Origin of the sequence: Erwinia typographi (assembly GCF_000773975.1) — a bacterium.
In the GTDB taxonomy this organism is placed as follows: Bacteria; Pseudomonadota; Gammaproteobacteria; order Enterobacterales; family Enterobacteriaceae; genus Erwinia; species Erwinia typographi.
This window is the reverse complement of the sequence record NZ_JRUQ01000028.1, coordinates 1-171,925: the sequence shown is the minus strand read 5'-3', so window position 1 is coordinate 171,925 and position 171,925 is coordinate 1. Positions and strand designations below refer to the sequence as shown.

Sequence of the window (171,925 nt, the reverse complement as noted above, 5' to 3'; positions counted from 1 at the left end):
GATTCAGGGGGCCAGTCTAAACACACCGGCGTATCTGGTCGCTTTAAAAGATAGCGGGCTCAAACCCATAGCCGAATCTTTGCAGGGTAAGCGTGTGGGGGTACAGCAGGGCTCTGTATTCGAAGCCTATGCGAAGAAACACTGGCAATCACAAGGCGTGGAACTTGTTTCCTATCCAAGTGCAGAGGCAGTTTACGCGGATTTGGTCGTTGGCCGTCTGGACGCGACTCTGGACGATGCGACGGTGGTGACCACAGCGTTACTTAACAAACCCCAGGGGAAGAATTTCAGCCTGATCGAACCGCAGGTAAAAGATGATGCCATTTTTGGCCCTGGCACCGGTATCGGCATTGCGAAGCAAGATGTTGAGCTGCTGGAACAGCTCAACGGTGCGATTAAGGCAATACGTAGTGAGGGTACCTACGATCGGCTGGCTAAAAAATATTTCAATTTCAATGTGTACGGTGAGTAATTTATGAATACTTCAGCAATTATTTCCTCTCTTATCGAACAGCGCTTCCTCCCGCAGGGTGGACTGAGTCAGGTGTTCCTTGTGGCCTGCGGCGGGTCTCTGGTGGATATGTATCCGGCAAATTATTTTCTCAATAGTGAGTCGGCTACTTTGCACAGCTATATGATGACCGCAAACGAGTTTGTTCACGCCGCGCCAAAGACACTGGGGCCCCAATCGCTGACGATTGTTTGCTCGCACGGAGGAAATACCCCTGAGTCTGTCGCAGCAGCCCAACTGGCCCAACGTCGGGGCAGCGTCACTGTGACGTTGACGCACAATGAAAATGCAGATCTTATCGGCTTTTCTGACAGTAATTTGCTTTATGCCTGGGGAGATGACAGCAAGGTTATAAATAATCCGATGGCGATTATTTTGAGTCTGTGTGTTGAAGCCTTGCATCAGACTGAGGGGTATGAAGGGTATGCCGATTTCCGGGCAGGAATGGAGCAGATTGATGGGATTGTCTCCCGGGCCCGACGTCAGGTGCAGGCGCGCAGCGCAGCGTTTGCTGAGCGCTACGCGGAAGAATCACTTTTTTATATTCTCTCCAGTGGCGCTTCCTACGGACATGCTTATGGTTTTGCCATATGTTCATTAATGGAGATGCAGTGGCTCAATGCGGCATCAATTCATAGTGGCGAATTTTTCCATGGTCCGTTTGAAGTGACTGATTCAAATACCCCCTGGATTCTGCTGATGAACGAAGGCCGTACCAGGGGACTTGATGAAAGAGTTCGCGATTTCCTTCGACAGTACGGAAATAAGGTGGAAATTGTTGATGCGAAGGAGCTGGGGCTTGGTGTCGTATCGACCAGCGTGGTGGAGTATTTTAATCCCGTTCTCTTCTACAGTGTTATGTGCGAATACCGCGCTGCATTAGCCAGAATACGTCAACATCCGTTGGAAACCCGGCGATATATGGGACAGGTAGCTTATTAGGAGATGGCAGAATGAGAGTACTTGGCCTGGGTGATAACGTTATTGACCGGTATACCCATACAGGTATCGGTTATCCCGGCGGGAACGCGCTTAACTTCAGCGTGTACGCCCGGTTATTATCTGCGAATGCAGCGTATCTTGGCGTTTTTGGCGACGATAGCGCGGCAGGACATATTCGCCACGTACTGGAAGCAAGGGAGATCGATACCTCTCATTGTCTGGTAGTACCTGGTGAAAATGGTTATGCCAATCTGACCATTGAGCATGGGGAACGGCGGTTTATTAACTCTAATGCCGGGGGGATTCGCCAGACGACGTCTATGGATTTTATCTTAGATGATATGCCCTGGCTAAGTCAGTTTTCGCTGATACATACCAGTGCTTATAGCTACGTCGATGAGCTGTTACCCGGGCTTGGAAGGCTACCAGGCCGTTTGTCATATGATTTTTCAGATGATTTTGAAGTCGAAAAGATAGGTCATTTATGTCGTTGGTTAGACTATGGCTTTTTCTCCTGTGCCGAACGGAGTATGAAAGAAACGCGCGAGGTGCTGGAAATTGCCTGGAATGCGGGATGTCGTCATGCTGTTGCCACACGTGGGGCTGAGGGGGCGTTGCTTTTCAATGGCAGTGCATGGATGAGTCAGTCGCCGGAAATTATCACCCCGATAGACACGCTTGGGGCAGGCGATGCTTTTATAACGGCATTTTTGTTGGCACATATTGAAGGTAACACGCTGCCCCTGAGCTTGCGTCAGGCCTCTCTTTTTGCAGCAGAAGTTTGTTTAATTGAAGGCGCTTTTGGCGAGGGTAGACCTTACTAATACTAATGTTGCATGGCATCGTAGATTAGCCGCTACATTGCCATACACATTTATCACTTATCCCATTACTGGCTCGCTGCTGCAGATATTCCCATTGCGATGGCGTAGCGGAAAAGCTGATTGCAGTTCTGTCTGATTGATTCAGGTAGCATTGAGGTCAGCAGAAATCGTAACGTTCGAAAGCGGCGTATGACAGTAATTATATTTGAGTTTTGTGTGGGTTGGGAGACGTACATTGAAGTGAAAGTGGTGCCCGGACTCGGAATCGAACCAAGGACACGGGGATTTTCAATCCCCTGCTCTACCGACTGAGCTATCCGGGCAACGGGGCGCATTAAACCGTAAAGGCCGTCTTCCGTCAACGGCTTTGTCACAAAAATCCGCTAAACTACGGCTGACTGGCTGCTTTTCAGCCATTCAGCGTGGATTTTGCTCAGCTCAACGCGCCATTTTTACGGCAAAGCGCAATGCTTAACACGTCTTCCGCCAGCGTGCGGGCAGTCACTACCTCCTGCACATTGCGTTTCACCAGCAGGCGGCTCAGGCAGCCTTCAAGGATTAGCTCCATCTGATGAGCAACCAGCGTCGGATTATCGGTTTCCAGCGAGATCAACAGATCGTGGGTATATTGCCAGGATGCCCGTTTTTGCAGCTCCGCAACCTGATGAACAGGGTGGTCCGGCTGGGGATAAAAACTGCATGCGGCAATAAACAGGCAGCCCGGATAGCGATTATTTTTCACCGCATCTTCCAGCACCTGATAGCGCGCCAGCAGCTTCTGCTCGGCGTTTAGCGTGTCATCCAGCAGCAGTTTTCGCCGCCAGATATCAATCTGCTGGCTGTGGTAGCGCAGGGCGTCATACAACAGCGCCTCGCGGTCTGGCCAGAAGCGTTGCAGATCCTCTTCCCGACAGTCCGCCGCCTGCGCCATTACGGCGAAGGAGGTGGAGGCCGCCAGGCCTTTTTGCTCGAGTACGTTCAGCGCATGTTCGAGTACCTGTTCACGTTGCAAGTGACTCTCCTCCTGGGGCCCGCTCCCCGGCTCTGCACCGGGAAATCTCCCCCCTAGTGTCGTTTACTGCGCCAGTTTCTGCAAATGCTGCTGAAACGCGGTGGCATCCATAAAGCCGGTAACGCGTGAGCCTGGGATCTCTTTACCGTGCGCATCAAAGAACAGGATGGTCGGCAGTCCCAGAACCTGGAGCTGCTTCAGCAGCACGCTGTCCTGGGCACTGTTGGCCGTTACGTCGGCCTGTAGCAGCTGCGTGTTGTTCAGCGCGCTTTGCACCTGCGGCTGGCTGAAGGTGTATTTCTCAAATTCTTTACAGGCCACGCACCAGTCGGCGTACAGGTCGAGCATGGTGATACGCCCCTGGCCGTTCTGCAGCGCGTTATTGAGTTGGCCGACATCGCTGATGCGGGAGAAATTCAGATGAGCAGCTTCGCTAGTCTGGGCGGCAGAGCCAAATGCCCAGTCCTGTAGGGGACGAGCGGCAACCAGCGCAGCGGCCAGCATCAGGATCTGCGCCAGCCGCTGCCAGCCATTAGCGGCTTTGAGGCTAATAAAGGCCCAGCCAAAGAAGGCCACACCCAGCAGGCTCCACAGGCGCAGCCCCCAAAGATCGCCCACCACGCGCTCCAGCAGGAATACCGGCAGGGCGAGGATCACGAAGCCAAACCCCTCTTTAACCGTTTGCATCCAGGCGCCGCTTTTCGGCAGCAGGCGGTTGCCAAACAGCGTGACGGCAATCAGCGGTAGTCCCATACCCAACGCGTACAGATAGAGCGTACCGGCTCCGGCCAGCATATTTCCGCTTTGGGCGATATAAAGCAGGATCGCGCTGAGCGGTGCGGTAGTGCAGGGAGAGCAGATAAGACCAGCCAGCGCGCCCATTAAAAATACGCCCGTCAGCGAGCCGCCCTGCTGGCGGTTGCTCCACAGCGTCAGCCGCGTTTGCAGCGAAGAGGGGAGTTGCAGGGTGAACAGGCCGAACATCGACAGCGACAGCAGAATAAACAGGACCGACAGACCAATCAGGATCGCTGGCGCCTGCAAGGCGGCCTGGAAACGCAGGCCAGCGGCGGCAACAATCACGCCCATTACCGTGTAGGTCAGCGCCATCCCCTGCACGTAGACCATCGCCAGCGCGAAAAGACGGCCAGCTGAATAGTGACGGTTGCCGCCGAGGATAATCCCGGAGATCAGCGGGTACATCGGCAGAACGCACGGCGTAAAGGCCACGCCAATGCCGATCAGTAGCGCCCAGAATGGAGAAAAAGGTCGGCTTTCACTCGGTGAGGTCTGTGCAACGATCGGGGCGGCTGTTCCGACTGGGGCGGCCGCCAGGCTCCCCGCAGCCACTTCATTGAGTGGAACGCTGCGAGTCTCGGGCGGATAGCAGAATCCGGCGGCGGCGCAGCCCTGGTAAGTGACGGTGAGCGTTGCCCCTTTATTCGCCTGTTGCAGGGGTAAGGGCAGCGTCAGGCTGTCGGGATAAATTTCAGTTTTGCCATAAAACTCATCTTCATGAGGATGGCCCGCTGGCAAGGTCCAGTCGGCCAGCGTTGCGCCCTGGGCGGAAATCTTGATCTGCTGGCGGTAGAGGTAATAACCCGGCTTAACCTGCCAGCTCAGCGTCAGCCTGTTGGCCTGCTGGGTAAAGTCAAAAGCAAACGCCTGGTCAACGGTGACGAAATGGCTGTCGTTCTTTGGCCCAAAAAGCGACGCGGAGGCGCTGAGGCTGAACAGAGCAGTAAAAAGGATAAAAAACAATGTGGTCAAACGATTAGCCATAACGGGTTCCATGTTGGGCTGAGTCCGGCAGCGGGGAGAGCCCCGGCACGGCTCTGACTGAGCCTGGAGGGTAATCCTCAGGTGCTGAGACGACTATATCATGACCTGGCGAAACGGAGTTTTTCAGGATGTAAACGGCGAAGCGAGGGCGGAAGATTTTCCGCCCTTCAAACTGGTCTGCCAGTGCCCGGCCGTCGACTAAAGAATCAGATTGCCAATGAGAAAGCCGAACAGCACCGACAGAATAATCGCCAGCGTGCCGGGAAGGATAAATGAGTGGTTAAAAACATATTTGCCAATCCGGGTTGAGCCCGTATCGTCCATCTCTACAGCGGCAAGCAGCGTCGGGTAAGTGGGCAGCACAAACAGCGCGGAGACAGCGGCGAAAGAGGCAACGGCGGCGATCGGCGACACGCCAAGCATCAGGGCCGCTGGCATGAGCGCCTTGGTGGTGGCTGCCTGGGAATAGAGTAGCGTGGAGGCGAAAAACAGGATCACCGCCAGCATCCATGGGAAATCCGTCAGTAACTGTCCCGCAACCTGCTGGATCTCGCCGATATAGGCTTTTACAAAGGTATCGCCAAGCCATGCCACGCCCATCACGCAAATACAGGCGCTCATACCGGATTTAAACGTGCTGGCCGACAGAATTCTGGCAGTATCTACTTTACAGGTGAAGCAAATCAGCGTGGCTACGGTCAGCATAAACACCACGATAGCTTCATTACGCGGCAGCACCGGGTTGGCGATCAGGCCCACGGCATCGCTAATGGCGGTGGCATACAGCACCACTGCCACAATCCCCAGCAGGAACAGCAGCACCGACAGTTTTGCGCCGGGCTTCTCTTCAAATACGCTGGCTCCGCGCAGCACGGTTTCCCCGTTGGTGAGGCGCTGCTGATAGATCGCATCTTCCTTTAGTTCTTTGCCGAGGAAATTAGTCACCAGCGCCGCGAGGAAAATAGCGATCATCGTCGACGGGATCGTCACGGCCAGCAGCGCCAGGTAGCTGACGCCTTTAGGTTCCAGAATCCCGGCCAGAAAAACCACCGCCGCAGAAATCGGCGAGGCGGTAATGGCAATTTGTGAAGCCACCACCGCAATCGATAACGGGCGGGAAGGGCGTACGCCCTGTTCTTTAGCCACTTCGGCGATCACCGGCAGGGTCGAAAAGGCCGTGTGTCCGGTACCTGCCAGCAGGGTCATAAAATAGGTCACCAGCGGGGCGAGGAAGGTAATGTAGCGCGGGTGTTTCCTCAGCAGGCGCTCGGCCAGGCTGACCAGATAATCCATCCCGCCCGCGACCTGCATTGCGGCAATAGCGGCAATAACGCCCATGATAATTTCAATCACGTCAAACGGGATCGCACCCGGCTTGATTTGGAATCCCAGGGTGAGGATCAGCATCCCCAGGCCACCGGCAAAGCCGATGCCAATGCCGCCCATCCGCGCGCCCAGATAAATCGCCAGCAGGACGACTATTAGCTCTGGTACCATCATGATCGACTCCTTGTTTCTTTTAATAACTAAACGTTAATAATTTGTAGGGTGTGCCATAAAAAAAGGCACGTCGTTCTGCGAACGTACGTGCCCTTGAAGGTCATCTGTTTGAACGATTACTGTTCATTTTCGTCGGTATAGCGTTTGGCCTTATAGACCGGGAACATCAGGTTCTGCGTCGAGAAAATGTCATCCAGCTGCGCTTCGGTCAGCAGCCCGCGTTCCAGCACCACTTCACGCACGCTCTTGCCCGTTTCCGCACAAATCTTACCGACGATATCGCCGTTATGGTGGCCAATGTACGGGTTGAGATAGGTGACAATGCCGATGGAGTTGAAGACATAGGCTTCACAGACCGCCTTATTGGCGGTGATACCGTTAACGCATTTTTCCAGCAGATTTGAACAGGCATTGGTCAGAATGTGTACCGATTCGAACAGCGCCTGGCCGATCACCGGCTCCATCACGTTAAGCTGAAGTTGGCCCGCTTCGGAGGCCATCGTAACCGTGACATCGTTGCCAATCACCTTGAAGCAAACCTGATTCACCACCTCGGGCACCACCGGGTTTACCTTGGCAGGCATGATCGAGGAACCCGCCTGGAGTTCAGGGAGGTTGATCTCGTTCAGCCCCGCGCGCGGGCCGGAAGAGAGCAGGCGCAGGTCGTTACAGATTTTAGAAAGCTTCACCGCGAGGCGCTTCAGCGCGCTGTGCACCATAACGTAGGCGCCGCAGTCTGAGGTCGCTTCGATAAGATCTTCAGCAGGCACGCAGGGCAGGTTGCTGACCTCAGCCAGTCTGCGCACGGCCAGCGCCTGATAGCCGTCCGGGGTGTTCAGGCGAGTCCCGATGGCGGTGGCGCCCAAATTCACTTCCAGCAGCAGCTCGCCGGTGCGCAGCAGGTTTTTGATCTCTTCGTTCAGCAGCACGCTAAAAGCCTGGAATTCCTGCCCCAGCGTCATGGGCACCGCATCCTGTAGCTGGGTACGCCCCATTTTCAGAATAGTGTTAAATTCGGCGGCCTTGCGCCTGAACCCTTCGCTCAACTGCCCGATCGCATCCAGCAATTTTAAAATTGAGGTGTAAACGGCAATACGAAAACCGGTGGGATAGGCGTCGTTGGTCGACTGGCACTTGTTGACGTGATCGTTGGGATTGAGGAACTGATATTCGCCTTTTTGGTGCCCCATCAGCTCGAGACCGATGTTGGCCAGCACTTCGTTGGTATTCATGTTGACCGAGGTGCCGGCGCCGCCCTGATAAACATCAATCGGGAACTGGTCCATGCATTTGCCGTTGTTCAGGACTTCGTCACAGGCCTGAATAATCGCGTTAGCCACGTCGCGTGGAATGGTCTGTAGCTCCTTATTAGCCATGGCTGCCGCTTTCTTGACCATCACCATGCCGCGGACAAACTCCGGGATATCGCTAATCTTACTGTTGCTGATGTAAAAATTTTCAATCGCACGCAGAGTATGGACACCGTAATAAGCCTCTGCCGGGACTTCGCGCATACCTAGCAGGTCTTCTTCGATACGAATGTTATTAACCATTGAGAACCTTCTTGAAATCCATTGGGTCTGGGGTGTCACAATCAAAGCGATCGTTGGTCGTGAAGCATTTCTGCCGACATTTTATCCATTTGCCGTAGGCAGAGCACGATCATATTCTATTGGTGGCGAAATGCCTGAATAGGGATCACTGAAATTGCGTTCATTTTCATACATCTTTGACACAGTGTGATACCAGTCACACATTAAACACCAACAGGAATTTCGTATTAGGGTAGTTGAAAAACGTACGTCGGATGCCCATTTCAATAGCCTGCGATCGTGAAGATCCCTTTTATCGCCGTGACGCCTGAGGCGGGATGGCCCTGGCAGACAGGAGACTGCGATGCGTTGGTTGCCTTTTTTAGTGCTATTTATACTGGCCTGGATTGAGATTTCTATTTTCATCCAGGTTGCCCACGTAATGGGCGTTCTGCTTACGCTGCTGCTGGTGGTGTTCAGCTCCTGTATCGGTATCTCGCTGGTGAAAAACCAGGGGATGAAAAACTTTATGCTGATGCAGCAAAAACTGGCGGCGGGCGAGAGCCCCGCAGCGGAGATGATTAAAAGTGTTTCGCTGATTCTGGCCGGCTTCCTGCTACTGCTGCCGGGCTTCTTTACCGATTTCCTCGGCCTGCTGCTGCTGCTGCCGCCGGTGCAAAAGCATCTGACCCTGAAGCTGATGCCGCATCTGAAAGTCTGGCGCGGCGCGGGCGCAGGCCCAGACAGCGGCTTTACGGTTGACGGCGAGTATGAGCGCAAGGACAGCAAGCTGATTGAGCACGACGACTCTGACGATCGTCGTTAACTGAGAAAAGGCGGGAAATCCCGCCTTTTGCTTTTCTGAGCCACGGATTGCCTGTTATTTGTGCAGTTGTGACGCAGAAGAAAAATTTTTTATTTTTCCCCCTTGAAAGCCCCTCTGTCAGGCCCTATCTCTTCCGTCACGAGGCCGGTGCCAGTGAGGCCCGGCGGTCATCCCAAAACCTGATTGGACTTCTCAAAGGAGAGTTATCAATGAAAATTCGTCCATTGCACGACCGTGTGATCGTCAAGCGTAAAGAAGTGGAATCCAAATCAGCTGGTGGCATCGTGCTGACCGGCTCTGCTGCGGGTAAATCTACCCGTGGTGAAGTTCTGGCCGTTGGTAATGGCCGTATCCTGGAAAGCGGCGAAGTGAAACCGCTGGACGTGAAAGTGGGCGATGTGGTCATTTTCAGCGAAGGCTACGGTGCGAAAACGGAGAAAATCGACAATCAGGAAGTGCTGATCATCTCTGAAAGCGACATTCTGGCAATTGTTGAAGCGTAATTACGCGTAACTCACTGAACGAAACGAATTTAAGGGATATTAAAGATGGCAGCTAAAGACGTAAAATTCGGTAACGACGCACGCGTGAAAATGCTACGTGGCGTTAACGTACTGGCAGATGCAGTAAAAGTTACCCTGGGCCCGAAAGGCCGTAACGTGGTTCTGGATAAATCTTTTGGTGCACCGACCATCACTAAAGATGGTGTTTCTGTTGCCCGTGAAATCGAACTGGAAGACAAGTTCGAAAACATGGGTGCTCAGATGGTGAAAGAAGTAGCCTCAAAAGCGAACGACGCTGCGGGCGACGGCACCACCACCGCAACCGTTCTGGCCCAGTCTATCGTTAATGAAGGTCTGAAAGCCGTAGCTGCGGGCATGAACCCAATGGATCTGAAGCGCGGGATCGATAAAGCGGTTATCCAGGCGGTTGAAGAACTGAAAAAACTTTCCGTTCCTTGCTCCGACTCTAAAGCTATCGCTCAGGTTGGCACCATCTCCGCTAACTCTGATGAAACTGTGGGTACCCTGATTGCTCAGGCGATGGAGAAAGTGGGCAAAGAAGGCGTTATCACCGTTGAAGAAGGCACCGGTCTGCAGGACGAGCTGGACGTGGTTGAAGGTATGCAGTTTGACCGTGGCTACCTGTCCCCGTACTTCATCAACAAGCCAGAAACTGGCGCAGTAGAGCTGGAAACCCCGTTCATCCTGCTGGCTGACAAAAAAATCTCCAACATCCGCGAAATGCTGCCAGTGCTGGAAGCCGTTGCTAAAGCTGGCAAACCGCTGCTGATCGTGGCAGAAGATGTTGAAGGCGAAGCGCTGGCGACGCTGGTGGTGAACACCATGCGCGGCATCGTTAAAGTGGCTGCCGTTAAGGCACCAGGCTTCGGCGACCGTCGTAAAGCTATGCTGCAGGACATCGCCGTGCTGACTGGCGGTACCGTTATCTCTGAAGAGATCGGTATGGAGCTGGAAAAAGCGACGCTGGAAGACCTGGGCCAGGCAAAACGCGTGGTCATCAACAAAGACACCACCATCATCATTGATGGCGTGGGCGAAGAAGCCACTATCTCTGGCCGCGTGACTCAGATCCGTCAGCAGATTGAAGAAGCGACTTCTGATTACGATCGTGAAAAACTGCAGGAGCGCGTAGCGAAACTGGCAGGCGGCGTAGCCGTTCTGAAAGTGGGCGCGGCAACTGAAGTTGAAATGAAAGAGAAGAAAGCGCGCGTTGAAGATGCCCTGCACGCTACCCGTGCTGCGGTTGAAGAAGGCGTGGTTGCTGGTGGTGGCGTTGCGCTGGTGCGCGTTGCCGCTGTACTGGCAGGACTGACCGGTCAGAACGAAGACCAGAATGTCGGCATTAAAGTTGCGCTGCGCGCGATGGAATCACCACTGCGTCAGATCGTTTCTAACGCCGGCGAAGAGCCTTCTGTGGTGACTAACAACGTGAAAGCAGGCGAAGGTAACTACGGTTACAACGCGCAGACTGAAGAATACGGCAACATGATCGACTTCGGTATCCTGGACCCAACCAAAGTGACCCGTTCTGCTCTGCAGTACGCGGCTTCCGTTGCGGGCCTGATGATCACCACCGAGTGCATGGTGACCGACCTGCCTAAAGCCGACGCGCCTGATTTAGGTGCTGGCGGCGGCATGGGTGGTATGGGCGGTATGGGCGGCATGATGTAATCGCCCCGCTGCTGTACAAAAGCCCCGTCAGAAATGACGGGGCTTTTTACATTCTGTCAGAAGCCTGCGCGGATACCCAGGCTGGCATTGACCGGAGATTCACTGTGGCGACCCTGTTGGTAGCTGACGTCAGCAAAGACGGATGTTTCTTTGGTTAACGCGATGTCAATACCGGCGCCGTAGCGGCCTGTCGTACCAGAAACGTTGTTATTGAACGTCCACTTATCGTTGATGCTCACCGCGTTATCTTTTTCAAACTCCTGTATCACGCTGGCTTTCAGCCAGGGATTCAGAACCACCTTTCCTGCGGTGAGTTTTTTACCGGCATGGATGCCTGTCTCACCCTGAAGAGAGCGAATATTGCCGATATTTGCCTTCATTCCATTATTTAAGCTGATTTTTTTATCGCCCGCCTGGAAAGTGCTTATTCTGGCAAAAGGTTCCAGCCAGAAATTGTTGCTCAGGCTTTGGTGCCAACCAGCTTCCAGCGCGCCGCCTAAGCCAGTCTGGCTATAGCTGGCGTTGACTATCGTCCGGTCGCTCATCAGCGTATTTAAGGTATTACTGAAGTGGTTAGTTTTGATAGCCGCATCAACATATAGCCCGCCGGGGTTAAACCAGCTGCCGTAAAGGCCAATGCTATAGCTGGCAATATGGCTCTCTCCGCCACGGGCATTGTGTATTTTATTGTCCGTATAGGAAGTGAAGCCACCCAGCAGAAGCTGCCCATTCGTCAGGGAAACAGCCTTATCTCCCCCGACCTCAATACCGTTTTGCCCAAGATTGTAAGCGGCGCTCAGGCTGGAGTTAATGTGGGAGGTGTTATTCAGGTAGCGTGCCCAGACACCACCATTACGCTGAGGGATTTGGGCAATATCGCCTTTACGCTGCCGCAGATTTTGCAATTCATTATTGAAGATATAAGCAGGCGCTGAGGCCATATTCAGAATCGCATCGGTTGAGGGAGATGTCGTTGGGCCTGATGGCTGGCTTCCCGTCTCACCGTTATTGCCGTTCTCATTGTCATTCTCGTGCGGTGGTTGAGTACCGGTGCCCAGATACCAGTTATTGCCGTCCTTCATCAGCTCATACTGCCAGACGCCCGCGTCAACCTTACCGCCTTCCACCATAAAAAGAGCCGTACCTCCGCCGGTCTGCACAACGTTCAGCCGGTCGTTGGCATTGGTCGGCTCACTCCCGCTATTAGCAATCCTCAGGCCAAATACGCCCGTCGCTTCACCGTTTACTTTTAACAGATCGCCCTGCATATTCTGTAGATTGGTATTCATGGCAAATACCCCTGCGCCCAGCAAACTCTCTGTGCTTAAGGTGTGATAACTGCCTGCGGCTGGCGAAGCCATCGACACGACGCCACCGGTCAGCGTCAGATTGCCGACATGATTATCTCCTGTCTGAAACCAGATAGCGTCACGACTGATTTCCAACCCGGATACGCCGGATATTTGGCCTTTTAGCCTCGCCTGACTGGAGAGCAGCACTGTAACCGAGCTGGTATCGTCGGCAATAATATCCCCCTGAGCATGAATATTTTGCAGTGCCAGATCGACATTACTGTTATTCGTCGCCTCCAGTAAAATATTCTGCTGACTTAACAGCGAAGGCTGAGGAGAGGCAAGAATTAATCCAGTGTTGGCCAGGGTAATAACCACATCTTTTGCGCCGTCGACATTAAATACCGCTTCATCAGAATATATTTTGGAATTCACCACCATCAGTTCAGTGGCGGTGTCTCCTGAAATAGCCACACCCGTGTTTTGACTGTCAATGCGTGAGCCGTTGTGGAGTTGTACTTTACCGCCCTGAATATTTAATGCGCCGCAGCTGTGGCTAAAGCAGGTATAGCCTTGCCCATCATTTTTTGTCGTTAACCGGGTGTTCGAAATGTTAACGTTAAAATTCTTCGCTTCCAGCGCGGCAGAGTAATGACTGTTGAGTATTGAGTCGGTAATCGTTAACGTGTCGGGCGAGTGCGTCGTCGAAAGCTGGGTGTTTATGGCATGAACGGCGGTGCCGGCACTGTTAATGTTCGAGTTTTTTATTACAACATCTGGCGTGTTGCTGACGCTCAGCCCAATAGCTCCCACTACGTCGGCAGCTAATCCCCCCGTGATAATGTCCACATTCTGAAGCAGCAGACTTTCAGCGTTTTGCGCTATCAGCGTGGTAAATTTGTTGCTGACAAGCGTAGAGTCCATGACCATCATTTGGCCGCTGCTGTTGGTCAGCGTGGTCATGTTGCCAGAATCAAGCGTTGAATCTTTAATCAGGATCAGCCGCCCGTCATTACCCGTGCCTGAGTTGATGTGGCCTTGAATATGCGAGCCGTTGATAATGATATCGCCAACCCCAGCACCAGCTGCGGCGCGAATACTGCCGTTATAGGCGCTATTATAAATACCAATCTGACCATTATTGCTGGTCAGGGCGCCGTTGAAAGTGGCGCCGTTTTGCAACAGGAGCGAAGCGTTGGTAATAGTATGTGTGGTTGCCGGATAGGTATCAGCACCTGCGGTTACGCCCGACACGGTGAGGGAACTGCCATTGGTAATAGTAAACTGCTTGTCCGTGTTTTCCTCGGTATTGATATAGACGTTCTGCTCCTCTCCATCGATCACCACGGAGGTGACAGCATAAGCGGAGGGCAGGGAGAAGAACGAGAGGCTGATTGCTGAAGCAAGCAATTTATGGCGAGTAGTTAACTTATTTCTGGACATGAAAATACCTGTTGATAAATAAAGGTAACGCCTGACTTCCTGGTCAGGAATAAAGAGTGATAAGCTAAAGGTGATTATTGATATATTCTTAATTTCTTACCTTGAGCTATTTATATTATATGTTTTGCAAGGGTAATTAATCGTCACAATTATGTCTATTATTGTAAATCGGACTGTTTTATATATTGCCAGTAAAATGCTGCGTTATTTATTATAATTGTTATTAAGTTTTATTATGTTGAGGCAATACATCAGATATTTGTTAAATATTACAGAATAAATACGGTAACAATGATCGCGGGGCTATCATCAGTCTGCAAAGCATCGGGTATCGGTCAGCATCGCGCGATAACATTTTCCTGCTGAAAACGGCAACAGAAGTTCATGAATTGAGCCGTTTTTATGGTAATCTCAGTGGGGAGTCTGATGATAATAATGGGGAAGAAAATGCGGATTAATGTCTTGCTGGGGCTTTCAGTGGCGGTAGCGCTGTTGGCAGGCTGTAGCAGTACCTCCAACACGCTTAGCCCGGCGGGTGAACGCGTCAGCTTTACCGACCAGCAGCCAGCGAAAGGGTGTCAGCTTCTGGGGAACGTGACCGGTGAACAGAGTAACTGGTTTAGCGGTGCTGGCGGCGGCGAAAGCAGCTCGCTGCGCGGCGCGGCTAACGATCTGCGCAACCGTGCGGCAGAAATGGGCGGCAACGTAATTTACGGCGCAACCAGCCCAACGCAAAACATCTGGTCAAGCTTCGCTCCGCTGGACAGCAAGATGAGCGGTCAGGTGTACAAGTGTCCGTAATTGCTGGCTGACAGACCTTATTGCACTGGTCCCTGAGGCCATTGCACCGAGCGTGCGGTTAATCAGATAAGCAGGGGAGTTCCCAATCCTCCCCTGCTTTTTTATTGCGGCGCTATGCCTGGCGCAGCTGCAGATCTAAGGGCGTTTTGCTGGGTTCCCCGCCAATCTCCCGCGCCAGCCTGGGGACCATGTACCCTGAGACGCTGGCCAGCAGCTCGCGCATTATGCTTCTGGCTTCATCGTCAGAAACGTAGAAGTGCGCTGCGCCCTGGACTTTATCCAGTACGTGCAGGTAGTAAGGCAGCACGCCGGCATCGAACAGCGCATTACTCAATGCCGCCAGTACCTGAGCGCTATCGTTGATGTTGCGCAGCAGAACGCTCTGGTTCAGCAGCGTGACGCCCGCCATTTTCAGCTGGTGCAGCGCATCTTTCAGCTCGTCGTCAATCTCCCGCGCGTGATTGATATGGGTCACCATCAGGATCTGTAGCCGCGACTGCGCCAGGCGCTGACAGAGCGAGCGGGTGATACGGCTGGGGATGACCACTGGCAGACGGCTGTGGATCCTCAGGCGCTTCAGGTGTGGGATCTGCTCCAGTTCGGCGATCAGCCAGTCAAGCTCGGCGTCTTTTGCCATCAGCGGATCGCCGCCGGAGAAAATAATCTCATCCAGTTCTGGCTGCTCTCGGATATACTCCAGGGCTTGCTGCCAGTTGCGCTTGTTTCCCTGGTTATCCTGATAGGGGAAATGGCGGCGAAAACAGTAGCGGCAGTTGACCGCACAGCCGCCTTTAACCAGCAACAGCGCACGATTGCGATATTTATGTAACAGACCCGGCACCACGCTGGTCTGCTCATCGAGCGGATCGGTACTGTAACCCGGAGCATCAACAAACTCCTGGCTGGCGGTGATGACCTGTAGCAGGAGAGGATCTTGTGGATCGCCTTTTTGCATTCTGGACGCGAAGGCCCGCGGGACGCGCAGGGCAAACAGACGACGGGCATCACTGCCAGCCGTCAGCTCCGGGTGCGAATCGAGGCCTAAAAGTTGCAGTAATTCATTTGGATCGGTGATTACATCCGCAAGTTGATGCAACCATTCTTCTCGCGAAGGGGTATTTAGGGTTACAATGTGTGCCATTTTTTTGGCTAAGTACCAGTATTAAATTTTAGAGGGCCTTTATGGCGACTTATTCTAGCAACGATTTCCGTCCCGGTCTTAAAATCATGTTCGAAGGCGAACCTTACGCTATCGAATCCAGCGAGTTCGTTAAGCCAGGCAAAGGCCAGGCTTTTGCTCGCGTAAAAATGCGTCGCCTGCTGACCGGCAGCCGCGTTGAGAAAACGTTCAAATCCACCGACTCCGCTGAAGGCGCAGACGTGGTAGATACTAACCTCAACTACCTGTACAACGATGGTGAGTTCTACCACTTCATGCACCCGGAAACCTTCGAACAGCACCCTGTTGAAGAGAAGACCGTTGGCGATGCGGCTAAATGGCTGCTGGATAACGCTGAATGTATCGTCACGCTGTGGAACGGCAAGCCGATTCAGGTGCTGCCGCCGAACTTCGTTGAGCTGGAAATCACCGATACCGATCCAGGCCTGAAAGGCGACACCGCAGGAACTGGCGGCAAGCCAGCTACGCTGTCTACTGGCGCCGTGGTGAAAGTGCCGCTGTTCGTGCAGATTGGTGAAGTCATTCGTGTCGATACCCGTTCAGGCGAATACGTTTCTCGCGTAAAATAAGCCCGGGAAGTGGGCCTGGCTTACAGGCCCTTTTCTTTAACGATGTGAGAATCAGATGATGAAGTGGTTAAAACTCATTGCTGTCGCAGTGTTAATGACCAGTGCGCTTAGCGCCTGCAACACCTTTCACGGTTTTGGCGAGGACGTTCAGCACCTTGGCGGTGCCATTTCTCACGCGGCCAACTAACCTCCAGCTGTCCTAAAATGTCCTTTTCGCCGCCTGTCTCATAAGCATGTGGCTAAATTACGGCTATGCTTAAAACGCTGTACTTTACTTCACCTTAAAAGGACATTCCCATGTTAAAGAAAAGTATTGTTGCGATTTTTTCCGTTCTGGTGCTTTCTTCGGTACTCACAGCTTGTAATACCACGCGTGGCGTGGGTGAAGACGTGTCTGCCGGTGGGCAGGCCATTCAGAGAAGTGCACAGTAATTATTACGCCGGTGCTCTGGCACCGGCTTCGTCAGCCAGCCTGCTTTACCCAAATCAGCTTACTCACGTCAAATCCCGTCTCGCGTGCTTTATCGAGCAGCGCCGTTTTCACTTGCTCTGAAATCTGCGGCGTCCTCGACAATATCCACAGATAGTCACGATTTGGGCCGCACACCAGCGCGTGCTGGTAATCTTTATCCAGCGCAATGACGTTGTAGCCGCCGTAGAAAGGACCAAAAAACGACACTTTTAGCGCCGCCCGACTTTGTGAACCGGTAAAGTAAGCTTTACCCACGCTTTGCTGCCAGCGCTGTTTAGCGACGTTAAAGCCACGGTTCACCACCTTCAGCCCGCCGTCCTCGCGCTTGCTGTAGGTCGCCGTGACGTTATCCAATTCGCTTTCGAAAGCGTGATCGAGCCTGGCAATTTCATACCAGCTACCCAGATAAAGATCGGCATTGAAGCCTTCAACCGGCGTTACGCCTTTTGGCGGGGTGGTGCTACAGGCAATCGACAGCAGGGCACCGGCTGCGACGGTCAGCATTTTCCACAGAGACATCAGCTATTCCTTTATGTATGAATAGCTTGAGTATAGATGCTTTTCAGGCGGCAGCGTCGCCGCCGCCTTTATTTTCTTACAGGGTGACGACGCCAATTGCCGTTACCACGGTGAGAATGGCCGCCAGGCCATAGGACAGCCATTTTCCTGCCGGAACCCTGAGGCCGAGATCGTGCATCCCGTGGTGAAGACGGTGCAGAGCGCACCATACCGGCATCACGATCATCAGAAACAGGAACAGCCTTCCCGGCAGCGACTGCGCCGAATGCAGAATGTGCTGATAGCTAAGACCTCGGCTGGTTCCCACGCCCAGAGGGAGGAGTAACCCAACCAGCAAAATAACGCAGGGTGAAACGATCGCTGCCCACATTCCTCCAGCGCCAAACAGCCCCCAGAAAACCGGCTCGTCTGAACGCGTTGATGGCTTTTTCATAGCGACTCCTTGAGTACCATTGCCCAGACCAGCAGGATAAGGCTGACAAGAACCATCAGCGCCCAGAGGCCCTTAATTATCGGCGCGGGAGAGAGTTTTTTACCCCCCAGCACAATAACCTGGGCCTTCGGCGCCAGTTCGAACCAGGTTTTGCTGTGCAGCAACGCGGCGGCCAGCGCCACCAGGTTAATCAGCAGCATGAAAGGATTTTGCAGCACCGTGACAAATGCCTGCCAGCTCTGCTCTCCGTTCTTCAGTGCATACAGCGCAAAGATCATCTCAAGGCTGAACCACAGGGCAGGAATTGCCGTGGCCTCGCGTAGCATATAAAAACGATAGAAGCCGGACTTCTGCCACCAGTTAGCAGGCATCGGGCTATGATAAGGCTTCCGTTTGGTGATCATTGGGGCGGCTCCTTATTGCGGTTTAAGAGTGGCGATCAGGAAGTCTTTTGCGCTGGCGACTTTGCTCTGCTGGATCGCGGCGGCAGGGTCAACATGCTTAGGACAGACTTCCGAACAGAAGCCAACAAACGTACACGGCCAGACGCCGTTGTCGCCGTTCAGCTTCGGCATACGCTGGGCCTGCCCCCGATCGCGACTGTCGAGGTTATAACGATGCGCCAGGGTGATAGCCGCCGGGCCGATAAACTCTGGGTTCAGGCCAAATTGCGGGCAGGCGGCATAGCACAGGCCGCAGTTGATGCAGCCGGAAAACTGGTGGTACTTAGCCATCTGCGCAGGCGTTTGCCGGTTAGGCCCTTTATCCGCCTCGCGGGCGTTGCCAATAATCCACGGTCTGACCGCCTCAAGACTTTCGATAAAATGGCTCATATCTACAATCAGATCGCGCTCGACCGGAAAGTGCGCCAGCGGCTCGACCAGCAGTCCTTCGGGGTAGTGTCGCAGGAAGGTTTTGCAGGCCAGTTTAGGCACGCCGTTGACCATCACGCCACAGGAGCCGCATATCGCCATCCGGCACGACCAGCGCCAGGAGAGGTCATAAGCAAGGTTGTCCTTGATAAAGCTCAGCGCATCCAGCAGCGACGTTTGATCGTCCCAGGGGACCTCGTACACTTCGCGGCGCGGCAGCTTATCGGTTTCCGGGTTGTAGCGCTGAACGGTGATTTTACAGCTGGCTAGCTCATTCATGGATGGCCTCCTTACCCTTACCTTCAGCTTCTGCGCCGTACACGCGTTTGGCTGGCGGCAGCCGGGTAATTTTTACCTCATCCCAGCGGATATCCGGCGCGCCTGCCGGGTTATAAAAGCTCAGCGAGTGCTTCAGAAACTGCTCGTCGTTTCGCGTGGTGCAGCCTTCGTCCAGCCGCTGATGCGCCCCTCGCGACTCTTTACGCTGGATCGCCGAGTGCGCCATGCACTGCGCAACGTTCAGGCCGTGGGTAAGCTCAATGCTGTACAGCAACTGAGTGTTGAAGACGCTGGAGGTATCGCTGATATGCAGCTGTTTGCTGCGCTCCTGAAGCTCAGCCAGCTTATCGATGGTTTTCTGCATCAGTTCCGGCGTGCGGTAGATTCCGCAGCCTTCCTCCATTGCCAGACCCATTTCATCGCGCAGTGCGGACCAGGTTTCCTTGCCCTGCTGATTGACCAGCCCGTGCAGACGCTTTTCGCAGTCTCTTGCCTGAGCTTCCAGCGCGCCGATCGGTTTTTTATGCGTTGTAACGGCGTGGGCAGCGGCATTCTCTCCCGCGAGCCGTCCAAAAACCGCCAGCTCCGCCAGCGAGTTAGAGCCGAGTCGATTGGCGCCGTGCAGCCCCACGGACGAGCACTCGCCAACGGCAAACAGCCCTGAGATTCTCGTCTCACACTGCGCGTCTGTTTCAATGCCACCCATAGTGTAATGGGCGGTAGGCCGCACCGGGATTGGTGCCAGGGCCGGATCCACGCCGATATAAGCTTTGCTGAGTTCGCAGATGAACGGCAGCCGCTCCAGTAGCTTCTTCTGCCCCAAATGGCGCAGATCGAGATGCACGACGTCACCGCGAGGCGTGGCTATCGTCCGGCCATTTTGCCATTCGTGCCAGAACGCCTGCGACACTTTGTCGCGCGGGCCGAGTTCCATGTATTTATTTTTAGGCTGTCCGAGCGGCGTTTCCGGCCCCAGGCCGTAGTCCTGCAGGTAACGGTAGCCGTCCTTATTTACCATGATGCCGCCTTCTCCCCGGCACCCTTCCGTCATCAGAATTCCCGATCCCGGCAGACCGGTTGGGTGATACTGCACAAACTCCATATCCCGCAGCGGCACGCCGTGGCGCAGCGCCATGCCCATACCGTCGCCGGTCACGATGCCGCCGTTGGTGTTATAGCGATAGACCCTTGCTGCGCCGCCCGTTGCCAGCACCACGGCGCCGGCATGGATTTGTACCAGCGTACCCTCCATCATGTTCATCGCCACCAGACCGCGAGCCTCCCCCTCATCAACCAGCAGGTCGAGGACAAAGTGCTCGTCGAAGCGCTGGATTTGCGGGTATTTCAGCGAGGTCTGGAACAGCGTGTGCAGCATGTGGAATCCGGTTTTGTCGGCGGCAAACCAGGTGCGCTCTATCTTCATGCCGCCAAAGCGGCGTACGTTCACCGTCCCATCTTCGCGTCGGCTCCACGGACAGCCCCACAGCTCAAGCTGGGTCATCTCTCTCGGGCAGTGCTCAACAAAATAGTCGACGACATCCTGCTCGCACAGCCAGTCGCCGCCCGAAACGGTATCCTGGAAATGGAGGTCAAAGCTGTCATGGGATTGTGTGACGGCGGCGGAACCGCCTTCGGCCGCAACCGTGTGGCTGCGCATGGGATACACCTTAGAAACTAGCGCAATAGAAAGGGCGGGATTCGCTTCGGCGGCGGCAATAGCGGCGCGAAGGCCCGCTCCGCCAGCGCCGACAATGACCAGATCGGCAGTAAAGGTATGCACGGTATTCTCCCTGTCAGAGTGTCAGAAGAGTGGAAAGGGAGGGATATCCTCACCTTCACCAGGGAGATCAGTATAAAACTGGCTGATGGCGCTAAACTTGATATGTTCGGGCATTTGGATGAGAAATAAACAGTAAAAGCGGGATCTCCGCGACGTTTTCCACCGATTAATTATGCCAGGGCGTAGATGAATATGGCTGAATGAGGAATTTTCCCTGGCAAATTTGTGTGTTCCCGCCGGTACGGGTAGACTGCTTCACCCTGTCTGATGAGGAGTTGAAACAATGAGCGATACGGCCAGCTGGTTGCCAAGCGCATCGATAAGCAATTTGTTAAAGCGTGCGGCGATTATGGCAGAAATTCGGCGATTCTTTGCCGATCGTGGGGTGCTGGAAGTGGAAACCCCGGCGATGAGCCAGGCTACGGTGACCGATATCCATCTGTTTCCTTTTCAGACACGTTTCGTGGGGCCGGGCGCAGCCCAGGGACTGGATCTCTACCTGATGACCAGCCCGGAATACCATATGAAGCGCCTGCTTGCCGCGGGCAGCGGGCCGATATTCCAGCTTTGCCGGAGTTTCCGTAACGAGGAAGCAGGGCGCCACCATAATCCAGAGTTCACCATGCTGGAGTGGTATCGACCGCATTATGATATGTACCGTCTGATGAATGAGGTTGACGATCTGTTGCAGCAGGTGCTGGAATCTGCCCCGGCGGAAACGCTCTCCTATCAGCAGGCCTTTATCCGCCATCTGGAGCTCGATCCGCTGTCTGCCGATAAAACGCAGCTGCGTGAAGCGGCGGAAAAGCTGGGCGTTGGCGATTTGGCTAACCGGGAAGAAGATCGCGATACGCTGCTTCAGCTGCTGTTTATGATGGGCGTGGAGCCGCAGATCGGCAAAGAGAAACCGGCATTCGTTTATCATTTCCCGGCGAGCCAGGCCGCCCTCGCGGAGATCAGTACTGAAGATCACCGTGTCGCGGAGCGCTTCGAGGTTTACTTCCGCGGGATCGAGCTGGCGAACGGCTTCCGCGAGCTGACCGATAGCCGTGAGCAGCGTCAGCGTTTCGAGCAGGATAATCGTAAGCGCGCGGCGCGCGGCTTGCCGCAGCAGCCGATCGACACCAACCTGCTGGACGCGCTGGCACATGGTATGCCGGATTGTTCCGGGGTGGCGCTGGGTGTGGATCGCATCATTATGCTGGCCCTGAAAGCAGACTCCCTCAGCGAGGTGATTGCCTTTCCGGTCGATCGCTGCTGATGCCTTTCAGAGGCGGCTGCGCGCCGCCTCTGTCGTATTACAACCCGCCTGATTTATAAGTTCTTGCCGCTGGCGCGCCGTTTTGCGTTGGCGTCTTGCGCCCAATCGTTTCCATCCGCACCTGGAAAGGTGGGAACGGCATTTCCAGTCCGTGCTGTTGGTAGCCCTGTAAAATAAGCTGATGCAGCTCATGACGCAGCGGCATTCGGTGACCCATTTCTGCCGCATGAATGCGCAGCTCAAACAGCTGAATGCCCTGCTGCAAATCGACCAGGTAGGCTTCCGGCGGCGGCGTATCCAGCACGTACTGACAGCGCTGTGCGGCGGTTAGCAGGACGCTGGTCACCTCTTCACTGTTAGCTTCGGCAGAGGCCGGAATGGTCAGCACCACGCGCGTCACCGAGTCCGACAGCGACCAGTTGATAAATTGCTCGGTGATAAAAGCTTTGTTCGGCACGATGATTTCTTTGCGGTCCCAGTCGGTAATGGTGGTGGCGCGCGTATTGATTTTGGTGATGCTGCCGGTCAGATCGCGGATGGTCACCGTATCGCCGATGCGGATCGGCTTCTCAAACAAAATGATCAGGCCGGAGATAAAGTTAGCGAAGATCTCCTGTAAGCCGAACCCCAATCCCACACCCAGCGCGGCTACCAGCCATTGCAGTTTCGACCAGTCCACGCCAATCATTGAGAACCCGGCCAGCCCGCCAATGAAAATCAGTACGTATTTGGTCAGCGTGGTAATCGCGTAGCCGGTGCCGGGCGTCAGGCTCAGGTGTTGCAGCAGAGCCAACTCCAGCAGCGCAGGCATGTTCCGCACCAGCTGAGTCGTGATGATCAGCACCAGGATGGCAATCAGCACCGACCCCAGCGTAATTGGCTCCAGGCTTTCAACGCCCTGTACCGTGGTGCTGGCATCCCACAGGTGGATGTTTTCCAGGAAGCCAAACGCCGAGTGAATTTCAGACCACAGAACGATCACCGAAATCAGCGCGATCAGGGTAAGGATTGAGCGCACCAGCCGCAGGGACTGCGCGCTAATCGCGTCCAGATCGATCACCGGCTCGTCCACCTCCAGCGTGTCGGAGTTGGTCTGATGGGCCACGGCTTCTTCTTCGCCTTTAGCTCGCTGAGCGAGGATCTCCGCCCGGCGGGTTCGCGCGCGATCGAAGGCAATACGGCGGCGTTGAATCAGCATCCAGCGGCGGATAATGTGGTAGATCACCAGCAGCAGGAACCAGATTGCCACCGAGGTTTCCAGCCTGGCCAGCAGCGCCTGAGCGGTGGCGAGGTAGCCAATGCAGGAGGCCAGCCCGGCAAACAGCGGAATGCAGATCATCAGGTTCCACAGCAGGGTGTTAATCAGGTTCTCGCCGTTGCCTTCTTTGTCCAGATGCAGCGGGATCCCCGCTCGCTTCAGGCTGACCGTCACCAGGCTTAACGCCCCGCAAATCAGGATAAAGCACAGCCTTCCCAGCGTGGAGGAAAACTGCCGGTCATCCAGATTATCAAAGCTTATCAACAGCATAATCAGCGGCACGACCAGACCGGTGCACAAGCTGTAAAAGCGCATGGCGCGAGCTACGCGAACCTGAGGCCAGCGGAAGTGCACTACAAACAGCCCTTGAGACCGGGCAAAGGCCGCGCTGATCATAAAGACCCACAGCAGCGGCACCGTTGCGGTAATGCCATCCCCAATCGCCACGGCGATAGGGTAGGGCCAGGCGTGCTGTAGTCCATAGCCCAACGCCATCCACAGCACCGGTAGCGGAAGGGCGACCAGGATAGACCAAAAAACGGTGCGCATTGTCAGCCCAAAGCGGTCCTGGGTAACCTTGCCTACTTTGCTGGCGGAGCGGCTGAGGAAATCGCGGTAGTGGCGGCGGGAGCTGAGGCTGAAGCCAACCAGCAGCACTGCGCCAATAATCGGCATAACGGTCTCGCGGCTGGTGAACATCATCACCATCGCGCCGCCCAACTGCCCGAGCGTATCCAGTGATAACAAGCTTTTCAGATCGCGGACCAAATCGCCTGGGAAGGCCAGGCTTAGCGCATTCACGTCCGCCGTCCAGAACAGATAGCGGTGGGTTGCCTCTTTGACCTCATTCAGCGCATCTTTCAACTGGCCATTCGCAACTTTCAGCTTGGTGACTTCCAGAATCAGATTGTCACAGCCGGAGAGCAGCGACCCGATCAGCTGGCGCTGGGTTTTGATTTGCGCATCCAGAATGCGTCGCTGGTCAGCACTCAGAGGGCTACCGTCGTCCTGTTTCAGCTGGCGCAACTGCTGCTGCTGCTCAAGCAAGTCTTCGTAGCGCAGCCGCTGAACGCGCAGCTCGCCCATTTCGTTATCAAGCTGCTGCGGTTTAGGCATCTCCGGCAGACGGGACACCTGGGCGCGCAGCGCTTCGCCCAGTACGTTGGAGACGCCAAGCCATTGCGACTGCTCGCGGATGGTGCTCAGCGCCTGACGAACCTGGATAGTCTGATTAGTGGCCGTGCGCTGCTGCGAGGCCACAAGATCCATCCGCTGCGCCTGCTGATTCAGATCGTTCGACAGCTCCCGGTTTACGCGGAACTGTTTGCTGATAATCTTCGGCAGTTCGCCGCTGTTTTCCGCCAGCTGTTCGGTACGTTCCAGGGCGATTTCAGCCTCGCGTTGGCGGCGGCTGTTCAGCTGATTGCGCAGATCCTGAAGGTAGGTATCCAGCTGCGTAGCCGTACGTTGGTGCAGCTCACTGCGCATCCGCGCCAGCTCCTGGCGATTGTTTGCCGAAAGCTGGGCCAGTTCAAGTTCATCCACTCTGGCCTTTTGCGCGGCCGATTCAGCCTGTCGCGCCGCCAGCTGGGCCTGAGCCAGAGGTGTCGTGGCGGCGGGTTGCCCTTGCAACCTGCGCTCAATATCGTTCAACGCCCGCCGGGCTTCCGTTTGCTGCTGCGGCAGCTGGGCTAATGAGTCGCTGATTTCTCTTGCCCGATCCTGCTCCTGCTGGGCCTGGCGACCTTCTTCAATCAGCTGGCTGCTGACCTGAAGGATCTCCTGATCCAGTTCAGGAGCCGTCATGGTGTTATTGATGGTTTTCGGGCTATCGGCCAGCGCGAGAACCTGCTGGCGCAAATCGCGGGAGAGCTTTGGAAAATCATCAATAATTTTCTGATAGTCCCTGGCGTTCGCCAGAGACTTTTGCATTTCATCAAGCCAGTTGAGCGTCGACTGTAGCGCATCAACCGTTTCCGCCTGATTCGGCGTTTTTTTGTCTGACTTCGCCTCATCAAGCTGCTGCTTAATTTGGCTGGCGTCAGGAGTACTGGCTGCCCAGGTGGGTTGCAGCAGCACCCAGCCGAACAGAAGAGTAAGAATCAGGCGTGACATACGCATCTGCTATAAGTGATGTAAAACGTCTTCCGCACTGGTTTTCTGCAGTGCGATGGCGAGCGTCTGGCCCAGACGCGTTTTGGTTTCTGGCGTCAGGCTTTCTGCCAGCTTGACCTTCTCTTTAGCAAACAGGTTAATCACCGTTGAGCCTAGCTTGAATCGGCCCATTTCCTGACCTTTTAGCAGGACAACCGCGCCGTCTTCTTCAGCGCCTGGCCAGCTCCAGCGTTTGATTATCCCCTCACGCGGCGGGGTGACGGTCCCTGCCCAGGCGGTCTCAATGCTGCCAACAATGGTCGCGCCGACCAGAATTTGCGCCATCGGACCAAACTCGGTATCAAACAGGCAGATAACGCGCTCGTTACGGGCAAACAGGTTAGGGATGTTCTGCGCGGTCAGCGGGTTAACGGAATACAGATCGCCAGGCACATAAATCATCTCGCGCAGGATGCCATTGCACGGCATGTGCACGCGGTGATAATCCCTTGGCGCGAGGTAAGTGGTGACGAACTCCCCATCCCGGAACATTTCCGTCATCGCCGCATTGCCAGCCAACAGCGCTTCCAGCGAATAGGTGTGGCCCTTGGCCTGGAATATCTGGTCGCCTTCAATGTGACCGAGCTGGCTGATTGCGCCGTCGGCTGGCAGCACCAGCAGATTTGGATCGGTTTCAATCGGGCGAGCGTCGTCGCGCAAAGGGCGAACGAAGAAATCGTTAAAGGTGCGATAGCTGGCGGTATCCGGCTTCTGCGCCTCTTTCATATCGACTTTGTAGTACCAGACAAAAGCGTCGATAACGGCTTTGGTGAGCCAGCCTGCGCGCTTGCCTGCGCCCCAGCCAGCCAGTTCAGTCAGGCCTTTTTTAGGCAGAAGAGTATTCAGGCCGAGTTTAAGACGATCCAACACAGTAGCCTCCTGGCTTGATCAGACAAATAGAGAAACGGGGCGGATTGTAACAGTGCCCTGGTGATTAGGCTATGTTGCCTGCCAGCGGCGTGCGGGCAGGCCGAGGTTAGTCACTGTTTTCTGAAAAGCTGCGCCGCGTTTTCAGCTGCATATCCGACATGCTATCCAGAATGCGGTGGTAGCTTTCGAAACGCATCTCGTCGATTTCGCCGTTTTCAACGGCTTCACGGATGGCGCAGCCGGGATCGCTATCATGCTTACAATCGCGGAACTTACAGTGGCCTAAAAACTCACGAAATTCGACAAATCCCTGGGTGATTTGTTCCGGCTCAAGGTGCCATAAACCGAATTCCCTGACGCCTGGAGAGTCAATGACGTCGCCGCCGTGCGGGAAATGGTACAAACGGGAGGCGGTAGTTGTGTGTTGTCCCAGCCCGGAAACGTCAGACACGTCGTTGGTGAGGATCTCATTGGCGCCCAGCTCCAGCCCCAGTAGGGCATTCAGCAGGCTGGATTTACCTACGCCTGACTGCCCGGCAAAGATGCTGATGCGGCCGGTCAGCGCCGCTTCCAACTCTTGCAGGCCGTTCTTCTGATGGCTTGAAACCATCAGGACGCGATAGCCGATGCGACGGTAAATTTCCATTTGTTCATCAACAAATTCGCGGCCTTCTTCATCAAGCAGGTCCGTTTTGTTGAGCACCAGCAATGGCTCTACCTCAAGCGTTTCGCAGGCTATCAGATAACGGTCGATAATGTTCAACGACAGCTCAGGCAGGATCGCGGAAACGATGGCGATCTGATTGATGTTGGCCGCAATCGGCTTTACACCGTCGTAAAAATCGGGGCGCGTCAGAACGGAGGTACGTTCATGAACGGCCTCCACAATGCCTTTAACCGTCGCGCCGCCCTGCACGCCGGGACGCCACAGCACCCGATCGCCGGTTACCAGCGAACGAATAGTCCGGCGAATATTGCAGCGGTGCACTGAACCATCCGCATCTTCCACATCGGCGTGCATGCCAAAACGGCTAATGACCACCCCATCCCGCGCTTCACCAAACAGGCTGTCATCGGGTTCTGGTTTATCCGCACGCTGTTTAAGGCGACGGTCGTGGTTGGCACTGACGCGACGTTGCTGACCTTTGGACAGTTTGTTTTTACTCACTCTTCCTCACACGGCTTGGCAGGCTTCGCCCTGACGGGGCAAAACGTTTATGATACACCCTAACGTTTGACGATATAAGCCACGGTGAGAATCCCTATGACTGCAAATGCCAGTAACCTGATTTGGATTGACCTTGAAATGACCGGGTTGAACCCGGAGCAGGATCGTATTATTGAGATTGCCACTCTGGTCACCGATGCCGATCTGAATATTCTGGCGGAGGGGCCGGTGTTCGCGGTTCACCAGTCCGATTCCCAGCTGGCGCTGATGGATGACTGGAATGTGAAAACCCACACTAACAGCGGCCTGGTGACGCGGGTGAAGGAAAGTCAGTATGACGAGCGCGCGGCCGAGCTGGCGACGATTGAATTCCTGAAACAGTGGGTGCCGGCTAACAGTTCGCCGATCTGCGGCAACAGTATCGGTCAGGATCGCCGCTTTCTGTTTAAATACATGCCGGAGCTGGAAGCCTGGTTCCACTATCGTTACCTGGACGTGAGTACTCTGAAAGAGCTGGCGCGCCGCTGGAAACCGGGTATTTTGCCGGGCTTTAAGAAACAGGGAACGCACCAGGCGATGGATGATATTCGCGAATCGGTGGCGGAATTGGCCTACTATCGTGAGCACTTTATCCAGCTTTAGTGCTTACCAGCGAGAGGGGGAGAGGGGCTGGCCGCTGGCGAGGCTTTATCACCCCTGGCAATGCTGGATAAATTAGCACTTTGCCGATAAATCCAGCGGTTAAACGCTGAAAAGAAAAAAAAGCGGTTTCAGGCTTGCTCCAGAAATCATTTCTCGTATAATGCGCACCCCGTACCGTGACAGATTTTTTTGCGGTACGCCGGGCGGGAATAGCTCAGTTGGTAGAGCACGACCTTGCCAAGGTCGGGGTCGCGAGTTCGAGTCTCGTTTCCCGCTCCAGATTGTTTCAGACCATACCAGATTGCAGTGCGGGAATAGCTCAGTTGGTAGAGCACGACCTTGCCAAGGTCGGGGTCGCGAGTTCGAGTCTCGTTTCCCGCTCCAGATTGTTTCAGACCATGCCAGATTGCAGTGCGGGAATAGCTCAGTTGGTAGAGCACGACCTTGCCAAGGTCGGGGTCGCGAGTTCGAGTCTCGTTTCCCGCTCCAAATATCCCTTTCTCTCCAGACCGCCCCGGAAAATAGTCAGCATGATGATTCGTCACGCTGGATAGCCTTTACTGCGCACTTCTTCCAGGCAATAAAACACACCGAACCTTACTCTTTAGCCAGCTCCAGCGATAAACGCGGGCACTTAATCATCGAATTACCGCAGATGATTAATGCCCGCCAGAATGATGCTGGGTATGCTTTACCTCTCCAGCTGGCGCTTGCTGCTACAAAATCAGCACCAGCGAGACGGCAAAAGCTTTTAACTTGCCAATGCGTGGCAGAAGCGTAGTGAGCCGGCCTTTATTCACATTGAGCACTTCTTTATCAGCATAAAAATTATCTGCATTTTCCTCAGCAATATAATCCTCTACGCTCAGCGTGGCGGGGTCTATAAACCAGCCATGTCTCGGCAATGTCTTAATTATATTGTTACCCACCCCAGATTTTTTTAACTGCTTGCGAAGTTCTGAGATCGTTTGATACAGCGTGTTGGGCGTAACTTCTTTGCCCTGTGCCTCCCACCCACTCTCATAAAACTGCCGGTGATTAACAATTTCCCCTATATTTTCAATTAATAATACTAAACAGCGTGACGCCGTGCTGTAAAGAACATGCTGGCTGTTATCCGCGCATGAAATAAGAGTATTTTTATTTGGTACAAAAATTACCGCATTATTAAGACGGTAAATTTTATCACATTTCACATCCATAAATATCATCCTTAATATTTCTTAAACATTTCTTCTGTGTCGTTTTGGTAAAGATGTGTTTTCGCAGTGTTAATTTATTTTCCCCGGCTTGCTCAATGTTGAGGATGCTTTTCTCACTGCCAGCAAAGAATAAGAACATTTATCAATAAAAAAATCAACCGCATTAAGCTCTCTTGAATTATTTATTTATTCCGTATCGGCAGGTTGCGCCATTTAATGAATAAAAATTACGCTGGTTTACAATGCGTACTTTAGCTATCGGAAGGTTAATATAACCTTCTGATAAAATTATTTTTTCGCATTTCGCCAGCCCGTATGCAATGTTGATTTGTTTTTTCCTTTTTGTGTAGAAAATTTCACTTAATTGATCGGCTTAAGAACGGCCGATGCTGGCAGGCTATCCCGCTATCGGTGGTGTTCAGTAGGGGGAATTTAGGATGCGTGCTGACTTAAGATTTTTTTTAATAAATTCTTTAAGGTTAATTTCTGCTTTCAGCGTATTTTTAAGCATGCCAGCTTTGCGCTTCGCCGTGCCTTCTGGTGCTTGTGCAGGTTAAATATTGCATCAAGACGCTGCTGTTGACAGGGTAGATGAGATCTGGTCGGTGCATTTTATTGAAACTAAAAAGCGCGCCGGAAGAAGTTTATATTTGTTAACAAAATGTTGTAGCATTTGATAGGGAAATTCATAATGTTGAAGAAAACTGTTCTGGCAACCCTGATGGGTTGCGCACTGATGGCACAGATGATGCCTGCTGGCGCTGCAGAGAATGCTCGTACAGTCAGCTATCTGACCTCATGGGGTTTACCGGATATTGAAAAGCTGAATGATGGGCTTAATAAATCAGATATTGAGATCTTTATGCTCTCTTTTGGCGCATGGGATAGCAACGGTAAGGTTAGCATTTCTGATGGTATGGCCGAGGTTCCGAATTACGATCCTTACTGGATGAAGCAGCAATATCTTGGCTGGACACAGCTGAAGTATAATCACCCAGAGAAGAAAGTGATGGTGGCATTTGGCGGCCAAACCTATGAAAGTATCTGGTCTTATATTCGCACCCCAGAACAGCGTGAAACTGTTGCAAAAAATTTGGCAGAACTGCTGAAAACACCTTTCCCAGTCTATAAAAGAGGACTGACGCCGGAAGAAGTGGTTGGCGAATGTCAGGCATTTAATTACGCGAATGAATGTGAGTACGATAAGTATCAGTATGGCGGCGATGTCTATCTGGACGGGATTGATTTTGACTTTGAAAAAGCGGCCCGTCTGACTCAGCAGGAGAATGACAATCTGCTGGATTTGGTCAAGCGTCTGCGTGCGCTGGTAGGTAACGAGAAGCTGCTGAGCCTGACAACCTACCATGTGGGGGCCGATCCTGAAAACTGCGCTCAACCTTCTGTCATTGAAAATTGCTCTTACATCGAAAATGCCCGTTCTTCTCACAACGGTGAAGTGACTAAGCTTCTGCAGGACAGTAAAGATCTGTTCGACTTTTTCAACGTAATGACCTATGACGCGGGTAAAAACTTTAAATATAAAGTTGCCATGCAGAATTATGCCAAAGCGGTTGGCGATAAGAGCAAAATCCTGGTAGGCGCCACGATTAATAGCCAATGGGCTGACGGCGGCAACTTTGTTGAAAGCAAGGAAAATAATCTTGAGCGTATTAAATGGCAGTCCGAAAATGGTTTCGGTGGCTTCTTTGCGTGGACTTTAGGTTCCTCTACCAATCAGACGTCTTTTGCTGAGCAGGTTTCATATCTGAACGAGATGGTTAAGGTGGCTAAAAATACTTCGCCTTTGGTCCCGGAAGTACCAGATGTGCCAGAGGAGCCCAAAGCACCAGAGGAGCCAGAAGTACCTGAAACTCCGACCGTTGAGCTGACCATTCCTGACGTTTCTAAAGCCCCTCAGTTGCAGTACGTGGATTATCATAACGGCGGCGAGATCAAACTCTATGCTTCTGAAGATACCTACAAAAAGGGTATCTATAAAGTAAGAGTGAACGGTAAGTACGTCTTTGAATTTAGTAAAGGCAAGTCTTACTACTCATCAGTAGCCAATGCAGAAAAAGGCATTAAAGTCGTTAGCTATACGCCAGCAAACGCGCTGAAAGAGGGGGATATTGTCTCATTGCATGTGGATAATACATGGAAATCCATCCAGCAAGTTGTCGTTAAAAAAGGGGTGAAATACACCGCTGATACAGCGGTGAAATATATCACTACTTCAGGTAATCAAGTGAGTGTTTACCTCGATAAGACTTTGTTTAATCAGCCTGTCGACTATCGCGTGACTTTGAACGGCAAATACATCATGGAAACCTTTAACGGTAAGGCGTATTACGCAAATATTGATAAAGGAACCAACGACTCAGAAGTTCGGGTGTTCATGAATGCGAAGGAACTGAAAAAAGGCGATAAAATTGGTGTGATTCGTACCAGTGGTAACCCTGGTTCCACTAAGTATGCTTCAAGCTATATTTACACTTATATCGTTAATCAATAACGCTAATCCCTGTCCGCTATTTCAGGGATAGATAGCTTGATAATGTAGCAGGGAGGGAATTAATTTTCCCTCCTTTTACTTATTCAGACGAGGAATTCTACTTGCAGCGGATAAAAAATATTCATTTTTCTCTGCCGGTAATGGGCGCCAATATCATCATAATATGCCTGGCCGGTCATCTTGGTAGCATGATCTTTACTGATTTTCAGCTTATGAAAAAGCAGGAACAGGCCGTTAAATTACTTGTAGAGGAGAACTGGAAAATGTCTCTTCCCGTGCAGGAAAAAAGCGGCTATAGCCTGAATGCTCTGACCAACGTTATCAGAAGTGGCGATCCAGACAGCAGTGAACACCATTCCGACCCACGTTTTGCCGTAGCGGCAGCGTTGCCGGACGATGCGTTGCTTCTCCAGGCCCCAGCCGGTGAACTGCCGGTGGTTATCAAAGGCCTGCTTAGCAGTGACAACAGGCAGCAGGGTGTGGCGATCGTTGAATTCGCCGGACAACAAAAGAGTTACCGGCCAGGTGAGCAATTGGACAATGGCGCGGTCATCGTCCGAATTTTTACTGACAGAGTCATTTTCAGCGTTGATGGTTTTTATGTTTCACAACGGATGTAACAAATAGAGTTCTGATAAGACAGGGACCGAGGCGATTTTCCTGGCCCGTTTATTACAGCGACAAGGAGTAGTGGCTATGCAGGGACGTACTACCGTTTTTTCTCCGCACTTAAGAGCGGCGATCTATTTTGTTTTCACCCTGATGCTCTCCCCCCTTGCCTGGGCAGAGAAGTATAACGCCAGCTTTCAAAACACCGATATTCAGGAATTTATCAACACCATCAGCCAGGCGCTGAATAAAACCGTCATCATCCAGCCTGGCGTAACCGGTAATATTACCGTTAAGAGTTACGATACGCTTGATGAGGAACAGTATTACCAATTTTTCCTTAATGTCCTTGATGTACATGGCTATAACGTCGTGGAGATGGACAATGACGTCCTGAAAATAGTGCCCTTAAGTCTTGCCGGTGGGAATGCCAGGATTAATGATGGTAAGACGCCGGGAGGAGATGCGCTGTCGACACGGGTTGTGACCATCAACAATATGGCTGCCCACGAACTGGTGCCGCCACTGGAAAGGGTGGATGGCGGCAGCGGCAGCATTATTACCAGCTTTGAAGGTTCCAACAGTCTGTTACTCACCGGTAAGAGCAGCGTAATTAACCGGCTGCTGGAGGTCATTAAGCGCCTCGATAAAATAGGCGATCGTCATATCGACGTTTACCCTCTTGCTCATGCTTCTGCCGCAGAAATCATTCGCCTGGCGGGCGAAATGCTAAATAACGATAAAAAAAACGCCCGCCCTGCGACTCAGTCGTTACAGATGATCGCTGATGAGCGCACCAACAGTATTTTGGTCATGGGTGAGGCTGGCCTGCGTCGTGCGGCGTTGGACCTGATCCAGAAACTGGACCGCAAGCATACTTCACAGGGGAAAACCAAAGTCATCTACCTGAAGTATGCTCAGGCCACCACACTGGTGGAAGTTCTGACCGGTATGAGCGCCAACATGGAAAACGGCGGCAATACCGCCTCTTCCCCATCAAGCCCAGCCCTGTTAAAGGGCACCAGCATTAAGGCTGATGAACAAACCAATTCCCTGATTATTACTACTCAGCCGGACATGATGGTTGAGCTGGAAAACGTTATTGAACAATTAGATATTCGTCGTGCGCAGGTTCTGGTCGAAGCCGTGATCGTCGAGCTTCAGGATGCCGAGGGATTTAACCTTGGCGTGCAGTGGTTCAATAAGCACGGCGGCGGCAGTAACTTCCCGTCCAATAACGGCACTGCGATGGGCATTATGGAGAGCGCCTCACTGGCTGGGACGGTTCAGAACATAACGGGTTTAGGCGTTGGCTTCCGTCATAACAACTGGGCGGGTCTGGTCAGCGCGCTAAAGAGCAATACCAATAACGATATCCTGGCCACGCCTAGCATCGTTACGCTGGACAATATTGAGGCCGTGTTCAGCGTGGGTCAGGAAGTTCCTGTCCTCACCGGCTCGCAAACCACTAACAGCGATAACATTTTCAATACCGTCGAGCGTAAAAACGTTGGTATCAAATTAAAGGTTAAGCCGCAGATTAATCAGGGCGACTCGGTCTTTCTCAAGATTGAACAGGAAGTCTCCAGCGTGGCGGAGAGTTCTACCGCCAGCAGTGAGAATCTTGGCGCGACCTTCAACACCCGCACGCTGAATAACTCGGTGCTGGTAGGCAGCGGGGAAACCGTAGTGGTTGGTGGACTGCTTGATACGACCCTGTCAGATGTCGAACAAAAAGTGCCGGTATTAGGCGATATCCCCTACCTTGGCAAGTTGTTCAGCACCACATCGAAGAAAAAGATCAAACGCAACCTGATCCTCTTTATTCGCCCGACGATTATTCGTGATGGCAGCCAGTTCCGCGATCTGAGCTCGAAGAAATTCAACGATCATCAGGATCATCAGCCCTCACGCAATGAACAGCAGGCATTACCTGTCGAACTGATTGAGCTTAAAAATGCCGATGGCAAGCGCGAGCAATTTAAACAGGTTTCTACGCTGATTGCTGCCTTTCAGCAGAGCGGAGGGTAAACGTCATGGATGATATGGACGCGGATACTCTCACCGCCATGCTCCCTTTCTCCTGGGTAAAACAATATGGCGTGTTGGTGACCGAACAGCAGGGCGCCCCCTGCGTCATGTGCCGCGAAAATGTGGCGGTGCCCGCGCTGATGGAAGCGCAGCGTTTATACCCGTCAATCAGGGCGCTCAGCATCGTTTCGGAATCGGTCTTTGAACATGCGGTGACGGAGGTGTACCAGAACAATGCCGGGGTGATGGCCAATATTGGCAGCGAAATTGATTTCTATGCGCTGGCAGAGGAGATCCCGGCCCATACGGATTTGCTGGACGGCAATGATGATGCGCCGATTATCCGGCTGATCAACGCCATGCTGGGAGAGGCGATAAAGGAAGCCGCCTCGGATGTGCATATTGAACCGTTTGAGAAACGTCTGCTGATCCGCTTCCGCGTTGACGGCATTCTGCATAACGTATTGGAGCCTCAACGGCAGCTGGCTTCGCTGCTGGTCTCGCGTATTAAGGTGATGGCAAAGCTGGATATTGCCGAAAAGCGCATCCCGCAGGATGGGCGTATTGCGTTACGCATTGCCGGCCGGGCGGTGGACGTGCGTGTTTCCACCTTACCTACCCAGTATGGCGAACGGGTGGTGATGCGCCTGCTGGACAAAAATAATGCCCGGCTCACGCTGTCCCATGCCGGCATGTCGGAAGCCTGTCGCGAAGGATTAACGCAGCTGGTTCATCAACCTCACGGTCTGGTGCTGGTTACCGGCCCTACTGGCTCAGGCAAAAGCACCACTTTGTATTCCGCGTTAAATGAAATAGACAGCAGCGTACGTAACGTTATGACGGTGGAAGATCCCATTGAATATGAACTTGATGGTATCGGCCAGACCCAGGTGAACAGCAAGGTCGATATGACCTTCGCCCGTGGCCTGCGCGCGTTACTCCGTCAGGACCCTGATGTGGTGCTGGTGGGTGAAATCCGCGATCCAGAAACGGCTCAGGTTGCGGTTCAGGCCTCAATGACCGGGCATCTGGTGCTTTCCACCTTACATACCAACACCGCGGTGGGAGCCATTACCCGCCTGCAGGATATGGGGATTGAACCTTTTCTGCTTGCCACCACGCTCGCCGGGGTGTTGTCCCAGCGGCTGGTTCGCACTCTGTGTACTCACTGTTGCGTGCAGAGCCCTGCCAGTGAGGAAGAGCGGCTGATGATCGGCAGCAGGGAGCCAGCACTGTTACTCGCGCGCGCGGTAGGGTGCGAACACTGTAAGCAGACCGGCTATCGGGGAAGAACCGGCATTCATGAGCTGATCGTGCTGGATCCGCAGATCAGGTCGGCGTTAAGCCACGGAAGCAGCGAGCAGGAAATTGACGCGCTGGTTCATCAAAAGACGGCGACGCTGCGACAGGACGGGATGAACAAAGTGGTGGCAGGATTAACCACCCTGGAAGAGGTTACCCGTGTGACCAGGGAGGCATAGCGTGGAGAAATTCAGCTATGAAGCGCTCTCGCAGGAAGGCAAAACCTGTCGCGGCCGTCTGCTTGCGGCCACCCTCAGCGATGCCCGTCAGCAGCTGAGGGAGAAAGGGTTAGCCGTTATCACCCTCAAAAAAACGGCGAAAGTTGAGCTTTTCAGCGGCTCCTCTCTTTCGGCACGAGATCTGGCGCTGGTAACCCGGCAGCTGGCGACGCTGATTGCCGCCAGCCTGCCGGTGGATGAAGCAGTACGGATTGTCGCCCAGCAGAGCGACAAAAAAAGCGTGAAAAAAATCTTTACTCAGCTCAGAGGAAAGGTGCAGGAGGGGCATTCTCTGGCTACCGCACTGGCCACTTTTCCGAAAGTTTTCGGCCGGATGTATTGCGCCATGGTGGCGGCCGGAGAAACCTCCGGGCATTTGCCGTTGGTCCTTCAGCGGCTGGCAACCAATGAGGAACAGAGCCAGAAGCTGAAAGGCAAAATTATGCAGGCGATGATCTATCCCATCGTATTGACCGTGGTTGCCTGCGGCGTGATTGCTATCCTGCTGACGGCGGTGGTGCCTAAGGTTATCGAACAGTTCATCACCATGAAGCAAGCCCTACCTCTGTCGACTAGAGCGCTACTCGGATGTAGCGATTTTCTACGTGACTATGGCCTTGCGCTGTCAGGTGGCGTCGCGTTGGTCGTCGTGGGCAATGCCCTTTGGCTTCGCAACCCGGCGCGAATGTTAAGGCGCCACCGTCAGCACCTGAGCTGGCCGCTGATTGGCCGGGTAATCCGCAGTATCAGCACCGCAAGCTATGCCCGCACATTAAGCATTTTAAACGCCAGCGCGGTGCCTTTGCTGGAGGCAATGCGCATCAGTGCCTCCGTGGTGGGGAATGACTATGCCCGTCAGCAGCTAAACGAGGCTGAAGAGAAGGTCAGGGAAGGCGGGAAGTTTCATCAGGCATTAAGCGCCACCGGGCTGTTCCCGCCGATGATGTTACACATGGTGGCTGCCGGAGAGCAGAGCGGCAGTCTGGATGAGATGCTGGAACGCTCGGCGCATATCCAGGAAGAACAACTATCACACAATATTACGCTGGCAGTGGCACTGTTTGAACCGCTGCTGGTGGTGACAATGGCGAGCATTGTGCTCTTCATTATTCTGGCTATTTTACAGCCCATATTGCAGTTGAACGAGATGATTGGATAAGGACACGCAACATGACTTATGGACGAAGCAATAATCCTGTCGTTAAAACCCAGGGGGGCTTCACCCTGCTGGAAATTATGGTGGTGATAGTGATCCTGGGGCTGCTTGCCAGCCTGACTATCCCCAGCCTGATGGGGAACAAAGAGAAGGCGGATATCCAGAAAGCCCGGAGCGACATTGCCACGCTGGAAAACGCGCTGGATATGTATCGGCTCGATAACCATCGTTATCCCACCACCGAACAGGGCATTGAGGCGCTGGCAGAAAAGCCGGAGCTGGCGCCAGTCCCTAAAAACTATCCAGAACAGGGCTATATCCGCCGGCTTCCGACAGATCCCTGGGGCAATGATTACCAGTTAGCCAACCCCGGTGAACATAATGCTATCGACGTATTCTCCTTCGGGCCGAAGGGAGAAGGGGAGACCGATCAATACATTGGTAACTGGAACAAAACACAGAAGAAATAGCCGTCATGAAAGAGAGCAAGGGCTTCACGCTGCTGGAGATGATCTGTGTGGTGTTTTTGCTGGGACTGATGGGAAGCATGGTCATCGGTTCGCTACCTGATCCCAACAAGGAAATAGCGAGGGAACATGAAAAAATCATCTTTGCGCTACGAAAGACGGCTGAGAGGGCGCAGCTGGAAGGAAAAATATTCGGTCTGCGCATCCTGACCGGCGGGTGGGAAATACAGGTACTGAGTCGGCGGGTAGAGAAAAGTGATGATCGAAAATCCGGCGATCTGATCCCTGGTTACCGCTGGCAAACGGCTAAGCGCGGTTTGCTAAAAATGCATTACCGCCTGCCGGAGCAGGTGGAGTTAACCATTGACGTTGACGGCGTTAGCCATTCGTCGGCAGAGCCGGGCGATATTCCTCATCCGCCCCAGATTCTGTTCCTGCCGGGCGGAGAAGTGACCGATTTCACCCTGTCTTTATCGTCAAGGGAAACTGCGGGAGAAGAGCGGGAAGCGAATTCTGTCTTCACATTCTCGCGTGCGGATCTGTTGTTATCAGAAGGGAGAACGCAGTGAAACAACATGGAATGGCATTAATGGAAGTGTTGGTGGCAATGCTTATTTTGGCAGTCTCAGCCACCGCGGTGCTCAAAACCAGCGGGCAGCAGGCGAATTACCTCAGCAGCTTGCAGCAGAAGCAAATGGGGACCTGGCTGGCAGATAGCAAACTGGCTGAAATTCTGCTTAACCCCGCCAGCAGTAATGCGTTATGGCAACAGGAAAACCAGGTGATGGGGCCGGGTATCTGGCATTTGCGCTGGCGCACCGTTCCCACCACGCAACTGGCGATCGTCGCCGTTGAGGTAGAGGTTCGACAGGGGACAATACAGCAACCCGTGGCCTCGTTAAGAACCTGGATGAGCCTGACAAATGGCCAGGCATAATCAGCAGGCTGGTTTTACTCTGCTGGAAATGATGCTGGCACTGGCTCTGCTTGCCGCAACCAGCGTCATTGCGCTACAGCTTTTCCAGGGCGTATTGCGTAGTTCTGCGCTGCTAAGAGAGGCGTCCAGCAAACTGATGCAGCAACAGTTTGCTTTTGCGGTGATGGAGATGGATTTTTCACAAGCGTTGCTCCCTCCTGATTTTGGCGAAAAAAACCAGCTTTCGACTGCCGCTATAGCCACTGGCGACCTCTCTCCGGCCAGTAAACAAGAGGCAGAGGTGCGGTTTTTGCGCAGTAACTGGCTTAACCCGGCAGGCATGTTTCCCCGCTCGCAAATTGAGCACGTCACGTACCAGCTTGCGCAGGGGAAACTGCAAAAAGTAAGTGCCTTATGGCCCGCTGGAGTCTCAGCGGAGCCGCCCAGGGTGACGACTTTATTAACAGGCGTTAGCGCGTTTACCCTCCGCTATTACTACCAAAATAAGTGGGTAGAGAAACTTAATATGCTGAATGTTCTGCCAAAGGCCGTGGCGGTTGAGCTTGAATTCGCTGATGGCGGGGAGTTTCGTCGGACATTTCTTCTTGCAGAAGACTGAGGAACCAGCATGTCCAATCAGAAAGGAAGCGCGTTATTGATGGTGTTGCTGATGATGGCTCTGATCCTCTCTGTTGCGGTGCTTAGCAATGAATACTGGCAGCAAACGATGATCAGAAGTCACTCTATTAGCTGGCAAACGCAGATGAAATGGACACTGCTTGGCAATGAAAAAATTTTAAAAAACACGCTTGAGAAGCAGCAGAAAATCGCGGCAGACTCCGGCCTTCTGCTGCTTGACGGGGTGCAGATTCGTTATGAGACCCGTGATTTGGGGGGATGTTTCAACCTTAACTCGCTGATAAAAAATGTGCAGTCGGGAAAAAACTCTTCCTCCGGGCAGACCGAGTCACAAAAAGAGCGGGTGGAAAAGCCGGACCAGAAGGGGTCTGACGTAGTGGATGAGGGTGAAATTGCTGAGCCAGAATCCGCCTTTCAAAACGAAAAGGGGGATGCAGTTTCCCTTGCTGCTGGTAAAGAACAACCGCTTGCCGACGAGGGACAGGTTGATCGCGAGGCTGGGCGCTACCCTTCAGCCGTGTTCGCCCAACTGCTGGTTAATGTTACCGGTATGAGTGACGAGTCGGCGAAAAATATCACTCAGGCCATTGAGCGCCGGCTGAATCCTGTAAATGGCATCTCCGAGGGAAAGGAAAAGGGGGACTCAGCCAGCCAGCAGCGCGGAACCGGCGCTGAGGCTGCCGCGCATGTCCCCATGCTTGACAGTAGTGAACTACGAACGGTAGAGGGAATTGACCAGAAAAGCTGGCAGCAGCTGAGAGACTGGGTGTGTGCGCTGCCGGAGTCGGCGTTGTTGGTAAACATCAACGCGCTAAGGCCCGATCAGGGAGCGATGCTGGCGGCGCTATTTGTTAACTCTCTCTCCGTCAGTGAGGCCAACCGATTGATAAGTACCAGGCCAGCTCAGGGCTGGCAAGATAGCGCTGCGCTGATGGCCGCGGCGGAAAGTAAAAGTAACGTCTGGACCAGTGCAATAAAAAAGACTCTGGTGCAGGAAAGCCATTATTTTTCGCTGTCGCAATGGGTACTTGAAGAGGAGGGTGAATATTCTTTGCGTAGCTTATTCAGGGAAGAAAATAACCAGCTTCATATTATACAACGTCGCTATGGCGTGAGTGAATCTTACTGAGTGAGGATGCCAATGGATAAGATCAGGAAAAGGATTGCCGGGAGTTCAATACTCTTCATCAGGCCCTCGCTCTCTGCTGATGAGCAGGTGGAATGGCTTTTTCGTCTTAATAAAGACACAGTGGCCAGCGGCACGCTGGCGAATATGGCAGAAACAGGCAGGTTGAAAGAGTATGCCGCCGGGGGAGAAGTGGTACTGATTATCCCCGGAGAGCTGGCCGTGTTTCACACTGTTGAGATCCCGGGGGCAGGGAAGGTAAAAATGAGCAGCAAATTGCTGAAAGCTCTGCCTTACTGGCTGGAGGGCAAGGTGGCTGGTGAAGTCGAGTCTCTGGAGTGGGTACTGGTGGCTGCCGGGACGCCTTGCACTCTGCTTGGTGTGGCAAAAAACCTTCTTCAGCAATGGGTTAACTTTTTCATCTCCGCCGAAATGCCTTTACACCGTATCGTTCCCGAGACCCTGTGCCTGCCCGTGCCTGCGGAAGGAGAGTGGAGTTGCCTTTACGATCGTCAGCGCTGGCTGCTCCGTCAGGGGGAAGGCTGCGGCATGGTTATCGATGGGCAGTGGCTGCACGCACTGCCTGAACTGGCCGAAAACGGAGCGGTAGGCAGGGTATATGGTGACTGCGATGGCGCCGTTATTCCCCACGGATGGCAGCAAATGGCGCCAGGAAAAGCGCTGGAGATTCTGGTTGCTCATAGCCGCAGTCATTCCGCCAATTTGCTGACAAAACCGGTGGGTATTAAAGGTCGCCATAAGCCTGGCGATTATAAAAGTGTATTGCTACTGGGAGTGACCGCATCGCTTGGGTTGTGCATGGCCTCATTTCTCAATGGTTACCATCAGCACCAGGTAGCAGAAGAAATGGAGAGGCGATCGCAACAGCTGTATCAGCAATTAACTAACAGCAAGAAAAAGGTCAGCAACCCTAAGTTCAGGCTGACGCAGTTAATTAAGAAAACCGCAGCGCAGGATAATCAGTCAAACCCGATCGCGTTATTAAACGCACTGGCGGAAGCCAGTGAGGCCACAGAAGGAATCGTTATTCATACCATTCAATATGATGGCGAAACGGGCACCCTGTATTTAGCCACTCGTCGTCAGGATGCCGAAACACTCACCACGAGCCTGGCGGCGCTTTCTGTTAAGGTCAGCGAAGGCGCGCCCGACGCTGTTGAACATAATCAACTTGAGACAGCCTGGCTGCAGATGAAAACACCGTGATGAAACAGAAAATAATCCAGCACTGGCAGGTGCGAACGGCGGTTGAGAAAGGGATTGGGGTAGGGCTGGCCGGGTTTGTTGTCGCTCTGCTGGTCACTTTTTGGCTGGTGCAGCCGCTGATGAACTATACCTCCAGCGGCGAAAAAAGGCGGATCAAGGCAGCGCAGGATGTCGTGTGGATTTCCCAACAAAAAATCCATTTCCCGCAGTCCACTGGAAGCCATACCGCAAAACCTGTTACCAGCACTTTCGCCGAAACGGTCGAACATGTTCTTATGCAAAAGGGTATTTCAGCCGTAACTAAAGGTAACGACGCGCTGACCATTACTCTGGAAATCGACGTAATCCGCTTCAGTTCGTTGATGGCGTTAATTAATGAACTGCAAAATGAGCAGAGGATAACTGTTTTTCAGCTTAAGCTGGCGGCGATCAGCGATAAAAATGATTCAGTAAAGGTTTCGGAGCTGGTATTAAAAAAGGCTGAAAGTTGATTGTGATGGGAAAGGAACTCGTCGTCTGACCAAAGGGAGCGGTTGATGGAACTCATACAGGAAATGGCTACCCATCTTCCGCTGTTCTGGTGGGGAGGATTGGCGATAATCGGTCTTTGCGTCGGCAGCTTTTTAAACGTGCTGATCTATCGCTTACCCATTATGATCGACCGGGCTCAGCAGGCGAACCGCGCAGAGCCTTCGGCTTTTACTTCAGTGGAGGCCGGGGATAACGCGCCCTCCTTTGACCTGCTCCTTCCCGCATCACGCTGCCCTGAGTGTGGCGAACCGATCAAATGGCAGCATAATATCCCGCTTTTTAGCTGGCTGTACCTGCGCGGTACCAGCCACTGCTGCAAAAAACAGATTAGCACTGGCTACCCACTGACCGAACTGGCCGCGATGATCATCGCGCTGCTTAGCGGTTTTCTTATTCCTCCTGGCCTGAGCTTACTGGGCGTGCTGATCTTCAGTTGGCTGCTTTTAGCGCTGGCGATAATCGACGGCAAAACATGGCTTCTGCCGGATGCGTTAACCTATCCGCTGCTGTGGCTGGGGTTATTATTTAACCTGAAGGAAACGTTTATTTCCCTGCCGGATGCCGTCGTGGGGGCCGTGGCGGGCTATTGTCTGCTTTGGGGGTTTAATTTTCTCACCTCCCGCTGGGTCAATAAAAACTGCATGGGCAATGGTGACTTTAAACTGACCGCGGCGATTGCTGCATGGTGCGGTTGGCAATGCCTGCCGCAGTTGCTGTTACTGGCTGCGCTATCAGGAATTATCAGCATTTTACTGCTTAGGCTCTTATCCGGACGGAGTTTCAAAACGGCAATTCCATTTGGGCCAGGCCTGGCTATAGCTGGCTTGTTACAGATTTCTGGGCTTATTGTCATTTAATGAGTCATTCACCAACGCCGACCGGCTTAAATTATTCACTTCAGGGACGGATATAAAATGATAAGTAAAATATTGCTTAATCGCTGCACGACAATATTGGGCGCGTTGGTATTGCTGACGGGATGCCAGCAAAACATCCACCGGACTAAAGATGTACAATCTGGTGCCATTCCTGCCGTTGAACAGCAGGTCCAACAGCTTTCGGCGATTGCTGGAGGAAGCTATTACCTGAAAGAAAAATGCCATCGTAGCGATCTGCCCTCTAATGAACAGCTGCTTGCCCAGGTTGTAGCGCTGGGTGCCCAACGAGGATGGCCAACAAATGCAGAAGAGTACCAGCAGCTGTCGGTAAAAAGCGAAAAGGTCTTTAAGGCGCTGGTGGCCGACGGCACGCCAGTAGAGCAGCAATGCCGCTATTTCAATCAGAATATCAGTCACTTTTTCCAGCAGTGAGCGATCTGCTTATTTACTAATCCAATGCTTCATCGCGCTTCCCGCTGAGGGTAAAAATATCTTGTCATCCCCGGGTATAACCTTCATAATCTCCTCCATTCCGCAAAACGGAATGAAGAGATTGTTTAAAATCAGTAAGTTAGAAGAAAGCGTCGTTTTTATCATCAACGGCAGTTTTTCTTACTGTTCAGATTGTATGCGGGAATAGCTCAGTTGGTAGAGCACGACCTTGCCAAGGTCGGGGTCGCGAGTTCGAGTCTCGTTTCCCGCTCCAGATTATCATTTATCTCCTTTCCCAGACGATTTATCCACAGCGATAAACCGACTGTGCTTCGCTTATTATCGGCATTCCCGAAAATTCTTTAACAGAGTTATCCACAGGTTGATCTTTTGCATTGCGTTATTAACCTCAGAAAAGATGTGTTAATAAGCAGTGTAACCTTCTGTTTTTATTTCAAATGTGAATATTTCAAAATGTTATCTGGATCGCTTGTGCTTTCTGTGACAATTGAATGACAACAACTTTTTATTTTTATCCACACCATGTGGAAAACCTCAGCCGCTGGAAATAATCGTTGGTTGTTCATTTATGCATCACGAGGTAACCCTTTTTCTACAGCTCTCACCAGCCGTTTCTGCTGTCCCTGCATTTCAATAGCATGTTCGCTGCGTCTTGCCAGCTGACGCGCCAGTGCCCAGACGATATGCTCGTCCAGCATCTCATTCTCCCCTCTGCGGGCTTCGAGTACCGCGACGTTTTCGGCAGACCACGGAGCATTGCCTATCGCCACCGCCACGTTGCGCAGCCAGCGGAGATGGCCAATTCGCCGGATGGCTGAGCCTTCAGTCACGCGTAAAAATTTGGCCTCATCCCAGGCAAACAGCTCGGTGAGCGGCGGCGCGTGCAGCACCGCTCGCGGGCTAAAATCGTCCTCATCGGTCAACTGGCTATAACGATTCCATGGGCAAATCAGCTGGCAGTCATCGCAGCCATAGATCCTGTTACCAATCAGCGGCCTGAACTCTTCCGGAATTACGCCCTCCAACTCGATGGTCAGGTAGGAAATGCAGCGCCTGGCGTCGACCTTATAGGGTTCAACAATGGCGTTGGTGGGGCAGATCGTCAGGCAGGCAACGCAGCGGCCGCATTGCTCATCCTGCGGCGTATCGACCGGAAGCGGCAGGTCGATAAGCAGTTCGCCGAGGAAAAACCACGAGCCCGCTTGCTGGTTGAGAACCAGCGAATGCTTGCCGGTCCAGCCCAGCCCGGCTTTTACCGCCAGCGGCCTTTCCAGCACCGGCGCAGAGTCGACAAAGGGGCGAAACTGCGCTTCAGAACAGCGCTCGCGGATAGTCTCTCCGAGCTTTTTCAAGCGATTGCGTAATACTTTGTGATAATCACGGCCCAGAGCATAGCGGCTGACGTAGCCCAACTGGGGATTTTTTAAAGTACTGGCAAAGGCGGCTTTGGCAGGCAGGTAATTCATCCGGACGCTGATCACCCGCAGCGTGCCGGGCAGCAGTTCATGGGGGCGGGCGCGCATCATGCCGTGGCGAGCCATCCACGCCATCTCGCCGTGGTATTGGTTGTCCAGCCAGGCCTGTAGGCGCGGCTCTTCCAGGCTCAAATCGGTATCACTGATACCCACCTGCTGAAAGCCGAGATCCTGCCCCCACTTTTTAATATCGAGGGCGAGCTGATGGAGATCGAGAGGAAGCGACATGACTAACCTGAATAAACTGAGTAACTCTACCAGTTTACCCTATTCTGTCTGGCCTGTAGAAGCGATGGCTCAGCTTGAGCGCGAAGGGGCTGATGCGCTGGGGCTGACGCTGTTTGAGCTGATGCAGCGCGCGGGCGAAGCGGCCTTTGCCAGCCTTCGTGCGCTATGGCCTGATAGCCAGCACTGGCTGATCCTGTGCGGGCACGGCAATAACGGCGGTGATGGATTTATCGTGGCGCGGCTGGCGCAGTCTGCGGGTCTGACGGTGACGGTAATCGCTTGTGAGGGCAGCAAGTTGTTACCTGAGGAAGCGGAGCAGGCGCGTGAAGCGTGGCTCGCCGCCGGCGGAGTGATCCACGATCCAGCCATGGCCTGGCCTGAAAAGGTCGAGGTGATAGTGGATGCGTTGCTGGGGACAGGGCTGAACAAATCGCCAAAAGCCCCTTACGACCAACTGATTGCGCAGGCGAATGCGCATCCGGCAGAGATATTTGCCGTGGATATTCCTTCTGGGTTAGTGGCTGCTAACGGCACCACGCCTGGCGCCGTTATCTCAGCGGCTCATACCCTGACATTTATCGCATTGAAACCGGGGCTGCTGACCGGCAAGGCGCGCGACGTTACCGGGCAACTGCATTTCCACGCGCTCAGCCTGGACCCCTGGCTTGCCGGGCAGGTTGCTCCGATGGCGCGTTATGATGCTTCGACGCTGAGCCACTGGCTGAAGCCACGCAGGCCCACGTCGCACAAAGGGGATCATGGTAAGCTGGTTATTATCGGCGGCGATCACGGCACGGCCGGGGCGATACGCATGACGGGAGAAGCGGCGCTGCGGGCTGGTGCTGGATTAGTGCGAGTGCTCACTCACAAGCACAATATTACTCCGCTGCTAACCGCCAGGCCGGAGCTGATGGTCGAGGAGCTGAGCGGTGCTGCGCTCGATAAGGCGCTAGAGTGGGCTGATGTCATCGTTGTCGGCCCTGGACTGGGACAGGGCGAATGGGGGAAAAAAGCGTTACAAAAGGTAGAAAATTCTCAGAAACCGATGCTTTGGGACGCCGATGCGCTTAACCTGCTGGCAATCAGACCCGATAAACGTCAAAATCGGATTATTACGCCTCACCCCGGCGAAGCGGCGCGCCTGCTAAACAGTAAGACCAGCGATATTGAGAGCGATCGCTTACATGCAGCGAAAGAGTTGGCGAAACGCTATGGTGGCGTGGTGGTGCTGAAAGGGGCCGGAACCCTTATCGCCAGCGAAGCCGGAGAGATGGCGTTTGCCGATGTGGGCAACGCGGGCATGGCTTCGGGCGGGATGGGCGATGTGCTGTCAGGAATTATCGGCAGTTTGCTGGGGCAAAAGCTCTCGCCGTTCGATGCGGCCTGCGCAGGCTGCGTTGCGCACGGCGCGGCGGCTGAGGCCGTTTCAGCGCGCTGCGGCACGCGAGGGATGCTGGCGACCGATCTATTTTCCAAGCTCTATCTTTTTGTTAATCCAGAGATCCTGAATAAAAAAGAATGAAGACCTGTGTAATCGCATTGTCTGACGAGGCAGCAACCCTCGCATTAGGAGCCAGTCTGGCCCGCGCCTGTTGCGGTGCGGCCACGATCTACCTGTATGGTGACCTCGGCGCGGGGAAAACCACCTTTAGCCGGGGCTTTCTCCAGGCGCTGGGGCATCAGGGCAATGTTAAAAGCCCCACCTACACGCTGGTCGAGCCTTATCTTCTGCCGGACCGTCAGGTCTATCACTTCGACCTCTACCGGCTGGCCGATCCTGAAGAGCTTGAATTTATGGGCATCCGTGACTATTTCGGTGGGGACAGCCTGTGCCTGGTCGAATGGCCGCAGCAGGGAGCGGGCTTCCTGCCGGTGCCGGATATTGAACTGCATTTGAGCTATCAGGGGACGGGACGCCAGGCGGAGATAAAAGCCTGCTCAGCGGCGGGAGACGTCATGATTCAGCATGTTGCTATGGAAAAGGGTTGTTCATGAGATTGCGCATGAAGTTTGGTTTGATACTGGCACTTTTACTGACCACGTTTAGCACGCTCGCTGCCAATTTATCCGACATTAAAGTCTCAAACGGTGATGACAAGGCTACGGTAACCCTGAGTTTTAGCGGGCAGCCGGTTTATGGTTTTTTCCCGCTGCGTAATCCCGACCGCGTGGTGCTGGATATTCGCCAAAGTGGCGTGGTCCAGGGGCTGCCGCTCACGTTTAGCGGGGAGAATATCGTCAAGCGTATCCGCTCCAGCACGCCGAAAGACAAGCAAAGCATTCGCCTGGTGTTTGAACTCACCCAGCCGGGCAAAACCCGAGCGGTTACGCAGCGCAACGGCAACAGCTATAACGTGGTGTTTACCATTAATGGCAGCAGGCCGGCGAATGCGTCCTCCAGTCGGCCAGCGGCAGTGAGCAGCGTCGCGCGTCGCGCACCTTCTTCTCCGAGCGAAAATCCTTTCAAAGGCAACCCGGTAACGAGCGTTAGCAGCGGTAATCAGGTTGCCTCGCCAGGCAAAGCGCCGCGGTCAGTCAATGATGCGGTGATTGTGGCGATCGATGCCGGACACGGCGGCCAGGACCCCGGCGCGATTGGCGCTGGCGGCCTGAAAGAGAAGAATGTCACCATCTCCATCGCCCGCAAGCTCAAGCTGTTGTTGAATGACGATCCGATGTTCAAAGGCGTGATGACCCGCGACGGCGACTACTTTATCTCCGTGATGGGGCGTTCTGACGTGGCGCGTAAGCAGAATGCCAACGTGCTGGTCTCTATTCACGCCGATGCCGCGCCAAACCGCAGTGCTTCTGGCGCGTCTGTCTGGGTGCTGTCTAACCGTCGGGCCAACAGCGAAATGGCCGGCTGGCTGGAGCAGCACGAGAAGCAGTCAGAGCTGCTGGGCGGTGCTGGCGATCTGCTGGCCAACAGTCAGGCCGATCCTTACCTCAGCCAGGCGGTGCTGGACCTGCAGTTCGGCCACTCGCAGCGCGTAGGCTATGATGTCGCGGTGAAGGTTATCGCTCAGCTTCAGCGCGTAGGCGCCCTGCACAAGCGCCGACCGGAACATGCCAGCCTGGGCGTACTGCGCTCGCCGGATATTCCTTCCCTGCTGGTGGAAACCGGCTTTATCAGTAATCCTTCGGAGGAGCGACTGCTTGGCAGTAGCGCTTACCAGCAGAAGATTGCCGAGTCGATTTATAAAGGGCTCCGCAACTACTTCCTGGCGCACCCGCTGCAATCCATCCCAAAGGAGGAAAACCGCCCATTGCAGTCCGCAGCGGCGGTTAACGTAGAACCTAATCCAGCCCCTGAGGCCACCCAATATACTGGGGCTACCCAGCGTCATGTGGTAAAACGGGGAGAGACGCTCTCCGGGATTGCCGCCCAGTATGGCGTGAGCATGGCGACGCTACGCTCGCTGAATACGCTGAACAAAGACGTGGTGTGGGTCGGGCAGCGGCTGAAGGTGCCCGCTGGCCGCCAGGCCGCCAGCGCCAGCCCGGCGAAAGTGGCTAAGCCCGTTCGCCATAAGGTTGTGCGCGGCGATTCGCTGACGGCGATTGCCGCTCAGTATGGCGTCAGCGCCAAAGCCATTCAGCAGGCCAATAAAATGAAATCGCAAAATGTCATGCTGGGTCAGACGTTAACGATCCCCGCATCGTAACCAAACAAGGAATTTCTATGCCGATTCAGGTGTTGCCTCCTCAGCTTGCTAACCAGATAGCCGCTGGTGAAGTGGTGGAGCGGCCAGCGTCGGTAGTGAAGGAGCTGGTTGAAAATAGTCTGGACGCCGGGGCTACCCGCATTGATATTGAAATTGATAAGGGCGGCGCGAAGCTGATCCGCATCCGTGATAACGGTAGCGGCATTGGCAAAGACGAACTGTCGATGGCGCTGGCGCGCCACGCTACCAGCAAAATTGCCTCGCTGGACGATCTTGAAGCCATTGTCAGCCTCGGCTTTCGCGGCGAAGCGCTGGCCAGTATCAGCTCGGTTTCCCGACTGACGCTGACTTCACGTACCGCAGAGCAGGCGGAAGCGTGGCAGGCTTATGCGGAAGGGCGAGAGATGGCGGTGACGCTCAAGCCAGCCGCTCATCCTGTCGGCACCACGCTGGAGGTGCTGGACCTGTTTTACAACACGCCAGCCAGGCGCAAGTTTATGCGCACTGAAAAAACCGAATTCACCCATATAGACGAAATCGTCCGACGCATTGCGCTGGCGAGATTTGACGTGGCGTTTTCGCTGACCCATAACGGCAAGCTGGTCCGTCAGTATCGCGGCGTCAGCGAAAGCAGCCAGCGCGAACGCCGTATGGGTGCTATCTGCGGCACGGCTTTCCTCAGTCATGCGCTGGCTATTGAGTGGCAGCATGGCGATCTCAGCCTGCGGGGCTGGGTGGCCGATCCTGTCGGATCGAAGGCGATAACTGACCTGCAATATTGCTATGTGAACGGCCGCATGATGCGCGATCGGCTAATTAATCACGCTATCCGTCAGGCTTATCAGGACAAACTTGGCAACGATCATCAGCCCGCCTACGTGCTTTACCTGGAGATCGACCCGCATCAGGTTGACGTTAACGTTCATCCTGCCAAGCATGAAGTGCGTTTTCACCAGTCAAGGCTGGTGCACGACTTTATCTATCAGGGAGTGGTCAGCGTGCTGCAAGAGGCGGGAGCGGAAACGCTGCCGGACGTCGAGCCTGCTGAACGCTGGCAGCCTGAGAACCGCCAGGCCGCTGGCGGCAACCATTTTTCCGTTCCGGCACCGGCCAAAAGCAGCGATGTCGCCTCCGAACCAGACTCCGCGAGCGGCGCTGGCGAAGGGACGGTCCGCGAGTCCTGGTCAGGGAGCACGGCGCGCTCAACGCCAGCTTCCCGCTCCGGGGCGGGAGCTTCAGGCGGTGCTGCCCCGGCCAACTGGCAGCGACAGGAGCCTGTTTATCAGCCAAAAGAGGGGCGGGCCTATCAGCAACTCCTGAGCACGGCGGAACCTTTGCGCGCCAGGGAGCCGTCTCCCGTTAGCGAACGCGCCGCAGAAATACCGCTCAGCGGCCACAGCCAGAGTTTTGGCCGGGTGCTGACCGTGATGCATGGCAATTTTGCGCTGGTCGAAGCGAAAGAGCGGCTGGCGCTGATTCATCTGCCGGTCGCCGAGCGCTGGTTGAAGCAGGCTCAGCTTGCGCCGGGCGACGAAGGGCTGAAACCGCAGCCGCTGCTGATCCCCGTTCGGCTTAAGTTGGACAAGGCAGAGCGCGAAGCCCTTGGCCGCCACGGTAGCCTGCTGATTCAGATGGGGATTGAACTCCATGCGGATGCGCATCATGTGACGCTCCGCGCTGTACCTTTACCATTACGCCAACAAAATTTACAAAACTTGATTCCAGAACTGTTAGGCTATCTCGCCCGGCAGCAGGATGTGTCCGCAACGCAGGTAGCGCAATGGTTAGCGCGCCATTCGCTAGCTGACCATCCGCACTGGAATCACTCGCAGGCGATTGCATTGCTGGCTGAAGTCGAAAGACTTTGCCCGCAGCTACTGAAATCGCCGCCTTCTGGATTTTTACAGCACATCGATATTGAACAGGCGATGAACGCCCTGAAGCATGAGTGAGACATCCAAGGCTGGCCGGCCAAAGGCAATTTTTTTGATGGGGCCAACGGCCTCCGGTAAGACTGCGCTGGCGATGGCTTTACGTCAGCAGCTACCGGTTGAGTTGATAAGCGTCGATTCCGCCCTCATCTATCGCGGTATGGATATTGGCACGGCCAAACCTTCCGCTGAGGAGCTGGCATTGGCGCCCCATCGCTTGCTGAACATCCGCGATCCTGCAGAAACCTATTCCGCTGCGGAGTTTCGTCGGGATGCGCTGGCAGAAATGGCGGAGATTACCGAAAGCGGTCGTATTCCGTTGCTTGTTGGTGGCACCATGCTCTATTACAAGGCTTTGCTGGAAGGATTGTCGCCGTTGCCCCCGGCGGATCCTGAAGTGCGTCAGCGTATTGAGCAGCAGGCGAGTGAACGGGGGTGGGATGCCCTTCACCGTCAATTATGTGAGTTAGATCCCGTTGCTGGAAATCGTATTCATCCGAATGATCCCCAGAGACTCTCGCGAGCACTGGAAGTTTTTTTCATTTCGGGTAAAACTTTAACAGAACTGACTAAAACTTCAGGCGAAGCGCTGCCATACGATGTGCTGCAGTTCGCGATTGCGCCTCAGCATCGCGAAGTCATACATCAGCGTATTGAACTGCGTTTTCACCAGATGTTAGCGTCAGGGTTTGAAGCGGAGGCTCGGGCGTTATACGCACGAGGTGATTTGCATACGGACTTGCCTTCCATTCGTTGTGTAGGTTATCGCCAGATGTGGTCATTTTTGGCTGGCGAAATCGATTACGATGACATGGTTTATCGGGGAATTTGCGCGACCCGGCAGTTAGCTAAGCGGCAGATTACTTGGTTACGCGGCTGGAAGGATGTTCACTGGCTGGATAGCGAACAACCCGATGCAGCTTGCGATACCCTGTTACAGGTTCTTAGTGCTAAGCCTGGGTGATTGTGTACAATCAGTGCATGATCAGGCGCGAATTTTTACGCAGTATTTCAGGGCTTTCATGCTCTTAAGTAGTAAACAACAAGCATATAAGGAAAAGATAGAATGGCTAAGGGGCAATCATTGCAAGATCCGTTCTTAAACGCGCTGCGTCGTGAACGTGTTCCGGTTTCGATTTATTTGGTGAATGGTATCAAGCTGCAGGGGCAGATCGAGTCGTTTGATCAATTTGTGATTTTATTAAAGAACACGGTTAGTCAGATGGTTTATAAGCACGCTATCTCTACTGTTGTTCCGTCCCGTCCAGTCTCCCACCATAGCAACAATGCGGGTGGCGGAAGCAGTAACTATCATCACGGCAGTAACCCGGGGGCGTCTACTCAGCCTCAGCAAGAGAGTGACGAGGCAGAGTAATCACGGCTCTTCCATGGCGGGGGTACCTGTTATGTCGGGTTCCCCGTCCTGGCAATCCGCCCGATTCGTTCTTCGCCGGATGGCGAGGTCGGATTGCGCAATAATCGCCGCTTGACGATATACGGGTCCAGCGCGCATTTAGAATCTGATATTCACGCAGTATGGCCATCCGTGTAGCAGGTTTAACAAGGTTCTGAGAGGTTTTAAGTTTGTTTGACCGTTATGATGCCGGTGAGCAGGCCGTACTGGTACACATCTATTTTACCCAAGACCGGGATATGGAAGATTTGCAGGAATTCGAAACCCTGGTCTCTTCTGCGGGTGTAGAAGCGCTGCGGGTCGTTACCGGCAGTCGGAAATCCCCCCACCCTAAATATTTCGTCGGTGAAGGAAAGGCGGTTGAAATCGCAGAGGCGGTAAAAGCCAGCGGGGCATCGGTGGTGCTGTTCGATCACGCCCTGAGCCCGGCCCAGGAACGTAACCTGGAAGCCCTGTGTGAATGCCGCGTCATCGACCGTACCGGGCTGATTCTGGACATTTTTGCCCAGCGCGCCCGTACCCATGAAGGTAAACTACAGGTGGAGCTGGCGCAGCTTCGCCATCTTGCCACGCGTCTTGTCCGTGGCTGGACGCACCTTGAGCGTCAGAAAGGCGGGATTGGTCTGCGCGGACCGGGTGAAACGCAGTTGGAAACCGACCGCCGCTTGCTGCGCAACCGTATTACGCTGATCCTTTCTCGTCTTGAGCGGGTGTCGAAACAGCGCGAGCAGGGCCGTCAGGCGAGAAGTAAAGCCGACGTGCCGACGGTTTCGCTGGTGGGATATACCAACGCCGGTAAATCTACGCTTTTTAACCGCCTGACCTCAGCTGATGTGTATGTCGCCAACCAGCTGTTCGCCACGCTGGATCCTACGCTGCGTCGGGTAGACGTCAGCGACGTGGGGGAAGTGGTGCTGGCGGATACCGTTGGGTTTATTCGCCATCTGCCGCACGATCTGGTCGCCGCTTTTAAAGCAACGCTACAGGAAACGCGCGAAGCCACGCTGCTGCTGCATGTGATTGATGCCGCCGATTTACGCGTGGATGAAAATATTGCAGCCGTGGTCGACGTGCTGGAAGAAATAGATTCCCACGAAGTGCCAATGCTTCAGATCATGAATAAGATCGATATGCTGGAAGGCTTTGTGCCGCGCATCGATCGTGACGAAGAGAATATGCCGGTCCGCGTATGGGTTTCCGCCCAGACCGGGGAAGGGATTTCGCTGCTGTTCCAGGCGCTGACCGAGCGGCTGGCGGGCGAAATCGCGCAGTACGATTTACGTTTGCCGCCTGAAGCCGGGCGGCTACGTAGCCGATTTTATCAGCTTCAGGCGATAGAAAAAGAGTGGAATGAAGACGATGGTAGCGTAGGTTTGCATATACGTTTGCCGATCGTGGACTGGCGCCGCCTGTGCAAACAGGAACCGGCGCTGGTGGATTACATTGTTTGACTGATTTTGCCTGACACGCGTATCCCGGCCATGGGATACCACCGCACACACAATTATATGGAGTATAAACATGGCGTGGAATCAGCCCGGGAATAACGGACAGGACCGCGACCCGTGGGGAAGCAGCAATAATCAAGGCGGCAACTCTGGGGGAAATAAGGGAGGGCGCGATAAAGGGCCTCCTGATTTAGATGATATTTTTCGTAAGCTGAGCAAAAAGCTTGGCGGTTTTGGCGGTGGGAATAAGAACGATAACAGCAGCGGGCAGAATACGCCGGGTCGCAGTGGTCGTCTGATCGGCATCGTCGTTGTGGCGGCGGTGGTGATTTGGGCCGGTAGCGGCTTCTATACCATTAAAGAGGCGGAACGCGGCGTGGTGACACGCTTCGGTAAATTCAGCCATTTGGTTGAGCCAGGCTTGAACTGGAAGCCTACCTTTATCGATCAGGTTCGCGCGGTGAACGTTGAGGCCGTGCGCGAGCTGGCAGCGTCAGGCACCATGCTGACCTCGGACGAAAACGTCGTGCGGGTGGAAATGAACGTGCAGTATCGCGTCACTAACCCGGAACGCTATCTGTTTGCGGTAACCAGCGCGGACGACAGCCTGCGTCAGGCAACGGACAGCGCGCTGCGCGGCGTGATTGGCCGCTCAACCATGGACCGTATCCTGACCGAAGGCCGTACCGTGGTGCGTAGCGACACCCAGCGCGAGCTGGAAGAAACGATTCGTCCTTACGACATGGGGATCACCCTGCTGGACGTCAACTTCCAGGCCGCTCGTCCGCCTGAAGAAGTGAAGGCTTCCTTCGATGATGCAATTGCCGCCCGTGAAAACCGTGAGCAGTACGTGCGTGAAGCGGAAGCTTATGCCAACGAAGTGCAGCCACGCGCTAACGGCCAGGCGCAGCGTATTCTGGAAGAAGCGCGTGCTTACAAAACGCGTACCGTGCTTGAAGCGCAGGGTGAGGTCGATCGCTTCGCGAGACTGCTTCCTGAATACAAGGCAGCTCCGCAGATCACCCGTGAACGTCTGTATATCGAAACAATGGAAAACGTGCTGAGCCATACCCGCAAGGTGCTGGTTAACGATAAGGGCAACAGCCTGATGGTGCTGCCGCTGGAGCAGCTGATGCGTGGACAGAGCGGGGCGTCCTCGTCGAACAACAGCCAGAACAGCAGCAATAACAACCTGCTGCGCCTGCCGCCGGCTTCGGACAGCAATGACCGCGCCAGCAGCAGTTCGGCGTTCAGCCCGGATAACATCATGGACCAGCGCCGGGTAAATGCTCAGCGCAACGATACCCAGCGCCAGGGGAGGGAGTAAGCGATGCGTAAGCCATTAATCGTTGTATTGATTGTTGTGCTGGTGGTGCTATACGCGTCACTGTTTGTCGTCCAGGAAGGCCAGCGCGGCATCGTGATGCGCTTCGGCAAGGTTCTGCGCGACGGAGAAAACAAGCCGCTGGTGTACGAGCCAGGCCTGCACTTTAAGATTCCTTTCCTGGAATCCGTGAAGTCGCTGGACGCCCGTCTTCAGACCATGGACAACCAGGCCGACCGTTTTGTCACCAAAGAGAAAAAAGACCTGATCGTTGATTCTTACATCAAATGGCGCATCAGCGATTTCAGCCGCTACTATCTGGCAACCGGTGGCGGCGACGTCTCCCAGGCCGAAGTGCTGCTGAAGCGTAAATTCAGCGACCGTCTGCGTTCTGAAATTGGCCGTCTCGACGTGAAAGACATTGTGACCGATTCGCGTGGCCGTTTGACTACCGACGTCCGCGACGCGCTGAATACCGGTAGCGCAGGTCAGGATGACGAAATCGCTACCCCTGCGGCGGACGATGCTATTGCTTCGGCGGCGGCGCGCGTTGAGCGTGAAACCACCGGCAATAAGGTGGCTATTAACCCGAACAGTATGGCGGCGTTGGGTATTCAGGTCGTCGATGTGCGTATTAAGCAGATCAACCTGCCTACTGAGGTTTCCGACGCCATTTATGCCCGTATGCGTGCGGAGCGTGAGTCAGTAGCCCGTAGCCAGCGTTCTCAGGGTCAGGAAGAGGCGGAAAAACTGCGTGCCACTGCGGATTATGAAGTGACCCGCACGCTGGCGGAAGCGCAGCGTACCGGCCTGATGACCCGGGGTGAAGGAGATGCGCAAGCAGCGAAGCTGTTTGCCGATGCCTTCAGTCAGGACCCTGATTTCTATGCCTTTATTCGTAGCCTTCGCGCTTACGAGAGCAGCTTCAAAAGCAATCAGGACGTGATGGTGCTCAGCCCGGACAGCGATTTCTTCCGCTTTATGAAATCGCCCTCTACCGCCACACGCTAAGAATCTGTTATAAAACGAAGGGCCGGAAAATCCGGCCCTTTTTTTATGGTCCTGAGCGGAAAAAACAATGAACCCAACCATTTGGATGGCGCTGGCCCTGGTGCTGGTTTTAGAAGGCCTCGGTCCGGTGTTGCTGCCGCGCATCTGGCGGCGAATGATTTTATCAATGGCTCAATTGCCGGATACCCTGCTGCGCCGTTTCGGCGGCGGTCTCGTGGTCGCGGGCGCAGTGATTTACTATATGATCAGCACCCACAGCGGCGGCTAAAGGCCGGGAAAAAAGTAATAATCGTATGCTAAAAGAGCTGAAAGACGGGTTTTACGGTGGTAGAATCCATTTTTAAGCAATCGGTGATTTTGAGAAATGGGTAAGAACGTCGTCGTACTGGGCACCCAATGGGGTGACGAAGGTAAAGGTAAGATTGTTGACCTGCTGACTGAACGTGCAAAATACGTTGTGCGCTATCAGGGCGGTCATAACGCTGGCCATACGCTAGTCATCAACGGTGAGAAAACCGTCCTCCACTTAATTCCATCAGGTATTCTGCGTGAAAACGTGACCAGCATCATCGGCAACGGTGTGGTGCTGTCTCCTGCTGCGCTGATGAAAGAGATGAAAGGTCTGGAAGATCGTGGCTTCCCGGTACGTGAACGTCTGTTTATTTCTGAAGCCTGCCCGCTGATTCTGGAGTACCATGTGGCGCTGGACGTGGCGCGTGAAAAAGCGCGCGGCGCGAAAGCTATCGGCACCACCGGTCGCGGCATTGGCCCGGCGTACGAAGATAAAGTCGCCCGTCGCGGCCTGCGCGTTGGCGACCTGTTCAACAAAGAAACCTTTGCCGCGAAGCTGAAAGAAGTGTTGGATTACCATAACTTCCAGCTGGTGAACTACTACAAAGAAGAAGCGGTTGACTACGATAAGGTGCTGGGCGATGTCATGGCGATTGCCGACATCCTCACCGGTATGGTGGTGGACGTATCTGAACTGCTGGACGGCGCGCGCAAGCGTGGCGACCTGATCATGTTTGAAGGCGCGCAGGGCACGCTGCTTGACATCGACCACGGTACTTATCCGTACGTGACCTCTTCCAACACTACCGCTGGCGGCGTGGCGACAGGTTCAGGCATCGGTCCGCGCTATGTGGATTACGTGCTGGGCATTGTGAAGGCCTACTCTACCCGCGTGGGCGCTGGCCCATTCCCGACCGAGTTGTTCGATGAAACCGGCGAGTTCCTGTGCAAGCAGGGAAATGAATTTGGCGCCACCACCGGCCGCCGCCGTCGCACCGGCTGGCTGGATGCGGTTGCCGTACGCCGCGCGGTGCAGATCAACTCCCTCTCTGGCTTCTGCATGACCAAACTGGACGTGCTGGATGGCCTGAAAGAGGTGAAAATCTGCGTTGCTTACCGGATGCCTGACGGTCGCGAAGTGACGACTACGCCGCTGGCCGCTGAAGGTTGGGAAGGCATTGAGCCAATCTACGAAACTATGCCTGGCTGGAGCGAAACCACCTTCGGCGTGAAGTCGCTGGATGGCCTGCCGCAGGCCGCGCTGAATTACATTAAGCGTATTGAAGAAGTCACCGGCGTGCCGATTGATATCATTTCTACCGGTCCGGACCGCAGCGAAACCATGATCCTGCGTGACCCGTTTGACGCGTAACGTTATCAGAGGCCGGGACTGCCCGGCCTTACTCTTACCACCTGTGCTTCCCACCTTATTTTCTCATTATCAACGCTTACTTAAATAAAATAGCCCCGAATGCGAAGGCTGGTTTATCATCATTGATAACACACTCATTTATGAGCGGATTACGGCAGCGCTTCCGAACGTCGGTCATGCTTATGAGGTTACCGTGCAGCTAACGAGTTTCACCGATTATGGTTTACGTGCGCTGATTTTTATGGCCGCTTTGCCTGCTGGACAGATGACCAGCATTAGCGAAGTAACAGAGGCTTACGGTGTTTCACGTAATCATATGGTCAAAATAATCAATCAACTTAGCCGGGCTGGCTACGTTGCTGCCGCGCGCGGAAAAAACGGCGGCATTCGCTTAGGCAGGCCAGCCTCCGAGATTGTGATTGGCCAGGTGGTACGGGATATGGAACCGCTACAGCTGGTGAACTGCCAACCCTGCCATATCAGGCCGGCCTGTCGCCTGAAGCAGGCGCTCTTTGATGCGGTACAGAGTTTTCTGACCGTGCTGGATGGCTATACCCTGGCAGATTTGCTGGAAGACAACCATCCGCTCTACAAATTATTGTTGGTTGAGCAACCCTCACTCAGCAGTTGATGACAACGGAGGAACCGCTATGTCAAAAGATCCTTTTAAGGAACGGGAAGCTGAAAAATACGACAATCCCATTCCAAGTCGCGAATTTATCCTTGCCCATCTGGATAAGCGCGAAAAGCCAGCCAGCCGTGAAGAGCTGGCTTCTGAACTCTCTATTTCTGGCGAGGAGCAGACTGAAGCGCTGCGCCGTCGCCTGCGCGCGATGGAGCGCGACGGTCAGTTAGTCTTTACCCGCCGTCAGTGCTATGCCCTGCCGGAACGTCTGGATTTGCTGCGCGGAAAGGCAATCGGCCACCGCGATGGTTTCGGCTTCCTGCGGGTTGAAGGCAGTAAAGACGACCTTTATCTTTCTGCTGAGCAGATGAAAATGTGTATGCACGGTGATGTGATCCTCGCGCAGGCGATGGGCGCAGATCGTAAAGGCCGCCGTGAAGCGCGCGTGGTCAGGGTGCTTGAGCCGCGCAACAACCAGATCGTTGGACGCTACTTCACCGAGGCTGGCGTTGGCTTTGTGGTGCCGGACGACAGCCGTCTGAGCTTCGACATCCTGATCCCACCGGAAGACTTGATGGGCGCCCGCATGGGCTTTGTGGTGGTGGTGGAGCTGGTTCAGCGACCTACGCGCCGCAGTAAAGCCGTGGGCAAAGTGGTGGAAGTGCTGGGCGACAATATGGGCACCGGCATGGCCGTGGAAATGGCGCTGCGCACCCACGATATTCCTCACGCCTGGTCGCCAGAGCTTGAGCGTCAGATTGCCAAACTGAAAGAAGAAGTGCCGGAAGAGGCCAAAGTAGGGCGCGTGGATCTCCGCGATCTGCCGCTGGTCACCATTGACGGTGAAGATGCCCGCGACTTTGATGACGCCGTTTTCTGTGAAAGGAAGCGCGGCGGCGGCTGGCGTTTGTGGGTGGCGATTGCCGACGTGAGCTACTACGTTCGTCCTGGCACCCCGCTGGATGATGAAGCGGTAAACCGCGGCACCTCGGTATATTTCCCTTCTCAGGTGGTGCCGATGCTGCCGGAAGTGCTTTCTAACGGCTTATGCTCGCTGAACCCGCAGGTAGATCGCCTGTGTATGGTCTGTGAGATGACGATTTCGGCGACCGGCAAGCTGACGGGCTACAAGCATTACGAAGCGGTGATGAACTCCTGGGCGCGCCTGACCTACAACAAAGTGTGGAGCATCCTGCAGGGCAACCAGGAGCTGCGTGAGCAATACCAGCCGCTGGTGAAAGACCTGGAAGAGCTGCACCGGATGTATCTGGTGCTGGAGAAATCACGCGAGCAGCGCGGCGGTATCTCCTTCGAAACCGATGAGGCTAAATTCGTGTTCAATGCCGAGCGTCGCATTGAGCGCATTGAGCGCGTTGAGCAGGTTTCTCGTAACGATGCGCACAAGCTGATTGAAGAGTGCATGATCCTGGCGAACATCGCATCAGCCCGTTACGTTGAGAAAAATAACGAACCGGCGCTATTCCGCGATCACGACCGTCCGAGCGAAGAGAATATTAAGAGCTTCCGCTCGGTGCTGAACGAACTGGGACTGACGCTGGGCGGCGGCAACAAGCCTCATCCGCTGGACTACGCGGAGCTGCTGAAGCAGATCTCCAGCCGTACCGATGCGGAAATGCTGCAAACCATGCTGCTGCGCTCCATGAAGCAGGCGGTTTACGATCCTGAAAACCGCGGCCACTTCGGCCTGGCGCTGGCTTCGTACGCGCACTTTACTTCCCCAATTCGTCGTTACCCCGATCTGCTGCTGCACCGTGCGATTAAGTATCTGCTGGCGAAAGAGAACGGTATGTCTGAGGGGATCACTACCCCTACGGGCGGTTACCATTATGAGCTGGAGCAAATGCTACAGCTTGGTCAGCACTGCTCGATGGCCGAGCGCCGTGCCGATGAGGCCACCCGCGACGTCGCGGACTGGCTGAAGTGTGACTTTATGCATGACCATGTCGGGGAAACTTTCACCGGCGTGATCTCAAGCGTGACCGGCTTTGGCTTCTTTGTGCGCCTGACCGATCTGTTTATTGACGGCCTGGTGCACGTCTCCACGCTGGACAATGACTATTACCGCTTTGATGCCGTAGGCCAGCGCCTTATTGGCGAGTCTGGCGGCAAAACGTACCGCCTTGGCGATACGGTGGAAGTGCGCGTAGACGCGGTACACATGGACGAGCGGAAAATTGATTTTGCGATGATCTCCAGCAGCCGTAAGCCGCGTGGCGAAGGCAAAACGGAGCGCGATCGCGCCAAAAAAGCCGCGCCTCAGCACAGCGGTAAGCGCCGTCGCGATCAGAGCAAAAAAGGAACTTTTGAGCCAGACAGCGCGTTCCGCGCGCCGCAGAGGAAAGAAGCGGCGGCGGACGGTGGGGCAAAGAAGGACAAAAAGCCGAGAAAACCCTCGGATAAAACCCGCAAAATCGCCGCTGGCAGCCGGGCGCGGCGTGCGGCGAAGAAAAAGACTGACGCGTCAGCATAACCCTGGCGGGGCAGGCGAGCAGCCTGCCCCGGCTTAAAATGACTTTTCGAGTAACTGATTAATGAGTGAAATAGTATTTGGACTGCACGCCGTGAAGGCGCTGCTAGACAGCAATCCTCAGCGCTTTCAGGAAGTGTTTATCCTCAAAGGGCGCGACGACAAGCGCCTGCAACCGCTGGTGAAAGCGCTGGAAGCTCAGGGCATTGTGGTGCAGGTAGCGAATCGCCAGTGGCTGGATAGCCAGGTTGAAGGCGGCGTTCATCAGGGGATTGTGGCGCGGGTGAAGCCTGGCCGTCAGTATCAGGAAAACGACCTGCCGGACCTGCTGGCCAGCCTGGATTCGCCGTTCCTGCTAATCCTGGATGGCATCACCGATCCGCACAACCTCGGTGCCTGCCTGCGCAGTGCGGATGCGGCGGGAGTTCACGCGGTTATCGTTCCGCGAGATCGTTCGGCGCAGCTTAATGCGACGGCCAAAAAAGTCGCCAGCGGGGCGGCGGAACATGTGCCGCTGATCGCCGTGACTAACCTTGCCAGAACGATGCGTTTGTTGCAGGAAGCGAACGTGTGGATCGTCGGGACGGCCGGTGAAGCCAGTCACGATGTCTTCCAGAGCAAAATGACCGGGCCGATGGCGCTGGTCATGGGGGCAGAAGGCGAGGGTATGCGGCGCCTGACTCGTGAACATTGTGATGAGCTGATCAGCATTCCTATGGCGGGCAGCGTCTCTTCGCTGAACGTTTCCGTCGCTACCGGCATCTGCCTGTTCGAGGCCGTGCGCCAGCGTAAAGCGTGATCCTGCGACCGGCGGCCCGCCCGCCGGTGTGGCTCAGCGCAATGCCTGCCGACGCGCTTTCGCGGTGGAAGGGGCGTAACCAAACTTTTGCTTGAACGCCTTGCTGAAGTGGAAAGAGTCAAAAAAATGCAGCCGTTCGGCCACCAGGCTGACGCTGTACTCTTCCTGCTGCAACAGCGACTGGGCAAGCTCCAGCCTTGCGTCGAGATAATACTCTTTTGGCGATTTACCGGTATATTTTAAAAACAGCCGCCGTAGATATTGTTCACTGCACTGCATCCATGCCGCCATTTCCGCCACGCGCCAGTGTGTTTGTAAGTCAGCATGTAATAGTGAGAGCAACCTCTCAATTTTAATTAATTTTTCGGGTTTAATCCCGTTTTCTGAAATAAGACATATCCACTGGTAAATCATTTTTGTCAGAAAGGCGACGGCAAGGTTCTTTTTATTTGAATTTTCATTATCCAATAGCTTACTGACTTCCAGTAATTCATGATTAAACCCCTCGCCATTATGAATGACAGCTTTCTGCCGTAATGGAATCTCCATAACGCAGTTCGGTATAAACTCCATCCAGTACTGCTCCCATACCAGCCCCTCACAGTGATAGGAGAGAATATCTACGGGCTTGAGGAAAATGGCGCAATTACCGCTTAACGTAATCTCATCGCCGCCGCGCAGCAGAATCTTGCCGCTTCCCTGTAGGGTGTAAATCGCTACCCACGAGCTGGCGATCAGCGGCTTCTTTTTATCCTGCGGCCAGAATACGCGATAGGTTTTATCGGCAAGGGTATGCCACAGGGAGATGAGAATAATGCCGCTGGAGATCACATTTTCCTCAAGAACCAGCGGAATATTATAAGTAGTTTCGGTTTTTACATCGGAAAGGGCATTTTTTCCATTCATTTTATTCTCCCTCCAGTGAATGATGACGTTAACCCCAGCGCGGAATGTAGCAAAGAAAATTTCCGTCGGGTAATCAGGATGCGTTATCTGTGATTTCAAACCGCCTCGACCCGAATGCTGCAATATTCCTTAATGCCGTTATTGCATCGGGACATAATGATAAATAAGGGCATGAAATGAATATTCAGCAAATTGTGAGCTTCCTGGCTTTCACCTTTCTGGTGGCTTTTATCACCTGGTGGAAGCTGCGCAAGTCTGACACGCAGTCGCAACAGGGCTATTTTCTTGCCGGACGTTCTCTGAAGGCGCCAATTATTGCCGCCTCTCTGATGCTGACCAACCTGTCGACCGAACAGCTGGTCGGGTTAACCGGGCAGGCCTACCGCAGCGGAATGTCGGTCATGGCGTGGGAGGTGATCTCCGCCATTCCACTGATCTTTCTGGCGCTGATTTTCCTGCCGCGCTACCTGCAACGCGGCATCGCCACCATTCCGCAGTTTATTGAGGAGCGCTACGATAAAACCACCCGCATTATCGTCGACTGCTGCTTTCTGATCGCCACCGGGATCTGCTTTTTGCCGGTAGTGCTTTACTCCGGGGCGCTGGCTTTCAACAGTATCTTCCATATCAGTGAAACATTCGGCATCTCGCCGTCGGCGGCGATCTGGGCGATGGTGGTGGTGCTTGGGCTGTCGGGCATTCTCTACGCGGTGATTGGCGGCATGAGGGCCATTGCTATCGCCGATATGGTCAACGGCATCGGTCTGGTTATCGGCGGCCTGATGGTGCCGGTATTTGGCCTGATGGTGATGGGCGGCGGCAATTTTCTCAGGGGGCTGGACCGCCTGACCACCGACCACAGCGAAATGCTGAATTCAATCGGCGGCGCCCACGATCCGGTGCCGATTGGCGCCGCGCTGACCGGGCTGGTGCTGGTAAATACCTTTTACTGGTGTACCAACCAGGGGATCGTGCAGCGTACACTCGGCTCGCGCAACCTCGCCGAAGGGCAGAAGGGCGCGCTGCTGACGGCGGTGCTGAAAATGCTCGACCCGCTGATCCTCGTGCTGCCGGGTATTATCGCCTTCCATCTGTTCCGGGAATTACCCTCGGCGGATATGGCCTATCCGGCGCTGGTTAACCGGGTGATGCCGCTGCCGCTGATCGGATTCTTCAGCGCCGTGCTGTTCGGCGCGATTATCAGCGCCTTCTGCGGCTTCCTCAACAGCGCCTCCACGCTGTTCAGCCTCGGCATCTATCACCGCATCATTAATCAGGACGCCTCGTCAGAAAAGCTGGTGAAGGTGGTCCGCCAGTTTGGCCTGGTGGTGACGCTGGTTTCAGTGCTGGTCGCGCCGTGGATCGCCCATGCGCCGGAAGGCCTTTATTCCTGGATGAAGCAGCTGAACGGCATTTATAACGTGCCGCTGGTCACCATTATTATCATGGGCTTCTTCTTTCCGCGTATTCCGGCCGTGGCCGCGAAGTCCGCGCTGCTGTTCGGCATCTGTAGCTATATCGTGGTCAACTATCTGGTCGATCTGCACTTCCATTTCCTTTACGTGCTGGCCTGCACGTTCTGCATCAACGTGGTGCTGATGCTGACGATCGGCTGGCTGTGGCCGCAGGCGGAACCCTTCCGCTTCCGCGATGCTTTCGCGGTGGATATGACGCCGTGGAAAAACGCCAAAATCGCCTCCGTCGGCGTGCTGTTCGCGATGATTGGGGTTTACTCCGGCTTTGCGCAGTTTGGCGGTTATAACAGCCACCTGCTGACCCTGCTCTGTTATCTGGTGGTGGCGGCAGTGGTGATTTATCTCATCGTGGACAGCAGGCGTCAGCGTCGGAGTACCTCTGCCGTCACTTTTACTGATGCTAAGGATGACTCATGAAACGTCCGAATATTGTCTTCATTATGACCGATACCCAGGCCACCAATATGGTGGGCTGCTACAGCGGTAAACCGCTGAACACCAACCATATCGATGCGCTGGCGGAGGAGGGGATCCGCTTCAATTCCGCCTATACCTGTACCCCGGTCTGCACCCCGGCGCGCGCCGGATTGTTTACCGGCATTTACGCCAACCAGTCCGGGCCGTGGACGAACAACGTCGCGCCCGGAAAAAATATCAGCACGATGGGTCGCTACTTTAAGGATGCGGGTTATCACACCTGCTTTATCGGCAAGTGGCACCTCGACGGACACGACTACTTCGGCACCGGCGTCTGTCCGCCGGAGTGGGACGCCGAATACTGGTTCGATGGCGCCAACTATCTTGCAGAGCTGAGCGAGCAGCAAACGGGGCTGTGGCGCAACGGGTTGAACAGCGCCGAAGATATCCGCGCCAACAATATCGATGAAACCTTTACCTGGGCCTGGCGTATCAGCAAACGAGCGATCGACTTCGTTCAGCGTCCCGAACGGCAGGATCGGCCGTTCCTGATGGTGGTCTCCTATGATGAACCGCACCATCCCTTCACCTGTCCGGCGGAATATATCGATAAGTACCAGGACTTTTATTACGATCTCGGCCCGCGCGCGCAGGATAACCTTGAGCACAAGCCGCTTCACCATCAGCTGTGGGCTGACGCCATGCCTTCGCCGGTCGGTGAGGATGGTCGCTACCATCATCCGCTCTACTTCGCCTGCAACGACTTTGTTGACGACCAGATTGGCCGGGTGGTGGCGGCCCTGACGCCGGAGCAGCGTGAGAATACCTGGCTGGTTTATACCTCCGATCACGGTGAGATGATGGGGGCGCATCAGCTGATCAGCAAAGGGGCGGCGATGTATGACGATATCACCCGCGTACCACTGATCGTCTGCCCGCCAGCGGGCGAGCAGGGGCCGCGCCAGGTCGATACGCCGGTCAGCCATATTGACCTGTTGCCGACGCTGATGGCGCTGGCCGGCATTGAGCAGCCCGCGATTCTGCCGGGCGGAAACATCATGCAGGCCGAGGGCGATCGTGGGGTGATGGTGGAATTCAACCGTTACGAAATCGAGCACGACAGTTTTGGCGGCTTTATTCCAGTGCGCTGCTGGGTGACCTCGCGCTTTAAGCTGACGATCAACCTGTTCACCAGCGACGAGCTGTACGATCGCCACGCCGATCCTGAGGAGATCCATAACCTGATCGACCATCCCGACTTTGCCGCAGAGCGTAATCAGCTGCACGACGCGTTACTCGACTATATGGAGCGCATCCGCGACCCGTTCCGCTCTTATCAATGGGCGTGTCGCTCATGGCGACCGGATGCCGAACCGCGCTGGATGGGGCCATTCCGGCCACGTCCGCAGGACGGCTATTCGCCGGTAGTGCGTGACTATGATACCGGTATGCCGACCCGGGGGGTGAAAATGGAAGAGAAAAAGCAGAAGTTCTGACGATCGCCGGGGCTGCCGCAACGGCCCCGCAGTAAGGAGAAAGTATGAGCCTGTCACGGATTGGTGAAGCGCCGGATTACCGTTTTTCACTGGCGAATGAGCGTACGTTTCTGGCCTGGATCCGCACCGCGCTGGGGTTTCTGGCGGCTGGCGTGGGGCTGGAACAGTTTGCGCCGGACATCGCCACGCCGGCGGTGCGTCAGGCGCTGGCGCTGCTGCTGTGCCTGTTCGCCGCGCTGCTGGCGGCGCTGGGCTATCTGCGCTGGCTGCGTAATGAGCAGGCCATGCGGCTGAAGGAAGATTTGCCCTACACGCGGATGCTGCAACTGGTGGCGCTGGCAATCACTGCGGCGTCAGTGGCGCTGATGGGAGGGGTAGTGTATGCCAGCTAGACGTCGTGCCCGAAGGCTTGCCAACCCCGGACTTCAGCCGGAAAGAACGTCTCTGGCCTGGTTTCGCACGCTGCTCGGCTGCGGCGTGCTGATGGCGCTGGCGCTGCGGCATCAGCGCCAGCTCTCCAGCGTGCCGTTCGGGTGCGTAATGATCCTTCTGTTCAGCCTGTGGCTGCTGCTGTGCGGCTATGCCCGACAGCGGGGAAAAATAGACGAAGGCCGCAGCGACTTCGCGGGCGGGGCGGCCCAGGCGGCGAAGCTGGGAATCACCTGTGCGGTGATGGTGCTGGCCTTGCTGTTTAGCAGCCATCATTTAGCGGCCTTATTCACCGGCGGCCAGTTATGAAGGGATGTCACGTAATGGCGAAGCCAGCAGGCTCGCGTTGCAATCTCAGCTGCCGCTACTGTTTTTACCTTGATAAGCCGATGCTGCCAGTGATGGATGAGGAGACGCTGCGTCTCTACATCCGCCAGCACATCGCCGCACAGCCCGGCGATGAGGTGGAATTCGCCTGGCAAGGGGGCGAACCGACGCTGTGCGGGCTGCCCTTTTTTGAAAAGGTGGTGGCTCTGCAACAGCGCTATGCCTGCGGCAAACGTATTCATAATTCCCTGCAAACCAACGGCCTGTTGCTGAATGACGCGTGGTGCGCGTTTCTGCGGCAGCATCAGTGGCTGGTGGGGTTATCGCTGGATGGCCCGGCAGAACTGCACGATCGCTACCGGGTGACGCGCCGCGGGTTGCCGTCGCACCATCGGGTTATGGCGACTCTGAACCGTCTGCGCAGGCATCAGATCGCCTTTAACCTGATGGTGGTCGTGAATAATCTTAACGGTCGGCAACCAGAACAGATGTACGCCTTTCTGCGTCAGCTTGGCACGCCGTGGCTGCAATTTATTCCGCTGGTAGAGTGGGATGCGGCGGGAAATCTGACGCCTGAATCGGTGACGGCGGAGATATGGGGGCAATTCCTCACCACCGTCTTTATGCGCTGGGGTCGACAGGATATTGGCCGCATCCATATTCAGCTGTTTGAATCCACGCTGGGAATTTGGAATGGCTTCCCGTCACAACTGTGCGTGTTGAGTGAAACCTGCGGTCATGCTTTTGCGCTGGAGGCGAATGGCGACCTTTACCAGTGCGACCATTTTGTTGGACCGCCGTGGTGGGTGGGCAACCTGCGCCAGACGCCGTTAAGCGAGCTTAATGCCAGCCGGGCCGCTATTGCCTTTGGCGCCGCCAAAAAAACGGCGCTGCCGCCGGAGTGCCTGACGTGCCGGGAGCGCCCCTTTTGTCACGGCGACTGTCCTAAACACCGTCCGCCGGGCGGTAAGAGCGCACTCTGTGAGGGATACCGGCGCTTTTTCCGCGAAAGTGCGCCGTGGATGGCAAGGATGCGCGATTTGATTCGCCGCCGCCGTTCGCCTGCCGCGCTGATGGCGGCTTTTCCCGCGCCAACCGATCCGCGCGGGCAGGTTGTGATCCCCTGCACAAATCCACATCAGGGCCAGGCATAACCCCGGCAGGCTCTCATACTTACCCTGAATCTGAGAGGGAGCCGAGATGGACTGGAAAACCCACAGCGTATTTAATCAGCCCCGCCCGCTGGCGAACAGCAACCTGTTTTTGTCGGACACGCCGCTGCGTGAAGCCGTGCAGCGTGAAGGGGCAGGCTGGGACAGCGATTTACTCGCTTCCGTTGGACAACAGTTGGGTAGCGCCGAATCGCTGGAGCTGGGCAGGTTGGCCAATGGCTACCCGCCGGAGCTGTTGCGCTACGATCCCTGCGGCGAGCGGCTGGATGAGGTGCGCTTTCATCCCGCCTGGCACCTGCTGATGCAGGGACTTTGCGCCAACCGGGTGCACAATCTGCCCTGGCTGGAGCGGGCGCCGGAAGCGGCGTTTGTCGCCCGCGCCGCGCGCTTTATGCTTCATGCTCAGGTAGAGGCGGGGAGCCTGTGCCCTGTCACTATGACCTTTGGCGCCATCCCTCTGTTACAAAAATATCTGCCGACTTCGTTGCAGGACTGGCTAAAGCCGCTGCTTTCGGACCGTTATGACCCGCATGTGCAGGTGGCTCCGCTGAAAAAAGGGCTGCTGATTGGCATGGGGATGACCGAAAAGCAGGGAGGTACCGACGTGCTGAGTAATACCACGCGCGCAGAGCCGACCGCCTCTCGCGGCAGCGGGGAGTGCTACCAGTTAACCGGCCACAAATGGTTTTTTTCCGTGCCGCAGAGCGACGCTCATCTGGTGCTGGCGCAGGCGAAAGGCGGGCTGTCCTGCTTCTTCCTGCCTCGCCTGCTGCCGGGCGGAGAAAAAAATGCGCTGCATATTGAAAGGCTGAAAGAGAAGCTGGGGAACCGCTCGAATGCCAGCGCTGAGGTTGAGTTTTTTGGCGCCAGCGGCTGGCTGATCGGGGAAGAGGGCGAGGGCGTCCGGCAAATTCTGAAGATGGGCGGCTATACCCGTTTTGACTGCGCGCTTGGCAGCCACGCCATGATGCGTCGGGCTTTCTCCATTGCCCTGTATCATGCCCACCAGCGTCAGGTGCTGGGGAAAAACCTGGTGGATCAGCCGCTGATGAGGCAGCTTCTCTGCTCGCAGGCTCTGGTGCTGGAGGGGCAAACTGCGCTGCTGATGCGTCTGGCGCGCGCCTGGTCGCGGGGAGAAAATGAGCAGGAGAAAATCTTTAGCCGGCTTTTTACCCCGGCGGCCAAATACACGGTGTGCAAACGAGGGATTGGCTTTGTGGCTGAGTCGATGGAGGTGCTGGGCGGCATTGGCTATTGCGAAGAGAGCGAGCTGCCGCGCCTTTATCGGGAAATGCCGGTGAACAGCATCTGGGAAGGATCGGGAAACGTGATGTGCCTGGACGTGCTGCGGGTGCTGACTAAGCAGCCGGGTATAGTAGACGTGCTCTCGGCGGAATTTGACGGGGTGAAAGGCCAGAACCGGCACTTCGACAGCCTGTGGCGGCAGATAAAGCTACGCCTGGCTAAGCCTCAGGAAGCCCAGGCGCATAGCCTGTGCGAAGGGCTGTTCGCGCTGGCCTGCGGTGTTCAGGTGATGACCAGCCTGGAGCCGGGGATGGCGGATGCCTGGTGCCGCCAGATGCTGGACCGGCGCGGTCACTCACGCCTGGCTGAACCTGTCGCTGAGCGTTTACTGTTGCGGGCTGGCGGTGGTTAAAGGGCCGTAAAGAATGGCGCTGGAGTACCACAGGCCCGGCATCACCGTCTCGCTGACCAACTGAATATAGTAGTAGGCTGCGCCAGCGGCGTTGGCTTTGGCCGCAATGGCTCGCTCCGCGTCGTCCGGCGAGCCGTGTTCAGAGACGCTGACAGTACCCAACCGGCTCTGGCTAAGACTCTGGCTTTGCGCGCGGGTGACCTCCTGCGCCCTGGACGTTGGCGGCGGGGGAGGTTCAGGCCTGGTTTCAAGCTGGCTACAGCCAGCGGTCAGCAAGATAAACAGCAACGTCAGTAACCGACACATAGCGAGTTCTCAGCAGTGGGATAACTGATAGTGTAAGCTATCCCACCGTGATTATTCGTCTTTTAGCGTAAATACGCTGACCAGCTGCGTCAGGTGGTGGCCTTTGCGGCTGAGATCCTGGGCCGTCTCCTCGGAGGTGGAAACCAGCCCGGTGTTCTGGTGCGTAGCCTGGCCGATCTGCGTCATTGCAATGTTCACCTGACCAATCCCGGCGGACTGCTCTCTCGAGGCGATGTTGATGTCGCTCATCAGTGCCTTCACCTGCCCAATACGGCCGACAATCTCTTCCATCACCTGACGCGTTTGTTCAGACAAAGCGTGCCCCTGCACCACTTTGCTCAGCGAGTTTTCAATCAACCCGCCAATTTCTTTCGCGGCCTGGGCGCTGCGCTGGGCCAGCGCGCGGACTTCAGCCGCCACCACGGCAAACCCTTTGCCGTGCTCCCCGGCGCGGGCGGCCTCTACCGCCGCGTTCAGCGCCAGGATATTGGTCTGGAAGGCAATAGACTCAATGACGTGGGTAATATCGGCAATGCTCTGCGAAGCGTTCTTGATGTCGCTCATCGTCACCACCGAGCGCGACACCGTCGCGCCGCCGCTCTGCACGGCGGCTGAGGTTTCATCAACCAGCGTCAGCGCCTGAGCGACATTTTCGGCGTTCTGCGCCACCGTCGCGCTTAGCTGCTCCATGCTGGCCGAGGTCTCTTCCACGCTGCTGGCCTGACGCGAGATCTGCTCGCTAATATTCTCACTGCTTACCGCAATCGCATCGGTGCCGCTGCTGATCTCCCGAGCCGCCTCGCGGACCTGCGAAACGATGTGCTGTAATCCGTCGCCAATGCCGTTAATCGCGTTAATCAGCTGGCCCACTTCATCATGGCGCTGAGTATTCAGCGTGGCCTGTAGGTTACCGGCAGAGTAGTGACGAGCCAGCTCGATCACCTGCTGCAAGGGTTTGCTCAGCCAGCGGCGGGTCACCATCACAAAACCCAGCGCAAAGGCCAGCACCAGTGCCGTACCGATCAGCAGAAACAGATCGCGGATCTGTTTAATCGGTGCCAGCAGGCTGGCCTTGTTGACCTCGCCCAGGATCACCCAGTTCCACTCCGGCAGATGTCGCCAGGTCAGCATCTGCGTATCCCCCTCTTCACCGACAGCCTCAACCGTACCGCTGGCCGTGTTTAACAGCCGCTGTTGCAGCGTATCCGACCAGCGCGGCAGCTTGCCTTCTTCTGTCGGATGGAAGACAAAGCTGCCGTGATTTTTCCCCCCGGCGTTATCCAGCACCACAAAGTGACCGGATGCTCCCAGTTTCTTATTCAGCACTTTCCGGCGGATTTCGGCATACTGCTTACTGATGTCCACGCCAACAAAAAGAATGCCGATCACGCTGCCGCTGCTGTCCTTAACGGGTTGATACTGGGTGATATAGCGTTTACCAAACAGCATACTCACGCCCTGCCAGGTTTCACCTTTCTGCATCTGTTGCCAGGCCGGGCTGGCGTGGTCAAGGCGGGTGCCGATAGCGCGCTCGCCATCCTGCTTGCGCAGTGAGGTGGAGATGCGCATAAAATCATCGCCCATGCGCACAAAAATGGTGGAGATCGCGCCGGTGCGCTGCTGAAATTCGTCGACCAGCACCTGGTCCAGGTTCAGGGTCTTCAGCCCGGCCCGCATAGTTGGCGTCTGCTCTGAACCAATGGCGATAGGCTGAGAAGCATCCAGCGAGAATCGCTTGGGTAAAAAGCTCTGGAACAAGGCGGTATAATTGGCGACCTCATCGCTGAGCGTGCTCCCGAACATGGAGGCCATATCGCTAATCCCACTGACCTGGTTATCCATATTTTCCTGAGTCAGCGCCTGTAGCTGTCTGGCGGCGTTATGGGTTAGCGCCAGGGTCAGGATCAGAAACAAGACGGCGACGCTTGCTGAGGTGATAACCGATAGCTTGACGCCAAGGCTCAGACGTCGGAATAAGGAAGTTTTCATGGTTGGCCTGTTAAGGGTGTGGGGGCTTGGATCGGTTAACGGCAATGCTAATGAAACATTTAGTTTTTAATTTTGTGCGCAGGCTAACGCTTTAGCGAATAAACTCAATTTTCAGCCTGGCGGACTGGCGGGGTACCCCGTGGCCTGAAATTTAATGGAGGCGTAATGATTGAAATTGCTACAGAAAATTTTGCCGGCATAGAGTGCCTGCACGCCACGCCAGCGGGTAAGCGTCATACTGCGCTGCCGACGATCCTTTTCTGGCACGGCTTTACCTCTTCCAAAGAGGTCTATGCCTGGTTTGCCGTTGCGCTGGCTCAGGCTGGGTTCCGCGTGGTGATGCCGGATGCGGATATGCATGGTTCTCGCTATAACGGTGATAGCGAACTGCGCCTCACCAGCTTCTGGGAAATTCTGCGCAGCAATATTGACGAGGTGCCGCTGCTTGAGGCCGCGCTGAACGAACAGCGATTGATAACCGAAGGGAGGTTCGCGGTGGCGGGCGCCTCAATGGGCGGTATGACGGCGTTGGGCGCCATGGCCCGCTACAGCCATCTCTCCTGCGTCGCCTGTCTGATGGGTTCAGGCTATTTTATGTCGCTCGCCCGGACGCTGTTTCCTCCGCTGGCAGCCGCAACGCCGGAGCAGAAAAAAACGCTGGACGGCAGGCTGGCGCCGCTGGCTGAGTATGATGTCAGTCAGCAACTGGAAAAGCTGGGCGACAGACCGTTACTGGTCTGGCATGGGGATGCGGATGAGGTCGTGCCTGCCGCAGAAAGCGCCAGGTTGGAAAAAGCGCTGCGTGAAGCGAAGCTCGATGCGAATCTCACCTATATAACTGAGCGCGGCATCGGGCATCGCATCACGCCGCCAGCGCTAACGGCGACGGCGGCTTTTTTTACGCATCATCTTTAATTCGAATCGGACCCTGCGCCGCTACAGCTGTCTGGCGAGCTGCTCTGCTGCGGTAGTAGGGGTCTTATGCGAGGTTTTGTCTAACGGAGACGCAATCCGGTTGATATAGACATAACTGTTCGCCGCTTTGCTGGTGTAGCTTTTCACCTGCTGCGCGTCGCCAACGGCGTTGGCAAGGGCGGATGTGGAAAGGAAAAGACCGAGTAAGGTGGCGATTGCGATGGTTTTCATAGGTGAACTCCACAATCTGGTCATACAGTCTGACGCGGACGTCAGGGTCGTGTCATAAGGAACCTGTATAGTTTAGTCCAGTCTGGATTAAAAGGTATTAGTAATTCTTGCTATTTTAGCGCGACCCTTTGCCGCCGTTTCTTTGCTAACGCCATGATATCTTTCGGATAGCACGCAATGCCCCTTCTGCCGGGCGCCAGACTGCCAAATAATTTCCCCCCCGCCGCGACATTACCTTGAGTTTTCCCAGTACCGCCAGTATGATTACGCGTCAATTTTTTCAGCCGCACAAACATACACGTTCCTTGCTTCCATGGGCCGCGGCTGACCCTGACAGGAGGCTGAATAATCCGTAAGGAGCAAATTCGATGCGTCATTACGAAATCGTATTTATGGTTCACCCTGACCAAAGCGAACAGGTTCCTGGTATGATCGAGCGTTACTCTGCCACCATCACTGGTGCAGAAGGAACGATCCATCGCCTGGAAGACTGGGGCCGTCGTCAGCTGGCTTACCCGATCAACAAACTGCACAAAGCTCACTACGTTCTGCTGAACGTGGAAGCGCCGCAGGAAGCGATCGATGAGCTGGAAACAAACTTCCGCTTCAACGACGCCGTTATCCGCAGCATGGTTATGCGCGTTAAGCACGCGGTAACTGAAGCATCTCCGATGGTTAAAGCGAAAGACGAGCGCCGCGATCGCCGCGAAGATTTTGCTAACGAAACCTCTGATGATGCAGATGCTGGGGATTCTGAAGAGTAATTTACCGTGACGGCCAACCGGCTGACGCTGTCTGGCACCGTGTGCAAGACGCCGAGGCGTAAAGTGAGCCCGTCAGGTATTCCACACTGCCAGTTCGTGCTTGAGCACCGTTCCGAGCAGGTGGAAGCCGGTTTTACCCGGCAAGCCTGGTGTCGAATGCCGGTGATTATCAGCGGCAAAGCCCATCAGGCGATTACTCAAAGTATAACGGTCGGCACGCCTCTCACCGTTTCCGGTTTCATTAGCAGCCATCAAGGGCGCAATGGGCTGAATATGACGGTGCTGCATGCCGAGCAGATTGAATTGATAGATTCTGGAGACTAGCCAAATGGCACGTTATTTCCGTCGTCGCAAGTTCTGCCGTTTCACCGCGGAAGGCGTTGTAGAGATTGATTACAAAGACATCGCTACGCTGAAAAACTACATTACCGAAAGCGGTAAAATTGTTCCGAGCCGTATTACCGGTACTCGTGCAAAATACCAGCGTCAGCTGGCACGCTGCATCAAGCGCGCTCGCTACCTGTCCCTGCTGCCATATACCGATCGTCATCAGTAATCGGCCGCCGTCTATTAACGACTTAAAGAGGATAAGGTAATGCAAGTTATTCTGCTTGATAAAGTAGCAAACCTGGGAAGCCTGGGCGATCAGGTTAACGTGAAAGCGGGCTACGCCCGTAACTTCCTGGTACCACAGGGCAAAGCTGTTCCTGCTACCAGAAAAAACGTTGAGTTCTTCGAAACACGCCGTGCAGAGCTGGAAGCCAAACTGGCTGAGGTTCTGTCTGCATCTAATGCTCGTGCTGAGAAAATCAGTGCGCTGGGCAGCGTTACCATCGCGTCTAAAGCCGGCGACGAAGGTAAACTGTTCGGTTCCATCGGGACTCGCGACATCGCTGACGCTGTAACTGCAGCTGGCGTTGAAGTGGCTAAGAGTGAAGTTCGCCTGCCGAACGGCGTTCTGCGCACTACCGGTGAGCACGAAGTGGACTTCCAGGTTCACAGCGAAGTCTTCGCTAAACTGATTGTAAACGTGGTTTCTGAAGCTTAATCGCTGACTGATTCTACCGTACAAAAACGCCGGCCTTGCGCCGGCGTTTTTGTTTTTGTCCTGACGCCTTTTACTGCGCCCGGATAAACGAGCCGTCTGGCTGGCGGGTAAACAAGATCTGCCCGCTGCCGGTATCGACCGTTAAGCCATTCACCACGCCCTGTGCATTCTGGCGAATGCGAACTGCCTGACCCGTATGCAAATTACTCAGCGGCTTATCGTCGCCTTCTACCTGCGCCATAGCAAACACATCGTTCACCGGTAAATTGTTATCACGAAACAGCTGCGCCAGCGTCTGACCAGCGGCGATCTGATAACTGTGCCAGGTGCCCTGCGTATCGTTATCAGTCCTGGGCGGCGCAGTGGGTGCCGGCTGCCGATCGTTCAGCTCGGCCTGCATCGGCGCTTCTGTCCCGGAAGTCTGGCCGGAGGAGATGGGCCGGGCGGGCTGCTGTGGCGAGGGCGCTGGCCACAGGAAAGCCAGCAGGACCAGCGCGACGGCGAAAATAATGCCGCGACGATGGAAGGACGGCAGCGGGTCCATCCAGCGTATGGAATCCGGCAGGTGCCAGAGTTGACGAAAGACTTGTGGTACTCGTGATGCTGAAGACGCTTTGGGCATGGCGTCGTCCTCCTGGCGCGAACCTCGCGCAAAAAATGAGCTTTTTGCTATCCGGTGCAGCCAACCGTTTAGTGAAAGCGACGGGCTTTTCCTTCGCCTGCGGGCAATATGGCCCATTTTGACCTCGACTAAAATATAGCTGATAACGCATTGTGCGTGCGGAGTTTATTCCGCCGGTGGGACCGGGGTATTGTTTCCTTTTAGCCGACAAAAGTCACCTGGAGAAGATGGCATTTTACGCCCGTTGCCAGCGCTGTTATGCTTCGTCTTCGGTTTTATCAATGATGAAAGGAAAATCCATGACTACCCCTTCTTTTGACAGCGTAGAAGCGCAAGCAAGTTACGGTATCGGTTTACAGGTTGGCCAGCAGCTGCTGGAATCTGGACTGCAAGGTCTGCAGCCAGAAGCATTGCTGGCAGGCCTGCGCGATGCGCTGGAAGGGAATGCCCCGGCTGTACCTGTAGACGTCGTTCACCGCGCGCTGCGTGAAGTGCACGAGCGTGCTGATGCCGTTCGTCGTGAACGCCAGCAGGAAATGGCCGTTGAAGGTCAGAAATTCCTCGAAGAGAACGTTAAGCGTGAAGGCGTGAGCAGCACCGAGTCGGGCCTGCAATTCAGCGTGATGACTCAGGGCGAAGGCGCAATCCCCTCCCGTCAGGATCGCGTACGCGTGCATTATACCGGTAAACTGATCGACGGCAGCGTGTTCGACAGCTCGGTGCAGCGCGGTGAACCGGCAGAATTCCCGGTTAGCGGCGTGATTCCAGGCTGGATTGAAGCGCTGACCCTGATGCCGGTAGGCTCGAAGTGGGAGCTGGTTATCCCTCATGAGCTGGCCTACGGTGAGCGTGGCGCAGGGGCTTCCATCCCTCCGTTCAGCACCCTGGTGTTTGAAGTTGAGCTGCTGGAAATTCTGTAAAATCTGTTAACTGGCAGGGTACAGCACTTTGCCAGTCTGCTCGTCTGGTAATGTGATTCATCATTGTATTACGTATGCTGTATCACATTACTAACTGAATAATCTTTTACTCAATAAGTCATTCATCTCTTATTAATATGAATCACGTTTAAAACCTCCTCCTGATTATTGCTATTTTCTGTCTGGCTTATTCAGGTTGTTGTCGTGACTTTTTCTTTATTTTCTTTCTTTATAAATTATTGCGTTGGTGCCACGCATACGCCTGGTCTTCAGATTCTCCTGTCGATGGATGTTATTGCGATGAGGATGTTATTTATAATTATTCCATCTGAAGTGATCTTTGTGAATTTTTTATTTATGCTGCTGTGGAAGGGTGATAATAAATAAAGTATTTTTTTGGATTTTTTGTTATTATAAAATTATTGACTTGAATTGTTTCATAAACGTAATATGTTTTTACCTCAATGAATGAGGGAGATTAATTACACACAAGGAAATATTATGCGTATATTAAACAGCAATGAAATTCAGCACGTATCTGGTGGCCTGGTCTTTGATAAAATTGGCGAAAAAATTGGCCAGATTATCGGTGGCGCAGTGAGTGCAAATGTGGCCGGTGCGGCTGGTCAACTCGGCAAAGGTATTGGGTCGATTTTTGAGTTAAATATTTCAGGGGCCATTTCTAACATCTCTGCTGGCATTCACGGCATTGTTGACTGGTTCAGAGAGGGGAAAACCGCAGAATAAGTGGAAAAAACAGAATTACCTATGCTGTTCGCCAGCCACATCAATTAATGTGGCTGGCTTTTCTGCCTTATTTTTGCAGGTTCAACTGATAAACGGCGAAGCCTATATCATCAGTCCCCACCTTATGCAGCGGATAGCGCGCATACTGGGTGATAAATGCGGCGGCTTTCTCCGTGGGGGATGTTTCAAAGCGAATATCCAGCGGCGTGGCGCTTTCAACAGGCGCCAGCCTCCAGTTATTATCCGCCTGCGGCTTCACTTCTCCCTGAGCTTTAGTCTGCGCACTGATATAGGCGGCGAGCACAGAGCGGTTTTCGTCCGGTGAAGCAAAAGCAACATGGCTCTCTCCGGTTCCGGCGAACTTGCCGCCATAGGCACGGTAGTTGTTGGTGGCGATGAGGAACGTTGCCTGCGGATCGATGGCTTTGCCGTTAAACGTCAGATTTTTAATGCGCGAAGCGCCCTCATTGACTGACTGGCATTCTGCATCGTAGCGGGCAGGCTGAGTCACGTCGATCTGATATTTTACGCCGTCAATCACGTCAAAATTGTAGGTGCGAAAATCCCAGTTGATCAGCGACTGCGGCTTGCTGCTGTGCGGATCGATCTGATTAAACTGCCCGGCGGAGCATTCAAGCCACTCCTTCACCTCTTTGCCGCTCACCTTCATCACTACCAGCGTGTTGGGATAAAGATAAAGATCGGCCGCATTGCGGAACGTCAGTTGACCTTTCTCAACCTCCACATAGCTCGCCGGGTCGTTTTTCCGTCCGCCAGCCTTGAACGGCGCAGCGGCCGTCAGTACCGGCAGATTCGCGAGATCCGGGTCGCCCTGAATGTAGCGCTGCACGTAGTCGCGCTGGGCGTTATTAACAATCTGCACGGTTGGGTCGTCCTGCACCAGCGACAGGTAGCTGTACATCACGTCCGCCGATTTGCCGATCGGTTTGCTGACAAACTCGCGGGTGGCATCGTGATCGTGTTTCATGACTTTCACCAGATCGGGGTCTTCAGCCGCCAGCGACTTCTTCGCCGCTTTGTCGTAAATCGGTCGCGCTTGCGCTTTGGCGCTGGTGACCTGCCAGTGCCCCTGCTGATTATCCAGCACCAGGTCAACGACGCCGAGGTGATCGCCCCACATGCCTGGCATGACTGCCGGAATGCCGTTCAGCGTTCCCTGATTGATGTCAGCGCCTTTGATGCCGGCAAAATCCTTGCTGGGGAAGACGGCATGGGCGTGACCAAACAGGATCGCATCAATGCCCGGCACCTGGCTCAGGTAGTAGACTGAATTTTCCGCCATCGTTTTGTAGGGATCGCCAGAGAGGCCGGAATGGGGGATTGCCACCACTAAATCAGCCCCGGCCTTGCGCATCTCCGGCACCCATTTACGGGCGGTCTCAGTAATATCGTTAACCGTTACCTTGCCGGTCAGATTGGTTTTATCCCACACCATGATTTGCGGAGGGACAAAGCCGATATAGCCGACTTTAAGCGGGTGTTTATTGCCTTCGCGGTCAGTGACTTCAACGGTCTTCATCAGCCAGGGCGTGAAGAGCGGCTGCCCGGTTTTTACGTCGATGATATTGGCATTGATATAGGGAAAACGCGCGCCGCTGATGGCCTTATGCAGGTAATCAAGGCCGTAGTTAAACTCATGGTTTCCAAGGTTACCGACCGAATAATCCAGCGTATTCATGGCCTTATAAACCGGATGCAGCTCACCCTGCTGCAACCCTTTCGCCGCCATATAATCGCCGAGCGGGCTTCCCTGGATAATATCGCCATTATCGACCAGCACGCTGTTGGTGGCTTCTTTACGGGCCGCTTCAATCAGCGTTGCCGTACGCACCAGGCCAAATTTTTCGCTGGGGGTATCTTTGTAATAATCAAAGTCCATTATATTGCTATGCAAATCAGTGGTTTCCAGCAGGCGAAAATCCACCGTAGCCGCATTCAGGGACACCGAAATCAGCAGGGCGGCGAGGGTAAAAACGGGCCTAATCATCATTTCTCCTTAAATTTTGATGCTGTCGCCCCCTAACATCTCAAACTTTTATGAAAGAGTTACCTTCTGTCTCATATAAATGTGATCAGACACAAATATTTACCTCTTGGGGCGGCGAAGAAAAAACCGCGGGTTACGCAGCGTAAAATGGATTATGCTGTTGATAATTAAGGTCAACCATCCCGGTTCGTCGGCGCAGTCCGGCCCGACCGCGCTGTCCGCCGACAGGCGGATAAAATCAACTGCTATGATCAGTAGAGGTTTTCAGCTGTGGAAAGCGTGGCGTGTGCCCGTCGGCAGGAGCCGGCATCAAGATGCTACTCAAGAGGTGGAAAATGTTAGACGAAATTTGCCAGCTGGCGCGGAAAGCGGGCGATGTAATTATGGAGGTGTATGACGGACAGGCACCGATGGATGTGGCTCATAAGTCCGATGATTCACCAGTAACCGCAGCGGATATTGCCGCGCACAAAGTGATCCTTCAGGGGCTGTCCGGACTCTCTCCCGACATCCCGGTGCTGTCGGAAGAAGATCCGCCGGATTGGGAGGCGCGCCAGCACTGGCAGCGCTACTGGCTGGTCGATCCCCTCGACGGTACGAAAGAGTTTATTAAGCGAAACGGCGAGTTCACCGTCAATATCGCGCTGATCGATAACGGTAAGCCGGTGCTGGGCGTGGTCTATGCGCCGGTGCTGAACGTGATGTACTCGGCAGCCGAAGGGAAGGCGTGGAAAGAAGAGGGCGGCCACCGCGTGCAGATTCATGTGCGGGAAGCCCGTCCGCCGCTGGTGGTCGTCAGTCGTTCCCATGCGGATACCGAGCTGGAAGATTACCTGAGCCAGCTGGGCGAGCATCAGACGACGGCGATAGGCTCCTCGCTGAAGTTCTGCCTGGTCGCCGAGGGGAAAGCGCAGCTCTATCCTCGCTTCGGGCCTACCAATATCTGGGATACCGGCGCCGGGCACGCCGTCGCTATCGCCGCAGGTGCCCATGTCCATGACTGGCAGGGCAGAACGTTGGATTACGCGCCGCGAGAATCTTTCCTCAATCCGGGCTTCCGCGTGTCGATCTTCTGATTGCGGGGAAGGTTGTCGACAGCTTTTGCCCGTTTGCTCAGATAGCAAAGTCAGGAAGAGTGGGTATTTGGTATTTTGCCGATCGGCCTGCTCTTCCTTGCCCTTCAGATAGTCAGAAAGCCACCTTACTCCAGCAGCTTGTGAACCAGCGCGATCACCTGCTTCACCTCATCCTGCGTTAGCGCGCCATCTTTGGCGAAGCGCACCTTACCCTGTTTATCCAGTACCACTATCGCTGAGCCCCCGTCCTCCAACTGCCAGGCTTTTTTTGCTACGCCATTGCTGTCCACAATGAACTGCGACCACGGAAACGCGGTCTTATTATTTCTGATGCTGCTTTGGACGAACATGCCGGTGCCGGGGATGGCGTCATCCGTATTAACCACGGTGGTAGTCTGGTAGCGGTCATGTGGGAATTTTTCCGCCTTGATCGCTTCAATCAGCGCGGCGTTTTTCTCCTTCGAGGAAGAGCGCCCGGCGATATGCTGAATGACTCGTACTTTGCCCGGCAGCCTGGCGGTATTCCAGCTTTGATAGCTGAACTTATCCTGCTGCAAAATCAGTTCCCCCTTATCGGAGATGCCGACCGGGGGGACGCGCTGTCCTTCCGTAAAGCCGTGCGCGCCAGCAAAAAGGGGGAGGGAAAGCGCCAGCAGCGCGAAAATAAAGCGAACGGTATTCATGGACGCGTCCTTTTGATGTGATCCGACCAGTTAGTCATGTTCCTGCAATAATAAGCGCAGATGATGCTGTTGTCGCCTTGAACTAACATCTTTGCAACACACTGCACAATTCCTTTTCAATTGAAGGTTTATACTGTACCGATACGGTCAGGGGACAGAGACTACTGTCATGATGTGTAAAAACAGTAAAATAATTCAATTTTAGGACTTCAGGAAGGCGATGTTGATCTATAGTGAATCCACTTTGCGCTGCAAGGATTCGTACCGAGATTGGACACGACGCAGCGCACATCATTTTCAGGAGTATTTCCAGCATGAAGATCTTTCAGCGATACAACCCGCTGCAGGTGGCCAAATACGTTAAGACCCTGTTCCGGGGCAGGCTGTACATTAAAGACGTCGGCGCTTTCGAATTCGATAAAGGTAAGATTTTGATCCCACGCGTTAAAGATAAGCAGCACTATAGCGTGATGTCAGAAGTGAACCGACAGGTACTGCGTTTGCAGACTGAACTTAACTAAAAAAATAAGGCGCGAATTCTCGCGCCTTTTCGTTTTCCTGCCCGTCGCCACTACTCTTCAGAAACATTCGCCAAAACGGACGCCGCCGTCCCAGGGCGGGCGTCAATGCGCGTCACCAGCAGCTGGTCGATGCGGTAGCTGTCAATATCGACCACCTCAAACTTATAGCCGTGGAACTTAACGAAATCAGTCCGTTTCGGGATTTTACGCAGCATAAACATCATAAAGCCGCCGATGGTTTCGTAGTTGCCGGACTGCGGGAACTCGTCGATATGCAGCACGCGCATCACGTCATCGATCGGCGTACCACCCTCAACCAGCCATGAGTTCTCATCGCGGGCGACAATCTGCTCCTCCATACCCTGGCCTACCAGGTCTCCCATCAGCGTGGTCATCACGTCGTTAAGGGTGATGATCCCCACCACCAGCGCGTATTCGTTCATGATTACCGCAAAGTCTTCACCGGCGGTTTTAAAGCTCTCCAGCGCCTCTGACAGCGTCAGGGTATCGGGCACGATCAGCGCTGAGCGAATCTGCACGCCGCTGTTCAGCGCCATGCTTTGGTGCCCCAGCACCCGCAGCAGCAGCTCTTTAGAATCGACGTAGCCGACGATATGGTCGATATCTTCATTACACACCAGGAACTTGGAGTGCGGATGGTTGGCGATTTTTTCCTTCAGGCTCTCTTCGTCTTCATGCAGGTCAAACCAGACCACGTTCTCGCGCGAGGTCATCGACGAGGGAACGGTACGCGATTCCAGCTCAAAAACGTTTTCAATCAGCTCGTGCTCCTGCTTACGCAGCACGCCAGCCAGCGCGCCAGCTTCGACCACCGCGTAAATATCATCGGAAGTGATGTCGTCTTTGCGTACCAGCGGGATTTTGAACAGGCGAAAAATGATGTTGGCTCCGCCGTTAAAGAACCACACCAGCGGGCGAAAAACAAACAGACACAGGCGCATCGGATTGATGATCTTCAGCGCGATAACCTCTGGCGCGATCATGCCGAGGCGCTTAGGGAACAGGTCGGCAAAAAGAATAAACAGGCTGGTGACTACGGTGAAGGAGCAGATAAAGCTCAGCTGTTCGGCCAGGCTCGGGTTGATAAAGCGCTCGAACAGAGAGCGAAAGGCCGGTGAAAAGGCCGAGTCGCCGACAATACCGCCTAAAATAGCCACGGCGTTGAGGCCGATTTGCACCACGGTAAAGAACATCCCCGGGGTTTCCTGCATCTTCAGCACGCGCTGCGCGTTGATGTTGCCGGTGTCAGCCAGCAGCTTCAGCTTAATTTTGCGGGCGGCAGCCAGCGAAATTTCTGAAAGAGAGAAAAATGAACTGATCGCAATCAGCAGTACGATGACCAGCAAGCTGTCTAACATAAAACATCCATAAAATGACTCGATTCAGTGGCTGTCAGGTGAAAGCGCCCGAAACCGGCCTTAAGTTAATAACCTGTCATTTTTGGCCTGGGCAGCGCATGAGGATCTGCGGACGTCCCGTCCCGGTATGGAAGCTCGGCTATCCGTGCCAAAAATGTCTGCACCTGGTCGGCAGGGTCGCCGGGGCAGAAGTCAGTCAGCAGGTCGCAACGGCACCTGCGCTGAGGATTATAGCCGTGGTGACCAATGCTTACAATTGCGGCGATAATCCCGATGAGATTAATCCGAGTCTGCCCGCTCATTGTACCCAGAAGTAACATTCGGTCATGATCCTGTGTTGTATCGTGTCGATACTTTGCACACAATATGTCAAAAAATTCGGTTCTACGTGGGAAAAGAGGTTCAGAAGCGGCAAAAACCTTGCCATGCTTATAAAATCCCGAGCCAGTGGATGAAATTCAGAAGTCGTTGTGCCCAGCTGGAATCAGGGCCGGCAACATAATCAGGAGTCAGCGTGCCACGAATTCATGTTTACTGCATGTTAGGTCTTTTAGCTGCTGCACCGATCGCTGAAGCGGCAACGGTGCGTTTACAGGTGACGGGGTTATCTGGGGAATTACAAAAAAATGTCCGCGCGCGTCTTTCAACCATCGGCAGCGATGAAGTTTCGGCCGATGGGCGTTTCCGCGCCCGCGTTAGCGAAGCGGTTAAAGAGGGACTGAAGGCGCTGGGTTATTACGAACCCACGATTGAGTTTGATCTCCAGCCGCCGCCAGCCGGCGGAAAAAGGCCGGTGCTGGTGGCGAAGGTGACCGCCGGAGAACCGGTAAAGCTGGCGGGGGAAACGGTGATTATTCGCGGCGAAGCCCGCAAGGATGAAGATTACCAGGCGCTGGTCAAAAGCGGCAAAGCGAAGGTCGGCGGCGTGCTGAACCACAGCGACTATGACGGCTTTAAAAGCTCTCTCAGCAATCTGGCGCTGCGTAAAGGCTATTTTGACGGTGATTACGCTAAAAGCCAGCTGGGCGTGTCGGTAGAGCGGCACGAGGCCTTCTGGGATATCGATTACGACAGCGGCCAGCGCTACCGCTTTGGCGACGTCACCTTTGAAGGCTCACAGATCCGCGAAGAGTATCTGCAAAACATGGTTCCGTTTAAAAAAGGCGATTATTACAGTTCGCGCGATCTGGCCGAGCTGAACCGTCGTTTGTCCGCCACCGGCTGGTATAATTCGGTGGTGGTGGCGCCAGAGTTTGATAAATCCCGAAAAAATAAAATCCTGCCGTTGCACGGCGTGGTTAGCCCACGAACTGAAAACACCATCGAAACCGGGGTTGGCTACTCTACCGACGTGGGGCCGCGCGTTAAAGCGACCTGGAAGAAACCCTGGGTCAACAGCTATGGTCATAGCCTGACGACCAGCGCCAACGTTTCCGCACCCGAACAGCAGCTGGATTTCAGCTACAAAATCCCCCTGCTGAAGAACCCTATCGAACAGTACTATCTGTTGCAGGGCGGCCTGAAACGAACCGACCTGAATGACACCAAGGCCGACTCCACCACGCTGGCTGCTTCCCGTTACTGGGAATCGTCTTCCGGCTGGCAGCGGGCGCTTAACCTCCGCTGGAGCCTTGACCACTTTACTCAGGGTAACGTCACCAACACGACGATGCTTATCTACCCGGGCGTCAGCGTTAACCGCACCCGCTCGCGCGGCGGGCTGATGCCAACCTGGGGGGACTCGCAGCGCTATTCGGTGGACGTCTCGGATACTATCTGGGGTTCGGATATCGACTTTACCGTGCTGCAAGCGCAGAACGTCTGGATTCGCACGCTGGCCGATAAGCACCGCTTTGTGGTGCGCGGCAACCTTGGCTGGATTGAAACCAACGACTTTGACAAAGTGCCGCCGGATCTGCGCTTCTTCGCCGGGGGCGATCGCAGTATTCGTGGCTACAAATACAAGGGCATCTCGCCGCGCGATGATGACGGCAAGTTAACCGGGGCTTCCAAGCTGGCAACCGGCTCGCTGGAGTATCAGTACAACGTTACAGGGAAATGGTGGGGAGCGGTCTTTATCGATTCCGGCGAGGCAGTGAACGACATTTCGCAAAGTGATTTTAAAACGGGCGCCGGTTTTGGCGTGCGCTGGCAGTCGCCGGTTGGGCCGATCAAGCTGGATATCGCCCGGCCGGTGGGTGATGACGAAAAACGTGACGTACAGTTTTATATCGGATTGGGGCCTGAACTATGAGTCGCTGGAAAAAGGTCCTTCTTGGCATCCTGATTTTCCTGCTGCTGCTGCTTGGCGGCATCGCATTTTTGATCGGCACCACAACGGGCCTGCATCTGCTGCTTAACGGCGCTTCGCGCTGGGTTCCCGGGCTGGAGATTAAGCAGGTGGACGGCGGCTGGCGCAATCTGACGCTGAAAGGCGTGCAGTATGAAATGCCCGGCGTCGCGGTTAACGCCGGTGAACTCCATCTTGCCGTGCAGCTTAGCTGCCTGAAAGACAGCGCCTTTTGCGTCAATGACCTGTCGCTGAAGGACGTTAACGTGGTGGTGGACAGTAAGAAAATGACCCCCGCCGCGCCAGCGCCGGTAGAGGAAGAACCCTCCTCCGGCGACCTCAGCACGCCTTATCCGATCTCGCTTCGCCAGCTGGCGTTGCACAACATCAATGTGAAGGTTGACGACACGGCGATCTCGCTGGCTGACTTTACCACGGGGATCAGCTGGCAGGGGCGCGCGATGACCCTCAGCCCGACGCATATTCAGGGGCTACTGGTCGCGCTGCCAAAAGCGGCAAAAGTGGCCAGCGAGCAGGCGGCCCAGCCAAAAGAGCCGCAGCCGAAAGTGGATGAACAGCCACTCGGCGAGCAGCTACAGGCGATGTTTGCCAAACCGCTGCTGCCAGAAATGCCTGAGGTTAAAATGCCGCTGGATGTGGATGTTCAGCAGATCCTCGGAGAGCAGCTGCGCATTACCGGTGACACCGAGATTGTCGTTGACCGTCTGCTGGTGAAAGCCAAAACCCAGGACAAGCTGCTGCATCTCGAAACGCTGGAAGTGGACTCGCCGCAGGGGCAGCTTAATGCCCAGGGCCAGGCCACGCTGTCGGACAACTGGCCGGTCAACTTCACGCTGAACAGCGCGCTCAACGTCGATCCGATCAAAGGTGAGAAGATCAAAATGACGGTGGCAGGCGGACTGCGCGAGCAGTTGAAGCTGGCGCTGAATCTCTCCGGCCCGGTTCGGGTGCAGATGGATGCCAGCGCCAGGCTGGCGGAAGCAGGTCTGCCGCTGTCGATGAACGTGCAGAGCGCTCAGCTGCGCTGGCCGCTTACCGGAGAGGTGCAGTATCAGGCGGATAACTTCAACTTCAGCTTTAACGGTAAGGCGACGGATTACGTGATGTCGCTGAAGACCGCGCTGAAGGGGCAGGGCATTCCACCCGCCACGCTGACGCTGGAAGGGAAAGGCAACGTCGAACAGTTCTCGCTCGACAGACTTCGCCTCGCCGCGCTGGAGGGCAATACTGACCTGACCGCGCTGGTGGACTGGAGCAACGCGATCAGCTGGCGCAGCGAGCTGACGCTTTCAGGCATCAACACCGCGAAGCAGTATCCCGACTGGCCTGCAAAGCTGGAGGGCAAAATCACCACGCGTGGAAGCCTGTACGGCGGCAGCTGGCAGATGCGCGTACCGGAGCTGAAGCTGCGCGGCAACGTGAAGCAGAATGCGGTAACCGCCGACGGCTCGCTCTACGGCAACAGCTATAACCAGTGGGATATTCCGGGGCTGAAGCTGGTGCTGGGGCGCAACGTGATCGATCTGAAAGGCTCGCTGGGCGACAAGCTGAACCTGGACGCCAATATTGACGCACAGCATCTGGATAATGCCCTGCCGGGGCTTGGTGGCGTGGCGAAAGGCGAGATCAAGGCGCGTGGCGATCTGAAAACCCCTCAGCTGCTGGCCGACCTGACCGCAACCGGTCTGCGCTGGCAGGCGCTGACCATTGGCCGCGTGGCGTTGAAAGGTGACGTCAGCTCCGGCGAGCAGATCCAGGGCAAGGTGGCTTTGCAGGTTGATCGGGTTAAGCAGGATGCGCTGAACATTTCGCAGCTGACGCTGGATGCCAGCGGCAGCGAAAAACAGCATCAGCTGAAGCTAAAGCTTTCCGGCGAGCCGGTTGCCGGTCAGCTGGCGCTGAGCGGCAGCTTCGACCGCGCGGAACAGCGCTGGAAAGGTTCGCTGAACAATACCCGTTTTGATACCCCGGTCGGCGAATGGCGTCTTACTCAGGCCATCGCGCTGGACTATCTCAACAGCAAACAGACGGTGAGTATTGGGCCGCACTGCTGGCAGAACCCGAACGCCGAGCTGTGCGTGCCGCAAACCATTGAGGCTGGCCCGGCGGGTCATGCGAAGGTGGCGCTCAAACGTTTCGATCTGGCGATGGTTAAACCGTTCCTCGGCGATGCCACCGCGCTCAGCGGCGTATTTAGCGGCGATGCCGACGTCAGCTGGACCGCAGACGGTGGACTGCCTCAGGGCCGCGTAGCGCTGAAGGGTAACGGCGTGAAGGTTGCGCAGGACGTTCAGGGCAACACGCTGCCCATCGCCTTTGATACGCTGAACCTTAACGCGGCAATGCGTAACGGCCGTGCCCAACTGGACTGGCTGATCCGCATCACCCATAACGGACAGCTTGATGGCAACGTGCAGATTGCCGATCCGCAGGGCAGGCGCACGCTGTCGGGCAACGTGAATATCACCAATCTGTCGCTGACGATGCTCAATCCTGCGTTGATGAAGGGTGAGAAGATTGCGGGGATGCTGAATACTAACCTGCGCCTGGGCGGCAGTTTGCAAAAACCGCAGGTATTTGGTCAGTTGGGCCTGAAGGATGTGGACGTTGAGGGCAGCTTTATGCCGGTTGACCTCACGTCCGCCAACCTCAGCATGGCGTTTAACGGCATGAGCTCAACGCTGGAAGGGTTGGTGAAAACCTCTAAAGGCCAGCTCACGCTGAACGGCGGCGCGGACTGGAGCGTGCTGGATGCCTGGCGCGCGCGGATTGCGGCGAAGGGCGATAAAATTCGCGTGACGGTGCCGCCAATGGTGCGGATGGACGTCTCGCCAGACCTGGTGTTTGAAGCCACGCCTGAGATGTTTAATCTTGACGGGCGCGTTGATATTCCGTGGGCGCGCATTAACGTGCAGGAAGTGCCGGAAAGCGCGGTGGGCGTCTCGTCTGATGAAGTCCTGCTGGATAAAGACCTGAAGCCGATTGCGCCGAAAAGCACCGCTATCCCGATCAACAGCAACCTGGTGATCCACGTCGGTGATGACGTACGGCTTAATGCCTTCGGCCTGAAAGCGAAGCTGAACGGCGACCTGAAGATGGTACAGGACCGGCGCGGGCTGGGCCTGAACGGACAGATTAACATTCCGTCCGGCCGCTTCCACGCCTATGGTCAGGACCTGATCGTCCGTAAAGGGGAGCTACAGTTCTCCGGTCCGGCTGACCAGCCTTATCTCAATATTGAGGCCATTCGTAACCCGGAAGCCACGGAAGATGACGTCACGGCCGGGGTCAGGGTGACCGGCCTCGCCGATGAGCCGAAAGTAGAGGTGTTCGCCGACCCGACAATGTCGCAGCAGGAAGCCTTGTCCTACCTCCTTCGCGGACAGGGGCTGGACGCGAGCGGCAGCGACAGCAGTGCAGTAACCTCAGCGTTAGTAGGATTGGGGCTTGCACAAAGTGGTCAGGTTGTGGGTAAAATCGGGGAGACCTTCGGCGTAAGTAACCTGGCCCTGGACACGGCAGGCGTCGGTGACAGCCAGCAGGTGCAGGTCAGCGGCTACGTACTGCCCGGTCTACAGGTAAAATACGGTGTTGGCATATTTGATTCACTGGCGACCTTAACCTTGCGTTATCGCCTGATGCCCAAACTCTATTTAGAAGCGGTGTCTGGTCTCGATCAGGCACTGGATTTGCTTTATCAGTTTGAGTTCTAGCAATGCGAATAATTGTTTACGGCAGCTTACGGCGCAAGCAAGGCAACAGTCACTGGATGACCAACGGGCAGTGGCTGGGCGATCACCAGATCGTCGGCTATGAGCTTTACAGTTTGGGTCTTTACCCCGGCGTCGTGTCGGGGAACGGGCGGGTGTATTGTGAGGTTTACCGCATCGATGCTTCCACCCTCGGTGAACTGGATGCGCTGAGAACCAAAGGCGGGGAGTACCGGCGTGAGCTGGTGCAAACCCCTTACGGCAGTGCCTGGCTCTACGTCTACCAGCGCTCCGTCGTTGGGAGAAAGCACATCGTCAGCGGCGACTGGCTGCTGCGCGATGCGCCTGAGCCCGGCTGAGGCGACGACAAATAAAAACACCGCTCATTGAGCGGTGTTTTTTTATCCACGGGGGAAAATTACTTCTTCGCGGCGCGTTCGAAAGAGGTCACGATTTCAGCTTTAGCCGCTTCTGCGTTGTCCCAGCCTTCCACTTTCACCCATTTGCCTTTTTCCAGCGCTTTATACTGCTCGAAGAAGTGAGTGATCTGCGCGCGCAGCAGTTCCGGCAGGTCGTTCACATCTTTAATGTGATCGTACTCTTTGCTCAGCTTGGTGTGCGGGACGGCAACCAGTTTGGCATCTTCGCCAGACTCATCGGTCATTTTCAGCACGCCAACCGGACGGCAACGAATCACCGAGCCTGGCTGTAATGGATACGGGGTTGGGACCAGCACGTCTACCGGGTCGCCGTCCAGAGACAGGGTGTGGTTGATGTAGCCGTAGTTGCACGGATAGAACATCGCGGTAGACATAAAGCGATCGACAAACAGGGTGCCAGAATCTTTATCCACTTCATATTTGATCGGATCGGCATTGGCCGGGATCTCGATAACAACGTAGATATCTTCTGGCAGATCTTTGCCCGCTGGAACCTGGTTCAAACTCATGGTCAATTCCTTTCTTCAGTCTTAATCAAGTGACGCTCATTATAGCCAACTGAATATGAAAGTATCCCCCCTTTTTGCCCTTTCGGAATGCTCCAGTACTGGACTGACGGTTATCCCTCAGGGCAATAAAAAGGGCGATCCTGAGATCGCCCTTTTTTCTGACAGACAGAGCGCCTTAAGCGTCCGGGAACTCGCGCAGGAAGCGTTCCTGATCGTTCACCATCTCGGTGTTGCCGACGAAGAACGGCGAGCGCTGGTGCAGCGTTTCCGGCGTCAGATCCAGGATACGATTCTGACCGTCGCTGGCTTTACCCCCCGCCTGCTCGGCAAGGAAGGCCATCGGGTTGCACTCGTACAGCAGGCGCAGCTTGCCCTGCGGGTGGCTGGCGGTGCTGGGGTACAGGTAGATGCCGCCCTTCAGCAGGTTGCGGTGGAAGTCCGCCACCAGCGAGCCGATATAGCGCGAGGTATATGGGCGATGGGTTGGCTGATCCTCTTCCTGACAGAACTTCAGGTACTTTTTCACGCCCTGAGGGAAACGGATGTAGTTTCCTTCGTTGATGGAGTAGGTATAGCCCTGCTCAGGGAAGGTCATTTTCTCCGCGCTGAGGCAGAACACGCCCAGTGACGGATCGTAGGTAAAGGCGTGAACGCCGCAGCCGGTGGTGTAAACCAGCATGGTGGAGGAGCCATAGACCACGTAACCGGCAGCCACCTGCTGATTACCCGGTTGGAGGAAATCTTCCTCAGTCACTGGCGTACCTGGCGGAGTGATGCGGCGGTAAATGGAGAAGATGGTGCCGACAGAGACGTTAACATCGATATTTGATGAGCCGTCCAGCGGGTCCATCAGCACCACGTATTTACCGTTTTCTACGCCTTCGAAGATCACGATTTCATCTTCTTCTTCAGACGCGATTCCGGCCACAATCCCGCGCGCTTTCAGGGCGGCTTTGAGCTTTTCATTGGCAAACAGATCGAGTTTCATCTGCTGTTCGCCCTGAATGTTCTCAACGCCGCTGGCGCCGAGAATATCCACCAGACCGGCTTTATTGATATCACGGTGAATGATTTTCGCGCCCAGTTTGATGGCTGAAATCAGCGCCGTCAGTTCACCTGTGGCGTGAGGAAAGTCATGTTGCTTTTCGACGATGAATTCGCCTAACGTTTTCATAACACTATCCCTGAATCTGCGGTTGAACAGCAGCCTGATTTTACAAACTGCCAACGTATGCGTACGCAGTTTAGCCGATTGAATACGAAAGAACATAGGGCAAATCCGTTTCTTCCTCGCGATGAGGGCGCTACACTGTGCGCCGGACTTTCCTGTTAACGGATCAATTATGCGTATTCACATCCTCGGTATCTGTGGCACTTTCATGGGTGGCCTGGCCATGCTGGCTCGCGCGTTAGGCCATGAGGTGACCGGCTCAGATGCTAACGTTTACCCGCCGATGAGCACGCTTCTGGAAAAGCAAGGCATTGATTTAATTCAGGGTTATGACGCTTCCCAGCTTGACCCTGCCCCCGATTTGGTGATCATCGGCAACGCGATGACGCGCGGCAATGCCTGCGTGGAAGCGGTGCTTGAACGCAACATTCCTTACCTCTCCGGCCCGCAGTGGCTACATGATTTTGTCCTGCGCGACCGCTGGGTGATCGCGGTGGCCGGAACCCATGGAAAAACCACCACGGCAGGGATGGCGGCATGGATTTTACAGTCATGCGGCCTTGAACCGGGGTTTGTTATCGGTGGCGTGCCCGGAAATTTCGACGTTTCGGCAACTTTAGGAAAAAGCCCATTCTTCGTCATTGAAGCGGATGAGTATGACTGCGCCTTTTTCGACAAACGCTCCAAGTTTGTGCACTACTGCCCGCGCACGTTGATCCTCAACAATCTGGAATTCGATCACGCCGATATCTTCGACGATCTGAAGGCGATCCAGCGTCAGTTCCACCATCTGGTCCGCATCGTGCCGGGCCAGGGCAAGATCCTGCTGCCTGAACAGGACACCAACATCAAGCAGGTGCTGTCGATGGGCTGCTGGAGTGAGCAGGAGAGCGTCGGTGAGTCCGGCCGCTGGCAGGCGAAAAAGCTGACGCCGGATGCCTCGCGCTGGGAGGTCTTGCTGGACGGCGAGCGCGTGACGGAAGTGAACTGGGCGCTGGTGGGCGAGCACAACATGCATAACGGCCTGATGGCGATCGCGGCCGCTCGCCACGTTGGCGTTAAACCGGAAGACGCAGGCCTGGCGCTGAATGACTTTATCAACGCCCGCCGCCGCCTGGAGCTGCGTGGTGAAGCCAACGGCATTAAGGTTTACGATGATTTCGCCCATCATCCTACCGCTATCCTGGCTACGATGACCGCGCTGCGCAGCAAGGTTGGCGGCACCGCCCGCATTCTTGCCGTGCTGGAGCCGCGTTCCAACACCATGAAAATGGGGATCAGTAAGAACGATCTGGCTCCCGCGCTGGCCCGTGCCGATGAAGTGTTCCTGTTCCAGCCGCACCATATTCCGTGGCAGGTTTCAGAAGTGGCGGAGGCCTGCGTGCAGCCCGCTCACTGGAGCGCCGATGTGGATGCGCTGGTGGAGATGATTGCCAAAACCGCGCAGCCGGGCGATACCATCCTGGTGATGAGCAACGGTGGGTTTGGTGGCATTCATCAGAAGCTGCTGGAGAGACTGGCGAAGTCATCCGGCTGAAGCCCTGGCGCGGAGATGTCGCGCCAGGATTCAGAAATCAAGAAGCAGGGCGGAAAACATCCCGCCCTGTTTTTATTGGGCTTCTGCAAGCTCGCGCAGATACTGGAAGATCTGGCGATAGGCTTTCGGCGGCTTGTTGGCGGCTTTCTCTTTTTGCGCATTGCGGATCATCGTGCGCAGCTGCTGGCGATCGGCGTCTGGATAGAGCGCGAGCACATCCGGTACGACATCATCGCCTTCGGCAACCAGGCGATCGCGTAGCACCTCCAGCTTATGGAACAGCGCAACCTGCTGGTTGTGACGGTTCTTCAGCTTGTCCAGCGCCTGCCGGATCGGTTCTTCATCACGCGAGCGCAGCAGCTTGCCGATCAGCTGCAACTGACGGCGTCGGCCCTCTTTCTTTATCTTTTGCGCCAGCTCAATTGCGGTACGCAGGTCTTCGTCCAGCGGGATTTTATCCAGCGAGTTTTTGCTCAGTTCCACCAGTTCGCCGCCGAGGCGCTTAAGCTCCTCGGCGTCACGTTTGATTTCACTTTTACTGACCCAGATAATCTCTTCATCTTCTTCTTCTTCGTTATCTGGTACATCATCGAGCCAGTCGTCGGGCTGTCTGGTCATGGGAGGCTCCGTAAAAAAGAGGCTAATGCTATCAGGAAACCCAGGCTACTGCGAAATTGTTCGCTGAGTCTGTTAGACTCAAATGAACCTTAATCCCTAAAGAGTCGGGAAATCTGGCGATGTTGACCCAGGCCAGAGCAGCCCTCTGTTAATTATATGGTAGGTCGATGAAATTACTTTCCCAAGTTGCAGAACAGCGTAAAACCCTCGAACAGGCGGTAGCAACAGCACTCGAACTGGCAAAAGCCGGCAGCGATGGGGCGGAAGTTGCGGTGACCAAAACCACCGGCATCAGCGTCAGTACCCGCTATGGCGAAGTGGAAAACGTAGAATTCAACAGCGATGGTGCGCTGGGCATCACCGTTTACCGTCAGAATCGCAAGGGCAGCGCCTCCTCTACCGATCTCAGTCCCGAAGCGATCGGGCGCACCGTGCAGGCGGCAATTGATATTGCTAAATATACCTCGGCCGATCCTTACGCTGGCGTTGCCGATCGCGAACTGCTGGCGTTCGACGCGCCGGATCTCGATCTTTATCACCCGACCGATCTCGATCCCGACAGGGCGATCGAGCTGGCCGCCCGCGCCGAGCAGGCCGCGCTGAAAGCCGACAAGCGGATTACCAATACCGAAGGCGGCAGCTTTAACAGCCATATCGGCATGAAAGTTTTTGGCAACAGCCACGGCATGATTCAGGGGTACTCCTCCAGCCGCCATTCGATCTCCAGCAGCGTGATTGCCGAAGCGAATGGCGATATGGAGCGCGATTATGCCTACACCCTTGGCCGGGCGATGGAAGACCTGAAATCCCCTGAGTGGGTGGGCGAAGAGTGCGCACGCCGCACGCTGTCCCGCCTTTCGCCGCGCAAGCTCTCTACCATGAAGGCACCGGTCATTTTTGCCGCGGAAGTGGCTACCGGGCTGTTTGGACATCTGGTTGGCGCTATTAGCGGCGGCAGCGTCTACCGCAAATCCACCTTCCTGCTGGATGCCATGGGCAAGCAGATCCTGCCGGAGTGGTTGACGATTCAGGAGCAGCCGCACCTGCTGAAGGGCCTGGCCTCCACGCCGTTTGACAGCGAAGGCATCCGCACCCAGCAGCGCGACATTATCAAAGACGGCGTGCTGCAAACCTGGCTGCTGACCAGCTATTCAGCCCGCAAGCTGGGTTTGCAAAGTACCGGCCACGCGGGCGGCATCCACAACTGGCGCATTGCTGGTCAGGGCGACAGCTTCGAACAGCTGCTGAAGAAAATGGGCACCGGACTGGTGGTCACCGAGCTGATGGGGCAGGGCGTGAGCGGCATTACCGGGGATTATTCACGCGGCGCGGCCGGGTTCTGGGTGGAGAACGGAGAAATTCAGTATCCGGTCAGCGAGATCACTATTGCCGGTAACCTCAAGGAGATGTGGCGCAATATGGTCACCGTCGGCAGCGACATTGAGCTGCGTAGCAACATCCAGTGCGGATCGGTCCTGCTGCCGGAAATGAAGATCGCCGGGCAGTAATTTCGTCATTTTTGCGTATTATTATGAGGTGGCCTTTTGGCCGCCTTTTTTTGTCGTGCTTTTCTAAATAAAAAGAAGGAATTGAGCGATGCGTAAAGCCTTACTTGCTGTATTAACAACGACCTTACTGTTTTCCAGCGTGTCAGCGATGGCCAGCCTGGACGATGATATGGACATCCTGAAAGGGGGGCTGCGAACCGTCACTAAGACCGACGATGTAGCCGAGTTTAAAAAAGCGCTGACCGATATGCGCGGTGCGGCAGAAGATGCCAAAACGCAGACTCCGGATAAGCTGAAAGGCCAGCCTTCAGACAGCCCGGAAATGAAAGACTATCACGCCGGGCTGGACAAGCTGATTGGGCAGATTGACAGCAGCATGAAGCTGGCTGACGCTGGCGATTTGGCCGGTGCGAAGGCGGAAGCGAAGAAATTCGCCGACACCCGCGACGAAAACCACAAAAAGTTTCGTTAATTTCCCGGGCTCCCTGGAGCCCATTTATTAATTATGTTAAGAGCCGATGTAACCTGGTTTGTAAAAACGTTTCTTCGCCGATGTTTAAAGGGCTGCGAAGCCGCCCGCTGCTGTTGCCATTGGCGATAATTCCTCCTTAAATAAGTTTTTCCTATATTACGCTGACGCCCTCAGGCACTTTTTTCTGCAAATTTCTCCTTATCATGCATAGAGTTAGCGATGCACGTCATCAATCTGTGATGTTTCTCTCATTTCTCCCTATTTAATGCACGAAATAACGATTTTGTGGTCCAGGCCACACCCTTCGGCGCTATTTCCACTTCGAAGTGGAAAAAGTCGGTCTACACAGCAAGGGCACGGAGGGCTAATTTATTTTCAACGCGAAAAAACCGAGTTTCAGGCCTGAGCCGAAACGGAACATGAGGAGCGCAGTGTGAATAATGGAGCGGTATCAGTGAATACGGCTGACGGTGAGCAGGCGATTCAAGCGCTGGCAGACAAAGTGATGGCGCAGATTGCCGGGCTCTTCTCTGCTAAGGCGATTGTCCCTAACGCGGTGCAGCAGCAGATGCTGACCTCGCATGTGAAAGCAATGGCACTGCGCTCACTGACCGGAGAGCCGCTGCCCGAGGTGGAAGAGGAGCTGTTTGAAGATATCTCCCCTGAGTCTATGGCGCTGGCGCAGCAGGTGGTGGATCTGTTCGGCAATCTGCCGAGAGAAGAAGCCTGGCTGCTCTCTGTCCACTTTGAAGTGGCGAAAGAAAACGCATAAATCGTCCGGGCTGACGCTGTCGGCCCGGCAGAAACCTAAAAATTAAGGAACACACCATGTCACAAGTCATCGTAGTAATCGGCGATCGTTTAGGGAAAGGCCAGAAAGTCGCGGCTGGCGTTGAGAAAGCGGGCGGTAAGGCCATTGTGGTACCGGGCGTTGCGGCTGACATGAAGCTGGGCGACGTGATGAAGGCTGAAAATGCGTCCTTCGGTATCTCCTTCTGCGGCAGCGGCGGCGCGGGTGCGATCACCGCTCAGAACAAACACGGCTACAAGGCCAAGTATGGTATGCGCTCTATTGATGAGGGCGTGACGGCCATCGGTGAGGGCGCCACCGCGCTGGGCTTCGGCTTTATGGATAAAGAAGAGCTGGGTGAGCGTCTGGTGCAGGCGTGGACCAAGAAGCACGGCGGCTGACCGATGAAGGAAAACTTCACCACCACGGTGAACGTCAGCGGCAAAGGCGACAGCAAAGAAAGAGCCTTTGCCGATGCGTTGAGCCGGGTACAGAACACGGTCCTGAAAGCGACCAACAAAGTTCTGCTGCGGATTGAACCCCAGGATGTCAGGGTGGTTCAGGCCCGGGAGAGCGTCAGGAAGGAGAAATTTCTGTTTTTCTTCCTGGCAAGAGAGCGGCGGAGTTACAGCGTAGAGCTGGATATTACCGTCAACGTAACGGTGATTGACACTGACAAGGTCAACTTCGTTACGCAATAAAGCACTGCCTGTAAGGGCAGCAATAACCATGACTTAAAAACGTTGGCGTAAGCCTGAAAGGAAAGACTGATGTTTTTAATTATTCTCTTTAAGTCGCTAATCATCGGCGGTCTTGTTGGTGTGGGCGTTGGCGCTGGCGCGGCACGTATGTTCCACGCGCCGACAACGCAGGGGATGGGGGCGTTTCGTACGCTGGGTGAACTGAACTCCTGTGAAGGCGATCCTGCCTCTCACTTCTCTTTCGGCCTCGGCTTCTTCTTCAACGCCTGGGCTTCCTCAGTGGCAGCCGGTTCCTTCACCCAGGACGTTGACCACCGCATCATTCCTCACTGGGGCGCGGCGGCACTGATGGTGAAAAACCGTAACCTGGCTGAAACCCTGCACAATCCGAAAAAAATGGCGATCGCCTGCGGCATCATCGGCATGATCGTCGTCGCCTTCCTTAACTCAACCGCTTCGGCCGTACCGGCTGCGCTCCAGGTGACCGCGATTAAAGTACTGGTGCCTGCGGCTAACCTGCTGGTGAACACCGTTATGCCGGTGATTTTCTGGCTGGCTGCTATCGACGCCGGGAAAAAATCGGGCTTCTGGGCGACCATTTTCGGCGGCCTCGCGCAGATGATCATGGGCAACGCCGTACCGGGACTGGTACTGGGTATCCTGATCGGTAAAGGCGTCGAGGAGAGCGGCTGGAACAAAGTCACCAAAATTATGATGGCTACCATTGTGCTGCTGTTCGTGCTGAGCGGGTTCTTCCGCGGCTTTGATATGAAAATGCTGCAATCCTTCCAGCTGGGCGTGCCGGGCTGGCTGGAGATGATCCACAACTCCCTGAGCGGTAAATAAGAGGACCATGATGATGGAAGATTCAAAAAGCGGTTTCTGGTATGCCGACTGGTCCTTTCCGATCTTTGTCGGGTTGCTCTCTGCCGGGGTGTTTGCGGGAACGCACATGTACTACACCTATGGCCTTGGGGCGTTTAACGAAGTGGCCTTTGTCTCGATGCTGCGTTCCGGGATGGAAACCGGCGTCTACGGCGCGGTAGCCGCGTTTGGCGCCAGCTTCCTGTTCGCCCGCATTATCGAAGGTTCGCTGGTGGGGATTCTGGATATCGGCGGGGCAATTCAGACCGGCATCGGCCTGGGCGTTCCAGCCCTGCTGCTGGGCGCGGGCATTGTCTACCCGGTGGCGAACTTTGCCGCCTCGCTGGTCACGGGGCTGATTATCGGCGTGGCCATTGGCTACGTCATTATTCTGGCGCGTAAGTTCACCATCAACAACAGCGACTCCACCTACGGTGCCGACGTCATGATGGGCGCGGGTAACTCCTCTGGCCGCTTCCTTGGCCCGCTGATTATCCTCTCTGCGATGACGGCCTCCATTCCAATTGGTCTGGGTTCGCTGGTGGGCGCGCTGTTGTTCTATCTCTGGAATAAGCCGATTACCGGCGGCGCGATCCTTGGCGCCATGCTGCTGGGTGCTATTTTCCCGGTCGCTCTCTGAAGTAACGGCGGCTTGCCCCAGCGGGCAGGCCGCTTTGACGGATGTCACCGACATCCGGTGAAAGAAGGAGTTTGCCATGTTTGATCTCATTATCCGCCGTGCGCGCCTCGCTGATGGCAGCCTGACGGACATCGCCGTGCACCACGGCAAAATTGCCGCGCTGGGCGAGGTAGCCGGAGCCGCTGCCGAAGAGCGCGACCTCGCGGGTCGCTACTGGCTGAGCGCCGGTTGGATTGACTCACACGTTCACTGTTATCCCAAATCGCCAATCTATCATGACGAGGCCGATCGCGTCGGCGTCGAAACCGGCGTCACCACCGTGGTGGACGCAGGCAGCACCGGCGCTGATGATGTTGACGAGTTTTACCAGCTGACCCGATCCGCCAGCACCCAGGTTTACGCGCTGCTGAACATCGCCCGTACCGGCATCGTCACGCAGAACGAACTGGCGGACATGAAGCAGATTGATAAGGTCGGCGTGCGCGATGCGGTGCAGCGCCTGCCTGGTTTTATTATCGGTATTAAAGCGCGGATGAGCAGCAGCGTGGTCGGTGCTAACGGCATTAACCCGCTGATCCGCGCCAAAGAGATCCAGCGCGAAAACGGCGATCTGCCGCTGATGGTGCACATTGGCAACAATCCGCCTGATCTGGATGAAATAGCCGATCTGCTGAGCAGCGGCGACATCATCACCCACTGCTACAACGGCAAGCCTAATCGCATTCTGACGCCAGCCGGGGAGCTCAAAGCCTCCGTGAGTCGCGCGATCCAACGGGGTGTTCGCCTGGATGTGGGCCACGGCAGCGCCAGCTTCAGCTTTGAGGTCGCTCGCGTGGCGATTGCTCAGGGCATTCTGCCGCACAGCATCAGCTCGGATATCTACTGCCGCAACCGCATGAACGGCCCGGTTTATACCCTGGCCCACGTCATGTCCAAATTCTTTAACGTAGGCATGACGCTGCCGCAGATCGTTGACTGCGTGACGCGCAAGGCGGCAGAGGGCCTGCGTTTGCACAGCAAGGGAAGGCTGGAAGTGGGGCTGGATGCCGACCTGACTATTTTTGACGTCAAAGAGGAAACCTGCCTGTTTACCGACTCCGAAGGGCTGTCGGTCTCAGGTGAGAAGCAGCTGGTACCGCTGGTCGCCGTGGTTGGCGGCCAGTGGTTCATTACCGACGAAGGGAAAATGCATCATGTCTTCGATTTATGAAAAATATGGTTTAAAGCAGGTTATTAACGCCTCCGGTCGCATGACCATTCTTGGCGTTTCCACGCCGAGCGCCGACGTGGTAGAGACGGTTAACTACGGTCTGAATCACTACTTTGAAATGAAAGATCTGGTGAACAAAACCGGCGCTTATATCGCCAGTCTGCTTGGCTGTGAGGATGCTGTGGTTGTCTCCTGCGCTTCAGCAGGTATCGCGCAGTCCGTGGCCGCCACCATTGTGAAAGACGATGACTGGCTGCTGGAAAACCTCCACGCCGCGCCGCTGATCGTGCCGCATGACATCGTGGTGCCGAAGGGCCATAACGTCAATTTCGGCGCGCCGGTCGGCACTATGGTCGCCATGGGCGGCGGACGGCTGGTGGAAGCGGGCTACGCGAACGAATGCTCCGCCGATCAGCTCTCTGCGGCTGTCACACCACAGACCGCCGCCATTCTCTATATCAAATCCCATCACTGCGTGCAGAAAAGCCATCTCAGCGTAGAGCAGGCTGCGGTCGTTGCCCGTAAGCACGGCGTTCCGCTGATCGTTGATGCCGCAGCCGAAGAGGATTTGCAGTGCTACTACCAGTACGGCGCCGATCTGGTGATTTACAGCGGCGCAAAAGCGATTGAAGGGCCAACCAGCGGGCTGGTGATGGGCCGCAAGCAGTACGTGGAGTGGGTGAAACGCCAGTCAATGGGGATTGGCCGCGCAATGAAGGTGGGTAAAGAGGGCATTCTCGGCCTGACTCAGGCGATTGAAAACTATCTGGTGCAGGAGAAAGTGTCCGGCGCGCAGATGGTCGAGAAAATGACGCCGTTCATCACCAGTCTCAACTCGCTGTCTGGTATCTCCTCGCGCGTGGTCTGGGATGCGGCCGGTCGTGATATTGCCCGTACCGAGATCCATTTCGATGAGGCCATTATTGGTCACACCACCGGGGATATGGTGCAGGCGCTGAAGAACGGCGATATCGCCATCTATTTCCGTGGCTACAAGGCCAATGAAGGCATCGTGGAAGTGGACGTCCGCAGCGTGTCGCCTGAGCAGTTGAATATCATTTATCTGTGCATTAAATCTTTGTTAGCAGGAGAGAAAAAAGCATGAAGCTGACCCCCAAATTTTATCAGGATCGCGTGTGCCTGAACGTGCTGGCCGGTTCTAAAGAGAACGCCCGTGAGATCTGGCAGGCCGCAGAAGGTCATGTGCTGGTGGGCGTGCTGTCAAAAAACTACGACAGCGTGGCAAGCGCAGTAGCTGATATGCGTGACTACGCCGCGCTGATCGACAATGCCCTTTCCGTCGGCCTGGGCGCTGGCGATCCGAACCAGTCCGCGATGGTTAGCGCCATCTCTGCTGAGATCCAGCCGCAGCACGTCAACCAGGTCTTCACCGGTGCGGCAACCAGCCGCGCTCTGCTGGGACAGGATCAAACCGTGGTGAACGCGCTGATCTCACCAACCGGAACGCCGGGCCAGGTGAAAATCTCCACCGGCCCGCTGAGCTCCAAAGCCGCCGATGCGATTGTGCCGGTGGAAACGGCGATCGCCCTGCTGAAAGACATGGGCGCCAGCTCGGTAAAATACTTCCCGATGGGCGGCCTCAAGTCGATTGACGAGTTCAGGGCGGTAGCTAAAGCCTGCGCGGAGCAGGATTTCTGGCTGGAGCCGACCGGCGGCATCGATCTGGAAAACTATGAGCAGATCCTGCAAATCGCCCTCGACGCCGGCGTACCGAAAATCATCCCGCATATCTACAGCTCCATTATTGATAAAGATAGCGGTAATACCCGCCCGGCCGACGTCAGCACCCTGCTATCGATGACGAAAAAGCTGGTCGGTTAAGCTTTCCCGGCGGGCTGACTGCCCGCCGTTCCTGCTGTCCCCTTAACTTTTTTGAGCGAGGAACACCATGCGTAACTGGCCTTTGATCTCTGCCCTGTCTGTTGCTCTGATGGCTACGATTCCCCTTGCGGCCCAGGCGCAATTTGCCTATGTCGGGACCTATAATCCAAACGGTGAGGGTATTTACCGCTTTGCGGTGAACCCGGCAGACGGCGCGCTGAGCGGCAAAACGCTGGTCAGCCAGCTGCCGAACCCGGCTCAGCTCACCGTCGATGCGCAAGGTAAAACGCTGTATGTCGCCAGCGAGAGTGAGAAGGGCGTCGTGGTGGCGTATGCGATTGCCCAGGATGGCAGCCTGAGCAAGCTTAATGAGGTCAGCTCGCAGGGCGCAGGGCCGGTCTATCTGTCGCTGACGCCGGACGGCAGGTATCTGCTGGTGGCGAACTACGTCAGCGGCAGTAAGGCGGTTTTGCCGGTGATGGCCGATGGTCGTCTGGCGGAAGCCAGCGACTCGCAGCAGGATCAGGGGCCAGCGGGAGCCGCTAAGCCAGCCGCAGCGGCAGAAGGGAGCTTCGCCGTCAGCGATCATAATGGCCCTCATGCCCATATGATCGCAGCCGATCCAAGCGGTAAGTTTGTCTTCTCAACCGATCTCGGGCTGGATCGCATTTATCAGTATCGGCTGAGCAGCGACGGCAAGCTGCAAGCTAATACGCCTGCGTGGATAGCGGCCTCTTCGGCGGGAGCAGGGCCACGGCATTTTGTGTTTCAGCCAGGAGGGAAATCGCTGTATCTGATCAACGAAGAGGCTTCCACGCTGACTCGCTATCTGCTTAATGGCAAAACCGGCACGCTGACCGAGGCGGCTAGCGTCTCTGCGCTGCCAGCCGGGTATAAAGGCACCAGCTTTGCCGCCGGTCTGGCGATCGATAAATCTGGGAAAAATCTTTATGTTGCCAACCGTCTGCATAACAGCATCGCGCATTTCACCATTGAGGCCAACGGCACGCTGAGCTATAAAGACGACGTCTGGACCCGTGGGGATTACACGCGTACCTTGACGCTCTCGCCGGATGGTAAGACTCTGTATGCCATGAACCAGCGTAGCGACAACATCACCCGCTTCCGGGTTGAGCCTGGCAGCGGAACCCTGTCGTTTACCGATGATTACACGGCCGTTGGCGCGCCTTCGCAGCTGGTATTAACACCGTAAATTTGCTGTGGACCGGAGGAATGCCGCCCCGATGGGGCACTCCTCCGGCCCCTGCCTCAGGATCTATTATCGACAGGAACCCCCGTGAGATTTCCAAACCAACGCCTTGCCCAGCTGTTCGATCTGTTACAAAACGAGACGTTGCCTCAGGATGAGCTGGCGCGTCGTTTTGACGTGTCCACCCGCACCGTCCGCACCGATATCACCACGCTGAATGAGCTGCTGGCCGACCACGGCGTGCGGTTTGTCCTCAGTCGTGGCGAAGGCTATCAGCTGAAGGTCGAGGATGCAGCCCGCTATCGCCTGTTGCAGGAGCAGACACCTTCTCATCTGCGGGTGCCGCGCACTTCCAGCGCTCGCGTGCACTATCTGTTGACCCGTTTTCTCACTTCAGCCTTTTCTCTGAAGCTGGAGGATCTGGCTGATGAGTGGTTCGTCAGCCGCGCCACGCTGCAAAGCGATATGGCTGAAGTGAGAGAGTGGCTGGGGCGCTACCAGCTGGCGATTGAAACCAAGCCGCGCTACGGCATGAAGCTGTTTGGCAACGAAGTCGCCATGCGCACCTGCCTGACCGATCTGCTCTATAAAATCGCTCAGGAGGACAGCGAGGATCCGCTGCTGAATCTGGAGGCGTTGAACAGCGGTATGCTGGGGACGCTTCAGCCGCTGCTGCACCAGTGCTTCAGTCGCTTCCATATCCGTATGACCGACGACAACGAGTTCTATCTGCGGCTGTATTGCGCGGTTGCCGTCAGGCGCATCAGCGAAGGTTATCCGCTGTCCGACTTCAGCGCGGAGGATGTGGACGAGGACGTGCGCGATGCGGCCCGCCACATTATTAATCTGATGCGGCCGATTACCGGCAAGGTGATTTCGCCGTCTGAAGAGGCCTATTTGCGGGTGAATATCGCCGCCCGACGCATCGAGGAAATTGCGCCCAGCGCCATCAGCCCTGACGACGGCGAGTCGCTGGTGGACTACATCCTTAGCTACATCAACACCCACTACAATTTTAATTTGCAGAACGATCCGCAGCTGCGCGCCGACCTGCTGACGCACATTAAAACGATGATTACCCGCGTGCGGTACCAGATCAATATCCCCAATCCGCTGCTGGCGAACATCAAGCAGCATTATCCGATGGCCTATGACGTCACGCTGGCGGCGGTGTCCAGCTGGGGAAAATATACCCCCTATGTGATCAGCGAAAATGAGATTGGTTTTCTGGTGCTGCATATCGGCGTTGGTCTTGAGCGCCACTACAACGTTGGCTATCAGCGGCATCCGCAGATCCTGCTGGTATGTGATACCGGCAACTCAACGGTGCGGATGATTCAGGCGATGCTGACGCGCAAATATCCGCAAATTGTGCTGAGCAACATTATCTCGCTGCGCGAGTACGAACAGCAGGAGAGCATTGAGGAAGATTTCGTGATCTCAACGGCGCGGCTGAGCGAGAAAGATAAGCCGGTGGTGGTGATGTCGCCTTTCCCGACGGAATATCAGCTGGAGCAGATTGGCAAGCTGGTACTGGTCGATCGCACGCGGCCTTACATGCTGGAAAAATACTTCGACGCCAGCCACTTTCGCATTATCGACCAGCCGATGACTCAGGCCGAGCTGTTTAAGACGCTGTGTCGGCAGCTGGAACAGGAGGGCGTGGTAAGAGGGGATTTCTGGCCTTCGGTTGAGGAGCGTGAGGCGATAGTCAGCACCATGCTGGGCGAAGGGATCGCGCTACCGCACTCGCTGGGGCTGCTGGCGAAGAAAACCGTGGTCTATACCGTGCTTGCGCCGCAGGGCATCGCCTGGGGAGATGAAACGGCCTACGTGATTTTCCTGCTGGCGATCAGCAAAACCGAATACGAAGAGGCGATGGCGATTTACGACCTGTTCGTAACGTTTATGCGTGAAAGAGCAATGACCCGGCTACGCGAGAGTCAGGACTTTGACAGTTTTAAAACCGTGGCGATGGACTGCTTAAGCAGGCTTTAGGCAGGCCGCCCGCGCGAATCCTTCGCGCGGGCGGTATCAGGCTTATTTCAGAATAGTGAACGCGGTGGTAACGTGTTTCACGCCGCTCACCCGGCTGGCAATATCTGCCGCCGCCTTCGCTTCAGCATCGGTAACCAGACCCAGCAGGAACACTTCCCCGTTCTCGGTGGTGACCTTGACGTTAGACGATTTCACCTGCTCGCTGGACAGCAGCTGCGAACGCACCTTGGTGGTGATCCAGGTATCCGAGGACGCGGTGCCGAAGCTGGCTTTGTCGCCGGTGCGGACTTCGTTGTAGACCTCGGTTGCGCCGTCTACGCCCATCGTTATCTGTTTGGCGCGGCTGGCGATATCAGCGGAAGGCGTCTGGCCGGTCAACAGGACTTTGCCCTGATAGGCGGTGGCGACGATGTGTGCGTCGTTTTTAATTTGCTGGTCTTTAGACAGCGCGTTGCTGACTCGCAGCTCTAAAGTACTGTCATCCACCTGGGTGCCAACGGTACGGGGATCAGTGGCGGTTTTGGTGGCTACCGCGGCACTGCCGATAACCGCTGCCACGCAGCCCTGTAACATCAGCGCGGTAAGTACAACGGCAATTGCAGATAATGCCTTCATTTAAGCTCCTTCAAACGTCCTGATGGGGAAACAAGGTGTTATCGATTAAATCGCACAGGCAATTCACGGTTAACATATGCATTTCCTGAATCCTCGCACTGCGGTGCGAGGGGATGCGAATTTCCACATCCTGTGGTCCCAATAAACCGGCGAGCTCGCCGCCGTCATAACCGGTAAGCGCTATGATTGTCATGTCGCGCGTTACCGCTGCTTCTACGGCCTTCACAATATCACGGCTGTTGCCGCGCGTTGAGATGGCCAGCAGAATGTCGCCAGCATGGCCCAGGGCACGGACCTGCTTGGCGTAAACTTCTTCATGCAGACGGTCGTTGCCGATGGCCGTCAGCAGCACGTTATCGGCGCTCAGCGCGATAGCCGGCAGGCTGGGGCGTTCCGTCTCGTAGCGATTAATCATACTGGCAGCAAAATGCTGGGCATTGGCGCTGGAGGTTCCGTTGCCACAGCTCAGTATTTTGTTGCCGTTTAGCAGCGACTGAACCATGGTCATCGCCGCGTTGGAGATTGCATCCGGTAGCGCCTCAGCGGCGGCAATCTGCGTCTGAATACTTTCGGTAAAGCAAACTTTTATTCTTTCCAGCACTTCATTCACCTGGTTAGTCGTTGGCCTGGCATTCACTCGGCCGTAAAAGCATTGGGTAACCAGTCAACCTGCGTTCCGGTTATCGCTATCACATCAAAGCGGCAGTCAGCCGACTGCAGGCTGCTTTTACGCCCCCGCAGCCACAGTTCGGCGGTTCGCAGCAGCTTCTGCTGCTTGCTGCGGGTAACGCTGGCGGCCGCGCCGCCAAACCGCGCATTACGACGATAACGCACTTCGACAAAAACCCACGTCCGCCCGTCGCGCATGATCAGATCGATCTCCCCGACGCGAAAGCGGGCGTTGGCCGCAACAAACGTTAAACCTGCGTTCTCCAGCAGGTGGCGGGCCTGTTGTTCATAGCCCGCCCCCGTTTGCTGTCGACTCAGGTCACCGGAACGATTTGTCCCTGGCGATACTGGCTCCATGTCAACTTCCTGTTGATGACGCAATCCGTCGTCGCGCTGAGGTTGCCGGTTTCCCCTTTGAGCTGGAAGCCCGGCATCTGGCGCATTTCGTTAAAGTGATTAGCCAGTGACCAGGCGTCCACGCCCATCGCATACAGACGAATCAGCGAATAATCGTTGTTGAAGGCCCTCGCGGCCTGCTGCATCAGAGCCGGGTTCGCCCCGGTCAGCACTGGCGCATCGCTGAACTGCACGCCTTCCATCTCCAGACGGAAGTCCGGGCCTGAACCCGCCTGGAAACTGCGCGAGCTGGCGTAGATTGACACCATGCTCCGGCTGCTGGTTCGCATAGCGATCATCGGTTTGATCAGCTCCATTTCGCTCTGCGTAGCCACAACGTAGACGGCGTCTACGTTGCCGCCGTCATCAGACGCCGCGGCCGGTTCTGGCTGCGTTGGCGCCGGAATGGTCAGGCCGGCAATGGTCACGCCCTGCGGCTGCTGCGGCTGGGCATTATACGGCGTACCGCTCAGACGCAGACCAGCACCGCTATTAATCCCCTGCTTCAGTTCAGCGGTTGAGCCAAACTGCTGCTGTAGGACGGTGCTGCCGCCCAGCTTCTGCCATTCGGTCGCGAAAGCCTTGCTGACGCGGTCACCCAGCGAGCTACGCGGCACCAGCATCAGCGGGGATCGCTTGCCCTGGTCCCACATATGATGAGCGGCGTCGCGGGCTTCGTCTTCAGGAGAAAGCGCAAAGTAGCAAAGATTCGGATGGTTCTGTATGGTCTCCGGCTCGTTGAGCGCCAGGATATTCAGCGGCGTTTGCACCGAGGAGAGCTTCTCAACGTTGCTTTTGATCAGCGGGCCGACCACCAGCGTAGCGCCATCTTTCTGCGCCTGAGCCAGCACCTGGTCAACGGGCTGCGTGCTGGTGTCATAGACCTGTACCTGCGTCGAGCTGGCAGGCGGCGCGGTTTGCGCTACGCTGCCGCTCTGCGCCGCTGGTTGAGGCTGGGTGGCATTGGCGTCCGGAGTGGCACTGGCGTCCTGCGGAGCTTCAACTGGCGCGGCAGAAGTGCTGACCGCGGCGGAGGGATCGGCCGGATTAGTGCCGCTATCCTGCGGTTGGGCTGGGGCTGGCGCTTGAGTCTGCGGCAGAGCGCCATTTTTAGCGTCGTTAAAGCCTTTCTGAATAGCGTTGGCAAAGATTTGCGCCTGGCCGCTTAACGGCAGCAGCAGGGCAATTTTACCGGTAGAGGACTGCTGGAAGTTTTGCACCTGGCCCAGCGCCGTTGGCAGCATCTTCGCCCCCGGATTATAGGGGTAACGCGTCTGCCAGTCGCTGATGCCGGCTTTGAGCATATCGGGATCGTTGCTGTTGGCCTTATACACGTTCAGCAGGTCTAACCAACCTTGCAGGGTGTTTTCGTCGGCGTTGATCACCATGCTGTTGACCTGCGCAGGCGTCAGCTGCACCAGCGCCTGCCAGGTAGCATCAATATTCTTCTGCTTGTCGGCTGGATTGGTCAGCAGCGGTTCCTGCGCAATATAGGCACGCAGCACCTCAAGCGAAGGGCGGCCCTGGCTGGCGGCGATCTGCAACTGGTAGTAGCGCGCCTGCTGGTCTTTAGACAGCGCGTCGAAATCCACCTGTTTCAGCAAACCGGCGGCGCCGTTAACGTCCTGCTGGACGATCTTCATTTGCGCCTGTAGCAGCAGGGCTTCCTGAGCCTGCGTTTTGTTCAGCGTCTGCGGCAGGCTGGAAAGCTGGTCGTTGGCCTGAGGGAACTTCCCTTCATTCAGCAGCGCTTTGATTGCGAGTAATTGCCAGTCAACCTTGTTATCATCTGCGCTTTGCTGCATTTGCTGCAGATAGTAGTCGGAGTTGCCTGTAGCCGCGCCCTGCACATTCGCCGGAGGCGTTTGCGGACCCTGACTGGTACACCCGGCAAAGAACAGGGCGGCCAGCAGAACAGACATGCAGCGTCCTGCTTTGTTATGAATGACTTTCGAAGGAAGCATACTGTATCCAGTGATGTTTTTTTCAAGATGCTCAATATTAAATCGGCAATTCGGATCACACAATGAAACAACGCGATGATATTTCTGCCAGCACGCTTTATATCGTTCCAACACCGATTGGTAATCTGGGCGATATCACCCAGCGCGCGCTGACGGTGCTTGCGGGCGTCGATCTGATCGCTGCGGAAGATACACGTCATACCGGGCTGTTGCTACAACATTTCGCGATCAATGCGCGCCTGTTCGCATTGCACGATCACAATGAGCAGCAAAAGGCAGAAACGCTGCTGGCTAAGCTGCAGGAAGGGCAGAGCATAGCGCTGGTTTCCGATGCCGGCACGCCGTTGATCAACGACCCGGGGTACCATCTGGTCCGCCGCTGTCGCGAGGCTGGCATCCGCGTTGTTCCTTTGCCCGGCGCCTGCGCGGCGATTACAGCATTAAGCGCCGCCGGGTTGCCGTCCGATCGATTCTGTTACGAAGGGTTTCTGCCCGCCAAAAGTAAAGGCCGGTGCGACACGCTACGCGCTCTTGAGCAGGAACCCCGCACGCTGATTTTTTACGAATCTACCCACCGTCTGCTGGAGAGTCTACAGGATATGGTGACGGTTTGGGGAGCCGATCGCTATGTAGTGCTGGCGAGAGAGATCACGAAAACCTGGGAATCCTTGCAGGGCGCGCCGGTTGGCGAGCTGCTGGCCTGGGTGTTGCAGGATGAAAATCGCCGGAAGGGCGAGATGGTGCTGATTGTTGAAGGTTTTCACGCTGCGGAGGATGCGCTGCCGCCTGAGGCGCTGCGCACGCTGACGCTGTTACAAAAAGAGCTGCCGCTAAAAAAAGCCGCTCAGCTTACCGCTGAAATCCACGGCGTAAAAAAGAATGCGCTGTATAAATACGCCCTGGAGCAGCAAGAGGGGTGACAAACCGCGCGGAATCCCCTATTATCCGCGCCGAAGCTGACCAGACAGTCGCCGCTTTGTCGCCGTCCTCCTTCGGGGGAGACAGACAAAGGGGAGGAAAGTCCGGGCTCCATAGGGCAGGGTGCCAGGTAACGCCTGGGGGGCGCAAGCCCACGACAAGTGCAACAGAGAGCAAACCGCCGATGGCCCACTTGTGGGATCAGGTAAGGGTGAAAGGGTGCGGTAAGAGCGCACCGCGCGGCTGGCAACAGATCGTGGCACGGTAAACTCCACCCGGAGCAAGGCCAAATAGGGGTTCACCAGGTACGGCCCGTACTGAACCCGGGTAGGCTGCTTGAGCCAGTGAGCGATTGCTGGCCTAGATGAATGACTGTCCACGACAGAACCCGGCTTACCGGTCAGCTTCGAACTCATTCAAAACAATACGTTGGTGTATCTCAGCGGCTTTTCACGCAGATGGGATACACTAACGCTTGTTCCCTTCTTTAACATGCCTTAGCGGCAATCTCTCTTTCCCTCTTGAAACCCGTTATACCTCGAAAAACTCAACTTTGCCGCCAGCAAGGTGATACATACTGCCAACGATTTTAATTTTTTTCTGGTCTTCCAGTTCTTTCAGTACCGGGCTGTTTTTACGAATATTTTCGACGGTAAGTTCAACATTTTTTCGGGCGACGGCGTCGACAAAATCGTAATTGCTCCCTTTACGCTCGCCGCTAAACGCCGTTTTTTCGATAGCAGGTTTAATTTCATCCAGCAAACCTGTCAGGTTACCCAGTTCGGCATTATTAATCGCGCCTCGAACCGCGCCACAACGCGTGTGTCCCATAACCAGCACGACTTTCGCGCCAGACAGAGCACAGGCGAACTCCATGCTGCCCAGCATATCGCGATTACTGATGTTTCCTGCTACACGCGAATTGAAGGTTTCGCCGATCCCTGCATCCAGCACAATTTCAGCCGGTGCGCGTGAGTCAATGCAACTAAGGATCACTGCAGCAGGATACTGACCGGTGAGGCTGTTGCGCTTCTGTGCCAGGTAGTCATGTTTCGCCGGACGATTTTCGCGAAAGCGTAAATTACCCTGTTTAAAATGCTCGATTACAGCATCCGGGGTCATTGCATCACGTTCTTCTTTGCTCAGTGATGCGGCGAAGGAGATGGAGGGCACAGATAAAGCGGTCAGCCCGGTGACAGAAAGGGCAGAGATAGCCAGGGTTTGCTTTAAAATTCTCCGGCGTGAAGGTTGGGTGGGTTGGTTCTGGTTCATTATGTCGTCCTGATGGTTAAGTTGGTTTAAATTGCAGCAATGATACGCCGCTAAATGTTAATGAACCTAAAACGGCAGGACATAGTTCCGGAGAGTAACGGTCTTCCCTGTCGCGTAGCTGGACCCGTCCGCAGGGCTTTTTGCTTTCTTCGTTACGGTAATCAGGATTAGCAGGTAAACTTCAGGGAAGAGTTACTACCTGTCAGGAGAATGCAGCATGAATACGGGACCGCTTAGCGAAGAAGAGCTGGAATGGTTGGATGAAATATTGCTGGAGCACGGCAGCGACGATTCAGTGATGGACGTCTCTGAACTGGACGGGATGCTGACGGCTCTGCTTTCCGGCCCTGGAAAAATTCAGCCGGAGGTCTGGCTGGTATCACTCTGGGGAAGCGCGGTTCCCGAGTGGTCCTCTGAAGCGGAGAAGACCCGCTTTAACAGCCTGGCCCTTCAGCATATGAACGATATTGCTGAGCGGCTAAGCGAAGCGCCGGATCAGTTTGATCCTTTGTTTGGCTATCAGACTATCGACGATGAAGAGTATCTGGTCGTTGAGGAGTGGTGCTTTGGCTATATGCGCGGCGTGGCGCTGGATAACTGGTCAGCGCTGCCCGCCAGCGAGCTTCCGGCTCTCGAAGCCATTGCCATTCACGCCGATGAGGTGAGTACCACTAAACTGGAGCAGTACACGCCGGAAGAGTATGAGCAGAGTCAGGCGGCGATTGGCCCGGCGGCGCTGACGCTCTGGAAGTACTGGCTGACGAAGCTTCAGTAACAACAACGCCCCAGCGGCACTGCCGCTGGGGCGTTTCGTTTTCCCCAAATGGCGACCCTGCATTAAATGGGTAAATCAATCACCAGCGCCCGCAATGGCGTGTCGGCTATCAGCGTTACGCTCTCTTCTTCACGGATAAAGGCACCGTCGCCGCAGACCAGCGCTTCTTTTGCCTGCGAACTGGTGATGGCGTTAAGGCTACCGTGAACAGACTGCAAATAGGCCCGTGGTCCGTGGAGCTTGATGGTATGCGTCTCGCCAGGCGCAAGCTCAAGATGATGAACCCAGACCTGCTGGCGCAGTTGCAGACTCTGCTGGGCGCCGTCTGGCGAAGCCAGCAGCCTATAGCGGGTATGTTCCGGCAACAGTACTCGCTGGACCGAGGTGTTTTCACGCTGCGGGCAGGCATCCAGCCAGAGTTGCATACGCGTTAACGGCTGCTCTTTACTGAGGTTAAATTCGCTGTAGCTGACGCCCGGATGAGTGGCAAACAGCAGCGCCTCGCCCTGTCGGGCCGTCACGGTATTGCCTTCGCTGTCGCGGTATTCCGCCTCGCCCTGTAAAATCAGATTGAGTACGTCAACTTTGGGATAGGCTCTCGGCTGAAAGGAAGCCCCTGGCGCCAGCACTTCCTGATTGAGTACGCGTAGCGAGGCGTAGCCCAGTAAGGTAGGGTCAAAATAGTGGCCAAAGGAAAACGTATAACGCGCTTGCAGCCAGCCAAAATCAGCCTTGCCACATTCCTGAGCGGTGCGACTGGTTATCATAAATCCTCCCCGGTCGATGCATTTCCCCGACCGTTTATTATCCTTATATAGTAAGTTTCTGGACGCCGGATTGTTAGCCAGTTAATCTGCTCGGTATATTCAAAATTCCTGACAGAGAATCGCTATGGCAAAAGACCGCGCCCTGACGCTGGAAGCGCTGCGAGTGATGGATGCTATCGATCGGCGCGGCAGCTTTGCCGCCGCGGCGGACGAGCTGGGCCGGGTTCCTTCCGCTCTCAGTTACACCATGCAGAAGCTGGAAGAAGAGCTGGACGTGGTGCTGTTCGACCGCTCTGGTCACCGCACTAAATTCACCAACGTCGGCCGGATGCTGCTTGAGCGCGGCAGAGTCTTGCTGGAGGCGGCCGATAAGCTGACCACGGATGCCGAAGCGCTGGCCAGAGGGTGGGAAACGCACCTGACCATCGTGACTGAAGCGCTGGTGCCAAGTGAATCTCTGTTCCCGCTGATCGACAAACTGTCTGACAAAGCCAATACCCAGATTTCTCTGGTCACCGAAGTGCTGGCCGGGGCCTGGGAGCGTCTGGAGCAGGGACGGGCGGATATTGTTATTGCGCCGGATATGCATTTTCGCGCCTCGTCAGAGATCAACACCCGCAAGCTTTACAGCACGATCAGCGTGATTGTCGCCAGCCCGGAGCACCCCATCCACAACGAACCTGAACCGCTGTCTGAGGTCACGAGGGTGAAGTATCGCGGTATTGCGGTGGCTGACACCGCGCGTGAGCGGCCGGTGCTGACCGTTCAACTGCTGGACAAACAGCAGCGCCTGACCGTCAGCTCGATGGAAGATAAGCATCGTGCTCTGCTGGCCGGGCTTGGCGTAGCATCGATGCCCTATCCGATGGTTGAGAAGGATATCGCCGAGGGACGCCTGCGCGTGGTCAGCCCGGAATATTCACGGGAAGTGGACATCATCATGGCCTGGCGGCGGGACAGTATGGGCGAAGCGAAAGCCTGGTGCCTGCGTGAAATCCCCAGGCTGCTGGCGAAGCGGCAGAGCTAAGCCAGCGGAAACCGGCCTTCAGCTCTGCGCCCCGTTTTAACGGAACCGCTTATCGCGCCCGTGTGGCTCATCCCAGTTAAATGCGGGCCCTACGGAGATCACCCCTGAAGGGTTGATCGTTTTGTGGCTACAGTAATAATGATGGCGGATATGGTTAAGGTTGACCGTCTCTGCCAGACCCGGCATCTGATAAATCTCACGCAGGAAACCGTTCAGATTCAGGTAATCGCCAATGCGGTGCTTATCGCATTTGAAGTGGGTAACATAGACCGGGTCGAACCGCACCAGCGTCGTCCACAGGCGCAAATCCGCTTCCGTCAGGCGATCTCCCGTCAGGTAACGATGCTGTCCCAGTATTTGCTCAAGCCGATCCAGCGAGCTGAACAGCGCGGTGATTGCCTCATCATAAGCGGCCTGTGAGGTTGCAAAGCCCGATTTGTAGACGCCGTTATTCACCGTGTCATATACCCAGCCGTTGACCTCATCGATTTTGCTGCGCAGATCGGCCGGATAATAATCTCCCGCCTTCGCCCCAGCGCCGTCAAACGCGCTGTTGAACATGCGCAGGATATCGGCTGATTCGTTACTGACAAGGGTGTTTTGCTTTTTATCCCAAAGAACCGGCACGGTGACGCGGCCGGTATACTCTTTATCCGCGTGCAGGTAGAGCTGATACAAATATTCATTCTGATAGAGGCTGTCGCCGGTCGCCGCCGGAAAATCTTCATTAAAGGTCCAGCCATTCTCAAGCATCAGCGGGTGAACGACCGAGACCGGGATCAGCGACTCCAGACCTTTTAGCTTGCGCATGATTAACGTGCGGTGCGCCCAGGGGCAGGCAAGAGAAACGTACAGATGATAGCGATCGGCCTCGGCACGAAAGCCAGCTTTGCCGGTCGGGCCTGCTTCGCCATCGGCCGTCACCCAGTTACGAAAGGCCGACTCAGAGCGCTTAAAGCGGCCACCGGTGGATTTGGTGTCGTACCAGTTATCGTGCCAGACACCGTCAATCAACTGTCCCATAAATCCTCTCTTGTCCCTGAACATTAGCAACGAAAAAGCGAGGATATCGTATCCTCGCCCCTATGCTACAAAGTATAGCCGGTGTTTCTTACCACTTTTTATTCAGCACGCGGTCAAGGCTGTAAGCGCCAGGGCCGGTGATGAACAGCAGCAGGTAACCGCCAGCAATGGTCAGGTTTTTCATAAAGTTGATCGAGTTACCTTCCACGCTGAAATCAATATGGAAAATAAACGCGGTGATCAGCGTGAACACGGCGGTAGCGATTGCGGTGAAGCGAGTCAGGAAACCGAACAGAATCGCCAGGCCGCCGCCGAATTCCAGCAGGATAGTCAGCGGCAGTAAGAAGCCGGGGACGCCCATGTGCTCCATATACTGCTGCGTGCCTGCATAACCGGTGATTTTTCCCCAGCCAGCCACGATAAACAGCACGGGCATCAAAATACGCGCAACTAAAAAGCCAACATCTTCTAATTTTTTCATGAACCACCCCAACAAGTTTTATCCGGCCGGGCAGGGTGCCCGGCACATTAAGTTGATGCCTGACGCGACGTTATCGCTCAGTACCGTTCGTTGCAGGAGATAGTATTCGCGAAAGGAAAGCATTGTAAGCGAGATAATCTGTCGGTGTTCTTCAGGAAAATTGAACAGACTGTGCGGTCAGGCGTCAGGGAGGGGATAACAACAGGGGAAGTCCCCGTCAGCGAAGGCTGACGGGGTTAGCGATGGGGAAGAAAGTTGCGAATCATGCGCCAGCTGCTCCACACGCCGAGGCCACGCTTGGCCCAGCGGGTGAGGATGCGGGGATGGCGAACCGACCAGATCGCCATCAGCCCGGTGCCGACGGCAACATAGCGTCGCAGGCCAATCAGCGTCAGCCAGCTGCGATCGTAGCGGGCGGTGCTGGCAAGAAAAGACTTCTTGCCCGCGCTGAGATCGAGCCGCTGCTGCTGGATCTGGCGCAGCAGCTCCGCTTTACGCTTATCGCGCTCGCGGCTCATCAGTCATCCTCCAGCAGCTTGCGGTCTGACGACAGCTCTTTACGGGTGGCGCTGAGCAACGTCGAACGACGTGATTTAGCGAGAGTCCACAGGCCGAAAATCAGCGCCAGAGCAAACAGCACGGCAGTGGTGATGCCGATAGCCATCAGGCGGTACTGGGCATCCACCGCCCAGATAATCAGCACCATCAGGCTCATCAGACCAAAAGCGGTGAAGAGCATGGTGAGGCCAATCATCATAATCATTTGAATCAGATTGGCTTTTTCTTCCTCAAGCTCCACCACTGCCAGCCGTACGCGGGTCTCCACTATCCCGACCAGGGTAGTGATGATGCGCTGTCCGATGTTAATGACCCCTTTGCCGGGGCCGTGGCTTTCCTGAGAATCCTGCATCATTAACGACGAGTCAGCAGAACGCCCAGCACCACACCAATAGCGGCGCCGATACCAACGCTGGTCCATGGATTCTCACGCACGTACACATCGGCATGGTCAGCCACTTCGCGAGAGGTTTTGGCAATGCGATCGCCAGACTCGCCCAGGCGTGCGCGGGTATCTTTCAGCGCGCTCTGCGCCTTGCTGCGCAGCTTATCCAGCTCGGTTTTTGATTTTTCGCCGGTGTTGCTCAGCACTTCTTCCAGCGTATCCGCCAGGTTTTTCAGTTCCGCGCGCAGATGTTCAGACGTTGTATCTTTCGACATAACAAACTCCTTTCAAGTTCAGTAATGAGAGTCTGGCTCAGTTCGCTCAGAATGGCGCAGCCTGGACTTCCTTCAGTTCGCGTTTTGCTTCTTCCAGTTTACGTTCACGTTTGGCAATTTTTTTATTGTCATCGCCATCCGCTTTTTCCTTATCCAGTTCTTTTTGCCGTTCGACCACCTTCTGCTGATGCGAAGCAATCTTTTCCTGATGCTGCGCCTTCAGTTTTTCATCCGTGCAGCCCGCTTTCGCTTCGGTCAGCGCGCGCTCCAGGCCGTTCACGCGGCGTTGATTGTTGTGCTTTTTAGCCAGGTCGATTTCATGCTGAATTCCCTGCTCTTTTTGCAGGCACAGAGAGTCAGCCGCATGGGTATAAGTGGCCAAAGTGAACAGGCTGAGTCCGAGGAGAGTGCGGTATTTCATCTTATTTCTTTACCTTCCGTTGTGGTGGGCCGCTGGACGACCCGTTAATCCTGGCAATAGTAATCGGGTTTCTCAGATTAAGTAAGCATAGTAAGAAAAACCGAAAAGCTCAAAAATAGAGAATATTCGTAGGGATAGCGTCGCGATACGGCTAAAAATTAGCCAACGGACTGCTTGCGCAGGCTGAGGCGATTCATCAGCTGTGAGGACGCGGAAGGATCCAACTGGTCGATATCAAAGCCATAGGGCAACAGCTGATGCAGCACTTTTTCCGCCGCGGTGCTTTGCTCCTGAGTATCGAAGCGGATCACCAGCGAGTCGTTGTCGGGCGTGATGCTTTTGATGTGGATCCCTTGCGCATTCAAACGCTGATAGACGTAAAAGCCATCTGGCAGCGCGATGCCCTGACGGGCGGCCCGAATCTGTAGCGCGGTATCGTCACGAAACAGCGTGGGGACCAATGCCACCGTCATCAGCGCCGCACAGCACACTATCAGCACGCACAGCACTTTCGTATTGAGATAAGGCCTGAGCAAAGCAAACATTATAAATTTCCTTTCTCATTATTCAGGCCGCGCTTTTTGCGCCAGAGTACGAACAGTGAGCCAATCAAACCAAAGACCAGCAGCACCAGAGGCAGCATCATCAGGCAGAAGGTCAGCTGGTCTTCGTATTTGCGGAAGATCGGGCTTTTGCCGAGCGCAAAGCCCAGCACGGTCAGGATCAGCACCCACAGCAGCGCGCTCATCCAGTTAAAGAACTGGAAGCGGGCGTTGCTCAGGCCAGAAAGTCCGGCGATGGTGGGCAGCAGCGTCCTGACGAAGGCAATAAAGCGGCCGACCAGCAGCGCGGAGAGACCGTGCTTGTGGAACAGCCGGTGCGCCCGGTCATGGTACTGCACGGGCAAATGCGCCAGCCATTTCTGTACCGTGGGCGTATTGCCCAGCCATTTTCCCTGGATATAGCTCACCCAGCAGCCAAGGCTGGCGGCGGTAGTCAGAATAAACAGGGTCAGAGGGAAGCCCAGCGTACCCTTGGCTATCAGCACGCCGACCAGAATCAACAGGCTGTCGCCGGGCAGGAAAGCGGCCGGAAGCAGGCCGTTTTCCAAAAAGAGGATCATAAACAGGACAAAATAGATTGCCCAGACCAGCGTTGGGTCTGAAAGGGTCGCGAAATCTTGCTGCCAAAGTGCGTGGATCAGGGCTTTAAAAATATCCATAGGGCATTCCCGAACATCATTGTTAGCCGTGTTCTGAAGGCGGCCGGCACGATGAATTAATCGTTATTATGAGTGCTGGTCTGACTCTGAACACGGACAGGTTTTCTGGTTACAGACAAACGGACGCAATGCTTTTTAAGCTGTCTGAAACGGTAAAAAAAGGCGCTTTACTGTAACAAAATAGCGGCAAATGAGACAGGAGAAACTTGTCGCCAACGATGTTTTACAGGGGCCGGAAGGAAGGGAAAAGAAGCTTTACACAGGCTGACACTATAGCACCTTTTGTGACGTTGGCCGCAGCGCTGAAATATCTGGAAAAAGCTAACTTATTGGCCGCTGATGCAGAAACTCCGGCGATTGGGGGATTTTGGACACTCATCGCCACAGGTGAAGCCAGTACCTGGGAGGCGCTGGCGATTTTCAACCGTGGCGGCACATGGCAGAGAGGGGACGGCAGACCTGGAGGAGCGGGCCTGCCGGGTGGGCGTCAGGTTCGCAGCTCGTCGCGACGCTCTTCGGCCATGCAGGCCGCTGCCGTAAATAAAATATCCGCCGAGGAGTTCAGCGCGGTTTCCGCCGAATCCTGCAACACGCCGATGATAAAGCCAACCGCCACCACCTGCATGGCCACTTCGTTTGGAATGCCAAACATATTGCAGGCTACCGGGATCAGCAGCAGCGAGCCGCCAGCGACGCCGGATGCGCCGCAGGCGCAGATTGAAGCGACCAGGCTCAGCAGGATCGCCGTACCGAAATCCACCTGAATTCCAAGCGTATTGACCGCCGCCAGCGTCAGCACGGTGATGGTGATCGACGCGCCCGCCATGCTGATGTTTGCCCCTACCGGGATCGACACGGAGTAGGTGTCCTCATCCAGCCCGAGTTTCTTCGCCAGCGCCATATTAACGGGGATATTGGCCGCGGAGCTGCGGGTGAAGAAGGCGGTGACGCCGCTCTCACGCAGGCAGGTAAACACCAGCGGATACGGGTTGCGGCGAATTTTCCAGTATACCAGCAGCGGGTTGAACACCAGCGCCATCAGCAGCATACAGCCCAGCAGCAGGCCCAGCAGATGAGCGTAGTCCCACAGGGCGGAGAAACCGGTCGTTGCCAGAATGGAGGCGACCAGGCCAAAAATGCCCAGCGGCGCGAAGCGGATCACCATTCGTACCAGTGAGGTCACGGCGTCTGACGCATCGTTCAGGAAGGCGCGCGTGGTGTCACTGCTATGGCGGAAAGCGAAGCCGAGACCTATTGCCCACACCAGAATACCGATGTAATTGGCATGCATCAGCGCATCAATCGGGTTGGACACCATGCTCATCAACAGGCCGTTCAGCACTTCCAGGATACCTGACGGCGGCACGATCTGCTGGCTGGCATCGGCCAGCGTCAGCGTCTGCGGCAGCAGCTGGCTGAAGAAGACGGCCACCACGGCGGCACAGAAGGTGCTCAGCAGATAGAGAAAAACGATCGGCCTGATGCTGGTTTTGCTGCCTTGCTGATGGTTAGCGATTGAGGCAATCACCAGCACCATTACCAGCAGCGGAGCAACCGCCTTCAGCGCGCTGACGAACAGGTTGCCCAGCAGGGCGACGGCGTGCGCGCTCTCCTTCGAGAACCAGGCGAGAGCAATGCCCGCCACCAGCCCAAGCATAATCTGGCTAACTAAACTTCCCTGCATGATACGCCGCAGTAATCCGGGACGACTCTTTTCCATACTCATAATAAAAAACCATTTTTGTTATCAATAACGATGCGCCTGAGCGCCATCTGCGCTGAACAGGGCGGCATCGGCGTGTTTGCGCGGGTGAGTATAAGGAAATGTGATGACAGGGGAAGGGAAAAGTCTCGAAAAATTGAGCCTGGTAAAAAACAGCCGCCTGATAACGTCGAATTATGGCTAAAGGTCACCCGTGGCCGCTAAACGAAGGGCCACGGGTGAAGATTGTGGCTATTTACTTCGTTGCTTTTGATCGTTGCGATGATTTACCCAGGCGTTAACGATCAGCGTTACCGCCAGAATGCTGCCCACTGCCGCCAGCGAAATCGACACCGGAATGTGATAGAAATCAACGATCAGCATCTTCACGCCGATAAATACCAGCACCACGGCCAGGCCATATTTCAACATATGGAAGCGATCCGCCACGTTCGCCAGCAGGAAGTACATGGCTCGCAGGCCAAGGATCGCGAACAGGTTGGAGGTCAGCACAATGAACGGGTCGGTGGTGACCGCAAAGATTGCCGGGATGCTGTCGACGGCAAAAATCACGTCGCTCAGCTCCACCATAATCAGCACCAGCAGCAGCGGCGTCGCAAACAGCACGCCGTTACGGCGAACGAAAAACTTCTCGCCTTCCATGCCTTCCGTCATGCGCAGGTGGCCGCGCAGCCAGCGAACCAGCGGCCTGTCGCCGACGTTGCTCTCTTCCTCGCCGCCTTCCATCGCCATTTTGATGCCGGTAAAGATCAGGAAGGCGCCAAACACGTAGAGTATCCAGCTGAATTCGGAAACCAGCCAGCTGCCGCCAAAGATCATCACCGTACGCAGCACGATAGCGCCAAGAATGCCGTAGATCAGCACGCGGCGCTGAATGGCCGCCGGAACGGCGAAGTAGCTGAACAGCATCAGCCAGACGAAGACGTTATCCACCGCCAGCGCTTTCTCCAGCACGTAGCCGGTCAGGAAGGCCATGGTTTGCGCATTGGCGACGTCGCGGCCGATATTGCCGTCGAGATACCACCAGAAACCGGCAGCGAACAGGAGAGAGAGGGTGATCCAAAGCAGCGACCACAGCGCCGCCTGTTTCATCGACATGGTCTGCACGCCGCGTCGACCCTGTAGGAAGAGATCGATAGCCAGCATGATAACCACGATAGTAACAAAGCTGCCCCACAGAAGAGGCGTGCCGACAGTGTGCATAGAAAGATTCCGTAAAATGAGAAATGGCTTCAGAAGATCTGCTTGCCTGCGTCTTAATGACGAGCGGACAGATCCCATACAGGCCAGGTCTCACCTACAGCAGGAATGATGAATTCCCGTTGCCCGACGACCGGGTATCTGCGGATACCGTGCTGACGATCGTTCGGCGTTGAAGTTACTCCCCTATGCTGCGCCAGAAGATACGGACTGGCGCAGCGCAGGTCAATTATAACTGGAAATATTTAGAAATGTTTACACAACCGCTTGTTCCGGCAGATCGTCCGCCGGGAAAACGACGCCGGTTTGACGACGAATTTCGGTCAGCAGCTTCGCTGTGGCGCGTGAAGTGGCGATCCCCGGATGGTTGACCTCGTTGTCTGTCACCAGCCGGACAAAGGTTTCGGCTTCATACAGCATGGTATTGATGTGCTGAGGATGGCTGAGATCCTGCGCTTTGGCGCCGCGAGGCGTAAAGCTAACGCGTTGGCATTCCGATATCTGCTCAATCACCAGCGAGCCTGCTTCCCCCTGGATCTCACTTGGCAACACGGACTGGCTGACTTTGGCGTGCTGTATCGTCACGTCAAAGTCGCCGTAATCCATCAGCACGGTGCCGTGGGCGTCAACGCCGCTTGCCAGCAGGGAAGCGCTGGCGATAACGCTGTGCGGCTCTCCCCACAGGCTGACCGCCGTCGCCAGGCAGTAGTAGCCAATATCCATAATCGATCCGTTGGACCAGGCGGGGTTAAAGGTGTTGGGGTTCTCGCCATCCAGATAGCGCTGATAGCGGGAAGAGTACTGGCAGTAGTTGATAAACGCCTTGCGTAGCTTGCCGACTTTTGGCAACGACTGTTGCAAAATCAGGAAATTAGGCAGGCTGGCGGTCTTAAAGGCCTCAAAAAGCACCACCTGATTGTCGCGCGCGCAGGCAATCATCGCTTCCACTTCACGCAGGTTGGAGGCGAGCGGTTTCTCACAGATTACGTGTTTTTTATGCTGAAGAAACAGCAGCGACTGCTGGCAATGCAGGGCGTTTGGGCTGGCAAGGTAAACTGCGTCGATGGCATCCGACTGCGCCATCTGCTCCAGCGAGGTAAACAGATGTTCGACCGGATAATCCTTGCTGAAGGTCTGGGCCTGCCCAAGCGATCGGGAATAGACGGCGGTAAGCTTCATTTTGCCGGTTTCATGCGCGGCATCGACAAACTGGCGCGTAATCCAGTTGGTCCCTACTACAGCGAAGCGGATCATGGCGTGTTTCAATCTCCACACGTTTATGGCGTTGCGTCCAGGAGCGTGGTCCTGCCCGCGTGATAACGCTCAGAGTAGCATGTGTGCGCCAGCGGGCAATGGCTAAAAAAGCGGTGCGGCCAGCAGAAATATCATCAGCGATGCGCTCGGTTATAAGGCATCATGGCGTTTGATTTTTAAGGTATCCTCTTTCACGATAAGCGAAAATACCGGCAGCGAGGAGTAGGTGAAGACCATGACCACGGGCAGTAAACACGCACTGAACTGGACCAGCATCCTGGTCGCGATCCCGGTTGGCCTGGTGGCTACGCTGGTTACGCTGGGATTTCGTCTGGTGATTGAGTTGATTAACGCGACTGTTTTTGGCACTCAGCAGGATGTCACCCAGGCCATCAGCGTCTATCCGTGGTATCTCTGGCCGCTGGTGGTGGGCGCTGGCGGCGTCATTGCCGGTCTTTTCTTACGTTATGCCACCGCTATCGAACAAAAAGAGACGGTACGCACCGACTATCTGGAAGTGATTAACGCCCGGCTGGATGCGGTGCCCACTAAAACTTCGCTGTTTCGCGCGCTCTCATCCATCGCCAGCATCGCCAGCGGCGCGTCGATCGGGAAAGAGGGGCCGATGGTGCAGCTTTCGGCCCTTAGCGGCAGCCTGATGGGGCGGTTTTGCTTCGCCAGATTGTCGCTGAGAAACAGCGATGTGGTGGCGATGGCGGCGGCGGCGGGCCTCTCATCGGTTTATCATGCGCCGCTGGCGTCGGCGATTTTCGTCGCCGAGATCGCTTTCGGCATCTCGGCCCTACAGCGCCTGATCCCGCTGATTGTCTCCTCCGGCGTGGCGGTGCTCACCATGTGGTCGCTGGGCTACAAATCGGCTATATATCCTTTCGCTCACGCGCAGTTTGACCTGACGCCGGGCAACATGCTGCTGACGGTAGGGGTTGGCCTGCTGGCGGGCCTGGTGGGATGGGCGATGATCTGGCTGATTCATCAGAGCCGGCGGCGTTTTGGTCAGATCAAAAGCCTGCCGTTCCGTCTGGGGCTGGGCGGGGCGATCGTAGGGATCATGGCTATCGCCACGACCAACATTCTCGGCAACGGCTATGAAGTGATTGTGGCGATCATGGCGGGCAGTTTTATGCTGAAAGGCTTGCTTATCCTGCTGGCGCTGAAGATGATCGCGACCGCTATCTCGGTGGGATCAAACGCGGTGGGCGGCCTGTTCACGCCTTCGCTGCTGATTGGCGCGGTGCTGGGCGTGGCGGTTGCCTCGCTGGCAAGCCTGGCGGGCTGGCCGGTCAGCAACACGCTGGTTTTTGCCGCCGTGGGCATGGGCGCGGTGCTGGCCTCGGTCAGCCAGGCCCCGCTGATGGCGATGCTGATGGTGCTGGAAATGACCCTTAACAGCAGTCTGCTGTTTCCGACGATGATCGCCAGCGTGCTGGCCTCGATGACCGTTTACCGGCTGCAATCCAGCAGCACCTATCCCGTTATCAAAAACCATTTCAGCCGTTCCGACGCCAAGTTCGATTTTGATAACGGCATTATCTCGCAGTTTATCGTCTCCGGCGCGGCGCTGAGGCCGGAAGATACGGTGGGTAAGGCGCTGGCGGTGAGTTCCTTAAAGCGCGAGCGCTTCGTTTACGTGATCAATGAAACCGGGCAGTTTATGGGCGCCGTCTCAATGCATGATATTTCCCGCAAAGTGCTGGATAAAGAGATAACCCTCGACTCGCCGGTCAGCTGCGTGATGGATGATACCTTTCCCTATGTTTTTGAAAATCAAACCATTACCGAAGGGTGGGACGCTTTCGCCAGGGTTACGCTGGAGCGCCTGCCGGTGCTGAATAATCCACGGGAGAGGAAATACCTCGGCGCGCTGACCAAAACCAGCCTGATCCAGAAAGCGAAGGATTTCCTCTGAGCGCAGGGTTCCGGCGGCGGGAACCCTGCAACGCTTACATGCAGTCGGCCTTGTACTCGTATTTATCCGCTTTGGCATGTTCATGCGAGTCAATGCTGACCAGTTCGGTCAGGGTCTGCTTCGGCACCGTCTCTCCGGCCAGCAGTTTGCTGGCGATCTCAATCACCGCTTCGCCCTCCTGCTTCGGGTTCTGGGCAATCAGCACGTTGATGGCGCCATTTTTCAGCGCGCTCACCTCGGCCGTGGCGGCGTCATAGGCCACCATCTTCACCTTTTTCGTCGCCCCTGCCTGTCGCAGCCCGGTAACGGCGCCAATCGCTCCCTGATCGTTGGTGGAGAAAATACCGGCCAGTTTGGGATGGGCGGAAAGCGTGGAGGTGACGATTTCTGCGGCTTTCTGCGGATCGTCGCTCTGATACTGCGGACCGATATAGGTAATGCCCGGATAGCGTTTGATTTGCTCAGCAAACCCCTTCTCACGGGCGTCCTGAGCGGCTGAGCCTGGCGGTTGGGTAATGACCAGCACCTCACCTTTTCCTCCAAGCAATTTGTTCATCGCTTCAGCGGCCATTTTTCCTCCCTGCTCATTGTCGGAGACGATCTCCGTTTGCAGGAAAGAGGCGTCGTTCAGCGTTTGATCAACGGTGAGCACCTTAGTGCCTCGCCCCGCCAGCTGTTTCATCGGGGCGATCAGCGCTTGCGTATCGGTAGGGACAATAGCGGCAATGGCGGGCTGCGTGGCCGTGACGGCGTTAACCACTGGGATCTGGCTGTCAGCGGCAAACTGGTCCGGCGCGGAGACGGTCAGGGCGATTCCCTTCTGTTTGGCTTTCTCCTGCGCGCCGCACTGCAGGGCCTGATAGAACGGGCTGCCTTTGACGCCCAGAACCAGCGCCACGTTTTTATTTTCTGCGGCTATCGCCGACTGCGCCAGCATCAGCGTCAGGGCGGTGCAAACGGATAATCCAACAACCTTACGCATACGTTTTCCCCTGTAATTCCAATGAAAAGTGAAATGGCTGTTAACTGCGTTCTCTTGCCCGGCGTTTGAGTTGATCGATCCATACCGCCAGAATCAGCACTGCGCCCATCGCCACGGTTTGCCAGAAGGGAGGTATCCCCAGAATGACAAAGCCGTTGAGCAGGATAATCGGAATAAATACGCCAATAACCGTTCCGGCCACGCTGCCAATACCGCCAAACAAGCTGGTTCCGCCCAGTACCACGGCGGAGATAGTGGCGAGATTATCCATCGCATGACCCGAAATGGTGGTGGTGGAGAAGCGGGCGTTGGACATCACGGCGGCCACTCCCGCCAGCGCGCCGGAAATCATATAGATGGCGATCAGCCTGATGCGGACGTTGATCCCCGCGCGACGCAGGGCTTCAAGGTTGGAACCCAGCGCGAAGGTGTGCAGGCCGAAGCGGGTTAAATGCAGCACAAACGCGGCCACGGCCACCACGATAATCGCCACGATGACCAGCAACGGCACGCCAGCCAGATCGCCGCTGCCCAGCACCTCGACCAGCCGCTCTGGCATGGCCCGAACGTCCACGCCGCCAGAAAATATCTGCGCCAGGCCGAGCGCCATGCCAAAGGTGCCCAGCGTGACAATCAGCGCGGGGATCCGCGCCACGGCAACCAGCACGCCGTTGACCAGTCCCCACAGGGCTCCGGCAAAGACCGCGACCAGCGAGCCGATAGCGATGATTCCCCAGCCTGCGTCCGTCGTGCCAAACGTGGTCCCTGACGCACCGGTCAACGCCAGCATCACCTGCGCCGAAACCACCGAGGAAAAGACCAGTACGGCGCCAACAGACAGATCGATACCCGCCGCAACGATCACCCACGTCTGACCCACCGACAGCACCAGCAGGATCGCCGCATTGATCGCCAGTTGCGAGAGGTTATAGGCCGAGCCAAACTGTTCCGGCCGCAGGAAGCTGAAGGTGGCAATCAGCGCCAGCAGCAGTAAGAAAATCCATCCGCCGCCGATCAGCCTGGCGAACAGCTCTTTTTTCCCCTGGGCTTTTTCCGCCGGGGCGAGCGAGCCTGAAATGATTTTATTCATGCTTCCTCCGTGGCGCTGGCTCTGGTGCCGCTGGTCATCAGGGACACGAGGTCATCCACCCGCAGCCCTTTGGTTGACATCTGCGCCACGCTGCGCCCAAGGCGAAGTACCTCGACGCGGTCGGCAATGTCGAGCACCTGCGGCATGTTATGGCTGATTAACACCACGGCGAGGCCGCTCTCCCTGACCTGGCGAATAAGGTGCAAAACCCGTTCAGTCTGCACCACGCCAAGCGCGGCGGTAGGTTCATCCATAAAAATCACCCGGCCTGCCCACATCGCCGCACGGGCAATGGCGACAGACTGCCTCTGCCCGCCGGAGAGGGAGGAAACCGGCACGGAAAGCGAGCGCAGATTGACCCCCAGGCGGGCAAACTGTTCGACGGCTCTGTGCCGCATCGAGGCGCGGTTCAGCATCCCCAGCTTGCCCGCCAGCCCGCCGCGCAGCTCTTCATGGCCAAGAAACAGGTTATCAACCGGCGTCAGCTCGGGCGCCAGCGCCAGATCCTGATAAACGGTAGAAATACCGTGACGCTGGGCGCTGCCGGGGGAGTCAAAGGTCACCGCTTCTCCGTCCAGCAGCAGGCTTCCGCTGTCAGGGCGATCGGCCCCGGAGAGGATTTTGGTCAGGGTTGATTTGCCTGCGCCGTTATCGCCGATCAGCGCGCAAATCTCACCGGGCAGGACGCGGAAATTGACCTCTTCCAGCGCCCTGACGCCGCCAAAATGCCGACTGATGCCTTTTGCTTCAAGAACCGGTGTGCTCATCAGTCTGCTACTCCAGCGCCATGCCTACGTTATTGGAGAAGGCGAACCACTCGTTATAAGCGGCCGTCGTCAGGCTGGCCCAATAGGCAAAGGCCGCTTCCGGGGTGGCGAACTGCCAGACTTCCACCGTTTCGAAATCGTGCTGGCCGCGAACGTGGTACTTGCCAACGCGCGTCGCGCCTTGCTGTATCGCCTGTTGCGCCAGCGTTGCCCAACCCTGCCGTTTTTCCTGCTGCTGTTCTGCGCTCAGGCGATACCAGTGCGGGCGAGGGCGGGCATAGTGAATCCAGAGACTTTCCGACATAGATGTTCCTTAGCAGATGACAGGCAATAGCAGTTCAGCCAGCGGACGCAGGCGTCCGATGACGTGACGCGAGGTGGTAAACATAAAATCAGCGGCATTTTCGTGGCCGGTGATAGCGCGGTCGGCCACTTCCGGCGCGGCGATTTCCCAGATCCCCAGGTGGTGCCAGCCGTGCGCCCAGTCGAGGCGATGCCGCCCGGCAATATTGACGTTAAGCGCCAGATCGCCTTTGAACGCCACATCGCACTCTACGTCGTACTCCTGACGCTGCGCGGGCGTGGCCTCACACCAGGCATCGTTCCATTCCCAGAACGCCATAAAGCCCCACTGGCGATCGATGTCCGGGCCGCTGCCGTTAACCGTGGCGAATTCACGCGGGCCAATTAGCCATTCGGTGGTGAACAGGCGCGCCCAGCCTGCCTGCTCGATACGGAGGGTGCCGGCCATCGCCGCGCTGAGCGTCGGCGCCTCAAAAGCGCCGCTGAGATCCCAGGGGTGCGCAAAGCCGCTATCTAACGCCATCGCCTGGCTCTGCTGCTCCGGGTTGAACATCGCCCGGAATGACAGCAGCCAGCCCTCCTGCTCCAGTTGCTCAAACAGCGCCATCAGCTTCAGGTAGTCCTGCCGCTGATAAATGGCCGGTTCACCGGCGCATTGGCGCTTTGCCATAAAGGCCACCACGCAGCGTGAAGAAGTGAGGGGCTGCGAGCTGAAAACTTCGGTCTCACCGGTCAGTAACGTCATTGCGCCTCCCGCACTTTGAAAACCGCCGCCATCAGCTCCGCTACGCGGCGCGGATCTACCGGCTTCCACCATTGCCCATCCTCTTTCAGCCACTGGCCGATAATTGCGCCGTCGGCGGAGGCAAACAGCGAGGGAACCTGCGACGGAGAGAGTCCTGAGCCGACAATCACCGGCAGATTGGTGCCGCTGCGCACGTCGTTAACTTCGCTGTCGCTGGTGGGGTTGCCGGTGCGCGTACCGGTGGCGATCAGCACGTCGGCATCAAACCACTCGGCATCGGTGGCCTGTTCGGGAATGCTGCGGTCGGCGGTAATGGCGTGAGCGCCAAACTTGACGTGAACATCGGCGAAAATGGCGACATCTCGCGCATCTATCATCGAGCGGTAGCGCATCGCCTCTGGGGCTGGGCCGTTGATAAAGCCTTCATTGGCTACGTAGGCATTGGCCCACTGATTGACGCGCACCCAGCGAGCGCCTACGGCCTTGGCTATCGCCAGCGCGGGAATCGCGCCATTGGCTACGCAGGTAATGCCGATCGGCGTGTCTACCGCATTGCGCACCGCCAGGCAGGCGGCGGTAAGGGCCGCTACCGTCTCCGGGCCGATATTTTCCGGGCGGGCAAAGGGCAGATCGCTGGCATTTTCCACGATAATGCCATCCACGCCGCCGCGCGAAAGGGTCAGGGCGTCGGCTATCGCCGCGTCATACACCTCTTTCATCGGCTGTCCGCTGTAGCGCGGCGCGCCCGGCAGAGGCTGGAGATGGATCACGCCAATCACCGGTTTCTTCACCTGGAATAGCCTCTCAAGGGCATTACTTTTCTGCGGCAGTACTTGGGGTCCGGCCATATCACTCTCTCTGTCGGTCTGTTCAGTTAGAAGGCTCAGCGCAGGCTGGCCTGTTGGAAGTCTGTCAGCTGCTGTCGGGTGGGATAGGAAGGCTGTGCGCCCGCTCGCCCGCAGCTGTAGGTGGCGGCAAAAACGGCTTCCTGTAGCGAGAACGCCGCTGAGTTTCCGGCCAGCAGGCAGGCGATAAACCAGCCCGCCAGGCAGTCTCCGGCACCGGTGGTGTCAACCAGTTTCGGCGTTAGCGGATAGCGCGCTTCGGCGTAGTCAGTGCTGGTGGCGTAGCTGGCTCCTTTTGCCCCCAGCGTGGAAACCACCGCTTTGACGCCAGCCTTTAATAATTTCTGGACCGGATTTTCACCCAGCTGGGCCAGCGCCCGCTGATTGCAGAACACCACCTCCGCCCCCTCGAGCAGCGGATAAAGCGGGGCTATCCCCTCAGGAAAGGTGGCAGGCTCCAGATCCAGCGACCATTTACATCCCGCCCGGCGGGCCTGTTCAATCAGGTGCCCGGCGCCTTCGCCGTAAATCGCGGTATGCACCCACTCGATCCCCGCCAAAGAGAGGGATTGCACCCACTCAAGCGAAGGGTAGAGCGAAACGCCAGGCTCCAGCAGCAGCCGCTTCTCGCCGTGAGGTTCAATCAGGACAATGGCGCGGCAGGTACGGCCGGGCATCTTGCGGCTGACGATTTCGATCCCGGCCTGCTGCAAAGACGCCAGCAGCGAATCGGCAAACAGGTCGTCGCCAGTTTCAATCGCCAGCACCGGGTTGCCCCCAGCCAGACGGCAGGCCAGCGCGGCATTGCTGATCACGCCCCCGGCCGATTCATTATCAATGCGGACGTGCAGCTTCTCGTCGGGTTGCGGGATATAGCCGAGTTGCAGCGTGGTGTCCAGGCTGATGTCGCCGACGAAGAGCGCTTTACCGCCCGCCATTATGTGCGCACCAGATCGATGGCGAAGGCATAGCGATCGGCGCGGTAATGCACCACCGCATACTCAACCGGCTGATTTTCTTCGTCGTGGCTCAGGCGGCGGGCCACCAGACAGGCCGAGCCTTTTGCCACCTTCAGACGGCGGGCCAGCTCTGAGCCGATCAGAGCAGCGCCGATAGTCTCCTGCGCGCCGGTGATGCGGCAGTCGCAATGCTGCTCCAGCCAGACATACAGCGATTCACGATCCAGTCTGTCGCTGCCGGGAGGCGTATGCAGATCGAACAGGCCTGGCTTGAGCCAGCTGTAGGAGAGGGCCATCGGCTGATCGTCGGCATTGAGCAGACGAGAGATGGCGTAAGCCTTTTCGTTTTCGGCCAGCCCCAGCGCGGCGGCGGCCTCTGCGGGAGGCGTCACCATGCGGGCGCTGAGCGTCTTATAGCTGGCGGTAAACCCGCGACGGCGCATATCTTCGCCAAAGCTGGACATCTGGCTCAGCGGCTGAATAACCTGCGGCGGCAGCACCACCGATCCCTTGCCCGCACGGCGGCTAATCAGCCCTTCCTGCTCGAGCTTATCGAGGGCCGTTCGAGCCGTGGTGCGGCTGACGCCAAATACCTGATTCAGCGCGGCCTCTGAGGGCAGAATGTCGCCCTGCTTAAAGCCGCCAAATTCGATTTCCCGGCGCAACCGTTCGGCAATCTGCCACCAGAGCGGTTGAGAACCTGTCACCAGTGCCTGTTGATCCCACTGCATGTCACCCATCCTGTCGCGGCTGAAGTTCACCCGATAATCAAATGACATGACAGGCGTGTCAATACGCGGCGATAACGGAAAATATGCGAAAAATCAGTAACTTTTGATGATTTAATTGATGTGACAATTGCCGGTTTGTCGCCAGTTAACAAGCAATTAGCAGCGGACAATTAGCTGGGGAAACGTCATGACAATTCGTACAAAAAAGAAGCATAGGGAATTTGTATGACGGAGGAGGCAGGTGTACGGCAGGCAGAGAGACTGCCGCTATTTTCTTCATCGCAAGGCTTTAGCCAGCACCTCAAAGATCCGCTTATCCGTACACTGTGAAACATTAAACCGCATAAAATCGCCGGCGGCCTGTCGCTGGCTGAAGGTGTTACCAGGGGCAAGAACGACGCCCTCCTGTAAACAGCGGCGTGAAACGGTGGTCGCATCGGCGCCTGCTGGCAACTGGCACCAGAGAAACATTCCGGCCTGCGGCATCAGCCAGGGCACAATCCCCAGCGGTTGCAGTCTCTCTACCGTTTGAGCCATTGCCTGCGCAAGCCGCTGGCGGACAGATTCCCTATGCCGCCGGTAGCCGCTGTCGGTCAGGGTTAGCAGCAGCAGTTCGGACGCCAGCCTGCCGCCGCCAAAGCTGGTGGCGATTTTTAAATCCGTCAGGCTCTCAACCCAGTCGGCTCTGGCGGCAATGAAACCGCAGCGGATCGAGGCGGAAACCGTTTTGGAAAAGCTGCCAATCAGAATGACCCGCGACAGCCCGTCGAAAGCGGCCAGCCTTGGCGCTGGCGAGACCTCAAAGTCAGCAAAAATATCGTCCTCAACTATCGTCAGATTGGCTGTCTCCGCCATTCTCAGCAGCCGGTGCGCCGTGACCGGGGAAAGCGTCGCGCCTGTAGGGTTATGGATACCAGAATTGGTCAGGTATAAACGCGGCGCATGTTGTAACAGCGCCAGCTCAAACGCCTGAAGATCCGGTCCATTCGCCGTATAGGGGATGCCGACAACGTTGACCCGGTGCGCCTTAAGCAGGGCATGAAAATTGAAGTAGCAGGGATCGTCCACCAGCACGGTATCGCCCGGCTCCAGCAGGAAGCGACAAATCAGATCGACCGCCTGAGTGCCGGATTCGGTCAGCAGGACGCGGCTGGTATCGGCCTCCACGCCCGCCAGCCTCATCCGGCGAGCCAGGAGCTGGCGCAGGCCAGCGTGGCCCGGCGGCGTGGCGTAATCGGTCAAACCCGTCGTACTGCCGCGGGCCAGCGCCCACATTGCCCGCCTTATGCCCTGCTCAAACATCCACGACGGCGGTAGCCACCCGCACCCCGGTTTCAAGATGCTCTCATCGGTTTCCAGGGACTGTCGTGACATCCACAAGGGATCGATATCACGATCCAGCCTTGGGCCGATCTGTGCAAGATCGAGCGGGGCGACCGGCCCACTCACAAAAAAACCGGCGCCGGGTCTGGAAAGGATCGCATTCTCCGCCACCAGCCGCTCATAGCCCTCAACAACCGTCGAAACGGAGACCCCGAGCGCGCGCGCCTGCGCCCGAACGGACGGCAGTCGCGAGCCGGGAAGATAGCTCCTGGCCGCTATCTTTGTGCGAACTTCGTTCATCACCAGGGCGATACGGGTGGGGTTTTGCGTCATCGGCTGTTCCTGACTGTATGGCGCGTTAAGCCAGTACAGTTTCGTTAAATTGTACTTGATTGTGTCTGTTCCTGCGCGTCGTTTCAATGCTCCAATAGCGTTATGTTCCTGGGAGAAGCGCAATGAATGTGAAAACGAACGGGTGGGTAAACGGTTTTATTGGCATGACCATTTTTGCGGGCTCGCTGCCAGCGACGAGAGCGGCGGTGGTGGATCTCGCTCCGGTTTTTCTGACCTGCGCCCGCGCCACCATTGCTGCGCTGCTGGGGCTGGTTCTGCTGGTCCTCTTCCGTGCGCGCCGCCCGATCATGCAGGATCTCCTTTCCCTGATTATTACCGCAATGGGCGTGGTGGTGGGCTTTCCCCTGCTGACTTCGCTGGCTTTACAACATGTCTCTTCGGCTCACTCGATCGTTTTTCTTGGCTTGCTCCCGGTTTGTACCGCCACCTTCGCGGTGCTGCGGGGGGGAGAACGACCGCGCCCGGCCTTCTGGTTTTTCTCACTGTTGGGGAGTGTGGTGGTGGCTGGCTATGCGTTGAGTCGCGGCGCAAAAGGCTCGCTGAACGGCGATGTTTGTATGTTGGCGGCGGTAGTTGTTTGCGGTCTGGGGTATGCCGAAGGCGCAAGACTCTCCCGCCGTTTGGGAGGCTGGCAGGTGATCTGCTGGGCGCTGCTGATTTCACTGCCGGTGATGCTGCCCGTTTCGATACTGACGCTACCGGCCTCCTTCGCGAAGGTCAATTTTCCCGCGTGGCTGGGGTTCGGCTACGTTTCCCTCTTCAGTATGCTGATCGGTTTTATCTTCTGGTATCGCGGGCTGGCGCAGGGAGGGATTGCCGCGGTGGGACAACTCCAGCTTTTTCAACCGTTTATTGGGCTTGGGCTGGCCTCGCTGCTGCTGCACGAGACCGTTAGCTGGTCAATGCTGTTCGTCACCGTGGCGGCGATCGTTTGCGTGGCTGGGGCAAAGAGGTTTGCCGTATAAATCACGACTGCTTTATCTCGCGCCAGTTCAGCCAGACGCGCATATCAAATTCCAGCTGATGATAGTCCGGCTCCATATGGCAGCAGAGCTGGTAGAAAGCTTTGTTGTGATCTTTCTCTTTCAGGTGCGCTAATTCATGAACCACGATCATCCGCAGAAAGTCTTCAGGCCCTTCGCGGAACAGGGTCGCAATCCTGATCTCATTATTGGCTTTCAGCTTGCCGCCCTGCACGCGGGAAACAAAAGTGTTGGTCCCCAACGTGCCTTTGATGGGGTTTTGCTTATTGTCGAACATCACCTTTGATAAGGCCGGGGCGTTCTTCAGGTAGCGCTGCTTCAGTTCCCCCACGAACTGGTAAAGCGACTTATCACTCTGGATGGCGTGCGGGTCCGGATATTTCTTTTCCAGCCACAGGCCAAGCTTACCCTGATCGAACAGCGACTGAACCTGAGTAATAATTGTTGCGGGATAACCGTTTAAATAGCGTAGCTGAGTCATGGTGTCGTTGTGATTGTGCAAAGCAGAAGAAATAAAGGGATCTTACAGGCAAGACCTGACTACGGGATCATAGCGATCCGCCGGGGCTAAATCCACCCCTGGAGCTCCAGAGAGGGATCGCGTAAGCCAAATGGCAACACCGACCCGGCGCTGCTGGTATCAAAATTGCATTGACAGGTCTGGGAAGACGTCGACCGCAAGCGCCAGGGCAAGCAATGAATTTAAATACTTATAAATATTTCAATGAGGTAGCCGAAACCGGCTCGATCCGCCGTGCCGCAGATCGTTTGCACGTTGCGCCTTCAGCGATCAGTCGGCAGATCTCATTATTAGAGCACAGCCTGGGCGTGATGCTGTTAGAACGCAGCAATACCGGCATCCGTCTGACCCCGGCAGGAATGATGCTGGAGCGCTTCACCCGCAAAATGTGCCGCGATTTGGATCGCATCCATGAATCCATTCAGAACTTAAAAGGGCTGCGGGAAGGCGAGGTCAAAATCTGGGTAATTGAGGCAGTGGTGCAGGCCATTCTGCCGCGCATCATGACTGAATTTAATGAAAATTATCCGGCAATTCAGTTTTCAATCAACAGCGAATCTTCGGATCGCACCATTGAAGCCATCAGCCGTGATGAAATTGATATCGGCATTGTTTTTAACATGGGCGATCGCCCGGGCATCGAAGTGGTTAAGCGCTGTCCTGCACCAATTCAGTGCCTGGTTTCGCCAAAGCACCCTCTGGCACAGCATCGCTCCCTGACGCTGGAAGATATCTGCTCTTACCCCGTCGCGCTGCCGGTCACCAGCTTCGGGCTAAGGCAGACCTTCGATAAAATCACCCGTGGCCTGCATTTGCATCCGCACTCCATCGTGAACACCAATAATCTTGAGTTAACCAAGGCGATGGCGCTTGCTGGCCGCACGCTCACCATTGGACCCGAACAGATAGCGAAGAAAGAGATCGAACAGAATCTGCTGCGCGCTATTCCGATTGACCATGAAGCGATGCAGTCAGCCACGATTGAAATTTGCGTCCATCGCGATCGCTCTCTTTCTTTTGCCGCCCATCAGTTTCTTAAACATGTCTGCCGGGCGTTTAATTAATCTCCTCTGCCCGGCTATTTATCTCTTTTAGCAGGACGGGATGACTGCTGAGCTTAATAAGTTTTTCTTATTCTCTGGGTAATAATCGTTTTAATTAAACGGTTTATTTTACACGGGTTTTCCTGCGCGGCGGCGTTCTAATACCGGCAACGCGGCGTGCTGCATACGGTATTACTGACCGACGCAACCACCATGTTATTTATTAGTCATCGCTTACTTCAGAACCTGACGGGATCAGGCAAGACTTCAATGAGGATTGAGAGATGCCGAGCATCATGACTAACGGAATAAGCACCCATTACGCCATTCAGGGAACGGGACCGGTCATTATCTTTGTTTCCGGGCTGGGGGGAACGGCTGCGTACTGGCAGCCGCAGGTTGAGGCCTTTGCTAAAGACTTCACCGTGGTGACCTATGACCAGCGCGGTGCTGGCGCTTCCGATCATCCGGCAGGGCCCTACAGCATCGAGACGTTAGTCGATGATTTGCAGGCGCTGATTGAGTCCCTGCATCTGGAACGGCCGGTACTCATTGGCCACTCTACCGGCGGAGCCATTGGGCAGATCCTCGCCGCCCGCCATCCCGATCTGCTGGCTGGTCTGGTGCTGTATGCCAGCTGGGGGAAATCGGACCCGCATTTTAACTGGTGCTTCCGTATGCGCCGCGCCTTACTGGTGGGCAGCACGCTGGAGGAGTATGTGCATGGCAGCGCGCTGTTCCTCTACCCGCCGGAGCATGTGAGAGCCAACGCGGAATTGCTGTCGCCAGCGCTGCTGGCCTCGGTCAGCAAGTTCCCCGAGCGCGAAGTCGTGCTCAGCCGTATCGACGCGATTATGGCGCACGATGCCAGCGCTTACTTGCCGTTAATCAAAACGCCGACCCTGGTGACCTGCGCGCAGGATGACATTCTGACGCCGCCGTATCAGTCGCGGCTACTTGCCGGAGAGATCCCCGGAGCCGAGCTGACCATCGTACCGCAGGGCGGGCATAGCTACTCCGAGACTGAAACCAGCATGTTTAACCAAATTGCGCGCGACTTTCTGGCGGGTGTCCACTGGTCAGCGCCTTCATTAAGGAGTCCTTCATGAGCAGTAATGACCCTCGCAACGTTGAGTTTGGCGTGTTTCTTCCGGTAGGCAACGGCGGCTGGATCACGTCGACCACCAGTCCTCAGCTACCGGCGACTTACGATTACAACAAAGAAGTGACCCTGCTGGCCGAACAGCTTGGCTTTGATTTTGCGCTGGCGATGGCGAAATGGCGCGGCTATGGCGGGCCTTCACGCCACTGGGACATTACGCTGGAAAGCCTGACCACCATGGCCGGTCTGGCTGAGGCCACCAGCCGGATCGGCGTGTGGGGCACGGTTCACACTATGGTGTTCCACCCGGCGGTAGTCGCCAAAATGACGGCGGTGCTCGATCAAATTTCGCAAGGGCGATTTGCGCTGAATATCGTGTCGGGATCGAACCCGACCGATCAGGGGCAGATGGGCCTGTGGATGGATCTGGATCATGCCGAGCGCTATGAGCTGGCGGCGGAATGGCTGACCGTGCTGAAACGCCTCTGGACCGAAGATCGCGTGGATCATCAGGGCAAGCACTATCAGCTCACTGACTGCATGTCTAACCCGAAACCGGTCACTCCGCCGCCGATTATTTGTGCCGGCGCGTCAGACCGTGGCTTCCTCTTCACGATGGAGCATTGCACCGCCAGCTTCATGCTGGGGTCAGATCACGACGATTTCATCAAAACCGGCCTGCGCGCCAAAGAGCTCGCCGCCCGGCAAGGAAAGCCTGACTTCAAAACCTACGGGCTGTTCACCATTGTGCCGGGAGCTACCGATGCTGAGGCGCGTGAGCGCGTGGCGCTGTATGACGCTGGCGTCGATACCGTCGCGCTGGACAACCAGACCCGCGAATATTCCGGCGATAAGAGCTTTAAGCAGAACACCATGGCGCAGCGCTTTGTCTCGCAGGGCGAACAGCGTAATTCGATGACGCGCGCCGCACTGGTGGGATCGCCAGAGACCATTGGCAACACGCTGGCGTCAATTATTAAAGGCGCGCGGCTTGATGGGGTAACGGTGATTGTGCCGGACTTTATCGACGACCTGCGCACGGTAGGAACCGAAGTGCTGGAAGTGCTTGAACAGCAGGGGGTGAACACCAACGCCCGCGCTTATCAAAAATCAGTGAAAAGTTGACCTGTCGTACCGTTCAGGCTGAGTGCTCCTTAGCCTCATTATGAATCATCTTCCCCGCGAAGCGGGTTGCCAGGAGTTGCGCTATGAATATGAAAATGATGTTGGCTGCTGCCGTCTCGGCTGCGATCGGTTTTGCCTCAGTGGCGCACGCAGAGGAGAGTAAACCCCGCGTTGCGGCGCTGTTTACTCAAACTGTCACTCAGGGCTCCTGGGATATGGCGGGCTATGGCGCCTTCAAGGCGATGGCGACCAAAGAGGGCTTTACGCCCAGCTACCTTGAGCATACCACCTATGAATCCGCGCCTTCCGTGCTGCGCCAGCTGGCTTCTGACGGCGTGAAGCTGATTATCGCCCACTCCTCAGGCTATTCAGCCGCGATCAAGGAAGTGGCTCCTTCCTTCCCTGATACCCAGTTTGTGCTCTACTCCTATGAAGGCTCAACGGCCAACCTGCCGAACTACTCGGCCTGGTCGGTTGACTGGGACGAGTACGGCTTTGTGCTTGGCGTACTGGCCGCAACGGCAAGTAAAACGGGCCATATTGCGGTGATCAGCGGCGAGCCAATCCCTTCCGCCGAGCGCACCGTGCAGTTCATCAAAAAAGGTGCCGCTTACGCTAATCCTAAAATAGTGGTGGATTCTGCCTATGTCGGCTCCTTCACCGACGTTGCGCGCGCCAAAGAAATCGCTACCGGGGCCATCGCTCGCGGAGCGGATTTTGTTATTCCTGCAGCCGATACCGCTGATGCCGGGATTCAGCAGGCCGCCGATGAAGAAGGCGTGCTGACCATCGGCTCTTACACCGACCAGTCAGCATCCTTCCCGAATTCGGTGATGACCTCAACGGTGATGAACTTCGATAAGTCCTACGCCGATATCGGCAAACACTTCGCCGACCACCAGCTTGGCAACCGGATTATTACGGAGAATCTTTCTACCAACGGCTGGACGCTCAAAACGCCCTTTGCTCACGTCGGCAAGGATGTGCAGGACAAAGTGTTCAAGGTTGTCGATGAGCTGAAGGCTGGCAAGATCAAGATTGAGGATTAACAGCATGTCCAGCCCCGTTATCGAACTCGATCACGTCTCGAAGCGCTATCCCAACGGCTTTGTCGCGCTTGAAAAAGTGAGCCTCTCCTTTTTCCCGGGCGAGATCCACGCGCTGCTGGGCGAGAACGGTGCGGGAAAATCGACATTGATGAATATTCTCTACGGCGTACATGAACCGACCGAGGGTGGGGTGCTGATGAATGGCCGTCAGGTCATTCACCGGCGGCCTGCCGATGCTATCGCCAACGGCATCGGCATGGTCCACCAGCATTTTAAGCTGGTAGCCCCTTTTACGGTGGCTGAGAACCTGGCGCTGGTGGCGCGAGGAGAGCGCAAAAAGCTTTTCCGCCGCCATGCCGATATTCGCGCCTTTATGCAGGCCTACGGCGTTGAGCTTGATCCCGCAGCCGTTGTCGGGCAGCTGCCGCTGGCTTTACAGCAGCGCGTGGAGATCCTGAAAGCGCTGGTAAACGACACCCGCGTGCTGCTGCTGGATGAGCCTTCCACCATCCTCACACCAAAGGAAATCAGCGAGTTGTACGACACGGCTCGCCGTATTTGCGCAAACGGCACGGCGGTGGCGGTAGTCACCCACAATGTCGATGAAGTGCTTTCTCATGCCGATCGCTACACCATTCTGCGACGGGGTAAAACCAACGGCAGCGGGCTGACGGCTGGCTGCACCTCAGCGGAACTGGTGGAAAAGATCGTCGGACGGGCGGTTGCCAGCGGAACCCGGATTGGATCGCTGCGCCGCGCGGGTAGCGAAAGAATACGTGTAGAGGCGGTGAGTCTGCGGCCAGCGAGTGGTTCTGCGGGGCTGCATAACATCACGCTGACGCTGCGCGAGCGGGAAGTGATCGGCGTCGCGGGCGTTGAGGGCAACGGGCAAACGGAGTTGTTCGAACTGCTGGCGGGGCAGCGTAAGGCGGACAGCGGCGCCATTACCCGCAGCGGAGACGACGTGACCGTTGCGCTGGTGCCTCAGGACCGCCATCACGAAGGGCTGTCGCTGGATCTGCCCGTCTCGCAAAATTTGCTCTATCCGAAGATTATGCAGGGCCAGTACCGCCGTCTGGGGCTGCTTGACCACGCGGCCATTGCCATGCGAGCCAGAGAGATGATTGAGCGCTCAGATATTCGCACCCATTCGCACGCCAGTCCCGCCCGCTCTCTGTCCGGCGGCAATCAGCAAAAGATTGTGGTGGCGCGCGCGATGGCGGAGCTGGCGTCTGTAGTGGTGGTTTACCAGCCGACGCGCGGGCTGGATGTCGCGGCGGCGGAAGCGGTGTTGACGCGGCTGGCCGAGGCGGCTGACGCCGGGACCTCGGTAATGATTATCTCCTCAAACATCGAGGAGCTGATTCGCATGTCGGATCGCATTGTGGTGATGAACGGCGGCCGGATTACCGGTGAAGTCGCCGGAGAAGAAATGTCCATTGAGAGAATCGGCACCCTGATGACCGTGGGCCGGGATAAGCAGCCGTCAGCGGCAGGAGAACAACATGTCTGAATCGGTAAAACTCCTGGCTGAAACCAGCGGGTCGCTGCGCCGGGCGCTAAGCAAGCTCGGCGCCTCGCGTTCATTATGGGTCACGCTCAGCGCCTTCGTCGGGTCGCTGATTCTGGGGCTGGCGCTGATTGCCGCGATGGGCGTTCCTCTGCAATCCGCTATCACCATTGCCTTTGACGGCGCATTTGGCAATATTCGCGCGCTATCCGACACCCTGGTGTTTATGACGCCCCGCCTGCTGGTGGCGCTGGGCGCGCTGGTCGCTATCCGTGGCGGCATGTTTAACCTCGGAGGGGAAGGGCAGCTACAGATGGGCGCGACAGGGGCGATGCTGCCTTTTCTGGCCTTTGGCGATATTGGCCCGGCACTGCTTCCTCTGGCGATCCTCAGCGGCGCGCTTTGTGGCGCAATCTGGGGGCTGATCCCTGCCGTGCTGAAAGTCTGGCGCGGTATTGATGAAATCATCGTTACGCTGATGATGAACTTTATCGCTATCTACTTCCTGAAGTATCTGGTGCAGGGGCCGATGCGTCCCGTCGGCTCCAACTTCAATATGTCTGCCCAGCTTCCGCCTGGCGGGGTGTTTCAGCCGGTGATTGAAGGAACTCGCCTGCACGCTGGCGTGTTTCTCGCCCTGATTCTGGCGCTGGCCGTCTGGATACTGCTGAAGCACAGCGCCTTCGGCCTGAAGCTGAGAGCCAGTGGCCAGAGCCCGCGTTTTGTGCAGTTTCAGGGGCAGTCGGCGACCAGAACCGTGCTCGCCAGCATGGCGATTTCCGGCGGCATCAGCGGTCTGGCGGGCACGTTTGAAGTGCTCGGCGTGCAGTATCGGCTGATCGACGGTTTCTCTTCGGGATTGGGCTTTGAAGGGCTGGCGGTTTCATTCCTTGCGGGGCTGGAGCCATTTGGCGCGGCGATCGTCTCGCTCTATTTTGGCGCGATCAACAGCGCGGCGCTGGCTCTGCAAAGTACGTTTTCAATTCCGGCGGCCTTAGCCGATGTGCTGGGTGGGCTGCCGATCCTGCTGCTGGCGGTGATGAGCGGCGTGATGCTGGTTAAAGGGAGGCCGGTATGGAATTCAACGCTGTAACGCTGGCGCTGTTTCTGGCGGGGGGCCTGCGTCTTTGCGTGCCGGTGCTGCTGGCCGCGCTGGGCGAAAGCGTTTCCGAACGCGCTGGGGTGTTCACCATTGGGCTTGAAGGATTGATGCTGTTTGGCGCTTCGGCCTCTGCGCTTGGGCTGGCGCTGACCGGCTCGCCGGTGTTGGCGCTGGGGGCAGGTATGCTGGGCGGGCTGCTGGCCGCCGCCGTGCTGGCTGCGGGTACGGTGCTGGCGCGTGCCAATCAGATTGTGATGGGCATTGGCTTTAACTTATTCGCCGTAGGGGCCACTTCCCTGATTCGCCAGCTCTGGCTGAGTGGCGCGCCCGCTGCGGGATCGATGCGTTCCGTCACCATGCTGAAGCTGCCGGGACTGTCAGAACTCCCGGTGGTTGGCCGGGCCATTTTTTCACAAAGCCCGGTGTTCTATCTGGCCGTGCTGGTGACTCTTGGACTGTGGTTCACCTTCCGTTTTACCCGTTCTGGATTGCTGCTGCGCGCCGTGGGCGAAAATGCGCTGGCGGCCGATGCGGCGGGCCACAACGTGCTGGGGTTACGTTTCAGCGCAACCCTGTTCACCGGTCTGATGGCGGGACTGGGCGGGGCCTATCTGTGTATCGTCGCCTCCGGCGGAACCTTCGTGGATAACATGACCGCTGGACGAGGCTATCTGGCTATCGCCATCGCCATTTTTGCCCGCTGGAAGCCGCTGCGGGTGCTAATGGTCGCCATCGTGCTCGGCCTGCTCGAAGCCTTGCAGTTTCAGGGGCAGTATCTGGGCATCAATATCGCGCCTTCGCTGCTGATGGCGATGCCCTTCGCAGTCGCGCTTGTCGCCTGGATCATGATGGGACGGGCGGGCGCTGCGCCGGGAGATTTAGGTCGTCCTTTCCTGCGGGGATCGGGACGGTAGTTATTGTTAAACGCTGGGCCGAGGCCCAAACCAGGAGAAGCATATGAATCAGGCAATTAATCCGCAAGGATGGATCATCGGCAAAACGGCCACTGGCCTTAATCACCTTAACTGGGGAGTGAAAGCGGGCAACCACGTCTCTGTCGCCGGTATGCTCTCAACCGATCCTGTTGATGGTAGCATTGTCGGCGTGGGTGATATTGAAGTACAAACTCGTCGGGTGCTCGACAGCATCAAGGTGGTGCTGGAATCAGCTGGCAGCAGCATGGATCATGTGGTGATGAATCAGATCTTCCTGCGCAATCTGGAGGACTACCATAAATTTAATGAGATCTACGTCAGCTACTTCCCGGCGATCCTGCCCGCTCGCTTCTGCGTGAAGCTGGAGATGGTGCGGCCGGAGTTTCTCGTTGAGATTGCGGCAACGGCGATCATTCCATCCTGACCGAACCGGCTGGCCGGGGAGCAGGCGCGCAGTCTGCTCCACCGCCGCTAAACAGAGGACGCTTGACATGCAATACCGCTATTTGGGACGCAGTGGGCTGAAGGTTTCAGAAATTTGCCTGGGAACGATGATGTTTGGTGGCGTCACTGACGAAACCACCTCGCAGCGTATTATCGCCGCCGCGCGTGACGGCGGGGTCAATTTTATCGATACCGCCGACATGTATAACAAAGGCGAATCGGAGCGCGTGGTCGGGCGGGCGATTGCTCAGTCCCGCAACAGCTGGGTGCTGGCGACGAAAGTCGGCAATCCGATGGGTGAAGGCCCGAACCAGCGCGGCATGTCCCGCAAATGGATACGCGAGGCGGTTCACGGGTCGCTGACGCGCCTGGCAACTGACTACATTGATATTCTCTATATGCACAAGGCGGATTTCAGCGCGCCGCTGGAGGAGATGGTGCTTGCCTTCGCCGACTTGATCCGTGAAGGAAAAATCGGCTATTTTGCCGTGTCGAATTTTAAAGCGTGGCGCCTGGCCGAAACGGTGCGGCTGGCTCGTGAAGCGGGCATCGCCGGGCCGGTTGCGACACAACCGTTATATAATCTTGCCAACCGTGAGGCGGAAGTCGAGATCCTGCCTTCAGCGGCCTACTTTGGCGCGGGAACGGTCTGCTACAGCCCGCTGGCGCGTGGTATCCTCACCGGCAAGTATCGTCAGGGCGCGACGCCGGACAGCAACAGCCGGGCAGGGCGCGCCGATCCGCGGATGATGGAAGCCGAATGGCGTCCAGAATCGCTGAAGGTGGCGAGCGATCTGGCGGAGTACGCGGAACGCACGGGTCGTAAGCCGGCGCATCTTGCGCAGATGTGGGTGATGCGCAACCGCCTGGTCACCAGCACTCTTGCCGGCCCGCGCACCTTTGAACAGTGGCAGGACGCGATGGCCGCGATGGACTGTCCGTGGACCGCAGAAGATGAGGCGTTTTGCGATCAGCTGGTTTCGCCCGGTAAAGGCTCCAGCCTCGGCCCGGTCGATCCGCATCATCCTGTCGAAGGCCGCGTGACCCGCTGGTAAAACGCAGAACATTTACAGGCCAGCAATGGCAAAAACGAGACAGGTTTGTCGATGACAGAGTCTATAAAAACGATTGCAATACAACCTTCCACTGTCGCTGATGAAGCGGCGATCGTTGCCGATGCTTATCGTGGAGGAATGCGTTTTCTCCCGGCGGGCGTCTGCCTAATCACTACCAGCCACGGTGGCGAGCAGGGCGGTATGATTGCTACGGCCGTCACTTCGGTCAGTGCAGAACCGCCGACATTGCTGGTCTGCGTCAACCGCAGCGCCTCAATGTTTGGCCTGATTCAGCAAGCGGGAAGCTTCTGCGTCAACGTGCTGGCAAAAGAGGCTGTCTCACTGGTGGAAATTTTCAGCAGCTCGGCGCGTCGGGCTGAGCGCTTTCAGACCGGCAACTGGATGACCTCTGCCGCAGGCCTGCCGGTATGCGCAGAGGCGCTGGTCTCTTTCGAATGCCGTCTGGCAAAGATTGTAGACTGGCATTCGCACGGTATTTTCCTCGGCGAAGTGACCAGCGTGAGCCATCCTCGCGCGGATGCCGCTCCGCTGCTGTATATGGATCGTCGCTTTCATCATCTCAGCGACCTGCCAGCCTGATCCGCAAGCTGTCGGAATGCCTGGGCATCCGACAGCGCGCTCGCCTGCCTGACGAATCTGATTGTCGGTAATCTGCCGCCCTACAGCGGCATCATCACCACCACGTCAATTTCCAGCATCAGCTCTGGCTCAGCCAGGGCGGAAATCTGCAATAGCGTGCTGGCGGGCAGCTCCAGGCCAGCAAAGAAGCGCTGGCGCACGGGATGAATTTCAGCGACCAGCGACAGGTCGGTGACATACGTTGTGGTTCTCACAATCTGGTCGCGGCTCGCACCTAATCCCTCCAGCAGCCTGTCGATATTCGCATAAACCTGCTCAACCTGTTTTTTCATATCGCCACGGCCAACCACCTTGCCTTCTTCATCCCACGCCACCTGGCCGGTAGGGAATACCGGGGTGCCGGGTCTGATCTTGATATGGTTGTAGTAGCTTCTGGCTTTAAGACCTTGCGGATTGATCACACTCATCGCGTTCCTCAATAGTGGCGTGTTGGCTTCAGGATCATTAATTTATCACCCTGAACCGGCGCGCCGTAGACGCATTTCGGCTACGCCACGTTGCTGAAAGAGCAACGCGCGGCAATAAAACATACTCTTAAGTAGCTGGTGTCGGTTATTTGCTCAGCCTGCAAGAAGGGGACCAGGTTAATCCACCCACCAGGAAACGCCCTCGTTCCTCACTGATTTGATCGAGTTCTGCCGCCGTAGGGTGCAGATGCAGCGTCTGGATCAGAACGCCGAGGTAGCAGCTTGCCAGCACTTCCACCGGGATATCCTGGCTGAAGAAGCCGCGCTCCTGCTCGATTTTCATATTGCGGCTAATCCATTTCAGCAGCTTCTTGCGGGTTTCGGCATCCTGAGGCGGCTGAAAAAGACAAATCATGGTCAGCTCTCTGTTTTTCAGAAAGAAATCCAGGTAACGCCTGAAGCTGAAGGTGATGTTTTCCAGCACATTTTCTTTCGGCAAAGAGGCGTCAATCAGCATCGAGACAACCAGTTCTTCCAGCTCCTCGTTAAACCGATCGATAAGCTGAGCGTAGATCTCCTCTTTACTCTGGAAGTAGCTGTAGAAACTGGGTTGAGTCACGCCAGCCGCCTTAACAATGTCGCTAATACGCGTGCCGTGAAAGCTGTGTCTGGCAAACAGCGTAGCTGAAACAGCCAGCAGCCTGACTCGCGTCCTTTCTCCTTTAGTCATTGCCTGCTGTCTCACTCTGTTCACCTCTCCCCGGAATGTATCGCAATGATCACCATACCATCCAGGCTGCGTCGGAAAAAGTTCGGCAAAATTGGCGCGTCTGTTATCGACCGATCGAGATCACATTATGTGCAAAACATGCCATTTAGTTACTCGTTAGTAAGTTTTTTGTAGATCCCTGCTTATCGCACATGTAAAGATAAATGGCGGTTTGTAAATTAATGTCTGCTGATGCAGTTCTGAACGTTAGCTTTTTACCTAAAAAATTAACAGGAACAAAAAGTGGTTGAAAATACATCCAGTCAACGAAAAAACGTGGGGCTGTTCACGCGAATAACGGCCGCCATCACGCTGCTTGCTGGTATCGCGCTGACCGTTGGCGGCATCTGGCTCGGCTCGCTGGGGGGCGCTTATTACTATGCGATAACCGGCGTGCTGCTGCTGGCTACCGGGTTTTATCTGTGGAAAGGTAAGGCCGCTGCGTACTACCTTTACGGTCTGATTCTGCTCTACACCACGATTTGGGCTCTCTGGGAGGTCGGTTTCGACTTCTTCCTGCTGGCGCCCCGATTTGATGTCGTGGTGATCCTCGGCGTGCTGATGCTGCTGCCGGTAAATCTGCGTGCGGTCACGCTGCCGACAAAAACCATCAGAAATGTCTTTGCGGGACTGCTGATTCTGCCGGTGCTGTGCCTTGCCGTTTCACTGCTGTTCACCCATGACGACATCGCTGGCTCCCTGCCGGAAACGGCCGGTGATGTTGCGCCTCAGGCCGATACGGAAAATGTGCCTGACTCGGACTGGCACGCCTATGGCCGTACCTCCTATGGCGAGCACTCATCGCCGCTCCGCCAGATCACCAAAGATAACGTCAGTCAGCTCAAGGTAGCCTGGACCTTCCGCACTAACGACATTATTGGTAAAGACGATCCGCTGGAATCCACCTTTGAAGTGACCCCGTTAAAGGTCGGCAACAAGGTATTCCTTTGCAGCCCACATCAATGGGTGTTTGCTCTCGACGCGACGACCGGCAAGCAGATCTGGAAATTCGATCCTGGAGTGAAAGATGACCCGACCTGGCAGCATCTTACCTGTCGGGGCGTGTCGTATCATGCCATGCCGGATAACGCCAAAACCTTTGACGGCTCGCCAGCGCCAGCCGAGTGTAAACAACGCATTATCCTGCCTACCAACGATGGCCGGATGTTTGCGCTGGATGCTGAGACCGGTAAACCCTGCGAGTCATTTGGTGATAAAGGCCAGATCGACCTGAAAGATGGCATGACGGTGAAAACCAAAGGCTTCTGGGAAGGGACGTCACCGCCCGTGGTCACTAAGCAGATGATCATCATGGCCGGTGCGGTCACCGATAACTACTCAACCGCTGAGCCTTCAGGCGTGATCCGCGGGTTTGATGTCTACACTGGCAAACTGATCTGGGCATGGGACCCTGGCGCGGCTGATGAAAATGCGCTGCCGTCGGCCAGTCATCATTATACGCCGAACTCGCCCAACTCCTGGACGCTGCTTTCTGCAGATGAGAAGCTGGGCCTGGTGTACGTGCCGGTTGGTATGTCTACGCCAGATATCTGGGGTGGTAACCGCACGCCGCTGGGTGAGCGCTATACCAGTTCGCTGGTGGCGCTGGATATTGCAACCGGAAAAAGAGTCTGGTCTTATCAAACGGTTCATCACGATCTGTGGGATATGGATCTGCCTTCTCAGCCGAGCCTGGTGGATCTGAAGACTAAAGACGGTATCGTTCCGGCTATTTATGCACCGGCTAAAACGGGCAACATTTTTGTTCTCGACCGGCGCACGGGTAAGCTGATTGTTCCCGCACCGGAAACCCCCGTGCCGCAGGGCGCTGCTGAGGGCGACCATACTGCTCCAACGCAGCCCTATTCGCAGCTCACCTTCCAGCCCAAGCAGAAGCTGACGGATAAGGATATGTGGGGGGCGACGATGTTCGACCAGATGGTCTGCCGCATTATGTTTAAAAAATTCCGCTACGACGGTCCATTTACGCCGCCGAATACCCAGGGAACCCTGGTTTTCCCTGGCGACGTTGGGATGTTTGAATGGGGCGGCATTGCTGTCGATCCACAGCGGCAAATCGCCATTGCTAACCCGATGGCCTTCCCGTTTGTTTCGAAGCTGATCGAGCGCGGCCCGGATAACCCGGCGGCACCGAATGCGGCCCATCCACCGGGCAGCGAAATCGGCGTGCAGCCGATGTATGGCACTCCTTATGGCGTTGATTTGCATCCGTTCCTGTCGCCAGTAGGCTTACCTTGCCCGGCGCCGCCGTGGGGCTATATTGCCGGTATCGATCTGCGTACTCATCAAATTATGTGGAAGCATAAGGTGGGAACTACCCGCGACGCTACGCCGCTACCGCTGCCTTTCAAGGTGGGCATGCCGATGCTTGGCGGCACGATGGTTACTTCTGGCGGCGTCACCTTCCTGACGGCGACGATGGATAATTACATCAGGGCGTTTGACGTAACTACCGGGAAAGAGCTGTGGAGCGACAGGCTACCGGCTGGTGGTCAGTCAACCCCAATGACCTACTCTGAAGGCGGCAAGCAGTATGTTGTGACCGCTGCCGGAGGGCACGGCAGTTTTGGCACTAAGCTGGGCGACTATGTTATCGCCTATTCATTACCCTGATTGTTTTCGGCCTTCCTGTTCAGGAAGGCCGGTTTTCACGGCATCGCTCTCTGCTTTTCCTGCGCCACTCCCTGCTCATCTCAGACAGCTATCGCCAGTGCGGCGGCCAGTCAGCGAATCCACAGGCTGAGGAACAGCACCATCGCCAGCCCGGCCACCGAACCAAACAGCTCCAGCAGCCCCCAGGTCTTGAAGGTATCTTTCATTGAGATGCCAAACGTCTCTTTAAACAGCAGGAACCCGCCGTCATACATCAGGGTAATGGTGTTGCTGCCGCAGGCTACCGACAGCGCCATCAGCGCGGGATTAATATGAAACGCATCAATCATCGGGGCCACGATCCCTGCCGAGGTAATCGCCGCCACCGCACCCTGACCGGTCAGAATGCGAATGACGGCGGTGATCAGCCAGGCAACGATCAGCGGAGAAAGAGGAACGTGGCTCATCACATGGACGATGCTGTCCCCGACATCGGAATCGATGATCACCTGTTTCAGAATGCCCCCTGCACTGATCACAAACAGCACGTTGGCAATTTGGGAGATAGACAGGCTGACGTTTTTGGTAATCCCCTCGGCAGTCATGCCCCGTTTGGCCCCCAGGAACCAGATGGCGGCACAGGTTGCAAACAGCATGCTGATCTCGGCGCTGCCGAGGAAGCTGCACAGGCTGGTGAGGAACGATCCTTTGCCCGCCAGCGGCTTAACGATGGAGGCCAGGATCATCAACACCGCCGGGATCAGCGGCACCATAATGCTGACTTTAAACGAGGGAAGCGCGTGCGGCTCGCGCTCGTCAATCGGTTTAATCATCGAGTTAAGCGGAATGCTGCCAATACCCGGCAGGAATTTCGGTAGCAGATACCCGGCGCAGAACAGCGCGGGCAAGATAACCAGCACGCCGTAGAGATAGACCTGAACAATATCGGCGTGGAAGGCGCTAATCAGCGCCACCGGACCGGGCTGAGGAGGGAACAGGCTGTGTCCCATCGTCGCGCCCACCACGGTGGGGATCACCAGTTTCATATAGGGAATATCGGCTTTTTTGGCGATATTCATCACCAGCGGCATTGCGATAAGAAAGGCCACTTCATAAAACATGGCGATGCCGAAAATCACCCCGATAAACATCAGGCCAACCGAGAGAAATCGGGTGCCGCAGTGGCGGATAACGGTATCGGCAATTTGCTGGCTGGCGCCCGATTCGGTCATAAATTTGCCAATCACCGCGCCGAAAATAATAATCAGCGCCAGATGGCCCATAATACTGCCAATGCCTTCCTGGATGGTTGAGGTTATTTTATCAAGCGGGATGCCTTCTAAAATAGCGACAAAAACACCGGCGATCAGCAGCGAGAAGATATTATGGAATTTATATTTCAGATTAAGAATCACCAGCAGCACTATCCCTGCCAGCACCCATAAAAGAGAGAAGAAAGGCGACATAGTAACCCTCAGGTATTATCGTTATATTTATCGCAGGAGAACAGAGGGCGGGAGAAACCTCCCGCCTGATAAAATTACTGGCGGCTGACGGCTTCCCATAAGCCGAGAAGGTAGGTCACGCCTAGCGCGCGGTCATACAGGCCATAGCCCGGGCGTCCGGTTTCTCCCCAGATAAACCGCCCGTGATCCGGACGAATATAGCCATCGAAGCCGTTGTCATGCAGTGATTTAATGACCTTCAGCATATCCAGCGAGCCATATTGCGTGGGGTGAGCCGATTCGTAGAAATCTTTATCCTGAATGATTTTAATATTTCTGACGTGGGCAAAGTGAATACGCTTACGACGCGAAAATTCAGCCAGAATGCTGTACACATCATTAGCCGGATCTTCTGCAATAGAGCCGGTGCATAATGTAATGCCGTTAGCTTCGGAATCTACCGCGTTACAGATCCAGTCCAGGTCATCACGATTTTTCACCACTCGCGGCAGGCCAAAGATTGAATACGGCGGATCGTCAGGATGGATCGCCATCTTAACGCCGACCTCTTCGCACACCGGAATTACCGCCTTCAGGAACCAGGCCAGATTTTCGCGCAGTTTCTCATCGTCCACGTCCTTATATTGCGCAAACAGATCCTGGACTTTGGCCAGCCGCTCCGGCTCCCAACCCGGCAGGGCAAAGCCGTTCGAGTTGTTCATCACCTCGTTAACGACTTCCTCCAGGCTTTTATCGATGTCCTTCTTCTCGAAGGCCATGGTCAGGGAGCCATCCGGCAGAAGATAGTTCATGTCGGTTTTCATCCAGTCGAACACCGGCATAAAGTTATAGCAAATGACCTTAACGCCAGACGCTGCCAGGTTGCGGATGGTCTGCTGATAGTTAGCGATGTAGCGGTCGCGGCTGGGCAGGCCGATTTTAATGTCGTCATGTATATTGACGCTCTCAATCACCTCCATGCTTAGCCCGGCCTGTCTGGCCTCGCCGACCAGCGCCTCGATTTTGTCTGTTGGCCAGACCTCGCCTACCGGCACATCGTACAGCGCTCCCACCACGCCTTCCACGCCCGGTACCTGACCAAAGTATTGCAGGGGAATTTTATCTTCCTTCGGGCCGAACCACCGCATTGTCATTTGCATACTGAATTCTCGCTTAACGGATTTGTTATCTGACTAACTACCATTCTAGTATATAGGTGCTATTTAATGACATGACGGCGGTCACATTATGCGCACCGGCCAGCCTGGCCGATTAACAGAGGTCTCTGGTCGGGAAAGGGGGCGAAGAAACGCCGTCAGCAAAGAAAAAAGTTTACTGTCAGGCCGTTTTAGGGGATAAATCGCGGGAAATTTACCACCCGGAGATCCCATGAGCCAATTCGAACTGAGCCACCGCACGCTGACGCTGCACCGTTTTCCCCAGACGCGCGAAGATAGCCCGTTACAGGCGTGGGATGCCGCCGACGAATATTTGCTACAGCATGTCGCCGATAAGCCAACCAACGGACCGACCCTGCTGTTTAATGACACCTTCGGCGCGCTGGCCTGCGTGCTGTACGGTGAAGAGCTTTACAGCATCAGCGACTCGCTGATGAGTGAGCTGGGCACCCGGCAGAACCTCAATCTGAACGCGATGGATGAAGGCGACGTAAAGTTTATTAACAGCCTTGCGCCGCTGCCGGCCAGCCCAGCCCGCGTGCTGATCAAGATCCCGAAAACGCTGGCGCTGCTGGAGCATCAGCTGCACTGCCTGCGCAGCGTGGTGACGCCAGAGACGCAGATTATCGCCGCCGGTAAGGCGAAAGATATCCATACCTCCACGCTGAACCTGTTCGAGCGCGTGCTGGGCGCCACCACTACCTCGCTGGCGGTGAAAAAGGCGAGGCTGATTTTCTGCCAGCCAACGCTGCCTGCGGTGGCTGAGATGCCGCTGACCTCTATCTGGCCGCTTGATGACACGCCTTATGAGATCCATAACCACGCCAACGTCTTTTCCCGCAGCGGGCTGGACGTTGGCGCGCGCTTCTTTATGGCTAACCTGCCGGATAACATTGACGGCGAAATTGCCGATCTCGGCTGCGGCAACGGCGTGATAGGGCTGACCGCGCTGGATCTGAACCCGGCAGCGGAAGTGCATTTTATCGATGAATCCTGGATGGCGGTGGCCTCCAGCCAGATGAACGTCGAGGTGAACCGCCCGGACGATCTCAGCCGCTGCCATTTCGAAGTGAATAACTCGCTGGCGGGCTTCCCGTCAGATCGTCTGCACGCGGTGCTGTGCAACCCGCCGTTCCATCAGCAGAATGCGCTGACGGACTACATTGCCTGGCAGATGTTTCGCGATGCCCGCCGCTGCCTTCAGGACGGCGGCGAGCTGCGTATCGTGGGTAACCGCCACCTGGACTATTACCGCAAAATGAAGAAGCTGTTCGGCAACTGCACCACCGTCGCTTCAAACCAGAAGTTTGTGATTCTGCGGTCGGTGAAGCTGCGTTAAAGCACTGTATTGAACAAGACAACAGGGCGAACCGTGAAAACGATTCGCCCTGTTGTTTACTGAGGATGCCCGATGAGCAAAAGCCTCAGCCAGTCCTTGCGATCCACGAGAAGCGCTGCTGGTAACCATGATCAAAATGAGTATTGCGGCGGTAGCTGTCCCGTTCTCCGGCCATGCAGTAGGTACAGATCTGGCTCAGTTCGATCTGCGCTTCAGGCACGCCTTCGCGCATCGCCATTCTTTTCGCCAGTAGCGGCAAATCAAACCAGACGCCCTGCGTGGTGGCCACGGCTTGCGCCCTGACGGCATTAGGGTTGGTTTGCTGCTGCGCGGAAAAAACGATCAGTCCGGCGAGGTCATTGGGATTCTCCTGCTGAATTCGCTCAATGCGCTCTTCGCCCAGCTCATAGCAGCAGGGGCCGATGGCAGGTCCAACAGCGATGCTCAGGCTGTCTGGCGTCGCGCCACGCTCGCAAAGCAAACGGATGGTGTTGATCAGCACGCCGCCCAGCGCGCCGTTGAGGCCAGCATGTACCGCCGCAACCTGGCGCTGGCGGCTGTCGGCAATCAGAATCGGCAGGCAGTCGGCAGTGTAAACCGCGACCGGTCGCGTACCCGTGCCGATAAGTCCATCAGCCTCACGGCTTTTTACCGGCAGCGCATCGCTGTCCAGCACCACATTGGGGCTGTGGCGCTGATGGTTATAAATGCTCTCTTGCGGCGGTTGCTCCCCGGCGGCAAGGAAGGCGTGATCGAGCCACTCCAGCGCAGAGAGCAGGGGCGATCGATAGTGTTGCGGCATGTTCCGGTCCTTTTCAGCAGTCAGCAGGCGAACAATTTCTTCACATTACGAGGGAAATGCTACATTTTTAAGGCGTTAACTCGCGAGCCTTTTCGTTACTTATTCTGGCAGGAGATACCCAAACTTGAAAATGAAAACAACGTTAAGTAGCGCCGCGCTGATCGTGCTGGCGCTCTCTGGCTGCGCTCAGCACAAACAGGATGCGGCGGATCGGCTGAACCAGCAATCGGTGATGGCGCTTAACTGGTTCCAGCAGTCCGGGGAGTATCAGGCTCTGGCCTATCAGGCGTTTAATTTCGCCACGCTGGCCTTTGACAAGGCGCCGTCGCTGACCGGTAAGCCGAAGGCGGTGATTGTCGATCTGGATGAAACGATGATCGACAACAGCGCCTACAGCGCCTGGCAGGTAAAGGCTAACCAGCCGTTTAACGACCAGAGCTGGTCGCGCTGGACCCAGGCAAAACAGGCGATTGCCGTGCCGGGCGCGGTGAATTTTGCCAACTACGTTAACAGCCACGGTGGCACCATGTTCTATGTCTCCAACCGGGACAGCAAGGACGGGGCCGCTACCGCCGAGAATCTGAAACAGCTGGGCTTTACCGGCGTGAACGACAAAACGCTGCGCCTGAAAACGGATGGCTCCAATAAGCAGGCGCGCTTTGACGCGATCAAAGCTGAAGGGTATGACGTGGTGCTGTATATCGGGGATAACCTCAACGATTACGGCGCGGCGACCTGGCATCAGGGCAACGCCCAGCGGCGCGCGTTTGTGAATCAGAACAACCGGCTGTTTGGCACCCGCTTCATCATTCTGCCGAATCCTCTCTATGGCGACTGGGAAAGCGGGCTGGGAGAAGGCTACAACAATTTGACGCCGGAGCAAAAGCTGCAAACCAGGGACGCGAACCTGAAGGCCTGGAGCGGGAAATAGCGCGGCTGGGTGCAGACATTGACGGGCGGAAAATCTTCCGCCCGTCAGTTCAGATCGCCAGCGCCAGCCTGGTTCCCTGCGCTATGGCCCGGCGGGCATCCAGCTCCATTGCCACATCAGCCCCGCCAATAATATGCAGCGGTTTACCCAGCGCCTTCAGCGATGCAGCCAGTTCGCGATTAGGTTCCTGACCGGCGCAAATCACTACGTTATCGACCTTAAGCAGCTGCGGCTCGCCGTCCCGCAGGATATGCAGCCCGCCATCGTCAATCCTGACATACTGTACGCCGCCCCACATCTGCACCGCGCGCATTTGCAGGCTCGCGCGGTGGATCCAACCGGTGGTTTTTCCCAGCCCGGCCCCTGGCTTGCCGGGCTTGCGCTGTAACAGCCAGATTTCACGTTCAGGCGATGGCAATACCGGCGGCACCAGACCGCCCGCGTTTTGCAGCGTCTGGTCAATCCCCCACTCCTGACAATAGGCGTCAACACTCAGGCTGGAGGACGGACCGTGCTGGCTGAGGTACTCGGCAGTATCAAATCCGATGCCGCCAGCGCCAATCAGCGCCACGCGCCGCCCCACCGGTTTCTTGTCGCGCAGCACGTCCAGATAGCTCAGCACGGAGGGATGATCTATTCCGGGGATCTCCGGCAGGCGCGGCACCACGCCCGTTGCCAGCACTACTTCGTCAAAGCTTGCCAGCGAGGAAGCCACCACCGTTTCGTTCAGGCGCAGCGTCACGCCCGTCAGCGTAAGCTGGCGGCGGAAATAGCGCAGCGTTTCGCTGAACTCCTCCTTCCCTGGGATCTGCCTGGCGATATTGAACTGGCCGCCTGTTTCCGCACTACGGTCGAACAGCGTAACCCGATGGCCGCGAGCCGCCGCGTTGACCGCAAATGCCAGCCCTGCGGGACCGGCGCCAATCACCGCAAGATTTTTAGGCTGACGGGCGGGCACCACCGGCATTTCCGTTTCATGACAGGCGCGAGGGTTAACCAGGCAAGAGGTGATCTTGCCAGCGAAAATCTGGTCGAGACAGGCCTGATTGCAGCCAATGCAGGTGTTGATCTCATCGCTGCGGTCGGACTGGGCTTTGCTTACCCACTCAGCATCGGCCAGAAAAGGGCGCGCCATCGAAATCATATCGGCGCAGCCTTCATCCAGTAAGGACTGCGCCACGTCAGGATGATTGATCCTGTTGGTGGTAATCAGCGGAATATGCAGATGCTGACGCAGTCGTTTAGTCACCCAGCCAAAGGCGCCGCGCGGCACCGAGGTGGCAATCGTCGGTATACGCGCCTCGTGCCAGCCGATGCCGGTATTGATAAGGGTTGCCCCCGCCTGCTCAACGGCTTTTGCCAGCCGTACGGTTTGCGGCAGCGTGTTACCCTGTTCGACCAGGTCGAGCATCGACAGACGAAAAATGAGGATAAATTCTGACCCGACCGCCTCCCTTACGGCTTTCACTATCTCAACTGCAAAGCGCATCCGACGGGTTTCATCGCCGCCCCATTCATCCTGTCGCTGGTTCGTGCGGGCCGCGAGAAACTGATTAATCAGATAGCCTTCAGACCCCATGATTTCTACGCCGTCATAGCCCGCTTCCTTCGCCAGCGCCGCGCAGTGGGCAAAGTCTTCGATCAGCGCAACAATTTCCGCGCCGCTCAGCTCGTGGGGCTGAAAGGGGTTGATCGGTGCCTGAAGCGGGGAGGGCGCCACCAAAGCAGGCTGATAGCTGTAGCGCCCGGCGTGGAGGATTTGCAGGGCGATTTTGCCGCCAGCCCGATGTACGGCCTCGGTAACCGGCCGGTGATGACTGAGTTGATCCCGATGGTTCAGGACGGAGGCCCCGGCCATCACTACGCCTTCCGCAGAGGGCGCAATGCCGCCGGTGACAATCAGCGCCACGCCAGCCGCGGCCCGTTCGGCATAGAAAGCGGCCAGCCGGTGCGGCCCGTCGGGATGCTCTTCCAGCCCGGTATGCATCGACCCCATCAGCACGCGATTTTTTAGCTGGGTAAAGCCCAGATCCAGCGGAGAGAACAAGGAAGTGTTCATATGACCCTGAAAGTGAGTGGTCGGATGAGTTCTACTGTAGCGGTGAAAAGTCCATTGTTAAAGTGTTGTTAACCGGAGTGTGACCTGCCGCCAATTATTGAGCTTCGCCAGCGGCAGGGCGGGCGGTAAGCAACTACACCTAATGCATCTTCTGATGACTTTATTCAAGGAAATCCCATGCCTGTAACCATTATCGCGGTGGGCGTGATCCTGCTGCTGGTGCTGATGATCGTTTTTAAAGTGAACGGCTTTCTTGCGCTGGTGTTTGTCTCGGCCGTGGTTGGCGTGGCGGAAGGGATGACGCCGCTGGCGGTGGTGGCTTCCATTCAAAAAGGGATTGGCGGCACGCTGGGCAGCCTGGCCATGATCCTCGGGTTTGGCGCGATGCTGGGCAGGCTGGTGTCCGATACCGGCGCAGCGCAGCGTGTTGCGACCACGCTGATCGCCGCCTTCGGCAAAAAGCATCTGCAATGGGCGCTGGTGGTGACCGGGCTGATTGTCGGGCTGGCGATGTTCTATGAAGTGGGCTTTGTACTGCTGCTGCCGCTGGTGTTTACCATTGTCGCGGCGGCGCAGATGCCGCTGCTGTACGTGGGCGTGCCGATGGTGGCCGCGCTGTCGGTCACCCATTGTTTCCTGCCGCCGCACCCCGGCCCAACGGCGATTGCCACCCTTTTCGGGGCGAATATCGGCACCACGCTGCTCTACGGGCTGATCATCACTATCCCGACGGTGATCGTCGCCGGGCCATTCTTCTCCCGTTTCCTGAAAAGCTTCGAGCGCGAGCCGCCGGAAGGCTTATTCAATCCGAAGATTTTTGAAGAGCATGAGATGCCGGGCTTCTGGATCAGCATCTTCGCCGCGGTAATCCCGGTGATCCTGATGGCGATTGCGGCCGTCTGCGAACTGACGATGCCGAAGGAGAATGCCGCCAGGCAATTCTTTGAATTTATTGGCAACCCTGCGGTAGCGCTGTTTATTTCGGTGGTGGTGGCGGTATTCACGCTTGGGCTGCGCAACGGACGAAAAATGGAAGAGGTGATGGATATCTGCGGCAGCTCGATCGCCGCCATTGCGATGATCGTCTTTATCATTGCCGGAGGCGGCGCGTTTAAGCAGGTGCTGGTTGACAGCGGCGTGGGTAATTATATCGCCGATCTGATGAAAGGATCGTCGCTGTCGCCGCTGCTGATGTGCTGGACCGTGGCCGCGATGCTGCGGGTGGCGCTGGGATCGGCCACCGTCGCGGCGATCACCACCGCCGGGATCGTCACGCCGATTATCGCCATCACCCATACCGATCCGGCGCTGATGGTGCTGGCCGTCGGCTCAGGCAGCGTGATCGCCTCGCACGTTAACGATCCTGGCTTCTGGTTGTTCAAGGGGTATTTCAACCTGACGGTGGTGGAAACGCTGAAGACCTGGACGGTGATGGAAACGCTGATCTCCTTCCTTGGCCTGGCAGGGGTGCTGATCCTCAACGCTCTTATTCACTGAGATTGCTGTAGCGGCCTGCCTTAATTTTCGTTGTATGCTAACGTATATAGCGAAGGTAATCAGGCCAGCGCTCAGAGGAGAAAAGGATGCACCTGTTTATGTTTTACCTTGGCGGCAACGCGGGCAAATCGAATATCGAGGTCCATGATATCCAGTTTGTGGTGGCAGACACGCCGGAAGCCGCATGGCCAGCGCTGCGTGAAGCCTGGTTCGGCGATGCGGATAAGATCCATGTCGATGGCTACGCCCGCATTACATGGGCTGACGGCTATAAAATCAGTCTGAGCAACACACCTGCCGCGCCGGGGAAAAGGCTGTTTTTCGTCAATGCGGGGGGCTACAAGCCAGACTCGCTGGCCGAGCTGCACGCTTTCGATCTGTTCGTCGCTACTGATGTGAAAGAAGCCAAAGCAAAAGCGTTAAAGGTGCTGCTTACCGGCGCCGATCAGCTGCACAAAGACAACCTGAAGGATGTCGACGACTGCCTGCTGTTAGAACAGATCGGAGAGTATTTTATCCATCTGGAGCCCAGCACTGACGGTAAACCGTTCACGCCGGACTGGCAGGGCTACCAGCCTATTGGTCGCTAAAGCTTCAGTCCGTCACGGCCAGGTCTTCCACCACATGGGTGATTTGCTGAATGACCTTCTGCGCCGCCCTGGAGAGCTGACGGGACGGCGCAGTGCAAAGCGCCAGCGTTAGCGGGCGAACCGGCGCTCCCTTCAGCGGAACGAAGCAAAACGTCCCCTCGCGAATTTCATTCAGCACATCCAGTCGGCTCAAAATGCTGATGCCGCTGCCGCCTTTGATCAGGGATTTTATTAAGCGGATATCGTTACAGACGATGATGTTATCCGGTGAAAAGGCGTGGCGCCGGTAAAGCATTTCCACCCGATCGTGCACCACCAGCGGATCGCCTGGCAGAATATGCCTTTCATCACTCAGCTCGCCCGGCGAGAGTGATTCACGCTGGCTAAGCGGATGATCCGCTGGTAGCACCACGCCAAGCGGCAGCTCGGCAAACGCAATCACCTCCAGACCAGACTGCCCCTCAGGATCGAGGATCAAGCCAAAATCCAGTTCAGCTTCGCTGATGCGCTGGCCGATCGTCTGGCTGTCATCCACGCTCAGATCGAGGCGCAGCCAGGGATGATCGGATGCGATCGCGGAAAGCACCTCCGCCAGCCGCCCCTCATTCATCGCCTGGATCAATCCCATGCTGACGTGCCCGCGCTTCAGACCCTGGATCTCATCAATGCGATCGAGGGTCCGCTGATATTCGCGCTGCCAGCGGCGAATGTCGGCGTACAGCAGCTCACCTGCCGTGGTCAGCCGCATCCCTTCCGGCAGGCGCTCAAAGAGGCGAGTGTTCAGATCCTCCTCTGCCTGAAGGATCTGACGATTAATTGCGGAGGCCGAAACGTGAAGTTTTTCGGCTGCTTTCCTCAGGCTGCCGCTGCTGGCGACCTCGGCGAAGTAGTGAGAAAACCGGGAAAAAGGGATCATGGGTCAACCTGTGTATCGTTTTATGCAACACCTTATTGAGAAATCAGTTATGGATCGCAACAGGTACTCCTGTCCACAATAATCTTAATCAAAAAGACGGGCCGGCAATGACCGGGCTGATGTGAGCAAATGACAGGTGACATCATGAATAACCCAACTCCCCCGGCACACTGCACGTTTGAGCCAGATGACTGGCTGCGCCTGGCCCGCTGCTGGCACCCGGTTGCCCGCTCCTGTGAGATTACGGGCGCGCCCACCAAGGCTATTCTGCTGGACGAACAGCTGGTGATTTACCGCATTAACGACCAGGTCGTGGTGGCAAAAGATGTCTGCCCGCATCGCGGCGTGCCGCTAACGCTGGGCTTTCACGACGAGCAGGGGATCGTTTGCCCCTATCACGGCCTGCGTTTTGGTGAAGGAGGGCGATGCAACCGCATTCCTTCCAGTCCGCAGCAGGCGATCCCGGCGAAGCTGAATCTTCTTACCTTTGCGGTAGAAGAGCGCTACGGCCTGATATGGGTTTGTATGGCCCCGGAAGAGGGCGCTACGCCGGAACTGCCGGTGATGCCGCATTGGGAAGATCAGGGCTTTCAGCAGCTCGTCTGTCCGCACTTTGACGTGGCTGGCTTTGCCGGACGCCAGGTAGAAGGCTTTCTTGACGTCGCGCACTTTGCCTGGATTCATACCGAAACCTTTGCCGACGCGGATAATCAGGAAGTGCCTGCCTACAATCCTGTTGAAACGAATTACGGCTTCAGCGTCGATTACTGGAGCTCTGTAGCGAACTATCCGGCTGGTTCGAATCTTATTGCGCCGGAAGGGTTTCAGTGGCTCAGGCATTTTGAGATGCATCTTCCGTTTACCGCCACGTTGACCATTCATTTTCCTGACAACGGGCGTCTGGCGATCATGAACGCCGCCTGCCCGGTTTCCGCCCGCAAAACCCGGATGTTTTCGCCGATTGCGCGTAACTTCGACCTGCACGTTTCGGTGGAGGACGTTTACGCCTTCAACCATCGGGTATTTGAAGAGGATCGGCTCATGGTGGAAACTCAGCGCCCGGAACGCCTGCCGCTGGACTTGACTCTCGAAGCGCATATCCCGGCCGATCGCAGCTCTATCGCCTATCGTCGTGGCCTCAAGCGCCAGGGGTTTGGCGAATTCTTTCTGGTTTAACGGGGGCTGATGATGGAAACATTACGCGTGGTGGTCGATGCGCTGTCCCGACAGGGGAAAGAGAATGTGGCGGTGAGTCTGGTGGCGGAGAGCGGCCAGCCACTGCCTGAGTGGGAGGCCGGAGCGCACATCGATCTCCACCTCGATAACGGGCTAATCCGCCAGTATTCCCTGACGGGTTCACCAACGAGGCGCGATCGTTTTCTTATCTGCGTCAGGCTGGAATCGCAGTCGCGCGGCGGATCGCGCTATATTCATGAGCGCCTGAAGCTGGGGCAGACGCTGACCGTTTCCGCGCCGCGCAACGCGTTCAGCCTGCTACCCGCGCAAAAAATCGTGCTGATGGCCGCCGGGATTGGCATCACGCCGCTGCTGGCGATGCTCGAATCTCTGGAAGTGAGCGGCACGCCGTTCGCGCTTCATTACTATGTGAAGGATCGCCAGAGTACGGCGCTGTTGCGGCATCTTGCCCGCCGTTTTCAGCATGGAAGCTGTGATATCTGGTACAGCAGCGAAGGGAACAGCCCGCGAGTTCATCTCCCTGCCGAGCTGATACAGCCAGAGGCCGGTAGTCATCTCTATATGTGCGGGCCGCAGGGGTTTATGAGCCATGTAAAAAATCAGGCGCTGGCAAAGGGCTGGCAGCAAGAAGCCCTGCACTCTGAAGCCTTTATGGCAGCCGCCCCCGCAGATACGACACCGCAAGGCGACGAGGTATTTACCATTACGATAGCCTCTTCAGGCGCCAGCTGGCCGGTACCGGTGGATAAGACCATCGCGGCGGTTTTGCAGGATAACGGTGTTTGCGTCCCCCTTTCCTGTGAAATGGGAATCTGTGGCGCCTGCCTGACGCCGGTTATTGAAGGGAGGGCCGATCACCGTGATACCGTCCAGTCGGCAGCGGAAAAATCGGCCTCTTCACAGCAGGTAGCACTATGCTGCTCCCGCAGCTTCAGTGCGAACCTGGTGATCGACCTTTAGATACCGTGAGCTTCTCTTTATCCAGGTATAGCCGCCGCAATCATGTAAAGATAATTAAGTATTTCAGGCTGTTTCTGACGATTCTTGATAAATGCCGTTATTACTACCCCGCTTATTTGTCCATAATGAAATAAACGACTTTCAGGCTATCACACCGTCGCAATTAAACTTTTTATTTTTTAAGTAACATAAGCAACCACGTAAAAAAGAGACGCTTGTCGCTTTTATTTTATTTTCATTATAGGTTTATCTTATGGATAAATAATTATATAACTTATAACTCATTGATTGTTTTTATTTTTTCTGTTATCGGGCATTTGGCGTTCATGCGAGGGTGTCTGTTTTTTATAAAAATCAATAATAAGTGTTTTAATTTAATAAAAATTACATTCAGGGTGTTTATTATGCCCAGGAATATTCTTAATCATTAATGTCAGTCTAAAATGTCAGAACTTATTACATTAAATGTGTACATACTTAAGCGGAGGTTACTCCTCCGTTTTTGATTATTTTCCTTTATCTTTCGCCCAGGCTTTTTCCTGCTGTTCTGAAAAGAGAGACTGTATTTTGACGACCCTAAAACCCTTGTTAGCGAAAAACCGCAGTTGGGCCTTGCAGCGCCGCCAACGCAATCCTCACTACTTCCAGCAGAACGTGCACTCGCAGCAGCCGCACTCCCTGTGGATTGGCTGCTCGGACAGTCGCGTCCCGGCAGAAGTCCTGACCGGCGCGCACCCCGGCGAGCTGTTTGTTCACCGTAATATCGCCAATATGGTCGTGGCGGGTGACGATAATTTTATGAGCGTGCTGCAGTACGCGCTGGAATATCTCAAAGTCTCACGCATCGTTCTCTGTGGGCATTACGGTTGCGGTGGCGTGCAGGCCGCTGTCGCCCTGCCGGATCTTCCTCTTTATGGCGAGAACTCGCCCCTTGCCCGACGAATTACCCAACTTAGAGAGGCGCTGGCGCCAGGTCTGGCAAAGGCCGATCGGATCGGAGACGAAAAGGAAAGGCTCAATCAGCTGGTTGAGGCTAACGTTCTTGCTCAATTTTCGCATCTGATCGCCGCTGAGCCGGTACTGAATATCTGGCGGGCAGGGGCGGAACTGGACGTGTTTGGCTGCGTGTATGATCTCCAGTCCGGGCATCTGAAAGAGTTAATCCAGCAAAGCGCAGAGGAGACTTCGCCATGAACTTAAATCATCTTCGTCGGGATATCCCGGCTGGCCTGGTGGTGTTTTTAGTCGCTTTGCCGCTTTGTCTCGGCATCGCGCAGGCCAGCGGCCTTCCGCCCTTTGTCGGCCTGCTGACCGGCGTCATCGGCGGGCTGGTGGTGACCACCTTTAGCCCCTCTAAATTTGCCGTCAGCGGTCCGGCCGCCGGGCTGGTGACCATTGTTACCGGCGCGATTGAAACGCTGGGATCGTTTTCCGCACTGCTGTTCGCGCTTGTTATCGCTGGCGTGCTGCAATTCATGCTGGGCGTTATGCGCACCGGACGTTTTATCACGCTGGTGCCGGGAACGGTGATCAAGGGGATGCTGGCCGCCATCGGTATTTTGCTGATTATTCAGCAGCTGCCGGTTGCTCTTGGCGCTGCCGAAGAGAGTGAGCTGAGCTCGCTGGTGACCGGCGGGGCATTCAGCGTGTCAATCCCGGCGATCGTGGTTTCCGGCGTGGGGCTATTTATTCTGTGGTTCTGGTCGACGCCGACGGTGAAAAAAATAAAGGCGTTAAGCTGGATGCCAGGCCCGCTGGTTGCCGTACTGTTTGGCTGCCTGGCAACCGTGGTTGGTGGGAGAATGTTCCCGGAGATAGTCAGTAACCTGCCGCGTATTTCCCTGCCGTCTTTCGACAGCCTTCAGGCGCTGACCGGCGAACTGGAGCGGCCAGACTGGCGCGTCTGGCAGAATCCAGCGGTCTATATGATTGCGGTCACGCTGGCTATTGTAGCCAGTCTGGAAACGCTGCTCAGCCAGGAAGCGCTGAAAAAGTTACGTTCGCAGAACCCGCCGCCTTCGCCGGATAAAGAGATGCGTGCGCAGGGGATAGGTAATCTGATCAGCGGTTTCCTTGGCGGCCTGCCGATTACCGCAGTGATTGTCCGCAGTTCGGTCAACGTCAGTGCGGGCGCGCAAAGCAAGGTTTCTATCCTGCTTCACGGGATTCTCCTGCTGGTCTGCGGCCTCTATTTTAGCGAACTGCTGAATGCCATCCCGCTGGCCAGCCTTGCCGCCGTGCTGCTGTATACCGGTTATAAGCTGGCGACGCCGCGCCTGTTTGTCGAACATTTCCGTCAGGGCGTGCAGCAATCCGTGCCTTTCCTCGCGACCATCGGCGGCATTCTGGTATTTGGGATGCTGGCAGGGATTGGGATAGGCCTGGCGACGCAAATCTTGTTTAGCGTGTATAAAAGCCATCACAACGCGATGATGCTGACGCGCTACGATAACCATTTTGTCCTGCGCTTCCAGCAGAACCTGACCTTTATGCATAACCCACGGTTGAAGGGGCTGCTGGCGGAGATCCCGGAGAACAGCGTGGTGATTGTCGAGCATGATAACGCGGAGTATATCGATCCTGATGTGAAAGCGGTCCTGAAAGACTTTGCCGAAGGCGCGGTCAAGCGCGGCATTGTGCTGAATCAGTGGCCGGTGAAACTGGCGTAAGAGGCATTACATTTTATTTGCAGAAATAATGGATCTATCGCGAGAAGGTAGCCTTTTACCTGCTGAAAAGCAACGGAAGAAGGAAGCCAAAGATGGCGCAAAAACTGCTCTTCCTGAGTCTGCTGGTGGTCTGCGTGACGATGCTGATCTTCACATGGCTCACCCGCGACACGCTATGCGAACTTATCCACAATTTAGATCCAGGTCGAACTGGCTTGATAAAGTCTTTTATTGCAAATGTGCTGTAGCGTTCTATGCTTCGTGAGCAAATTGCAGTTTAGAGGGACTGAGATGAGATTTAATGGCCTGACAAAAGGATTTTTTATCCTGATCCTTTTTATCGTAACGGTGGCTTTTCTTGACGTACTGGGACCGTACTACTCTTCAGTACTGTGGGCGGCTATCCTGGCGGTGATTTTTCACCCGATGAAAACCAAACTCAGACACATGATGGGTGACAAAAATGGCCTTGCCACTTTCCTAACCCTGCTGGCGATCTGTTTAATTGTCTTCACGCCGCTGGCGATTATTGCCTCTTCCATGGCGATTGAATTTAACATGGTCTATACCAAGCTGCAGTCAAACAATACGCAGCTACCCACTATTCTTGCCGATGTTATGCGGCACCTGCCGGGCTGGGCACAGAGCTTCCTGACCGAACATCATCTGAATACGGCGGCCAGCATCCAGCAGAAGCTCTCGCAGGTTGCCCTGCAGGGCGGGCAGTATCTGGCAGGCAGCGTGTTCCTGATCGGTAAAAGCACCTTCAGCTTTGTGGTGGGCTTTGGCATTATGCTGTACCTGCTGTTTTTCCTGCTCAAGGATGGCGCATACCTGGTTAACCTGATCCTTGAGGCGCTGCCGCTTTCCACCTACGTTAAGCATCATCTGTTTATGAAGTTTGCGGCCGTTTCGCGGGCTACGGTGAAAGGCACCGTCGTGGTTGCGATTGTGCAAGGCGCGCTTGGCGCCCTGGCATTCTGGATCACCGACATTGACGGCATTCTGCTTTGGGGAGCGCTGATGGCCTTCCTTTCCCTGATCCCTGCGGTGGGCTCCGCCATTATCTGGGTACCCGCAGCCATCTTCTTCTTCGGCTCAGGCGTGCTGTGGAAAGGGCTGTTTATCGTGGTCTTCTTCGTTGTGGTGATCGGCCTGGTCGATAATATTCTTCGTCCGCTGCTGGTGGGCAAAGACACCAAAATGCCGGACTATCTGATCCTTATCGCGACGCTGGGCGGGATGGAGATCTATGGCATCAACGGCTTCGTGATTGGGCCGCTGATTGCCGCGATGTTTATCGCCTGCTGGAATCTGCTTTCCGGCAAGGATAACCGCGAAAATATCGACGAGATCGATGAAGAGTTTATCGAGGAAGGCAAAGCGCCACCTGAAGGCTGATTCAGCACCGGACGGATTGATGCAAACTCAGCAAAAGCAGCTCTCAGGAGCTGCTTTTTTCTATCGGCTAACTGGCCATCTCCCGCTTGAACACCTCAAGCGTATGCGCTTTTACCCGCACGAACTCCGGATGGCTGGTGATTTCGGCCGTGCGGGGGCGAGGCAAATCAAAGGGGATAATTTCCGCCACGCGAGTAGGGCGACGCGTTAGCAGCAGAATTTCGTCAGCCAGAAACACCGCGTCTTCCAGGTCATGCGAGACAATCAGCATGGTAACGCCGGTCGCCAACTGGGCCTGCTGCAACTTATCGCGGATAAACAGCGTCATCTCAAAATCGAGGGCAGAGAACGGCTCATCGAGAAACATGACTTCAGGACTGGTCGCCATCGCGCGCATAATGCACACCGTTTGCTGCTGCCCTCCCGACAGTTCGTAGGGATATCGCTGCAAATCGAAGCGGATATCAAACATTTCTGTCAGTTCAGCGACCCGTTTTTTTACCGCATTCGCCTTCATTCCCCGGCGCTTCAGCGGCCAGGCGATATTGTTCCAGGCGCTTAACCAGGGAAACAGGGCATCGCGGTAGTTCTGGAACACATAGCCGATGGTTGTCTCCGCCAGCGTTTTGCCGTCAAACAATATTTGCCCACGGTCGAGCGGTATCAGCCCGGCGATCATGTTCATCAGGGTTGATTTTCCACAGCCGTTGGGACCGAAAATCGACACAATTTTCCCCTTGGGGAAGTCCAGATTGAGATTCTGATAGAGGGGCTGCCCGGCGAAGGATTTATCCAGCCCCCGCAGAGTGACATGGGTACCAGGTTGAGGGTAACGGGGTTCTGTCATTATTTGCCGCTCCAGTGTACGCATCGCTTCTCAATCAACAAAAAGCCCAGATTTAACAGATAGCCAAACGCGCCGGTAACCAGGATCGAGGCATACATATCTTTGATATTGAACAGCTGCTGCGCATCGATAATACGGTGGCCCAGCCCGGTCTCAGACCCAATAAACATCTCGGCGACAATAACAATCACCAGCGCCATGGAGACGCCCGTTCGCAGGCCGACAAAAGTCTGCGGCAGACTTTCCAGTAGCAGAATATCTTTGAATATGTGCCAGCGAGAAACGCCCATCACCTGCGCGGCCATGATGCGGGTCTTCTTCGCGTTCATGACGCCGTAGGCGCTGTTAAACAGGATCACCAGCACCGCCGCAAAGGCCGCGATAGCAATCTTGTTGGCATCGGTAATGCCGAAAATCAGCATAAATAGCGGGATCAGCGCTGAGGACGGCGTGGAGCGGAAAAAATCCACCAGGAACTCAACGCTGCGATAGAGACGCTCGCTGCTGCCGAGCATCACGCCCAGCGGCACGCCGATAACGGCGGAGACGACAAATGCCATCAGCGTGCGGTACAGCGTATCGCCTATATCCCGATTCATGCTGCCATCGGCCAGCGCGCTGAACAGGTAGCTTAGCGTCTCTCCGGGTGAAGGCAGCAGAACAGGGTTCAGCCATTTTGCGCTGACGGCCGTTTGCCACAGCAGAAATAACAGCAGCGGTCCAGCCAGCGGCAGCAGCCGATGGCGCCAGGTTCGGATCATTTCGCCTCCCTATGCCTTATAAATCAACGGTGCCACTTGCAGAGGCTTGCTGAAAATTTTCCGCTCGCTGAAGACGTCATAAAACTTCTGGAACCATTGCAGATTATCGCCGGTGAGCTGGTCATACATCACAAAGCCGGGCAGAGGGACTTCCTTAACCAGCGCCGCTTCAATCCCAGTGTAACCGGCAACATACTGACGAGCCTCTTCAGGATGCTGCTGGATAAATTTCACCGCCTCGCCATAAGCATTAATGACCTGACGGGCGCGGGTGCCGTCGGCATTGATAAAGCTGCTGGTAAGCGCGGCGGCACCGCCAAACCACGGCGCGCTGGCCTCGCCCAGCACATATTTGGCAATCACGCCGGTCTCAAGCACTTTACCCAGCCCCTTCATGCGCGCAACCGTACCGGTTGGTTCCAGAGTATAAACACCGTCGATCTGCCCGGCGGCTAATGAGGGCACATGCTGGCCAACAGGCAGCTCAATAATTTTGGGATCGGTGAAGCCATTTTTCTCCAGAATGATCTTCGCCATAGTAACGTTCTGAACGCCTGGGCCACTGGCAATGCGTTTCCCTTTCAAATCGGCAATAGATTTTGCCGTGCTGTTGGTGGGGACCAGGAACTCATCCAGCACCATTTTTTCGTTAGAGGGATTTGAGCAGATAATTTTGAACAGGTCCGGGCTGGTAATGGCGCCCAGACCCAGCGCGCCGGTTGCAGTACCGTTGGCGCATCCGTGAATCCGCCCGGTTATCATCGCCTCCACCACCTGCTGCGGGCTGGCAAATTTTACCGCCCGAACGTTCAGCCCGGCCTGTTTAAAGAAGCCTTTTTCAATACCAACATATAAAGGCAAGCCGCCGACAATTGGCCAGTAGCCAATCAAAATCTCCTCGTCGGCTGCCATTGCTGGCAGACAACCCAACATGCCGCTGAGCGCTACGCCTCCCAGGGTCAGCGCCGAGTATTTCATCACCTGACGACGCTGAGCATCGATCTTCTCTTTATTGCGCATAGCTCGTTTCTCCGCATAGGTGACCGGTATCCGGCCTTGTATACAAGTCTGAGGTAATCAATGCAGGAGTTATGCCAGGTCCGACACCAGCCATAAATCGTGCCCTTGAGCGGGCTCACAGAGAAATGTGGGGCGTTATTGGTGCGCGTAACGCACCATTCTGGGCTGAGCGGGAGGGCAATCTCTACAGCGGGAGTGCAGCGGGTTAATAAACAGGCTACAACGATTTCTGGCGGCGCGTCGTGTCAGGTTGAACGCTCATTATCGTAAGAACGTTTCAGTTTTGTTACTGTAAAAATGCAAAAGCCGCAGGCTCTTTATTTGTTCTGAGCTCTTCTGTCTGCCAACGGTGGCGGCGGAAAAAAATTCTCGTATACACCTATCATTATGACGGGATTGAATAAATTCAGTTTCCTTCTGCTCCTTACGGATTATTATAGGTCTGCGTTATCTGAACGCTGTTAACTGTTTACTAACAGAAGGAACTTGAAAATGTTAAGAAAAACAGCTGCTGAACTTTTCGGCACGTTCTGGTTGGTATTGGGGGGCTGCGGAAGCGCAGTCCTGGCTGCGGCATTTCCACAGCTCGGTATAGGGTTTGCAGGGGTGGCACTCGCATTTGGTCTGACGGTCCTGACCATGGCGTTTGCCGTGGGCCATATTTCAGGCGGTCATTTCAACCCGGCGGTGACGCTTGGTCTGTGGGCCGGTGGCAGGATTTCTTTTAGCGATGTTATCCCTTACATCATTGCTCAGGTCATCGGCGGTATCGCTGCCGGCGGCGTCCTGTATCTGATTGCGAGCGGCAAGGCTGGTTTTGACGTGACGGCCAGTGGCTTCGCCTCTAATGGATTCGGGGAACACTCCCCAGGCGGATTTTCGCTTCAGTCTGCGGTCATCACTGAGCTGGTCCTTACCGCTTTCTTCCTGATCATCATTCATGGCGCGACGGATAAACGTGCGCCAGCCGGTTTCGCCCCGATTGCCATTGGTCTGGCGCTGACGCTTATTCACCTTATCAGCATCCCGGTGACCAATACTTCCGTGAATCCGGCGCGAAGCACTGCCGTGGCGGTATTCCAGGGAACGTGGGCTTTACAGCAGCTCTGGGTATTCTGGGTCGTGCCGCTGGTGGGGGGTGTTGCAGGCGGGCTGATTTATCGCTTCCTTCTGCAAAGTAAGGACTGACAGCCTTTGCTGCCTGTCTCGCTGATTGATGCCCTGCCGCGTGGCGGGGCATTCTTCTTTCTGGGGAAACATCTCCTTGTCAGGCCCGTTTATCCTGCAAAGAAGTTAGTTTTTGAGTTCATCTGCAAAAGGTAACCGCCTGACGGAGGTCATTAAGTCAGGCGTTCTGGTAGAGATCCCAGCGGTTGCCATAGATATCTTCAAAAACAACAACAGTTCCGTATTCTTCTTCGCGCGGCTCCTCGCAGAAATGCACCCCTTTTTCCTTCATCAAAGAGTAATCGCGCCAGAAGTCGTCGGTCTGTAGGAAAAGGAAAACACGACCACCGCACTGGTTGCCGATGAATGATTTCTGACGTTCGTTAGATGCCTGAGCCAGAAGCAGATTGCAGTCACTTCCCGGGGCAGGAGTGACAACTACCCAGCGTTTACCCGGTTGAGGGGTATCCTCCACGAGGTGAAAGCCTAACCTGGTGGTGTAGTAATCGATTGCCCGATCGTAGTCATCGACAACAATAGCGACGTAACCCATGCATCTTTTCTGTGTTCTCACTGCATTCTCCTTACATGGAATATCTACCTGCACCCCGACGAAATTACCTTATCTGCTGTATTAACCCAGTAAAATATTTCCGGCGCACCGGCTCAATGTATCAGACAGGGGCGCTCCCTGACGATATCCTGAAGCGGTTAAAAATCAACCGCTAATGATGGTGTTTCACATGGAAAACGTAAGGAGTGAAAGTGGACAATGCCCTTGCACGGCTATTGACCACTTCTGTTAAGAATTCTGTCCGGGGAATGCGCATCAGTGCCTGAACTCGACAACAATGGGGTTTTGAGAGCAAACCGTACGAAAGCGTACGGCAAGGTATTATAAGGATTATTGGCGTTCGGCCACACGCGCAATAAGAAATTTAACCGAGAATTTATGAGTAATTATCGATTGCGTTTAATATGCTTTTTATCTGCTGAGATTTCTTTATATTTACGCCAGGCTCAACAAACAAAACATCTCCACCAGAAATAAATATTGATGACTCTTGATCGCTAAACATTATTTTATGTGGAGATGATAGCGATTTATTAACCCACTCCATGAATTCTGATGATATTTCATGAGCCCTGTATTGTAATCCCTGATTACTCAGGACATCTAAAAACTGGTTCTTGGTTAAGGTTTTTGTTCCGTTTGAGGGCCATGCATTATTTTTATCAAGTGATTGACTAAATGACTCAAATAAATTTATGAGATCGATTTTAAATCCTGAAAGCTTGTTCAGAAGTATAGTCAGAATATTGAGTTCACTGATGCTGTAAACGTTAAGTGATTTTACGGTGTCAAATATTTTATTAGTCACTGCCGACGCAATGACAGGTGAAATTAAGTTAATTGGATTCCCTTTGTAAAAATTCCTTGCTATGGGAATGGCCGCCGAAACAATACTCAACCCTAAAGATAAAGAATTGGTCCTCTGCTTATGCAATTCCGCATAAAAGGGTATGGATCTTATTGATTGTTGAGCCCAGGACCTGTATCCATCGTCGTATTTCATTTGTCGATTACTTTCAGCATCGCCGTCGAAAGTTACTGAAGAACTTCTTAGTTTTTTTAAATATTGTTGGTCGGCAAGATTTATCTCCTGAATAATATAAAATATGGAGTTGTTATCCAAACAATTTGACTGTTGCTCAGAAAATGTTTTTGAGAATCTGATAAAATCATCGTAACTAAATTTACTCATCATATTTTCCTGATAATTAAGGGCTGATGAAATATCTTGCTTATATTTCTCTGTTTTCCTTTATGTTCCATCCAGATAATGATGAAGCACCTTTGGTTCCCAATTCGGTTTGTTCTATATACTCAATCTGGAATTCAGCTGCCTGAAATGAATATTTCATACCAACAGTAGGTCTGCGAATTATACCAATGTATGTAACATTCGTTATCAGAACCTCCTTCAGTTTGATTTTAATGTATTCCAGAGCGTTCCCACCGGCCTTACAAACTGAAAGTGTTATTTCATTGATATGTTTTCCGCCAGAGCAGTATTTAAGCAGTGCAGGCGTGGCTTTGTCTACAGCCGCTATAACTGTAAGATCATCAAAATTTGCTTTCCCTGCACCACCACCGCCTCCAACAAACATGTTACCTGGCTGAAAAACTCCCCAGTCGAAGGATATAATGTCTATCCATTTTTCGTGGCCAGCTTCCTCGCATTCTCCGTTTACTCCATCAACTTTCAAATAAATATTATTTTCCATATTCTAAATGTCTCTTAATGGTTTTGTAATCCTTAACACATCTGCCGGGTGACTCCTGAAAATATAAAATAATAACTTTCCGTTATATTTAATCTTTCAGGGGGATATTTCACATCTCTTTATTTTCCTTAATGCTCCAGCCGGCACTAACTTCAGCGCCTTTACCACCTTTGTCTGATTGTTCCCAATATTGCTGCTTAACCTGAGCCGCCTGGAAAGTAAAGGTAACACCTAGGGTGTCATTGCCTGCCGTACCTGTAAACCCGACGGAAGTCACAAGCACATCTGTCAGCGTAATACGAGAGTATTCAACCTGACTTCCCCCCGCCTTACAAATTGAAACCTCGACACTATTAACATGCTTTCCACTGGCACAATATTTAAGGATTGCTGGTGTAGATTTATCGACCAAAGCTACAACACTGAGGTCCTTAAAGTTAACCTTACCAGCACCACCGCCGCCGCCTACATCCATGTTTCCTGGTTGAGTGGCTCCCCATGAGAATGAATGTATATCGGTCCAGTTTTTATGATTAGAATCATTTGATTCGCCATTAACGCCATCTACTTTTAAAAACATATCAATAGCCATTTTGCTCTCTCTGTAGGTTAAATATAACGCTTGCGATTAATAAGTAACGTTACTGTATCTGTTTTTCAATGTTTTTAACTGCCCCTGCCGCTTTCCAGGATATTTCCTAAAAAAAGCACTTACTTTATCACCAGTGTCAGTGACGAGCAGATTTGCTTCTGTTATGCAGTTTTGCGGCATGAAGGCGATAAAAACTCACGCTTATCGCTCAGCAAATCAAGGGCGCCGTGATGCGGCAGCGCCATCCTGAATTGACAGATTTCACCCATTCCAACCGCTACCCTGCTAAGCCAGACCCGCTGTGAGCCATGAATAAGCTTTCTTCGCGTCGTCAAAGTGGTCATGGAAGCTGTAATTAAAGCTTAACAATCCCGACAGCTTCTGCTTCGGCTGACGTGTGAACTGCGATGATCAGGTGCTCGATGAATTTGGCTTTGCTGATGGCGATCTCACTCGTGCCATAACCAGGATGCCGGAAGATCTCTAAGTATAAATGGTCCGTTTGGCAGGAATACTTACAGTCCAGCGTGAGCAATGATTGCAACACTTCGACTTCAAAAAGTAACTCTCCGCTAACAATTAGAATGGTTGTATTATTTATTCGAGAAAAAGTATCTATAGTGACTAATATCTCAAAACTTAGATCTATTTCTTGAGATTAATCGTGGTCATTTTTTTATCATCTTCAGTGAGTTAACATGAATTTTAATAAATTATTTCATATAAAACAGTAATAAAGATCTGATTTGCTTCGTTGATTTAGGTGCGTGAGCTGTTATATTCGCGCGGTAACGCACAGGGAAAGTGTGCCTACGCGTGCTTTCCACGCCATTTTCACAAGGAGTAAACGTGAGTAATTCTTATCAGAATGAAATCCCCAAAGCTCGTATAAATCTAAAGCTTGACCTGCACACCGGTGCGGCTGTCAGCAAAACCGAGCTACCTCTTAAGCTGCTGGTGACCGGCGATTTCAGCAACGGCGCGGAAGATCGCCCGCTATCTGAGCGTGAAAAGGTCAACGTGAACAAAAACAACTTCAACAGCGTGCTGGCCGATATCGCACCCGCAGTGGCATTTGCCGTGCCGAACATGTTGGCCCGCGACGGCAGCGAAGAAAGTGTTCAGCTTAACTTCCGCGATATGAAGGACTTCGAGCCTGAGCAGGTCGCCCGTCAAATCCCACAGCTGCGCGCCATGCTGGCGATGCGTAACCTGCTGCGCGACCTCAAATCTAACCTGCTGGATAACGTTACCTTCCGCAAAGAGCTGGAAGTCATCCTGAAAGATCCCGCCCTGAGCGAGGAACTGCGCGGCGAGCTGTCTGCGTTAGCCAGCGATCAAGCCTGATCATCCCCGTAACGGACTACTGAGAGAGAATGCTGATGTCAGTTCAGAATGAAACCCGTGCAGCCGGTGAAACCACCGTGCTGGATCGCCCGGCTACGTGCGGCGTATATGCTTCGCTGTTTGAAAAAATTAACCTCAACCCGGTCAACGTGTTGAGCGATCTGAATGTCTGGCAGGACAGCCAGACGATGTCCGACGCCACCGCCGACGAGCGCGTGACCGCCGCGATGCAGGTGTTCCTGACGCGACTGAAAATCAGCGGCGAGAAAGTTGAGAAGCTGGATAAAAATCTGCTGGATCATCACATCGCTGAACTGGACCGCCAGATCAGCCGCCAGTTGGACGCGGTAATGCACCATGACGAATTCCAGAAAGTGGAATCGACGTGGCGCGGCCTGAAGTCGCTGATCGATAAAACCGACTTCCGTCAGAACGTCAACATTGAGCTGCTTGACCTGTCGAAAGACGATTTGCGTCAGGATTTTGAAGACGCGCCGGAAATTATTCAAAGCGGATTATATCAGCACACCTACACAGCGGAGTACGACAGCCCGGG

Annotated in this window: 168 protein-coding genes, 5 tRNA genes and 1 other RNA gene; 105 read left to right on the top strand and 69 right to left on the bottom strand. The window is 55.5% G+C overall.

Annotated elements, in window-relative coordinates:
- The 3 genes from NG99_RS09795 to NG99_RS09785 all read left to right on the top strand — a co-directional run.
- Positions 1-472 (top strand): transporter substrate-binding domain-containing protein (locus tag NG99_RS09795; protein ID WP_034891554.1); only part of this gene is annotated, 472 nt, incomplete at its 5' end.
- A 3-nt stretch (positions 473-475) separates the two neighbouring features.
- A complete protein-coding gene (locus NG99_RS09790; RefSeq protein ID WP_034891551.1) occupies positions 476-1,453 on the top strand; it encodes an SIS domain-containing protein in 978 nt (325 codons plus the stop codon).
- Positions 1,454-1,464: 11 nt separating this feature from the next.
- The gene (locus NG99_RS09785) at positions 1,465-2,277 is read left to right on the top strand and encodes a PfkB family carbohydrate kinase (RefSeq protein ID WP_034891547.1); all 813 of its coding nucleotides are present in this window, start codon (positions 1,465-1,467) and stop codon (positions 2,275-2,277) included.
- Between the two features lie 247 nt (positions 2,278-2,524).
- Here the strand turns inward: NG99_RS09785 and NG99_RS09780 are convergent.
- The 5 genes from NG99_RS09780 to aspA form a co-directional block, all read right to left on the bottom strand.
- Positions 2,525-2,600: transfer RNA gene (locus tag NG99_RS09780), tRNA-Phe, on the bottom strand.
- A 110-nt stretch (positions 2,601-2,710) separates the two neighbouring features.
- Entirely contained in the window at positions 2,711-3,289 is a 579-nt protein-coding gene (gene dicD, locus NG99_RS09775; protein ID WP_034891544.1) for a division control transcriptional repressor DicD, read from the bottom strand.
- Between the two features lie 63 nt (positions 3,290-3,352).
- The gene (locus NG99_RS09770; protein ID WP_034891541.1) at positions 3,353-5,071 is read right to left on the bottom strand and encodes a protein-disulfide reductase DsbD; all 1,719 of its coding nucleotides are present in this window, start codon (positions 5,069-5,071) and stop codon (positions 3,353-3,355) included.
- 198 nt (positions 5,072-5,269) lie between these two features.
- On the bottom strand, positions 5,270-6,571 hold the full coding sequence (locus NG99_RS09765; protein ID WP_034891537.1) for an anaerobic C4-dicarboxylate transporter: 1,302 nt from the start codon (positions 6,569-6,571) through the stop codon (positions 5,270-5,272).
- A gap of 116 nt (positions 6,572-6,687) precedes the next feature.
- Complete coding sequence (gene aspA, locus NG99_RS09760) at positions 6,688-8,124, bottom strand: aspartate ammonia-lyase (protein WP_034891534.1); 1,437 nt, start codon at positions 8,122-8,124, stop codon at positions 6,688-6,690.
- A gap of 343 nt (positions 8,125-8,467) precedes the next feature.
- Between aspA and NG99_RS09755 the strand changes: the two genes are divergently transcribed.
- From NG99_RS09755 to groL, 3 genes are all read left to right on the top strand, one after another.
- Positions 8,468-8,929, top strand: coding sequence for an FxsA family protein (locus NG99_RS09755; RefSeq protein WP_034891531.1), 462 nt, complete (start codon positions 8,468-8,470; stop codon positions 8,927-8,929).
- A gap of 209 nt (positions 8,930-9,138) precedes the next feature.
- Complete coding sequence (locus tag NG99_RS09750) at positions 9,139-9,432, top strand: co-chaperone GroES (protein WP_034891529.1); 294 nt, start codon at positions 9,139-9,141, stop codon at positions 9,430-9,432.
- A gap of 45 nt (positions 9,433-9,477) precedes the next feature.
- Complete coding sequence (groL, locus tag NG99_RS09745) at positions 9,478-11,124, top strand: chaperonin GroEL (protein ID WP_034891527.1); 1,647 nt, start codon at positions 9,478-9,480, stop codon at positions 11,122-11,124.
- A 56-nt stretch (positions 11,125-11,180) separates the two neighbouring features.
- Here groL and NG99_RS27545 read toward each other — a convergent pair whose 3' ends face one another.
- Positions 11,181-13,859, bottom strand: a complete 2,679-nt coding sequence (locus tag NG99_RS27545; RefSeq protein WP_052130639.1) for an autotransporter outer membrane beta-barrel domain-containing protein — start codon at positions 13,857-13,859, stop codon at positions 11,181-11,183.
- 447 nt (positions 13,860-14,306) lie between these two features.
- Between NG99_RS27545 and NG99_RS09735 the strand changes: the two genes are divergently transcribed.
- Positions 14,307-14,660: a DUF4156 domain-containing protein gene (locus NG99_RS09735; RefSeq protein WP_034891524.1), complete on the top strand. Its 354-nt coding sequence runs from the start codon at positions 14,307-14,309 to the stop codon at positions 14,658-14,660.
- A 112-nt stretch (positions 14,661-14,772) separates the two neighbouring features.
- Here the strand turns inward: NG99_RS09735 and epmB are convergent, their stop codons facing one another.
- The gene (gene epmB, locus NG99_RS09730) at positions 14,773-15,801 is read right to left on the bottom strand and encodes an EF-P beta-lysylation protein EpmB (RefSeq protein WP_034891521.1); all 1,029 of its coding nucleotides are present in this window, start codon (positions 15,799-15,801) and stop codon (positions 14,773-14,775) included.
- Between the two features lie 41 nt (positions 15,802-15,842).
- On the opposite strand from epmB, the gene efp reads away from it, so the two are divergent.
- From efp to NG99_RS28175, 3 genes are all read left to right on the top strand, one after another.
- Positions 15,843-16,409, top strand: coding sequence for an elongation factor P (gene efp / locus NG99_RS09725; RefSeq protein ID WP_034891518.1), 567 nt, complete (start codon positions 15,843-15,845; stop codon positions 16,407-16,409).
- Between the two features lie 55 nt (positions 16,410-16,464).
- A complete protein-coding gene (locus NG99_RS09720; RefSeq protein WP_034891515.1) occupies positions 16,465-16,596 on the top strand; it encodes an entericidin A/B family lipoprotein in 132 nt (43 codons plus the stop codon).
- Between the two features lie 110 nt (positions 16,597-16,706).
- Entirely contained in the window at positions 16,707-16,841 is a 135-nt protein-coding gene (locus tag NG99_RS28175) for an entericidin A/B family lipoprotein (protein WP_067704279.1), read from the top strand.
- 31 nt (positions 16,842-16,872) lie between these two features.
- Here NG99_RS28175 and NG99_RS09715 read toward each other — a convergent pair whose 3' ends face one another.
- From NG99_RS09715 to frdA, 5 genes are all read right to left on the bottom strand, one after another.
- Positions 16,873-17,400 (bottom strand): lipocalin family protein, encoded by a 528-nt coding sequence (locus NG99_RS09715; protein ID WP_034891513.1) that lies wholly within the window; start codon positions 17,398-17,400, stop codon positions 16,873-16,875.
- 76 nt (positions 17,401-17,476) lie between these two features.
- Positions 17,477-17,833, bottom strand: a complete 357-nt coding sequence (gene frdD, locus NG99_RS09710; protein WP_034891510.1) for a fumarate reductase subunit FrdD — start codon at positions 17,831-17,833, stop codon at positions 17,477-17,479.
- Positions 17,830-18,237 (bottom strand): fumarate reductase subunit FrdC, encoded by a 408-nt coding sequence (gene frdC / locus NG99_RS09705; RefSeq protein WP_034891507.1) that lies wholly within the window; start codon positions 18,235-18,237, stop codon positions 17,830-17,832. Before frdC ends, frdD begins: the two co-directional genes overlap by 4 nt.
- A 12-nt stretch (positions 18,238-18,249) precedes the next feature.
- Positions 18,250-18,984: a succinate dehydrogenase/fumarate reductase iron-sulfur subunit gene (locus NG99_RS09700; protein ID WP_034891504.1), complete on the bottom strand. Its 735-nt coding sequence runs from the start codon at positions 18,982-18,984 to the stop codon at positions 18,250-18,252.
- The gene (gene frdA / locus NG99_RS09695) at positions 18,977-20,764 is read right to left on the bottom strand and encodes a fumarate reductase (quinol) flavoprotein subunit (RefSeq protein WP_034891500.1); all 1,788 of its coding nucleotides are present in this window, start codon (positions 20,762-20,764) and stop codon (positions 18,977-18,979) included. Before frdA ends, NG99_RS09700 begins: the two co-directional genes overlap by 8 nt.
- A gap of 283 nt (positions 20,765-21,047) precedes the next feature.
- Here frdA and epmA point away from each other — a divergent pair, with 283 nt between their 5' ends.
- Positions 21,048-22,025: an elongation factor P--(R)-beta-lysine ligase gene (epmA, locus tag NG99_RS09690; protein WP_034891498.1), complete on the top strand. Its 978-nt coding sequence runs from the start codon at positions 21,048-21,050 to the stop codon at positions 22,023-22,025.
- A 37-nt stretch (positions 22,026-22,062) separates the two neighbouring features.
- Here the strand turns inward: epmA and mscM are convergent, their stop codons facing one another.
- The 3 genes from mscM to rsgA all read right to left on the bottom strand — a co-directional run bounded on the left by mscM (position 22,063) and on the right by rsgA (position 27,475).
- Positions 22,063-25,398 carry a miniconductance mechanosensitive channel MscM gene (gene mscM / locus NG99_RS09685; protein WP_034891604.1) on the bottom strand — a complete coding sequence of 1,112 codons (3,336 nt, stop codon included), beginning with the start codon at positions 25,396-25,398 and terminating at the stop codon, positions 22,063-22,065.
- 9 nt (positions 25,399-25,407) lie between these two features.
- Positions 25,408-26,307, bottom strand: a complete 900-nt coding sequence (asd, locus tag NG99_RS09680; protein WP_034891495.1) for an archaetidylserine decarboxylase — start codon at positions 26,305-26,307, stop codon at positions 25,408-25,410.
- Positions 26,308-26,413: 106 nt separating this feature from the next.
- The gene (gene rsgA / locus NG99_RS09675) at positions 26,414-27,475 is read right to left on the bottom strand and encodes a small ribosomal subunit biogenesis GTPase RsgA (protein WP_034891492.1); all 1,062 of its coding nucleotides are present in this window, start codon (positions 27,473-27,475) and stop codon (positions 26,414-26,416) included.
- Positions 27,476-27,571: 96 nt separating this feature from the next.
- Here rsgA and orn point away from each other — a divergent pair, with 96 nt between their 5' ends.
- The 4 genes from orn (at position 27,572) to NG99_RS09655 (ending at position 28,606) form a co-directional block, all read left to right on the top strand.
- A complete protein-coding gene (orn, locus tag NG99_RS09670; RefSeq protein WP_034891490.1) occupies positions 27,572-28,117 on the top strand; it encodes an oligoribonuclease in 546 nt (181 codons plus the stop codon).
- A 203-nt stretch (positions 28,118-28,320) separates the two neighbouring features.
- Positions 28,321-28,396, top strand: a tRNA-Gly gene (locus NG99_RS09665).
- Between the two features lie 29 nt (positions 28,397-28,425).
- Positions 28,426-28,501, top strand: a tRNA-Gly gene (locus NG99_RS09660).
- A 29-nt stretch (positions 28,502-28,530) separates the two neighbouring features.
- Positions 28,531-28,606 (top strand) — tRNA-Gly (locus NG99_RS09655).
- Positions 28,607-28,833: 227 nt separating this feature from the next.
- On the opposite strand, the gene NG99_RS09650 is transcribed toward NG99_RS09655, so the two are convergent.
- Entirely contained in the window at positions 28,834-29,319 is a 486-nt protein-coding gene (locus NG99_RS09650) for a winged helix-turn-helix domain-containing protein (RefSeq protein WP_052130638.1), read from the bottom strand.
- A gap of 691 nt (positions 29,320-30,010) precedes the next feature.
- Between NG99_RS09650 and NG99_RS29675 the strand changes: the two genes are divergently transcribed.
- From NG99_RS29675 to NG99_RS09575, 15 genes are all read left to right on the top strand, one after another.
- Positions 30,011-31,831 carry a glycoside hydrolase family 18 protein gene (locus NG99_RS29675; RefSeq protein ID WP_052130637.1) on the top strand — a complete coding sequence of 607 codons (1,821 nt, stop codon included), beginning with the start codon at positions 30,011-30,013 and terminating at the stop codon, positions 31,829-31,831.
- A gap of 101 nt (positions 31,832-31,932) precedes the next feature.
- Positions 31,933-32,451, top strand: a complete 519-nt coding sequence (locus NG99_RS27535) for a type II secretion system protein N (protein ID WP_052130636.1) — start codon at positions 31,933-31,935, stop codon at positions 32,449-32,451.
- Between the two features lie 76 nt (positions 32,452-32,527).
- Positions 32,528-34,471 carry a type II secretion system secretin GspD gene (gene gspD, locus NG99_RS09635; protein WP_157032598.1) on the top strand — a complete coding sequence of 648 codons (1,944 nt, stop codon included), beginning with the start codon at positions 32,528-32,530 and terminating at the stop codon, positions 34,469-34,471.
- A gap of 5 nt (positions 34,472-34,476) precedes the next feature.
- On the top strand, positions 34,477-35,952 hold the full coding sequence (gene gspE, locus NG99_RS09630; protein ID WP_034891487.1) for a type II secretion system ATPase GspE: 1,476 nt from the start codon (positions 34,477-34,479) through the stop codon (positions 35,950-35,952).
- 1 nt (position 35,953) lies between these two features.
- Positions 35,954-37,150 (top strand): type II secretion system inner membrane protein GspF, encoded by a 1,197-nt coding sequence (gene gspF, locus NG99_RS09625; protein WP_034891485.1) that lies wholly within the window; start codon positions 35,954-35,956, stop codon positions 37,148-37,150.
- Between the two features lie 11 nt (positions 37,151-37,161).
- Complete coding sequence (gene gspG, locus NG99_RS09620) at positions 37,162-37,617, top strand: type II secretion system major pseudopilin GspG (protein WP_034891482.1); 456 nt, start codon at positions 37,162-37,164, stop codon at positions 37,615-37,617.
- Positions 37,618-37,622: 5 nt separating this feature from the next.
- Positions 37,623-38,183 (top strand): type II secretion system minor pseudopilin GspH, encoded by a 561-nt coding sequence (gspH, locus tag NG99_RS27530; RefSeq protein WP_052130635.1) that lies wholly within the window; start codon positions 37,623-37,625, stop codon positions 38,181-38,183.
- Entirely contained in the window at positions 38,180-38,551 is a 372-nt protein-coding gene (gspI, locus tag NG99_RS09610; RefSeq protein ID WP_034891479.1) for a type II secretion system minor pseudopilin GspI, read from the top strand. The genes gspH and gspI overlap by 4 nt, the downstream gene beginning before the upstream one ends.
- Complete coding sequence (gspJ, locus tag NG99_RS09605) at positions 38,538-39,149, top strand: type II secretion system minor pseudopilin GspJ (protein ID WP_034891477.1); 612 nt, start codon at positions 38,538-38,540, stop codon at positions 39,147-39,149. The genes gspI and gspJ overlap by 14 nt, the downstream gene beginning before the upstream one ends.
- 9 nt (positions 39,150-39,158) lie before the next feature.
- Positions 39,159-40,298 (top strand): type II secretion system minor pseudopilin GspK, encoded by a 1,140-nt coding sequence (gene gspK / locus NG99_RS09600; protein ID WP_034891475.1) that lies wholly within the window; start codon positions 39,159-39,161, stop codon positions 40,296-40,298.
- Between the two features lie 12 nt (positions 40,299-40,310).
- On the top strand, positions 40,311-41,522 hold the full coding sequence (gspL, locus tag NG99_RS09595) for a type II secretion system protein GspL (protein WP_034891472.1): 1,212 nt from the start codon (positions 40,311-40,313) through the stop codon (positions 41,520-41,522).
- Positions 41,522-42,013 carry a type II secretion system protein GspM gene (gene gspM / locus NG99_RS09590; protein WP_034891469.1) on the top strand — a complete coding sequence of 164 codons (492 nt, stop codon included), beginning with the start codon at positions 41,522-41,524 and terminating at the stop codon, positions 42,011-42,013. The genes gspL and gspM overlap by 1 nt, the downstream gene beginning before the upstream one ends.
- 45 nt (positions 42,014-42,058) lie before the next feature.
- Complete coding sequence (locus tag NG99_RS09585; protein WP_034891466.1) at positions 42,059-42,910, top strand: prepilin peptidase; 852 nt, start codon at positions 42,059-42,061, stop codon at positions 42,908-42,910.
- A 57-nt stretch (positions 42,911-42,967) separates the two neighbouring features.
- Positions 42,968-43,363 carry a type II secretion system pilot lipoprotein GspS gene (gene gspS / locus NG99_RS09580; RefSeq protein WP_084110478.1) on the top strand — a complete coding sequence of 132 codons (396 nt, stop codon included), beginning with the start codon at positions 42,968-42,970 and terminating at the stop codon, positions 43,361-43,363.
- 198 nt (positions 43,364-43,561) lie between these two features.
- Positions 43,562-43,637 (top strand) — tRNA-Gly (locus NG99_RS09575).
- 313 nt (positions 43,638-43,950) lie between these two features.
- Here NG99_RS09575 and queG read toward each other — a convergent pair.
- Positions 43,951-45,087: a tRNA epoxyqueuosine(34) reductase QueG gene (gene queG, locus NG99_RS09570; protein ID WP_034891460.1), complete on the bottom strand. Its 1,137-nt coding sequence runs from the start codon at positions 45,085-45,087 to the stop codon at positions 43,951-43,953.
- Between queG and nnr the strand changes: the two genes are divergently transcribed.
- From nnr to rlmB, 14 genes are all read left to right on the top strand, one after another.
- Positions 45,086-46,609, top strand: coding sequence for a bifunctional ADP-dependent NAD(P)H-hydrate dehydratase/NAD(P)H-hydrate epimerase (gene nnr, locus NG99_RS09565; RefSeq protein WP_034891457.1), 1,524 nt, complete (start codon positions 45,086-45,088; stop codon positions 46,607-46,609). The genes queG and nnr overlap by 2 nt on opposite strands.
- Positions 46,606-47,082 carry a tRNA (adenosine(37)-N6)-threonylcarbamoyltransferase complex ATPase subunit type 1 TsaE gene (gene tsaE, locus NG99_RS09560; protein ID WP_034891454.1) on the top strand — a complete coding sequence of 159 codons (477 nt, stop codon included), beginning with the start codon at positions 46,606-46,608 and terminating at the stop codon, positions 47,080-47,082. The genes nnr and tsaE overlap by 4 nt, the downstream gene beginning before the upstream one ends.
- A gap of 8 nt (positions 47,083-47,090) precedes the next feature.
- Positions 47,091-48,752: an N-acetylmuramoyl-L-alanine amidase AmiB gene (gene amiB / locus NG99_RS09555; RefSeq protein WP_232298248.1), complete on the top strand. Its 1,662-nt coding sequence runs from the start codon at positions 47,091-47,093 to the stop codon at positions 48,750-48,752.
- Positions 48,753-48,769: 17 nt separating this feature from the next.
- Positions 48,770-50,704, top strand: a complete 1,935-nt coding sequence (gene mutL / locus NG99_RS09550) for a DNA mismatch repair endonuclease MutL (RefSeq protein ID WP_034891450.1) — start codon at positions 48,770-48,772, stop codon at positions 50,702-50,704.
- Positions 50,697-51,647 (top strand): tRNA (adenosine(37)-N6)-dimethylallyltransferase MiaA, encoded by a 951-nt coding sequence (gene miaA / locus NG99_RS09545; RefSeq protein ID WP_034891447.1) that lies wholly within the window; start codon positions 50,697-50,699, stop codon positions 51,645-51,647. Before mutL ends, miaA begins: the two co-directional genes overlap by 8 nt.
- Before the next feature lie 102 nt (positions 51,648-51,749).
- Complete coding sequence (hfq, locus tag NG99_RS09540) at positions 51,750-52,058, top strand: RNA chaperone Hfq (protein WP_034891444.1); 309 nt, start codon at positions 51,750-51,752, stop codon at positions 52,056-52,058.
- A 209-nt stretch (positions 52,059-52,267) separates the two neighbouring features.
- Complete coding sequence (hflX, locus tag NG99_RS09535; protein WP_034891441.1) at positions 52,268-53,548, top strand: ribosome rescue GTPase HflX; 1,281 nt, start codon at positions 52,268-52,270, stop codon at positions 53,546-53,548.
- A gap of 70 nt (positions 53,549-53,618) precedes the next feature.
- On the top strand, positions 53,619-54,872 hold the full coding sequence (gene hflK / locus NG99_RS09530) for an FtsH protease activity modulator HflK (RefSeq protein WP_034891438.1): 1,254 nt from the start codon (positions 53,619-53,621) through the stop codon (positions 54,870-54,872).
- A gap of 3 nt (positions 54,873-54,875) precedes the next feature.
- Entirely contained in the window at positions 54,876-55,880 is a 1,005-nt protein-coding gene (hflC, locus tag NG99_RS09525) for a protease modulator HflC (RefSeq protein ID WP_034891435.1), read from the top strand.
- Between the two features lie 67 nt (positions 55,881-55,947).
- Positions 55,948-56,148: a DUF2065 domain-containing protein gene (locus tag NG99_RS09520; protein WP_034891432.1), complete on the top strand. Its 201-nt coding sequence runs from the start codon at positions 55,948-55,950 to the stop codon at positions 56,146-56,148.
- Positions 56,149-56,244: 96 nt separating this feature from the next.
- A complete protein-coding gene (locus tag NG99_RS09515) occupies positions 56,245-57,543 on the top strand; it encodes an adenylosuccinate synthase (RefSeq protein ID WP_034891429.1) in 1,299 nt (432 codons plus the stop codon).
- A 193-nt stretch (positions 57,544-57,736) separates the two neighbouring features.
- Entirely contained in the window at positions 57,737-58,174 is a 438-nt protein-coding gene (nsrR, locus tag NG99_RS09510; RefSeq protein ID WP_034891426.1) for a nitric oxide-sensing transcriptional repressor NsrR, read from the top strand.
- 19 nt (positions 58,175-58,193) lie between these two features.
- Complete coding sequence (gene rnr, locus NG99_RS09505; protein WP_034891423.1) at positions 58,194-60,659, top strand: ribonuclease R; 2,466 nt, start codon at positions 58,194-58,196, stop codon at positions 60,657-60,659.
- A gap of 61 nt (positions 60,660-60,720) precedes the next feature.
- The gene (rlmB, locus tag NG99_RS09500) at positions 60,721-61,455 is read left to right on the top strand and encodes a 23S rRNA (guanosine(2251)-2'-O)-methyltransferase RlmB (RefSeq protein ID WP_034891421.1); all 735 of its coding nucleotides are present in this window, start codon (positions 60,721-60,723) and stop codon (positions 61,453-61,455) included.
- A gap of 33 nt (positions 61,456-61,488) precedes the next feature.
- Here rlmB and NG99_RS09495 read toward each other — a convergent pair whose 3' ends face one another.
- Positions 61,489-62,361, bottom strand: a complete 873-nt coding sequence (locus NG99_RS09495) for a helix-turn-helix transcriptional regulator (protein WP_034891419.1) — start codon at positions 62,359-62,361, stop codon at positions 61,489-61,491.
- A 176-nt stretch (positions 62,362-62,537) separates the two neighbouring features.
- Between NG99_RS09495 and NG99_RS09490 the strand changes: the two genes are divergently transcribed.
- Genes NG99_RS09490 through NG99_RS09465 form a run of 6 tightly spaced genes read left to right on the top strand, consistent with a single transcriptional unit; the run spans position 62,538 to position 69,334 of the window.
- Positions 62,538-64,253, top strand: coding sequence for a solute:sodium symporter family transporter (locus tag NG99_RS09490; protein WP_034891416.1), 1,716 nt, complete (start codon positions 62,538-62,540; stop codon positions 64,251-64,253).
- Positions 64,250-65,749: a sulfatase-like hydrolase/transferase gene (locus NG99_RS09485; RefSeq protein WP_034891414.1), complete on the top strand. Its 1,500-nt coding sequence runs from the start codon at positions 64,250-64,252 to the stop codon at positions 65,747-65,749. Before NG99_RS09490 ends, NG99_RS09485 begins: the two co-directional genes overlap by 4 nt.
- 44 nt (positions 65,750-65,793) lie before the next feature.
- A complete protein-coding gene (locus NG99_RS09480; protein ID WP_034891413.1) occupies positions 65,794-66,141 on the top strand; it encodes a YidH family protein in 348 nt (115 codons plus the stop codon).
- Entirely contained in the window at positions 66,131-66,487 is a 357-nt protein-coding gene (locus NG99_RS09475) for a DUF202 domain-containing protein (protein ID WP_034891411.1), read from the top strand. Before NG99_RS09480 ends, NG99_RS09475 begins: the two co-directional genes overlap by 11 nt.
- Positions 66,484-67,659 carry an anaerobic sulfatase maturase gene (locus tag NG99_RS09470; RefSeq protein ID WP_198138756.1) on the top strand — a complete coding sequence of 392 codons (1,176 nt, stop codon included), beginning with the start codon at positions 66,484-66,486 and terminating at the stop codon, positions 67,657-67,659. The genes NG99_RS09475 and NG99_RS09470 overlap by 4 nt, the downstream gene beginning before the upstream one ends.
- Positions 67,660-67,705: 46 nt before the next feature.
- Positions 67,706-69,334: an isovaleryl-CoA dehydrogenase gene (locus NG99_RS09465; RefSeq protein ID WP_034891410.1), complete on the top strand. Its 1,629-nt coding sequence runs from the start codon at positions 67,706-67,708 to the stop codon at positions 69,332-69,334.
- Here the strand turns inward: NG99_RS09465 and bsmA are convergent.
- Positions 69,308-69,640: a biofilm peroxide resistance protein BsmA gene (gene bsmA, locus NG99_RS09460; protein ID WP_034891407.1), complete on the bottom strand. Its 333-nt coding sequence runs from the start codon at positions 69,638-69,640 to the stop codon at positions 69,308-69,310. The genes NG99_RS09465 and bsmA overlap by 27 nt on opposite strands.
- Positions 69,641-69,691: 51 nt before the next feature.
- On the bottom strand, positions 69,692-71,629 hold the full coding sequence (locus tag NG99_RS09455; RefSeq protein WP_034891406.1) for a methyl-accepting chemotaxis protein: 1,938 nt from the start codon (positions 71,627-71,629) through the stop codon (positions 69,692-69,694).
- A gap of 165 nt (positions 71,630-71,794) precedes the next feature.
- On the opposite strand from NG99_RS09455, the gene yjfP reads away from it, so the two are divergent.
- Positions 71,795-72,544: an esterase gene (gene yjfP, locus NG99_RS09450; protein ID WP_034891405.1), complete on the top strand. Its 750-nt coding sequence runs from the start codon at positions 71,795-71,797 to the stop codon at positions 72,542-72,544.
- A 21-nt stretch (positions 72,545-72,565) separates the two neighbouring features.
- Here the strand turns inward: yjfP and NG99_RS09445 are convergent, their stop codons facing one another.
- A complete protein-coding gene (locus tag NG99_RS09445; protein WP_034891404.1) occupies positions 72,566-72,775 on the bottom strand; it encodes a hypothetical protein in 210 nt (69 codons plus the stop codon).
- Positions 72,776-73,143: 368 nt separating this feature from the next.
- On the opposite strand from NG99_RS09445, the gene rpsF reads away from it, so the two are divergent.
- The 4 genes from rpsF to rplI are packed head-to-tail and all read left to right on the top strand — an operon-like array spanning position 73,144 to position 74,587.
- Complete coding sequence (rpsF, locus tag NG99_RS09435; RefSeq protein WP_034891402.1) at positions 73,144-73,539, top strand: 30S ribosomal protein S6; 396 nt, start codon at positions 73,144-73,146, stop codon at positions 73,537-73,539.
- Between the two features lie 6 nt (positions 73,540-73,545).
- Positions 73,546-73,863, top strand: a complete 318-nt coding sequence (priB, locus tag NG99_RS09430) for a primosomal replication protein N (RefSeq protein WP_034891401.1) — start codon at positions 73,546-73,548, stop codon at positions 73,861-73,863.
- A gap of 4 nt (positions 73,864-73,867) precedes the next feature.
- Positions 73,868-74,095, top strand: coding sequence for a 30S ribosomal protein S18 (gene rpsR / locus NG99_RS09425; protein ID WP_002210155.1), 228 nt, complete (start codon positions 73,868-73,870; stop codon positions 74,093-74,095).
- Between the two features lie 39 nt (positions 74,096-74,134).
- Complete coding sequence (gene rplI, locus NG99_RS09420) at positions 74,135-74,587, top strand: 50S ribosomal protein L9 (protein WP_034891400.1); 453 nt, start codon at positions 74,135-74,137, stop codon at positions 74,585-74,587.
- A gap of 70 nt (positions 74,588-74,657) precedes the next feature.
- Here the strand turns inward: rplI and NG99_RS09415 are convergent, their stop codons facing one another.
- Entirely contained in the window at positions 74,658-75,209 is a 552-nt protein-coding gene (locus NG99_RS09415) for an OapA family protein (RefSeq protein ID WP_034891399.1), read from the bottom strand.
- A gap of 299 nt (positions 75,210-75,508) precedes the next feature.
- Here NG99_RS09415 and fklB point away from each other — a divergent pair, with 299 nt between their 5' ends.
- A complete protein-coding gene (gene fklB, locus NG99_RS09410) occupies positions 75,509-76,129 on the top strand; it encodes an FKBP-type peptidyl-prolyl cis-trans isomerase (RefSeq protein WP_034891397.1) in 621 nt (206 codons plus the stop codon).
- A 501-nt stretch (positions 76,130-76,630) separates the two neighbouring features.
- Entirely contained in the window at positions 76,631-76,876 is a 246-nt protein-coding gene (locus tag NG99_RS09400; protein WP_034891393.1) for a hypothetical protein, read from the top strand.
- A gap of 67 nt (positions 76,877-76,943) precedes the next feature.
- On the opposite strand, the gene NG99_RS09395 is transcribed toward NG99_RS09400, so the two are convergent.
- Positions 76,944-78,884, bottom strand: coding sequence for a bifunctional 2',3'-cyclic-nucleotide 2'-phosphodiesterase/3'-nucleotidase (locus NG99_RS09395; protein WP_034891392.1), 1,941 nt, complete (start codon positions 78,882-78,884; stop codon positions 76,944-76,946).
- Between the two features lie 335 nt (positions 78,885-79,219).
- Here NG99_RS09395 and cysQ point away from each other — a divergent pair, with 335 nt between their 5' ends.
- The gene (gene cysQ / locus NG99_RS09390; protein ID WP_034891391.1) at positions 79,220-79,960 is read left to right on the top strand and encodes a 3'(2'),5'-bisphosphate nucleotidase CysQ; all 741 of its coding nucleotides are present in this window, start codon (positions 79,220-79,222) and stop codon (positions 79,958-79,960) included.
- 125 nt (positions 79,961-80,085) lie between these two features.
- On the opposite strand, the gene NG99_RS09385 is transcribed toward cysQ, so the two are convergent.
- Positions 80,086-80,643 carry a YtfJ family protein gene (locus NG99_RS09385; protein ID WP_034891389.1) on the bottom strand — a complete coding sequence of 186 codons (558 nt, stop codon included), beginning with the start codon at positions 80,641-80,643 and terminating at the stop codon, positions 80,086-80,088.
- A 314-nt stretch (positions 80,644-80,957) separates the two neighbouring features.
- Here NG99_RS09385 and NG99_RS09380 point away from each other — a divergent pair, with 314 nt between their 5' ends.
- Positions 80,958-81,164, top strand: a complete 207-nt coding sequence (locus tag NG99_RS09380; protein ID WP_034891387.1) for a DUF1107 domain-containing protein — start codon at positions 80,958-80,960, stop codon at positions 81,162-81,164.
- A 50-nt stretch (positions 81,165-81,214) separates the two neighbouring features.
- Here NG99_RS09380 and NG99_RS09375 read toward each other — a convergent pair whose 3' ends face one another.
- Complete coding sequence (locus tag NG99_RS09375) at positions 81,215-82,543, bottom strand: hemolysin family protein (protein ID WP_034891385.1); 1,329 nt, start codon at positions 82,541-82,543, stop codon at positions 81,215-81,217.
- 538 nt (positions 82,544-83,081) lie between these two features.
- On the opposite strand from NG99_RS09375, the gene tamA reads away from it, so the two are divergent.
- From tamA to NG99_RS09355, 3 genes are read left to right on the top strand one after another with little or no spacing between them, the layout of a single operon-like run.
- Positions 83,082-84,797 (top strand): autotransporter assembly complex protein TamA, encoded by a 1,716-nt coding sequence (gene tamA / locus NG99_RS09365; RefSeq protein ID WP_157032600.1) that lies wholly within the window; start codon positions 83,082-83,084, stop codon positions 84,795-84,797.
- A complete protein-coding gene (gene tamB, locus NG99_RS09360) occupies positions 84,794-88,567 on the top strand; it encodes an autotransporter assembly complex protein TamB (RefSeq protein ID WP_034891376.1) in 3,774 nt (1,257 codons plus the stop codon). The genes tamA and tamB overlap by 4 nt, the downstream gene beginning before the upstream one ends.
- 2 nt (positions 88,568-88,569) lie before the next feature.
- Positions 88,570-88,923: a gamma-glutamylcyclotransferase family protein gene (locus tag NG99_RS09355; RefSeq protein WP_034891373.1), complete on the top strand. Its 354-nt coding sequence runs from the start codon at positions 88,570-88,572 to the stop codon at positions 88,921-88,923.
- Between the two features lie 59 nt (positions 88,924-88,982).
- Here NG99_RS09355 and ppa read toward each other — a convergent pair whose 3' ends face one another.
- Positions 88,983-89,513 carry an inorganic diphosphatase gene (ppa, locus tag NG99_RS09350; RefSeq protein ID WP_034891370.1) on the bottom strand — a complete coding sequence of 177 codons (531 nt, stop codon included), beginning with the start codon at positions 89,511-89,513 and terminating at the stop codon, positions 88,983-88,985.
- Between the two features lie 175 nt (positions 89,514-89,688).
- Complete coding sequence (gene fbp, locus NG99_RS09345; RefSeq protein WP_034891367.1) at positions 89,689-90,687, bottom strand: class 1 fructose-bisphosphatase; 999 nt, start codon at positions 90,685-90,687, stop codon at positions 89,689-89,691.
- 169 nt (positions 90,688-90,856) lie between these two features.
- Here fbp and mpl point away from each other — a divergent pair, with 169 nt between their 5' ends.
- Entirely contained in the window at positions 90,857-92,221 is a 1,365-nt protein-coding gene (gene mpl / locus NG99_RS09340; protein ID WP_034891365.1) for a UDP-N-acetylmuramate:L-alanyl-gamma-D-glutamyl-meso-diaminopimelate ligase, read from the top strand.
- Positions 92,222-92,293: 72 nt separating this feature from the next.
- Here mpl and yjgA read toward each other — a convergent pair whose 3' ends face one another.
- Positions 92,294-92,839, bottom strand: a complete 546-nt coding sequence (gene yjgA / locus NG99_RS09335; protein WP_034891362.1) for a ribosome biogenesis factor YjgA — start codon at positions 92,837-92,839, stop codon at positions 92,294-92,296.
- Between the two features lie 167 nt (positions 92,840-93,006).
- Here yjgA and pmbA point away from each other — a divergent pair, with 167 nt between their 5' ends.
- The 12 genes from pmbA (at position 93,007) to NG99_RS09275 (ending at position 104,074) form a co-directional block, all read left to right on the top strand.
- Positions 93,007-94,347, top strand: coding sequence for a metalloprotease PmbA (gene pmbA, locus NG99_RS09330; protein WP_034891359.1), 1,341 nt, complete (start codon positions 93,007-93,009; stop codon positions 94,345-94,347).
- 88 nt (positions 94,348-94,435) lie between these two features.
- Complete coding sequence (gene cybC / locus NG99_RS09325; RefSeq protein ID WP_034891356.1) at positions 94,436-94,819, top strand: cytochrome b562; 384 nt, start codon at positions 94,436-94,438, stop codon at positions 94,817-94,819.
- Between the two features lie 433 nt (positions 94,820-95,252).
- Complete coding sequence (locus tag NG99_RS09320) at positions 95,253-95,591, top strand: glycine dehydrogenase (RefSeq protein ID WP_034891353.1); 339 nt, start codon at positions 95,253-95,255, stop codon at positions 95,589-95,591.
- A 56-nt stretch (positions 95,592-95,647) separates the two neighbouring features.
- Positions 95,648-96,010 (top strand): SFCGS family glycine-rich protein, encoded by a 363-nt coding sequence (locus NG99_RS09315; protein WP_034891339.1) that lies wholly within the window; start codon positions 95,648-95,650, stop codon positions 96,008-96,010.
- Between the two features lie 3 nt (positions 96,011-96,013).
- Positions 96,014-96,310, top strand: a complete 297-nt coding sequence (locus NG99_RS09310) for a DUF4312 family protein (RefSeq protein WP_034891336.1) — start codon at positions 96,014-96,016, stop codon at positions 96,308-96,310.
- A 69-nt stretch (positions 96,311-96,379) separates the two neighbouring features.
- Positions 96,380-97,156, top strand: a complete 777-nt coding sequence (locus tag NG99_RS09305) for a DUF4311 domain-containing protein (protein ID WP_034891333.1) — start codon at positions 96,380-96,382, stop codon at positions 97,154-97,156.
- Positions 97,157-97,169: 13 nt separating this feature from the next.
- Positions 97,170-97,814 (top strand): DUF4310 family protein, encoded by a 645-nt coding sequence (locus NG99_RS09300; RefSeq protein ID WP_034891585.1) that lies wholly within the window; start codon positions 97,170-97,172, stop codon positions 97,812-97,814.
- A 76-nt stretch (positions 97,815-97,890) separates the two neighbouring features.
- Positions 97,891-99,024: an amidohydrolase/deacetylase family metallohydrolase gene (locus tag NG99_RS09295; RefSeq protein WP_034891330.1), complete on the top strand. Its 1,134-nt coding sequence runs from the start codon at positions 97,891-97,893 to the stop codon at positions 99,022-99,024.
- A complete protein-coding gene (locus NG99_RS09290) occupies positions 99,008-100,129 on the top strand; it encodes a DgaE family pyridoxal phosphate-dependent ammonia lyase (RefSeq protein ID WP_034891327.1) in 1,122 nt (373 codons plus the stop codon). Before NG99_RS09295 ends, NG99_RS09290 begins: the two co-directional genes overlap by 17 nt.
- The gene (gene dagF / locus NG99_RS09285) at positions 100,126-100,866 is read left to right on the top strand and encodes a 2-dehydro-3-deoxy-phosphogluconate aldolase (RefSeq protein WP_034891324.1); all 741 of its coding nucleotides are present in this window, start codon (positions 100,126-100,128) and stop codon (positions 100,864-100,866) included. The genes NG99_RS09290 and dagF overlap by 4 nt, the downstream gene beginning before the upstream one ends.
- A 67-nt stretch (positions 100,867-100,933) precedes the next feature.
- Complete coding sequence (locus NG99_RS09280) at positions 100,934-102,079, top strand: lactonase family protein (RefSeq protein WP_034891321.1); 1,146 nt, start codon at positions 100,934-100,936, stop codon at positions 102,077-102,079.
- 84 nt (positions 102,080-102,163) lie between these two features.
- Positions 102,164-104,074: a BglG family transcription antiterminator gene (locus NG99_RS09275; protein WP_034891319.1), complete on the top strand. Its 1,911-nt coding sequence runs from the start codon at positions 102,164-102,166 to the stop codon at positions 104,072-104,074.
- A gap of 42 nt (positions 104,075-104,116) precedes the next feature.
- Here the strand turns inward: NG99_RS09275 and dolP are convergent, their stop codons facing one another.
- From dolP to NG99_RS09255, 4 genes are read right to left on the bottom strand one after another with little or no spacing between them, the layout of a single operon-like run.
- A complete protein-coding gene (dolP, locus tag NG99_RS09270) occupies positions 104,117-104,689 on the bottom strand; it encodes a division/outer membrane stress-associated lipid-binding lipoprotein (protein ID WP_034891316.1) in 573 nt (190 codons plus the stop codon).
- Between the two features lie 10 nt (positions 104,690-104,699).
- Positions 104,700-105,290: a DnaA initiator-associating protein DiaA gene (gene diaA / locus NG99_RS09265; RefSeq protein ID WP_034891313.1), complete on the bottom strand. Its 591-nt coding sequence runs from the start codon at positions 105,288-105,290 to the stop codon at positions 104,700-104,702.
- Between the two features lie 32 nt (positions 105,291-105,322).
- Positions 105,323-105,715: a YraN family protein gene (locus NG99_RS09260; protein ID WP_034891310.1), complete on the bottom strand. Its 393-nt coding sequence runs from the start codon at positions 105,713-105,715 to the stop codon at positions 105,323-105,325.
- A complete protein-coding gene (locus tag NG99_RS09255) occupies positions 105,673-107,718 on the bottom strand; it encodes a penicillin-binding protein activator (RefSeq protein ID WP_034891308.1) in 2,046 nt (681 codons plus the stop codon). The genes NG99_RS09260 and NG99_RS09255 overlap by 43 nt, the downstream gene beginning before the upstream one ends.
- Before the next feature lie 62 nt (positions 107,719-107,780).
- Here NG99_RS09255 and rsmI point away from each other — a divergent pair, with 62 nt between their 5' ends.
- Together rsmI and rnpB are read left to right on the top strand one after the other, a co-directional pair.
- Entirely contained in the window at positions 107,781-108,638 is an 858-nt protein-coding gene (gene rsmI / locus NG99_RS09250; protein ID WP_034891305.1) for a 16S rRNA (cytidine(1402)-2'-O)-methyltransferase, read from the top strand.
- A 32-nt stretch (positions 108,639-108,670) separates the two neighbouring features.
- An RNA gene (rnpB, locus tag NG99_RS27550) (RNase P RNA component class A) lies at positions 108,671-109,048 on the top strand.
- Between the two features lie 119 nt (positions 109,049-109,167).
- Here rnpB and NG99_RS09245 read toward each other — a convergent pair.
- The gene (locus NG99_RS09245) at positions 109,168-109,908 is read right to left on the bottom strand and encodes a carbonic anhydrase (protein WP_034891302.1); all 741 of its coding nucleotides are present in this window, start codon (positions 109,906-109,908) and stop codon (positions 109,168-109,170) included.
- 217 nt (positions 109,909-110,125) lie between these two features.
- Here NG99_RS09245 and NG99_RS09240 point away from each other — a divergent pair, with 217 nt between their 5' ends.
- Complete coding sequence (locus tag NG99_RS09240; RefSeq protein ID WP_034891581.1) at positions 110,126-110,683, top strand: UPF0149 family protein; 558 nt, start codon at positions 110,126-110,128, stop codon at positions 110,681-110,683.
- A gap of 62 nt (positions 110,684-110,745) precedes the next feature.
- On the opposite strand, the gene NG99_RS09235 is transcribed toward NG99_RS09240, so the two are convergent.
- Positions 110,746-111,450: a pirin family protein gene (locus NG99_RS09235; protein ID WP_034891299.1), complete on the bottom strand. Its 705-nt coding sequence runs from the start codon at positions 111,448-111,450 to the stop codon at positions 110,746-110,748.
- A gap of 124 nt (positions 111,451-111,574) precedes the next feature.
- On the opposite strand from NG99_RS09235, the gene NG99_RS09230 reads away from it, so the two are divergent.
- On the top strand, positions 111,575-112,477 hold the full coding sequence (locus NG99_RS09230; protein WP_034891296.1) for a LysR family transcriptional regulator: 903 nt from the start codon (positions 111,575-111,577) through the stop codon (positions 112,475-112,477).
- A 36-nt stretch (positions 112,478-112,513) separates the two neighbouring features.
- On the opposite strand, the gene NG99_RS09225 is transcribed toward NG99_RS09230, so the two are convergent.
- The 11 genes from NG99_RS09225 to NG99_RS09175 form a co-directional block, all read right to left on the bottom strand.
- On the bottom strand, positions 112,514-113,500 hold the full coding sequence (locus tag NG99_RS09225; protein WP_034891293.1) for a glutathione S-transferase family protein: 987 nt from the start codon (positions 113,498-113,500) through the stop codon (positions 112,514-112,516).
- Positions 113,501-113,588: 88 nt separating this feature from the next.
- Positions 113,589-113,981 carry a DoxX family protein gene (locus NG99_RS09220; protein ID WP_034891291.1) on the bottom strand — a complete coding sequence of 131 codons (393 nt, stop codon included), beginning with the start codon at positions 113,979-113,981 and terminating at the stop codon, positions 113,589-113,591.
- Positions 113,982-114,217: 236 nt separating this feature from the next.
- Positions 114,218-114,499 (bottom strand): YqjK-like family protein, encoded by a 282-nt coding sequence (locus NG99_RS09215; protein ID WP_034891289.1) that lies wholly within the window; start codon positions 114,497-114,499, stop codon positions 114,218-114,220.
- The gene (locus NG99_RS09210; RefSeq protein ID WP_198138757.1) at positions 114,499-114,891 is read right to left on the bottom strand and encodes a phage holin family protein; all 393 of its coding nucleotides are present in this window, start codon (positions 114,889-114,891) and stop codon (positions 114,499-114,501) included. The genes NG99_RS09215 and NG99_RS09210 overlap by 1 nt, the downstream gene beginning before the upstream one ends.
- A 2-nt stretch (positions 114,892-114,893) precedes the next feature.
- Positions 114,894-115,199: a DUF883 family protein gene (locus NG99_RS09205; protein ID WP_034891283.1), complete on the bottom strand. Its 306-nt coding sequence runs from the start codon at positions 115,197-115,199 to the stop codon at positions 114,894-114,896.
- Between the two features lie 46 nt (positions 115,200-115,245).
- Positions 115,246-115,620, bottom strand: a complete 375-nt coding sequence (locus NG99_RS09200) for a DUF1090 domain-containing protein (RefSeq protein WP_034891281.1) — start codon at positions 115,618-115,620, stop codon at positions 115,246-115,248.
- 158 nt (positions 115,621-115,778) lie between these two features.
- Positions 115,779-116,165: an EnvZ/OmpR regulon moderator MzrA gene (mzrA, locus tag NG99_RS09195; RefSeq protein WP_034891278.1), complete on the bottom strand. Its 387-nt coding sequence runs from the start codon at positions 116,163-116,165 to the stop codon at positions 115,779-115,781.
- Positions 116,165-116,842 (bottom strand): DedA family protein, encoded by a 678-nt coding sequence (locus tag NG99_RS09190; RefSeq protein WP_034891275.1) that lies wholly within the window; start codon positions 116,840-116,842, stop codon positions 116,165-116,167. Before NG99_RS09190 ends, mzrA begins: the two co-directional genes overlap by 1 nt.
- A gap of 487 nt (positions 116,843-117,329) precedes the next feature.
- Positions 117,330-118,562, bottom strand: a complete 1,233-nt coding sequence (gene sstT, locus NG99_RS09185) for a serine/threonine transporter SstT (RefSeq protein WP_034891578.1) — start codon at positions 118,560-118,562, stop codon at positions 117,330-117,332.
- Positions 118,563-118,796: 234 nt separating this feature from the next.
- Positions 118,797-119,768 (bottom strand): TerC family protein, encoded by a 972-nt coding sequence (locus NG99_RS09180; RefSeq protein WP_034891271.1) that lies wholly within the window; start codon positions 119,766-119,768, stop codon positions 118,797-118,799.
- Positions 119,769-120,020: 252 nt separating this feature from the next.
- The gene (locus NG99_RS09175; protein WP_034891268.1) at positions 120,021-121,019 is read right to left on the bottom strand and encodes a Gfo/Idh/MocA family protein; all 999 of its coding nucleotides are present in this window, start codon (positions 121,017-121,019) and stop codon (positions 120,021-120,023) included.
- A 235-nt stretch (positions 121,020-121,254) separates the two neighbouring features.
- Here NG99_RS09175 and NG99_RS09170 point away from each other — a divergent pair, with 235 nt between their 5' ends.
- On the top strand, positions 121,255-122,946 hold the full coding sequence (locus tag NG99_RS09170; protein ID WP_034891265.1) for a chloride channel protein: 1,692 nt from the start codon (positions 121,255-121,257) through the stop codon (positions 122,944-122,946).
- A gap of 34 nt (positions 122,947-122,980) precedes the next feature.
- On the opposite strand, the gene NG99_RS09165 is transcribed toward NG99_RS09170, so the two are convergent.
- The 9 genes from NG99_RS09165 to NG99_RS09125 form a co-directional block, all read right to left on the bottom strand.
- On the bottom strand, positions 122,981-123,928 hold the full coding sequence (locus NG99_RS09165; protein ID WP_034891262.1) for an ABC transporter substrate-binding protein: 948 nt from the start codon (positions 123,926-123,928) through the stop codon (positions 122,981-122,983).
- A 40-nt stretch (positions 123,929-123,968) separates the two neighbouring features.
- Positions 123,969-125,018, bottom strand: coding sequence for an ABC transporter permease (locus NG99_RS09160; RefSeq protein WP_052130633.1), 1,050 nt, complete (start codon positions 125,016-125,018; stop codon positions 123,969-123,971).
- Positions 125,015-125,785: an ATP-binding cassette domain-containing protein gene (locus NG99_RS09155; RefSeq protein WP_034891259.1), complete on the bottom strand. Its 771-nt coding sequence runs from the start codon at positions 125,783-125,785 to the stop codon at positions 125,015-125,017. The genes NG99_RS09160 and NG99_RS09155 overlap by 4 nt, the downstream gene beginning before the upstream one ends.
- Positions 125,786-125,792: 7 nt before the next feature.
- Complete coding sequence (locus NG99_RS09150) at positions 125,793-126,089, bottom strand: hypothetical protein (protein WP_034891256.1); 297 nt, start codon at positions 126,087-126,089, stop codon at positions 125,793-125,795.
- Positions 126,090-126,098: 9 nt separating this feature from the next.
- Complete coding sequence (locus NG99_RS09145) at positions 126,099-126,833, bottom strand: hypothetical protein (protein WP_034891253.1); 735 nt, start codon at positions 126,831-126,833, stop codon at positions 126,099-126,101.
- Positions 126,830-127,681, bottom strand: a complete 852-nt coding sequence (locus NG99_RS09140; protein ID WP_034891250.1) for a BtpA/SgcQ family protein — start codon at positions 127,679-127,681, stop codon at positions 126,830-126,832. Before NG99_RS09140 ends, NG99_RS09145 begins: the two co-directional genes overlap by 4 nt.
- Positions 127,682-127,716: 35 nt before the next feature.
- Positions 127,717-128,616 carry a carbohydrate kinase family protein gene (locus NG99_RS09135; protein ID WP_034891247.1) on the bottom strand — a complete coding sequence of 300 codons (900 nt, stop codon included), beginning with the start codon at positions 128,614-128,616 and terminating at the stop codon, positions 127,717-127,719.
- Positions 128,616-129,416, bottom strand: coding sequence for a GntR family transcriptional regulator (locus tag NG99_RS09130; RefSeq protein ID WP_084110476.1), 801 nt, complete (start codon positions 129,414-129,416; stop codon positions 128,616-128,618). The genes NG99_RS09135 and NG99_RS09130 overlap by 1 nt, the downstream gene beginning before the upstream one ends.
- Before the next feature lie 228 nt (positions 129,417-129,644).
- On the bottom strand, positions 129,645-131,024 hold the full coding sequence (locus NG99_RS09125; RefSeq protein WP_034891243.1) for an aminotransferase-like domain-containing protein: 1,380 nt from the start codon (positions 131,022-131,024) through the stop codon (positions 129,645-129,647).
- A gap of 122 nt (positions 131,025-131,146) precedes the next feature.
- Here NG99_RS09125 and NG99_RS09120 point away from each other — a divergent pair, with 122 nt between their 5' ends.
- Positions 131,147-132,010 (top strand): DMT family transporter, encoded by an 864-nt coding sequence (locus NG99_RS09120; RefSeq protein WP_034891240.1) that lies wholly within the window; start codon positions 131,147-131,149, stop codon positions 132,008-132,010.
- Position 132,011: 1 nt separating this feature from the next.
- Here NG99_RS09120 and NG99_RS09115 read toward each other — a convergent pair whose 3' ends face one another.
- The gene (locus NG99_RS09115) at positions 132,012-132,509 is read right to left on the bottom strand and encodes a M48 metallopeptidase family protein (RefSeq protein WP_034891238.1); all 498 of its coding nucleotides are present in this window, start codon (positions 132,507-132,509) and stop codon (positions 132,012-132,014) included.
- A 215-nt stretch (positions 132,510-132,724) separates the two neighbouring features.
- Between NG99_RS09115 and NG99_RS09110 the strand changes: the two genes are divergently transcribed.
- The 10 genes from NG99_RS09110 to NG99_RS09065 all read left to right on the top strand — a co-directional run bounded on the left by NG99_RS09110 (position 132,725) and on the right by NG99_RS09065 (position 142,513).
- Positions 132,725-133,612, top strand: a complete 888-nt coding sequence (locus NG99_RS09110; RefSeq protein WP_034891235.1) for a LysR family transcriptional regulator — start codon at positions 132,725-132,727, stop codon at positions 133,610-133,612.
- Positions 133,613-133,875: 263 nt separating this feature from the next.
- A complete protein-coding gene (locus NG99_RS09105) occupies positions 133,876-134,700 on the top strand; it encodes an alpha/beta fold hydrolase (protein WP_052130631.1) in 825 nt (274 codons plus the stop codon).
- On the top strand, positions 134,697-135,818 hold the full coding sequence (locus NG99_RS09100) for an LLM class flavin-dependent oxidoreductase (RefSeq protein WP_034891232.1): 1,122 nt from the start codon (positions 134,697-134,699) through the stop codon (positions 135,816-135,818). Before NG99_RS09105 ends, NG99_RS09100 begins: the two co-directional genes overlap by 4 nt.
- A gap of 83 nt (positions 135,819-135,901) precedes the next feature.
- Positions 135,902-136,867: a BMP family protein gene (locus NG99_RS09095; RefSeq protein ID WP_034891228.1), complete on the top strand. Its 966-nt coding sequence runs from the start codon at positions 135,902-135,904 to the stop codon at positions 136,865-136,867.
- A gap of 4 nt (positions 136,868-136,871) precedes the next feature.
- Positions 136,872-138,380 carry an ABC transporter ATP-binding protein gene (locus tag NG99_RS09090; RefSeq protein ID WP_034891225.1) on the top strand — a complete coding sequence of 503 codons (1,509 nt, stop codon included), beginning with the start codon at positions 136,872-136,874 and terminating at the stop codon, positions 138,378-138,380.
- Positions 138,373-139,470: an ABC transporter permease gene (locus NG99_RS09085; protein ID WP_034891222.1), complete on the top strand. Its 1,098-nt coding sequence runs from the start codon at positions 138,373-138,375 to the stop codon at positions 139,468-139,470. Before NG99_RS09090 ends, NG99_RS09085 begins: the two co-directional genes overlap by 8 nt.
- A complete protein-coding gene (locus tag NG99_RS09080; RefSeq protein ID WP_034891219.1) occupies positions 139,452-140,393 on the top strand; it encodes an ABC transporter permease in 942 nt (313 codons plus the stop codon). The genes NG99_RS09085 and NG99_RS09080 overlap by 19 nt, the downstream gene beginning before the upstream one ends.
- Before the next feature lie 43 nt (positions 140,394-140,436).
- Positions 140,437-140,838 carry a RidA family protein gene (locus tag NG99_RS09075; RefSeq protein WP_034891216.1) on the top strand — a complete coding sequence of 134 codons (402 nt, stop codon included), beginning with the start codon at positions 140,437-140,439 and terminating at the stop codon, positions 140,836-140,838.
- Between the two features lie 67 nt (positions 140,839-140,905).
- On the top strand, positions 140,906-141,913 hold the full coding sequence (locus tag NG99_RS09070) for an aldo/keto reductase (protein WP_034891213.1): 1,008 nt from the start codon (positions 140,906-140,908) through the stop codon (positions 141,911-141,913).
- Positions 141,914-141,964: 51 nt separating this feature from the next.
- Positions 141,965-142,513, top strand: coding sequence for a flavin reductase family protein (locus tag NG99_RS09065; RefSeq protein ID WP_052130630.1), 549 nt, complete (start codon positions 141,965-141,967; stop codon positions 142,511-142,513).
- An 80-nt stretch (positions 142,514-142,593) separates the two neighbouring features.
- On the opposite strand, the gene NG99_RS09060 is transcribed toward NG99_RS09065, so the two are convergent.
- Together NG99_RS09060 and NG99_RS09055 are read right to left on the bottom strand one after the other, a co-directional pair.
- The gene (locus NG99_RS09060; RefSeq protein ID WP_034891210.1) at positions 142,594-142,980 is read right to left on the bottom strand and encodes a RidA family protein; all 387 of its coding nucleotides are present in this window, start codon (positions 142,978-142,980) and stop codon (positions 142,594-142,596) included.
- Between the two features lie 145 nt (positions 142,981-143,125).
- The gene (locus tag NG99_RS09055) at positions 143,126-143,725 is read right to left on the bottom strand and encodes a TetR/AcrR family transcriptional regulator (protein ID WP_157032597.1); all 600 of its coding nucleotides are present in this window, start codon (positions 143,723-143,725) and stop codon (positions 143,126-143,128) included.
- 267 nt (positions 143,726-143,992) lie between these two features.
- On the opposite strand from NG99_RS09055, the gene NG99_RS09050 reads away from it, so the two are divergent.
- Positions 143,993-146,383: a glucose/quinate/shikimate family membrane-bound PQQ-dependent dehydrogenase gene (locus NG99_RS09050; RefSeq protein ID WP_198138754.1), complete on the top strand. Its 2,391-nt coding sequence runs from the start codon at positions 143,993-143,995 to the stop codon at positions 146,381-146,383.
- A 110-nt stretch (positions 146,384-146,493) separates the two neighbouring features.
- Here NG99_RS09050 and NG99_RS09045 read toward each other — a convergent pair whose 3' ends face one another.
- A complete protein-coding gene (locus NG99_RS09045) occupies positions 146,494-147,828 on the bottom strand; it encodes a gluconate:H+ symporter (RefSeq protein ID WP_034891208.1) in 1,335 nt (444 codons plus the stop codon).
- A 74-nt stretch (positions 147,829-147,902) separates the two neighbouring features.
- Positions 147,903-148,967, bottom strand: coding sequence for a mannonate dehydratase (uxuA, locus tag NG99_RS09040; protein ID WP_034891205.1), 1,065 nt, complete (start codon positions 148,965-148,967; stop codon positions 147,903-147,905).
- Between the two features lie 229 nt (positions 148,968-149,196).
- Here uxuA and rlmG point away from each other — a divergent pair, with 229 nt between their 5' ends.
- Complete coding sequence (gene rlmG, locus NG99_RS09035) at positions 149,197-150,324, top strand: 23S rRNA (guanine(1835)-N(2))-methyltransferase RlmG (protein WP_034891202.1); 1,128 nt, start codon at positions 149,197-149,199, stop codon at positions 150,322-150,324.
- 85 nt (positions 150,325-150,409) lie between these two features.
- On the opposite strand, the gene NG99_RS09030 is transcribed toward rlmG, so the two are convergent.
- A complete protein-coding gene (locus tag NG99_RS09030) occupies positions 150,410-151,126 on the bottom strand; it encodes a polyphenol oxidase family protein (protein ID WP_034891199.1) in 717 nt (238 codons plus the stop codon).
- 130 nt (positions 151,127-151,256) lie between these two features.
- Here NG99_RS09030 and NG99_RS09025 point away from each other — a divergent pair, with 130 nt between their 5' ends.
- The gene (locus NG99_RS09025; protein ID WP_034891196.1) at positions 151,257-152,057 is read left to right on the top strand and encodes a 5'-nucleotidase, lipoprotein e(P4) family; all 801 of its coding nucleotides are present in this window, start codon (positions 151,257-151,259) and stop codon (positions 152,055-152,057) included.
- 49 nt (positions 152,058-152,106) lie between these two features.
- Here the strand turns inward: NG99_RS09025 and NG99_RS09020 are convergent, their stop codons facing one another.
- Positions 152,107-154,116: an NADPH-dependent 2,4-dienoyl-CoA reductase gene (locus NG99_RS09020; RefSeq protein ID WP_034891193.1), complete on the bottom strand. Its 2,010-nt coding sequence runs from the start codon at positions 154,114-154,116 to the stop codon at positions 152,107-152,109.
- Between the two features lie 177 nt (positions 154,117-154,293).
- Here NG99_RS09020 and NG99_RS09015 point away from each other — a divergent pair, with 177 nt between their 5' ends.
- Both NG99_RS09015 and NG99_RS09010 read left to right on the top strand, forming a co-directional pair.
- Positions 154,294-155,613, top strand: coding sequence for a gluconate:H+ symporter (locus tag NG99_RS09015; RefSeq protein ID WP_034891191.1), 1,320 nt, complete (start codon positions 154,294-154,296; stop codon positions 155,611-155,613).
- Positions 155,614-155,699: 86 nt separating this feature from the next.
- A complete protein-coding gene (locus NG99_RS09010; protein ID WP_034891188.1) occupies positions 155,700-156,203 on the top strand; it encodes a DUF1543 domain-containing protein in 504 nt (167 codons plus the stop codon).
- Between the two features lie 4 nt (positions 156,204-156,207).
- Here NG99_RS09010 and NG99_RS09005 read toward each other — a convergent pair whose 3' ends face one another.
- Positions 156,208-157,119, bottom strand: coding sequence for a LysR family transcriptional regulator (locus tag NG99_RS09005; RefSeq protein WP_034891186.1), 912 nt, complete (start codon positions 157,117-157,119; stop codon positions 156,208-156,210).
- A 144-nt stretch (positions 157,120-157,263) separates the two neighbouring features.
- Here NG99_RS09005 and hpxD point away from each other — a divergent pair, with 144 nt between their 5' ends.
- The 6 genes from hpxD (at position 157,264) to NG99_RS08980 (ending at position 163,346) form a co-directional block, all read left to right on the top strand.
- Positions 157,264-158,295, top strand: a complete 1,032-nt coding sequence (gene hpxD / locus NG99_RS09000; protein WP_034891183.1) for a molybdenum cofactor-independent xanthine hydroxylase subunit HpxD — start codon at positions 157,264-157,266, stop codon at positions 158,293-158,295.
- A 9-nt stretch (positions 158,296-158,304) separates the two neighbouring features.
- The gene (locus NG99_RS08995) at positions 158,305-159,276 is read left to right on the top strand and encodes a PDR/VanB family oxidoreductase (RefSeq protein ID WP_034891180.1); all 972 of its coding nucleotides are present in this window, start codon (positions 158,305-158,307) and stop codon (positions 159,274-159,276) included.
- A 567-nt stretch (positions 159,277-159,843) separates the two neighbouring features.
- Positions 159,844-160,470 carry a carbonic anhydrase gene (locus tag NG99_RS08990; protein WP_034891177.1) on the top strand — a complete coding sequence of 209 codons (627 nt, stop codon included), beginning with the start codon at positions 159,844-159,846 and terminating at the stop codon, positions 160,468-160,470.
- On the top strand, positions 160,467-161,945 hold the full coding sequence (locus NG99_RS08985; RefSeq protein WP_034891174.1) for a SulP family inorganic anion transporter: 1,479 nt from the start codon (positions 160,467-160,469) through the stop codon (positions 161,943-161,945). The genes NG99_RS08990 and NG99_RS08985 overlap by 4 nt, the downstream gene beginning before the upstream one ends.
- 92 nt (positions 161,946-162,037) lie before the next feature.
- Complete coding sequence (locus NG99_RS28170) at positions 162,038-162,193, top strand: Hok/Gef family protein (protein WP_072017571.1); 156 nt, start codon at positions 162,038-162,040, stop codon at positions 162,191-162,193.
- A 43-nt stretch (positions 162,194-162,236) separates the two neighbouring features.
- Positions 162,237-163,346 carry an AI-2E family transporter gene (locus tag NG99_RS08980; protein ID WP_034891171.1) on the top strand — a complete coding sequence of 370 codons (1,110 nt, stop codon included), beginning with the start codon at positions 162,237-162,239 and terminating at the stop codon, positions 163,344-163,346.
- A gap of 67 nt (positions 163,347-163,413) precedes the next feature.
- Here the strand turns inward: NG99_RS08980 and NG99_RS08975 are convergent, their stop codons facing one another.
- The 3 genes from NG99_RS08975 to NG99_RS08965 are packed head-to-tail and all read right to left on the bottom strand — an operon-like array spanning position 163,414 to position 165,974.
- Positions 163,414-164,193: an ABC transporter ATP-binding protein gene (locus tag NG99_RS08975; RefSeq protein ID WP_157032596.1), complete on the bottom strand. Its 780-nt coding sequence runs from the start codon at positions 164,191-164,193 to the stop codon at positions 163,414-163,416.
- Positions 164,193-164,954, bottom strand: coding sequence for an ABC transporter permease (locus tag NG99_RS08970; RefSeq protein WP_034891167.1), 762 nt, complete (start codon positions 164,952-164,954; stop codon positions 164,193-164,195). Before NG99_RS08970 ends, NG99_RS08975 begins: the two co-directional genes overlap by 1 nt.
- Positions 164,955-164,963: 9 nt before the next feature.
- Positions 164,964-165,974, bottom strand: a complete 1,011-nt coding sequence (locus NG99_RS08965; RefSeq protein WP_034891164.1) for an ABC transporter substrate-binding protein — start codon at positions 165,972-165,974, stop codon at positions 164,964-164,966.
- Between the two features lie 492 nt (positions 165,975-166,466).
- Between NG99_RS08965 and aqpZ the strand changes: the two genes are divergently transcribed.
- Positions 166,467-167,162, top strand: coding sequence for an aquaporin Z (gene aqpZ, locus NG99_RS08960; RefSeq protein ID WP_034891161.1), 696 nt, complete (start codon positions 166,467-166,469; stop codon positions 167,160-167,162).
- Positions 167,163-167,319: 157 nt separating this feature from the next.
- Here aqpZ and NG99_RS08955 read toward each other — a convergent pair whose 3' ends face one another.
- The 4 genes from NG99_RS08955 to NG99_RS08940 form a co-directional block, all read right to left on the bottom strand.
- Positions 167,320-167,715, bottom strand: coding sequence for a VOC family protein (locus NG99_RS08955; protein WP_034891158.1), 396 nt, complete (start codon positions 167,713-167,715; stop codon positions 167,320-167,322).
- Positions 167,716-168,091: 376 nt separating this feature from the next.
- A complete protein-coding gene (locus tag NG99_RS08950; RefSeq protein WP_157032595.1) occupies positions 168,092-168,910 on the bottom strand; it encodes a hypothetical protein in 819 nt (272 codons plus the stop codon).
- A gap of 37 nt (positions 168,911-168,947) precedes the next feature.
- A complete protein-coding gene (locus tag NG99_RS08945) occupies positions 168,948-169,430 on the bottom strand; it encodes an Hcp family type VI secretion system effector (RefSeq protein ID WP_034891152.1) in 483 nt (160 codons plus the stop codon).
- A gap of 109 nt (positions 169,431-169,539) precedes the next feature.
- Complete coding sequence (locus NG99_RS08940; protein WP_034891150.1) at positions 169,540-170,022, bottom strand: Hcp family type VI secretion system effector; 483 nt, start codon at positions 170,020-170,022, stop codon at positions 169,540-169,542.
- Between the two features lie 849 nt (positions 170,023-170,871).
- On the opposite strand from NG99_RS08940, the gene tssB reads away from it, so the two are divergent.
- Positions 170,872-171,369, top strand: coding sequence for a type VI secretion system contractile sheath small subunit (gene tssB / locus NG99_RS08930; RefSeq protein ID WP_034891144.1), 498 nt, complete (start codon positions 170,872-170,874; stop codon positions 171,367-171,369).
- 29 nt (positions 171,370-171,398) lie between these two features.
- A partial coding sequence (locus NG99_RS08925; protein WP_034891557.1) for a type VI secretion system contractile sheath domain-containing protein occupies positions 171,399-171,925 on the top strand: 527 nt, incomplete at its 3' end.

Bases quoted from the DNA above. Each gene is read 5' to 3' on its own strand.
- NG99_RS09715 (WP_034891513.1), bottom strand. From the start codon at position 17,400: ATGTCTCTGTGGAAAATGCTGACCGTCGCAGCCGGTGCCCTGCTGTCG.
- NG99_RS09785 (WP_034891547.1), top strand. From the start codon at position 1,465: ATGAGAGTACTTGGCCTGGGTGATAACGTTATTGACCGGTATACCCAT.
- NG99_RS09060 (WP_034891210.1), bottom strand. From the start codon at position 142,980: ATGAGTGTGATCAATCCGCAAGGTCTTAAAGCCAGAAGCTACTACAAC.
- NG99_RS09520 (WP_034891432.1), top strand. From the start codon at position 55,948: ATGAACCCAACCATTTGGATGGCGCTGGCCCTGGTGCTGGTTTTAGAA.
- hfq (WP_034891444.1), top strand. From the start codon at position 51,750: ATGGCTAAGGGGCAATCATTGCAAGATCCGTTCTTAAACGCGCTGCGT.
- NG99_RS09445 (WP_034891404.1), bottom strand. From the start codon at position 72,775: ATGAAAACCATCGCAATCGCCACCTTACTCGGTCTTTTCCTTTCCACA.
- NG99_RS09415 (WP_034891399.1), bottom strand. From the start codon at position 75,209: ATGCCCAAAGCGTCTTCAGCATCACGAGTACCACAAGTCTTTCGTCAA.
- frdC (WP_034891507.1), bottom strand. From the start codon at position 18,237: ATGATCACCAAACGGAAGCCTTATCATAGCCCGATGCCTGCTAACTGG.
- NG99_RS09120 (WP_034891240.1), top strand. From the start codon at position 131,147: ATGAATGTGAAAACGAACGGGTGGGTAAACGGTTTTATTGGCATGACC.
- gspS (WP_084110478.1), top strand. From the start codon at position 42,968: ATGATAAGTAAAATATTGCTTAATCGCTGCACGACAATATTGGGCGCG.
- NG99_RS09765 (WP_034891537.1), bottom strand. From the start codon at position 6,571: ATGATGGTACCAGAGCTAATAGTCGTCCTGCTGGCGATTTATCTGGGC.
- NG99_RS09180 (WP_034891271.1), bottom strand. From the start codon at position 119,768: ATGCACACTGTCGGCACGCCTCTTCTGTGGGGCAGCTTTGTTACTATC.
- NG99_RS09220 (WP_034891291.1), bottom strand. From the start codon at position 113,981: ATGAAAAAATTAGAAGATGTTGGCTTTTTAGTTGCGCGTATTTTGATG.
- NG99_RS09170 (WP_034891265.1), top strand. From the start codon at position 121,255: ATGACCACGGGCAGTAAACACGCACTGAACTGGACCAGCATCCTGGTC.
- rlmG (WP_034891202.1), top strand. From the start codon at position 149,197: ATGAGCCAATTCGAACTGAGCCACCGCACGCTGACGCTGCACCGTTTT.
- NG99_RS09005 (WP_034891186.1), bottom strand. From the start codon at position 157,119: ATGATCCCTTTTTCCCGGTTTTCTCACTACTTCGCCGAGGTCGCCAGC.
- NG99_RS09100 (WP_034891232.1), top strand. From the start codon at position 134,697: ATGAGCAGTAATGACCCTCGCAACGTTGAGTTTGGCGTGTTTCTTCCG.
- aqpZ (WP_034891161.1), top strand. From the start codon at position 166,467: ATGTTAAGAAAAACAGCTGCTGAACTTTTCGGCACGTTCTGGTTGGTA.
- NG99_RS09190 (WP_034891275.1), bottom strand. From the start codon at position 116,842: ATGGATATTTTTAAAGCCCTGATCCACGCACTTTGGCAGCAAGATTTC.
- frdD (WP_034891510.1), bottom strand. From the start codon at position 17,833: ATGAAAAAGCCATCAACGCGTTCAGACGAGCCGGTTTTCTGGGGGCTG.
- NG99_RS09375 (WP_034891385.1), bottom strand. From the start codon at position 82,543: ATGTTAGACAGCTTGCTGGTCATCGTACTGCTGATTGCGATCAGTTCA.
- NG99_RS09400 (WP_034891393.1), top strand. From the start codon at position 76,631: ATGCGTATATTAAACAGCAATGAAATTCAGCACGTATCTGGTGGCCTG.
- NG99_RS09790 (WP_034891551.1), top strand. From the start codon at position 476: ATGAATACTTCAGCAATTATTTCCTCTCTTATCGAACAGCGCTTCCTC.
- NG99_RS09470 (WP_198138756.1), top strand. From the start codon at position 66,484: ATGAAGGGATGTCACGTAATGGCGAAGCCAGCAGGCTCGCGTTGCAAT.
- NG99_RS09225 (WP_034891293.1), bottom strand. From the start codon at position 113,500: ATGGGACAGTTGATTGACGGTGTCTGGCACGATAACTGGTACGACACC.
- amiB (WP_232298248.1), top strand. From the start codon at position 47,091: ATGAAGTTTGGTTTGATACTGGCACTTTTACTGACCACGTTTAGCACG.
- NG99_RS08975 (WP_157032596.1), bottom strand. From the start codon at position 164,193: ATGACAGAACCCCGTTACCCTCAACCTGGTACCCATGTCACTCTGCGG.
- gspD (WP_157032598.1), top strand. From the start codon at position 32,528: ATGCAGGGACGTACTACCGTTTTTTCTCCGCACTTAAGAGCGGCGATC.
- NG99_RS09020 (WP_034891193.1), bottom strand. From the start codon at position 154,116: ATGAACACTTCCTTGTTCTCTCCGCTGGATCTGGGCTTTACCCAGCTA.
- uxuA (WP_034891205.1), bottom strand. From the start codon at position 148,967: ATGCAAATGACAATGCGGTGGTTCGGCCCGAAGGAAGATAAAATTCCC.
- NG99_RS09200 (WP_034891281.1), bottom strand. From the start codon at position 115,620: ATGAAATACCGCACTCTCCTCGGACTCAGCCTGTTCACTTTGGCCACT.
- NG99_RS08940 (WP_034891150.1), bottom strand. From the start codon at position 170,022: ATGGCTATTGATATGTTTTTAAAAGTAGATGGCGTTAATGGCGAATCA.
- NG99_RS09110 (WP_034891235.1), top strand. From the start codon at position 132,725: ATGAATTTAAATACTTATAAATATTTCAATGAGGTAGCCGAAACCGGC.
- NG99_RS09385 (WP_034891389.1), bottom strand. From the start codon at position 80,643: ATGAATACCGTTCGCTTTATTTTCGCGCTGCTGGCGCTTTCCCTCCCC.
- NG99_RS09300 (WP_034891585.1), top strand. From the start codon at position 97,170: ATGGAAGATTCAAAAAGCGGTTTCTGGTATGCCGACTGGTCCTTTCCG.
- queG (WP_034891460.1), bottom strand. From the start codon at position 45,087: ATGTCGCTTCCTCTCGATCTCCATCAGCTCGCCCTCGATATTAAAAAG.
- NG99_RS09755 (WP_034891531.1), top strand. From the start codon at position 8,468: ATGCGTTGGTTGCCTTTTTTAGTGCTATTTATACTGGCCTGGATTGAG.
- tsaE (WP_034891454.1), top strand. From the start codon at position 46,606: ATGAAGACCTGTGTAATCGCATTGTCTGACGAGGCAGCAACCCTCGCA.
- rplI (WP_034891400.1), top strand. From the start codon at position 74,135: ATGCAAGTTATTCTGCTTGATAAAGTAGCAAACCTGGGAAGCCTGGGC.
- epmB (WP_034891521.1), bottom strand. From the start codon at position 15,801: ATGGCACACATTGTAACCCTAAATACCCCTTCGCGAGAAGAATGGTTG.
- NG99_RS09490 (WP_034891416.1), top strand. From the start codon at position 62,538: ATGAATATTCAGCAAATTGTGAGCTTCCTGGCTTTCACCTTTCTGGTG.
- gspL (WP_034891472.1), top strand. From the start codon at position 40,311: ATGGATAAGATCAGGAAAAGGATTGCCGGGAGTTCAATACTCTTCATC.
- NG99_RS09165 (WP_034891262.1), bottom strand. From the start codon at position 123,928: ATGCGTAAGGTTGTTGGATTATCCGTTTGCACCGCCCTGACGCTGATG.
- NG99_RS09205 (WP_034891283.1), bottom strand. From the start codon at position 115,199: ATGTCGAAAGATACAACGTCTGAACATCTGCGCGCGGAACTGAAAAAC.
- fklB (WP_034891397.1), top strand. From the start codon at position 75,509: ATGACTACCCCTTCTTTTGACAGCGTAGAAGCGCAAGCAAGTTACGGT.
- NG99_RS09065 (WP_052130630.1), top strand. From the start codon at position 141,965: ATGACAGAGTCTATAAAAACGATTGCAATACAACCTTCCACTGTCGCT.
- hflC (WP_034891435.1), top strand. From the start codon at position 54,876: ATGCGTAAGCCATTAATCGTTGTATTGATTGTTGTGCTGGTGGTGCTA.
- NG99_RS09395 (WP_034891392.1), bottom strand. From the start codon at position 78,884: ATGATTAGGCCCGTTTTTACCCTCGCCGCCCTGCTGATTTCGGTGTCC.
- rsmI (WP_034891305.1), top strand. From the start codon at position 107,781: ATGAAACAACGCGATGATATTTCTGCCAGCACGCTTTATATCGTTCCA.
- NG99_RS09495 (WP_034891419.1), bottom strand. From the start codon at position 62,361: ATGAATGGAAAAAATGCCCTTTCCGATGTAAAAACCGAAACTACTTAT.
- NG99_RS29675 (WP_052130637.1), top strand. From the start codon at position 30,011: ATGTTGAAGAAAACTGTTCTGGCAACCCTGATGGGTTGCGCACTGATG.
- fbp (WP_034891367.1), bottom strand. From the start codon at position 90,687: ATGAAAACGTTAGGCGAATTCATCGTCGAAAAGCAACATGACTTTCCT.
- NG99_RS08995 (WP_034891180.1), top strand. From the start codon at position 158,305: ATGATGGAAACATTACGCGTGGTGGTCGATGCGCTGTCCCGACAGGGG.
- cybC (WP_034891356.1), top strand. From the start codon at position 94,436: ATGCGTAAAGCCTTACTTGCTGTATTAACAACGACCTTACTGTTTTCC.
- NG99_RS09750 (WP_034891529.1), top strand. From the start codon at position 9,139: ATGAAAATTCGTCCATTGCACGACCGTGTGATCGTCAAGCGTAAAGAA.
- gspK (WP_034891475.1), top strand. From the start codon at position 39,159: ATGTCCAATCAGAAAGGAAGCGCGTTATTGATGGTGTTGCTGATGATG.
- NG99_RS28175 (WP_067704279.1), top strand. From the start codon at position 16,707: ATGTTAAAGAAAAGTATTGTTGCGATTTTTTCCGTTCTGGTGCTTTCT.
- NG99_RS09380 (WP_034891387.1), top strand. From the start codon at position 80,958: ATGAAGATCTTTCAGCGATACAACCCGCTGCAGGTGGCCAAATACGTT.
- NG99_RS09240 (WP_034891581.1), top strand. From the start codon at position 110,126: ATGAATACGGGACCGCTTAGCGAAGAAGAGCTGGAATGGTTGGATGAA.
- NG99_RS09160 (WP_052130633.1), bottom strand. From the start codon at position 125,018: ATGAATAAAATCATTTCAGGCTCGCTCGCCCCGGCGGAAAAAGCCCAG.
- gspM (WP_034891469.1), top strand. From the start codon at position 41,522: ATGAAACAGAAAATAATCCAGCACTGGCAGGTGCGAACGGCGGTTGAG.
- mscM (WP_034891604.1), bottom strand. From the start codon at position 25,398: ATGTCACGCCTGATTCTTACTCTTCTGTTCGGCTGGGTGCTGCTGCAA.
- rnr (WP_034891423.1), top strand. From the start codon at position 58,194: ATGTCAAAAGATCCTTTTAAGGAACGGGAAGCTGAAAAATACGACAAT.
- NG99_RS09150 (WP_034891256.1), bottom strand. From the start codon at position 126,089: ATGTCGGAAAGTCTCTGGATTCACTATGCCCGCCCTCGCCCGCACTGG.
- gspE (WP_034891487.1), top strand. From the start codon at position 34,477: ATGGATGATATGGACGCGGATACTCTCACCGCCATGCTCCCTTTCTCC.
- dolP (WP_034891316.1), bottom strand. From the start codon at position 104,689: ATGAAGGCATTATCTGCAATTGCCGTTGTACTTACCGCGCTGATGTTA.
- NG99_RS09080 (WP_034891219.1), top strand. From the start codon at position 139,452: ATGGAATTCAACGCTGTAACGCTGGCGCTGTTTCTGGCGGGGGGCCTG.
- NG99_RS09045 (WP_034891208.1), bottom strand. From the start codon at position 147,828: ATGTCGCCTTTCTTCTCTCTTTTATGGGTGCTGGCAGGGATAGTGCTG.
- NG99_RS09025 (WP_034891196.1), top strand. From the start codon at position 151,257: ATGAAAACAACGTTAAGTAGCGCCGCGCTGATCGTGCTGGCGCTCTCT.
- epmA (WP_034891498.1), top strand. From the start codon at position 21,048: ATGAGCGATACGGCCAGCTGGTTGCCAAGCGCATCGATAAGCAATTTG.
- mpl (WP_034891365.1), top strand. From the start codon at position 90,857: ATGCGTATTCACATCCTCGGTATCTGTGGCACTTTCATGGGTGGCCTG.
- dagF (WP_034891324.1), top strand. From the start codon at position 100,126: ATGAAGCTGACCCCCAAATTTTATCAGGATCGCGTGTGCCTGAACGTG.
- NG99_RS09085 (WP_034891222.1), top strand. From the start codon at position 138,373: ATGTCTGAATCGGTAAAACTCCTGGCTGAAACCAGCGGGTCGCTGCGC.
- NG99_RS09515 (WP_034891429.1), top strand. From the start codon at position 56,245: ATGGGTAAGAACGTCGTCGTACTGGGCACCCAATGGGGTGACGAAGGT.
- NG99_RS09315 (WP_034891339.1), top strand. From the start codon at position 95,648: ATGTCACAAGTCATCGTAGTAATCGGCGATCGTTTAGGGAAAGGCCAG.
- NG99_RS09295 (WP_034891330.1), top strand. From the start codon at position 97,891: ATGTTTGATCTCATTATCCGCCGTGCGCGCCTCGCTGATGGCAGCCTG.
- NG99_RS09015 (WP_034891191.1), top strand. From the start codon at position 154,294: ATGCCTGTAACCATTATCGCGGTGGGCGTGATCCTGCTGCTGGTGCTG.
- NG99_RS09355 (WP_034891373.1), top strand. From the start codon at position 88,570: ATGCGAATAATTGTTTACGGCAGCTTACGGCGCAAGCAAGGCAACAGT.
- groL (WP_034891527.1), top strand. From the start codon at position 9,478: ATGGCAGCTAAAGACGTAAAATTCGGTAACGACGCACGCGTGAAAATG.
- NG99_RS09105 (WP_052130631.1), top strand. From the start codon at position 133,876: ATGCCGAGCATCATGACTAACGGAATAAGCACCCATTACGCCATTCAG.
- bsmA (WP_034891407.1), bottom strand. From the start codon at position 69,640: ATGTGTCGGTTACTGACGTTGCTGTTTATCTTGCTGACCGCTGGCTGT.
- hflK (WP_034891438.1), top strand. From the start codon at position 53,619: ATGGCGTGGAATCAGCCCGGGAATAACGGACAGGACCGCGACCCGTGG.
- NG99_RS09155 (WP_034891259.1), bottom strand. From the start codon at position 125,785: ATGAGCACACCGGTTCTTGAAGCAAAAGGCATCAGTCGGCATTTTGGC.
- mzrA (WP_034891278.1), bottom strand. From the start codon at position 116,165: ATGTTTGCTTTGCTCAGGCCTTATCTCAATACGAAAGTGCTGTGCGTG.
- cysQ (WP_034891391.1), top strand. From the start codon at position 79,220: ATGTTAGACGAAATTTGCCAGCTGGCGCGGAAAGCGGGCGATGTAATT.
- NG99_RS09235 (WP_034891299.1), bottom strand. From the start codon at position 111,450: ATGATAACCAGTCGCACCGCTCAGGAATGTGGCAAGGCTGATTTTGGC.
- NG99_RS09115 (WP_034891238.1), bottom strand. From the start codon at position 132,509: ATGACTCAGCTACGCTATTTAAACGGTTATCCCGCAACAATTATTACT.
- yjfP (WP_034891405.1), top strand. From the start codon at position 71,795: ATGATTGAAATTGCTACAGAAAATTTTGCCGGCATAGAGTGCCTGCAC.
- NG99_RS09130 (WP_084110476.1), bottom strand. From the start codon at position 129,416: ATGTCATTTGATTATCGGGTGAACTTCAGCCGCGACAGGATGGGTGAC.
- tamA (WP_157032600.1), top strand. From the start codon at position 83,082: ATGTTAGGTCTTTTAGCTGCTGCACCGATCGCTGAAGCGGCAACGGTG.
- NG99_RS09485 (WP_034891414.1), top strand. From the start codon at position 64,250: ATGAAACGTCCGAATATTGTCTTCATTATGACCGATACCCAGGCCACC.
- gspJ (WP_034891477.1), top strand. From the start codon at position 38,538: ATGGCCAGGCATAATCAGCAGGCTGGTTTTACTCTGCTGGAAATGATG.
- tamB (WP_034891376.1), top strand. From the start codon at position 84,794: ATGAGTCGCTGGAAAAAGGTCCTTCTTGGCATCCTGATTTTCCTGCTG.
- NG99_RS09310 (WP_034891336.1), top strand. From the start codon at position 96,014: ATGAAGGAAAACTTCACCACCACGGTGAACGTCAGCGGCAAAGGCGAC.
- NG99_RS09095 (WP_034891228.1), top strand. From the start codon at position 135,902: ATGAATATGAAAATGATGTTGGCTGCTGCCGTCTCGGCTGCGATCGGT.
- NG99_RS09135 (WP_034891247.1), bottom strand. From the start codon at position 128,616: ATGGCGGGCGGTAAAGCGCTCTTCGTCGGCGACATCAGCCTGGACACC.
- NG99_RS09720 (WP_034891515.1), top strand. From the start codon at position 16,465: ATGATGAAGTGGTTAAAACTCATTGCTGTCGCAGTGTTAATGACCAGT.
- NG99_RS09480 (WP_034891413.1), top strand. From the start codon at position 65,794: ATGAGCCTGTCACGGATTGGTGAAGCGCCGGATTACCGTTTTTCACTG.
- NG99_RS09465 (WP_034891410.1), top strand. From the start codon at position 67,706: ATGGACTGGAAAACCCACAGCGTATTTAATCAGCCCCGCCCGCTGGCG.
- NG99_RS27545 (WP_052130639.1), bottom strand. From the start codon at position 13,859: ATGTCCAGAAATAAGTTAACTACTCGCCATAAATTGCTTGCTTCAGCA.
- gspH (WP_052130635.1), top strand. From the start codon at position 37,623: ATGAAAGAGAGCAAGGGCTTCACGCTGCTGGAGATGATCTGTGTGGTG.
- NG99_RS08945 (WP_034891152.1), bottom strand. From the start codon at position 169,430: ATGGAAAATAATATTTATTTGAAAGTTGATGGAGTAAACGGAGAATGC.
- NG99_RS09290 (WP_034891327.1), top strand. From the start codon at position 99,008: ATGTCTTCGATTTATGAAAAATATGGTTTAAAGCAGGTTATTAACGCC.
- NG99_RS09770 (WP_034891541.1), bottom strand. From the start codon at position 5,071: ATGGCTAATCGTTTGACCACATTGTTTTTTATCCTTTTTACTGCTCTG.
- orn (WP_034891490.1), top strand. From the start codon at position 27,572: ATGACTGCAAATGCCAGTAACCTGATTTGGATTGACCTTGAAATGACC.
- pmbA (WP_034891359.1), top strand. From the start codon at position 93,007: ATGAAATTACTTTCCCAAGTTGCAGAACAGCGTAAAACCCTCGAACAG.
- NG99_RS09455 (WP_034891406.1), bottom strand. From the start codon at position 71,629: ATGAAAACTTCCTTATTCCGACGTCTGAGCCTTGGCGTCAAGCTATCG.
- NG99_RS08965 (WP_034891164.1), bottom strand. From the start codon at position 165,974: ATGCGCAATAAAGAGAAGATCGATGCTCAGCGTCGTCAGGTGATGAAA.
- hpxD (WP_034891183.1), top strand. From the start codon at position 157,264: ATGAATAACCCAACTCCCCCGGCACACTGCACGTTTGAGCCAGATGAC.
- NG99_RS09210 (WP_198138757.1), bottom strand. From the start codon at position 114,891: ATGCAGGATTCTCAGGAAAGCCACGGCCCCGGCAAAGGGGTCATTAAC.
- NG99_RS09140 (WP_034891250.1), bottom strand. From the start codon at position 127,681: ATGGCCGGACCCCAAGTACTGCCGCAGAAAAGTAATGCCCTTGAGAGG.
- NG99_RS09735 (WP_034891524.1), top strand. From the start codon at position 14,307: ATGCGGATTAATGTCTTGCTGGGGCTTTCAGTGGCGGTAGCGCTGTTG.
- NG99_RS09030 (WP_034891199.1), bottom strand. From the start codon at position 151,126: ATGCCGCAACACTATCGATCGCCCCTGCTCTCTGCGCTGGAGTGGCTC.
- gspG (WP_034891482.1), top strand. From the start codon at position 37,162: ATGACTTATGGACGAAGCAATAATCCTGTCGTTAAAACCCAGGGGGGC.
- NG99_RS09175 (WP_034891268.1), bottom strand. From the start codon at position 121,019: ATGATCCGCTTCGCTGTAGTAGGGACCAACTGGATTACGCGCCAGTTT.
- NG99_RS09090 (WP_034891225.1), top strand. From the start codon at position 136,872: ATGTCCAGCCCCGTTATCGAACTCGATCACGTCTCGAAGCGCTATCCC.
- NG99_RS09125 (WP_034891243.1), bottom strand. From the start codon at position 131,024: ATGACGCAAAACCCCACCCGTATCGCCCTGGTGATGAACGAAGTTCGC.
- NG99_RS09145 (WP_034891253.1), bottom strand. From the start codon at position 126,833: ATGACGTTACTGACCGGTGAGACCGAAGTTTTCAGCTCGCAGCCCCTC.
- yjgA (WP_034891362.1), bottom strand. From the start codon at position 92,839: ATGACCAGACAGCCCGACGACTGGCTCGATGATGTACCAGATAACGAA.
- sstT (WP_034891578.1), bottom strand. From the start codon at position 118,562: ATGGAAAAGAGTCGTCCCGGATTACTGCGGCGTATCATGCAGGGAAGT.
- NG99_RS09280 (WP_034891321.1), top strand. From the start codon at position 100,934: ATGCGTAACTGGCCTTTGATCTCTGCCCTGTCTGTTGCTCTGATGGCT.
- NG99_RS09305 (WP_034891333.1), top strand. From the start codon at position 96,380: ATGTTTTTAATTATTCTCTTTAAGTCGCTAATCATCGGCGGTCTTGTT.
- NG99_RS09585 (WP_034891466.1), top strand. From the start codon at position 42,059: ATGGAACTCATACAGGAAATGGCTACCCATCTTCCGCTGTTCTGGTGG.
- ppa (WP_034891370.1), bottom strand. From the start codon at position 89,513: ATGAGTTTGAACCAGGTTCCAGCGGGCAAAGATCTGCCAGAAGATATC.
- rlmB (WP_034891421.1), top strand. From the start codon at position 60,721: ATGAGTGAAATAGTATTTGGACTGCACGCCGTGAAGGCGCTGCTAGAC.
- NG99_RS08950 (WP_157032595.1), bottom strand. From the start codon at position 168,910: ATGATGAGTAAATTTAGTTACGATGATTTTATCAGATTCTCAAAAACA.
- rpsF (WP_034891402.1), top strand. From the start codon at position 73,144: ATGCGTCATTACGAAATCGTATTTATGGTTCACCCTGACCAAAGCGAA.
- NG99_RS28170 (WP_072017571.1), top strand. From the start codon at position 162,038: ATGGCGCAAAAACTGCTCTTCCTGAGTCTGCTGGTGGTCTGCGTGACG.
- NG99_RS08970 (WP_034891167.1), bottom strand. From the start codon at position 164,954: ATGATCCGAACCTGGCGCCATCGGCTGCTGCCGCTGGCTGGACCGCTG.
- NG99_RS09215 (WP_034891289.1), bottom strand. From the start codon at position 114,499: ATGAGCCGCGAGCGCGATAAGCGTAAAGCGGAGCTGCTGCGCCAGATC.
- NG99_RS09650 (WP_052130638.1), bottom strand. From the start codon at position 29,319: ATGGATGTGAAATGTGATAAAATTTACCGTCTTAATAATGCGGTAATT.
- NG99_RS09475 (WP_034891411.1), top strand. From the start codon at position 66,131: ATGCCAGCTAGACGTCGTGCCCGAAGGCTTGCCAACCCCGGACTTCAG.
- NG99_RS09255 (WP_034891308.1), bottom strand. From the start codon at position 107,718: ATGCTTCCTTCGAAAGTCATTCATAACAAAGCAGGACGCTGCATGTCT.
- mutL (WP_034891450.1), top strand. From the start codon at position 48,770: ATGCCGATTCAGGTGTTGCCTCCTCAGCTTGCTAACCAGATAGCCGCT.
- NG99_RS09070 (WP_034891213.1), top strand. From the start codon at position 140,906: ATGCAATACCGCTATTTGGGACGCAGTGGGCTGAAGGTTTCAGAAATT.
- NG99_RS09245 (WP_034891302.1), bottom strand. From the start codon at position 109,908: ATGAACCAGAACCAACCCACCCAACCTTCACGCCGGAGAATTTTAAAG.
- NG99_RS09260 (WP_034891310.1), bottom strand. From the start codon at position 105,715: ATGGAGCCAGTATCGCCAGGGACAAATCGTTCCGGTGACCTGAGTCGA.
- NG99_RS09075 (WP_034891216.1), top strand. From the start codon at position 140,437: ATGAATCAGGCAATTAATCCGCAAGGATGGATCATCGGCAAAACGGCC.
- nnr (WP_034891457.1), top strand. From the start codon at position 45,086: ATGACTAACCTGAATAAACTGAGTAACTCTACCAGTTTACCCTATTCT.
- aspA (WP_034891534.1), bottom strand. From the start codon at position 8,124: ATGGTTAATAACATTCGTATCGAAGAAGACCTGCTAGGTATGCGCGAA.
- NG99_RS09010 (WP_034891188.1), top strand. From the start codon at position 155,700: ATGCACCTGTTTATGTTTTACCTTGGCGGCAACGCGGGCAAATCGAAT.
- efp (WP_034891518.1), top strand. From the start codon at position 15,843: ATGGCGACTTATTCTAGCAACGATTTCCGTCCCGGTCTTAAAATCATG.
- rpsR (WP_002210155.1), top strand. From the start codon at position 73,868: ATGGCACGTTATTTCCGTCGTCGCAAGTTCTGCCGTTTCACCGCGGAA.
- miaA (WP_034891447.1), top strand. From the start codon at position 50,697: ATGAGTGAGACATCCAAGGCTGGCCGGCCAAAGGCAATTTTTTTGATG.
- NG99_RS09700 (WP_034891504.1), bottom strand. From the start codon at position 18,984: ATGAATGAGCTAGCCAGCTGTAAAATCACCGTTCAGCGCTACAACCCG.
- NG99_RS09230 (WP_034891296.1), top strand. From the start codon at position 111,575: ATGGCAAAAGACCGCGCCCTGACGCTGGAAGCGCTGCGAGTGATGGAT.
- NG99_RS08985 (WP_034891174.1), top strand. From the start codon at position 160,467: ATGAACTTAAATCATCTTCGTCGGGATATCCCGGCTGGCCTGGTGGTG.
- NG99_RS08980 (WP_034891171.1), top strand. From the start codon at position 162,237: ATGAGATTTAATGGCCTGACAAAAGGATTTTTTATCCTGATCCTTTTT.